This window comes from Candidatus Thiodiazotropha sp. AKAK3, from assembly GCF_058244645.1.
In genome coordinates this window covers 57672-285770 of sequence record NZ_JBSYOQ010000053.1, presented here as the reverse complement: position 1 = coordinate 285770, position 228099 = coordinate 57672, and the positions used below count along the sequence as shown (strand labels likewise).

The window sequence follows — 228099 nt, the reverse complement described above, 5'->3', positions numbered from 1 at the left end:
CTTACCAAGGGGTGCAACGCCGCAATCGCGGCTTGAGTGGCTTCCCGCAGGGCGAGGCAGGTGATTTAAACGCAAACTGAGATAGGCCTTGTCTAAATATAGGGTTTATATGACGCACCACACTAGTCACCATCCGGGAGATGTGAAGTTAATATCCTCGTTAAAGGGCCGTTGATCGGTTTGGGTAAAATTGTAGAGATTTCAAACTCACCATTACCCATCACCGATCCCGGCCCTCTTTTTTTCTATGTTGCAAAGCAGCTCTAGCCCGTTGGACATCAATTTGGTAGTGTAAGCCGTAACTAGCCATGTAATATAATATTTAATAATCAAGGGCACCTCTATTAATCGCTTATGCCCTCTGCGTGACCTGAAGCGTGTAGCTGCAAGGCGTGAGCCGAAGCAGAATGGTTGTTCCATTCTCAAGGGTCACAACGCAGCAGATGCATGCTTCAGGCCGCGCCCTACGGGTCGTAAAGCCAGAGGACACAAGCAATTAATAGAGGTGCCCTTAAAAGATTATTCAGATACATCGGTCAGTTCTCTCTGTATCATCCGCTCTAATTGTTTAGAGAAACTCCTGCGCAAACTCTTTGATGGGGTACAGACAACGCGAGATGATAATGGTCAGTAGGAATTGTGTAGTTACATTGTTTAACCTGTTGACTGATTTATAGTTTCCTATTAGCCAGGGATGCCCTGAACCTACCATTATGGACGTTGTTTAGTTTATTCGCAGATTGTTATTTTTTTAAGGTTAGCGACAAAAGCAACCTATATGGTTACCTGGCTGTAAAGTGCTGTGCTGAAGCAACGGATGGCACAAGATATACTAACCAGGCCATAGATATTAAGACACTCAGCCGTTAAATATCATAAGGATAGGGGCTACAAGCGTGACTCAGATCGGTGTTGCAGCTTTTAACAAGGGCTAGCCATTGCCGGCGAGCCGCGCCTTGATCTGAGCCACGCTTGTAGCCCTGAGTGTATTAATATCTATGGCCAGGTTAGTAAGTTAAGAATGGTGAGATTTAAATGATTAACAGAATCATGCTGGTTGATGGTTCCTCGGCATCCCGTGAAGTACTTACGAGGCAATTGCAGGTTGCTATGCCTGAGATCCAAATCAGCAGTTGCGCAAGTGCATCTGAAGCATTGCAACTGATGAATGCTGAGCGCTACTCTCTGATCACGACCGCTTTATTGCTGCCTGATATGGATGGTCTCGATTTATGCCGACAGATACGCACCACTAAGCGACATCGCTATACACCGGTGATTATCGTCTCTTCAGATGCTGGTCAACGCCTACTTCACGAAGGCTACAATGCAGGTGTAACGGACTATTTTGATAAAGCCTTGGGTTTTATGGCTTTTGGTCAGTTCATAAAATCTTTTCTTGAGCGTAATCCAGACCTCTATGGACGAATCCTCTATATCGAGGATAGTAAGACCGCTGTAGCCGCAGCTCTGAAAATGATGGAACAGCATGGCATGGAGGTTATCCATGTTACTTCTGTAGAGGAGGCGATGACCTTGCTCGAGAGAACTCGTAATGGTAACGAGAAGGGATTTGACCTGATAATCACCGATTTTCATCTACAGGGGAGTATGACGGGAGGGGATCTGCTCTACTATTTACGCGTGAAACAACACTATTCCCAGCAGGAGTTGCCAGTTTTGGTAACCACAGGAAATGAGGACACAAAAACTCAGGTCGAAGTGTTCCACGCTGGCGCAAACGACTTCGTCAATAAACCACTGGTTGAAGAAGTGGTCATGGCTAGGGTTCGGTCTCTGCTTTTAGTAAAAAGCCAATATGATACCCTGCGTCGTCAAGCAGTGAATATGGAGAGAATCGCCACCACTGACGCTCTCACAGGCACACATAACAGGCTCTTCCTGGTAGAAAAGGGGCAGGATTATATAAGCAAAACTGCTGATGGTTGGGTGATGATCATCGATTTGGATCATTTCAAGAAAATCAATGACACCAAGGGTCATTTGATTGGTGACCAGGTACTGATTGCCATGGGAAAACTGTTAAACCACCATTTTCAGGATGGTTTGCCAGCGCGTTTTGGAGGAGAAGAGTTCGTTGTCCTGGCTCATGGGACAGATATACCCGAAAGAACTGAAGCCCTGCGCAAAAGCGTGGAGCAACTCAAACCCGGCGGGGTTGATGTCACTATAAGTATCGGTCTTGCCTCTGTAGGGGACCATTCAGGAGAGGATCTCAATACCCTGCTTGGACTCGCTGACAAAGCTCTGTATGCAGCAAAGGACGGGGGGCGAAATAGAGTGCTTATGTATGGCACGGAAGGCAAGATCAGCTCTCCATATCGATGATATTTAACAATCCTACCTAACGTAACAATAGTTTTATTCTTGAAACCATCTGGTGCAATAAAAGTCTGCTAATTTGCTCGAAAATAGAGCCAGATTTGAAACATGTACCAGTGGTATCTGACCGGCAAAGTAACACTTAAGTTATTGCTGGACTTAACTATTTATGCGATCTATCCTAGATACAACCAATCAACGGTAAATGGTATGTCAAGAGAGTGACAGAGAGCTTTGACCTTCAATTTCAAGTCATCCCGTTAATGTCAGGACAGGTGTAGGAGAGTCAATGGGATTCTACCGCCAGTGTCTGCACAGGAATCGTTTCAAATCCTTACCTTTTTGGAGTCCTTGATGTCGGAATCACCGAAAATAATTGTCGTCGGCGGCGGTGCTGCTGGTCTTGAGCTCGCAACCCACCTTGGCAGACGGTTAGGTAAACGGGGTAGGGGGCAAATCACGCTTATCGATGCCACCAGAACACACATATGGAAACCACTGTTACATCAGGTGGCGGCGGGCACATTTGACCCGGATCAGCACGCCTTGGGTTATCTGGCTCACGCCCGATGGAACCACTACAGATTTCGCTTAGGCATGATGCAGGATCTCGATCGGGTAGAACGCAAAATTATATTAGCACCGCTCTACAACGATAAAGGGGAAGAACTGATTCCAAGTCGAAGTTTCTCATATGACTATCTGATCTTTGCAGTAGGCAGTGTGAGTAACGATTTTGGCATTCCAGGGGTTAAAGATCACTGTCTGATGCTTGACACAAAATCTCAGGCCGCACGCTTTCAGCAACAACTGCTAGAAGCATTGATAAAGGCAAATACACAGAATACTCCCCTGAAAGAGGGGCAGTTGGACGTTGCTATCATTGGTGCTGGCGCAACAGGTGTTGAACTGGCAGCACAGTTGCACCAGGTCACCCGCCAGATTTCCCAATACGGATTCGAGACAATTGAGCCGGACAGACACATACACCTCCATATTCTCGATGCAGGGCCTCGCATTCTTCCAGCACTACCAGAGAAACTCTCAAGCCAGGTGCAGCAGGAGCTGGAAAGTCTGGGTATCAAAGTACATGTTTCTGAAAAAGTCACAAAGATCACAGAAGATGAGGTGCACACAGACTCCGGATTAGTCATCCCTGCAACCATCAAGGTATGGGCTGCGGGCATTAAAGGGCCCGATTTTCTGAGTCAACTCAATTTGACTACCAACCGCATCAACCAACTCAAGGTCAATGGTGATCTTACCCTGGAAGATGACGAACGCATCTTTGCCATTGGTGATTGCGCCGCATGTGTCATGAACGAACAGGGTGATCTGGTGCCACCACGGGCTCAGGCAGCTCATCAGCAAGCATCATTCGTTGCTAAAGCACTGGTTAAACGGATAAAGGGGCAGAATTTCGATAAAAAATATATCTATCGGGACTACGGTTCCCTGGTAACCCTGGGTCGCTACAGCACTGTAGGCAGTTTAATGGGCGCCATAACCGGTAGTGTTCGAGTCAGTGGTTGGATCGCTCGATGGGTCTATCTCTCACTCTATAAAATGCATCAGCTGACCCTTTTTGGATGGTGGCGAACAGGATTGACCACATTAGCCCGTATGCTGAGAAGGAGTATTGATCCGGCAATAAAGCTACACTAAATAGTTATCGTTTCTCTTTCCATAGTTTCGATATAAACATTAGTGTCCGAAATAAATGCAAGTGATGTAGGCTGCGGCCCAGCCGTATCAAACCCACGTGAAACGAACACTATCTGAAGCTGATGGGATTCCTTTTCATAGCGAAGATCATTCATTATTGATTGATCGTGTAATGTTTGTCATATGTATGCGATAGTCTATCTGCAACTTAGGGTCTAATTGTTCGGGTGCGGGGCAATATCATAATTTCGGCGAGGAACTCTATGCTATGCTCCAGTCTCTGACTATTAAGTACTTCAATTATTACAACTTATAGTTTTTGTAAATATGGAGGTAACATCTGATGCTGAGAGTCATGCCAATCCTGGCGCTAGATCAGGCTGGCAACCCAAGTCGTTGGTTGAACTGGGAAAAGGCAGTCCATTTGATTGCGACAGACAGGGTTTTGGCTCCATTGGGCCAGCAATCTCATCTGATTCGAGGTGGATTCAATGCGCTCACTGGTCTGCGCTCCAGTATTGAAATTTCCTCTATTCTACTTACAAGATCAAAGGTGCAACCGCATCTTTGGGCAGAAACATACGAACCACCGCTGACCAATCGTGCCTTATTCGCTAGAGACGGCCACATCTGTCTCTATTGTGGTAAGCAGTATTCCAATCGCGACCTGACATGTGATCATGTCATTCCTAAGAGCAGAGGGGGCACAGACAGCTGGTCAAATGTAGTTAGTTGCTGCACCCGCTGTAATCATCTGAAAGGTGCACGTACACCCAGTGAATGGGGGGTGGAATTACTGGCGATACCTTATGCTCCATGCTTCGCAGAGCATATGATTTTGCGTGGAAAAAACATTCTTGCAGATCAGGCAGAGTTTTTACTGGCTCGTGTGCGCAGAGGATAAAAAATGGCGCAGTAATAAACCGCCTGACTCCCCGGTCAGTTTTTTCAGGAAGCCGACCACTGCTTTCCCATTAACTTTAATCTTCTCAGAACATCTCAAAAAGCCCCTCTCCCTTTATGGGAGAGGGGTTGGGGAGAGGGTGTACGCGAAGCGTTTCACGTGATTGAAAGATAAAACCACATTGATCCTTCATCTTTATCGTGCTGATTGTTGATGAAAATAGGATGTTCATTCTCCCCCTCTCCCCCGGCCCCTCTCCCGCGAGGGGAGAGGGGAGTTACTCTCCCCGCCTATTTAAGGTTTCGGTGATTTGTCATTTTTTTCACACCGTGATCCTCTGCTTTACTATGCTTTTTTAAATCTCTATTCACTGCTGCCCTATTAACTTTCAATCTTCTCAGAACAACTCAGAAAGCCCCTCTCCCTTTACGGGAGAGGGGTTGGGGAGAGGGTGTACGCGAAGCGTTTCATGTGGTTGAAAAATAAAACCGTACTGATCGTTCATATTTATTTTGCTGATTGTTGGGGAAAATAGGGTGTTCATTCTCCCCCTCTCCCGCGAGAGGAGAGGGGAGTTTCACTCCCCACCTATTTAAGATATTGATGACTTGTAAGTTTTTTCTAGCCGTGACCCTCTGCTTTCAGATTCTCATAATTCAGAGGAAACTGATTGTTAAAGTTATCAAGCATGCCAGTCGATAGTGTCTATTAGTGTTAATAGGCCCTAATAAACAGATTGATTTCACCTATTAACCCGGTATGGTGATCAGATAGTGTCTTTTGTAAGCCAAGACCACTCAAGGCTGGATGCTAACTGGTGCAGGCTTCTGCTTGATGGGGGTGCTCACTGCATGTTTCGCTACTTCGGCTATGGTTCCAATATGAACATAACCTCATTGAGGGCCAAGGGAGTGGAGCCATTGTCTTCGCAAAGAGCGACTTTGCGTGGATGGCGCTTGTGTTTCAATGTACAGCATTTCTTCAACCACGAAGGTGGTGTAGGCAACATTGAGCCTTGTGATATAGCTGGTGAGCAGGTGCTTGGTGTACTCCATGACTGTGCGGATGAAGCCCTTCCATCCCTCGATGCCATGGAAGCATGTGGTTATGGCTATCAACGCATCACCACTGAAGTTGAGGCAGATGGCTTACTGCACTCAGCATTTACCTATGTTGGTATGCCGGCATTTATTGATGATGAGTGCTTGCCGAGCCGTCGCTACCTCAACATCCTTATCGATGGCGCGCGCAGGACAGGTCTTGATCCTGAATATCTGCGAAACCTTGAAAGACAACCGATCCACCAACCCGTTGACCATCCAGCCTTTACACCGCCCGCTGGGGACTATCCTGTATTTAGTGCAACTTCACTAGCTGAACAGCAGCTCTATACAGGGCTCTATGGTGCTGTTTTCGATATGTCAGAGGCACGTCCCCTGCATGAATACCTGAAGCACTTTTTCGGTGGACGTGATATGACCCTGTTTCATCTAAAACGAATGGATAGTAGTGATGGCTGCGAATCCATGGACGATATTCAGCACGGATGCCTCAGCGATGCCCAACAGCGATATCTCAATAGCTATTTAAATGAGTACGCAAAGGAATACCGTTATGTTGGACGCATCGACTACAACAACAATTTATGAGGAGTTCACTAATGGATCAGTTTCCCCCGGCACTTTCTCATGGTGCTATCGATGAGGTCTTTCCCAATCTCTTTTTTGTCAGTGGGGCTATGGAGACTGTGCTTCAGGATATAGACTGGAAGTTCAGTCGCAACATGACAGTGGTACGAGATGGTGAGCGTCTGATCATCATCAACAGTGTGCGTCTCAGCGAGGAGGGGTTGTCCGAGCTGGATCAGCTAGGCCAGGTAACTGATGTGGTTCGTCTGGGTTCACTGCATGGACGTGACGATCCTTTTTATGTTGATCGCTACAACGCTGAGTATTGGGCGATGCCAGAGATGGAGCACGAAACCGGTCTTCAAGCGACACGCACCCTTACCCCGGAAGGCCCGTTGCCAATATCAGATGCTTCTCTATTTGATTTCCGTACTACCCAGATTCCTGAAGGGATACTGCGCCTTGACCGGGACGGCGGTGTTCTAATCTCCTGCGATGCACTGCAAAACTGGATTGCACCAGATGAACACTTCTCAGACGCTTCCCGGGAGTTGATGACTCAGATGGGGTTTTTTACACCGGCCAATCTCGGTCCGGTTTGGGTGCAGAGAGCCTCGCCCCAGGGAGATGACTTCTTACGCCTCAAAAGGCTGGCCTTCAAACATGCGCTATGCGGTCATGGCGAACCCTTACGAGATACTGCTCATGAAGAGTTCAGCGCAACCTTCAATCGACTGCTCGGCGTCTGAAGCTTGGGATAAGGATCAGATACTTGGAGATGGCGACACTTCAATTGCCTGGATATGAGGTTGGGCCGGTACTCTATCGATCCTTAGGGCGCGTGGTCTATCGAGCTCAACGTCTTGCCGACAACACAGCTGTTGCTGTAGAGACCCTTGACGCGGAATATCCTGAGCGTCAGCAGGTAGCGGGGATTCGACGCGAAGGGACTATCGCACAACGCCTGGCTGAGGTCGATGGCGTACAGAATGTACATGCGGTGCTTGCACATGGAAGCGGCAATCTGGCGCTGGTTGCTGAACTGTTTAAGGGTACTCTCGATTCCCACCTGTCCAAGGCGGGGGGGAGTGGTTTGCCACTGACCGAAGTACTTGAGATTGCCCTGCACCTTACCCGCATCCTGGGTGATATACACGCCAAAGATATCGTACACAAAGCTTTGACTCCGCGTCATGTGCTGTTCGATCCTGCCAGTGGTGCGATTGCCATTGCCGGCTTTAGTATCGCCTCAGAATTGGATCAGGAACGTCAAGCGGTGCAGATGTCACGTCGCCTCGAAGGTCCGTTACCCTATATTTCTCCAGAACAGACTGGACGGATGAATCGGGATTTGGATTATCGGTCCGACTACTACTCCCTGGGCGTACTGCTGTTTGAGCTGTTGACCGGTACACGGCCGTTTCAGGCTAATGACTTGTTGGAATGGGTCTATGGTCACATCAGTCGCTTGCCGCCAGAGCCACACCAGATCTCTCCGCATGTTCCCAAAGCAGTGTCGGCGATTGTTCTCAAGCTGCTGTCCAAGAGTCCTGAGGAGCGCTATCAGAGTGCAGAGGGACTGATATACGATCTGGAGCATTGTGTTGATCTGCTTGCGGCGGGTCGTGAGATCGAACCCTTCAAACTTGGCGAAAAAGATTTCTTGCAGAAGTTTCTGGTACCACAAAGCCTTTACGGACGCGAACAGGAAATCCAAGAGCTTCTAGGACTGTTTGAGGTGGCTGCAGCCGGAGGTACTGAGTTTTGCCTGGTTCATGGTTATTCAGGGGTTGGCAAGTCGGCTCTGGTGAATGAGATCGACCGGCCCCTGGTGCGGGAGAGGGGCTTTCTAGTACAGGGCAAGTTCGAGCAGTTTCAACATGGAGAGGTATATACCGCCATCGCAATCGCTTTCCGTGGCCTGGTGCAGCAAATTCTATCTGAACCAGAGGAGCGTTTGGCAAATTGGCGCAGTCGTCTATTGGATGCATTGACCCCTAACGCCTGTCTGGCTGTGGATCTGGTGCCTGAACTGGCGCTGATCATTGGCGATCAACCCTCAGTGGTAGCATTGCCGCCTGCCGAGGCACGTAATCGTCTACACATTGTACTCACCAATTTTTTACAGGTGTTTGCGGCAGATGGACACCCTGTGGTGCTGTTTCTTGATGATCTGCAATGGAGTGACACCCCGACACTGGAGCTGTTACGTCGCTTTGTGACCTCTCGCGAACTGAGCCATCTGTTGCTTATCGGTGCCTATCGTAGTAATGAGGTTGGGGTAGGTCATCCTCTGCGTCTGTTGCTCGATGACCTTCAGTTGTCGAAGAGTATTCGTCAGCTTCCCATAGGACCTTTGAACCGGGATTCGGTTGCTCACTTAGTGGCAGATGCTCTGTGCCAGGATTTAGACGAGACACGCCAGCTAAGCGATATGTTATTCGATAAGGCGCAGGGGAATCCCTTCTTCACCAACGAATTACTACGACAACTGCATAAGGATGGTGTCATTGCACCAGACTCAGAGAGTGGACGCTGGAACTGGAAGCTGGATACAGAGCACTGGTTCCACATCAGCAACAATGTTGTTGAATTCATGGTGGACAATTTACGCCAGCTGCCACCTGCAACCCAACAGGTGTTGCAGTTAGCAGCCTGTATCGGCAGTACTTTTGACCTGCATACACTTTCTGTAATTTATGAACATCCGATTGCAGCGACAGCAGCAGCGCTTATGCCAGCGCTCAAACACTACACAGTCTTGCCTCTTCATACCGATTACCGTCTTGTCGATGGTTGCGTGCAGGGAGAGGATGTCGTATCACTGGAGTTCAATCCATCCTACCGTTTTCAACATGATCGGATGCAACAGGCAGCATATGCCCTAATTGATACCCGGCGGTTGCCAGAAGCACACCTCTCCGTGGGACGTCTGATGTTGCATTCTGCCGATGGTGATATTCCAGAGGATCGTCTCATCGACATCGTAGGCCACCTCAATGAGGGACGACCACTGATCGAATCGGAGGAGGAACAACTGCAACTGGCTGAGCTGAACCTGAGAGCAGGTGTTCGCGCCAGACAATCCGGGGCCTATGAGTCGGCCCTCAACTACCTGCGTGTAGTAGAGGAACTACTACCCGCCAGGCCCTGGCGGGATACCCCCGTGCTGATGCAGGGGGTTGCCTCCGAAATCCAACAATGTGCCTATCTGACCGGACGCACAGAAGAGGCGGAAAAGTGGATAGAAGTGCTGTTGGAACATAGTGAAACAGACTTGAAAAGCGCTGAAATACTCGCTACCCGAACACGACAATATGCCACTCTCGGACGTATGGAAGAGTCAATCCTCTCTGCTATTCAGGGTTTGGAGATGCTCGGCCTGGAACTCATTGAACACCCCACAACAGAGGATATCGATAAGGAGCGGAATCTGGTTGAGATGAATCTGGGCGATAGAAGCATCGCCGAATTGATAAATGTACCGATGGTCAATGATCCAGCTACATTGGCAAGTATGAGGTTGTTGATGGAGATATTTCCAGCAGCTTTTCTCTCCGGTAGCGGCAATCTATTTACCTATCTGGTTTTAAAGGCGGTCAATCTCTCTCTACGACATGGTAACTGCCCAGAGTCTGCCTTTGTCTATGCAGCCTACGGCATGCTTTTGTGTGGAGAGCTTGATGAGCCGAAGGTTGGATTTCAGTATGGAAGAGTAGGGCTGGAGATAAACGAGCTTCATGACGATCCAACCTTGAGGGCTCGAGTGATTTACGTCTATGCAATGTTCGTCCACCACTGGAGCAACCACTGGAGCAGTCTCACATCATGGTTCAAAAAAGGTATAGAGGCAGGCTACCAGTCGGGGGACCTGCTCTACCTAGCCTATAGCGCTCAGGATTGTGTGATCTGGGATCCGACACTGGATCTTGAGACAGCTCACCGACTGCATAGTGAGAATCTGGAGATCGTACGAGAGTGTGCCTACCAGGACTCTCTGGATTCCGGCACCCTGTTCCGGCAACTGCAACGCAACCTGTTGGGCCTCACCGAAGCACCCTGCAGTCTGAGTGATGAGAACTTTGATGAGGAAGAGTGCCTGGCCGGTATGCGCCAGCGTCAGTTCATGACTGGTATCGCCAACTACCACATCTATCGTGCAGAGATTTGCCTGCTATATGGCGACTACAACCAGGCCCTTGAGCATGTAAGGGAACAGGATCGTTTGATTAAATCAGCCATGTCTTTGCCTCAACTGGTTCGTTTTTATGTTGTCGCCTTTCTCACCCTGGCGACTCACTATCCTGATATGGAAGCAGATGAACAGGGAGAAACCCGCAAACGGCTGGAAAAAGATCACCAACGTATGAAACGCTGGGCCGACAACTGTGAGGCAAATTTTCGCCACCTGCAGTATCTGATGGAGGCTGAACTGGCACGGCTCGATGGGGCCCAGGATGTTGCGCTGGAGCTTTATGACGCAGCAATCGATGCGGCTCAAAAGAGTGGTTTTCTTCATGACGAAGCCACCGCCTGCGAATGGGCTGCCAAACATCTCCTGGCGCTTGGTCGTCGGCGAGCTGCCGAAGGCTATCTGCGTGGTGCTCACCATCTCTATGACCGTTGGGGAGCTCGACGTAAGGTCACTCAGCTGGCGGAACAGTACCCCGTTCTGCGAGAACTGGGTATACGCAGTCGTAGCTCTATAGCTGTAGATGAGAAAAATGACCTGGATCTCGCATCAGTAATGAAGGCATCAAGGGAGATCTCCGGTGAGATCGTACTAGATCGGTTGCTTGAAACCACCATAGGTATATTGTTGGAAAATGCTGGTGGTCAATGGGGGTGCCTGATTGCACGGCGAGAAGGGCGTCTGACAGTAGAAGTGGCCAAGCTGCCACCCGAGGGGCTGTCGAAGGTCGAACTGCCAATCCATTCTTTGGTAGCGACTCCCGATGGGGAGAAGGTGGCCCTGCCGGTTACCATCCTTAGCCATGTGCTCTATAGCGGCGAAGCTGTTGTGCTGCATGACGCTGTTCATGAAGGGGAGTTTTCACAGGATCCCTACATGCTAAAAACCATGCCACAATCGGTGCTATGCGTTCCACTGCGGCGAGAGCGATTTGAAGGCGTGCTGTATATGGAGAACAATCTGACCAAGGGCGTCTTCACCGAAGAGCGGGTTGAAATTATTAGACTACTGGCAGCACAAGCATCCGTTGCGATTGAGAATGCACGGCTCTATGAGCAGGTTCAGGATTACTCACGAACCTTGGAAGAGAAGGTGGTCGAACGCACCGCTCGACTGGAGCAGCTCAACGAGGAGTTACAGGGGCTGGCAGAGCGCGACGGTCTTACCGGTGTTGCCAACCGACGCCGGGGAGATAATTACTTAGAAGAGGTTTGGACTCGGCAGCGAAGAGAAAAATCACCCCTCTCGATCATTATGCTGGATGTCGACCATTTTAAAGCTTTTAACGACAATTACGGTCACCAGGCTGGAGATGAATGTTTAGTGGCCGTAGCCGAAGCGCTCTTTGCGCAGTTATTGCGTCCCACCGACCTGGTCGCTCGTTATGGCGGAGAAGAGTTTATTCTTATTCTACCCAATACCGACCGAACTGGTGTCGCCCATGTGGGAGAACAGGTTCGCCGGGCAATCGAGGAGCTGGCAATTAAGCATGAACACTCCTCAATAGGTGCAGTGGTGACAGTTAGTGCAGGTACAGCAACCATGGTGCCTAGTGTGATGGGCGGTACAGAACAGCTGCTGCGTGAAGCGGATATCGCCCTTTATCGCGCCAAGCGAATGGGACGGAACCAGGTCTGTGCTGCTCCAGATGTAGCAGAGGGAAAATTGCAATGACATTACAAGAAATATAAAAAGAGGATCTATGCAAATATCATCGCTCTTATTGAAGAAGCAGAAAAGAGTGCTAAATATGAGTCAGGCGAAAGCGTAGTATTGATAGATCGATAAGAATCTAAAATGGACTAATCAGGGCCTGTTAACAGGCATTAAACAGGGAAAACAGCAGTGCGTATCAATTCTAGCTAATTATTTTAGGTGCAAGATGCGAGAACTATATAGCCTCTAGCAGGCAAGTGTATCCATCCAAAAAAGTTTGAATGACAAAGTGCTATGACAGTGAAAAAATTAAATATTAATATTCTGCTTTCTAGCTATCTACTACTATTGTGTTTTGCTCCTGCGACAATTCTCGCCATTCAGAATCACAAAACAAAAAATGAAATATCGTTAACAGCTAAAGAAATTTCCTGGTTAGCAGATAATCGAATTATAGATATTGGTGTAGATGGAAGTTGGCCCCCAATTGACTTCATGTCAGGTAACGAGCACCGTGGGATTGCAGCAGATTACCTTAAACTGATTGAAAATAAACTAGGTATCACCTTTAAAATACATCATGAATTAACATTTAAGGAGATGTTGGATAAGGTTCGACAAGGTGAACTGAAGGCTGGCGCCTCTATTGTAAAAAATGATGAGCGCGCGAAAGATTTAATATTTACAACACCATTTTTTCGAACCCATAAATCGATTGTGTCGAGAAAGGATCGAACAGATATTAATGGAATCGAATCGCTATTTGGTAAAACCGTCGCTATCGAGAATGGTTTTTCAACGATGGAACAGCTTCAACAGCTTTATCCACAGATTAACCTGTTACCAGTAAAATCGACAAAAGAAGCTTTAAATGCTGTTTTCTGGAATAAGGCGGATGCCTATATTGGCACACGAGCAGTTGCTCAGTGGCTGATTCAGCAAGAACAACTCTTTAATCTTCATTTTAGCGGTAATTCAGGTATTGGATCCTCCGATCAACGATTTGCAATACATAAAAGTGAACAATTAACACCTCTGGCATCTGCAATGGACAAGGCATTGAAGTCGATTGATCAGGAGGAAAAACAGAACATTCTCAATCACTGGCTGGGATCGAGTGAATTCGATTCATCAAGTTATAAATTTACATTATCCCAAAAAGAGAGGGATTGGCTAAAAGAGCGGGGTGTATTGAAGATTGGAATCGACAATGCCTGGGAACCCATCGAGTATGTTGACGAAAGTGGAGCGTACCAAGGGATTTCATCCGACTATATGGCGTACATAAAAGCCAAGCTCGATCTGAGACTGGATATCGTAAAAGAGCTTTCTTGGTCAGAAATAGTCGCGGCTGCGAAAAAACAGGAAATTGATATATTGCCGGCACTGGTCGAAACACCGGAAAGAGTTGAATACTTAAATTTTACTGAACCATACCTTGATTTTCCATTTGTAATATTTGTAACTGAGCAGTCGCCATTTATCACGGGTCTGGAAGATTTCAAGCATAGACGCGTGGCAATTGTCGATGGCTATGTTACGCAGGAATATCTTCAACGCGACTTTCCTGATATAGAACTCATTCCAGTTGATAACTCCTTAGAGGGTTTAACCAGACTCTCATTGAATGAAGTAGATGCTTATGTGGGTAATCTTACTGTCGGCAGTCACTTGATCAGAAAAAAAGGCATTACAAACATCAAGATCGGTGCACCAACACCATACAAATATGAACTATCGATTGGCGTGCGTAAAGATTGGCCGGAAATGATACCCATTCTTAATCGAGTCATCAGGGATATGACAGAGTACGACAAAAAAGAGATCAGCCAGAAATGGATGGCGCTTCGATATGACGTTAAAGTTGATTATACACGGGTTTGGGAGGTAATCGGTTTCGCAACGATGACCATACTACTAATAGTCTTACTCTTGATTCAATCAAAGCGTAAACATCTAATTGCCAAACGGAACGAAGAGCAGTTGCGTCAGATTATCAATACAGTGCCACTCGCCATAGTGGTTAGTGACCAGAAGGGCCGTATTCAATTAGCTAATCCTCATGCTCTGAAAGAGATCGAATCAGATGGCAAGCCGATAACTAATATGAATATGTCAATTTTTTACGCAGATCCAGCAGATAGAGATGCTGTTCGTAATCAATTATCAAGAAAAACCCATGTTTACGATAAGTGTCTGCAGATTAAAACTTTAAAAGGTAATATTATTGACGGAATGCTTTCAGCAATTCCAATTCGTATGAACAAGCAGGAGATGAACTTAGGAATATTGATAAATCTTACACAACGAATACAGATGGAACGGCGGCTGGAAAAAGCTATGGATATAGCGGAACAGGCCAACCGTACTAAAAGTGAATTCCTGGCCAATATGAGTCATGAGATACGAACGCCGATGAATGCCATAATAGGTTTGTCTCATCTTGCATTGGAGACAGAGCTTACTGAAAAACAGTATGACTATTTAAGTAAAATAAAATTATCCGCACACAATCTACTTGGCATTATTAATGATGTTCTTGATTTTTCAAAGGTAGAAGCAGGTAAGCTTGAAATAGATGAAATTGAATTCAAGATGGATTCAGTTATGGAAAATCTTTCGAGCATGATCGGTTTTAAAGCTGACATTAAAGGTTTGGAGCTAATCTTTAAACAAGATCCTGATATACCTCACAAGGTTATAGGTGACCCACTACGCATTGGTCAAGTACTACTGAATCTGGTACAAAATGCGATCAAGTTTACACCTCAAGGAGAGATATTAATTTCGGTAACTCTTATTGAGAAAAGTATTTCCAACTGCTTACTGAAATTTTCTATAACCGACACAGGAATTGGGATTGAAGCAGATAAGATACAAAACCTGTTTGATGCATTTGTTCAGGCAGATGCATCAGTCTCACGACGTCATGGAGGTACAGGTCTCGGCCTGAGTATCAGTAATAACCTAGTTCATTTGATGGGTGGCGAACTTTCTGCATCCAGTCAGGTTGATAAAGGAAGTACATTTGAATTTACACTACCTCTCGGCATTGCCGAAGAGCAGTCAGATAGACAATTTATTTCCAATGAAGATCTTCAAGGCATGAGTGTATTGTTGGTTGAAGATAACGATACTGCTAGACATGTCATGACTGAGATGCTCGAAGCATTTTCTTTTCATGTAACAACTGCTTCATCTGCTGATGAAGCCTATGGATATATACAATCGACCAGCTTTAGACTGATACTGATGGATTGGCGAATGCCAAAAACCAACGGACTTGAAGCAATTGCTTATATTAGAGAACACCTTGATGCTGATATTAAAATAATTCTTATAACAGCACATGATCGTGAGGAGTTACTCAATCAGGTAGAAGCAATTAAGCTGGATGCTGTTTTGATAAAACCTATAAGTCCATCTACATTATTTGATGCTGTTCATGAAGTGGTAACCGGACAAACAAAGTCACTGCCAACTAAGAGTCATATCTCAAGAAGATTTAGAGGTAATGTTTTGCTTGTTGAAGATAATACTATTAACCAGCAAGTTGCTAGAGAGCTATTGGAAAAACTCGGTTTACTGGTGGTTATTGCAAACAATGGTGAAGAGGCTATAGAGAAAATTCAACAAGCAGATTATGAATTAGTGTTCATGGATATACAGATGCCAGGTATTGATGGACTAGAAGCTACACGCCGCATAAGACAAGATCTGTGCAACACCTATACTCGTATAATCGCAATGACAGCACATGCCATGCAAGGAGATAAAGAGCGTTGTCTAGCAGTAGGTATGGATGATTATATATCGAAACCAATCGATCCCGATAAATTATCTCGAATGTTACTTGCTTGGTTACCTGTCGATGATAGACCTATTGTCGATCGGGCTGCAAAACCAGCAGGTGAGGTAGAGTTGAATTTACCTCGTGATCTGAATGGCATTGATACAGAGTGGGGAGTAAAGCGGGTAGGGGGGAATGAGCGGTTATACGGTAAATTACTGATTGAGTTTTTTGAACGATATCGGGATAGTGGGACACAGATTCATGAATTTATTAAATCAGGAGAGGATAAAGCATTACATCGCCTGTTACATACACTACAGGGTGTCGCTGGCAATCTTGGTGCAAAAAAATTACAACAAGCATCCCATGAGTTGCTTGCTGCTTTTCAAGAAATTAAGCCTGAAAGTGAGTCAAATATCAATTTGGATAACTTTATCACACAGGCCGAGGTCACTTTTAATAGTATCCGCAATATACAACAGTTGATATCTGCAACATCAAATTCCTCTAACGTACAACAGCTAACTTCAACATCTCAGTTAGATGATCTATGCCAGCAATTAACTAATGCGATAAAGAATGGTGATTCCGGATCTTCCAATCTACTGGATCAATGTGCAGCTCAAATTCTCACAATAAAGCCAGATATGGCTGAATTAATATCGGATTTACAACACCAGATAGATAATTACGAGTTTGAGGAAGCTTACCCGATCTTACGAAAAATAATAGACGAAACTGGACTGTCATATAATGAAAGCGAATAGCAATGAAAAAGCCTGCGTACTTATAATCGATGATGAGAAATTTTATATCGATGTACTTGTTGAAATACTCAAAGAAGAGTATCGGGTTCTGATATCTAAGGATGGACAACAGGGCATCACTAGGGCAACTAATAGAGAAAACCCGCCTGATCTAATTCTTCTCGATATTGTAATGCCAAACATGGATGGCTATGAAGTGTGTAAAAAATTAAAAGAGAATCATCTTACTTCAGAGATTCCAATCATCTTTTTGACAATAAAAAGTGAAGTAGATGATGAGGTTAAAGGGTTTAATTTAGGTGCAGTTGATTACATAACAAAACCGATCAGTCCACCTATTGTTAAAAGCCGTGTCTCTAACCATTTGGCTTTGGCCAGGAGTAAAAAGCTGTTAAATGAAGAGAATCTGCTTCTGGAAAGTCGAGTTAGAGAACGTACGAGCGAAATACGTAAAACACAGGATGTTGCTATCTGTTGTATGGCCTCTCTGGCTGAGACGCGAGACAGTGAAACTGGCTACCATATTCAGCGTACACAACATTATATAAAGATACTTTGCGAAGAACTACAGAACCATCCTGATTACCGTGATTATCTGACCGCTGATAACATAGATCGTATAGTTCGGTCTGCGCCACTGCATGATATTGGTAAAGTGGGAATTCCTGACAGCATTCTACTTAAACCTGGCAAATTGAATGAAGATGAGTGGAACATCATGTCTACACATGCCCAGCTTGGTTTTGATGCGCTACTCAATGCTGAAAAAGATATTGGCACAACCAGTTTCTTAGGAATCGCAAAAGAGGTAGCACTGACACACCATGAGAAATGGGATGGCAGTGGTTACCCAAATGGATTGAAAGGCGATGAAATACCTGTCTCAGGTCGCTTAATGGCGCTAGCCGATGTTTATGATGCGCTTGTGAATAAGCGAGTCTACAAAGATGCTTATAAACATCAAACAGCGGTAAAAGTCATAAACGAGGGAAGTGGTTTGCACTTTGATCCAGTAATCGTCTCAGCGTTCTTGGAGTTAGAAGCAGAATTCAAAAGAATCTTAGATAACTTTTCAGACAATTGATAATGCTAAGCACAAAAAATAATCGCTTCTAAGTTCGGTGTCACTGTTTCCGTCTTACGCGGGCATTGATAAATGCAGCCTGATCCGTCAGGATCTTACGGCGCTGTAACAAACAGCAGATCCCGGTCTGGGATTTATCATGTAGATCAAGCTGCTGAAAGGATTCAAATACGTACTCCTACGTGAAAAGTAACTAACTCATACCGGATCATATAGTCAGATTTCACGTAGGGGAAAGGCCTAGAATTGTAAGACTTTGAATTTCTAAACGATATTCAACTTCAATTACACCTCTAGCTATATTTAATATATGCATAATGTATATTACAGTCGTCGAGAATTAGTATGTAAAATATTGATAACTTAGATATTTCCAGTGCATTAGATTTTGGTTTTTCTCTGGCCTTATAACAGTGAGAAAATCGATATGCACGGTACTATATTGACAGTTTGTAATCCCAAAGGCGGTGTGGGTAAGACCACAATAGCTGCCAATCTTGCCGGCCTTCTGGCCGATCTTGGACAACGGGTTTTGCTCATTGATGGCGATACCCAGCCTACCGCATCCAGCTACTATGCCATTGTACAGCGAGCCCCCCAGGGCCTCACAGGCCTAGTACAGATGCCATACACATCCAGTGGCAGTATAGAGCTGGATCAATTCATCTCAAAATCTTCTATCGATCGTCTGGATGTGGTGATCTCAGATGACCCAACTGGAAAACTATCCACCTGGATTCAACAAACCCCCGATGGTCGAACGCGCCTGAGAGCCACCTTACGAAAGGCCACACATAACTACGACATCATCATCATTGACAGCCAGGGCGCAATGACTTCGTTGCTTCAGGCAGCCGTGATAGCCGGTGATATGTTGCTTTCACCGGTTCCCCCCAGACTGATGGACACCCGGGAGTTTACCCGCGGTGCTGTGCAGCTCATGCAAGACTTAGCACCCCTAAAGGACCTCGGGATCCCCATCGGTAACCTCTTTGGTTTGGTCTACCGGGTTGACCGAACTAACGACAGTCGTAATTACGCAAAGATTCTAACCTCCATGGCATGGGAACAATACCGAATTCCAGTTCGGTTTCTTTCAACCCTGGTGCCCGAACGCGTTGTCTACCGAGAGGCCTGTACGGCTCAAACGCCAGTATCCCGTATGGATCCCCATGCACGCGAAATCATGTGTGATCTCGTCACTGAGCTTTGGCCTCATCTGTCGGATACCGCACAAGCACATTCTCAGGGGACGTCGAAATGAGCAAGAAACAGCCCACTCAAGAGGAGTTACTGGACAAGGTTTTAGTCGGTAATTTTTCCAACGAAACGCAAAGCAACCTGATTCCACAGGATGGAGACACACTGATCCTGCATCCTACTCAACTCACCCCCTATGACCGAAACCCCCGTCGGGTACGAAATCGAGAATATGACTCGATCAAGACCCAGCTTTTGACTCAAGGCCTCCAAGAGGTTCTGTCAGTTACACAGCGCCCCGGTATGCCCCCGACTCAATTCATCCCGGCCAGGGGTGCCAATACTCGCGTGGAGATCATCCTGGAGATATTCGAAGAATCGGCAGATGAACGATTTTTGCAGATTCACTGTCGTTACAAAGCTTGGAAATCCGAAGCCGATACGTACACAAGCCACATGGCTGAAAACGAAGTCAAAGGTGACATCACTTTTTTTGATCGTGCCTCTTCAGTCATGAAACTGAAATTGATTCTCGAAGAGGATACAGGTATTCCGTACGGGCCGAGAGAACTGATTAATTACCTGAAAGACGAAGGTATTAAAAAAATAACTCGAGCCGATATCGCCCGCTTCAAATATACCTCAGAACAGCTTCAGCACGCCTTAGTTAAAACCCTATCGTTAGGCTTGGGCCCCCGACAGGTTGATGCCATCAGTAAACTTCATGAAGCCGCATCCATGCTGTGGGAAGACGCCGGCGAAACCGATGATTGGGATCCTCTGTTTCAGGGGATTCTCAAAAAACTGGATCAGCGCGTAAAGACGCTGGATGACTGGTCCTACGACCGGCTGTTTAAGGAGGTCGCCCGGGAACTGGGCAGTAACGATACTCAAGGGATTGAGCGCGCCAAGGCCGGGCTGGAATTCGTGTTCGAGACCGGCCAGCTGCCCGAAAAACGCGAATACAAGCCCTTCAAGGCCCATGATGATGCCGGTACTGGCGAGATCGAACCGCCACAATCGACGACCAAGCCAAGTACGCCTAAATCATCATCAGCACCCAAGCCGTCATCACCATCGAAACCCAAGGTTGAGCCACCTAAAGCACTGGAGCAGACACCACCCAGCGATACCCCGGACATCTCCTTCCTTCTGGAAGAGACGGAAGAGGACCCAGATGATCGGCCGGAGTATTTCGCGGACGATCCCCTCATGCAGATTGCGAACACTGAACTGGAAGATGACGAGGCTTTACGTGGATTGGTGCCGGATGAGGATTTGTACATCGATGAAGACGGCAAAACTCACTATCGGCCCAAATTCCGTGAACTAACTGATGAGGAGGAGGAGGCCAACACCAGAGCCAATCTGGAGGTTTGGCAAAAACATAAAGCGGAAAATCCGGAAGGACCTGAGCTAACGCCAGAGCAGAAGGATCTCATGCGGCGCCGGGAGGCTTGGTTGGAGGGATTGCAACGGGACCGGGAAGAAAGTGGCCGCACCCGATCCACCAGCATGCTGGTCGAACGAGCGATCATGAATTTACGGCATCTCCCCACGGAACGACTGCACCATGACGCTTACGCCTCGGCACGCCGTATCTGTTGTGAATTCTTCAGGCAGGAAATAGCCGACCATCTGGTTCAGCCGTTCAACCGTGGCGTTGGTTTCTTTGTCGCTGACTGGCCCAGGGATCTGCCGTTAAATGAGGAGAACCCTATCCTGGCCTACCTGCAGTTGGCGACCTGGCATTGGTTGGTCGTGGCCAGCGGCCAGCTCAAGATTATTGAGCTGGGTCAGCTCCCACAGGAAATCCTCACATCGCCTTTTGGCCAGATCCTCGATGACGTCTTTGACAAAAACTTCGATGGTGGGGACTTGCTGTTCCAGCGGATTGGCAACGCCATCGCCAAGCGCGTTCAAATTGAGCCGAGCATGTTGCTGATGCATGACCTGATGCTCCATGCCCCGCTCAATTTCAGCCTCGAGCAGATGATCATCAATCGGGCCAATAATGAACTCAACCGGCGTTGTGTGGAGAAATTCGACACGGGGAATTTGTTCCTTTTCGAGTCGAACTGGGATCGACAATACGGCGATCAGAAGATCGATAGCTTAAATCGTTATGAATAGATTTACACGATTTGGTAGGAAGGCGGCAAGGTGGCCGCATAGTGATAGAGGGAGAACCCTATGGGTCATCACATGGAATCTAACAACACAATCGACGACATCAGCCTGTCAAGAGCGGCTTTTGAGATGTTGTTTCGGTATCACAGCAGAGGCGAGGCAGAGAGTTTGGAAAGACTGGGGATTGATCTGGATCTATTGATCAGAGTTAGGGGTCTGTCGAGCGAGTCCTTTCACCGGCTGCTCACTCGAATGGGTAATTTCGTCAAATTTCGCCTGGATAACCAGGTGTTGGATATGCATCTGCAGATAGAAGAGAAACATATGGAAGCCCAAGCACAAGCACGCCAATTGATTATCAGGGGCGCCCCTTTCCCGATGATTCGCGAGCTGTATGGCTGGACGCGGGAAGCTTTCCATTTTGAACGGCGCCTCGCCGGGTTGACCAACCTTCAGTCTCGTGGGCGCCCCCCACTGCCGGCAGACGATATCGGTGACCACATCGCTCAGGCCTGGTATGAGGTCATCGGTAGCGATCGCTCAACCCCACAGTCCGCGCAAGACTGGCTGGCACTGGCAACGGTCAGTGGCACAACCCTTTCAGAAATATGGTTTTGGTATTGCAATGAGCTCAAGGAGATCACCCATGGCTGATGATCGTGTTGATCTGTCGGTTAGGCATTCTGGAATACCCCATCAGGCACTCCCCACGGGGATATTTATCGACCCGACGCTTAAAGCGACGGATCGGAATGTCCTTTGCGTCTTTCGGACGCAGATGAGCGAGGTATCCAAGATGGCCATGCCGACCTACCGAGAGATCAAACGCATGGCCAATATCGGCTCCGATGCGACTGTCTCCCGAGCGATCAGCATCCTTCGACTTACCCGATGGATCATCAAGGTCGGAGATATCCGCGACGACGGTGGCCGAATTGTCCGGACAGCCTACGACATCTGCGACGAACCCGAATGTCTGCAGACCGTCATAAAAAGAGATACAAGATATTTGGGTTTTGTAAAGCGCATGCATTCTCATCACCATCCGGCGGTGGTCCACATAGCGAAATCGGTCCAGGACGGGATTGACCTGTTTAGCGATCTAGTCGCTGATGGAAAGCGATCAGTACGCAGTCTGTCGCCGACGGAAAAACAGGAAATCCGTGAAGAGTCCCATGAGAATCTTAGGCAATTCCAGCAAGGTAAAATCGAGAAGGTTACCTATCACGCTGTTGCATATTCCAACAAGATTAGCACCCTCGATGAGGAGGAATTACCGACAGAAGCCAGACTTCAAAAACTGAAGTCAGGTACAGGAGGGCAGGATTCTGAACCCAGACTTCAGTTTTTGAAGAGCCAAAAATCCCTGACTTCAAAAACTGAAGAGTATTGTAGTAGTAGTAGTTTTAATACAACTACTACTACAACGGGCGAGAATCGAAAAACTTCAGATGCTGAGCTTTTCTGGCCAACTTTGCTGATGTCAGAGCTCAACGACAGTGAACGGGCCTTGATTTTACGCAGATTGAGTCTCGTAGAGGGCCAGGATCAGCAGCCGCTCATCAATCAACTCACCGGACGGATGATGGATTGCCATCAACCTGATCTTGAGGATCCGGTCAAGTACATGTTCTGGCTGATCAAAAAACATCAGGAGGGCGAGGAGGTACTGACCTCTGCCTCTACTCGCGATTACCGAAAACCGTCAGGCGACATTTCAGCGAGGGTGCAGAAGAACGATCTCGAAACGCAACTGCGGGAAGTGAAATCCAGAATCGGATCGTTGAAAACTCTGATGGATGGTCACAGTGCCGGTAAGAACCCAGCGCTTCATCAGCAGCTGTCGCAATCGCTCCAACGGGAGGAGACTGCATTGCAGGCGTTGACCGAAGAGATGCAGCAAATTGCAGAAAATTAACAAGCTGGCCCACCGTGGGCCAGTATGTGAATTATCAACATAATAGCTATGTCACCGACCTAATGACGTAGGTAATTAACAAACTTGCCCATTGTGGGCAAGAGTGAGAGATAACAACACTATGGCACAAAGTATGGGTATGAAGATTCCATTCAGCTTGCTGAAGAAGCGAAGCGACTGTCATCCGAGTAAACGAAAAGATGAAATTGCTAGATTTGGAAATCCTGAATTTCAGATTCAAGTCTGCATTCTCTTGGAGCTTATCTCTGTAAATTACACCGTAAAGATTCTCCAAGATAACAACTTGGCATTGGCAATTGTTCGTGGAGTAGCTATGTATCAATCTTCGAAATCTGATACTGGTGAATGGGTTTTGACAGCAGATCAGTGGGAAGGATTGTCCGGGCTGAAAAGACATCGATTGGATGGGGCCAAAAAGCTCTTGATGGACAACGGAGAGTTACAAGTTGATATCAGGGATTTTCCACCTAAATCCTACTACCAATACTTCTACCCACAAGAAGACCTGGAAGTACAGAGTGAGTTTCAGTATTACCACGAATTGGCGCATCTCCTTGGCCATGATGCAACAGCTTTGTTTGGCTGGTTACTGGAACTCGATAAACAGTCCGAAGCCCAGGGTTACTTCTTCCATCTCAAAATGGCGGATATCCAACAGTCCCTGGGACTCTCCCGGTACCAGGTCGATCAGGCCCGTAAAAAACTCATCGAACATGACCTGCTCAAAGAGCGGTTCTGGGGTATACCCGCCGTGCGGGAATTTCGGTTGCGACTGGATGGCCTGGAGCAGCTGGTAGCCGAGAAGGGAGCGTTGGAATGACTCGCACATTGAGACAACTCAGGTGGAGCGACGGACTGGTGAGGCTGTCCTGGTCGCCAAACAGAGCGACAGCCCCTGCCGTGGCCATGGCAGGAGGTGCTCCGAATTCCTGGCTTCAGAGCGGCGCCGGGTGTGCGTAGAGACTCACATTTAGGCGTGCGTACAAAAGGTACCACCGGTGACAGGACAGACTGCAGTAGATGCCCGATGGCTCACAGTCTGCTGATTTTGGGTCCGACGCTCCACCTGAGTTGTCTCAGAAGTCGGTTTTATTGAATCGATGATATCAATGTTAACAGCGATGGAGAACATACAGCAGCTGCTCCAAATCCATGCCGAAAAAGGCGTGCCGATGGAGATGAGCGTACCGTTCCTGCTTAAACTGGCGGGAAGAGGCGTGGAGGAAACGGCCAATGAGGCAGGGTTCACTCGTACCCATTTCTATCTGACATTGAGAGGAGAAAGAACCCCACCTGAAGGTCTGCGACAGCTACTCGAGAAAAGACTGGGACAGGATCCATGGAAGGTTTACAGAGAGACAGATGATAGAAATTTGGCCCAGTAATCCAACTGCGACAAAAGACAGCCGCTTGGAATCTTTTCTCGGATACCTGGCGCAGTTTTCATGATAAGACGTAGTTGAACGACCGAAATTAGGAGCAATGATCATGGTAGATGCTAGTAAACAAGATCCACAGTCCCCAACCACACTGCAGACCATTGATGCAGACAAACTGGACAAAGCCCGAGTGGGTCGACTGCAGGCGAGCTCAACTCTGAAGTTGGAGACGCTGCAGAGCCAGCTGCTCTTCAATGGGCGTCGCGAAAAAGAGAAAAAAGATCGGATCATTGGGCTGCGTGGATTTGGCTCACTACTGACGGCAGTCTGGCATGGCGCAGTAAAAGACTGCCCTTGGGCATGGGAAAAACTGCTCCAGGTCGAGGAAACACTGAAACGTCAAAAAGCGCTTATTGAGGAGCTGACCCAGACGGCTGATCAGTCATTGGTGTCTGCGCCAGGTCTTAGTCATTCTGAAGCTCATAGCATTGAACCGCTTATCGTCGAAATTCGATTTTCGACACCCTATTCATACATCGGCGCCAGTTTGCTCAGTGAGTACGATCGGCTGGTACGACTGGCGATGCAGGCGCAACATGTAGGTCGATTGGCAGATAAAGAGGCCTTTCGATTGATTCACAAGGGTGGCCGTGCGGTTCGAGGTGCCTTTGAATCGGCATTTGGCTACAAATTCTCTGGCCTAACTACAAACGATCTGCTTCAGGGCAATGCTAAAGCGAAAGAGACTGTAGCAAAGCGAGGCCAAGTGTCTGATGCTATTCTCAGAGGTCTGAAGAGACCGGAATTTACCCCAAAACCTGTGGCAGCCTTCTCCGCCCGTTACTACAGCTACCGGATGCCTGCAGCAAAGACCGAAGAGAATTTGCCGGAAAACCATGACCGACTTGATAACAGGAAGGCCATGACCAATTAGAACTCCCTCCCTTTAAGGGTAAGGGAGGGAACCTCCCTTCAATTCATAGATGTCTGCATCAAGGGTTTTGTGATTGGGAATGACAAATAAGAAAGACTTAAAGTAGTATTCGATAGGTAGATAAATGTTACAAACAATCGCTCCTACAATGGACAACACAATGAAGAACATCACTGGATATGGCAATGATGTCATCTATCCTGAGTCCCAGAGGGACTGGGCGGAGTTGATAGAATACCCATTTCGTACACTTAAAGAGCTCGAAGGCGCGATTGAGGCCGCCGATGCTCAAGTTAAGCATTTGATGGAAGTGGCACGTATCTTTCGAGATCGAGCTAACGTGGAGCTGGTTGGTGTACCAGTTGTTAAAGGCACAAAGGTTCAGGGTAAATATGTCTCCCCTTACTACATCGCTTACTCGTTTGACCGTTCCTACAATATCCTGAAGTGGCGGAATCACCGTACTGATGGTAAAGGCAATCTCCTCAATAATCGCCGTCGTGCTCAATTATCCGATGAGATGTTACTCCAGTGCCCGGAAGAACTTAGAGAGAAGATGCTGAAATTTGAGCGTCGGCGGATCGAGCTTAACTATGTGGCAGGCGTCGTCGCTTTCAAGCGTGCTCGGCTCGAGAAGGTTCTGGAGCAGATCCGATCTGTGAATGCTCTGAAGAGCCTCGTTTAGTCTGAATGTTCTACAAGGAACATTCATCGCGTTTTTCTTGATGGTCGCTGTCGCAAATATTGTCGGCCATCATTGGATCAATAACTTTTACTGTTGAATTCCTGGGCCAAGGTATCTGGTGTTTGCTATTGGAATGCTGCGCCAGGACCTGACAAGCGGGTAATCTGGTTCAGATCGCGGGCGCTCGATTAGGGATCGAGCGCAAAGGGGTGAGCGAGAAAGGGCTTTTCAGCAAAAGGGACATTCGTGTGCTGCGGCAGATCTCAATCGGCTTGGTGCTACAATCTACCTTTGTCAGGATTCCAAGCGCACTGCGACAACATGGCCAGGAGCGTGTTCTGATTCTGAAACAGTTCATACAATACCTTTTCACTGACCTAGATCTCGTTTCAGTAGGCCGAAGGAATGCAGTAAATCCATCACGATTTATTGACTGAATTTCAACTTGTGCTTGACAGATACTGTGGTCATCAGCTACTAATTTAATTGTAAAGCGATTTTCTTACCGACGTATCCCGGTATATGGATACAACTGCAGCACCTGCTGCACCCACCAAGTCATCGCTCCATCAGACTTGGCGCTTTTAAAGCGGGAGTTCTTTCCATATCACTCAACCCTCAGGGGACAAACCATCCCTTGTGGGCATTGGTGCGTCTTCTGATTTTTTTCGATTAATTAGGAGATTCACTATGAGCACTTCCAACAATCTGTATTTTGATCTGCACACTACTGGCCTTGGTTATTTGGGCAGAGCCCGTGAAGTCAAACCAAAAGCAGGCCAACGGTTCACACCGTTTTGGGCGGTATCAATTTCTGCTTTTCATGGTCCTCGTGATGCCATTTCTTATGTTTTCTTTGATGTGAAAGCAACTGGCGCAGAGTCAGAGAAAGTCATCCAGGAATTTGAAGATGTTATTAATGATAAGGAACACAAAGTTCTTGCCGGTTTCAATATTGGTGATATGTACCCAGACGAACCTTACGAAAAGGATGGTAAGTTGCGTGTCACCCTCAAAGGCCGGTTACTTCGGATCATGTGGGTCAAAGTAGATGGAAAAACTGTTTACTCCGCTCCCCAACCATCCGATACTGAAGGAGCGAAGGATGACGACCAAACGCCTGCAGCAGTTTCAGCTGATCAGCAGGAAGCGAGTTCGGAATCCGATAAAGTTGACCAAGCCCATTCAGAGACCACTAGTGGCCCCATAAATGGTAATGCGTACAGCCACTCTCCTGTGACAGACGGACAAGGATTGCCTGGCAGTTATTCTGTTAACATCCAGATGCCGTCTGAGTCATAAACCAATTGGAAATATCATGTTTCCTTGAAGAAAGCCCACACTCTTGAGTGCGGGCTTTTTTTTTGCAGTATTGATCAATATCTTTTTTAGATGGTTCAAGCATTGTCATATCAAGGTTATACTGAACTGGATTTCATACCGCCGCGCCTCGGTATATTGGTGCACCATAGCGGCCTTGCCGCACCCAAGACTGTAACCGCACCCTGAAAATACGGTCGAACCTTCGGGTTGGGTGTTGATACCAGGTATCTCCGACAAGATAATCCTGGTTTATTAAGACGCCCGTGAAGCGTTATCTTCAACGATAAGCACCGGAGGGTTTTTTACCCTTCGGTGCCCCTTACAGCTACGTCCTACGGTCTTCCCGGATGATCTTGTATTGGGGTCATGCGGGAAGACCATAGGTCTTCTTTCAGCAAAGCCGGTCGCCGTGGCCGGAATTTACGCGGCACCCTTTGTACGCAGTTAGCGTGCCTTCTCGATTGATCTGTCCGGCTTAAATCAGATCGAATGCGACTGGGTTGTAGCGAGAACCTTTGCAAAGGCCTTTCTTTAATCGAGCTGACGGCCAATTTAATTCGCATGGCCTGACGTGATTTCCATCCCGGCCAGCCCTTCGCTGGCCTTTTTTCTGCCTGCAATAAATGTTTTTGCCGCAAAAACTTTTTCCAGCGTCTTTTCTGATCTTTTGTGGCAGCCTAACCACGAGACTTGATATCTGGACCTTAGCCATGCGAGTGAATCAATGAGAGTAAACGTTTTGATGCTGTTGTTCGCAGTAATTGTTACACAAGATTGCCTGTCTCACGGATTGGATGACGTCGCTGCTGTAACAGACCGTGACGCTCGGTACACAGGCTATCGGAAAGCCCCGCCTTCTCCTGGCCAGATCAATCCGCTAGAGGCCCCAATGGGGCGTATTGCACCCGACTCTCTAACCGTTGAGCGTGCAATGAAGGATCTGCTTGCCGGTACCAGCTACACCCTGACGCAGGGCTTTACCGCGGATCCAGAAATTCGTGTGTTGCTCGACGCAAGGCTGCCCCAGCACCAACGATCTCTCAAGCATTTCTCTGTTATAGAATCGCTCGCGATCATTGCAGGGAATCCTTGGTTGCTGGTTGTCGATCCTGTTCATAGGATGGTTTCATTTGAATTACCTTATCCCTACCAAGACGATCCTATTGTCACCAAATCTGGGCCACACAATGGCCTGAAACTCCTGGGTTTCGAAGAATCAGAAACGAAGTCTGAACAGATTTATCCGCTCTCTCTCAGTGACAACTGTAAAACCATCTCACGTGATATGACGGTTGCCTGGCCTCAGCGTGTTTATTGGTGTTACCCCCACGCATACAACAAACGAGGCCAGTGTCGTGACTAATTATTTCTCTTCATTTTGCTCGACCTCCACCCGTGCTTTGGCGTTCTTCCTGAGCGCCACTTTTTTTTCGATCGCGTATGGTGATGAGGTCAAACAAACCGGTGTTGAAATATCAAATCTCAACTCTACCGCTGTTAATGCAGAGGCAATGGGGTTTGATGGTTGGGGACTGAGTGAGACCGAGACTGAGCGATATCAGCGCATCATGAAAGGCCCTCGAGGCAATTGGACGCCAAACCTGAGTCCACTGCAGGTACTCGGAATCAATGCTGAGTCAGTTCAGGAGCGTCAACACTATGCTCGACGATTGGCCATCATCGAGCACGATCGACTTGTGCGTGAACGCGCCTTTGAAAAAGCCTACTTGGCTGAGTACGCAAAGCTCTATCCGAATGCGCCTCTTTATGAGGGAGCCCCAGCCTTTGCGAAAACAAAGAAGGTAAAGCACCAAAGAAAGCGGGTTAATATCACGCTTCCCTGCGATATTCAGTCTGTCTGTTACAAGCGAATAGCACCAACCCTGGCAAAGGCGACGTCTAAACCGGTGGATCTTTACTTCTTTGGCGTCGAGTCAGTCGATGACATTCAAACCTGGGCGAGAGAGATCGGTATTGATCCTGATCGGGTGAGGCAAAAGCTCATAACTCTGAATGTTGGCGAAATAATGTCATCGTCTGGCGAATGATGTTTATCTCCTCTACAAAACTAAGATTTATTTTCGCATTGACGATGATGCTTGGGGCGTCGTCTGTCTCATCGAATCAGAGTATCCCCTCGCGAGAGGAACTCAAAACCGTTGCGACGTCAATTGCTAAACACTACGGCCTATCAGCGGATTTGATTCACGCTTTGATAACCGTAGAGTCAGACTGGCAGCCTTCTGTGGTGTCTAAGAAAGGCGCGGTTGGGCTTATGCAGCTTATGCCGGCCACTGCTGAGCGATTTGCAGTCGTGGATTCCTACGACCCTTATCAAAACCTGCAGGGAGGAATGCGATATCTACGTTTTCTGTTCAACAGGTTCCATGGCCGGCTAGACCTTGTCTTGGCAGCATACAATGCCGGTGAGAATGCTGTTGATCGATACAATGGCATACCCCCGTATTCTGAAACACAAGCGTATGTCCATAAAGTTCTAAAACTGTATGGCGCTCCAGCGTTTCCTGTGAGATCAGTACGTCGAATCAGAAGCTATCACCTGATGAGGGTCATGTGATGGCGGTAGGAGGCAATTTCCCGCTTCAATCACTTCTCAGGCCACCTGTGGAGCTCTATACAGCGATGGTAGCTGTACCGATCGGGGGTCTTCTGATTTACAGCCCCTATATCACCTTGTTAACACCCACTACGGCTATGACTTCTGGGGGGTTGATGATACTTGCCGGGTGCTGGCGCGCTATACAGGGATTTAAGGTCATCCGGTACCGAAAACGGTTGACTCGATTGCCTCGATACGCCTTGACCAGTCATAAGATTCCTGTTTCTAAACGAAAGTTGTTCTTGGGGAGAGGCTTTGTATGGAAACAAATGCACGTTCAGAGACTGAGAGATATCCGCCTTTTTGGAGATCAGTACACGCAGCTATCTGGTATGAATGCCTGGATACGGTCGCGTCCCATCGCCTGGGAGACTACTTGGCTACTGAAACGCGTTGGTGATGCACTACTCTGGGATAGTCCGTTCAATCCCTGGCGTCCACGACCCGATATCGGCGGAAAACCTGAGATCCATGCGGTTGGCCTGCTGGAAGGTGAGCGGGATCAATACCAAGATCTCTCCGAGCGGGTAGGGCACACCCTGGTGCTGGGTACCACTCGCGTTGGAAAGACTCGTTTGGCCGAGATTCTGATTACTCAGGATATTCACCGAGGGGATGTGGTGATTGTCTTTGACCCCAAAGGGGATGCGGAATTGATGACCCGTACCTTCGTTGAAGCACGCAAGGCCGGCAGGCCTTGCTATATCTTTCATCTCGGATATCCAGACATCAGTGCCAGATACAACGCTGTAGGTAACTTCGAGCGTGTCACAGAGGTGGCGACTCGGATATCTGATCAGCTTCCGAGTCAAGGTAATTCTGCTGCTTTTAAAGAGTTCGCCTGGCGATTTGTCAACATCGTTGCTCGCGCACTTGTCGCCTTGGGTAAACGACCTGATTACAACCTGATATCCAGATACATCTTTAATATCGATCCGTTGTTGGTTGAGTATGGAATGATGTCACTGGGCCTGAATGGTGACAAGGGTTGGGAACAGCATGTTGCAATGCTTGAATCGAATGTTGACGAAAAGAAGCTTCCGCAAGCGCTTAAAGGTCGGAATCATACGGCGATTGCCATCCTTAGGTACACGCAACAGAAAGAAATCTATGATCCTATCTTGGAAGGCCTATTAGGCGCATTTCGATATGATCGAACCTACTACGACAAGATCATTTCGTCTGTGGGTCCCTTACTTGAGAAGCTAACAACTGGCCAGGTCGCAGAACTCATTGCACCGAACTACTTCGATCTCAAGGATGAACGCCCCATCTTTGATTGGTATTCTGTCATACAGCAGCGAGCTGTTGTTTATGTCGGCTTAGATTGTCTTTCCGATGCAATCGTCGGGGGAGCGGTCGGCGCCTCGATGTTTGCCGATTTAACGTCTGTCTCAGGCCGAATCTATAAGCATGGTACTGAATCCCAGCTACCCGATATCGGTGAGGCTGATCCAAAACTTCCTCCACCCAAAATTGCCCTCCATGGTGATGAATTTAATGAGCTTGTGGGATCTCAATTCATCCCAATGATCAATAAAGCCGGTGGATCCGGATTTCAGTTTACCGGTTACACGCAAACCGGTGATGACATTATTGCCGGAATTGGTGATGTGCATAAAGCTGGTGTGATTCAAGGCAACTTTAATACGTTGGTAATGTTGCGTGTAAAAAATAAACAGACCTCAGAATTTTTGACGAATCAACTGCCATCAGTACAAATAAGCCAGCATATGTTGGTCAGTGGTGTCAATGATAGCTCTGACCCAGATTCTGATACTCACTTTACATCTCGCAATGAAGATCGCATCACGACGCAAGATGTGCCGATGCTCGAGCCTGCAGATTTGACGGCTTTGCCAAAAGGCCAGGCCTTTGCCTTTATAGAGGGTGGAAAGCTTCTCAAATTACGTCTACCGCTGCCTGTGAAGGAGAAAGATGATCTCCCGTCGGATATTAAGCGGGTAGCGCAAGCAATGCGAGAAACCTACAAACCAACGACACCTGAACATTGGTACGCAAAAGCGGAGCCAGATTGGTGGGGAGGAGGGCAAATCACCTCAAATAATGATCAGCATTCGTCTGGCGCTAATTTCAGTGGCGCGTTGACTGAGATGGGTAGTGACTCACCTGACGACACCAGTCACAGCAACGATATGATGGGTATCTAATGGCCAGTACAGCAACCGCGTCCAATCATCCTCAGCACAAAAAACGAGAGATCCGTGAGCGTCGGACTGGCGTGATCAGTAATACCTTTAATCTGATCATTTCACTCTTAGGTTGGATGGTGCTTGCCCTAATCTTGAATATTGTTGTTGAAGTGGCGGGCATTGCGTTCAACTGGTGGGAGTTAAGTGGGTCACAACACGCAAGACAAGTGCTGGTTCAAGAGCTGAATTGGCTGAACAGTGACTTCAAGCAGGCCTTAGGTAATCCGCTTTCAATCGCACTCACTGCGAGTAAAGCGTTTTATCAAGTCATTTGGGTTTGGGACGGTGAAGATTTTGGCCAGGCCATACTGGGATCTATTGGCAGTGGTTCCCTTTACGATTATTTCAGAGCTGCCCTATGGACGATTCAAGTCTTTGCCGTCAGGTTGGTGGTAATTCTGTTCTCATTACCGATTTTCATAGCGTTTGGCCTCGTGGCATTGACAGATGGTCTGTTACAACGCGACTTAAGACGATTTGGAGGAGGGAGAGAGTCCGGCTATATCTGGCATCACGCCATGAGAATGCTTAAACCATCGATTATCGCACCGGTGGTCATTTACTTGGGCCTTCCGATTTCAATACACCCCAACCTGGTAGTACTGCCGTTCGCGGTGATCTTTTCCATCTCGCTATGGATTGGTGCCGCTTGGTTTAAAAAATATCTCTAAGGAGTAATCGATGAATCGTTTTGGGATGATTTTAGTGAGTGCATTTTTATCGGTGCCCAGTTGTGCTTTGTTTGCTGATGCTTCAGGAGAAAAAGCATCATTACAAAGGCTTGCTTGGGAAGTTCATGCCATGGAGCAATTGCTGCAAGAAGCAGAAAGCATGGCCGATCCTGCCGCCCGTTATCCATTTCGTTACGACTATTTGCGCCAGGATTTGTTGACGATCAGGCATGGTATCGAGGCCTACATCAGTACACCACAAGACAGGCCTGTGAATCTAAACAAACTGAAAGGAAACTATAGGCGCTAACTCATGGGCAATACCCTTGCTTCAGTTATTACGGCTTTTGAAACCTATGCAGGATCCAGTGCGGCCAGTATTGCTCAATATATTGTGTTTTTTCTAGCGAGCTTGTTTTTTGTTTGGACTGCCTTTCAATTGCTTGGTTATTACAGAACGTGGGTATTAGGAAGTTTTACTTTTTTTGAAATGGCAATGTATCTGTTGAGAAACATGATTCTCTTAGTCATTGTCGTTGCTTTTATTCTTCAATAGACGTTCAGGAGGACTTATACGATGACACATGTAAATAAATTCATTAACTCGATGGTTGGAAATCCAGGAAGCCTTTTCTCAGTGATTTTGATGTTCGTTCTGATCTCTCTGTTGTTTCTAGCACCAGAAGCCATGGCGACTCAACCTGCATTACCCGATATTGGATCGGGTGGTGCGGATGATTTATTGGAACAAAGTGCAGGTACCACCCAACAAGGTATGTTTTATGCCATTTGGGTCGTTGGCATTCTACTGATATTTGTACCGGCGTATTTCCTCATCGGTGCTTTTGCTGATTGGATGAAAGGTCGTAAAGAGCTCGGCGAAGTCGGTGCGGTGATCATTGTCGGGGTTGTGATTGTTGTTGCAGGCATGTGGTTACTATCAACCGCATCGGACCTCACAAACACAGGTATTTAAACAAAACACAAGAACAACAATGGTCGGTTGACTGACCATTGTTGTTCTTAACCTCGGATAGACGCTATGAGAGAAATTCCAGATTTAGCACCAAATCGTATGGACCGCGTTCCGATTGTTGTTATGAGCTGTACTGCCAAAGAAGTGGAGATGGCCTTTGGTGTATCGCTCGTAGCCAGTATCGTACTTGGTTTAATAAGCGGTATTTTTTTTGGAATGGGAATCGGAGTCACGATTGGGGCAGTTATATTCCTTGGTGGATCATTTGGCACGATGCGGATACTGGCCTATGTAAAGCGAGGTAAACCGGAAGGCTATTATCTCCAACAAATGCAGATCTACAAACAGAACATGGGGTTTGGAAAGGCGCCATTTATCTATAGACCTGAGTACTACGAAGGATTTAGAACCGCTTTACAAGGAGATAAAGGATGAAGAATGGATTATTTACATTTGAGAATCCATCGGATAATCAATCCTCCGCCATCCGAATGTTGGGTCGGGCGTTATTTTTACTGCTGATTATCAATGGTGGCAGTATTGCGACGACATTCTATGCGCTTGAAACAATTGAGGTGTCACTCCCACCTGACCCCAGTAAGGGGGCATTACTCAAACGCGGTCAAAAGGATGAGACGGCCATCTACACCTTTGCGCTTTGGTATTTTCAGGATTTACAACACTGGCCTGAAGCAGGGCAGACCGATTATCGTAAAAACATCGACAATCTGATTCCTCTGTTAACGCCTGAATACAAAGGATACCTAGACCGTGATTTCAATCGCCGTAAAACAAAAGGCGAGCTTGCAAATCGAATTCGTCACATCGAACCCTTTGTCGGTATGCACTATGACGAAAAAAGAGTCCAGTCCTTGGGTTCTGGTGAATGGCTTGTCATCGCTGATTATGTCGTCAAAGAGTGGTACTTGGGCCAAGAAATCAAAACCGTACCGCTTCGGTATTATCTTTCAGTCAGTGAATCTTCTGTGATTGATGATAATCGATTTGGACTCAGACTAAACGGATTTTATAAAAACCCAGAAAGTATCGCTGTAAAAGAGGGCCAATCATGATGTATGCCATTTTTAAATCCATCGTCAGCTTAGGGCTCCTGCTTTTGGTGAGTACGGTTTCTGCGCAAACGATCACCCCTGAGCGTGTGATCTATCGTGGAGATCCGCTGCCCATATCATTATCGATAGGACATGAACGGAGAATAACCTTTGATCATCCGATTTATGTGGATGTCCCTGAATCCTTAGCAACGCTTTCGACCCAGATTGTCGGACCCGATCTCTATTGGAAAGCCAGCAGCCCGTTTGATTCGGTCAGAATTGTCGTTGGCGAGGAAGGGGGTAACCGGATATACCTCATCAACTTAAATGCCGTGCAACAAGACTATGCTGCGCCTCAATTATTAGTCTCGGATAATCGAGCCGTTAAAAGTGATGACAACAAAAGCATGGAGCAGGAGGTTGCCACGGTATCTGACAACCTATACCCAAAAATCGGTTTTGGCGGTCTGTTTCGTTATTCAGCGAAGCAACTCTACGCACCCCATCGGTTAAGAGAAGCTGGCCAACACAATAACCTCACCAATGCGCCCATACCTGAGGGCCGAATACATCACTTAATTCGAAAACATAAAGTGATCACAGAACCCATTAAAGCCTGGCAGAACGATGCCCATTATGTCACAGCCTTGTTGGTTACTAACACTACTGATCGGCCAATTACCCTGGATCCACGAGAAATCCGAGGTGAGGTTCTTGCGGCACGATTTCAAAGAAACCACTTAGAACCGCTGGGAAGCATGGGTGATGCGACAACGCTTTTCTTAATTAGCAAGAGACCGCTTGCAGAGTCAATCAATGGCCATGCTGTGCGCATTGATTCTCGCTCGATCGACCGTGCTCACCAAGAAGACTGAGGAGAGTATTCGTGAAACTAAGTGGCAACAAGGCGCTTCCAGTACTGGGTGCAGCTACGGTATTAATGGTTGTTCTGTTTATTCTCTATATCAACAGTAACAAGCAAACCACCAACAGGGCCGGTGGTTCGAACATTGATACTGAATTTGGTAATGCGATCGCGGTTTCACCCGATGGGGATTTACCCGAGCATACCCTGAATAAGCTATCCACGGATATGAGTGAGTTTAAGGATTTACTTAAGGGTAATAATGAGCTTGTTACAGAATCCATGGATGAATTCAACCTCATCAAGCGAGAAATCAACCAACTCAGGGCCAGTAATACCCAACTCAAAAAAGATCTCGACAAGGCCAAAAAACGGTCTCGCCAAAACAGTGGTTCTGATACGGACGTTGATCTCGATGAAATAACAAAAAAAGTCATGGCAAAAATCAATCGATCGGAGTCGTCGACACAAGGCCGACAACCTAAATACCCTGTTGCCGGCGCCAGCATGGACCTGACATCAACGAAACGAATCCATGGATTAGACGTGGTTGTGGATAAGAAGGGTGGGGTAAAAAGCATGCTTCCCGAATTCATGAATAAACCGGACCTCAACAATGTCTCTCTGACTAACCCGCGAGGTCATCGAAACGAAGACAAGGGTACCCCTGTCTATACGTTACCAGATCTCAGCATCTTGAATGAAGCCACTGCGGTAACGCATATGATCGGTCGGGTGCCAATCAAAGGCGACGTTACAGACCCTGCGCCTTTCAAGGTGGTGCTCGGCTATGACAACCTGGCCGCAAATGGACACAACATTCCCGGGATCGAGGGGATGTTTATGGAGGGGCACGTCTGGGGTGATGCAACACTCTCGTGTGTCAGGGCCTATGTGGAACGGGCGAGTTTCGTCTTCAAAGACGGTCGTATTGTCAATTACCCAGAAAAAAAGAGCGACAAGAACAAAAAAGGTGGTAGCAAAGAATCCATCGGTTATTTGACGGATGACTACGGTTCGACCTGTATTCCCGGAAAGTACATCACGAATGCACCTCGCACGTTAACGGCCAGGTTTCTCGCAGATCTCGCCACAGGTGCTGCGGATGCTTATTCCAACAAAGAAGCTACCAGTGTCGTCTCTTCTACAGGTGGCATAACAACCGCTGTAACGGGCAATGATGGAAAGTACGTCATGGGTCAAGCCATCGCCAGTGGTTCACACGGCGTTTCCGACTACATCCGGAATCGAAATCTCGATATTTGGGACTCCGTGCTTGTGCGAGCCGGCATGAAAGTAGCGGTTCACCTCCAGGCGGAAATTCCCATCAACTACTCGAAAGAGGCCCGAAAAATATCCTACCTGTCCACGGCAACCGGCAGCATGACCGACTGATAAGAGGAGCGCTCACGATGAATTTAATTTTACCGATGTCCATGATGGCTCTGCTCTCGCTGATCGGCTGTGCCAATCAGCCACCCAAAGACCTCTCAGAAGGCCCCACCATGCGTGAGGTATTGAATCAGCATATCGGGGGCGGGGGTGCGTTAAATGGACCTATTCGCCGTCTCGGGAGGCCTGACACCTATAACATGTCTGGTTACACCCGAACAGCGGCAAACGAAACACGGAATCTCTTCGCTCGATTACCAAATCCAGATCTCTGTTTCTATGTCTATCCACATCTCTCTCAAGAGGGCCTGCCGGTACCGGGATATTCCAGCTGTATCCCCATGTACGAAACCACTCACTACGCGTTACCTGGTGAGATCGGTACACAGCCACTGCTGTCACGGCCACCCGGGGGGGTGCGCTATCAAGACAAGCGGGAGACGGAACAATCACTACTCGACTACTGAGTCAAGGAGCTATCAATGGCAAGAGGCACAATCAATAAAGTCATACTGATCGGTTATTTAGGCCATGATCCAGAAATCCGGTATATGCCAAAAGGCAATCCGGTCGTCAATGTGTCATTGGCGACTACTGAGTCCTGGAAAGATAAGGAGAGCGGCGAACGACGAGAACGAACCGAGTGGCATCGGGTGGTCCTTTTTAACCAACTGGCTGAGATTGCGGCTAAATACCCCAAAAAAGGTTCACAGCTCTATGTCGAGGGGAGTAACCGTACACGTGTGTATAAAAAAGACGGTGAGGATCGATACATCACGGAGATTATCTGTACCGAAATACAGATGTTGGGCAAGAATCCTCAATCTTTATCACCAAATGGTGCCGATGAAACCGGTATCAGTGATTCGGAGCTGGCTCACTATGAGTCCCTTGCCGAAGTGAGTGGCCAGAGCGAACCGCCGTCTGAATAGCTCGTTCTGCTGTCGTGGTGGAGTTAGAGGCCAATTTCCTAACCCATCATACCGTTACTCAAACTGGGTTGACTGCCATTGACACGGTAAAAATCCATTCGTAACGCAGTAGGAATAACTCATCGGAACAATCATGCCTTTACGTCGATTGCAAGAGACTCAAATCAAGATAATTCTGGTGGTGCATCAGGCGTGTTTTATTCCCTTACCACTGAGCGTGAACTTACGCTTTAAGGTGATGAATATGACGCAAAACCTGATTGCCGATAAGGCCGGTGTCGATTAATCCAGGATCTGCAAATCACTGGCAGGGCTACGCACACTACCCGAAAGCCTGAAACGTGAGATGCATAGCGTGCTCGGCATGGACGTATGGGAATACAAACCAAACAACGCAGAAGACAGCTAAACCACTGAGGTATATTGTGAGCAATTTATTGTATGAGACTACCGGTCAAGATCAGGATGCTCAAAACGAGCATGCTGAAGAATTTGCGTCCGTGCGTGAAAAATCGATCGAGGGTGGATTTACGCTTCTCAAACGATTGATCGGTCTATACCCACTCAAAGGCGATATACCGCTTGAAACTCGAGACAGTGACCTCCTGCTCAAGAAGCGCGCCTCGAGGACATTACCTGCCAAATCGTTTCTTTCCTTTGTCCCGTTTCGTTGGTACGACCCGGATTATCAACAGTTTGTCTGTGCGGATCGTCAGCGTCGCGGCCTTGTTTTTGAGCTGATTCCAGCAGACGTAGAGGGCAGGAACGATGAAATCATTGATGAAATGGCCGATAAACTGACAACGGCACTCCAAGCCTTACCCGGCAAAGAACCCGCATGGCTGCTTCAGATCTACATGCAAGATGAGCCAGTTGCCGCACAAGTTCACCGTCTTCGATCCTACATGGTCGAACACTCGCCTTCCAATCGACAAGTCTTTAACGAAGAATTACAAGATACAAAATTGCATCCATACTCTGAGGCCTGGTTAGAGATCATGGATGAGCATCTCAAGCTGACGTCTCGGCAACAAGGTATCTTTCGTGACGATATGGTCGGTGGTACGGCCTGGCGTGCCCGAGCAAGAACGGTCAGATGTGTGCTCACAAAAGCACCCGGCTCCAAAGTAGATCCGGATGAGCTGAATGGTGTACTGGAGCGGTTTCGTCAGACTTTAGTCGAAGGCGGGGTCAAGATCCACCTGTTAGATGGTGAGTCCCTCAGGGACTGGTTATTACCCTGGTATACCGGCGATGGAATCGATGCCTATCAATGGATCGAGAAGAACCCTTATCCAAAGGAAGATGAAGCAACTGGTGAATTACCCCCTGAATGGGATTTGGGTGAAGCCTGCATCAGAGGCCGCCTCAGCTTGGCGGATGAGTCTAATTTTTGCTGGCGACATGGGGATCGGTTTAATCGGTTTGTCACCTTACAGCCGCTACGGCATAAACCGAGAGCAGGCGTATGGACGCGTGAAACCACCGGGGGACAATCATCACCCTTTGATCGTCTGCCAGATGGCTCGATACTGGCCATCACAATCGTTTTTGATGCTCAAGATCTGATCGATGAGCGTATCTCTAAACTGTTGACGGTCTCAATCGGTGATGGTGCCGATGCCTCACTGACTGCAGAAGAGTGCAAATTATCACAAAGTTGGATAGCGAAAGGCCATCGGATGATATCTGTTTGTTCTGGTGTCTATTTATCCGCCGATAGCATTGAAGACTTGGAACTCAATACCAATAAGGTTGTTGCGGCGTGTTCGTCTGCAGGGTTTGATGCCATAGAACCCGGTGATGATCTTCTCTCGATTGATACCTATGTGAGAATGCTGCCGTTTTCTTGGAATCCGAAGGTAGACCGTAAGTTCATTCGAAGAGGTCGATTACAATGGGATTCCCATTTATCCCGCATCGTGCCATTTCTCGGTCGCGGCACTGGAACAGGTCACCCGGGTATTTTCGCATTTAACCGCATCGGTGTACCTCTGACCTTTGATCCACTCAACAGTCAGGATCGATCTAAGAATGCTCATATGTTAGTGCTTGGTCCGACTGGATCAGGAAAAACAGCAACTCTTGTCTCCATGCTGATGCATACCATGGCTGTGCACCGTCCAAGGCTTTTTCTTATCACGGCATTACCCACCTTTGGACTATTGGGCGCATGGTTTGAGCGTCATGGTTTTAGTGTTTTACACAAACACATCAAAAAAACCGAAGATATCTCATTACCACCCTTTGCTGACATCACAGAACTTGCAAAAGACGATGAAATTGATCAGGCGAGCGAGCAGAGTGAACGCGATATATTAGGTGAAGCCGTACTTGCTGCAAAACTGATGATCACAGGCGGCCGTAAACAAGACGAAGAGGCTTTGAAACAAGAAGATATCACTATGATCGGTAGTGCAATTATCAAAGCGGGTAAAAAAGCTGCTGCTGAGGATCGTCAAGCGCTAACGGAAGATGTGGTACAAGCATTTCGTGATTTATCACAGGGTGAAGGTAACTATACCCACAATCAACGCGAAAAAATGCTTGGAATGGCGGTTGCCATGGAAAAGTATACGCAGCACTGGGATGGTCAACTCTTCAATCGACCTGGCGAAAACTGGCCAGATGTTGACGTTACCATCGTGGAATTGGGTATGCTGGCACGGACTGGGTACGAATCACAATTGGCGTTGGCAATGACCGGATTGATGGGCCGTATCAATGATCGAGTTGAGCATAATCAATACTCAGGCCGTCCTAATATCACGTTGATCGATGAGGCGCACTTACTTATCCAGAATCCTCTGGTTGGCCCCTACATCAATAAAATCTCGGCTATGTGGCGAACATTTGGTGGTTGGTTGTGGATCGCCACACAAAATCTACGCCAAATCCCAGAATCATCGAAACAGCTGTTGAACCAACCCGAATGGTGGCTGGCACTCTCATCCGACCAGGATGAGGTGGATGAAATCAGTAAATTTAAGGATCTTTCGCCAGAAGAGAAAACGCTGCTGAAACAGGCCAGAAAAGAACCCGGCAAATACGTTGAAGGTGTGGTGATGTCCAAAAAGCTGCTGTCGCTCTTCCGTAATGTGCCACCGACACTAGCGCTTGCGATTGCTCAAACCGAGCAAAATGAAAAACAACAACGGCATCAAATCATGAAAGAGTTGGGGCTTTCAGAGGAGTTGGATGCCGCCATAGAAATCGCTAAACGTATTGAAGCCGGTAGAAGGGAATTCAGACTATGAAGATCATCATTTATTCAATGCTGTTGACGCTGCTGTTTTGCTCATCGGTTTATGCAGAAAGCGACACGATCAAAGCCCATGTGTTTGTATTGGATAGAGATCAGCAATATGCGTTGGCGGGTAAAACTCAAGCAGAGGAAAGATTACACCTGGTGTGGCACTACTGGAGCGATGTGGATCTGATTGAAGATGAAATGGGTAAAGCGTTACCCAACGATCAGAAAAAAGCACTTATGGTATTGAAACAACGTATCGCGTCCATGACTGATCAAGATAAGACGATGTTGGCTAAGTCATGGCGTGGTCGACATATGGCCAGCGATCTTAGTATTAATCCCGGAAATATGCCTGCCGTATGGGCGGATGGGCGCATCTTTACTCATGTAGAGGATCTGCGTCATGTCTTCTCAGGAATCAAATAAAAACGATCAAGCGTCAACAGGTACATCAGATGACATTGAGTGTATATGGTGCGGTATTTCGCGTCGGTTATTTCCGGATCTGGATATTCAATGGGCTGTTGTGGATAAAGACAAGCGAGTTGGCATATGCACAGAGTGCTGGAATGTCCTACCTGAGGAAGATAAACAACTCAAGCCAGCTACCCATGTAGATGAGAAGGGAGTCGTTGAATGAAATCCAAACTAATAATCTGCTTCATGATACTCGTACTGATCGTGTCTACCCCGGCCAAATCCGATGAATTTGGCATTGACGATCTTGTTCAAGGTTTTACAGCAGATGAGTGTCTTGATTACTGCATTGTTGGTGTTTGCTTTTGGTTGGTCGGGATCTGCCCATTTTGTGAGATTGAAACGACGGCAAAAATACAGCATCGATTACCTGATCTCATCGTTAGCGCCTATAAACTCCCAGGTGAAAACCCCTGGACCGAAGCAAGAAATGTGTATGGAGAATTTGCCCTGGATGCGCTGAGAAGCATCCAAGGTGATCACGCAGATGGGTCCGCGACCGTCTATTCAACCATGTACCACGACAGTGAAGAAAAATCGTCAGTTGCCTTTAATGAAGTGCAGGTTATCGGAAATCCAGTCGCTTACGTGAGTGAGTCAACGGACTATCTGTGTGACACGGAATCCGATCCCATTCCCTATTTTATGTCAGAAGTCGATGCAGCAGCTTGGAGGAACCCATATTCTGAGGGCCATCACCCAGAAAGCTACATACCAGGTATGCGTGAAATCTGGCCTATGGGAGGCAGTGTGTTTCCAAGAGTCGGTTACCTGAAGTCATACGACCCGCCAAAAGCGGCAGCCGTCATGGCGCAACGAGCCATCGATATCACACTACAAACCTGGCAACTACCCCATCTCTATATTCCATTTGGCTACGGTAAGATCAATCCAGATCTTGATAATGTTGTCAGTGATCCATCAAGCACAGACACAGGTCCTGATGGATTGGAATGTGCGGGTACTGATTCGGAGACGGGCTTGTGGTCGTATAGTGTTGAGTCTGTGACACCCGAATTCATCGAGTATATGAACTCGCTTGTTCAAACAGGCGGAGAAGGGGCGGGTAGTGAAGAACTCACGCGCATGCGTGGTGATCCCTGTGCAGACAATCAAGCCGATTGTAGTTCAAGCGGAGGATTTTGGGACGGGCTTTCCTGTCAATTGCAACAATACGTTTATTGGCTGGAGCCAGGCTTAGAAAGAGAAAGAGCTTGGCAAATGATCTCGCCCGTTCAACAAAATTACTGTGAGTCTTTCATCGAAGTACCTGATGACTGGTCGGATGATAAACAGACCGATGAATACACCTTTGGCTGGCAATATTGGCGTAAATACAAATGCTGTGTACCCACAGCAGGCATTTTCTTGGGGTCAGTCGAGTTTTCACCCATTTGTGTGATTGGATCGAACGATTACTAGCATCAACATTATTGTAGGGATACCCAGATGAACAAGTACTTATACATCGTTGTTACACTTTGTATGCTTTCTCCCATCAACGCTGTCCGTGCTGATATGCCCCCACCGGGTGAAAGTGAGCTCTTTTACGAAATCGGTGGTGGTCTAAATATACCTACGGATCTTGGTGGCAGAGATTATGTTCCCTTTAGTGCAGACATTAGCGCATCCTTGTTTGGTGCCTGCGGACAGTTCGACCCTCATTATTCTGTTCAGCAAATGATCAATGATTTCTCAGATGCATTCACGCAACTTGGCAGTTATTTTACTGCGATGCTCGGTGGATTACCGGGTTATATTTTCTGCCGATCGAATCCATTAGCGTGTCAGCTGCAGGAAAATATTACGGCACGTATGGAAGGGTTTTATAAAACGGGTATGGACTTTTGCCAAGAGTTTCAATCGAGTGTTGCATCGGATACGGACCAAACAAGAGGTTGGCTAAAATCGATTCAAGCTGAGGAATGGGAAGATAACGCAGGAAACGATGAAAACCCGGAAGAAACCAGTCGTGAAGTGAGTCAAGTTGACGGCTCATCGGGCGTCACCTGGATTGGAGGTGTACGTGCCGGCGGCCATGGCCAACCCCCCTTACGGGTTGTTGCAGATACGGTGAAAGCGGGTTACAACCTACAGTTTGGTCGGAATGTATTGAATAGCTCGGTCCTTAATCTGTCTAATGAAGATGCTGCCAATAATCCGATCGCCAGATATTGGCGTACTCCTGAAGAGGCCGCTAAGTGGGTGACTGAAGTCATCGGGGAAATACGTCCTGATATTGATGAGAGTGCATCAGGTATATCACCCATAGGCATCGGCTCAACAGATACCAGAGATTCCGATGGTGATCACGGCGAAGGGGGCGAGGATGTTGTTGTGACTCATGAGTTTCTCACGGCAGACAACAACTCGCCAGCGCTTGGCTTGTTACCTAAGGTTCATATTGAAGAGCAACCCATCAGAGATCTAATTGAGGAGTACATCAATACGGGTATTATGCCTTCTAACGATGATCTTCAATCTATATCGGGTACCAGCTCCACCGCCGTTCTGACTCCGGAACTACTGAGAGCACTTCGAGCCTCACCAATGCGGGATGTCCTTGGGGCTCGCCTAGCGAGAGAAATAGCGATCGCTAACGTTGCACAGATGGCGATGGCCGCCAGGCGTGCATTGATTGCTGGATACAGTGAACCCAATATCTCTTCCTATGAACCAGCACGTCAGCAACTCGCTTATCGTCAGGATCTCATGGACAAAGAGATTCAAATGTTACTCACTGAGAAAGATGTCAGTCGTATGTTGGTCTCAGATACGGCTCTAACCCTGTTACGCAATTTCAGATCAAGGCGGCAATCCGGACCCGGTGAAAGTAGCAACTCAGGACCGTTTATGCAGGGCGGTTCAGTCACTCAGTGAGTATGTGTTTGCCTGTCAGCAACTTGAATGAGGGGTAACCTATGGAAGCCGGTAGTGTATTTGGCTCTTATACCTTCCTATTCGGATGGTACATCTTCGATATGCTTGTGGGTGTACTCCAAGCTACCGCCTTGTGGTTAGTGCCATTCTTTGTGGTCTTTTTTGAATCGACAATAGGCCAAGCAGGGGCAGGTAGTTATCGAGGATTTCATGAACGGTCGCTTGGTACGATGGAAGTCGGCGTCTATGTTAAAGCGGTCGTCATCGCCTTTTCGTTATTGCCCCTTGTTTCTGTGAATTCATCCTCATTCACCTATTCGGATGAGACAAGCACCTATACGCCAGGCAATACCAACACCACGTTTGATAACACACTCACATCGCTACCGCCTCAAGTACAGGTCCCCTTACTTTGGTACACGGTAAGCTCATTGGCGGGTGGTATCAATGCCGCCATCGAGGCTATTCTTCCAGATCAGGAAGATATCCGGAGCTTGATGCACAGCATGGGTCAACTATCGATCCATGACCCTGCGCTACAAGCGGAAGTGAGACGATTCAACCGAGATTGCTATCAACCTTCGATATCCGCCATTCGATCATTCAATTTAGGCGGTGATTCAAGTGCTCAAGCGCCCGTTCAAATGGTCACAGACTTCAATACAGCACAAAATCTCTATGAGGGTGAGATCTACGGTGATCTAAGTTACATCGGGGCAAGACAGCTGCTCAATACACGTGGGTTATATCGACTGTGTAATAGCCCAGCGGATTGCCCTCATCAAGATGCGATAGGACCCTATTCACCGGTATCTGGCTGGGAGACGATCTACGATTTCTCCTCGCCGGCCAGGTCAGGACCGAGCTGTGCAGACTGGTGGTCGAGTCCAGCGAGAGGTTTGAAGCAAAAACTGATTACCTACATGGAATCAGAGCGTTCGGACATAACAGACTCAATTGCGGATAGCTTTACGGCCTGGGGCGCCACTATCGGTGTGGTGAATGCCGAAGATCGAGGTGACGCAATTATCCAGCGCGCCTTATCAAATACCGGTAGCCTGATCTATGGTAGCAACTCGGCTGAAGGCCATAACTCTGTTACAAACTTCAAAGATTTTATCGATTGGGTGGTGGGGACATTTTCCGCCGTAACAGGCAACGGCATTCTGTCTCTGCTCAACGGGGTCATTGTGGACAGTCTTCCGCTACTGCAAGGCTATTTGGTTCTAATTATTGCCGCTCTTTTACCTTTGGTGATGTTGGTGACACTCTACAGCCCAAAACCAGTAATCACTCTGGCCTTTTTTATGATGGCTGTCCTGTTATGGCCTGGGATGTGGTCGATCGCCCGTTGGATTGACAATGTATTATTAGAATCGATATTTGACGGCTACTCAATCCTGGGGATGCAGCTCAATGCGCCAGCAGCGATTCTCTCTATCATTGCGATGTTAGGATATATCGGGATACCAGTTGTTTTCAGTAAAATGCTTGTTGCAGCTGGAAATGAAGCAGGAAACCATGTAATGGGTGCTGTTGGTAATCTGCAACAAGGCTCGCAGAGTACGATTAGTCAAGGTGCCGGCACAGTTGCAGGGGGGGGCAAGAAGATCTCAGGAATGGCGGCTAAGGACGCACGTAGCAATCTCAAATAACAATGAGTGCGAGATACTATGTGACTGATAGAGACTACGGACGATTAAGGTGGATCGCAAGGAGTTCCATATTTATCAGTCCACTTACCAGTATAAGAATCACGACAATAGGGTATGCCAGCTTCATTAGCTTGCCAAGGATCATCCTCTTCATCCTTGTTGCTGGCCTTACTGGCTGCTTCAAGACCCGACATCAGTGCAACGAAGGCCTCAAGCAGCACAACCCCAACCGCCCAGAAAAAACGACTGGTCTTGACCCACGTTGGGGTCTGCCGGAAGGCATTGAGTTTGGCCAACAGACCAGTAAGTTTCGTTGGCCTTTTTTCGTGGGTTGCGGTGTAGGTCTTCATGTCTGGAATCCCTGTGTGTTAAAGTCAGTCCCTTACAAGGATAAGTATATGATCGGCCGAGGATTGTTTCAACAATCATTCCCTGACTCTTCAGGTCTTTTATACCCAATCCTTCGTTTTTTCTTTCTCGGACATTTGATTAATGTCTCGTTACTCAATCGCTTAACATCATTCAGTTTTTAGATAAGGCGTTTAATTATAGCTGACAAGGAGCGTTACTATGAATTTGTTACTTTCTAAATCACTACCCTTGGCTCTTTTGTTTTCCTTGTTTGTTGGCTGCGGGGGAGGGGGTGGACAATCTGATCCTTCATCAAATAATGAGGATTCGGATGCAGATGACATTGATCTCGATATCACTACATTCGAGTATATGGGTAACGAATCACCTACCATTGTGACAAGTTCGAATCTTGTTCAATTGGCATATGCCGTAGCACAGACCGTCAAAAATCTTGGGTTGTATGATGTCATTCTTCAAACTGAAATGCTGAGAACAACCCGTCCATTTCCGTCAGATGCTACCAGCTCACTATCCTTAACGAGCGACCCACACTGTGTCCCTACTGGATCATCGACTTCTGAACACAATGTGTCAGGCACGATCAGTAAGTATTCATTTACCGATTGTGGCACCAACGGGAGAGATCGTAATGGGACCTACTATGTGTCTGGCTATAATACGATTGTCCATGAAGATTCCCTGGCTGGTCCATTTGTGAGTATTCTTGATGGCGAAGTGCTCGATGAAAAGGGGTACTCAGCACGCATACATCGCACATTGAGATGTGATTTCGATAGTTGTGTCTTCGTGGTCGATTATTTTAGCGATGACGACTTTGTCTATAGGATGACCGATATTTATCGTACCAGCAGAAGCCGTAATACCGGAATACAGGTAAGTGGCCGTGCCTACCATCCAGATCTGGGTTATGTGGAGTTCGAAACAGATTCTGACTTGAGGATCGATTTGAACTGTGAGAGCACGCACCCAAGTGTTGGGAGGGTCGTCTTTTCTGGCAGTAATAATTTACAAGGTTCAATCGATTTTATCAGCTGTACGCAGTATGTCGTTTCAAATGGCTCGTCAAGCTATGTCATGAATTGGTAGTGCACTATCAATGACTAATATTTTTCTTCATCATTGATTAATAAGGTCAATATGTTATCTACTACCAACGCTCAAAACGCTTCATTATTTGTTGATCTACCATCGATATCTATTTCGAGTGGTTCATTGGAGTTTTTAAAGTGGTTTGCCTTTTTGGCAATGATTGCTGATCACATTGACGTGTTTCTCTTCAATCGACAAATGCCATTTCTGTATGAGATAGGTAGATTGGCTATGCCTATTTTTATGATGGTTCTTGTCTATAATTTAGCTCAATCGGCTATTGATAATCATCAGAGTTATTGGAGAGTGGCTTGTCGATTGTTCGTCTACGGACTCATTTCTATTCCAATCATTTATCTCCTGAGACAAAATGCTGGTCTATCTGAGACATTTCCGCTCAATATCTTGTTTACGTTGCTTGTTGTAACGCTATTCTGTCAATTATGGGAAGGTGGAACAACTCGGGATTATACGCTAGCCATCCTGTTTCTACTTGCTGGTGGCATCTTTGTGGAGTATTTCTGGCCTGGTCTCTTATTTGGGGTATCTGTCTGGACCTACTTTCGATATAGGAACTGGTATTTCTTCCTGGGTGTTGGCATACCTGCTCTGGGATTGATTTGTTTATTTAACGGCAATCTGTGGGCGATTGTGTCAATACCCATCATATTGGTTTTATCTAAAATACGAATAAAAATCCCACGATTTCGCCACATCTTCTATGTGCTTTACCCATTACACCTTGGGCTACTACTTGCTGTTCAATTATTGATTCAGAATTAATTAAGCTTCATGCTCACGGAATTCATACCCGTGGTAGTAATCCTGGTCATAAAGTTGTCCGGTCTTCTGATAGAGCTCTGCTCTTAATGAGCGAACCGATTGATCCAACCAATAGATGGACATGATGTCGCCAGGTGTATGGCCTGATCCTACTGGACTCCATATTTTTCCTTTTCGGATCTTCCAGCCTTCCCATCCATTATGGATGAGATATCCGGCACGGCAGAGTATGAGTCTGTAAACAGACACCTTTACATCTATTGTACCCCGTTCCATTTTTCTGTAGTAACTTTCCTCGATACCGCAGAGTTCAGCGGCTTCTCCATAATTAATACCAGCTAAATGTCTTGCTGTCCGTAGCATATCCTTCGTTGGATTAGGGTTTAAAAAATCCATGCCCTCTGCATCTGGGCTGATATTACTCATATCTAATATCCTCTATTTGGTCATTTGCAATGACACACAGTATTTTGATTTAATGTTTAAGCTTAGAACTTCTGGTGGTTCATGATTAGTCACTTAACATTATATGACATGGAGTCATTGTTATCGACAAGCACTTTTTGTGTATAAAAGGGATTTTTGGTGTATGAGTGGGTTGATTATTACTTTTCTCACCTAATGGTGGAGCGTAGGCTTCCGCCGAACACAATAGCTTCTTATAAACGAGATCTGGCTTCTTTTACTGGTTGGATCCGTTGGCGAAGTATTGCTCAATGGTCTGAGGTTAGTGATATACAAATAACTAAATATATAGGGTTTCGCAGTCGTGATGGTATGTCCATTGCTACTTTGCAGCGAGAGCTCTCTTGTATTCGATCATTCTTTAAGTACTTGATGGCAGAAGGGGTTGTACAGACGAATCCTGGTAAGTTGGTTCGTCTCAAAAGACAGCCCAGAAAGCTACCCTATACATTGAGTCAGGAAGAGATTAAAAAACTACTCGATGCGGATTTTGATCATCGATCACCTACCGATATTCGTGATCATGCAATTTTAGAATTACTCTACTCGTCTGGGATCAGGCTCCAAGAACTCGTACAGCTCTCCCTGGTAGATATCGATTTTGATGAGAGGGTTCTTATTGTCACAGGAAAAGGATTAAAAGACCGATACGTGCCTTTTGGGAGCATTGCGGCAAAAGCTATCGAATTATGGATGTCCGTTCGATCGCTACTTGCGAATGAAAATGAAATTGCTCTGTTTGTCGGTGCAAGAGGAAAGCGCATATCACGATCTGTTGTTAGAAAATCATTAAGTGATTTATCAGATGAGGTGTTACATAAGCACGTTTACCCTCACTTGCTCCGTCACAGTTTTGCAACTCATTTATTAGAGTCTCGGTGCGACCTGAGGGGTATACAGGAATTGCTGGGCCATGAAAACATCAACACAACCCAAATTTATACGCACCTGGATATTAAAGCGATCGAGGATGTATACAGGGAGTCTCATCCTCGCGCTAAGTTGAAAAGGTGATCGTTCTAATTTAGCTTCGATAATTTCTTATCTTAGAGATACCATTTAATATACTCAGGCCAATACTTTCTTTTTTACGATTTCAGATTGTACATGGCCATGATGGCGATCGAGGCAACCCCAGCTACATGTCAACTTCCATTCACTGAATAGATCTTTCAGCAGATGTGCTCTGTAATAATGCCTCTTGGATGATTGATCCATACTAGATTCACCATTAACCCACTAGCTCTTTTTTCAGAAGCGGGTCAGCTTGCTTAATGTGTCCGAACCGGCAAGTGCTTTGCTGTCATCATAATAGTCAAACCAGGGCAGGCTGGCTTCTGTATAATCCTTGGCAGTCGTAGGTTTATGTGGTGGTTGATGCCCGGTAATCATCTGGTATTGCTCACTGTTGGTCAGATGGATGAAGCACCGGAAACCGTTGTCCTGATCCCATGCGTCAATACCGTATTCGTCCTCATAAATCTCCTGCCGCATCAAGCCGCCTGGTGCCAGACCCATATCCGGGGCAGCCGATTCGCAGACCAAACGACTGAACATCGGCATATCAAGGTAGTCCATGTCTGCTTCCACGGTGCGCTCGAAATGTTCGACGTAATAATCATGCTTCATCGGGTAGACAATAATCTGGAGTCCGCCATGTTCAGCCGTACCGGTAATCTGCTCCTCGGCTGTGAAGCCTTCACCCAGGGGCATGACAACAAACTGTCGAATGAAATCTTCCGAGACATTGAATCCATCCAGCCAGGACTGTTCCGGAATCACCGCATAGTCCTGCGGACCGGCCGAAAGCCCATTGCTCCAGGGTTCCCCGGATACGGCATTGATCTTGCCGGCGGCGATCTTGAAGGCGCAGGGGTAGTCACCGGAGAAATTGATCCACAGTGCCTCTGACTGATACATGGGTATGAAGACGCCACCGTGTGTCCGCCAGGTATCAGGCAAATTGTCTGCGAAGTCATCCACGTGCTCCACCGGGAAACGACCCAGGCCGGGGGGAGAGGGTATTCCCGGTTGTCATCCGGGATTCGCAGGGTGCGCTGGAAGTCGATGCTGCACGTCGCTTTTTGGTGGACCTCCGGAAACAGGAAGGTCAGTTGGTTGATCATTAGTTCGATCATTGTCTTTTCTCCCCTGAGTCACTATTCAGGTGTTACCAGTCGCCATCACGGACATCCCGGGCAATACGTAACAGAGCGTGATCCGGTGCGGATTCGAGCTGGCGGATCAGATCCGCGAACAGTTGCGGGCGCTTACGAATGATCTCCTGCAAATCCGACGATACCTTCCCGGCCATAGCCAGCAGCACATCCGGGTCTTCGCCGAGTTCCTCGGCCAATGCCCGGATTTTTGCCTCGGACGGCGGCGCCACATCCCCGCGCTCTATCTTGCTGAGGTAGGCGGGCTCCACACCAATTCGCTGAGCGACCTGCCGGACGGAAAATCGCCGATCCTGTGACTTCAGGGCCTCGCGATGTTCACGGATGTGCTCTCCAAATGTCATGTGTAGTATATAGTATACATCTGATTCCAAGGCAAGCTTTCTGTGTGATGTCGGTCTAATTAATTGCTAATGTGGGGTAGCTTATGAAAACGGGGCCTTGATCTACGCCGCTATCAGAGACGACCTACTAGAGGCAGTGAACGACTGGTTAGCGCGTCCAGCGCCAAATGACTGAGATATGCGGCGCCGCCAACCAACAGGATGCCCCTTAGAACTTTGTCGAAATCATCCTGCGGTTCCCAATGGTAGATCTTATGCATTCCAGTAGCCAATAAAACAAGCACCACGATGCTATGGAAGAACTGTCGATGGTTAGGGTTACCAAGGGCGGGTTCGATCATATCTGGAAGTTTCCCTAAGAGCGCACCAATGGGAATGGCGGCAGCAGGATGATGTAGTGCGCCAGATTTTTCTGACGCGTCATTTTGAGTTATAACGAATGCTGCGACTGCGCCTGCTAACTGGTGGGTGGGACCATTCATTGCTTCTCCTTCAATTATTTTAATTTTTCTTTACAGCCTCAATCAGGCTGTCACAGCATCCCGAAACCTCGAATTTCAGTGAATCGAGATTACGGCCTTTGACGTTGATTTTGGGTTTCTGACCATGTTCAGGGCAACGTGTGGATCCAACCGCTTTGGTAATCGAGTCTTGCACTGATTGAAGCATGCTTGACTCGAGTGCATCACCGATATTTCGTGGAGACACCTTCCTGCCGTTTATTTCAAAAGAAATGTCAATCATATAAGTGCCCTCAACTGAACGTATATTCTTGCCAGGGGATGCGACTCGGATGGACCTTCCTCAAGAAATTCACGATGTCATTCCGCCCCCAGTAGGTTGGAGTTCCGCGAGAGTCTTGCCCCATCAGCACAATTGGCATGCCCGGAAACAGTGGCTGGACGGATTGAACTGCCTGCTGGCATTGCATCTGCGACCTCAAAATATGTTTTTTCACAACCGTGATCGCAAAAGTCACGCCTTGTTCTTTGATTACTGCACCTTGGAGTTTAATCATCAGGTAGTCTCCGTTTTCGATAATCTGGCAGGCCCCCGGAACCACTGGGAGCAAACCACTACTTTTCTTTCTTTACGCCCTTGAACGGGGACTTATCAGACGTTTTCACATCCATAAACTGACCGGTTGCGGTATCGCGCTTAACCCAGTTGCCAGCTGGGGTCCTAGTCTGTGAGCGCTGCCTGACGGCGCCATTTCGGTGTCCATCGCCTTTCGGAGGGTTGGTGGCCATAGCTGAACTCCATTGCAAAATGAAAGAGCAGGCAGAGCAGGTCTCTAGCTAGCATGCTACTATCATCAAAATGATGATGTCAAGTGGTATTAATGATCGTAGCATGAAAAAAGAGTACTACAAGTCGTCATATTAGGGCAGAATACTTCACTATTTGGAGCTTGGGAGATGATTTACGGTGCTTCTTTCAGAAATAAGCCAGGTACAAAAAGAACGGTTATCCCATATAGATTTCAGGGCGTATTTCCTGGGGGGAATCGGTCGAAGCGACCTTGTGTCCCGGTTTGGCATTGGGGAGGCGGCGGCCACAAGAGACATAACCCTATATAGAGAGCTGGCGCCGAAAAATCTCGAGTACGACACACAAGTCAGGTCGTATCTTAAGTCCGAGGCGTTCAAACCTCTGTTTGATTACTCGCCCGCACAGGTTCTGGCCGCGCTTTCGCATGGCTTCGGCGAGGATTTCGTCGGTAGTCACAAGGCGATGATTCCATGCGCGACGCCGGCCGAACTGAACAAACCTATATTACCTGTCCTTGCCGTTCTCACTCGGGCTATTCATCGCAAGAGGGTGGTCCGCATTCAGTATCGTTCAATTGATTCCGGCCTGAGCACTCGTGAAATTGTTCCATTTGTTCTGGTCGATAATGGCCTGCGCTGGCATGTGCGCGCATATGACCGAAAGCGGGAAGCCTTCATAGATTTTGTGATAACTCGTATCACGGATCCAGTCATTACCGACAGCGAACCACAAGAGCATGAAACACGCGAGGCGGATATCCAGTGGAATCGCATCGTAGAGATGGAGTTGGTGGCTCACCCGAAGTTGCTGCACCCGGAAACCATCGAAATGGATTATGCCATGCAGGATGGTGTACTGAAGGTCAACGTACGAGCTGCCGTTGCGGGCTATGTGTTGAGACGGTGGAACGTAGACTGCACGGAAGATCATAGCCTAAGGGGGACGGGAAACAACAGCCAGAAAGGGGCAGAGTATCACCTCTGGCTTCGAAACAGGCAGGCACTATACGGCGTTCAGAATCTGGTGCTGGCGCCAGGCTACATGACTGAAACAGCCTCCGGTAAACAATAACGAGTAAGTATCAGGGAAGTGCTAGACAACAATGATTACTGATTACCATGCCAAGATTTTCGCTCATGAATTGAGTAAGCGGTATTCCGTGGCGGATGCCGAAAAGCTGGCGGGTACGTTGTTCGATGCTCAAGTTGATTTGAACCCACATCAGGTCGAAGCTGCTCTGTTTGCCTTCAAATCGCCTCTGTCAAAAGGGGCGATTCTCGCGGACGAAGTTGGTTTGGGTAAAACCATTGAGGCCGGTCTTGTGTTGGCGCAAAAATGGACCGAACGGAAGCGACGCATCCTGATTATCACGCCTGCTAACCTCCGCAAACAATGGTCACAGGAGATCGAGGAAAAATTCTTCCTGCCTACGATGATCCTGGAAGCCAGGAACTACAACAAGATGATCAAGGATGGCAAACGACATCCTTTCGAGCAAAAAGTGCTGGTGATCTGCTCCTTCCAGTTCGCCGCTCGCCATGCTGAGGAGCTCATGGTCACGCCATGGGATTTGGCGGTGATTGATGAAGCTCATCGGCTTCGTAATGTCTACCGGCCGGACAACAAAATTGGCAAAGCGCTCAAGGGGGCGCTCGCCAACACCCCCAAGGTGCTGTTGACTGCCACACCGCTGCAAAACTCCCTGATGGAGCTTTATGGACTCGTTAGCATCATTGACGATTACACCTTTGGGGATGCCAAGAGTTTTCGAACTCAGTACGCTCGTCTTACCGGTGAATCTCTATTCAACGAACTAAAAGGTCGCCTTGCGCCGGTATGCCAGCGCACACTGCGTCGGCAAGTGCTCGAATACATCCGCTATACCAACCGCATACCCGTTACGCAGGAATTCGTCCCAACCGATGACGAACAGGCACTCTACGACATGGTATCCGATTATCTGCGTCGTCCCAGCCTGCAAGCCCTGCCGTCCGGCCAGCGTACACTCATGACGCTTATCATGCGCAAGCTGCTGGCATCGTCCACCTTTGCTATCGCCGGCGCTCTGGATTCGTTGGCGCGAAAGCTCGAACGGCAGCTTAAGGAAGACAAAGATCTGAAGTCGCGTCTCGAAGAAGAGATCGCTGAAGACTACGAAGAATTCGACGAGGTTGCAGATGAGTGGTCCGATGAGGATGCCGAACGTGAACTGCTTACGGAAACTGACATAGAAGCGATCAAGTTCGAGATCGATGATCTACGCACCTTCCGTGACCTCGCCGTTACCATTACCGAAAACGCCAAGGGGCAGACCTTGCTTGGCGCTTTGAACGTCGGTTTTGCTAAAGCTGCAGAGCTTGGCGGTCCGGAAAAGACCATCATCTTTACCGAGTCCCGCCGCACACAGGACTACCTGGTGCGCTTGCTCTCAGAGAATGGCTACGACGACAAGCTCGTACTGTTCAACGGATCCAATAACGACCCACAATCAAAAGAGATCTACAACACCTGGCGTGAGGTCAACAAAGGCAGCGACAAAATAACCGGCTCACGCACCGCAGATATACGTGCTGCTTTGGTGGATTACTTCCGTGAGAAGGCATCTATCATGATCGCCACCGAAGCCGCAGCGGAAGGTATCAACCTGCAATTCTGTTCCATGGTGGTCAACTACGATTTACCCTGGAATCCACAGCGTATAGAACAGCGCATTGGCCGTTGCCACCGGTACGGCCAGAAATACGATGTGGTAGTGGTTAACTTCCTCAACAAGAATAACGCAGCCGATCAGCGTGTATATGAACTGCTGGCAGAGAAGTTCCAGCTCTTTTCCGGTGTGTTCGGGGCCAGTGACGAAGTACTGGGAGCCGTTGAGTCCGGTGTCGAGTTCGAGAAACGTATTGTCGCCATCTACCAGAACTGTCGAACCACCGAGGAGATCGAAGAAGAATTCGAACGCTTGCAAACGGAAATGGATAGTCAGATCAACGCTTCCATGGAGGATACACGGCAAAAGCTGTTGGAGAATTTCGACGCGGAAGTGCATGACCGTCTCAAAGTGAATCTTAGCAAAAGTAAAGAGTATCTCGATCGCTATGAACGCATGCTCTGGTCGATGACGCGTCATGAACTGTCTGAGCATGCGACGTTCGATGACGCCTACCTGACCTTTACCCTTAACACACAACCGGATGGCGTCACTGTGCCAATCGGCGGCTATCACCTGTCCAAAACCAGCCTTGATGGTCACCGGTACCGCATCGGTCACGCGCTCGCCCAGCATGTTCTCGGCATTGCAGGCTCACGCAAACTCAACGGCGCAGAATTGATCTTTGACTATTCAGCATGGCCTCTGAAAGCGGTGAGCGTGGAGCCGTATGTAGGTAAGTCCGGCACAATGACTGTACAAAAGCTCTCTGTCAGAGGCGCTGACGACCAGGACCATATCATTATTGCCGCCATCACCGACGACGGCGAGCGATTAAAACACAAGGCTGCCATTCGGCTTTTTGAACTGCCATCGAAGATGAATAGTCAGGCAGATCTGGCCGCGCCTGCTTCTGTAAAGCGAATCGTTGAAAACGAACGCAAGATCATCCTGGATGAGCTTGCCGCGCGCCAGGCCGCATGGTTCGACGACGAAATGGACAAGCTCGACAACTGGGCGGAGGACAAGCGCGCCGGTCTCAAGGCGGATTTGAGAGAGCTGGATGACCAGATCAAGACACTGAAAAAGGAAATTCGGCAGACAGGTAATTTGCCTGACAAGCTTGCTCTCCAGAAGAAGATGCGTCCACTCGAGCAAAAACGGGATGAAGCGTGGCGAGCCTACGACGCTGCCGCCAAAGAGATTGAAATCCAGAAGGACAGGATACTGGATCAGGTGGAGACGCGGCTCGGGCAAGAGGTTACCGAAGAAGAACTGTTCACCATCAGATTCAGGGTCAATTGAGTGAGACAGGGAGTGCTGTGGGGCAGTGGGGCGCCAGGAGTCCGCGAACTAGATCAAGGAGAACAATATGTTACGAGAATCCAGGCCGGAACTCAGCTGACGACAACCATGCCGGCGGTGGCGCCAGATTTGGCAAAATAGTAATGGATATATAGACAAAAATGTATTAACCTAATAGGTAAGTAAAAATTGATTGATATCGATTTTGCCAGCAAGAAGCTGCAAAAGCAATTTAACGAAGAAAAGACGATGCTCAAGGCCTTCGGGCAGCAGCGCGCAAAGCGAATCAAGGTGGTGATGACGGCATTACGGGCAGCCCCAAACCTGGGTGTATTTGCACCGCCCTACAGTCCACCACACCGGTGCCACGAACTGACGGGCAAGCGCAAAGGCACGCTCAGCCTGGATCTGGACGGCCCGTACCGTCTGATCGTCCAGCCGTTACACAACCCGCTACCGGTGCGGCCGGAAGGTGGGCTGGATTGGCACCGTATTACAGCCATCAAGATATTAGGCATTGAGGACACCCATGGATAACGCAGCTATCAACCACTACACGCCTGACTATACAGTCACTCCCGGCGAGGTGCTGGGCTACGAGCTCGAACTGCGTAACATGAGTCGAACCGAACTGGCCAAGCGCACGGGCTTAAGCGAAAAGCACATCATTGCCATCCTCAAGGGCAAGGGCACGGTCATTATCACGCCTGAAACCGCCATCAAGCTGGAGCGTGCCCTGGGTATGCCAGTCGAGTACTGGCTCAATCTGGAGGCCCACTACCAGGAGACCCGCGCGCGGTTGGCGGAAGAGGTTCAGCTGGAAAAAGACCTCGGCTGGCTCAAACGTATACCCGTCAATGCTATGGTAAAAATGGGATGGCTAAAAAAGCATAAGGACAAAAAGCAGCAGCTCGATGAAGTGCTGCGCTTCTTCGGTATTGCCAGCGTGGAACAGTGGGATGATATCTGGCCCAACGTGGCCGTCGCCTACCGTCAGCACAACAAGCACGAAATCTTCCCGGAGGCGGTTTCCGCCTGGCTGCGCCAGGGTGAACTGGAAGCCACAAACATCGCGTGCCAGCCATATGACAAACCCGCATTTCGGCAGGCGCTGGATGATATCCGCGCCCTCACGGCCGAAACCGATCCCGCGCATTTTGTTCCCGCCTTGCAGCAGCGTTGTGCCCAGGCCGGCGTCGCCGTAGTGTTTATTCCATGTCTGCCCAAGACCGGCGTCAGCGGAGCAACTCGCTGGGTTAGTTCCGACAAGGCCATTATCCAGCTCAGCCTGCGCTACAAAACCAACGATCATCTCTGGTTCACTTTCTTCCATGAAGCCGGGCATATCCTCTTACACGGCAAGAAGGAGCTGTTTATTGAAGGTACGAACGGTATGGATGGTGAGAAGGAAGAACAAGCCAATCTCTTCGCCGAGCAGGAGCTGCTACCGAGAAAGGCCTTCAACAATTTCGCTACACAAGCGCCGTTCAGTAAAGCGGCTATCTGCCAATTTGCACAGGAAGTGGGTATTGCTCCCGGGATTGTGGTTGGGCAATTGCAACACAAAAGACTGCTGCCGCCGACGCATTGCAACGATTTGAAGGTCAGGTATCAATGGAGTCACGAGTAGTGGCCAATAGTGGGAACAGTCCTGAAATGAAATGGATGAGCAATAACGAATGAAAGCAACTGAGGCAAAGCTACTCGATTTTCTGAAGAAATCACCACAGTTTGTGATTCCTATCTATCAGCGCACCTATTCCTGGACGGAAAAGGAAGTGCGGCAACTTTGGGATGATATCCTTCGCGCAGGGCAGAGCGATGATATCTCGGCCCATTTCATTGGTTCGGTCGTGTATGTGGAAAAGGGTCTTTATTCAATATCAGCCCAGTCACCGTTGTTGGTTATCGATGGTCAGCAACGTCTTACAACAGTCAGTCTGTTGATCGCTGCATTGGCGTCTGCGATCGGCGAAGGAGAGCCGATAGAAGGTTTTTCTCCCCGGAAACTGCGCAATTACTATTTGCTGAATCCAGAAGAGGAGGGAGGGCGGCACTTCAAGCTGATCCTTTCCCAAACAGACAAGGCCTCTCTGATTTCGATCCTCAAGGATGCACCGCAGCCAAAGGAACATTCAATCCGCATCACGGAGAACCTGAAGCTTTTCCAGGAATTGTTAGCTGAACAGAAAGAGAATCTGGAAACCGTCTGTAAGGGCATCGCCAAGTTGATGGTTGTCGATATATCGCTCGATCGCGATCAGGATAACCCACAACTCATTTTCGAGAGTATGAACTCCACGGGCCGAGAACTCAGCCAGGCCGACCTGATTCGCAATTTCATACTCATGGGCCTGGAGCCCGAGCTACAGACCCAGCTCTACGAAAGTTATTGGCGACCGATGGAGCTGGCCTTTGGACAGGAAGCCTACACGACTCACTTCGACGGCTTTATGCGGCATTACCTGACGGTCAGGACTGGCGAGATTCCCAAAATGGGCGAGGTCTATGACGCGTTCAAAAAACATGCACGGTCATCCAGCGTCTCCAATGCGGGTGTGGAATCCCTGGTTGCGGAGTTGCATGCCTATGCCGGACACTTCTGTGCCATGGCACTGGGCACTGAAGAGGATTCGGGGCTCAATCGTGCCTTTCATGACCTGCGGGAACTCAAGGTCGATGTCGCCTATCCATTGCTGCTCGAGCTGTATCACGACTATCAAAGCCAGATTCTTTCCAGAGAAGACTTCCTTAAGGCGGTACGCGCAATAGAAAGTTACGTCTTCCGTCGTGCGGTCTGTGCCATACCGACCAATTCCATGAATAAGACGTTCGCCAATATCGGCAAGACGCTAAAGAAGGATCGCTATCTGGAAAGCCTGGAAGCCGCCTTTCTGTTACTGCCGTCCTATCGCCGTTTTCCGAAGGACGATGAATTCAAACGTGAACTCAAGATCAAAGATCTCTATAACTTCCGTAGCCGGAGTTACTGGTTACGAAGGCTGGAAAATCACGGGCGCAAAGAGCGCGTGCCAGTCGATGAATATACGATAGAACACATACTGCCCCAGTGTGATAACGATCCTGAAAAAGTACCCGCCGTGTGGCGAGAGGAACTCGGTGAAGACTGGGAAAACGTCTGGGAGACCTACCGGCATACGCTCGGTAACCTGACCCTGACCGGTTATAACTCGGAATACTCTAACCGCAGCTTTGCCGAGAAGTGCAATATGGAAGGCGGCTTTGCCCAGAGTCCATTGCGCCTGAACAAGAACCTGGGGGCGGAAGGAAGCTGGAATAAGGACTCCATTGAGGGACGGGCCGCCTACCTTGCGGCCCAGGCAGTTTCAGTATGGCAGGCCCCAGCGCTGGATGCAGAACTACTGGCTGCCTACAAGCCGTCACCGGCGATCACGTCGGCCAGCTACACCATTGAGGACCATCCACACCTGGCTTCAGGTTCAATGCGTGACCTGTTTGATGCATTCCGTAAACAGGTGTTGGCGCTTGATCCGGTCGTGTCAGAGGAGTTTCTAAAACTCTACGTGGCCTACAAGGCAGAAACTAATTTTGTGGATGTCGTGCCCCAGGCCAAACGCCTGCGTCTTTCACTGAATATGCCATTCCCCGATATCGACGACCCCAAAGGCCTGTGCAAAGACGTCACTGGTCTGGGGCGCTGGGGCAATGGCGACGTGGAGGTGGGACTGTCGACTCTCGACGAACTGCCCTATGTGCTGGGCCTGGTACGACAATCCTTTGAAAAACAGATGGGTAATGGCACAGATGAGTAGTCTGTCGATTGCCAAAAGAGAAAACAAAAGTGGATAACTCACTATGACTGATAGCGTGAAACCGGCCGACCAGGAAAAGATGGATGGCACATCACTCGATATTGCAGAACAAAGGCGCCGTGAACTCGAGCTGCTGTTACCCGGTGTGTTCACCGAGACCACTGGCCCGGACGGGCAGCCGGTAGAGACCATCGATTTCGAGCGCCTCAAGGCCGAACTCGGTACCTTCAGCGATGTGTACGAAGGCCGACGCGAACGCTACGGCATGGAATGGCCGGGCAAGCGTGACTGCATGAAGCTGATCCAGGAACCCTCCCGCGCCACGCTCAAGCCCTGCCGCGAGGAGTCGGTGGATTTCGATACCACCCAGAATCTGTTCATTGAAGGCGATAACCTTGAAGTGCTCAAGCTCCTGCAGAAGAGTTACTACGGTAAGGTGAAGATGATCTATATCGATCCGCCGTATAACACGGGAAAGGAGTTTATCTATCCCGATAAATACAGCGAGTCATTGGAAACCTATCTGGCCTATGCCGGGTTGGTGGATGACGAGGGTAAGAAATTCTCGACCAATACGGCTGCTGAAGGGCGTTTTCATACCAAGTGGCTCAATATGATGTATTCGCGGCTCTACCTCGCCCGTAATTTGATGCGGGAAGACGGGGTGATATTTATCTCCATTGATGACAATGAAGTAGAAAACCTTCGTCGAATGTGCGATGAGATATTTGGCGAAGAAAACTTTATGTGTACTTTTGCATGGCAGAAGCGTTATTCACCCCCGCCTGACACGGCTGATGTTGGCTACGAGCATGAGTCAATAGTTATGTATAGGCGCTCACCTGAATTCAAAGCTAATCTTTTGCCGCTTACTGAAGAGCAACGGGCACGATATAAAAACCCAGATGATGACCCAAGAGGGCTATGGAAGGCTATGGATTATACATGCCGATATACGTCAGATGAGCGACCAAACCTTTATTACCCCATTGTTAATCCTAATACTGGCGAGGAAATATGGCCAAATAAAACTCGTGTTTGGGCTATGTCACGCGAAGTTACAGAAAAGAATTTAGATGAAAATAGAATTTGGTGGGGTGCTAATGGGAGTAATTCAACGCCGGCGCTGAAGAACTTTTTAACGGAAATAAAACAAGGGCGAACCCCTAGTTCACTATTGCTTCATCAAGATGTTGGACATACAGACGAGGCTTCTAAGGAGTTCAGAGCGCTAATACCAGAAGTGAAATTTACATCAAAACCTACGAGATTGATAAAGCATCTTTTTGAATTGTCATTGGATGAAGATGACCTGGTATTGGATTTTTTTGCTGGCTCATGTACGTCATCAGATGCGCTATATCAGCGTATAACAGAAAATGGTAGCAATAACAGTTATATCGTTGTGCAGCTTCCTGAGCCTTGTGGAGAGAAAACTGATGCTTTCCAAGCAGGATATAAAACTGTCTCAGAAATTGGCAAGGAGCGTATACGTAGGGCTTCCCAAAAAATACGTCATAAACATGAAGGCCAACTAGATTTGGATGGAAAGGATGAATTGGATCTCGGTTTCAAAGTCCTCAAGCTGGATCAGTCCAACTTCAAACCATGGCAGGCTCCTAGCGAAGAATTGAGCGCAGATCATCTCAGCCAGCAACTGGCGCTGCACACTGATCATATCGACCCCGAAGCCAGCCAGGAAGATATCCTCTACGAACTGCTGATCAAGGCTGGCTTCGTGCCCACCGAAAAGATCGAGACCCTCGATCTGGCAGGAAGGCAGGTTTTCTCCATTGCCGAAGGCGCGTTGCTGATCTGTCTTGAAGAAGAACTTACAAGCGAAATGATCGATGCAGTTGCTGACCTTGAGCCCATGCAATTCATCTGCCTAGACAAGGGCTTTAAAGGCAACGACCAGCTCAAGGCCAACGCGGTACAGACCTTCAAATCCCGTTCTCAGGGTGCCGAGACCGAGATGGTCTTTAAGGTGGTCTGAGATGAAGGATTCTGACGTCGGGCAAGTGCTGATCTACCAGTCCGAATCCGGTCAGACCCGGCTGGAGGTGCGTCTGTCGGGGGAGACGGTCTGGTTGACTCAGGCGCAGATGGCGGAATTGTTTCAGACTTCGGCGGACAATATCAGTTTGCACCTGAAAAATATCTTTGAAGACAACGAGTTGGAAGAGGTGGCAACTGCCGAGGATTTCTCGGTAGTTCGACTGGAGGGGGTGAGACAGGTACGCCGCAATCTGAAGCACTACAACCTGGATGCCATTATTTCAGTGGGTTATCGGGTGAAATCCCATACCGCCACCCGTTTTCGCCAGTGGGCGACCCGGCAACTCAAGGAGTACATCGTCAAGGGCTTTGCGATGGATGATGAGCGCCTGAAAAATCCCGATCAGCCGTTCGATTACTTCGATGAATTGCTGCGTCGCATCCAGGATATCCGTACCTCGGAGAAGCGCTTCTACCGCAAGATCACCGATATCTACGCCACCAGCGTGGATTACGACCCGACCCAGGATATCAGCATCGACTTTTTCAAGACGGTACAAAACAAGATGCACTGGGCCATTCACGGCCATACCGCAGCCGAGTTGATTCAACAACGTGCCGATAGCGACAAACCCAACATGGGCCTGAGCAACTGGCGCGGCGATAAGGTGCGCAAACAGGATGTGGCCATTGCAAAAAATTATCTGAACGAGGAAGAGCTTAGCGCACTGAATAACCTGGTGGAACAGTATCTGGTGTTTGCCGAAGGCCAGGCCATGCGGCGTATTCCGATGCATATGGGCGACTGGATCGAAAAACTGAATGGTTTTCTGACATTGAATGACCGGGATATTCTGGATAACGCAGGCAAAGTATCCCATGAAATGGCCAAATCACTGGCAGAGCGTGAGTACGACAAGTTTCATCAACAACGCTTGCATGATGAAGCGGTTAAGGCCGAAGGTGAAGATATCGTGCTGTTGGAAAAGCTGGAGCATCAGTTACTGCAGCGCACATCTGAAAAAAAGAGGGACAAGTAGATGTCGTTGCTCAAATTCAAGTTCGACGGCAACCTCGACTATCAACAACGAGCCATTGAATCCGTTGTGGGTTTGTTCGAGGGACAGCCGCTGGCCAACGAGACCTACTCGGTATCCATCGGAACCCAGGAAGGCGGTAGCCAGCTTTCCCTGAGCGATGACGAATTTTCCAATATCGCCGCAGTGGCTAACCACCTGGTGCTCACCGATGAGCTGTTACTGGAAAACCTGCAAAAGATACAGGAAGAGAACAACATCCCTAAACAGTCGGAACTGGCTGGCATGCATTTCTCGGTGGAAATGGAGACGGGTACCGGTAAGACTTACGTTTATCTGCGCACCCTGTTCGAGCTGAACAAGCGCTACGGCTTCACCAAGTTTATCGTGGTGGTGCCGAGTATCGCTATCCGTGAAGGTGTGCAGAAGAGCCTTGAAATGACGCGTGAGCACTTCAAGGAGCTCTATGACCAGGTGCCTTACGACAGCTTTGTCTATGACCCGAAGCGGCTGGGGCAGGTGCGGCAGTTTGCCACCTCGAACAAGATTCAGCTGATGGTGATCAACATCCAGGCCTTCGACAAGGCCACAGCGATCATGAATCAGGAGAACGATCGTCTCTCAGGTGTGCGGCCGATCGATTTCATCCGTGCTGCCTATCCGATCATGATTATCGACGAGCCGCAGTCGGTCGAAGGCGATACCCGCAAGGAGCAGACCAAACGCTCACAGGCGCTGGAGAGTCTCAATCCCCTCTGCACGCTGCGTTACTCGGCTACGCACAAGAACCCCTATAATCTGCTGTATGTGCTCAACCCCATCGACGCCTATGACCTGCGCTTGGTCAAACGCATTGAGGTCGCCGCCCTGGTCGGTGAAGAGGGTTTCGACAGCACCTTTGTCGCCTTGAAGAATGTCGATAACAGCAAGGGCATCAAGGCTAAACTTCAGATTAATGTGGATGATGCTGCCGGGCCGAAGAAGAAAACGGTTACCGTCAAGCAGGGTGACGACCTATACCTGAAGTCGAAAGAGCGTCAGGAGTACCAGCATGGCTGGCTGGTGGCTAACATCTCCTGCGAACCTGGCTTGGAACACGTTGAATTCAGCAATGGCCAGATGGTTCGCCTGGGCGCCGAGATCGGCGGCCTGGGTGATGACCTGATGCGTGCCCAGGTGCATGAGACCGTCGAGCAACACCTGAAAAAGGAACATGCCGTACGAGGCAAGGGCATCAAGGTCCTGTCGCTGTTCTTTATCGACAAGGTGGCCAACTACCGGGTCTACCATGATGACGGTTCCAGCAGTATGGGCAAGATCGGCCAGTGGTTCGAAGAGGCCTACAACGAACTGACGCAGAAGCCGCTCTACAAAGGCTTGCTGAGCTTTTCAGCGGAAGATGTGCACGACGGTTACTTCTCACAGGACAAGAAAGGCGCGTTCAAGGATACGAGCGGCAAGACTAAAGATGACGAAGATACCTTTGCCAAGATCATGCGCAACAAGGAGCAGTTGCTTTCCAATGACGAACCGCTGCGCTTCATCTTCTCGCATACCGCGCTACGCGAAGGCTGGGATAACCCCAACGTCTTCCAGATCTGCACTCTCAACGAGACCCGGTCCCAGGATCGCAAACGCCAGGAGATTGGTCGAGGCCTGCGCCTTCCGGTCAACGAACACGGCGAGCGGGTGTTCGATCCGACCGTCAACCGGCTGACCGTCATCGCCAACGAATCCTATGACGACTTTGCCCGTCAGCTACAAACCGAGTACGAAGAGGACTACGGGATTGGTTTCGGCAAGGTCGATATCACTGCCTTCGCCAAACTTGCCGACCCGGAGCAACTTCAATATACCCCGCTGGGTCAGGAGGTCTCCCAAGACCTGTACGACTCACTGGTAAGCAACGGCTATCTGGATGCCGAGGGCAGGGTGCAGGACAAATTCGACCCGAAGAACCCGCACTTCGTATTGACGCTGCCCGACGAGTGGGTGCATATGCGCTCCCGGATCGTCGATGAGTTGAACAAGTACGTCTTCAAGAACCGGGTGGTCAATGCCCGCGATCGCAAGAACCTGGAACTGCGCAAGAACATCACCCTCGATCCGACTTTCAGGGCACTCTGGGACAAGATCAACCAGAAGACGCGCTACCGGGTAACCTTTGATACCGATACGCTGGTGGCGCAAACCGCCAGGGCCATCGCAGAGATGCCCTGGATCCACAAGCCCAGGATCACCACGGCCCTCTATCGCCAGAACATGAGCAAGGCCGGTATCGAGGGTGAACAGATCTCCGGTGGAGTACGAGACGTAGTCACCTCCCCAGTCCTGCCAGACATCCTCGCCTACCTGCAGAACAGCACCGAACTGACGCGACACACCCTGGTGCGGATTCTCAAGGAATCCAGGCGTCTGGGCGAATTCCTGCTCAATCCCCAGGTGTTCATCAACCAGGTCAGCGACATTATCCAGCGAGAGCTCCACAGGGTAACGGTCAACGGCATCAAATACGAAAAGATCGGTGGCGTGGTCTACGAGATGCACCGTATGGAGCAGGAGGCCGAGCGAGGTATTACCCGCTACCTGAACAACCTCTACGAGGTGCAAAACCAGGACAAGACTCTGTTCAACTACGTCGAATTTGATTCCGACGTCGAGAAGGAATTTGCCAAGGCTTGTGATCTTGATGATCGGGTCAAGTTCTACTGCAAGCTACCTCCGCAATTCATAGTCGATACGCCCGTCGGTCCCTACAACCCAGACTGGGCCCTCGTCACAGAGAACGAGGAAAAGCTCTACCTCATCCGCGAGACCAAGAGCACCCGAAATCTTGCTGATCTCCGTGACAAGGAGAAGGACAAGATTGCCTGCGGCAAGAAACACTTTGAGGCGATTGGAGTTGATTATGAGGTGGTTACTACGTTGGAAGAAGCACTGAATGGCTAGTTCCGCCTATCTATGTGATGGATATGCTAACTGAATATGGCTTTTGGCAATATAAACTAGCCATTAGGAAATGGATATGAGTGGTGAAATAAAGAGAATCGATTCAATAAAAAACATGGCGGTCTTTCAGGACTTCCGCTGGGCCACATCTGTTAGAGATGAAAGTAACAACGTCTCTGAGTTCAAAAACATCAATATCCTTTATGGCCGTAACTATTCAGGTAAAACGACGTTGTCGCGTATTCTCCGTGCGATGGAGACCGGGGAGTTATCTGACAAGTTCGAAAATCCGTCTTTTGTGTTGTCTTTTGTCGATGGAACGCAAGAAAATCAAGCCACTCTTACAGGACACGGTAGAAAGATTCGAGTTTTCAATGAAGACTTTGTAAGAGACAATCTTCGCTTTATAACCAACCCGGATGACAGTGTCGAGCCGTTCGCTATTCTTGGCGATGACAACAACAAAATTGAAAAGGAGATCGAAGCACTCGAAAGTGAACTTGGCTCAAAAGAGGAAGGAGTCCAGACAGGTTTGTATGCTGAGAAAATAAAGGCGATCACCGTATTCGATAAAACGAGACAAGATCACAAAAAAGCCAGCGACGACCTTGAAAAACAATTAGCCGACAAGGCGACCGATAGAAAAATCGGTATAAAGTACAAACCAGAGCGTTTTGGCGATCAAAACTACAACATCCAGAAACTTAAAACCGATATTGGGAAAGTCCAGGATACAAGCTATCAGCCGCCAACTGATGCGCAAGTTGCCCAATACGAAAAGCTAATCACCGAAAAGACACTACAGCCCATCTCTCCCTTCCGTGCGCCTAGTCTATATATTTCGACACTGGCAAATGAAGCCGAAGTTCTCGTAACCAAAAAGATCAGTGAATCAGATAAGCTTGAGGAGCTAGTAAAAGATGCGGTTCTAAATCGCTGGGTCAGCGAAGGCCGAGCCCACCACAGAAACAAACGCGACAACTGCGCATTCTGCGGCAACCCAATCACCGAAGATCGCTGGAAGCAACTAGAGAAACACTTTGATGAAGAGTCGGAAAAGCTCGAGAAGGATATTGAAGGCGTAATCGCCAGGATTGATGCGGAGAAAAACACAGTATCGTCCGCCCTTTCAATCGACAAAAGCTGTTTTTATTCAAAATTCCACGAGAGACTTAATGAGTTAGAAGGCGCGCTAAAGGGCGCTGTTGGTAAGTACATAGAATCCCTGGATGCACTGACTTCTCAGCTCAAGGACAGAAAAGATAACATCCTTAGCCCAATATCGTTTGTGAGGCCAAATGATGCCGCTGATGGTCTGGTGGCTTCCTGGGCTTTGTATGAAGAGATTCGGGGCGAATCGGATGACTTCTCAAACTCGTTAGGCAAGGAGCAGGTGAAAGCAAAGACGGCTTTGCGATTAAAAGAGGTTTCTGATTACCTGGTCACAATACGATACCAAGAGAAGCTCTCTTTCATTGAAGGCCTAAAGAGCAATCATGATGAATCCGAGCAAGAAAAAAATCGCCTAGAAGGAGATATTAGTCAGAAAGAGAGGCTGATCGCGGCCAAGAAACGCGAACTAAACGACGAGGAGAAGGGCGCAAAGAAAGTCAATGAGTATTTGAACAACTTCTTTGGGCACCAGTTTCTTTCACTCGAGGCCAAGAAGGACAAAGTTCCAGGCGAGGAATCTAAGCGAATCCGGTTTGAAGTCATCCGGGACGGTAAGAAGGCTTACCACCTGAGCGAAGGCGAGTGTGGCCTTTTGGCATTCTGCTATTTTTTGGGAAAACTCGACGATATCGATACCAAGGATTCTAAGCCGATAATCTGGATTGACGATCCGATATCATCACTCGACGGGAATCATATCTTCTTTGTTTATAGCCTGTTAAACGCGGAGATCGTAGCTAGCGGAAAATATGAACAGCTGTTTGTTTCAACGCACAATCTTGATTTTTTGAAATATTTGAAGCGGTTGAATGGACAGTATTTTGACGTAGATGGGAAACAGAAAAACTACCAAAAGGGTTATTTCGTTGTCGCTCGTGAGGGAAAGACATCTACGGTCAGAGTGATGCCGAAATACCTTAAAAAATATGTGACCGAATTCAACTACCTCTTCCATCAGATACACCAATGCGCAGCAATTGATGCTGTTGATGACACTAACTATACAACGTTTTATAACTTCGCGAACAATGCCAGGAAGTTTTTCGAGATTTACCTCTACTACAAGTATCCAGACCAAGGAATGAACAAGGAGACACTATGTCTTTTCTTCGGTGAAGAAAAAATCCCTGCCGTTTTAACAGATAGAATCAATAACGAATATTCACATTTGAGCGGAGTGTTCGAGCGTGGATCGACGCCTGTAGAAGTGCCGGAGATGCAGACCGCTGCGCGACAAATCATTGAAAGACTGAAAGAAGATAAGGATCAGTACTCTGCGTTACTTAAAAGTGTTGGAGTGAGCGAGACTACTCCTAGTGAAACGTCAGAGGAAGATGGGAAGGGGCAATGAGAACCAGATATTTGCTCAAGTAGGTGAGTTGATGAAATTTCTTCACGCCGCAGACATTCACCTTGACAGCTCCCTGCATGGCCTAGAACGCTATGAGGGCGCCCCTGTAGATGAAATCCGTAGCGCCACGCGACGTGCTTTCGATAACCTGATCGATTTGGCGATTGACGAGGAAGTGGCGTTCGTACTCGTGGTCGGAGATCTGTATGACGGCGATTGGAAAGATTACAACACAGGCATCTTTTTTGTAGAGCGGATGGGAAGGCTGCGCGAGGCAGGCATTCGTGTATTCATCGTGGTGGGTAACCATGATGCTGCCAGTCAGATTACCAAGCATCTACGGTTACCGGACAATGTCACGCGGTTCTCAACCAAGCACCCGGAGCGGATTATTCTGGAAGATCTGAATGTAGCGGTTTATGGGCAGGGCTTCGCTACACGGGCTGTAACAGACGACTTGTCTCAGGCCTACCCTCAGGGTGACCCACAGCTTTTTAATATCGGCCTGCTGCACACATGCCTTGACGGCAAGCCAGGTCATGAGCCCTACGCCCCATGCACTGTTGATGGGCTACGGTCAAAAGGATACCAGTACTGGGCTCTGGGTCATGTCCATAACCGTGAAGAGGTAAGTCAGGACCCATGGATTGTGTTTCCGGGGAATATCCAGGGGCGACACATCCGTGAATCAGGGCCTAAAGGTTGTACCTTGGTTACTGTCGAAAACGGAGAGGTCGAGGAGGTTGAACACCGTGACCTTGATGTGATGCGCTGGTCTCTCTGTGAACTAGACGTTTCTGCCAGCGAGTCAGTTGATGACATCTATGAACAGGTACACGAGGGGCTGCAGTCCGCATTAGATAGCGCCGAAGGAAGGCCGGTTGCCGTGCGCCTGGTATTGAAAGGGGCTTGCACTGTGCATTCGACCTTGCATGCTGACCGTGAGCGTTGGATCCAGGAGTACCGTGCCCTGGCGACGGGGCTAGGTGGCGCAGGTATTTGGCTGGAGAAGATTTCCATCAAGACTAGGCCGTCTGTCTCTGTTGATGAGGTGCTTGAGCGTGACGATGCACTAAGCGGCCTGCTGCGTGCTATCCGCGACATGGAACTGGATGGCTCGGCATTGGAAGAACTTGCCGAAGAGATATCAGCACTTCGTCAGAAACTCCCCGCAGAACTGCTGGGTGGCGATGAACCCTGTGACCCTACCAATCCGGAGGTGCTAAAAGAGACACTGGAGGATATCAAAGAGCTTCTAGTCAGCCGTTTGTTGTCCACGGAGAAGGGAGTGTGAAGCCAGGATGGAATCGGCATGAAAATAATTGAATTAAATCTTGCTGCATTCGGTCCGTTTACCGAGAGGGTATTGGCTTTTGATGGAACAGGGCTCCATATCGTCTACGGCCCTAATGAAGCTGGGAAAAGTTCGGCCCTGCGAGGTCTGAAATCCTTGCTTTATGGGATAGACGAACGAACTGCGGACAATTTTATTCATGCCAATGACAAGCTCCGTATCCACGGAATCTTACTGACAGGTGATGGGCATGAGCTCAGATTTGTTCGGCGCAAAGGCCGGAAAAACACGCTATTGACTCCGGACGATGAGGTGCTGGATGAACGGGTATTGGCACCGTTTCTTAGCGGTGTGAGTTCAGAGCTCTTTGAAACTCTCTTTGGGATTGATCACCAGGCATTGATCCAGGGCGGGCAGGAAATACTGGAGCAGAAGGGCGAGGTCGGGCAAGCGCTTTTTTCAGCAGCGCTTGGCAGCCATGCGCTCCATGCTGTCCTTGGCGAGCTTGATGCAGAGACCAAGCGGCTTTTTCTCCCGGCAGGTTCAAAACCAGTAATCAACTCAGCCATCCGTGCACATACAGATCTCAGAAGCGAGATTAGACAAAGTTCACTTTCATCCAGAGAGTGGGAGGAGCATAGGCGTGCCTTGGGACGTACAACCAAGGAACTTGAAGCTGTTCAATCCAAACTGGTGGACAACCGGATTGAGGTAAATCGTTTACAACGTATTCAGCGTGTTTTACCGAAATTGGCTCGGCGTCGTGAGTTTTTGCTGGAACTGGAATTGTTGGGTGCCAATTCAGATAAACCAGTTGTCGTCCTGCCGGATGATTTTACTGACCGTCGTCGGAAAGCGGTGAATGCCTTGGAGACCGCTCAGGCCATTCTTGGTAAGGCTACCCCGCGTCTTGAAGGTTTGCAGAAACAGCTCGAAGAATTATCAACAAACCAGGGATTGCTGGAGCAAGCAGAGATCATTGAAGATCTCCATGCTCGCCTGGGCGGACATCGAAAAGCGCTGCAAGACCGACCGCATCTCGAAGCGGAAGCCCAGCAATTATTGACAGATGCTGGCTCTATCCTCAAAGAAATTCGTCCTGGTCTCGAGCTGAATGCTACTGAGCAATTACGCCCTATAGTGGCAAGGCGACAGAGCATTGCCGAGTTGGGCGGTAAAAATGCTGTGCTGAACGCTCGGGTAGAGCAGGCAAAAGCCAGCCTGCGTGAGACAGAGAAGCGACTTAAGTCAGCTCGCAAAGAACGCGATGAGATCACCGAATCAGGCAACACCAACGGTTTGCACCGGGCCATTGCTGCCGCGAGGAAACAGGGGGAATTGGATGCCTCGATCCAGTCGACTCAGAGTCAACTTACCAGCCTTCAGACAGAGTGTGCTGAGGATCTTGCACAGCTCACGCTATGGGAAGGGGAGCTGGAGGCGGTGTCCGGTTTGAAATTACCCAGCCGTGAAAGTATCCGTCACTTTGAAGAAAACTATGACGAGCTCTCGAAACGCATTCAGCGGCTTGAAGAGAAAAAAGAGGAGCTCGTCGACGCCTTACAGGATACCTCGCAGAGACTCAATGAGATCAAACGTGTCGGGGAGGTGCCGACAGAATCTGTCCTCACCGATGCCAGATCCGAACGTGATGTGGTTTGGCAGTTGCTGCGCCGGCAGTGGGTGGATGGTGAGGATGTGTCAGCTGAAGCAAGTGAACACCAGGGTGAGGGTACATTGCCGGATGCCTTCGAAATCCGACTTGCTGAAGCTGATGAAGTGTCTGATCGTCTACGCCGTGAAGCTGATCGAGTCCATGCATTGGCAAGCCTTCAGGCCAAGCAGGAGGGCGGGCAACAGCAAGGACAGCAGATTGATGAGCAGCTTGAAGCAACAAGCGCTGAAAAAGCTCAACTGGATGCGGATTGGCAGGCATTGTGGACTCCTTGCCAGATTGACCTACGCAGTCCGCGAGAGATGCGGGCCTGGCTGGATGAGTTTGAAAAACTTCGTGATCAGGTGGTACAGCTCAATCTACTTCGTCAGAAAGTGAGTGAGCTCGAGCAAAATCGCACCACGCACATCCAACGGCTTAATGAGCAGCTGGCTGGACTGGAAAGAGCGGGATCCACATCGGAGGAGCTTGAAACTGTACTCCTGGAATGCGAAACGTTAGCCAGTCAGCTTGATGAATCCAAACGAAAACACGATTTACTGCGTAAGGAGGTCAATGACCGGGAAGCCGATGTTGAATCGTTGAGCGATGAGCATCGATTGGCAACAGAGGCACTTGATAAATGGAAGGCGCAGTGGAGTGATCTGATACAGAGCCTTGGTCTGCGAGCCGAGAGCTCACCATCGGAAGTTGATGATTTCATTGAACACCTCAGAGCATTGTTCTCGAAACAGAGCGAAGCAGAAAAACTGCGAATACGGATCAATGCCATCGACGAAGACGTTGCGGCGTTCGGCGGCCAGGTAGAGGCCTTGGTCGCCACGATTGCTCCGGAACTGGTGGATTTGCCCGCGGATGATGCCGTCGTACGTCTCAACTCACTGTTATCGGAAAACCGATCAAGACAGACAAAGCGGCAACAGATTGAAGAACAGATTGAACAGGCGACGCAGGAAATACAGGATTCGAACGCATCTATCCAGACCATGACGGATCGGCTTGATGCATTATGTGTAGAAGCAAAATGTGACACCCATGATCAACTTGAAGCAGCGGAACGCCGCTCGGCTGATTATCTTCGAATCAAGGAGACGATCTCTTCGATTGAGAAAGAGATCCTGGAAGCCGGTGAAGGCGTCACCATTGCGGAGCTGGAGGTGCAGGCGGAGGGTGTCGATCCAGATAGTCTGCCCGGGCGAATCACAGAGTTGAACAATAAGATCGAGGATGAGCTCGAATCCAGGCGGACAGAATTGGCTGAAACAAAAGGGCGCGAGGAAAAAGAGCTGGAGCTCATGGATGGCAGCGATCATGCAGCACTGCTCGCTGATCAGGCTCAGGCAATACTTGCCAGCATCCGTTCAGATGCTGAGCGTTACGTGCAGGTAAAATTGGCTGGCAAGATCTTGCGTGACCAGATTGACCGTTATCGCAGAGAGAATCAGGGTCCGCTGGTCAAGCGAGCTAGCGAACACTTTTGTGCACTAACGCTTGGGGCTTTCGATGGGCTCATGACTGACTTTAATGAAAAGGATGAGCCTGTCCTTGCCGGTATTCGCTCAGGGGGAGAGCGTGTGTATGTGGAGGGGATGAGCTCAGGGACGCGGGATCAGCTCTACCTGGCGTTGCGTCTGGCCTCTCTCGAAAAATATATGGAAAGTGCAGAGCCCATGCCTTTCATTGTGGACGACGTATTGGTGGACTTTGATGATGCACGTTCACAAGCTGCATTGAATGCTTTGGCTGAATTAGCAGAAAAGACGCAAGTTATCCTGTTTACCCATCATTCACAGGTTGTCGAGCAGTCAAAGCAATTGCAAGGGGCGGTGCAAGTACATGATTTGTAACAAGACTGATTGTTAAAAAGGGCTAGTAATCAATGTCGTCAACATTTGCCTGGCTAGATCATTCAGAAAGCGACCGTCGTAAAGCGCTCGATGTCGTTGATCTGTTCCGTGAACAAGACACGCGGGATGAGCTTGGCATTGGAACAGTGTTCCCCGCATGCGCGGGGACGAACCGGTAAAAATCATGGATACATCGCTAAGATGATTTATACCCACATCACGCCTGATCACAAGCATGTTTGCAGTCCGTTCGATCAGCTGAAGAGCCTTCGATAACAGAGTTGTAAATTCTTCGGTCCAACAGGGATGGACCGAGCATCGCCATATTTTATAGGTGGTTTCTCTACAGGAAATATTCCCATGAAGGCCCGGATTTGCTAGGTTTGAGTAATATCGGGACTTTGAAAATTACCAGTATCACAGATCCCGATATGATTGAATTCGTGATATTTGCGGGAGACCCATGCGAGCAAACAGGCCCGTCAGGCGACTCAAGAAAGAAATAATTACCGGATCTGGACAAGCACAGATTATCGAACAACCCAAGCAGCTTGCTCATATTCTATGGGCAGCATCGCGTGGAGAAACAGGCATAAGAAATGTTGCGCTGATCTGGATGCTTTGGCAGTGGGTTGCGTATTAATGAGGCCGCTCAACTGACAATCAAAGATATCTATTTCCCGACTGGGGACCTGAAGGAGGCATTCAGAATACCGGCCAAATACACCAAAACCGGCAAGCCTCAAACAATCTACATATTGGTCCCACAGCAACGTGAAGCACTTAGTAACCTCAAGGCGCAGCGACTTCAGAATCGAGTCATGCTGTCCCCTGATGGCGCCTACGGTGGTTTATCACCAGAAAGCCCTGTGTTTCTCTCTCTGAAGGGCAAGCGATGGCAAAAACTGGCGTTTAACATAAAGCGGTACCGGGATATAGAAGGTAAGTTAAAAGAGACAATGGTCTGCGGTTCTCTTGAGAATTTGGCTCATGAGCTTATCAAGCAGGCAGGTGTCAATGGGGGATCCAGCCACTCAGGGCGGCGTAGCTTGGCAACCTGGCTGGACCGCAAGGGCCATGACCTAGAACTGATCCAGGGAGTCCTGGGGCATTCCAGCCCTGATATGTCACTTATCTATATAGACCCTTGGGACAGAAGGATAGATCATGCATTCAAAGCTACCTGTTGCAGCTTAGTACCACCACAGATCCACTATATTCCATCGTTTCAATGAGTTAACCACCAGCCATATATAGTTACTTGTATATTATATATCTAGGAGTATACTTTGAAAGGGATTGTATTCGTAGGGCGCTCGTTAGAAGTGATTCGCAAATTTCCTGTCGAGATTAAACGTGAGGCGGGTCATCAATTGGATAGAGTACAAAACGGACTGGACCCATGGACTGGAAGCCGATGACTTCAATCGGACAAGGAGTGCGTGAAATTCGCATCCAGCAAGAAGGGCAGTGGCGTGTTATTTATATCGCGAAATTCGACGAGACAAATTATGTTTTACACGCTTTTAGAAAAAAGACACAAAAAACGCCAATGCCCGATATTGAAATAGCTAAACGAGCGCTTAAAGAAATAGTTCAAAGGTTTTATAAATGAGCAAAGAAAACCGATATGAAAGTGTGTGGGATGCCTTGGAAGATGATCCTATTCGGGCTGAAAACCTAAAATTGAGATCGGCACTATTAATAGCGATTAACGAAGAGTTAACATCCAGAAAACTAAGGCAAAGTGAAGCTGCAGAGCTGTTGCACATCACTCAGCCACGAGTCAGTGCCTTGAGCCAGGGAAAAATCAGTGACTTCCGATTGGATACTCTGGTAGATATCGCGCATCGTTTAGGATTACACGTATCAATCGAAATAGCTGCATGATGGCCATGGGTTCGGTCTGGAAATTTTGTTGAACACTAGCTTTCATTATGCTTGAGGGATTCGTACAAAAAGTGAAAGATGGAAATAAATGGTATTAGAGAATTTCCGCTTTCGACTGTGGATTCAATCGGTCAACACAACATACTACATTCTACATAGGTAGAAGGAGTGTGTTGATGACACGAAGACCACGAATCCATTACACCGAAGAACAGCGTACATTGATGTGGGAGCGCTGGCAGAAAGGGGACTCCCTGGAAAAGATTGCTAATCTGTTTGATCGGCATCACCCATCAATCGAAAGAATCCTTGCTGAAACTGGCGGTATACGTCCTGCAGTCCGCCATCGTTCCAGATTGGCACTCACCATGGCAGAGCGTGAAGAGATATCGCGTGCAGTGGTAACAGGTCTCTCGATTCGCTCGATTGCTTCGTCACTTGGCCGTTCGCCATCCACCATTAGCCGCGAAATACAACGTAATGGTGGTCGGCAAAGCTACCAAGCGAATCAGGCCGATGAGGCAGCCTGGGAGCGTGCACGTCGCCCAAAGATCGGTAAACTGGTAGAGAACCGAGCCTTAGCACGCATCGTAGCAAGCAAGCTCCAGTCGTCGTGGGCTCCCGAGCAGATTGCCGGGTGGCTCAAACGTTTCTATCCTGATGATGAGAACTACCAGGTGTTACACGAAACCATCTATCGCAGCCTCTATATTCAGGCGCGTGGTGCCTTGAAAAAGGAACCCGCACAGTATTTATGACGACCAAGAGTCATGCGTCGGTCACGCCATCATACTCAGAAGACACCAGATCATGGCCAGATCACAGACGCTATATCGATTAGTGAACGTCCTGCCTCAGTAGAGGACCGTGCGGTACCTGGTCACTGGGAAGGTGATTTGATCTGTGGTAGTCACAATAGTCAGATTGCGACGCTCGTTGAACGTCATTCTCGCTACTTGATGCTAGTGAAGGTCGATAGTAAAGACAGCGAGACCGTTGTAAAAGCATTAATAAAGCAAGCTCATAAGCTCCCGCAAGAACTGTACAAGTCACTTACTTGGGACAGGGGTAGTGAGATGGCTGCACACAAGCGCTTTACATTGGCGACGGACATGCAGGTATACTTCTGTGATCCTCAGTCACCATGGCAGCGTGGTTCGAACGAGAATACCAATGGACTATTGAGACAGTATTTCCCTAAAGGAATCGCTCTTTCGAGCTACACACAAGCTAAACTAAATGCTGTTGCCAGGCAGTTAAATGCACGTCCAAGGAAGACGTTAAACTACGAAACACTAGCTGAAAGATTTAATGCATGTGTTGCGTCGACTGGTTGAACCCGCAGCCCGAAGCGGACATTCAATACCCAGTTAAAAGACTGGAATTGTTCGCGGCCAGGACATAGACTTAATTAAAATAATAAAGGGACAAGGGATGCCTCGTACTATTCAGACTCCCTCTTCTTCATGTCAGTTTTTTAGTCCGAAAAGTCCCATTTTCGCCGTATTGAAAACTGTTGATTCTAAACTGACATTTTTAAATTAAGCAATTAACTAAAAGCTTAAAAGCTAATAGCAAGTTATAGCTATATAGATGCAATATATGGCTTGGTGTGATATTTAATATAAGGCTACATTATTTTATTAAGGATTAACTTGAAATCAACTTAGCATGTTAAAACTTACGGGGAATTTGTGATGGATCATTTTCATACTAAAAAGCTATCAATTATATTCTTTTGCAGATGAATAAATCTCTTAATGACAAAGTCTATTTTGGTAAGGGGCTGGATCCTGCTCAAGGGCGTATTGTTTCCTGGGCTATTAACACAGAGAAAGTGTTGAGCTCTCAACTTTCACTTACCCAGGAGAGAGGCATTAAGAATGAGGTGGAACATCTCTTTAAGCCAGTTCTTAACAATAAATGGACGGGTACTTATGAGCAGAGAGTGGGCAATGAGAAGGTAAAGACCAGTTTCTCGAATGTTGATATGGAGGCATCACTTAGAAATGTACTGGCAGCATACGAGACATTCATGCAGCCAGAGTATTATCACCTTATCAAAAAACGAAGTCTGACAGGATTGAACAAGTTGCTTAATCGAAAGGAAAATATGGCAAGCTATTTGTCAGCAGCATATTTGTATCAGCGTGAATTGGGATCAACTGATTCTAGACCCAGCTTAAATCCAAGCATCATTCGAGAGTTGACAAACCATTTACAGGAAAACCTCAACAACTATTACCTGCTTGATGGCGCTGCACTGTTCAAGGTTGATGGTTCTGAAGCTACGATTGGGGAACACAGGTTGTTCGTGGATCTTGCCGATAAAAGGACAAGTAAAACCGAGATAGTGGTTAAGCCCGGCAAGATTCAAAACGGTAGACTTGTGATGGTCACCGATATGAAAAATGAGAGGGGTGAAGTTGATCCCGCACCAAATGATCAGTTCAAGCTATCTATCACTCATATTGAGCATTCCATTCAGACTGACCCTTCAGGTATTGAGGAGTCCTACTGGATCCAGTTGATAGAACCATTTCCTTTCGATGTGAAATTCTCAGGTATTTCACGACCAAGTCGGGAGCACCCTGATGATCCAGTTGCTTTATCGCACAGATTTGTCTACGATCGATATAAGGATAACCCTCTTGAAGGAGCTTGGTCGTATCACCTTGATTTCAAATATGCCCCGAAAGAGGATGATGATCTGTATCTAACCATACAGGACGATATGGATGTCAATAAATTCTCTGGGTCAGCTGCGGATAACAAACGATTGGACCTTAGTGCGGTCGCCTATCTGAGTGAGGCTATCGATCTGTACCGAGAAAAAGAACCAGAAAAAATCATTGATAAACTACTGAAGACGGAACTTTTTCTCGATAAATACAAGGCAATGATGCAACCGCTGGTTGATCCCATTCGGTTTAGGTACTCCGAAAATAATAAAGGATGGATTTCCTACAATGCTCAGTGGATTATTGAGGAAGCATATGATGACCTTGGTAGACGTGTTGATGGTAGATGGACAATTCGGAATTCAGAAGATCAGCGCCTAACAGTCTTTGGTGGTTTCCAAAGCGTATTCTCAACTATTCAAGTGATCCAGAACAATGATTTCGGAGACAACTTCCGCTTCCAAACTGATATTGTAGAGTTTCCGGGGCATGTAGTACCTAACTTGGATTACATTAATATCGAAGATACAGATGAAAATGTTATTCGAACCCTTTCAGGCACTGATGTGCTGAGTCAGATTCAAACCACTCAGCAGAAAATGGGAAGTTATACCGTCATTGAGCGCATGAGTTACATAAAGAATGGTGTAAAACACTTACTAAATGGCCGAGAAATTTGGTCCGGTCCGATATCAGAATATGTAACAGACTTTGAGGCAGGGGATTACTACAAAATCATACATTTCATTAGCTCCCGCGACGGTTTCGAAGAAATCTTTCAAGTGGATTTCATACATGGAGACAAGGAAAAATGATTGTAACAGGGTCGGTAACTATTGCGGCTGAAGATTACGAAAAACGAGGTGAGTCTTCTGGCTTAAAAGATGATCGCTTTGATCATGTTGAAGTGTGGTATCGTTTTGAAACCGTCTTGATTGAATCCAGAGATAAGATGGAGATTGGCGGGATTCCTCACATTAAATATAAAAATCTTGAAGCGATCCGGTATGCAAAAAAGTATTGCTCTCAGAAGAAGAACAGCTGCGGCGTCTACTTTCAGGGTGTGAATCGGAGCGACTGCGCTCATTTTCTGTCTCATTGTTTGCACAAGGGCGGTATCACAATTCAGCGGGAGTCCGGCCCAGATGAGTGTAAGGACAAATTGTCAGTTCGTGTAACTGAAATTGTGAAAGTATTGAGTGAACTTAGTGATAAATACAAGAATGTCTACCCTATTACTTATGACGAAGCTATTTATGGAGATCCGGCTTATCTTGAGACATTTCGTATTAGACCCAGCCATGCAATGCTGGTACATGAGACACGACCTGTAGCAGGAGATCCAGATAAGCGGGAAACACTGTATTATGCTCATTCTCGGGAGCGTTGCGGGAAAGAGGTTGGAGATCTTGCGTGGTATCAGAACTTCGGAGGGGCATTTCGAATCTACGACTCTAATTGAGGGTTGGCCGGGATTCCTACCATATCCGCCAAAAGCAACCATATCTCAATGAATTAATTAGTAATACTTTGCATTGTAGCAAAGTGATTCTTCAGGAATCGCTACAGGCTGGAGACTAATAATTTCACTGTATTCCATTAAGTTAAGCGTGAAGTGGCTATATTCAACGCTTTTCCCGGCCGGACCTCAAATACAGATGGGGCACAGATCCCGCCCTCGATGCCGGGCCTGGTGTAACCCGGGAAAGGAGTTACAAAAACGCCCATCGGCACACCACCTAGTGTAACCCATACCCAATCCAAGCAAGTTTCCAACTAAAACCAGCCCAGTCGCTACTGATTGTTTTGATTAGATATGAAAGAAAATTTATCGTTATAGAAGCTTGTATATTGAATTTCCAACTCACATCTACTCAGTTTTTCTTCGAGCTCATCTGGTGTAATGGTATTAGGCTCCAAGAACTGTATATCGACGATAGTCTTTTCTTCATTAGCTGGCATCGAATAACCTGTATCAAGCAGACCTGTTTTACATTTATACTTATCGCCAGTAAACAATGCCCTGATTACACTATCCAGAGGTTCCGTACCTTTTCCCTTTATAACGTTATTATCTAGTCTGACAACAAAACGCTTAATGAGAGCAGGACCCAATCCATTGTTGACAAGCTGTATACTGTATTTCTGTTGTTCTGGCCATCTTGATGTCCATGTGGTTAGATGAGGCTTAACTGAAAGCTTGTTATGTACGTGGGTACGCCATCCTGCCCATACAGTGAACACTAGAACGCAAAGTGCAATAACAACACTTGCAATGCCAGTTAAAGCCTCCCAATCTTGCATCATCAGCCAGTCAATAATGTACGAACAGTCCAATTTGCAAACTCCTATGAGGCGGTTTTACTGGCAGATTCTCCGAGAGTCCCTTAAGAATATTAATGAATACTCACTCAATGCATTTGCTTATGAGATGATTGAAAAGACCGATACCCTAGAACATGCGGTATCATCCCTGAAGGAAACCCAACACTGGATGGAAACGCATCCTTTCCGAATCATCTGGGGGCAACTACGCCGGCTGTTCATCTGATCAGTCGATCAACCTCGAGCGACGATATGGCCATGACGGACTCGTAATTTGCCGATCTCATCGAGGATTTTTCGTCCCTGTTTGAGATCCGAGATGAGCTCGTTTTGAATTCGACCCAACCGACTGTCCAGACTCCCCCAGGATCGGGTGAGGGTAAGATCTCCCAGGAGATCTCGGTCCATATGGACGCGATAGTAGCGACGCTTTTGCTTATTAACCCAATATTTCATCATGTTGAAGATCTTCAATTCGCATTTCTCACCATCGATTATATTTATGGAGAGGCTCAATCCATGAGCCTCTGCGGCTAAAATCTGGCTTAAGATGGTCAGTTTTTATCAATCCCCCAACTTTCCAGCAACCCCTGCAGCTCTTCCAGGGAGTGATAGGTCAGCGTCACTCGGCCTTTGGCCTGGCTGTCTGAAAACGTCACCTGACAGGGCAGGCAGTATTTTTCACTGAGTAACCGTTCCAGTCGATCGATGTTGGGATCCCGATCCGGTTGTGCCGTTCGACTGGCCTGACCGGATAAAATCGCCTTGATGTCATTGACGCGCTCTGTCAGTACCTTGACTGACCATTCCCGCTGAATGGCCATTGTGGCCAGCTCGATCTGGTACCGGCTGGGTAGAGGGAGTAGGGTCTTGGCGTGCCCCACATCTAGCTTCTTTTTATCAACGAGCGCTTGCACTGGCTCGGAGAGCTCGAGCAAGCGGAGAAGATTGGTCAGATGAGACCGAGATTTACCTACTGATTGAGCTGCCTCCTGATGGGTTAGCTTGAACTCCTCAATCAGTCGTTGGAGTCCGAGCGCCTCCTCGATCGCAGACAGATCCTCACGCTGGACATTTTCGATCAGGGACATAGCGCAGGCTTGTGCGAGCGTGAGATCGTTTCGCACGATAGCCGGGATCTCATGCAGGTAGGCTTGCATCGAGGCGCGCCAGCGGCGTTCTCCGGCAATGAGTTCGTACTGCCCATCGGTTTTGTCGAATCGCAGCACGACCGGCTGAATCACCCCTTGCTGCTCAATGCTTTCAGTGAGCTCCGCCAGGGCTTCCGGATCAAAATGTCGTCGCGGTTGCCAGCGACCGCGCTTGATCTTGTCGACCGGTACATTTCGCAGCTGGCCAGCGGTGGGGTCTGTGGTGGAGGGTAGGGTAGGGAGGGCCATCTATTTCGCCTTCTTGGGTAGTTTAGCAACCTGCTTGGTGAGTTTCTCGATGGCTTTGGTCTTTTGCTGACACTCTGTTTCCAGTTTAGCGCAGGCTTGCTCCAAATCGTCGTGTCGGTGCTGGTCATGCCGACGCTCTGCCTGTTCAGTTGCCAGGGCTGCTGCGAGCTCGGCACGTTCGGCTTGTACAGACGCCAGTTGAGTCTGCTGCTGCTGATAGGCGGTCTCCAGCTGCTCGACCTGGCCAGCGCGTCGAGCGACCTCTTGACTCAGCTCACTGGCGCGCTCGGTACTGGCCTGTTTCGCCTCCAGGAAGCTTTGGTTGAGATTCTCAAGCTTCATCTGCAAAGTTTGTTGTGTTTTCTCCGCTTCGACACGCTCCTGTGCTCGTGCAGTACGCTCCTGGTCATAAAGCGTGGTCAGTCGGTGCTCGGTGGCTTGGTGGCGCTCCTCTTCCTTGCGTAAGGCCATCTGTGCACGCTGTGTTTGGCTTTCGGCCTGTTCCAGGCGTACCCGGAACTCTTCATGGAGGGTGGGGATTTGCGCCTCAAGCGCTTGGCGCCGATCGGTCTCTGAGATCAGTTGCTGCTGCAGGGTATCGCGTTTTTCCACCAGCTGCTCAATCTGATGTTGCAGGGTTTGGATCTCTGCCTTGGCGGTTTCCAGGGCCTCCAGGGCGGCGCGTCGTTCGGTTATAGCGGTCTCTACCGCTTCACGGGCCATTTGGGTATCGGATTCGTAATTCGATCGAGCCTGGGCTTCGGCCTGGGCGCGGATCCCGGCGAAGGCCTCCAGGAGGGGGGTGAGGGCTTCGGGTGGAAATCCCTGCAGGTACTCCAGCTGCTGTAGGTGGGTCCCCAGGTCGGCCCAAAAATCCCCCAGGGCCTGCTGGATGGTTTTCATGGAGCCCCGGTTGCCGATGGCCTCATAGATCTTGCGTTGGGTGATCGCTTGGCCTTGCCCTTGGCGGAGCAGTTTGTGGGCGGCGAGGGCGACCTGGTCGGCGGTTTTGAGGGTGTCGGTCTGTGTCTCGGGAGCAGGGTGCATGGTGTGGCTCATTTTATAAAGTGAGATCAAAAAGTTCTATATGTACTATATAGTATCAGATATTCGATATTTTAATAATATCATGTGATATTATTTTAAGCCTATATGTCTGATAACTCCCATTATCAGATGGATAAAAAGCAGTTTTTGCCCTATCCTGGGTTTCTGAATCACCGAGACCCTCCCGGAGGGTCGGCGGCCGGCATTTACCACCTGGAGGCCCCATGAACGAACTGCTTACTTCGGTCGCGACCCTGATTGAACTCCCTCGGGACCAGCTACCTACTTGTCCTGCCTGGGAGCGGCTCAGTCCCCACTGGCCGGCGCCGGAGGACAGAGAGATCCCCGGTCAGTGGGCGGCCAAGGTGCAGCTGTTCCGTTACCTGGCCAAGGCCTGGGGGGCGATATCGGACGACTCCTACCGGGCCCTGTGCGGGGATCTCCGATTGTTCTTCGAGTGGTGCCGGGCTCGGGAACTGCCGGTCCTGCCGACGACACCCCGGGCGGTGGCCGACTTCGTTGTCGACCAAGCCGAGATCAAGGCCAAGTCGACGGTGCGTCGCTACTTGGCCTCGATCGCCAAGGCACACAAGACAGTCAATCTGGCCAATCCTGTCACCGACGAGGATGTGACATTGACCTTTGAGCGGCTCTATCGGGACGATATCTCAGAGCCCCTTCAGTCCGAAGGCCTGCGCTGGAAGACCTTGAGCATCGGGCTGACCAACCTGGGGGAGGGCACTCGGGCCGTGCGCGATAACGCCCTGCTGCGGGTGATGTACGATTGCCTGCTCCGTGCCTCAGAGGTACAACGTTTGACCATTGAGGGGCTGAGCCAGGATCGCAACGGTTACCGGATGCGAGTCATCCGGTCCAAGAAGCGTTCAACCGCACAGCAGGGGGTCGTGAAAACCAAGTTCATACACGAGACCACGGCGGCCGCCATTGAGGCCTGGTGCGCGCTCGCCAGCATCACACAGGGAGTGATCTTCCGGGGGGTGACGAAGAGCGGCGATGTCCTCGAGGCGCCGATCAGTACCAAGGGGGTGAATCGGGCCGTACAACGGATGGCCCAGGCGGCCGGCCGGGATGCGCGGGGATTCAGCGGGCACGCCTGCCGGATCGGGGCCTGCCAGGACCTGCTGGCCGCCGGCATCGATATCGGCCGGGTCATGCTCGCGGGGGATTGGGAGCGCCCTGAGATGCCTGCCTACTACGGAAGGAAGCTGACACCAGACCAATCCGGGATTGCTGAGCTATCGGTATTACAACAGCGTCGTTGATTGTATGCTCCAATTCAGAGCATCGAATGAGTGCTTCCGGCCCAGGCTGTGTGAAAACTATCCACTAGTCGAGCTGATCAAGAAATTACATCAAAAATGAAGCTCTGTCGCCCAAGAAAGGTGGTTCAGCATTACAAAATATACCAGATCTCACGAGAGAGCGCTTACTGCTCTATTCCTAGTGAGTTTTCACACAGCCTCGGCCAATAGCGGACATAAAAACAGGCATGTCAGTTGTAGAAATATCAGGGAAGCAGGTGCACAGAGGTTCAGCATGATCTGGATTTAAAGTGAAAGGGTGAAGTGTCGGAAAACATTACACTTCTTTAGCCACTTAAGAAATGAAGTGTAACTGCCTGATATCAGTGGGTGGCTTTGTAATAATACCGATTCCTAATTCATCGTAAATGTCAGTATTTTTTACATTCCTCTTCCTTATACAAGTAGCGTATCAGCATAACTAAATGTTTTTTTTGTAATTATCAAGTACGGCGTACATTTTGCATACAATAAATAGGGTTATTGGGAAATAAACTTCACAATTCCGTTTCTGCTGTCAGGGAAGACTGCCTCATCTGAATTTGTCCTCCCTTGAGTTTTAAATCAATTCTTAAAAATTATGCAGGATTGGATAACAGTTATTTATTTGCCGAACTAGGATGCTTAGTTCGTATTAGTTGATTTTTTCTAAAAGGGGTCTATCGTAAAAATAGCGGTATGAAATGGAGATTCGATTATGAAAAAAAAGATACTTCTTTTTTTGAGCCTTTACTCACTTGCATTGTTTTCATCACATGGAGTTGCAGTAACCATTACCTTGGTTCCCATGTCACAAGAAATTCGTGTCGGTAGCACGACTTCAGTCGATCTTAACATCTCAGATCTTGGCGATTATTCAGCCCCTTCTCTCGGAGCATTTTTAACTGAAATAGTCTTTGATGATGTAGCTCTTTCATTTGAGTCAGTGACATACGGAGATTTACTTGGAAGTACAGAGCCATCTTTATTTGAAACGGATATTGTCACGACAGTGACGCCCGGTTCAGTTTCCTTGGACGAATTCTCCTTTCTCTCTGACTACGAGTTGGATTCCCTGCAGCCAGATAGCTTTACTTTAGCCTCATTATCATTCATGGCTACATCGGCAGGGACCAGCCTGCTTGAATTCGGTTTGATTGATCTAAGTGACGCCATAGGCTTTTCAATCCTGGATCCAACATTGGAAACTGCCAGCATCACTGTCACGCCAGAGCACCACACCGTCCCGGAACCAGCAACATACATACTCATGCTCAGCGGGCTAGTAGGCATTATGGGATTAAAATGTAGAAGACATAAAGGATCATAACGTAGATAAATTTAAATCTCACGAAGTATTCGTAGGACATTGTCTTTTTAAATTAAGGAGACAGGCGATGAAAAGCCAGAACAAAGGACGTGGTTTGTTTTTGCTTCAGATGATTATTTTGTTTCTTTTGCCTATTAATGTATTTGCTCAATCTTGCGTTCAGCCTCCCACTGGTATCATTGCCTGGTGGCCTTTCGATGAAACGGAAGGCGCAACAGCGGAAGACCGTATAGGAAACCATCCTGGCGCTCATACGAATGGACCGGTTCCCGCTGATGGAATGGTCGGTGGTTCCCTCCGCTTCGATGGTCGAAATGACTATGTTGCTGTTGCAGATAGCGACCTATGGTCTTTTGGAAGTAACAACTTTACCCTTGAGTTTTGGGCCAACTTCGATGCGGCTGGGGGAGGCTCGATAGGACATCCTGGCGATATATTCATTGGCCATGATGATGGACCGGGAACAAGAAACAAGTGGTTCTTTGCGCTTGGTGGTGGTGCTCTCAACTTTCATATCAATGGGCGTAGTACAGGTAGCCGTTTCTTTCCCCGCGCTCCATTTTCACCAACTGTTGGTGAATGGTATCACTTAGCCATCACGCGTGATGGCAGCCTATATACGATATATGTCAATGGGGAGCCTGCTGCGTCAACAACAGATACACGCATAATCCCTAATTCTAGTGCGCCTTTGACAATTGGCCAAGCCGAGTTTCTTGGTTTCATGAACGGTCGACTTGATGAGGTATCGATTTATAACCGTGCACTATCAGAAGATGAGCTTCGTGCGATTAGTGATGCTGGTGGCGAAGGTAAGTGCAAGGAACTTCAAATACGTCCGGTCGCTGGAGGTGATACAGGTAGGGTTACTGTCACGATCACAGGAGGAGTTTTCGAGGAAGGCACCTCTGTTAAACTGGTTTATCCCGGTGAGCCAGATATTGTCGGTGAGTTTGTCAAAGTAGAACATGACGGTAGAGTTATAACTACCTCTTTCGACCTTAGCGACCAGGCACGTGGATTGCGGGATGTAGTAATCGAGAGTCCTAGTAATACCGTTAGCACCCTGGAAGAAGGATTTACTGTTGAGGCCGGGATTGTTCAAGATCTATGGATTGATGTTGTAGGCTTGAACTTGATAAGACCAGGAAGACCTCAAACATTTTATATTACAGTCGGAAACAGTAGTAATGTAGATAAATATAATGCTTCCATAATGTTGGGAGGAATCCCACATGACGTAGAAACTAGAGCATTGTTTCCATTGCCTTTCGATTCCGTACCAAACGAGCTTGAAGGTAGCGGTATAGATAAATCAATATTCAGATTTATTGAGGAAAAAACTCTCTCTTCTGTAATTCCAGAGATTAGCGCAGGACAGCAGCTGTTTTTTCCTATTGAACTGACGGCCGTTTCTAATTCTAGCTTTACTCTAAATACCTACATCAAGGATGGAACAGTGGAGGCTGTTGGTAAAGATGGCGCCGAATGCTCATTTAATACGCAAGACACAAGCGCGCTGTTAAGAGCGCTAGAGCTTGCGGACGATGTGTTTTGGAATGGTAATCCATTGACACTGATTCGGGCTTGTTCGGGAGCTGCTGATGAATATGGAGGATTCCTTAATCAAGAAATGGATCAGGAAAACTCACCCCTTCATGATTGGTCCTGGTTACCGGTTAAAAATGCCTGTCATCATGCAAATCTCCTAATGTCACCACCTGTTAATGGAGAGCGAAGATACTATATTATATGGCACTTCCCAACACTTAATCTTTTTCCTGTCAGTCTTGTTGGAGGGCAATGGGTGCCATGCGATTCTAACGGAATAAAATCAAGTCGAAGCGCCTGTCCATTGCATAGTGATACTGGCAGGCTTAATTGGTCGTTCAGTGGAGATGGAATATGCCCATTGTGGGATTCTGGCACTTCGAAGGATATTACAGTTATTCAGTCCTTTGATCCAAATGATAAAGTAGGACCGAATGGTTATGGAGCAGAAAAGTATCTCTCAGGTGAAGAGCCACTACGTTACTCGATCTTCTTTGAGAATTACGAGACGGCAACTGCACCCGCTCAGGATGTGTTTATCGCAGATCAACTAAACAATACAAGTTTAATCCTAAATGACTTTAACTTTGGCCCAATATCGTTTGGGGATACACTTGTCAATCCACCTAAGGGTCTGATGAATTTTACAACAGATGTTGTTGTTCCTGGGCGGATACTTGAGAATATCTTAGTGCGTATCACAGGTAACCTGAATCCCGAAAATGGGTTTTTGTCTTGGCGATTCAGAACAATTGATCCAGCGACAGGAAATCCTCCTGTTGATCCTCGTGAAGGATTTCTTCCGCCGAATGTCAATCCACCAGAGGGAGATGGTAGTGTTCTTTTCACAATTACACCTAAAGATCTACCAACTGGAACAGAGATTTGTAATAAGGCAAATATCGTCTTCGATACAAACGAACCGATAGTGACTCCAGATTGGTGTAATACATTGGATAATGACGCTCCAAGTAGTACTGTGATTGGCCTCGACACAATACAGACGTCTGCAGACTTCGAGGTACAGTGGGATGGTACCGACATGGGAGCCGGCATCCGTGATTACACGATCTATGTGTCTGAAGATGGTGCGTCATACACGCAGTGGCTCACCAATACGGCTGATACGATGGGTGTTTTTAGCGGAGAGGATGGCAAGACGTATGATTTCTATAGCATAGCCCGAGATGGGACGGGCAACCTCGAGGAAGCACCAACAATACCAGACACCTCAACAACAGTTGTTCTGATACCATCAATGATAGGTGACTTCAATGGTGATGCTTGTGTAGATAGAGGCGACTATAACATCCTGATGACAGATATCCGTAATGGGGAACCTAATGATCCTAAACATGATCTTAATGAAGATGGTATTGTAAATCGCGCCGACGCACGGAGTCTGGTTGGCCTATTTACGAACCCAAGAGGGGCTACTTGCCTGCAAGAGTAGCAGAATAAACCCCCGAATTACTCGGGGGTTTATTTGTGAATTTCTCCAGGGAACAGGTTGGAGGCAACTAACTTACTAATTCAAAGACTGCTACTGGCAACATGGTAGAAATCTGCTGAGTCAGCCCTTATCGTCCGCTTTGGTCGCGAAAGTGACCGTACCGTAAATCGACAATACTAATGATTCCTTTCCCTTGAATGGAGGAATCGAATCATGAAGCAGCAACACGCGGACATCACCAGATAGTAGTTTACCGGCAGCTGCCTTTGGCGCTGTCGCTCAAACCAGGCCTCAACACTGTGATATTGGCACTGATTGCAGGCGCGGTGACTGCACGAGCACCACCTCGGCCTGAGGGTGGCAGTGGTGGCAGCTCAATAGCAGTCCCCCGTAAGGCCCCTGGCGACAGGCGCCAATGACATTTAAGGCCGACCATTGGTCGGCGCTCAGAGCATGGCCGAATTGAGCCACAAACCGCTCACGATAGCGGTGGACAATGCTTTGCAGTGCCATATCAAGCCCCCCAGAGAATGCGCAACCGCCCTATCAGGCCGTTGATGCGCCGATCGGTATCCTGCTGGGTATAGGAGGAGAGCTGGGTGTAGATCGCCGTGCTCTTGGGGCACTCATGGCCCATCTCCTGCTGAATCGTGCGCAGGGGAGGGGTAGCCGCCGTCACACCCTGTTTTTTAAACGGTCGAAATAAAAAATCAGCCGGGCTGTAGGCTGATGCACCGCCACGCACGTCACTCGGACTAGGGCCGAGTTTGGGGCGTTTCTACCGGGTCCCCCATTAAGCGCTGCAGGGAGAAGGGGGGGCATCCAAGACCAGGCAGATCCGGCCGCCATCGAGTGTGTCTGAAAGCCATCGGTCGGTTTCTCGATGTTTTTTTCCTTCACCCGCACCAAGTCAGCCATGGCCAGTTCCCCATAGGTTCAGCTAGCGTCTACCAAATGGGCGGTCGGACGTATGGGGTTAATCTCGTCGATATTGCACCCAAAGCACCACTTCTGTCTCTTTTAAATGGGGGCTGCAAGGGCAGGGGATTCGGCACACAGGGGGCAGCAAAGCGGCTATACTAGGGGTTCGAGATGTGACAAAAGGACTTAGGATAAAGGTGCAAAAGAGCCTCAGCGATGGGCCATATCCGGTCCCCCAGCCGGCCAGGCGGGGTGGGTTGTTGCGGCCGTTAGATCCCCTCCATGACGTCTTTCCTATCCAGTCCGTGCACATCGATTGGGACAGGCTCATCGCCAAGCGCCCCCTGATCCTCAAAACCGTCGAACAGATGCCGGTCTATCTCCTCAAACCCGAGATTTTGGGGCTGCTCGATGCCGAAAAACACCCCACCTACCGCCTCATCCTGGACCTGATGTGGACCACCGGGGCGCGGGTCTCCGAAGTCCTGGCTCTGACGCCGAGTAGCTTTATTGAGGACGGGTACGGCTATGGCGTGGTCCTCAGTACCCTAAAACAGCGGCCGGGGCGGCCGAAGAAGACAGCGTTGGCCCGATCGGTGAAGCGGTATGTGCCGATTGCGGATCTGTTGTTGCAGGATCGGATCCAGAGCTACTTGTATGCGGGACGGTTTAGAAAGGGGGAGCGGATCTTTCCGATGGCGCGTCAAACAGTCAACCGGCATATCAACAGCCTGGTTGAGCGGGTAGGGGGGTCGGATTTTCGAATCAGCTGCCACACATTCAGGCACGCCTTTGCGGTGCATCTCTTATTACACGGGCGGCCTTTGAAGGTGGTGAGTCAGTTGTTGGGGCATCGCTCCGTAGATAGCACCGAGATCTACACCAATGTGCTCACCGTGGATGCGGCGCATTTTCTGGACGGGGTGGATTTTCACTAAACCTTTACACTGAGATGTGAAGATATGACCTTGTCCCTTGAGCCAACAAGAGATCACTAAATACCATGTGTCTCCTAATCAAGCCCCGAGTTTGGAAAACCTATTGATCGGAATTTAAAAATTGCATTAACAATGGAAGTAGGATTCAGTGAATATTTTTAACAAACTTAAGCGTGCTGTAGACCCGCGGACCAAGACAGTGACTGCGGACATGAAACGGCTCAATGCTGTCCAATCTGGCCTGGATCAAAAGGCTATCGATTATATTATCGATGGCAAGCATGAGACCGTTTTGTCCACGCTATCGAACGGTTGTACCGGGTCAGAGTTGGAAGTGTGCAAGACTTATCTAGATCACAATTCAGCCACCAGGAGTCGCCGACAGCTGTTGGCGCAACACGCGCCTTACGACGTCGAATTTGCAAATCGATACACCGAAGTCTTATCAGCCTCTCTCAAAGATATTCCTGATAATTGTGCGGGCAGCAGCAAGGCTAGCCGATTGGTAAGAGTCTTCTTTTCTGAAGTGTTTGAAGGAATCAAAAAGAGCATCAATACTTGGCCAGCACAGCCTGAAAAGATTCGTGAGAGCGGGCTGACGCTTGCAACGGCGCAGGATATCACCTTGTCTTTTGGTGGGACGCTTGTTGACCTGGTCGATGTTTTATTCCATGAAAATGGACAATGGAGTTCCATTACTGGCGATCTCTATCGTCAAGCCATTGACGTTAAACCACTACTCAAAACCTATCCCAAGGAAACCATAGATGCAGGTCGACGGATTCATGCAATCTCACGATCCAATCTGATTCAGGAACTACATCGATGCGGTTTGGCGGACACACCGGATTACCGGGATTTTATAGTCGAACTTGCCGGTGACAATTCCAAAGCAGTACGAGAGGCGGCGATATCACTGATAAGTACATTCGATACGGGCTATCTTGAACCCAAAGCCATTGAACTTTTGGATAAAGGTAACGTATCAATGCGTGCAGGTATGGTTGAGTTACTTGCCAAGCTAGGGACGGAACAGGCATTGCAAGCCTTACACTCCCACAAAGAGAAGGAAAAAACCGCCCGAATCGTGGCCGCTATTGATGCGGCGATGACAGTCTCCAAACACGTCAAAACTGAGTCACCAGACAGCGACAATAACAAGCAATATCAAGCTATCGATGGAACTGTTGTTGAGATACCTGAGCTCGGAACGATTCCCGATGGAGACAACCCAAAATTTGGACAAGATGACCGTATTCATCTGGTAAAGATAATTCAGGAAGAAAATAATCGAATAAAAAAACAGAATGAAGAAAATAAAAAGTCTGGATATAGCTATCGGCTGCCATTGTTGAAAGAAAATCTCTCAGATACAGCGCTTGCGTTTTTTAATCAAGCAGGACGACCCAACAACAAAGCCAATCAGGCGTTAATTAATTTTCTATCCCGCGGATCGGGTGAACAGTGGGCCAGGAACGCGCTGGCAAAACTACCACAAAAAACCGCGCTTCGATTAGCTGTCAAAACGACGCAAAGTGCCTATGCTGCGTTATCACCTTATGGACAAGGGCCATTTGTGGACATAATACGCGATTTTATCAATGGTCCGAATGGTGATCTTCGAAATCTTGAAGCGATCGATGTCGAGATGGAATCTGAAAACTGGTTTGGCTATGGATCAAACCGAATAACGAGAAATGTACAAGCAGGTGACCTACTGCGCTCTGTGATTCAAGACGATTACGCCTACATGGAGCCCAATCTCGATAATGTACCATCCGATGCTGTGTGGCCCTATCTGGCACAAAGTTTTGATGTGATCGACGAGGCATTTGGGCTAAAACCCCAAACAGATATAAAGCTTAGCCGCGTAGGCGCGATTAAAGTGCTATATCGGCTTCCGAAGACGCCATCGCGATATTTTGGCCAGCTACTTGAAGCCGCAACCGGTGAAACAAAAGCCGGGAGAGCCGAAGCACGCGAGATGCTGGCGAATGCACCCGCGGTGGATGACCACATATTGGCATTGCTCAATGATTCTCGCCAGGCTGTTCGTGCAGGTGCAGCCGAATGGATTGCAGCAAGGCACTACGTAGAAGGTATTCCAGCACTCAAAGCGCGGTTGAAAAAAGAGAAATCTGAGGTGACTAAAGCTGCGCTCCTCACCACATTAGACGCACTTGGAGAGGATTTGAGTGGATTCGTTGGACCGAAAGCGCTGCTCGAAGAGGCAGAAGCCGGTCTTAAAAAAGCCAAACTGGATAAACTTGCATGGCTAAACCTCGATCATCTGCCCAAACTGCGTTACCCCTCAAATCGAGCTGTCCCGAATGAGGTGCTTAAGTGGTGGATCTTTCTCGCGGTAAAATTAAAACAACCCGGAGGAAATGCACTCTTTGATATTTATCTTGATCGCCTGAATCCGCAAGATGCAGAACACTTTTCAACTTGGATTTTAGATAGTTGGTATAACTATGATACCGAACAGCCTTCGGAGCAGGAAGGCAACGCCTATGCGAAACAGAATGCAACCAATCGCTATAACAGTATGAAGAAGTGGTATAAGGAATATACTGAGGAGAAGGCCTACGCAGACCTAAAACGGGAGTTTATGTCAAACTATCTCAATAGCGGCGCAGCGACAAAAGGATTACTCGCGCTGGCAAGTCACACACCTGCAACCCTCGCGGCGGATAGGGTGAGAAACTTCCTGAAAAATCATGGTTCAAGAACTTCGCAGGCTTCCGCATTACTAGAGATGCTTGCGCACAAAGGAGATCCAGTGTCGTTACAGGTTGTCATCGCAGCGGCAACCCGACTAAAACAAAAAGGCGTACAAAAATTCGCGGCGACTCTTATCGAGAAAGTGGCTGAGGCCAAATCCTGGAGTTTAGACGAACTTGCTGATAGAACGGTACCCAGTGCAGGTCTGGATGACGATGGCATTTTGCGTTTGCCCTGTGGGCCAGATCATAAAATCTATGCAGCAAGTATCGGTGATTCCTTCATTTTCGAAATCCGAAATCCGGACGGTAAAGTCGTAAAGTCTCTACCCAGTGGGCAAGACGATACAACGAAGGAGTCAAAGAAACAGCTATCCACGTCCCGCCGCGAATTGAAACAAGTCATCTCAATGCAGTCGTCCCGGCTTTACGAGGCGCTCTGTGCCGAGCGAAGTTGGCGCCTCGAAGACTGGCAACGCGATATTGGCGGACACCCCATCATGCGACGACTGGCTGAACGCAGTGTCTGGTTGGGTTTGGATGACAGTGAAAACGTTGTCACCGCGTTTCGACCGACCCAAGAAGGTGACTACACCGATGCTAACGATCAAGATATCGACATTGAATCGTTTTCATCGATCCGTCTTGCCCATGGCGCACTGATTGAGGCCTCAGAGACTGAGGCATGGCAGCGCCATCTTGACGACTACGAGGTTAAACCACTGTTTGAACAGTTTACTCGTCCCCTGTTGTCTATTGATAAAGAGCAAGCGTCGATGACCATTATTGAAGACCGTAAGGGGTGGATCACGGATACCTTTACGTTTCGTGGTGAAGCATCAAAACTGGGATATGAACGCGGTGAAGCTATGGATGGCGGCTACTTTAATGAGTACAAAAAGAACTTCCAAAGTGCTGGTATCCTGGCAATCATTGAGTTTTCCGGAAACTGCCTGCCCGAAGAAAATGTTCCAGCCGCAATGATCTCACTCGCATTTGAACGCTACTCGTCTGGAAGAAGAACCGGAGGAACCTTGAAACTCTCAGATGTCCCGCCAGTATTACTATCCGAGTGTTGGAATGATTATCGATCAATTGTGGAAAAAGGCGCATTTGATGAAAACTGGGAGAAAAACATGCCATGGATGTGACTCAAGTACAACGCGAACCTGCAGAGACCAAGTTTTCGGAGGAACTAAAACGGCTGCAGGAAAATGATCGGGAGGCCAAACCAAATGGATGGTTGCTATCGCCGAGATCGGTAAGGCGTTTTATCCTCGGGGATAAAAGCCTAGATATATCACAAAAGTTCTTTGGGGATGATCCGCTAGTAGACCGGTGTATCGTTTCTTTAATGGGGCATCAGGGATTGATGCTGGTTGGAGAGCCTGGCACAGCAAAGTCTCTGCTTTCCGAACTATTGGCTGCCGCGATCAGTGGTGACTCAAATCTTGTGATCCAAGGCTCGGCGGGTATTCTAGAAGATCACCTGCGATACGGATGGAACTATGCGCTTTTACTAGCGGAAGGGCCTGGTGAAAAGGCATTGGTTCCCTCACCTGTACTTTCGGCGATGCAAATGGGGAAAATTGCACGCCTGGAAGAGTTGACACGTTGTGCGCCAGAGGTTCAGGACGCCATGATTTCTCTTCTGTCCGAAAAGACAATCTCGATTCCTGAACTTGGTCCTGGTAAAGAGGTTCGTGCTGTTCCCGGTTTCAATGTGATTGGAACCGCAAACCTAAGAGATCGCGGTGTACACGACATGTCGAGTGCGTTGAAACGACGTTTTAATTTCGAAACCGTTAAACCCATAGCTGATGCCAATTTTGAAAAGGAGCTGGTTGCTCGTCAAGTTGCTGAGCGGATGGATAATCATGCAACAATGGCACCTATCGATACCAATGTGATCGATGTGCTGGTTTCAGTATTTCGGGATTTGCGAACCGGAAAGACTGAAGATGGTGCGTCTGTAGCAACACCCAATAGCGTTATGTCTACGGCAGAGGCAGTTAATGTCGCGCATGCGGCGGCACTCGATGCACTATATTTAGATGGTACCAACATGTCGACTTCACATGTTGCTCGGCAAATCCGTGGCGTCGTTTTCAAAGATGACCTTGAGGATGCTCGGAGGTTCCGTGCCTATGTTGATCAGATCGCTAAAGTACGAATGAAGAGAAACAAAGCGTGGTCAGAGTTTTATAAGGCAGCAAAGAAGGATTTAGATGGATGACCTGTCACAGTTAGACTCTCTTCGTGGGTCATTGATTCAGGAAGACACCGGACTCTATTTCGCACCGATAAGACACCACTCGCCGGCTTGCGCTTGGGCAGTGAGAGCACTCATTCGTGAAATCAGGCCCCGCCAAATTCTAATCGAAGCGCCTACTGATCTGCAAAAGCACATCAATTTACTTCTCCACAAAAACACAGTTCCACCTGTTGCGCTAGCGGTTTTCATAGATCAAAAAGAACACCCACGCCTAGCGACCTATTATCCATTCTGTTCCCATTCGCCGGAGTATGTTGCCTTAGTAGAAGGTCAGAAAGTCAAGGCAAAGCTTCAATTCATCGATTTGCCATCGGCTAATAAGGCCATGATATCGACACCTTCTACGGATGAGAATTTAGTGATCGATAGTGAAGAGCATTTCGACACAGGTGATTTCGTTGCTTCGATGTGTCAAAAGATTGGTTGTCGAAATGGCTATGAGCTATGGGACCACCTATTTGAATCTCGCCTTGGACAGGATAATTGGAGAGACTTTTTAGCCGACGTTGGCGCTTACTGTGCATGCCTACGATACACTACACCAAAAAGTGCGATAGAACTTAATGGCGATCAAACTCGTGAAGAGCACATGAGTAATGCACTCCTTGGGGCTTTAAAAAAGGAAGGCCCTGTATTGGTAATTACCGGCGGTTTCCATACCAGCGCATTGATAAAAGCTGTTGAAAGCAGAAAAAGAACAAAGAAGGCCGCAACCGTGCAACCGGGAAATTCTTATCTCATTCGATATGGATTTGAAGCGCTTGATGCTTTAAGCGGCTATGGAGCAGGTTTACCGCAACCTGGTTACTACGATTATTTATGGCATCGGGCTAAAGATGCAAATGGCGCACCCCAGTGGCGTGAAACTGCGTTAGATCTGGTAACCAGATTTAGTCGCAATCTTAGAGAAGAAGGCCATACGATGACTGTTCCGGCACAAGTAGAAGTACTCCGTGTTGCCGAAGCATTGGCAGCTATGCGTGGGAGAGAGGGGGCAGGGCGTCATGACCTAATTGATGCGGTTAGAACAGCCTTGGTGAAAGGCGAAGTCGGAGTTCGAGAGATATGGACGGAAAGGATTTTTGACTTCCTTCGAGGTAATGCAATCGGAGATATCCCTTCCTCGGCAGGGTCACCCCCAATTGTCGACGATGCACGATCTCGAGCGCAGAGTCTGCGTGTCGATATTCGCGATGGTGCACGAAGACAGCGCAAACTTGATATTCGCAGAAAGCCTTCACATTTAGCTGTGTCACAGTTCTTTCACGCGATGTCCCTGTTAGAATCCGGTTTTGCAAATCGAATTACTGGGCCTGATTTTTTATTTGATGTACATACAGAAAGATTGTTTGAAGAGTGGTCTTTTGCTTGGTCTCCGATGGTAGAAGGACGCTTGATCTCGCTGGCAACAATCGGCGATAGCGTCAATAGTGCCTGTATCGGCGTGTTGAGAAACAAACAGTCTGAGATCTATAAAGCAGGCAAAAGTCGGGATATCATCAGCTTGACTGATTTATTCGTACAAGGTTTACTTGCTGGTCTCGGAGAGAATCTACACGACTTCCTTAATGAACTCGCGGCAGATATAAAATCTCACGGTGAATTCTATTCAGTGGCACAGACCTTACGACGACTTCACACAATCACAAACGCATCTAGCCCCCTACAGATTTCAGATAGTTTACCTCTTAGTGAAGTCCGCCAAGCCGCGTATCAAAGGCTTATTTATCTTTGTGAAGACCTTCCTAAATCATCAGATGAAAATATTCAGGAACACATTGAGTCATTACGACTCATTATGGATTTGTTACGTTCGCCCGGCGCTGAAGTGTTCGATCGAAGTCAATTTGACGAAGCGATTAATCGCGTTGCGGATGCTAAACCACCACCTGTTATTCTCGGATCAGTCCTGGCAATTGCGCTCATGGCTGACATGAGATCGCCTGAAGAGGTTTGCCGCGCTTTAGCTGGGAGTTTCAATGGTAGCTTTGATCATGCAAAAGATCGAATAGGAATCTTAAGAGGACTCATTTTTACTACCCCGGAGATCATCTGGCGTAACAAAGAAGTACTACAACAAATTGATAAATTACTCTGTGATCTCACAGAAGATGAGTTTCTTGAATTGTTACCCCATCTTCGACTGGCATTTACAGCGCTGAATCCGCGCGAGACCGATAGGGTTGCCGGTCTGCTTGCAAATATGCATGGAGGAAGAGGATTAGAGTATCTCGATTCCCAGCACGAACTTTCGGAAGAAGATCTAGAGCAAGGTATTGAGATTGAGCGCAAACTGAGGTTGTCGATGCATTCAGATGGATTGAAGGCATGGTTAGAGGAGGGCAGATGACCAGTAAGCCACAGCGACGTTGGCGTCTGGCCCTCGGGCGATATGCCCGTGATAATCTCGAAATACTGGAGAAAAGTGATCAGGAAATTGATCGCGCCCTGGATTTCCTATATTCACGTGAATACGAAAAACGCGGTGTAAAAACCGGTCGTGGCCCAGGAAGTCTTGATCCCACTCAAATGAATGCGATCAATTGGCTCGGTAAAGCGAGAAGCCTTTTTCCCGAAACGGTGTTTGAAACCTTACAAGACCATGCCCTTGATCGATACGGTCTGTCTGATCTGCTCAATGACCCACAAACCCTCGAATCACTCGCGCCCAATCAGAATCTGCTAAAAGTCCTCCTTGGTTTCCAGGGCCGCGCGCAGCCTGCCGTAAAAGAGAAGTTACGCGAAATCGCAGATCAAGTCATTCGAGAGATCGTTGAGCGGCTGCGGTCAGAAATTCAACGCGCATTTTCAGGTCGCAAGAATCGTTTCAGAAGATCAAACATCGCATCAGCAGCTAATTTTGACTGGCGCACGACAATTAGAGCGAACCTGAAAAACTATGATCCAATTCGAGAGCGTATTATCGCGGATAGAATATTCTTCAATGCCCGTGAGCGCCGACACCTCCCTTGGCGGATCATATTATGTGTAGATCAGTCCGGTTCAATGACAAACAGCATAATTTACTCCGCGGTAATGGCAGCGATTTTGTCAGGATTACCTGGTGTTACAGTAAGCATGGTGCTTTTTGATACCTCGGTGGTTGATGTTTCTGATCGCCTAACAGATCCGTTAGAGACGCTGCTATCAGTTCAACTTGGTGGTGGTACCAATATTGGCAAAGCGGTGGCCTACTGTGAGAATCTTGTTGAGGATGCAGATCGGACGGTGCTTACACTAATCAGTGATTTTGGCGAGGGTGCTTATCCGCGTCCGCTGTATGCATCGATCGCTCGCCTTGCTGAGCAAAGAGTAAAACTCATCGGTCTTGCTGCATTAGACGATGGCGGCGAACCGGTTTACGACCAGATGATTGCAGGGAGATTGGCAGACCTCGGCATGCATGTCGGGGCCATGACACCAGACCGGTTTGCCCAATGGCTTGCAGGAGTCATGCAATGACACTCAGGTCGATGATTTTGAGCCACGACAGTATGGCGCTTGAAACGTTGACATCAAAGGGTTTGCTCAGACGGGCTCAAAGAGATGTCGAGGCCGGTCTTGGAACTATTGAGAATATCGATGATAACAAAGCAACGGTAACAGTAGGCAAAGCGTCCGTAGATCTCGACGAGAAAGGCCCTAAGGCAGCCACTTGTACCTGCAAAGCACATGGAATTTGTCGACATATCCTAGTGGCGGTTTTATTGCTTCGTGAGCAAAGCTCCTCTGTTGAGGAGACACCTAACGAACCTAAACCGTCCTCTGCTTTAGAGGAAATCTGCGCGCTAAAGGATGAGCAAATCATAAAGTTTTCCGGTGCTGACTGGAGTAAATCCCTTGCCTTAATATCCGACAATCCCAAATATTGCATAATTGAAGAGGGGCTTAATGTAGCGGTTTTATTTGAAGAAATGGATACCAAAGTCACCTTTATCGGTAGTAGCGGTTTAAAGGGTGCTGCATATAAAGGACCAAAAACACGTAAACGGCTTTTATCTACGGTAGCGGCGCTACTGGTCCGGCAGAAAGAGGGATTACAACTTTCAGATAGTTCGTATGCTATAGGAACAGGCCCGAGTATTGACAATGCTTTCATCAACAGCACGCAACTAACCATCGAGCAAGCAGTAACGGCCACATTATCGAGCAGGTCTCCTCTTGGACACGACTTGCTCTTGGATCTTGCAATCTCAAGCCGCTGTGAGTCACTTCCAAGACTATCGGCAGAATTGAGGGCTTTAAGCCGGCAAGCACGAGCTTCTAGCGAACGAAGTATTGATTTTGATCCTGCAGACTTCTTCTTGCGGGCATCACGTGCCTATACTTTATTGGAGGCACTTAGAAATGATCCAACGAACCAGATATTAACCGGTTCAATAAAAAGAGAGTACAAAAGCGGCAAGCCGATGGAGGTATGGCCATTGGCAGTATCGCGATGGCGAAGTACGACGGGCGCAAGGGGGCTGAGTGCTTATATATTTGATCCTGTATCCTGTGAATGGTTAACCATGCTTGAAGGACGAAGCGCTGGAATCGATCTTTCTTTCGATGTGTCAACAGCCTACCAAATGCCAGTCTGGGGTTTTAGTACATTGCGTGGCGTTATGGGGCGTCGAGTTCACTTGGCAAAACCTCTGATCGCGAGTGATGGGGCAATTTCCAGTAAGAGCCAGCATGCAAACCATGACCAACCAATGCCAATATCACTGGGTGAGATTCTAGAGTCTAATGGGGTTCATGACGAATGGTCGTCCTTCAGGAGGGATGTGGAAATTCGACTCGGTCACGGGATTGGTAGGCGCCAGGTGCAGCTACCTGCAATGATTATCCCTTCCAGCTATGGACAGGTAGGATTCGATGACATTAATCAGGTCTATATGTACGAAGTGCGTGACAAACTTGGAGATACCCTCATCTTAAACATCCCCGCTGATGACAATCAAACAGCAATACGTTTATGGAAAATGGGTAGAGACGTTCAGGGTCTTGTCGTTGAGACGTCATTCGGATTACATGGCCTTGATGTAAGACCTGTTTCTATAATTTTCAATGATTCTCAGGGCGTAGCTATCCATAATATAGACTTTGATTTTTGGAAGAGAGAACGCGGTATTAAAAAGTTATTCTCTAACTTCCGCGAAAGTGTCGCTAAACCGCTAGTGGCACATCAAACCAATGTACGCAGTCCGTTTCAGCGAACACTGTCTGATTCTATCGATGAGTTAATAAGCCTCGTCTGTCATTTGCCCGGCGAAAACAACACTAGATTACTCGTTAGTAGACTTGAATCCTTTGGATTCTCGACGTTTGCTGATGCTTTTGAAAAAGCGACATATTTAAAAGATTTGAAATCGATATTAAAAGCAGGCTTTGTCGCCAGTGAGATTGACGAAATGCTCAAGTTTTAATGATATCAGAGGCCTGCCTGCAGGATATCTCGACTTTCAAAAGGCCCAACTGGATATGAACTTACTCGACTCTGTCATTCATGTAAAAAGGGAAGATTCCAATGAATCCCTATAAACACTGTGTTCAGATTGATTTCTGATCCAACAAGTATCATCATTGGAATTTGGCACCACATTGAGGTGGATTCAGTTTATGGTTTCTAAGGTCAGGCCGGTAAAGCGGCTTATTGAACTGTATGAGCCGGGGGAAGGGAAAGCTCAAGTCATTGATCGACCAGGGCAACTGACTGATGTGTTATGGCGAGCATCACGGGGTGAGCTTGGACGCAGAAACGTAGCGATTATCATGATGCTCTTCGGGTCAGGCATGCGAATCAATGAGGTTGCTCAGCTTAAGGTCAAAGATGTTTGCCGACCGAATGGAGAACTGAAAAAGACATTTTCGATTCCGGCAAAGTATACAAAAACCAACAAGTCACGCATTGCCTATATTGTTGCTCCTCAACACAGGCAGGCGCTTCACTGTTGGCTACAACAGAGAGTCAACGAGCAAGCCATGATTTCTGAGGATGGAAGCTTCGGGGGACTCTCAGGTGATAGCCCACTCTTCCTTTCAAAGAAAGGCTCTTGGCGAAAGTTCGCGTTCAACACAAAACGCTACAAAACGAGTGAGGGCATGAAAGAGGTCCTCGTTTGTAGCTCCCTCGAGAACCTGATGCGGGAGATCCTCAAAGGTGCCGGCATAGAAGGGGGATCGAGTCATAGCGGCAGGCGGACCCTTGCCAGCTGGTTAGATCGCAAGGGGTGCGATCTTGAGTTGATCCGATACATACTCAATCATGAAGATCCCGAAATGACGATTGAATACATTGACCCATCGCAGAAGCGAATCGAAGAGGCGTATAAGTCTTTGTTCTTGGGTTTGAAGATGCCCGAGGCGTTATTGGTATAAATTATTTACCAAACATGATATTCGTTTTGGCGAGAAGTTTTCGGTATTTCGTTTACGCAGCTTCGCTTTAGAACACATAAAATAATATGGTGCATAGTCTGATTTCGACCCAAAGCGGACATAGTTATTAATGCGATAGTAGAGGTTGAAAAGGGATATGAAAATTGATGTTCACGTCCACACAAAAAAGACGAAGCAAGGTGACGCAGCCTCTAGAGAGGTCGATGCAAATAGGTTCCACCAAATAATCGCTTCCACAGAAGTGAAAATCGTCGCAATCACTAATCACAATGTTTTCGATTTAGATCAGTATGAAGAGTTTACCCATACAGTGGGAGGCGATTTTCAAATATGGCCAGGTGTTGAGCTCGATGTTGTTGTTGAGGATCGACGCGGACATTTGCTTGTGATTGTCTCTCCTTCGAAGGCAAAAGATCTTGCAAAAGTGATTTGTGAAGTTACAAAAGACACAACCCCAGACGCATTTACGATTTCGATCTCAGATGTTGTCTTAACATTTGATCAGCTAAATCCAATCTATATTGCACATTACAAACAGAAGAAACCTGATCTCCTAGATGAGGATATTGAGTTCATTATTAATAATACGGCAAAAAATAATAGAGTGCTCAAAGAGGCGACTAACGCAGTATCTGCAGGAATATTTATATGTCACGGTCATGCATCTATTTACGGATCCGATGTTCAAAATTGGGATAAGTATCAAGCATATCCAGAAAAGCTGCCTGATCTAAGATTACCAGTCGAAAGCTTTGAGCAATTTTGCTTGTTACTCGATAAAGACAAAGTTGCAATTAACACACTACTGGATCAGAAGTATCCTGAAAAGATTTGCGTAAAGCCCTTCAAAGACGATTTACCGATAGAACTAGTCGTCTACGACGATATAAATATTTTCTTTGGTGCAAAGGGGACTGGTAAATCAGACATCTTGGCTGCGATAGCTAGCTTCTATTCTAACAAGGGAATTGGATGTAAAAAGTTTGAAGCGGGAACTGTCAGACTGGAAGATGAGTATGACTTAGGTGGCAAAAGTCTAAAAATTGACTTAAAAGATTTTGGGATTGAATATTGTAATAAAGAGATAGAGCTGGTTAGGAATGCCTCAGAAGTTGGTGTAACCAGCCTTTCCAAATATAGAAGCTTTTTTTCAGACAGCCTAAAAAACAAAAAGGCGCGAACGATCAAAATTAAGGATTTCTCAACAGTCAGCACACAACAGTTTGATAGAAGACTTAAGGTAGTGCTAGGCACGGACGATAACGTAGTCCAGTTCCTCAATTTTATAGAAGAAAGCGACGAATTTAAAAAATCTATTACCGAAGATGAGCTTCGAACCCTCCGTGTAATTTTAAACAAAGCGTCGCAAAAACTCGGTGTAGAGGCATTTGATCTGTTTTCTTCTGGGAAGTCTGGTTCTCTCTTTAATCAGCTAGTTGATATTTTCAAGAGCGAAATAACAAAAAAAACTGGAACACCATCTAAGCCAAACGGTACAGGGCTCCGTGAATATGCTAGAAACCGCATAGCAATCGAACTGGCGACGCAAATGATTATTCACAACATTGAACAACCTATAAAAGTCGATCCCACATATATTGGAAATCTAGATGATAAGGGAGACCTTTACTGTACGACTGAAATTCTAATTCAGGATGGTAAAATTAGCGCGAGTAGATATAAGCCGCTGAGTAAGGTGAAAAAAAATCCGCAGAAGGATTTTGCTAAGGCTATCAAACTAATTAGTGAGAAAGTTTACTCCGAAGATTTGTTTAATAGCATTTCAGAACTCAATGAGATCGAGGGGATAGACACCATACCAACATTACTAGAGCTGTTGGTTTTCGATAGGTTCTTTATGATTGATGAAGAGGAATATAAACCATCCACCGGAGAAGCCTCAATGATTTTGCTTCACAGGGAGCTGAATGAGGACAAGGAAATATATATTCTGGATGAGCCTGAGAAGAGCCTGGGAAATGAGTACATAAACAATGTAATCGTTCCGCTCATTAAGGAAAAAGCTAAGATTGGAAAAAAGGTATTTATTGCGACTCATGACGCGAATATAGCTGTAAGAACACTGCCGTACAACTCTGTTTATCGTCACCACGATCTAAATGGGTACAAAACATACGTTGGGAATCCGTTCTCGAATAACCTCACTGATTTACGAGAAGAAAAAAGTGAAATGGATTGGAAAGAAGTTAGCATGAGGACGCTTGAAGGAGGAAGGGATGCTTTTGGAGAAAGGGGGCAAATCTATGGAAATCCATAAGGCAGATATAACTCAAGTTCAAGAAGATTACTTTTTGGAGCTCAAATTACCGGAGAATACTCTCATTATTCCCATCACTCAGGATGTCCCTAGGGAAATCCAAAAAGTATTCAATAAACTTATAGTGGCTCTTAAATCTGGTGCTTTTAATTTTGAACTTGAAGAAAAAGACGACGGCGACATTATCTACCATGTGGTCACAGAGTATATATCTCAGTTGAATGCAGAACTCGAAGATATTTTTCAAGAGCTATGTGAGCACGGCTTAGTGGATAAAACCGAAAACGATTAAATAGAGAATCAAAATGACTGACATATCAATTACTCTTACAGATATAGATTTCTTACAGGAGCAATTGAATTTTTCAGAAATCAGCCCTGTAGATTTTGAAAATCTTATATTTCATTTACTCGATGAAATGGGGTTTTCAAATTTAGTGTGGAGAAAGGGCGGAGAAGGAAACTCTGCTACCGATGGTGGACGAGATTTAGAAGCAACGTTTTGGACTGTTCTGCCTGCTGCGTCCAAAGAGGAGAAGTACTGGTTTGAAGTGAAACATCGAAAAAAACAATTAGAGAAGTCTCAAATTCAAAGTACGATATTAAATGCTGCAGGAAATAACTTAAAAGATAATGTCGTCATAATTACGAATAAGACCATTTCCAACCCCACATTGGATTGGATAAATGATTTTCAATCCACGCATAAGACACCACAAATTTCAGTATGGCAAGGGCATGACCTGGAAATACTATTAAGAAAAAATCCTCGAACACTTGCTAAATTTCTTCCGTCTTCATTAGCATTTAGCGGTCGTTGTAAAGTAATTGAATCTAAATTTTCAAATCTTATGCTTCTCCCAGCTGGTGGTGAATTAGAAGAATTATGGGATAAAAGAGATGAGTGCTACCATAATTCGTATCTCACTTTAGTTGCAGTGTTGGCCGAAGTTGCTTATGGAGATGTTACTACTCGGCAATGGGGGTTGAAATTAGATGAAGCTCAGTTATTTTCGGTTGCAGCTACAGGAATGTTGAATGTTTATCCTTTCATATTCAAATGCTGTGCACTAAACAGGGATCAAACACCACTTATTAAAGGTTTATCGTATATTATGGAGTGTCTTTTGCTAAGATATGGCGAGGAGATAACGGCTAAAGTATTGTTTAATCCTGAGGAGTTCGCAGAATCGGACGTTGAGCTTCCTGACGAACTGAAGTTTAATCGATATGAACCAATTTTTAACACAATATTTCATGAACTAAGCATTAACTGTAGTGAAAAAAATTACTGTTCAAAAGTTAGCCATATGTCCAAGCAGAAGGAATTTAGCTTCTTTAACCGTTTCTTGATCGACCCAGTAAAAGAGGACGAGGATAAAACACTTATTTTGAATTCACAGAATTCAAAATGCCAAATTGGCATTATTAGTGACGAAGAATATTGTCCTCTTGGAGACATAAGTACCGCCCCAGAGAATTTTGGTGGTCTGCTCGAAAAACTTAGATTCGCTCGTGGAGTTATAGTAAACCGATCAGGCGAGTTAAGAGAAAACTCTTAATGCCCGCTAATGGCCGAACTGAGACTTGCATGAATAGAGAGTATTTAGGAATATTAGATATGATCTGATAGAGGCTAATGAAGCTTGTGTTATTATCGATAACAATATATTTCCGACTTCTACATAATTAGGTACGTCTATGGATAGAATACTCGCATTATTTGCTATTATCATCGGTTTTATTGCTCTATATCGTTTTGCAAAATTTGTACTGCAACAAAAATATATACAAGCACTTAATTCACATTGGAACAAGGAATTTACCGTTAACGGAATTAATCTCGTCAATCCCGCTGATTCAAAAATCCTAGGTGACTGGAAAGGCTCTGGTGTACAAGGGTCTCCTATTCGCACACGTCTATTTCAAACTCGAAAAGGAAATTATGGAATATTCAATTTCTGGTTTCCATTAGAAGGCCTTCCGAAGTCAGAGGTATCAATGGTTAGTGAAGTACAGGCGAAAGCAGAGCTGCTATCTCGCGATAGGATACAGTATATAAAACTATTCGGTGAGCCAAAGCACATTTAGGCTCAAATATGGACAATTTACCCATATTAATTAAGGCGTTACTATCGAGTTAGGCATGCCTAATTGAGAGAAATATATGAATATTACTGACGACCAGAAAAGAGTCATCACAAAATATGACAGTAACGTCCAGATCGAAGGACCTTTACGACTTTTATCTAAACTATTGATTACAGCTGTATTCAGTATGTTAGCTGGTATCATACTCCACTTATTCACGTCAGTTGGCTTAGAGAAGATAGTGATAATATCGATATTACAGGGATTGATATTTTATGTTTATGTTCAATTATCTGATCATGGCTATATGATGCTGTACCGTCAATTCAAGACTCTCAAAAAAACTGCCATGGAGATTGTGAGATCAAATCATATTGACAGACCTTGCGCTGCAGAGACCCTGCTGAGTATGAAAACTCGGCAGCATGTTGACAATTCCCGCTTCATTCGACGTAAGATTGGCCAGAGCGACGATTCGAACTTCTCCCGTGACCACTACAATACAAACTAATAACAATGATATGAATTGGTGGGAACACGAATGGAATTGGACTCCGGCGGGAAATGGATTAGACACCAAAGGTAGATTGTCTCTTTCAGAGCTGAGTCTTTATCGGTTCTGTTCACTCGCTTCGAACTCTCTCCCAAGTCAAATCAAACTTCGCCAGATATTTACGCAGCCTGTCCGCGTCATTGCTGCTGCTCTTCCGCTGCCGGGAAGCATTAAACAGCGTCCGTCCCGCCTCAGAGAGGGTGCCAGACTTGGCGCAAACCTTGATCACAGAATCCAGTTGGCAACGGTCGAACAAGTCGATCTGTGCAAGTGTTTCAGCTGACAGCAACCGCTCAAGTCCATCGTCGTTGGTACCGTCATTGCGCCATTGATTACGCAGGCGGATGATCTCATCTTCTACATCGCTTTCTGTGATACGCCCCCCTTCGGCCAAAGTGGCCAAACGGGAGACCGAGGCGGAGAGTTCACGAAAATTGCCACGCCAGGCAGTGTCTGGGGCGGTGGCGTAGGCTAGATAACGTTGCCTTGCTGGTTTGTTGAATCTCAGCCGGCGGCCGAGTTCGCCTGCCTGGCGCTCTAACTCAAATTCCAGATTGGGCTCGATGTCTTCCGGCCGGTCCACCAGTCCCGGAAGATGGAAGGTCCAGAGGTTGATGCGTGCATAGAGATCTTCGCGGAACCGCCCCTGCTCGACATCGATACGCAGGTCACGGCAGGTGCCAGCGATCAACTGAAAGTGACTTTCTACCTCATGATCAGATCCCATGGGATAAAAGCGCTTCTCCTCGATCGCTTTCAGCAGCATTGATTGCTCGTCCAGCCCTAGTTCCCCGATCTCATCCAGAAACAGCAGACCGCCATCGGCCTGCCGGAGAAGGCCTTCGCGCTCGCCAACTGAGCCGGTGTAGGCACCCTTGGTGTGGCCGAACAAGGCGGACATGGTGCCTTCGCCATGCAGGGTGGCGCAATTGACCTCAACAAAGGGTCCAGTGACCTGGTGACGCTTGCGTTTGAGCTGATAGACCTGGCGGGCGAGGAACGACTTACCAGCGCCAGTGGGGCCAAGCAGCAGTATCGGAGCAGGAGAGCGGTTAGCCACTTTCTCAATGGCATCGATCATACGGTTAAAGGCGAGATTTCGGGTCGCGATACCCGATTTCAACAAGTTGAGGGTCTCCTCCCGCTCCTCGGCGAAGCGCTGGGCGATACGGTCGTAGCGTGACAGATCGAGATCGATGATGGTGAAACTACCCACCTTACCCGCACGCTGTTTGGGGGGCGGCGCACTTTGCAACAATCGGGCGGGGAAGTAGTTCGCCTCGGTCAGCAGGAACAAGCAGATCTGGGCGACATGGGTACCGGTTGTGATGTGGATCAGATACTCCTCTTGCTCCGGCTCGAAGGGGTAGTCACGGGCAAAGCCGTGCAAGGCGGCGTAGACCTGTTCGAAATCCCAGGGATCATCGAGAGGCATGGGGCGCCATACTAGCTCAGTTTCCGGCGATATGGCTGCGATATCCTTGGCCACGGTCTCCCTCACGCGCTGGTATCTGTCCGGTTGATAGAAGAGCTCCAGGCGGTCAATTAGAAGATCCTCCTGCTGGCAGAGTGAGATGCTTGGACGCCACTTTTCCCAACGACCATTACCGCGGCCCTCATCGAGCACCGCGCCAAGAAAGCCGATAACCACCGTCTTTTTCACTTTCACACCATTCACCTTCTAATGACGTTCAGGTAAGCCGCAATTAAAAATGATAATAAATTATAACATCATATAAATATATATAGCTTATAAGCCAAAATAAGTGTCCGCTACTTATGTCGAATTTCAAGAGAACAAGCTAATAGTCTGTAAAAACAATAGCATGCATGCATACGTGAAAAGCTGGCACGCCCTTCGCTATAGGTAGGGGAAATCGGAGATGATTGTATTTAACGAATGGAGCAGCAAGATGGCTAACAAAGCGCTTTTTCCCGGTGCAGCCCAGCGTTCAATGAAAACCAATACCCTCAACGAAGCTGGTGGAACCGCTTATCGTCTGAGTGATAAACACGCACTGGCGCAGTATGCGGTTACTGGATGCCTTAACGGTACTTACTATGCCGGAGCGGAGACCCAGTTAGAGCAGGTGATCGAATTGTGCGACCAGGTAGAGCCGGAATTCATCGCCCGCACCGCTATTTGGTGTCGCCAGAACGGGGGAATGAAGGATATGCCGGCACTGTTGTGTGCTGTCCTTGCCACTCGCGGTAGCGATTGGCTGCCTATCGCCTTCGATCAGGTCATCGATAACGGTCGCATGCTGCGCAACTTCGTACAGATCCTGCGTAGCGGTGCACTAGGGCGGAAATCCCTGGGAACCCGACCCAAGCGTCTGGTGCAGCAGTGGCTGAACCGATCCAGTGAGCAGCAGCTGCTGGCAGCGACGGTGGGTAATGCGCCGTCTCTGGCTGATGTGGTGAAGATGGTACATCCAAAACCGACTGAGGCCTGGCGTTCAGCCTTCTTTGCTTGGCTCATCGGTAAGCCCTATGACCTGGCATCGCTGCCGAGTGCACTGCATAGCTTTGAGCGTTACAAGCGTGAGGGTGGAAAGCTGCCCAAGGTGCCTTTCCAGATGCTGACCTCGCTGCCGTTGAGCGAATCGAAATGGGCAGTCCTGGCTCTGCGAGGAGGCTGGCAGATGGTGCGGATGAACCTCAACAGCTTTCAGCGTCACGGCGTCTTCAAACAGCCGAAGATGGTAAAGAAACTGGCGCGGCGTCTGACCGATGAGAAAGCGATCCGCAAGGCCAGGGCTTTTCCTTACCAGTTGCTGACCACTTATCAGTCAGCGTCTGGCGTGCCAGATGAGATACGCCAGGCTTTGGAGCAGGCGATGGAGATCGCCCTGAGTAATGTGCCTGAGTTGCCCGGGCGGGTGGTTGTTTGTCCCGATGTGTCGGGTTCGATGCACTACCCGGTTACCGGTTGGCGCAGAGGCTCAACCACCACGACCCGCTGCATTGATGTGGCGGCACTGGTGGCGGCAGCCTTCCTGCGCAAGGACCGGCATACCCTAGTGCTGCCCTTCGACTGGGATGTCTCCAGGGTGCGCCTGAAAGCGGATGCGGCAGTGATGGAAAACGCCACTAGACTGGCATCTCTTGGGGGTGGTGGAACCAATTGCAGCTCGCCGCTGCGTTGGTTGAACAAGCGACAGGAGCGGGCTGATCTGGTGTTGTTGGTGTCGGATAACGAGTCATGGATCGACTCTCGCCGAAGTGCCGCTAGCGCGGTGATGACGGAGTGGAGCCGGTTCCGGCAACGCAACCCGGCGGCGCGGTTGGTCTGTCTCGATATCCAGCCTTACACCAGCACCCAGGCACCGGAGCGCGAGGATATCCTCAACATCGGTGGCTTCAGTGATGCGGTCTTTACCCTGATCGACCAGTTCGCCAGGGGAAAGCTGCAAAGCGGACACTGGGTTGGCGTGATTGAAAACCAACAGCTGGCAACAGCATAGGAGTAGTAAGAGGGGCGGGCAATGGGGCCCGCTCCACCGGGGCATCAGCCCCAAACGATTTACGGGCGAATGCAGGTGGAACTACATCGCTATGAACGACGTGGTCGCGGGTTCGAATCCCGTCACCTCCACCATTTCATTATTCCCTTCCCGTAAATCGGCTAAAAGCGAGAATGGCTGCGAGAAAGCGGCGGTTCTAAAACCGTGATTTCTGTCATAGGTAATCTTGTCCGCAAATGCCATTCGAAGCAGCATTCTGCGCTGTTCGATGCACTCGCTTTCCCAAAGTTTAAGCGGGTTTCCAAGGAATGTGATAGCGGTTCTAAAAGTATCCTCGAAGCTCTCTATCGGACGACCGCAATTTTTGATCTTTTCGTCCATAATCAGCTTCTCTTCTTGCAGGCTTCTGATCTTATCCTCATAGGTGTCGATTAAAATCGGATTATCAGCCTCTACAATGCGGTCTAGGAATTGATTGACCTTCCGATCAATCAGCGCGAGTTGCTGTTTCAGCGCCTTTGTTTGGTCTTTGGCTTGGCCTTGGCGATCCTTCCAATGCTGATCGAAAATGTCTAAGGCCATATAGAATGTTTTCGGTGAAGGTTTTAGCGTTTTTACAATCTCAAGGAATTCTTCTTCCATTTGTGCTTTGCGAATGGACTTGCCGTATTCGGCGCAGCTCTTATTCGAACATAAATAATACGGGTATTTGGTGTTACGCCCCTTTGACCAGCACGAGGTTAAAGGCCGATCACAGCAGCCACATGTCACAAAGCCGCGCAACGGAAAGTCGTCTTTGATATTCGCCTTCATCGGGGCTTTGGCGCGTCCGTCCAAGCGTTCTTGTATCCTCTGAAAGTCTTCATAACTAATCAGTGGCTCATGCTTGGCAGGATGCAGCGATATACCCCATTGCGGCACGTCGATATAACCTGAATAGAGAACGCGGCGCAAAAGGTCAGATACGCGCTGCACGTTCACTTTACCGTTTCGCATTCTCGGGAACTCTGCATGGAGATCAAAGAAGCGCGTCAGTTCTGCGATGCTCTCAAAGCGGCCTGAGGCAAAGCCAAGCAAGCCCTCTTGAATGATGGAGGCTATCGGCTCATCACGCACCAGCATTTTACCGTGACCACTGACGCGCTCGTACTTATACCCCGTTGGCGGGTAAAACACCCAATAGCCATTGAGCACCCTTGCGCGCATGCGGTTCTTTACTTGCTCTGTGTTCTTTTGGCGGTGGTGCTGCGAAACACTGGCGAGAAGATTTTCAACGAGCTTGCTATCGGAATCCTCACCAAACTCGATGGACGGGCTTTCGAGCTTTCCGCCCGCATCACCTATAGCAGTGCGAAGCTGTATATGCGCTTCAAGGTCACGCGCAAGGCGGCTGATATCATCGATGATGACAACGGGGTTTTCGTGTTTGTGCTTTTTAAGAAATTTGAGCATGGCTTGCATACCCGGGCGATTGATGAGACTTCCTGATACGCCCTCATCGCGGAAGACTTCTATCACTTGATATTGCTTGTGGTCGGCATATTCGCGGCAACGTGTTTCTTGTGATCCGAGGCCATCACCTTTCTTGACCTGTTTAACCGAGGATACGCGGGCATAAATAACGGCGGTTTGTTTATGGCTCTTCATGGGCGGACTCCTTGCTGCGGCGGTGGATCGGTTTTCTTTTGTATTGGATGGGAGGATTCTAGCCGCTTCATTGAATCCTGTCTATCGGCGTTTGAGGATTTATCACGCGCATGCTGGACGGGATGTTTACAAAACGCACGATCAACAAAGTTTTCCATGATGTGCCAAAGATCAAAGATGTATTGAATTTTCTGCTCGCGGGTCATATCCCAATCGTCAATCATCGCGAGGTATTTTTCTATGTCGGGTTTCATGATATCTGCTCCTGTTCGTGTGTGTGGCGACAGGATCAACAATATCATCGCATGTGCATGCGTACGGGCGAAGCCCCACAGCCAGAGGGATGAAACGGGAGAGCGCAGCATCTCCCTTTCCAAGCGTATTGTATTACAATACACAGCTTGCCTTTCGTCTTAAGTCTGGTCTTTGTTACTAAAAACTGCTCAATTCAGTTTTGATAGAATTTTTATAAGTGCTAAGATTTTGTCTAAGAAGAGGCGTGTAATCCATGACATCATCTGAAAACAAACAAAAAGAATGTCTTTCGAAGTCGTTTTTTGAACGGCTTGGTTTTTTACTAGGATGCTCTTTAATTGTTTTATTTTTTTCTGAATATTTTTTCTTTAATGAAGGTGTAACAGAACATCTTCATGCCACACTACGATCACCGAAGTTACTGTTACTTAACCTCATTGAAATGAGCATTTTCTATCTTCTGGCCGTAGCGCCAGCCATTTTGGTTTTATATTATACGCGCGTGTCTTCTATCTGGGGGGTATTTCTAGTCGGAGCTATAATAGGATATTTTATTGAAGGGCTGGTTGTTCCAGTGATTTACATGGAACTGCCAATCTCTATTATTTGGACAGCTTTATCATGGCATCCAATCATAGATGTAATCTTCGGTTTATGGATATTGCAGTATTGCTTAAGAGAAAAGAGCTTTTCTATTAATTGCATTATATGTTCTGTAATAGGAATTATATGGGGAATTTGGTCAACATGGCCTATTGGACATCTATCAGATGCAACTGGCGAAATTTTGACTTTTGTTCCAGCTGCAGAATTTACAGCCTTTTTATTTGTAACCACAGGTATTTTGTTTGTCGGTAACATTTTAGTTTCTTCGGGGGCTGATAAGCCGTTTGCACCTACTCGTTTGGATTATTCGATTTTTGTGATTACGTCACTCTGCCTCTTTATATTAATGGCTCTGCAAGTTTCAGTTTTGATCTTAATATTTATTATCGCAGTCAGCCTGTTCTACATGCCTTTGCATTATGCAAACAAAAAATGCGGCAGAGATAAAAGCATAGTCCTGCATAGCTTTGAGAAGGCTCCGCCTTTTCCCAATCAACTTACAATATGGGCAATGCCTGTTACAGCATCTATAACTTACTGGGTTATGTCTGAACAGAATTGGCATGTCGAGTCTTGGATACTAACTCTGCCGCTTATGATTTTGGGTTTCGCTCTAGCTGTTATATCACCTTTCAAAATGCTACGATCATAATGATGCTTTAATAGCATCTGCTGATGCGTTAAGACCGTCCGCAAGCTGTGTGTTGTACTACAACACGCTTGGAAAGAGAGACGCTGCGCTCTCCCGTTTCATCCCTCTCGCGGATGGTTTTAGGCATGGGAACACAATCCGTTCTACCATGCAAAACCATCAAAACGTATCACCGTTTTATCCCTCGCAGGACTTGGAGAATTTCCTCTCCACCTGCGCCGAACCATGCATGAACATATGGATGTTCAATCGCCATTTAGGGGAGCACATCCGCTACCCCTAAAAACCCCATGATAATTTCATCAAGACCAATCGTACGCCGATTGGATGCGCTTAACAAAAATATATTGCCAGATTTTTTTCGTTCTGTTACCTTAAGACAACTTTTTAGGAGTTTAACCGATGAGAAATATACATACACATAAATAACAGCCGTTCGGCAGATTGTGTTCGAACGCCATCAAGATAAACGCGTTCGGTATATTTCATACCTTTCCAAAATCTAATGTCCGGTTGTTAAAAGCTTTTCGAGCAGGCGTTTTGCTGTTCGTTTGGCTTAATTTGCTTTGGCGTACTTTTTGAAGCGCCCGAAGCAAAAACTCAATTGCTTTTGAAAATTGAAGAGAAAAACAATGGACAATTTATTGAATACACCGAAACCAATCATTCGTGTGATTGCTTCGGACAAAAATTGGATTGAGGGTAACGCAGTCCAACAACTTGAAAAAACAGCAGAACTTAACGGCATTAAAATGGCCGTTGGTTTGCCAGATTTACATGCAGGAAAAGGATACCCTGTTGGTGCGGCATTCGTGTCGCAAAATTGGATTTATCCTGCTTTGGTCGGAAATGATATTGGCTGTGGCATGGGGCTATGGCAGACGGATATGAAACTATCCAAAATGAAACCCGAAAAATGGGCATCGCGTCTTGATTTGGACGATTCTTGGGATGGAGATGCAAAGGCATGGCTGGAACGTTATGGCTTGCCATCATCCTTGCTTGAACGTTCGCTTGGCACAATAGGCGGCGGCAACCATTTTGCCGAGTTACAGCGTGTTGAACGTATAGAGAATGCGAATGTATTTGAAAATCTGGGATTGGATAAAAACAAACTGCATTTACTTGTGCACTCCGGCTCTCGCGGCTTAGGGGAAATGGCGCTGCGTCACCATGTTGAGAATTTCGGTCATAACGGTTTGAAAACCGACAGTAACGAAGCAAAAGACTATATCCGCAAACATAATCAGGCGGTTTTATGGGCACAGGCAAACCGTGCGCTTATTGCGTACCGATTTACAGATGCTTTACGCAGCGAATGTGAAAAGGTCTTTGATATGCCTCATAATACCGCTTTACCAAAAAAATTAGACGGGCAGACATACTGGCTTCATCGTAAAGGTGCGTCTCCTTCTGATTGTGGTGTTTTGGTTATACCGGGATCACGCGGTAGCTTTAGTTATTTGGTCAAGCCTATTGGTGATCAAACGAACAATGCTTATTCGCTCGCACATGGTGCAGGTCGTAAATGGGTTCGTTCTGATGCTAAAGAACGTCTGGCTGGTAAATACAAAGTCGATGATTTCCAAAAAACAGATTTGGGAAGTTACGTCATTTGTGAAGATAAAGACCTTATTTATGAGGAAGCTCCGCAAGCTTACAAGAATATCGATATTGTTATTCAAGACATGCAACAAGCAGGCTTGATTGAGATCATCGCTCTTCTTCGTCCTGTTATCACCTACAAAACACGGAGGAAGAAATGAGCAAGCATACAACAAATGCAATATGGCTTCATGTAACTGCCGGACAAGGGCCGGATGAGTGTGCACTTGCTGTTGCAAAATTCATCCGTCATTTACAAAAAAAGGCCAAGGCGCAGGTTCTTGCGTTGGATATTGCAGATAGTGTTGAAGGCGACAAAAAAGGAACTGTGACATCTGCTTTGATAAAAATATCAGGGCAGAATGCAGAACAATTCCTTATGCCTTATATGGGGACAATAAAATGGGTTTGTGAAAGCCCATATAGGCCGCGTTATAAGCGCAAGAACTGGTTTATTGGTGTTGAACGTATTACCCCTGTTAAGGACACAGAAATCACAATAAACCCCGAAGATGTAACATGGAAAACCATGCGGGCATCCGGCCCGGGCGGGCAACATGTCAACACGACAGATAGCGCCGTTCAAGCAACGCATAAGCCTAGTGGATTGCAGGTCATAGCCAGTGATGCGCGTTCACAGCATGCAAACAAAAAAATCGCCTTAGCTAAGCTGGAGATGATTTTGCGAACACGACAGGAGGAAAAAACCGCTGAGAGTAAAAAAAATAATCGTGATCAACACCACGCCCTTGAGCGCGGAAACGCGGTTAAAACCTTTACAGGAAAGGAGTTTACAGAGCGATGAAACGCAGAATGAAAAACTCCGATTTTCAGGGTAAGGCAATTACGCCATCCATGAAAAAGCATTTTAAGGCATTGGATATAAAAACCGAGCGGAAATATTTCGCATGGTGTAATGCCAGAAATTTCAATGCCGACTTGAATAAAGATAAAGGTGCTAGAGACTTAGAATATGAACGTTTTCTGGGTGAGCAAAAAGCTTTAAAGGATAACGCCCGCATTCATCACAATGCGGATGCGTTCCTCCATGCGGTTTGCATGGGAGAAGTTGCCCCAAAAGCGATCATCAGACCAGAATGGCAGAAAATTGCATCATTAATTTCAAAAACTCCGAATGACAGGCCATATCGAACAGGACTTTCACAATTTTTGATTTTGATGAACAAGAAAATGAAATGCACCTTTGAGAAAGCAGAGATCCGAGGTAAGCAATTTTTCTACATACGTGCATTTATCAATATCTACAATTATCGCTGTTATTGGATACGCGATCTTGAGAATTGGACACCAAACACACACAATATGCATGGCCAGTTTTGTGCTTTGATCAGCCATTTGTTTGAAGAATATCCGGCGCCGGAATTTATGCGTTCTGCATGGTTTCGAATGGATGAGGTGGCCGATAACTACCGTGACTGGTATTTAACGGTGGTTTCAGGGAAAAATATCCGTAGCGCAGAGTTGCCTTTCCCATTCACCAAAAAGCTTGCACATCACTTTATGCATGCGCCTGCTTTTTGTTCAATTGAACAGGCCATTAAATGGGGAGAAATTCATGCGCTTGGTGGTGATGAAAATCTGGCCAAGGCCGTTATTGCCTCGCGTATTGGTGAGGCTATGAGCCATAAAAAATTCTGGGATAGTGTGTTTCAGTTTTTTGTTGAAAACCCAATGCTTGATCGAGCGCATATAGCACCCATTATAGATTTTTTATATGCACAAAAATTTGAAGTGCGTGAATGCATTACCGCACCTGGCGTTGTGGAGCATATACACCCGCCACAGCCCAATTTATCTATGAAAGGAAGAACAGCGGAATCACTATTAAGACAAGTGGAGCGTTGGCATGGCAATCTTGCAAAATCCAACGATGCTCAAAAATACTTCTTCAAAAAATCGGGCATTCCTGAATTTAGGCAAAAAACCGGAGAAGAAAAACAGGATATTCGGATTATTCGTGAATTGCTTTCGGGTGCAGAGCTCATCAAAGAAGGTCGTGAAATGCGACATTGTGTTGCGTCTTATGCACGCAGGTGCTCATTGGGGCACTGCTCAATTTGGGCGATGGAATATGTTTCTGCCAAAGGGAGTATTGAAAAGCATCAGACTATTGAAATCACAAAAGACAAGCATATCGTGCAAAGCCGAGGCAAAAGCAACCGCCTGCCTACGCCATCAGAATTCAATATTATAAAGAAATGGGCACAAACGGCAGGGCTAACAATTGCTTCATATGTTTCGAGCCGATAGGAGAAAAAATCATGAGAAAACCAACAAGACGGAACAGAAACATAGGAACGAAAAAAAGCGGCTATTCTCAGGATAACAATATGGTTATTCCTCAAAGAAAAGATGATTTGGCTTTTTGGGAACAATTAAATAATCCCGTTATTATTCCCATTAAGGCGCATGATCATGAAATCGCAATATTTGTAGAACCTGTACGTGATGGATACATTCATGCTTGCACGCCTCAAGACATCATAAAGATTTTGGAACTGCTTCCACCTGATGATGTTGAAGAAGTCGAAATCATAGTCTTAAGGCAGCCTAAAAAGAAGGAGGAAATTCTTTCGCCGGTATGGGGGCGTTATCTTTATTATGTTGATTTCGACAAATACAATGGTTCTGCTATTTGTATTGAAGCAATCAAACCTCACACGATTGTAAAATGGGGATCAAGCCTAAGTCCGTTCGAACAAAAAGAATTAAAGCTGTTAGAGCAAGACGGCGACCGCATAGAACAAGTTAAGCGCGGATGGAACATACACACAACGCCCGAAAGCGTTAGGAACCGGCAACTATACAGAACGCTCCCTCATGAATTTGGGCATGCCGTTGATTATGCACGAAACTGTCTGGAACCTTGTGTCGATGCAAAAACTGAGGAAGAAGATGAATATATATCCAAAGTCTTCGATTCAAAACCAACATTGGAGAAAGAAGAATTCGCTAATCGCTATGCTAAAGCATTCTATGAAAAACATTTTCGTTTAGGTAACATTCCTTTTAACAGAGTTTTGAATGAAGACTTTCTAGAAAAACACAATCTTGATATTCGTTGGTTTCAGGAAAGCTAGTAAAAGTCGTTTTACTTATTTAAGCACTCCTTCCCAAAGCGCCAAAGCCTCAAATAATCGGTTCGAGGTGTCACCTGATACCTCCACTACGACGGGGGTGTAGCTCAGTCAGGTAGAGCACGCTGTTTCACCGACCCTTGTCGCCCACCTATTTGACACCCCCAAGTGACTGGGGAATTCGAGAGCAGTTTCGCGGCGAATGCCGATGGCGCTACTTGGTTGACGCACCTTGCTTGCAAGGTCCCGCAAGGGGTCCGGGTTCAAATCCCGGTCCGGCCTCGGCCGGGTGGCGGAAAATATCGCGTCATCAAACCTGGTCGCCGCACTTATACAAGGGTGTCGTACAATCCTATCTTGGGTCTGAAGACACCCATTCATTGGAGCAAGAAAAATGTCTACTGAAAACTACGACGTTATGCAGGCCGAGCAGGGGCATCCGGTTAAGATGTGGACCCAGGGGGTACCTGTGGATGAGAAGGCTAAGGGGCAGCTGTTGAATGCCTCTCAGCTACCATTTATTCATAAATGGATCGCAGTTATGCCTGATGTACATGTGGGTAAGGGGGCGACCATTGGATCAGTGATTCCCACCAGGGGTGCGATCATCCCGGCGGCAGTCGGCGTCGATATCGGTTGCGGTATGATGGCGGTTCGCACCAGCCTAGGATCCGGAGATCTGCCGGATAACCTGGCGCCGCTGCGTAGCGCCATTGAGCAGGCAGTACCCCATGGTCGAAGCAAGGGACGTGGAAATCGCGATAAAGGCGCCTGGGGAACGCCACCGGCCCATGTCGATGAGGTATGGACAGAGTTAGTGGAACCCTTCGGGCGCATTGTGGAAAAATATCCTCGCCTGAAAAAGACCAATAATTATGTCCATCTAGGGACTCTGGGAACCGGTAATCATTTCATCGAGGTCTGCCTGGATGAGAGTGAGGCGGTCTGGATTATGCTCCACTCGGGATCACGCGGTGTCGGCAACGCCATCGGTAACCTGTTCATCGAGCAGGCGAAAGAGGATATGCGTACCTGGCATATCACCCCGCCTGACCGAGATCTGGCATATCTGCCGGAAGGGACCGATCACTTTAACGACTATGTCGAGGCGGTGGGTTGGGCGCAGCATTTCGCACGCCGCAACCGGGAATTGATGATGGCGGCGTCCATCGGTGCTCTGCGCCAGATCATCAGTAAACCCTTCGATGCCGATAGCATGGCGGTTAACTGTCACCACAACTATGTGCAGCAGGAATCGCACTATGGTGAACAGGTGTGGGTAACCCGCAAGGGTGCAGTCCGTGCTGGGGCAGGGGAGCTGGGTATCATTCCGGGTAGCATGGGCGCACGTTCTTATATTGTACGCGGAAAGGGTAATCCGGAGAGTTTCTGTTCCTGCTCCCACGGTGCAGGTAGAGTCTACTCCCGAACCGAGGCCAAGCGTCGCTTCACACTGGAGGATCAGAAGAAGGCGACCGAAGGTGTAGAGTGCCGTAAGGATAGCGCCGTGATCGACGAGATCCCTATGGCCTACAAAGACATCGATGCTGTGATCCATGCCCAGCGGGATCTGGTGGAAGTGGTGCATACCCTTCGTCAGGTGGTTTGTGTTAAAGGATAGAAACGTCTCGAACAGAATGGATAGAGATTGAAATGAGTAGTGCATCCAACTTGATTACCATCGATGGTTCGCGTGGAGAAGGGGGTGGCCAGGTACTGCGTACCGCATTGACGCTGTCGCTGATTACCGGCCGCCCACTTCGTATAGAGAATATCCGCGCCAAACGGCGAAAGCCCGGCCTGATGCGCCAGCATCTCACAGCTGTGCATGCCGCTGCGGCTATCGGTGAGGCGGATGTTGAAGGCGCAGGCGCGGGTTCGCAGTCACTGCTGTTTCAGCCTAAAACCATCAAGGGTGGTGACTATCGTTTCGCCATAGGTACGGCGGGCAGCTGTACTTTAGTGTTACAGACTGTCTTGCCTGCACTGATGTCGGCCCGAGTCGAGGCGAAACTAAGTCTAAGCGGCGGCACCCATAATCCACTGGCGCCACCCGCCGACTTTCTGCAACGTGCCTATCTTCCTCTGTTGCGGCGAATGGGGGTCGATATCGATATGAGTCTGTCACGTTACGGCTTTTACCCCGCGGGTGGAGGTGAGGTGGAGCTCAGGCTAGAGGCTGGGGATAAATTGCAGCCACTAAACCTACTGGAGCGTGGTGAGTTGCGACAGGCTAGCACTGAGGCGCTGATCGCCGCACTGCCTGTCAGTATTGCCGAGCGCGAATTGGAGACCGTCCGCCGCACCATGGGTTGGGATCCATCACAGCTTCAACTGCGCGGCCTCAACAATAGTCAGGGACCTGGCAATGCCCTAGTGGCGACTATTGAACATGAATATGTCACCGAGGTCTTCACCGCCTTTGGCGAGAAAGGTGTCAGTGCCGAGAAGGTGGCAGGTAAGCTCTGTCGCCAGATAAAGACGTATCTTGAAGGAGTAGCGCCAGTTGGTCCCCATCTTGCCGATCAATTGTTGCTACCGCTAGCAATCGCGGGTGGTGTATTTAATACAGTAAAACTAACGCAACATACACTGACCAATATGGAGACCATCAATGCCTTTTTGCCCGGCTGTCTTGATATGGAAGAGATAGCCGATGGAATGGTGCGGATATTTCGAAGTAATAAATGAGGCACAGCTCAATTGGCACGTCTCAGTTCGACCAGAAGTGGCTGTTCAGTTAATCTGACAGAGTGTCAGTGAATATCTCTCTACAGAAAATTACGAATTTATAAATAGCAGACAAAAACGATCAATGACAAACTTGTTGCAGCACAAATTATTAGTGATATGCCTGTGTGTTGTTTGTTCAGATGTTGAGGTTTTGTATTTGAGGTTTGTCGAATAATTTTACATTCCGAGTGAATTTGTAGGGTTAAGTTTCTATCTATCTATTTAATTTAATAACATAAAGTAAATTGTTGCATGGAATATGCATATGTAATTGTTGATGAAGCACAAATTTCGAATTAACAGCTAAGATCTAAAAACACAAGCATACGTCTACTTTTGGTGGCTTCTCCATTAGTACCAGTCAATAAGCGATAACTACTTCTCTTCACCGCTAGAGTGAGAAGATTAATTACGCTAACAAATCGATAAATGCAAGGGAGTGAATATGTGCATCTTCAAGTTTAATATTAAATTACAATATGCATTAAGCCTTATTATATGGTTCTCTGTCATATCAGGTGGGTGTAGTAATGGAATGCCCTCTGTATCTAATGCAAAAGACTATATGTTAAAACTGATTGAAACAGAATCTGCTGGCAGAATATCGTTAAATGACTTTACTAAAATTAATGCATTAGAGAAGAAAGTACTTGGAAATATTTATCATGTTGTTGTGTATGAAGCGATAATTGAATTTACACAGGACAGTAGGTGGATTGCTGCCAGCATGGGTGAGATTCGGGACTTTAAAGCGAAAGCAACAGATGCACGCCAAGGACAATCAGGATGGGCTGGTTATAACGCAGGCCTCATGAATCCGGGCAGGAATGTTACGAAAGGATCAATATTCAAGGTGTCAGGTGAAATTTTCTATGAAAAAACAGAAAGTGGCTGGAGACCTGCTGGCCAATCGATATCAAGTAAAGTGAAACTCACTGAAGGGAATGCGGGTGCTCAAAAAATTCAAAGCGCACCACAACTAAAATATTCGCAGAAAAATAATTCTACTGCACGGGCAGATAGAAGAGTTCAAACAATACAAGAAAGGCTTCAATTATTAGGGTACATGCCAGTTGAGACCACCGGCTACGTAGATAACCACACGAAAAGTGCAATAAACTCATTCGAGTCAAAAGTAGGCATCGCTAATGATGGCCGGGTGTCAAAGAGTTTATTTGACGCATTATTTGAGTCAGAAAAGAAACGGCTACAGGCTAGCATATCGCTAAAAATTCCAAATTATTTCTCGGGCAAACCACTGAGGCGGTATTACCAGGTTCATCCTAATTCAACCAATGATTACTTAAAAGGAATAGAGAGAAGCGATAATAATAAGGTATTCGCATTTGGTTATGAAGGAAATTCCGTAGGAGGCTATTTTATATCGTTTGATTCATATATAGATGCACTTTCAAAGTACACTCAATCCATGCCAAGACTCAATTTGAAGAATATTGAATATACAACAAATCTAGAACCGCATTTCATTATGAAAAGTTCATCTAAAGCGAATACAGTATATTTAGTAATCGATAAATATGTTTTCAATATAACTTCCAATAAAATACAGAACGCTGTTGACTTTGCAAGGGAAATTATAGAAAGCAATAACCTAAGGCCACCTCAATAGCTAAGGTGGAATTTTTAGATATATTTCATGGATCGCGGGTTTATGTGTGTGCTGATTAATATAGAGTATTCATAATGTGTAATTCTACTATTGCTGTATTAAAGTCGCTCTTTGTATTAACCTTTATTATCGCGTCTTCAGCAATTGCTGAAGATGTAAAAGTTCAATCGATATTTGGAATTAAATTTGGCGAGAGATTTGATCAAGCTACAGTTATAAATGCATCTGGTCGAGGGGATATATTGGAAGTCATTCCTATGGTCCCAAATAAGCACTACGATAAGTATCAGGTATCGTTAGGTCGCCACAGTAAATATGTACAATATGTGAAAGCAATGACTGCAGGACTAAAGCGAAGTAAGAAAGAAGCTAGAGATGAAGCATATGAAATAATGCAAGTTTATCGATCTAAATATCCATATCTACAACCCTTCAAACTGAAGAAAGGACATGCAATATTTGCCCTGGAAGGCAACGATGGAAAGTTTGTTGAGTTTCAATATTCAGAAACTTATAGGATTCTTATAATCAAGGATAAAAATGCAATTGATTATGAAATGGAGCTAGTTCGAAAGAAATTAGAAGAACAGAATACTCCAAAGCCGTCTAAATCTAGAGTAATTTACGATAGTGGTTTTTGATACGATCGAACTGAAATGATGACTTTCGAAGCATTTGAATGTAGTTAATTATTTTCAACAATCCTTAAATTATCCGCACGTCGATCTAAATTCAGTAATTCTAAATATGGTTACTTCTATAACCAGAATGCTCGCTTCGGTCGCAAATCAGTCATGTCACACTTCGACTATATGCGGAAGTTTTATCAATCTACACAACACAGGAAAATCTACTGTACGCTTAAATCGCTTCAGGCCGACCTGGACGAATGGCTCGAATACTACAATAATGGATAATGGAAATTATCTTTCACACATTTGAGACGGCGGTGGTTCATGTGGTTAAGTTGGAATTGATCGAAATCTTCGTCTTGCAAATGAAAAGGCTCAGGACGTATCGATCAAAAATCTGACACGAAAGAAAACCTACCATAGCGGCCAAATTTAAGGAGCTAGATAATAAAGATAAGGATAGAGTAATAATTATAAACCTCCGTTTTTTACGATTTCGATTGTTAGTATCGAATTCGGTAACTTCTAATCTGCGACCAAAGCAGGTCATTGGTCCGATGGGATTGGGATGTTTGGTCCTAGCCAGAAGCGGACACAAGGAGCCTGCCGATATTTACACCCTGATCTGGAGCGAATAGAAATGCTTTCCCTAATTTGATCTTGATCAACATCAGCTGGTGAATTTCATCGGATTGCTTGCAATCGTAATACAATTGCCTAAATTAGGATAGGGGATTTGTCAGATCCAACGCGGTATGCACGCAGACTTAGATACACCTCCGGACATAAGGAACGTGACGTAATGGCAGGCTTACTCTTCACCCAATATTACCTTAAAGCTGGTGGCCGATGAAATCCATCGGCTCGAGTATAACATGCGTGATCCCGTCACTGTCGTAAGGCCGCAATGTCGGTATTCGGCTGGCTGGCAAGTCCCCACCAGGCGCGCGAAATCGTCATCAGAGCGAGGATTGGGGCCATCTCCACTAGCCGCCAGCAGGTGCTCAATCTTCTATGTGGCGACGGCGATTGTAGCGTGGTGTGCGGGCGCAAAGCAGATCACTACGGATCATGCAAGAGCAAGTGCTATTTGTGCTTAAAACCTGCAAAATCAGCCTCATGGCTTTCGGAGGTTTATCCCTATGCACGGCCGGAGGAACGCAATGTCACCAATGCGTATGAATTTACGATCAAGCCTGACGGCCTTCTTGCTGTGCCTTCTATCGACGATGGTTCACGCCCAATGGGACGTAGAGGGGCGCTTACTACAATGGAAGGCGTCAGCGCCGAGCTCATGGATCGGCGGCAACAGCTCGCAGATAGCTACGGTGAAGGGACAACTACGGTCGCAGGGAAGTAGTTTGATAAAGTTAATGGATGAACTTTGGTACAAGTCAAGAACCGTTGATGCCTATCTCACGAGTATGGACGTAAGTGGCGTGAAAACCGGTATAGCCAGCCGGATAGTTTTTGACGTCGCGAATCGCGAGTTCTCCAGCGAGTACTTCACTAGCGAAACATGGGAAGCGTTGGCAAGTACTCCGCTCGACGGTTACCCGCAAAGCTCCTCTACCGAGTTTCTCGGCGCCAACGCGCCATCAATCGGGGGAAAACCATCAAACTGCGCCACGTTTGTGACAACGATGCCGAGCCAGAGATTCGCCTACGATGTTCTGTGTTTTGTGCACATTGGTCAAGGCAAGACGCATATGATCAAATTCCGCACAGACGGCTCGAAGTGGGATGAGCATCTTAACGAGCTCAATAGTATATTGGGAACGCTGAGGTACTACTAACCTAATCATAGAGACTAAGAACTGATATAAAGGATAAGGTAGGTGGGAAAAACCAAATGAACTCTCAGATGACATCGTTTTTATTCACGATACTGCTCGGTTTCATTTCGGCGTGTATCGGATTGATTCTTTATCGATTTGGTGAAGCCGTTATCAAGTACAAAGGCGCAAGATTTGGTGGCGCCGTCGCGATCGCGGGCGTCTCGTTCTACTTGATGGCGGAATTCTATTTTCGCGGCCTCTCCGTCGAAGACCTTGTGCGCGAGGAGGCACTCGAAGAATTGCAAGAATCTATTTATGAGTATGACACATGTATAGCGCACGAAGATGGTAAGGAGTATATGGCATGCAGATTTCAGGCAGATGCAGTACGCGATGCAGCCAAACGATTGCTGCCGTAATTTTAATCTCAGTAATGTGGATAGCGGAAGTGTCGGCACAGAGCATCGACTCGATGGCCGATGATGAAACGCTGGTTGCGCACCGTGCGTACTTCGTCGGTACGAGCGATGAAATCAGGGAAATGGCCAAAAAGCAGTCTTACGGCCACACCTCAGTGCCGTACGAGAACCACTCTGAGCTTGTCGAGGTACGAAAACCTCCGCCTGCCTGTGGTCCTAACATACAAAGCGCATTTGCCGACTTCTGCGTTTCACGTCTGAACGTCGGCCTAGCGCCATGTCAAACTAACAAGACGCGGGTGTTCTGTAGTACCGGTTATCTTCAACCTGAATCAGAAAGGGTCTACTGGCGGCTCAAATATCGACACCATGCAGAGCAGCTTTCGCTCGAGCTTGATGTCTTGAAAAGGCACAGCAGTGGACGTTTACAGCCGACGATAGTTACAGGTGACCTTCTGCAAGAGCTCTATGAGCTACTTATTATCACAACACGATGCGACATCAATCTCTAATACTTGTCGCGTGCCTGGTTGTGTCTCATGCACCTTTTTCACTGGCTCAAGAGATATCAATGCAGGCTGGACTCGATCCAATCGAGGTGTACGTCAATAGCCATCACGGCCTTGATATTGCTTCGAAGGAGGAGAGTCGACTTGCGTATGATGCCTGGAGTACCGCAAAGGCAGGAAACCAAATCGGACTTGGCTCATGCGGTGAACCCAACATGCAGGAAACCAAGGTATTTGTTCTGGAATTCTCGGGTATACCGGAAGAGGTTTGTGGGGATGGTTGGTTTGCTAAGACTTGTATCGCGAGTCGCAATAATTGCGTCAGCAGCCCCTATGGGATCATCTGTGATAGCGACTACCTGATGCCAATGTACGTGCTACAACAGACGGTGCTATCGGTAAATGGCAACCAAGGTTCTACTCAGCAGGCACACCCTAAAAATGTGATGTTACAACTCGCTCGAATAAACCTATTGGTGAAACGCAACATGCCATATAGTGAACAGGCAAACGAGATTCTTGATAACTTCCCATGGGCTGCTGGTGGTCCAGAGGACGATTATGACCGAATAATCGTTGAACTTGCTACAACCGGTGCTGTGATCTTTCATGAATTAGCGCATGTTGAGCAAGTCACTTGCTCTCAAGGACATACTGATCCCCGATTCATAGAAATACGCAAACTACTCGAAATGATATCCTGTCGACTACTGGCGCCGATAGAGGTGAGCGCCGATATGAGGGGAATGGATGCGGGTGCTGTAGGAGCGAGAATGGTGTTGCAGGACGACGATGATCCAAATGCCGCCTACGAACTATTTGTAAGGGCTACAATCGCTCGTCTTGAGTATGAGGCAGTAGTGCTACCACATCCGGATTATGCGGTTGACGTGTACACGAATGAGCCGAAGGATCCATCGAAACTCGAACGTTATTATTTTGATGCAGGTACGAATGTACCAGTGTTCGCAGGCGCAGGGCACATACCGCCTGAACTAAGACCAGTCGCTTCTATTCGGTTGCTTAGGAATCGTGGATTTCTTACGAAAGACGGTATCGATACTGCATTCGAGATATCGTTGCGATTGCGAGCGTTTCTTACTGGAGTGCTTTGGAAACGATGTCATGGAAAACAGAACATCGCACCTGAGGCGATACGTGATGTCATCAATATGCTTGCATTTGATAGGGGGCCATTATGATAAGGATGTTGTTAGTGGTAAGTATCGCTTTAATCTTCCTGGCTACAGGCTCCACGCACGGACAGACGTACCAACAAGCAGTTCAACAATCACCCAGCGCTTCGGCAATAGACCTTGGATCCAGCATGGCACTGTTGCTCAGCGCATCGATTGGCGGCACGGAAAGCGAAGTAATGCAGATGTACACAATAGCGCGAGAACATGCATCGGCGCTCAGTTTAACTTTGCCTTTACCTCCTACGGGGCCTCTTGAAGATCGAATGGCCGAAGGGCTACTGTTCAGCATAGATACCGCAAGAAATATTAACCAAGCTCTAGTGCGTGAGCATGGTGAACGAGTTGCGGCTTCATTCATGCTCAGTTTCTCGGCGTTGACGGCAAACACATTCAGTGTTAATGAGAATCTGCGAGAGACTATGGTGAACAACGCAGTACAGGCAGCGCACGTTCTCAATCTTCCTATAGAATTCGTTCAAGGTGTGATTCAATCAATAGAGTCCAGCGACGACGATTCGGGCTTCCAAATCTACAGGATGATGAACGACCTGAAAGGAAGACAGTAGGAATATCATGGGGCGGCACTCATCACGTGTTGCCATTTCTTGTTGGAGCCTCGACAGCGGCGTAGACAGTTCGCTGTGTCACTGAGAAACTTCACTAGGACAGCGTCGACGGCTTCGTGAACCGAGGCACTTCGAAGCAATTCCATATACAGTCAAACAAATTATATTAACAATAATTTCAATTGGTTGTCGGATTTGTCTACAGTTGTTATTTAAATCATACACGTGGTTTTATGTCATAGAATTAGAATGAAATATAAGACATTGGAAGAGATCAACTCGCTAGGGAACTCAAAATTCATCTGATCCAATGTCCAAGCTCCTTTCTCAATCTAATTGGCTGCTCGTCAGACCATGGACACCACTCCATGGTGACGGCTCAATCTGAGCCGTTTCGCTTCGTGATATCCCTTATCGTGGGATAGCCAGCAGGATCGGGAGGAGGAGACAAACTCCCTCCTGCTGCTGGGGTTACCACGCCACCATCAGCTGGGCACCGCTAATTCGCTATTGCTTTTAAGATCGACTGGATTGGAGGCCTTTCGCTTTTTTAGCGAGCTCACCAAGATTGTGGTGAAGGATATCGACTTTAATCTGGATGGATCCGTAGGCTTTGCATTCAGAGCAGGCAGAAAATATATTGACAATCTCCTGAGAGAGAATCTGAATGCTATGGAGGTCTACAGAAAGCACCCGAGCTTGCGGAAAGTCTTTCGCTTGTCGAGAGAATTCACCGAGGTTATGGTGAAGGATATCGACCTTTCTCTGGATGGTCTCTAAGGCTTCGCCTTCAGAAAACAAATCGACAATATCCTGAGAAAGCATCGGAAGGCTCTCCATCATGTGGAGTAGCATGTCAGGATCACTGATTCGCGGAGCTTCACAGGTACGTGGAGCTATATTTGATGGTTGCTGCTCACACAGCACTACATTAGGATGTGTACTAGCCATATTGACCTCCTATTCAGGTCTTTGTGGTCAGGTCCTTGTCGGCGTTGGCGCGCCGGCGGGGACCGTCAATTTACACTAAGAAGTTTGTTTCATATTTCTGTCTTTTATCTCAAATATCAACAATTTCATTGCGCGATAAGGCATTGGTCGATACTTCTTTGCGCCTGGCTTTACTCGCCACGCCTTGACTGTATCAATAGCATATCCCGTCATTTCCGAGATCTGCTCATTAGTGAGCTTATATATCTTAATTTTTCGCTTAAGCTCTTCATTATTCTGGCTCACTATAATACCCTGGTGCTTTCCTATAGAGGGTACATAGTACCCACTCTACGGACTGGAGTATAGGGTACATTGTACCCCTTTGCAAGGGCTGTGTTTTAGGATATCAATAAAAAACCCAGTTCCTAATAATTAGGAACCGGGCTTTATGACACTAGGCATCTCTGGCTAGCGGTGGGATGATACCTAAATCCATAAACTCAAAGTACTCGAGTTCAGATATTTCTGAGTATCGATCGTGGCAATCGCCTGCATCACATAGATTCACAGGTTCACCTGATAAAAGTTTAACTACTTGGACGGCAGGGCGTCCGCAATAATCACATTTTTCGATAGTTTCAGACATTTTGACTCTCCTGAGATGATCTGGAGAGCCCCCCGTTGGGAGAACTCCCCCATCTGGGGTGTAGACTGAAGAATAGGTTAGGGGGTGGTACGTTGTGTCCAGTTACCATCCTCTAATGCTTGAGTCGCTTCATCTGGCAAAGTGAAGTACTCCTCGCTTTCGCGTGAACAAGGGATATCATCTTCGCCGACTGTACCGATGTAGTACCCGGCAGTTGATCGCAATACCTGTAACGGTAGACGAAGCCCTGTGTACCTTCGTGCAAGTCGTCCTATTGGCTTTCTAACGGTTACTGTTTCAGACATGATAGATTTCTCCATATGATAGGATTTTCGATAAATCATTGAAAAATAGTTTTGCTCCAGCTAAGCTCGATGCTATGAATAAAGACCAAACATTTGATGAGGCCTGCCGGGCAGTCTCAGAAAAGCTCCAAAACATGGAGGGTGGGGACACTATAGAAAAGCGAACCCTCATGGCGATCATTGAAGATCGCGATGAGGACGCTAATAGACTCCTGAACATTGTTGAGCGAAGAAATGCGCTCAATCTTCGCTCTGTTGAGTGTTAAGGCGAGCAAGAATCTCCTCCTCAACTTTTCTCAAAAGAAAGCGTGCATCCTTAAGAACATCAGGATCCCGCGCATTATCAATAAATCGAGCCAATAGCTCTTGCTTCTGAGCTAATTCCTTGTCTCTCGCTTTTTCAAGAAAGCGATAGAATTGCTGCATGTCGAATAATCCGGACATTGTATTTCTCCAAACAATTTTGAATTGAATAGGAGAAACTTTCCTGGCTGGGAGAGGTTTCTCCCAGATTGGGTAAGATTAATGGATCGGTCACCAAGTGGTGATGCCGGCAATTGCGCGATCCAGGTGCCGGTCAGAGGGATGCAACTTTAACCAAGTTGCCAGGGATAATTGAGTAATTTTATCTCTGTTTCCGCGATTGCGTCAAACAACTAAGAATCTCTGAGAAGCAAATAACGCCCCCCATGATGATGAGGGGCGTTATATCAAGAGGGCATTTGCGCTGCCCATACTTCTCTTGGTACCAAATCTCTTGCCTCAGAGATTAAACGATCAACAGTATCCACTGCGTCATCATTACTCATAACGGAACCAAGTACTTCGAAATCATCCGTATTATCAAGCTTGGCGATATTTTTTACAAAACACTCCAATTGTGTATAACGTGTATATTGATCATCATTCAGGCAAGGCTTGTTTACGCAGACAAGGCCAGAATACATCGTCTCACAAAGCTCATCGATATCGGACTCGCTTAGTGGATCCACATCGGCAAAGTGTGGGTACTGTTTGATAATATTATCTATGCTAGATTCTTCCATCTCACGCTGTAGATGACGAAGGCTAGCAAGTATTGTTGTCAGCTGACGATAATTAAAATTTTTCATTAGATTCTCCTGGATGTTAGTGTGCCCCAGGAAATCCATAGCCCTGCCGGGGATATGGATCCCCGGGTGGGTGGGTTTTAAGATGAATCAACTTCTCATCAGAGAAGTACCAGCTATTACATGATTCATGAGCTGTTCAGGCGCTGCTGATTTGCAGCAGTCATAAATTACCTTTCCCAAAGTCCTCTAATTATGGATAGAAGGGACTTTGGGAAAGACCTGTCAAAAGACAGGTCAAATGTAGACATTAGCCTATTCGTTTAACTTCTTTAACTTTCAACTTACCATGCCAGCACAAACGATCTGCAGCTGTCTTAAGAGCATTTTCGATGGCTTTCTGTTCATCATCACCATCATCTAGTTCAACTGTTTCAGTACCGGTATAGTAACCAGTCATATTCGGTCCTGTAGACCATTCTATTTCCAGTCTCATGCGACACTCCCTTGAGTGAGAATAATATTAATCAATTCTTCGTCACTCACAGAATCAATGCATTCAGCTAGTTCGTAATATTGCTCAGCACTGCATAGGTCACGAACCAACAATACCAATTCGTCCCGGTATACTGCCACATAACGTATTTCGTTGGTTTCAGTGTCACGCCAAGCATTACCGGAAAATTCATCACCATGTTCAATCCTTTTGTCATGTTGAGGTTCACGCTTATATTTCATTGGTCATGCCCTCCAGGCATAATCAGTCTTGCAGCGGACACGCCGCTGAAGACTGGTTCAATATATATTTATGCCGCTGATCTGACGCGCTCAGCATTATTAATTGCCTGCTCAAAAACCTCTATGGGAATTTCATTATCCTCAAATCGATCTCTAACGCGCTCGAGCTCCGGACTGATTATTTTGTTCGCTCGGATATTAGCGACATCAAAACGCACCTGTAGAGGATCCCAGTGCATACCGCAGACCTGGTTTCTTGCGATGCCCTCTAGGTAGATTGCGAATTGCTCAAGGTCTTCTAAGGCACTAATTGGTGCAAAGTGATTCATACCGCCAACAAAGTCCTTACGACCCTTACAAGATCGCATCATTATGGCTGCATCATCTCCCATGCATGTCTTTTCAACTTGCAGGTATAAGTTAGACGTATGAAGAGTTATCTCTCCGCTCACTGCAATACCCGCTTTGTTTGAACGAAGGTCGTAGTCAGCCGAGGTCAACCCCATCAGCTTGGCAAGTTTTCGCAAAACCTTTTTAGCTTCGCTGTGAAAGGCATTCTTTAGATCTGGATCGCAATAAGACAGATTTTGAGAGTAAATCTCGATCAGTTTATTGGCAGGATTTTTCATGCGTTTCTCCTTGAAATGATAAGGAGAGACACAATTCCCCAATGGGGAGGTATGTCTCCCCTTGGGGTAAAATATGTTGAAGAATTAACCCCGCCGATAGGCGAGGTTAATTGAGTAGTGATAAGGTCACTTCTGGATGGCGCGCAGTGTTTGCCGCGTCTTCGCGTGCTATATATGCAACGCCATCGTATGGAAATAACGGATTACTTGTTAGTGCGACGTTGTTTGTGTTTTATCCAAACAACTAGAAAGCCCAATAACAAAATAACCCATATTGGTGAGGTAGCAACGATGAAATTAGTGCTAATTCCCATTGTCCTCCTCCTTAGTTAGGCCAAATGCCCAGGCGACAGTACCTGTCAGAATGAGGATAAGACCCTCGAGACTCGACATTGAATCGCCTCCTACGATGACACCGGCATAGCCAGCACCGACCAAGACCATACCCGCCTTTCGGAAATCTTCCTTCAGAGCAGTGGTATTGATCCTGGATACCCAGGAAATGACCGCGCTAAACAGCTTGTTTGATACGCGATTCTTCATGATAGTTCCTCCTTCGATTGAGCCGTCACAGGAGGAACCTTACCCATCGGGGAGGTTTCCCCGGTTGGGCAGATTGATAGAAATGGATCGACAACCCGCAGGCCGTGCTGGCAATACTCACGATCCAAGTGCCAGTCAGTTCAGCTGAAACCCAGCTGACAGGTATGAAACTTAATCTTAATTCTAGACCTTCTGTTCTGTCAATATGGCACAGTCTAGCAGGGCGCCAGTAACTAACTGAAAAACAATACCAAAGGAGCCCCTAAAGGCTCCTTTGGTAACAAGATCAAGCTGCAAGAAGCTGCTTGGCTAACTCAACCTCGATACTATCACCATCCTGGTTCAAGATGTCTAGGCCAGAGTCCGGCATATCCCCTGAGGTCGATTGACTGACAGCTATTTTACTTGCCATCAGCGATAGACAAGCAATTTGAGCCGTTTCCTCATAACCCAGATAGGAGACTTCAACATCTTCTTCCTGTCCAATACGCCAGGAGCGCCTGGCGGCTTGTTGCAAGGTGTAGACGTTGTATCCAGTCTGCATGAAGACGATGCTCGGAAAGTCCAGCAAATCCAGGCCGGTTTTTACGAGTTCAGGGTTACAGACGACAACATCAATCCCTCGGTCCACCTGGTCAAGGATCCAGTCCTCTCGCTTAGACGTATCAACCGACGCACGAAGTACTGCTGTTTTGAGTCCTGCACTTTGGAGTAAGGCCTTCAGCCGAGCAGTGGTATCCCTACGTCCGGTATACGTCGTGTAGACAAGCACACGTCGACCTCTAGCCTTATTGTCCCTGCAGATCTTCAGCAAATCTTCCTCTGCGGGCATCAGCTCATTTTCCTCAAACATCGAAGGTGCATAGTAAAGTAGGTCTCGAGTTCGTGGATGTTTGACCGCTTCCTGTCTGAAACATGTACTAGGCCAGGCCAATAAAGTATTGAGAACGACACCCATCAGAGTGTTGTCACCCTTGCGCAGAGCCTCTTTCAACTCTGATGTCAACTTCTGCTCCATAGCGCTATACTTTTCAGCTTGGTCATCTGTCATTGCAACATTGACATAAAACTCATCGTAGGCGGGTAGAACATTACCGCCGATATCCTTGAGTTTAAGAAACACCGTGAAGGGAAGTACATATCGTGCGATCCCCTTCGGCCCAAACCCCGGGCCTTTTGCAGTTCTAACAGATACACGCTTGCCTTTAGCGGTTTTGTGACTATCTCCCTCAGACTCTGTATAGATGTCCTTAAGAATGCCATATTCACGCATGAACGACATCGAGGCCGTACCAAGACTTCCACGATTGTTATAGACAAAACCATCCTCGATCATTCTTTGTGGCATAATACGCCACAATAAATAAAAGAGGTCATCGGCATATCCGCCCATCAATGTCCCAGTTAACAAAAGCACCTTTTTGACTTTGTTAGCCAGTACGCCCATTGCCTGTCCCTGTGCACTAGAATCAGCTTTGTACTCGTGCCCTTCATCTACGATGATGTTGGAGAAATATCCATTCGGTAGATACCGTTTGATAAACTCCGTTGGTTGATAACCGCCTTGACCAAATCCAAACTCTAGATTAGCCATTGCGCGTTCCATACGCCTTGCCTGTTTATCTGAGAATACGAGCTCTCCCTCATCGTCCATTAAATTTATAAAGGAATAGACATTATCAGCCAACATGCCATGTAACAATTCTTCTCCAAAGGTCGAAACCAGCTTACCTGCTGTTTTCGGTCCAATCGTAGGAATCTGACACATGGCTTCCAAAACGAGGTCACGTCTCGTTTTTTGTCGCTTCATCGGTCTCATCAAAGTCCACAACGGTTCACCACATACCTTCCCATCGACTTCACCACAACATTGATAACGCCTGTTATCTGGGAAGTCAGTGGGGCTTACAGGTCGCGGATTACCATCTTGGTCTTCGATGGTCACTACCGTGCCACATTTAGGACAGGCACAAACTGCCTTTTTATTGACGAAACTACGTGATCGATCACCATCCTCAGGCATCATCCGTGTATATTGCATTTTTACAGAATAGGCTGGTCTCCAATGAAAGCCCATTCGCATCCGAACACGTCCCAAAATAAAAAACTCTGGTCCGTCATGCTCATTGATTCCTAAGGATTCTCTGATGAGTAGTAGTTTAGCCAATGTGTCCGGACCATTGAGGATCCAAACACGGGCATTATCAATTGTTTCTTGAATTTCTCTCCTCCATTTGAATACGAGATGCGGAGGAGACAGAACGATTGATCGAGAGTATCCTTCGGACTCGAGGATCGCCGCAGTGGCGATGGCCATAATAGTCTTTCCGGTACCCATCTCTGCGTTTAAGATGGCAGCGGGTTCATTTTGATCGATGAGAAGACTACTGATAGCCTGTACTGCATCTCTCTGGGCAGGGAAGGGGTCCCTTATCAAGTTGTCCATTACCTGTTCTCTCTTGAGATCCGGTTGGCCATCATAGATAGGGGGGTTTTGCTGTTGGACAGCCTCAAGCAGCCCATCTCCAAAATCCTGAATAAACTCTGTAAGCGGTATAATATCCGCCGACATTTCTTCAGATACTTCTTCATTTATTTCAGCGGTTGCTGACATGTTGTGGTCTCCTGTAAATATCAGGGGAACACCAGCCCAATTGGGGTAGTGTCCCCAATTGGGTTAAAGATAGGAATCAATCTCGATGAGATGCCAAGCATTGCATGATTCATGACTTGGTCTTGGGCTACTTTCTGGCTAGTAGCGAGCACAGTATCTGTCTTTGTTAAGAACACTTTAAAGCACCCTTAACAAATGCCTCTCATTGAGAGACCTTTCCAATCTATGATCAGATGGATATATCCTTCCGGGAGACTTCCCTATCGGGAGGTCTCCCGATAGGGTAAGTTGAAAATAATCAAGACTAGAATCAAGGTTGTGGACTATCAGAGATCAATTTACAAATATGAAACTCTGTTTGTCCTGTTCTTACCTCTTTCCCAGTTGGTTGTACTATGCCCGCTTCTGTTAGACACTCTAAGAGACCCTCATTATCACCATGATCACTTATGAGTACTTCATCCGTAGCGGGTTGGAATAATGAGATGTTCACTGATGCTTCAGTGATTACTTCTCCTAATTCATTGACAAGGACAACTCCCTTTCGGCTGTTGCTGTAGCACCTGATATCGACATTGCAATCAGTTCCATTGAAATGCACATTCAATTATTCTCTCCTTTACGTTAATTAGAGCAGAGAGAAATCCCAACAGGGATACTCTTTCTGCAGGGGCGATTTTAATCCGGAGGATTAAATAGAATTGGGTAATGTGAGCTCACCTTCGTTGATCATATTAGTGATCAATGGCTCCAGCTCATCATCTAGCTCAATTAATGTACCGGCTACACCGACACCATTAGTTAACGGTTTGATCCACTGTTTTTTATGGCATCGATTGAGAAATACCTCTCGCCATTCATCAAGCATGGGCATTGGACAGACCATTTTAAACAGCGGCCATTCATCTATGTCTGTTTGATCATCAGCATGTAACATCAATCCACGATGATTGACCAAGTCCGGCAATATCGCTAGTTTCGTGTAGATCCATAACTGAGTCAGTTTACCAAAGATGGTTTGGCTCACTCCTAATGATATTTTATCAAGATCATCAACATTTGGAACACTAACTAAGTATTTAGTGTAGTTTCCAATTATATTAAACTCTCGAATCCCATTTTCACTTCGGGGAAGCTGAAGACGGGCAATAAGTTCTTGTAGGGCTGTATCTCTGCCCCATACAGACAAAAATAGGAGATTGCCTGAATCATCTGCCAGATAAGCATCTGCATAGACATCGGCGATCGCTGATATTTTAAACAATGTAGTCATGAGGGCTACTCCTTAGAGACTAAGAGTGGAAATTCCTCATGGGTAACCCCAAGGGGGTTATCCCCATGGGGTTTGATATTGGACTGGGACGATATCGTCCTACTGGCATTTCACAGTCCATGGCCAGATAGGGTGCCTGATAACCTCAAGCGGGGGTTGAAAACATCTTACCCAAGAGTTCAAGTGAGCTCTTGGGTAAGATCCCGTGAAACGGGATCTCATCTGATAAGCATCTTTACTTAATAGTCAAGCATTTACCAAACGTTTCGCTTCCTTCAGTGAAATCAAGTGCTCGTATTGTAGGTACAAACCGATCTGTCTGAATTCTGCGAGTACGGGTTAAGTCTCCTTTACTGTTAAATTCTTGCTCTTCAGTAGTCTTTTTGCTCTTAAAGGTATCTCCTTTAATCACATATTTACGACCATCCTTTGATTCTACACAACCAGATACCTGGCCGGCAGCAAGTGCTAATGCGAGATGCCAATCAGAGAGCTTGCGTACAGGCCTTCTATGGTTGGTAGACTCATACCTAAACACCAACCCCATCTGGTCCCACAAAGACCTCGTATTGTCAATTACATTTGTTAATTGACGAAGATCAATACGCGCAGCATAAAATTTAGGTTCACTTGAACTGGCTGGAACCTCATATGCCTCATGTGGCCATATTTGCGGGAATTCATCTGGAAGAGTGTCCATTTTTCCTACCGCTAGCAATCTATCTCTGATCTCGGTATCTATTTGACCAGAGCGTTGCTTTATCCCTAAAACAACAATTTGCTTGAACTGTTGTTCTGGTGTAGCAAAGACTCTCACAGTGTGAAAATGTCTGGCAATGAGTGAAGACAGTTCTTTATCAAGACTGTAGTGCGGAACGATTAAGGCCATAACACCACCATACTGTAACAGACCATTCGTCATGCGATAGAACACCTTTTCGAGACGATCTGTTTTCTCTCCGAAACCTCTTCGATTAGCTATCGTATCTCCGTAAGGAGGGTTCAGCCAGAGAAATCCATATGATCTTGCACCCATTATGCAATCATGAATATCTGCGTGGATACAGTAATCAAGAAGTTCTTTTGCCTCCCAAGCACGTTCTTCGTCATATTCAATGCCGTAAGCAACACATCGTTCAGGTCCCAATACATGCTTAGTCTCTGCCAATGCCGTACCTTCTCCTGAGCATGGATCTAGTATCCTCATTATTCCATGTTCACATGGAGCGATAGAGTTTAAGATACGTAATGTGGTTTCACTATCTGTTGGATAGTACCCATTCTTTGCGTAATTATGTGCGACACGCTGGAACATCAATCCCATTGTTTTCTCCTATTTGTTAAAGCAGGAGAAACCCCGGCAGGGATTTCCCCTGACGGGTTAATGTAAAAAAGGTTATAGGAGTCCTTGTTCCGCGAACGAAACCGTGGACTCATGTGAAACGATCAAGTGATCAAGCACTTGTACATCGATCAGTGCCAAGGCATCCTTCAATCGCTCGGTAATACGCTTGTCCGCAACTGATGGCTCGGTAATCCCTGATGGATGGTTGTGGACAAATACAACAGCCGCGGCGTTCCGCTTCAACACAGTATTAACGACTTCTCTGGGGTAGACACTCGCACCATCGATGGTGCCGCGAAATATTTCCTCGACATCGATCAGCCTGTGCCGGTTATCCAACAGGACCACAGAGAACATTTCATACTCCAGGTCTCCATAACGTAATTGGAGATATTCCCGCATCTGAACCGGTGAAGTAATTGGATCACCCTTCGGATGACGGTTGGCCAGCACAGACAACGCCAGCCCTAGCAGGGAATCCTGCTCCGCTGGACTGATGTCAGACACGGACAGGCCTTCGAAACGGTTATGGTCCAACAAGGTCAGTTGAACGATCTTGGAGGTTGCAGACATAAATTGCTCCTGTTAAGTACAGGGGCGAAAACCCGCAAGGGGCTTTGGCCCCTTGTGGGTTGAAATGGCGGTAGGATCAATCGTTATCGAGATCCATACCGATGAGTTGATCAAGGTACTCGCGGTCCTCGTCGGTCATAGGTTCCAGGTCATCGATAGAGCGACCCCGGATGTCCAGGCCGCATCGGTGACAACAGGTGAGCATCGAAGGCGAGATATAAACCACATTGCCATAGTCATGGCCACGAACGGCGCAGACCAGGCGTGCGAAGAGACGTTTCATAGAACCTCCTTGTCATTAATGAATCTTGTTCCAGATTTGCGTCTTCGGCTCGTACTTGTACCCGACTGATTTCAGGTAACCGGTCTGAGCGCGAAGCATCGAGCGTCCCACCGTGGGATCGAGCTTGACCTCTTCACCAACAGGCCAGATCTTTCCGAAGAGTTGCTTCAACTCCTCATGAGAGAAGTCGTCCGGCGCCTTCCCATCAAGATTTAACGGAGCCTTCGATCGTGGCTTGGGTTCATCATCGACAGGATCCGGAATAGCGTCAGGAATGGTCTCCTGAAGGCATTCGTCGGCATTGTCGAGCGTGAGGTCTTCGAGATAGGCGACTGGCTCGATGATCTTGCCAACCCCGAAAGGCCGAACCCGCACATCCGTATCCCGGATGACGAACTTGCCTTCATAGGTACCGGCATCGTACTGATCAAGACCGTCGTATCGCACCACAAAGTCTCCTATTTCGCTATATAGCGTTGCGACACTGAACTGGCCATTACGACCATGAATAACATTGACGGCCATGCGGCCTTGCACAGTTATCATTATGAATCTCCTGCTTGAGTAATTGGATTAACCCAATAGGAGAACACCCATACGGATGTGCTTCCGCATGGGTTGAGAGTAGGGATGGATTGAGGCCTATTAAATAGACCTGGTGAACATCTAACAATCCGAGGTTCACGCATGTTATCCACTTCAGTGGATGGAAAGAGGGTATACGATAATTACTTATCGAATACCCTCTCTCTAGAATAGAGAGAGGGTTAGGGGCACGTTAATGCTCTAGATAGCACTCTACTGGCACATCCTCTTCCGTACGCTCGTTTTTTGAGCGCATTGAATTAGAGACATGCCTGAAAAGTGTGACGATCTTTTCTTCGTTTTCCGGGACCTTCGCAGGCTCTGGAAGTACGGAAAGAAATTCTTCAATAAAACTCAAGCTACCGACAGTTGAAACGTTTCGTTTCATCCGTTCTACAACTTCTGATGCAGAAGGTATGTGTTTTGTAAGGTCAGTGGGGTTGGTTGCTTCGCGCATGGTGTTCTCCTGTTAAATGGCCTCCGGAGGCTCACCTAACGACCCTAGTGGAGGCCGATAGGTGAGCCTCCGTGAGGTCAGAAAACCCATATCTAAGAAACCAACCCCGTTATCTGGGAAGATTTCCCAGATGGGGTGATTATTGAATCAAATCTCACGAATGAGACCCAGTTATCACATGATTCAAGAACTGGTTTGGTGCTACTTTTGGCCGTAGCGGTGCACAATCAATACAAATATAGTAGTCAGTTTAGTTAATCCCAGCAACTTTTTTCATAACTTCATAACGATCGTTCGCCTGGATCACTAACTCAGAAACTGGCAGATTTGAAAATTCTGGCAACGGCTCTTCATTCTGAATTGCATTTGCTATGCTGTTTGCTACGCCTATCCCTGACCCAAAATCTTCGTATGCCTTAAATTCATTATGATGTTCGTAGGCTGCATCTGCTATATCGGTTGGAAATCGCCAATAGTCAAGCAATAGCCCACCTGCGATATCATGACTATAGTCAAATAGTTCTCTCTCGGCATCTAGCAGGTCTATGTTTTCTTTTAGGTGTTTATTCACAGCCATTGAATACTTATGTGCATCAACTTTTAGCATCATCAGACGTCCAATATCATGAATAAGACCGCCTAAAAACCATCGGCCTGGATCCGGCAAGTGGTGATAATTAGCGATAGATTCTGCGATTGAAGCGACCATTAGATTATGTTTCCAATGATTCATCATCAGTCCTAATTTACCTGGCACAGTGAAAAAGACAGATGAAACCTCAGTAGCTGTAATAATGTGTATCGTCGTCGTTAAACCCATTCTTACGATTGCGTCGCGTACATCTGTTATCTTGTTAGCCGGGCTGGAGAATGCTGCATTTGATGCTCTCAGTGTCCTAACAGCCAATCCTGCGTCAGTTTTAATAATATCTGCAAGATCTTCTAGCCTCATGGTTGGCGAGTAAAGAACTTCAAATACCTTTGTCAGCAATGGAGATGGTGAGGAGATATTTGCATTCCTGATCCAGCTCGGTGCAGCACTCAAGGTAGTTTCCTGCATTTTATTTCCATTATTAAGTAGTGTTTCCATCGTCTGGCATCTCACTTATTGACATCCAACATCCTTTAAAGTGACCAACAGAGGTACCTTTTAGAGGATCGACAGCCATATTTCGACTCTCTATTTGTCGTTCCACTTCAAGGATATTGCGACCGGTCTCTGTAAATGCTTGAGGATTTTCACCAACATACACCAAACCTGAGGGGCCGATGAGTTGAACATGAAAGTTTTTCAGTTTTTCAGACATAAGATAGCTCGTAACATCGATGTCATTTAGGCAGACTTCCAATCAAAATGCCTACATTTTGGGAATTTCGAACAACCAAAAAACTCCTTGCCGGCATTCTCTCCATTTTTAACCGTACGTATTACCATTTGCCCTTGGCCGCATGTAGGGCAATGCTCATCTGTTGATTTGTGTGCATTGTATGGTTGAATTTGAGTACTGATAGCCGATCCCTGCCTCTAAATGGAGAGTTGATAAAATGAAGCCCGTAACTTGTAGCAGCAAGTTACCGGTTCAGTAGCCCGATGATGCACAGGTCTATAAGACCGTTAACAAGCGGGGGCACTGAACCGACCCGATTTATCTCGAACAGTCGAATGGGCTTCAAGCCCGAATTTAGCAAGGGTGAGTACAAATGACAAACCTTAGAAAGAGAAAATCCCGTGTGAATGTCGGTGTCGATGTAGGCAAATGGATGCTAGATATTCATATATACGAAAAAGATCTCCACTGGCAGGAAGAGAATTCGCCTGAAGGTATCAAACGAATCCTAAAGCGCCTGGCCCACTACCGGGTACATCGCCTGGTTATGGAGGCCACAGGCCGCTACCAACTGGCCCTGGCAACTGCCGCCTACCAAAAGTCTCTACCCGTCTGTATCGTCAAGCCCATGTCGGTTCGTCGCTATGCCGGTGCCATTGAGCAACTGGCCAAAACCGACAAGATTGATGCCCGGGTGATTGCCGAATTCGCTGCTGTCATCCAGCCTGATCCAACCCCAAAGGTCAGCCGTAACCTTCAGATAATAAAAGACTTAATAACCCGCCGTAGACAAGTTATGGAAATACGTACCCAAGAGCTCAACCGGCTGCAGATTATGGGCAAGACCTTTGAAGCCTCCTGCCGCCGAATACTACGGACACTGGATGCTGAAATTCAGCGAATCGAGAAGAAGCTTACAGGGGTCATCGAAAAACAGGCTGAATGGTCCGAACGGAAATCGATCTTAATGTCAGCCCCAGGTGTCGGTGAAACGCTGGCCTATACTCTGCTAGCCGATTTACCAGAGATGGGGTCGATGAGCAACAAGCAGGTAGCCGCCCTAGTCGGAGTAGCGCCGATCAATCGAGATAGTGGGAAATCACGAGGTAAGCGGCGAATCAAAGGCGGTCGAGCGGGTGTTCGCACAACACTTTATATGGCCACCTTGAGCGCTACCCAATGCAATCCAATAATCCGCGCTTTCTACAGACAGCTGGTGGCGCAGGGTAAACATAAAAAAGTTGCATTAACGGCCTGCATGCGAAAGTTTATTACTATGTTGAATGCCATGGTAAGAGATCAAGTTACTTGGGCTTATTGATCTTTTTATTAGTCGGGTTGACGCCACAGTCGCTTGTTAAGGCTGGATACTGAATGTTCTACAGGCTTTCCCTTGCGATCAGCCATTGTCACATCACATTCTGGGTAATTACTACATCCCCAAAAATATGAACGCTTGCCTTTTCTTCGCTGCATGTATCCTTTTCCGCACTTACATGGATGCGATTTATCAAGTTCACCTGGCTTTCCTTTAACGTTTGGTGCGGTATAGCCACAATCAGGATATCCGCTACACCCCCAGAATTTGTTCTTGATCAGACGTAATGTCTTACCGCACCTGGGGCAGGTATGTTGAACTTCATTTTGATTGCCAAGTTCTGCCAATGCCCCTAGTTCACCAGTTAACACACGATATGCATTAGACACCACATCGAAATAGTCCATGTGACCAGCAGCTACTTGATCTAATAGTGTTTCTATCTGACTCGTATATTTAAGTTCCAAAAAACTAAATCGGTTAACCAAAGTCCTGACAATAAGGATTCCAAGATCTGTAGCGTTCAATTTTCTCTTGTTAACGATGACATATCCACGATGTACGATATTGTCAATGATGGAAGCATAGGTAGATGGCCTTCCAACACCCTCGGCTTCTAGTTTTTTAATCAAAGAAGCTTCGGTATATCTTGCTGGCGGCTTTGTCTGTTTATCTTCAACAGCACCATCAATTGCATAGAGTTGTTGATTTTGTGTCAGCCTTGGTAATTGCTGGTCGTTATCCTTCACAGATTCATCTGCTGCATCACGTACACTAAGTAACCGCCACCCTGAATAGATAAGCTGTTCACCTTTTGCTAGAAAGTGCATGATATGACCGTCGATCTGATCATTAGAAGAAAGAGAAAGCTTTGTCACATCAATCTCTGCATTCTTCATCTGGCACGCAACGGCACGTTGCCAAATCAATTTATAAAGTTGTTGTAGATCTTGTGGTATATCCTGACTCTTATCAGGATGCTTAGGAATAGAAGTAGGTCGTATTGCCTCATGGCCTTCTTGGGCATTGGCTTTAGACTTCCAAGTATTTATCTGGCTAGATATGTGATCTATGTACCCGTTATTTTGTAACCACTCACGTACCTCTGTTGCACCATCATCAGAGAGATTCGGGTTATCGGTGCGGTGGTAGGTTATCAGACCCGCCTCAAATAGCTTTTGAGCGTTTTGCATACATTGTTTCGGGGACATTCCTAGAGACACCGATGCTGCCTGTTGCAGAGTAGAGGTGATAAATGGTGGAGGAGGGCGATTCGATCTTTTAGAGCGGTCAATGGATGTTACGATAACATTTCTGATATCTGCTACATGCTGGGCAAATGCCCGGTTTGTCCAATACTTTTCCACTTCAGGAAGTAGATCACCTGGCATCCACTTGGCCTTCCATCTGATGTTATCTGTATCGAAATGCAGATACACCTCGACGTAGTCTTTTGGTCTGAAATTCAATATCTCCAGTTCACGATCTGCGACGATTCTGAGAGCGACAGATTGAACACGTCCTGCTGTTAACCAAGCGCCGTTTCCGCAAGCCCGACTCAACTCAGGTGACACGCTATACCCCACCAGTCTGTCAAGCACTCTGCGGCCTTCTTGAGCTCGAACCAATGATATGTCGATTTCTGATGGATTATTGACAGATTCAGTCACAGATGATTTCGTGATGGCATTAAAAGTTACTCGGTAAGGCTTTTTTAAATTGAGCGCTTGCTGCAGGTGCCAAGCAATTGCTTCACCTTCACGATCAGGGTCAGTCGCCAACCAGACTTGACCGACGGTCTTTGTGAGTTTTTTCAAACTACCAAGAACCTCTTTACCCTTTTTGCTAGGAACATAGTCTGGTTTAAATGTTTCAAAATCCACGCCCATTTCTTTTTGAGGAAGATCTCTAACGTGCCCCATTGATGCTTTCACAATCCAGTCAGGCCCTAAGATAGACTGAATTTTTTTACATTTATTCGGTGATTCAACAATCATTAGATGTTTCATTGATGCCTCATTGCCGTTATGCACTCTCGTGAGAGACAAATCGAGCGCGTTGATCTTTCATCAGTATTTCTTCTGCAAGGTCACCGTATTTCTCTATTACAGACCTAGCCGCTGCGTTATTTGCGGCGATGTCATCCCGGGTCGCGCCGCCGAACCTATAACGGGTTGAGACGTGAAAAATGTGTCTTAATTTCGTCCGTGTTTTGACCACGTAACGATGCCAGTCAGACTGAACCAACAAACCTATCTGCTTTGCGGAGTAGGCCAAGGTAACAAGCTTGTCGTATTGACTCAGACAGCGTACGGCGATGTAGCCATAGGGTGTGCCAAACTCTAGCGGTATTGTGATGGGGTCTTCTGATTCATGAAAGTCGATCACCATGCCTTCCATACCATCCAGTAATTCTTGTAGATGCTTAACTTTATTTTTTAAGTCTTTTTCAAAGTCATCAAATAAATTTTCAATCTTTATCAGTACGGCTTCAGCATAGGGATCGTCACGCTGACAAAGCATGGTGAGATTATTGGCATTGGTTGCAAATAGGGTTAAGCCGACGATCTGATTGATTCCAGATTCCTTATCGCCTCTCCGGCCATAAAATAGATCATGGGCAGACCTGGTGTGGATAACGACAGATCCTTTTGTCTTAAGCCTGCCAGGCGAAACTCTTTTGCTCTGTTTTTCAGCGCCATCATTAACAGAAGAAGAACCATGATTTGCATTATCGTTTGCATCAGCTGTTGTGGCATCCGCGATCTCTTGCACAATATCAAGAGATTCTGAATCTAAATCTCCAGCTTCCTCTAAAATCTCTTGCTTTGCATTCTGTTCCATATTCAGACCTCAATTGCATCCATCAATATTTCAAACAAAATTAATTCGGTCCCATAGCGGAACCAAATCACTAATAAAAACGAGAATGAAATAAGAATCTGCCAGGCAGGCAGACGGTGCAGGATGCAAACTCCCGTCCCTTGGGACGTTCAGGTCAGTACGGAGCGGAGGACCTAAATATTGTTAAAATAAAGCATAAGCGTCATCATTTTGTCAACTGTAATGACGATATGTCACAATGACAAAAACATTTATCGTCTGCAAAGATTTGCCCCAGAGCGCATACTACGAAAGGGAAAGGATCGATCAAAGGATTTGAAGGGTAGGGGTTGTTAATGGAACAGGACTTACCCGAAAGGGCCGCCGCGATCACAAAAGTGAGCGATCGCGGCGATGAAAAGGCAAAGGGAGCTCCAGCACTGTCGCAGGCCTCCAGCAAATGGCCTTGTCGTCGCTGAGGCAACAACCCAAGAGAACGGCAATCATGAATGTTTGGCGCAAAATAAAAGGTGTTTTGAGACCGGAAAAGCAGAATAGGGGGCTGCTTCAGGCACAAACTGCGGACGCTCTTCTAAAACGCTATCAACCACAGATGAGAAGGATAAGGCAGCTCACAAGTGTTCCCGATCGTCACTACAACAAGCTGTACCTGGACCTGGTTCAACGTCTGGCGGATCTCCTACAATTATTACCTGCCTCAGAAGCCCATCACCACGCACATGCTGGTGGCTTGCTCCAGCACTCCCTGGAGACCGCAGAAGCGGCTCTGCGGATCCGCCAAAGTTATCTTTTGCCTCAGGGCGGCATCCCCGAACAACAATCGATGAAGGCCGATATCTATACCTACGCTGTGTTTACAGCGGCCTTGCTCCACGATATCGGAAAGCCGCTTGCCGACCAGCTTATACGCATTCACCACTCTGATGGCCGCTTGGAAGATTGGCAACCCTTGGGAGGCCCTATACCCGCGGGAACACTGTATAGCATTACTTTCCGACGTGACCGCAAGTACCGGATCCATGAAAAGTTACCATTACTACTGGTCCAATGGATTATCCCGATTGAAGGACAGGTCTGGCTCAACACTGACCTTCAAGTATTGGAGCAGTGGACCGATGCCTTGTCGGGATCCAGCATCGATGACGCCAATGCGATCAGCGAGATCATCAAGAAAGCCGATCAATATTCTGTCGCAAATAACCTAACGGGCGGGCATGCTGTATCAATAGCCCAGCAGCCGGCGGTACCGCTGCATCAGCGTATTGCCGTAGAACTACGACGATTGATTGAAGAGGAATGGAAGCGCAATGAACCCGGAGGCGTTGCATTCCACACGCAGTCATCCGATACCATCTGGCTGGTCAGCAAGCGCAGTTTGGACGAACTCAGATCCAGTTTGATTGGACAAGGACAGACTGGCATCCCGCCGAATCCTCGTATCATGGACGAACTGATTCAATACGATTACCTGAATGCCTCCAGTGATGGCAAGGCCTCAAGAAAAATCACCATCAACATCGGTGATTGGGAACAATCTCTAACATGCATTGGGATACGCGCCTCGAAGCTATGGGGAGCTGGGTCAGGACCAACAACAGACATTGATGTTCGCATAACACTGGAAGATGGCAATAGTGAAGGGCCGTCATCAGCCATTCAGCATGTCGATAATACCCAGCCCATCTCTCAAAATATGGAGCAGGCGTCACCAGCATCAGTCGACAACCAGCAAGCGGTTACTGCTGCAGTCTCTGCAACGGTTGAGACAGCATCCTATCAGGAGGTCGATGATGATGTGCCTCCTGATCCCAGGGTGGATTCTCATCCAGCGCCCGCAGCGCTTGAAAAGGAACCTGAGCCAGAAGCGGTGCCGGATGAGAATATTGCAGAGACATTCTCTACCTGGCTGACAAATGGCATAAAAGCCGGAAAGCTGGAGATCAACAACGCAAAGGCCATGGTCCATTCAGTACCGGAAGGCCTCCTGATCGTCAGTCCCAGGATATTCCGAGTATTCGCACAATCAGTCGGCGCCGACTACAAGAAGGTCCAAAGTAAATTCCAGCGGTTGAAGATCAACAAGAAAACGAAGGAAGGACAGAATATCTGGACCTACGACATTAAGGGCGATCGTAAGCGCTCGAAAGTTAAGGGGATGATAATTATGAACCCTGAGAAGGATTTGGGTCTGGCTTCACTGCCAGACCCAAATACGCATCTGGTCATTGCGCAGAAAATATTTCTTGACAATTAGGCGGGGAAATACCAATAATTTTTGCATGACCGATTAAGAAAGCCGCTACCCCACATAACAGGAAGTTACATTGGATAGCGGCTTTGGGTGTTGGCTCGGTGGTCTAGATCGAGCCAAACATGTCTCCGACTTTGGAGAAAGCGGTTTAACAGGATTAAAGGAAGCTAACCACTTTCTAATGCACAGGAAGGGTTTAAACACTTTCTGCAGAGGAAGGCTAGATGCTCACCACAGAGGAAGGCTAAACGCTAACTGCACTGGAAGCATACTACATCAAGACGCTATTTGCACAAATCATAAGACAGTAGTTTATGTGCATAATGTATATTATGTTAAATGATATATTGACAAGTATTCATTAATTAGTTACCGATGGACGCCCTAGTATCTTTGTAGTGTTTCCTTGATACTAGCGATTTTCTCAAATGCCCCACCAGCACCATGATAAGTTTCTGCATGAAGGTTGAACAACTGGCCACATGATGCACATGAAAAATAGTTGTTTACGATATCTCCCCAGTGCCCTCCTTTTGCTAATTGCTCAAATGGTTCACCTGATTGGCCAGCACCCGCATACTTTAAAACTCCATTATTTACCGCCTCATCTACCTTCTTTATAACTCGCTTAAGATCAGACGGTAGTTTTATAGGAGTTCCAGATATAAGTCTTATGCATCGATCGCAGCTCATGATTCTCCTTGTACAAAAAGTTAAAGCTGTGCGGTGCAAATCATGACTTATAACAGCTTTATTAACGAGACCCCGTGTCTCGTTATTCATTTATAGCAAGACCTCTATATAACACTTTAATTGACTGAATTTCAATGACTTAGAATCATGGCGTCTCGTTATACATTTTCAGCAAGTCGTGACAGTGGCAAACTATGGATTTCGGAGGAAAATCATGAGGTCAGCCAACTCAATCCCGTAAGCCACGCCTACTTGATCAGGTACGAGTCGCCTGTCGGCAGAAACATTTCAGTCACAGAACTGAAAAGACTTATGTCTACTGGATACGCCAGTTCATCCTGTTCAATGGGAAGCGCCATCCCAATGAGATGGGCAAGCAAGAAATCGAGGATTACCTCAATCACCTGGCTTCCCGACGAAATGTCTCTGCCAGTATCCAATCAGGCGCCCTCAATGCGATAGTTTTCCTGTATCGCACTGTTTTGAAACAGGAATTACCTGAGTTAGACAATCTCAGACGGATCAAACGCTACAAATCCATTCCTCTGGTGATGTCGACGCAAGAGGTGTCGGCCGCCTTCGCGCTGATGAGCGGTTCTACGCGCCTGGTGGTAGAACTCATCTATGGAACAGGAATGAGAATCCATGAGTGTATGTCCCTCCGGGTCAAAGACATCGATTTCGACCTTCGATCGATCACGGTTCGAGCCGCTAAGGGCAACAAAGATCGCGCTACGTTGCTCCCAGCGGCCCTGATACCGGCACTGCGAAGTCACCTCACAAAGGTGGCGCAACTGCACAAATCTGACGTACTGAGCGGAAATGGCTATGCGCCGATGCCAAACGCCCTGTACAGAAAGTATCCATCATCCTCGCCAGAACCCTCCCCTATATGGCGGCTTTGGGTAATAACTTGAATTGTTGAAAGTATTTTTAGTTCTGGCAAACGCGTCAGGGTTTCAGCTTCTTGCTGACGAAGGGGGAAGTCATGGCGCGCACCAAGGCACTGTAATTGAGCTGAAAAGTTACTTCTGTGCCGACGGACAGATCGCCTCGTACGGACTCTAAGATGAGATGGTCACTGCTGGCCCCAAGGATGCGGGTCCCGTCTGACGATTGCAGACCATCCGGATCGATATCCTGTATGCCGACGGCCAGGATACTTTGCATGATATGGCCACGGTCTGCGGCGATAGGCTTCTCACCAAATGCGGTTTGTGCAATTTCACCCGATGGCTGTGAGGGCTTGATCTTCGACTCGATGACTTCGGCGATCAGCGTGATAGCGTCTGTGTGAAGCCCGTTAATGGGTGTGCGATTGAGAGGTTCGCAACCGAGCAGGATCGATTCACCCAGACGGAGATTGTTGATTCGCCCGGTATCTGAGTGACTGAACACCCACTCAATATTGGCAGAGTTCCCGCCCGATACGATCTCTACCGTTTGGCCGAATTTCAACTCGATCGTCTCTGCAAGGTCTGATAACAACGACATGTTGCTGGCGTCGGGCGAGACGCCACTACGACACGCGAGATTAGTGCCGATACCTTTGAAAGCGATGTTTGGCAGGCTTAGTGTCTCGGCTACGCAATCGATCAGGTCAGCGGGCAGGATGCCTTCCCGGAGATCACCCAATTCGACCATGAGTAAAACTCCGTGGGTACGGGCTGCCTTTCGTGCTTCGAACGAGAGTCTCCTGATGACCTCCATTTCAGTGTTGAGACTTATGTCGGCGTGTTTGACGACCCGACTCACCTGGCTAAGCATAGGAGAGCGAATCAGCGTCATTGATACGGATGGTAGTGTCTGACGCATCGCTTCTATATTTTCGATGCGGGAGTCGCCAAGGGAACTGATACCCGCTTTTAACAGCACTGCCGCAATCTCAGGTGAGCCTAGTGTCGCCTTGGTGACACCGGTGACAGAGATACCAAGACCTGCCAGTCGTTGAACCAGTATGTGAGCGTTGTGGTAGATCTTGGCAAGGTCGATCTCCAACCGTGGTGCGGGTTTCATGCGGCGGAAGGGAGCTTCTCCTTGAGTTCAGGGAATGCCGAAACAACCATCTCCACCAGTCGATCAGGTGACCGGGTCAGTGCATCTGTGGCAGGGATACCAAGTTCAACCTCATACTGTGAGATCGCCTCGTTGACCTCGCTGTCACTCATGTTCTCGTGATTGATCGTCAACCCGATGACCTTGGTATTGGCGAAGACCTGAAGGAGATTGATTTCAGTGGCCGGTGTCGGCATTTCCATGTCTTCAAAATCACAGCGTTTTTTTCGACCTGGTGCGTGCTGTAAAATAATCCCGCTAGGGCAGCTGCCACGAAGTATGAAGGATGTAGATGAGAAAGCCGGATGGCTTAGCGCCCCCTGCCCTTCGATGATAATGACATCTGGTTCGTCAAATTCGAACGCTTCAACGATGGTCGCTTCCAACTCTCCGGCACAGAATTGTGAGGGAATTGCATCAAGTGCAATGCCGAAACGAGCCCCCTGGATCAAACCGGTCTGGCCTGTCCCAATCATCACGGCCTTCACTCCACAGTCATTGAGAGCCTGGGTCAGAATAACAGCAGTTGTTCGCTTGCCAATAGCACAGTCGGTACCAAGCACAGCGATACGCGGACAGGTGACCTTGGCGATAGCACCGCTGAACATGCGCAATTCCTTTTTGTCCCGGGGTTTTCGTATATCCAGGATCTCTACCTGATTCGCTTCACAAGCCGCTTTGAATACCGGGTCATCGTTGAGAAATTCATGCAAGCCATTGACGATGTTCATACCATGACTCATCGCCTCGAGAATCAGGCTGCGCTCGTGAATCGATAGCATGCCGCTGGAGGGAGCCATTCCGAAGATGAAGTAATCTGGCACTGTACCTGCCTGTGTCAGTGCGCTGGCCAGGTCACGGCAGATGGGAATGGCGTTGGGCTTGTCGTCAAGCACCATGCCGGCGTCGAGGCCGGTTTTTTCACTATCGATGACCGAAAGTATCTTATACCGTTCCGATCGCCGAACGAGCCCGTTGGCCGTTTTGCCGTCGATAGCACCAAAATTGGCTTCGCAGTAGACGATGGCAGTTGAGCCCAGCTGCATGACGTCACTGATTCGAGGTAGACTGGACTTTACCGTGTCGTTACGGGCGGTAGGGACAGAATAGGATATAGGCGCGCTTGATCGCGCGTACAACGGGACGGTGAACATTGTAACACCTCAGGTGAGGCTCAGAGGAGGCGACAGGATAGTGCGACCGGAATTGGCCGTATGTCAACGAGTAGTCCCGACTAAGGTTGGGTTGCTGTGGAAATTACCCACTAGGCTTGATAGCTGCGCAGATTATAGCACAATACTTTCTGCCTCGGAGGAGGACGATAAAAAACGGCAGGAAATCAATACTGACGAAAAAAACTCCGCATTTTTGACCTTAAAGACTTTCACATCGGTTTGGATTAGTGGCAATAGTCAACAGCCGAGTCCATTTTTTTCAATCAGGTCAATCGCACCCCACCCTATTCTCCAAGTATTGTTATAAATCCTATGACCACTAATTCACTACCATAAATATATAGCACTAAATGCTGCCTCTTCCTCACAGCTAGCGAGCTGGTGCGGGACTCGTTAAGACTTCTTGAAGAGCAGCAAGCTAATTCTAAACTGGAAAACTTGCGCCAAGCCCTGATAGAGGGTGAAGAAAGTGGTGATGCTGGTGAGCTGGATATGAGCACTATTCGGCAGGAAGCAAAGAAAGAAGCAGGCTTAACTTTGCCTTGTCGATCCTTAGGCTCTGTAGGCAAGCATTGGGTCCCTGCCCTGTCACGCTTTTAAAGTGGCGGATCAGTGTCCGGTCACTGACATTCAGGCGAGCTGCCAGTTCAGGGACCTGTAGCGGATTATCCAGGTTCTTCTGCATCAGTTCGTACGCCTTACCCACTACCGGGTCCTCATATTTACGTGCACTGCTGACACGGAATGCCATCTGCGAGGGTCGGCTGCTGTCCAGCAACAGGTATCGCGCAGTCAAATGGGCAATTCTGCTATTGGTAAAGTGGCGAATAACTTCCAGCATCAGGTCCTGATAGGAGGTCGAAGAAATCAAATCGGGACACTCACCGTTTACTTATGGTCATCTTCGCTATTTTGATCCAGTGTGAAGCAGCCGCAGGATTAGATCGGCCTGATGGCGTTGGGGCTGGGTGCCCTCTTCCTTGATCAATAGGAGATTCTCTTCCGTCAAAGTCCTGCCTGCCAGGTAGCGGGTACCCCACTCGAACCGTTGCCGGTTGGCTTCCCACCAAGTCGCTACTGCATCGGGGTCTGGCCAGGGCAGGTCTTCTTCGTAGGCCTGGGTCCAGGGATCTTGTTTGCGTTTTTGCGCTAGTGGAATCTCATGGTTTTCACTGATCTCCTGGTCTCTCAGTATTAGATCATCAGCATCCAGGTCGACCCCGGTGATGAAACAGAAGGCTTCCCCTGCAAGTTGGGCGTATTCCGGATAGTTCATCCATTCAAGCAATATATTGACCCAATCAGGTAATCCGGCCATGGCGATGTTGTAGGCCTTAATACGAAGAGAAAAGTTACCGTTGTGAATACGTGGAATTGCGCGCTTTATAGCGGAGATATCGTGTAGATAATGTATCAGACCAAGCGCTTTACGCAAATAAGGATTGTCAGAAAAGCAGAAGTGGAGTAGTGGTTTATAGGCTACATCAATATTTAGAAGGATTCCGCTGTAGGTGGCCTGGAATCGCAGCGACGCTTCTTCATGATCAATGTGTTCTCTAACACTATCTGTATAGTCGACCAGTCCCCTGTCACCGATCAGTTTCAGTGCGGTAATGCGCACCACATTTGATTCGCTGTTCAGGTGGGTTAACAGCCAGTCCCTGTCTACTTTGTTAAGGTGATGGCCAACGGCTATTATCACGGCTACCTGAACCCATGGATTCTCGTGATGAGAAATTTTAAGAAGATAGGGCTTGACTGTATTGAAATCAATCCTGCACAGTGCATCCCTCAGTTCGCGACTCCGTTTCTCATTTTCTACTGCTTCAAGCGCCTGTTGAAAGGCGTTATCATTGTTGGTGACTATTGCGATGTAGGAGACAGTGAATACAGCACCCCAGTCATGCATGCGGATTTTCGAAAGTACGGAGTCGCCGAAATTTTCATTGGCGAGGAGACATTCGAGGAATGCATTTAAGCGCTCATCCAGTTCATCAAGCTGTTTTTTTCGGTAGTTTGGATTGTATTCCGCCGCATCGCGCAGGAACCAGGCAAAGGGTGCATCGTGACGAAGTGGTGTTTTGACTGTTTGATAAAAATACATCACATAAAATATTCAATTAAAATTAAAGATCTGCTCCCATGATTTTCCATCGAAAATGTGTGCCTCTTTAGGACCGGCGGATAGTAAATAACCGTGTTTGGCCGCAAGAAGCCCACAAAATAACTGCTTGTAACCATTTTCATAGGGAACTGGTTCCAACTTGGTACCATTGATTGTATAGAGCCTGCTCCATGAGGTTATATAGACCTTACCATCAAACCATGCGATTGCATCCAGTTGATCTACATCGTCGTCTTGGATAATTTCCCATTGCTCCTCACGTCCTTTTATTATTTTTCCGTCCCAGCAGGCGACATAAATGAAGCCGTCATCACCACATATCATATCTGATACCAATGAGTTGATTGGAAGTGAAATTCTGTACCACTGCTGCCCATCATATCGCCACATATCACATTTGCTTCCACAGGCATAAATGTCCCTATCCGAAAAAGAGTCTATGGCATGAAAACCTATACTGTTGATGATTGATTTCTCGCTCTCTTGAAGTGGAACTGATAAATCCATCCAATGACTTTTTCCGTCTCGGCGAAAAACATTACGCATGGAACTTACTGCATAGGCCTTTCCATCACTCAAACAACACACTTTGGTCACAGTTGTTTGCTCGCTGATAGGAAGCGGTGCCTCAAATGAACTGTCTCCTCCACCTGAAATGAACACGCCCCCTTCGGAATTGATAAAAACCCACCTGTCTTTAGGTATACGACAACCACACGCCAAAACTCTATGTGCAGGCCCTAGATGTCTGTACCCCCAACGTTCATCAATAGGATCGTTCTGATAGTAGTAAAATATCCGCGTTTCATATGGTTCCGTCCCATCTGTTTTTTGTCCGATAAAGGATAAAATATCCGTATTCCGTATATAGCAACCTGTGATTTCATAATCGCGCAGATCAACAGTTCCAATTTGAGGCATCTTACTTCTCTTTGCTACTATTATCCGGATATGGGATAGCACCCTTTAGCCATCCGCCACCTGGTCTAGATTTTTTAGGTGAAACTCGAAAATTATTTTTCTTACATTTTTTTTTGTAATAATTATCTAATTGAACAGCTAGGCATAAATTATTGTCACCACATTCACTGCCAAACACCCTGGAATGAGCCTCCAATGCAGCTTTTTTTGCTTTTTCATAAGTTAGTTCACCGTTATCTATTTCTTTTGTTGCTAACTCATTCATTAAGTCGTGCATTTTTCCATGCGAGCCGGTTGCGTTACCCCCCTCCGAACATACTGTTGGTGCCCCACCATGAGTATACTGATTCAGAGGATTCCCCTTGTCACAATCTGCAATATTTCCATGTTCTGACTTAAAAAAAGAGTCAGGTATGAGATGGTGGGCCGTTTGTCCGGGACAACACCCGCTACTACTAAATAGTGTAACCGGCATAAGCGATTTGTTATATGGTTCTAAAAGGCATTTTCTGGCTTTTATGCACTTGCTTTTTCTGGCTGCTTTCTCCGCCATTGACGCCAGATTTTCCGGTGTAAATTTTTTAGCGCCTTTCAGTAAAAGCCGCTGCACTCTTAGTTTCGCCAAAAAATCCTCTGTAATGGTTAATATTAATTTAATCTCGGCAACAACCTCTTCTGCAATTTTGGCATATAGACTAGTGTTTGCGATGCGCTTCAATCTCCTCAATCGAGAAATTGGTAACAGGTCCAATATACTATCCGGTATGATGGCAGAAATAGCTTCTTTCGATAATATTTTCCAGTCAACTATTTCAGATATGTTCTTTAGTTGTTTTGGAAGGTTTGTGATTGTGTTTTCCAGTTGTTCTATTTGCTTGTCAAATGCTTCTATTTGCTTATCTAGACCACCAGGGTTGGCAATAAGATAGGGAAAGCAATGGCCATATTTCCAGTTTTCATCCACTATCACGCTAAATCCGTTTTTTTTTGCCCACTTTTTAAAGGCACGGACTAATGCATTCTTCATTCCTCGTCGTTTTATAGTGTCTTTACTTTCTTTTCTCCTACTTTTTTTTGTTGTTGAAAAGCATTTGGAAGTGCTATTCTTTCCACATGCTTTTTCAATTAGTTCGCATGCTTTCTTGCATTCCCTTCTAACAGCGTTGTCTAAATATACCCAATTGCTTGTATTGCCAGACCATGAGGCGTGATTATGGGTTATCGTATCCGTGTGGCGGCAGACATTATTACCTTCCACCTTGACGTCCATCGACCAACTTGTGAAATAGGCTTTTCCTTTTTTGACGCCTGTGTTGATGCCCATTGGGCCTGCTGCGGGTTCGTTTCCGGTGCTGGTTTTTATAAAAGATATGTCTTTTTTTGCAACTTGCAAACCGCTGATGAAAACTGTTGTGGAACCGTTTGCAAGATCCTTGGCATATGCTGTATTCGCATAGGGAGCCAAGATCCACCCTCCACTAGGTGGTGGTGGTGTGAAGCAGGGGTCAGGGAAAGCAGCTCTAGATAGACCATCTGCTGCCTTACATGCAATCTCTAAACCGTTTGCAAAGACATTGTTTTTCAAGGTTGGTCTCCTCTTTCATGGTATTGCATGATAAAGGCTCCCCGTTGCTGGTTGTCGTTGCTGATATGGCAAAGGGCTTTGTAGCCTGGCGCATATCCCTTAACGAACGCATAGTACACCATGACAACCATTGCACCACCCACTGCGGCCCCTACCTCTCCAATGCTGTCAGCCGGATGCCACAATCGATGTTCAGGTACTCTTTGTTTCAATGCTTTTTTTTGGGCTAACGCCGCCTCATTGAAAAAGTAGTCCTCCCCGGATAGGCTAGCGACGCGAAAGGCGGTTTCGTAGATGGATATACCCGAATCTTTTGAAGCATTATTGATTGCAAAGGTCAATCCTTCACCCTTAAGTACCTGCTCTTCATCGTTGATGACAGCTATCTCCTCTCCCTCCCCCACACCAGCGATTAAAACCTCGGAGTTATTTTTATCTGAATGGCTCAGCAGTACGGCAGTTGCTGCCTCACCAGGAATGAAACCGTTGGTGTTGTTGTCGCAAAGAAGGCGGCAACCATCACAATTGAGATCTCCGCCGTAATAGGCCAGTAGGGTTGGACTTAGTAAGCTGTCAAGCCCAACAATAAGGACATACTCCTGATGTTGCTGGTGGATCAGAAGCTGAGCCTGCAACAGGGCACTGATAAACCCACAACGCTGCCGCCAGAAAACAGAGCTTTCCGGGTGCGGTTTGTCGAGATCAAGCGTCGAGAAAACCTCATTTATGAGTCTTTGCATCACCAGATCGTTGTTGAAATGAGTGGGCAGTGTTTTTTCTGGAAGACATAACAGCACTGGCAGGTTTTCATAATTCATGGGCAAGAGCGCAGTAGCTTCCTTGATCGCTTCCTCAAGCATGTGGGATAGTCGGGGTAGGCCGGTCAGATTACTGTCGATCGCTGCACCGACCTGCGGGTGATCGCTATAGGGTTGTTTGAACTGCAAGCATTGGTATCCATCGTATCCGCAACGCATGGCGGCCGCGTTGAGCGGTGATCCGTTGGCGAGGCATGAGACCATGCCTAATCCTGCTACACTCATCTTCCGGTTCATAAACAGGTATTAACCTCAGATGTTGTTCTGTTCATCGACTTCTTCCATGAAATCCTCCTCCCTACGTGACCTTGAAATGGAACGGGCAAAGACCGCAAGGTGCTTCATTGCTACATAGGGCTTGTCCACCATGCGGGCATGCTCCCATCCGGGGGTGGGTGTACCCACAATCAATGTCTCTACTTCATGTTTGCTTCGTCTGATACCAAGATGTGCCCGCCAGACCATACAAAGACGATTCTCATCCGGTTCGATTGTAAGGGTGTCAATCTTCGGGTCGAGATTGTGCCGGTCACCGTTTTTCATTATGACCTGCATCGGCAGTGCCACTTCCGGCAAACAAAACCTGAGATTACCTTGGGGTGCCAGGCCCATAAGGATCACTATTTCGCCGCCTCGGAGATGTTTACACTGCTGATCCTCCGGCGCGCTTTGATAATAATGCTCATCAAAGTCATCAGGCAAAAAGGGGGAGATGTTATCACTCCAGTGTTGGTTGTAGGTACCGCCCAGCGTGTAGCGTGGAAACCAGTTGCGGGCCACGGGACCGAACGACTGGGGGATCGGCTTTGTACTTATATAGCCGGTTATGGGGTCGTCTATCGCTTCACTCAGGGGTAGTGGTTTATCCACCAGTTCATCAGAGGTGCTGTTGGGATAGAAACCTATACCTATGGGATTGCACATAAAGCTGGTGTAAGTGGGCTCTGCTTCCGGATCGGTGCTTCTGTCCATTTCGCACCCGCCGTATGCAGTGTTGTAACTAATCGGTTGTTTTGTAAATGGGACGGGGTTTCCTGGTCTGATTCCGATAATCCCTTTTTGATAGTAGCGTGGACCAATTACTTTTAACGACTTTTCCAGATCCCCAACACGAAAACCGACTATTCTTTCAGTTACCGCTTGATTGCTGTAGGCGGAGGCGTTGAGGATGACATCACATTTCGGTTTGTATGGGGGGAAGTCATTGTCAAATAGTGGTGCGCTCTCACCCGGTTCGCCGCTGTATGCATCACTGTCATTGAGTTCGAGTTGGTTTTTTGAAAGAAGAGGCTGATCATCATTGTTTTGCGGCAGGTCGTAAGTGGCCTTCGCTACTATTACAAGACAGTGACGGCCGCTTTTCTGCAACCCTAAAGTGTAATCGGCGGTAAATGGGGTGGCGTTGTAAAGATTCATAAGGTGTAGATCAATTTATCTTGACAGAGCTGCCTTTCAAACGGTTAGTGCCATATGCAACACTTTCCACATAGTTTCCATGGATGCGTATTGTCCCTTCGGCATCCAGTTCTAGAAAGGCGTCGCCGCATTGCAGTATTATTCTTTCGTCAGAGCAAATAGTTTTTGACTCCTCTTTACGGACTTCTGACAGTGGCGGTTGGATGAACCCAGAGACGACAGGGATGTCGGAACCATGACAAAGTTGGATTAGGCAATTTTGGCCTGTGTTATCCAGTGTCAGTTCAACGGTGCTGCGGGCAACTTGCCGGTACGCTTTCCCTTCGTAGATGAAGGTAACGATAGGCCAGCCTTCGCGATCAAATCCCTCTAAGAGACCTATTACAGTGCTGGAGTCCGTACCCTGTTTCTCACGAATTGGCCGTTTCAGTTCTTGTTTCAACAGTTTTCGTAACACGTTCTGCGTCGACTGGGGTAAGTGGTTATCACCGGTTTCCGGCATTTTGGATCTGCTCATGACGTTTACTCAATTTTCCAGTACGTTCTTGCCCTTGATGACGATATTCTTCTGTGCCTTAACGTTGATTTCATCATCGGCTATGACAGAGATGTCGACACCCTTCAGGGTAATGGTGCCATCGCTTTTCATGGTGAGCACCGACTTACCCGTCTTTAGCTCGATCTCTTCACCGGCGGTCAGGGTATATTTCTTACCTACCATGGTGATTTTATCGATACCGATCTCCGAAGCCTGAACCAAGGCGACTGTGGTGTTCATGGCTGCACCCACGGTGACCTGATATCCCAGACCTATCGAGAGCGCTTTTGCCATAGCAATGGTTTCGGCTTTCGCCATGGCAATGGTCTCGTTTTTATTGCCTCCAATATTCACGGAGCGGTTGCTGCCGATGCTGACATCCTCACTGACTCCGACTTTTTCACTACGATTCAACCCGATGGAGATGCTTTCGTTCTTGCCCACGGTTTCCGTGCGATCGTGTTTGATTTGACTGGTTTCGTTACGGTCGATGGTCTTACGCCGATCATTACCAACCCACTTATGCTCATCGTGTTCTACTTCGGTTAATTGATCCTTCTCCGCATGTAACCAGAGTTGCTCCTCACCCTTTTTATCCTCGAAGCGGATGGCGTTGGCATTAGCGGCGGTACCCTCCTTGCTCGAGCGGCTGAGGATGCCCGACTGAGTTTGATTCGCCGGCAGTTCCCAGGGCGGCATCTGTTCTGAATTGTAGACCCGGCCGGTGATGATCGGTCGGTCCAGGTCACCATCGAGAAATTCGACGAGCACCTCCTGGCCGATGCGGGGGATCTGTATGCCACCCCAGTTTTTGCCGGCCCAGGTCTGTGTAACCCGCACCCAGCATGAGCTGTTTTCGTCGGATTTACCGTATCGGTCCCAATGAAACTGTACCTTTACCCGGCCATATTTATCGGTGTAGATCTCTTCCCCGGCGGGGCCTACCACGACAGCTGATTGTGGACCCTCCACTCTCGGTTTGGGAGTAAGTCGTCTGTTACGGAAAACCTCATTGCTGGGGATACAGCTGAATTCGCAATGGTAGCCCTCGCTCTCGTGCATCTGTGAACCAGCATGGTATTGGTCGCCTTGCAGAGCGTAACTCGCCTCGGTGATCAGGTACTCTCTATTCTGATCGGCACGGGGATGATCTTTGAGGGTAAAGAGATTCCCCGTTGTGAGATGTCGTAAGTCACACTCTCCTGCTATCTGTTCATATTTCGTCTGCGACTCCTCGATACGGCTACGGGCGAAATTCTCACCTTCGGCAATCTGTTCGTAACCTCCAGGATAATTGAACGTTTCATAGTTTGCATGATTGTGGCTGCGCGCCATAGGGGTGGAGGCGAGAAGTTCGGCCCGGGGCTTGGAGAAGTCATAATCGGTATGGGCATAGCATCCTGTTTTAACCGTTTTACTTCTCTTCCAGCTGTGAACCACCTCCTTGCCCCGTAGACCGTTGGCACCGGGAATGGGATGAAACGGTAGTACGGCACTACCATCCAGCGGGGAGTGCGATGCGTAGTTGTCGCACAGCACCATGGTGTGCTTGCTAGCACTGTGGTTGAAGTAGTAGTAGATGGTTTCCTCTTCCATGAGACGGCTGATGAAGTCAAAGTCCGTTTCATTGAATTGAACGGTATATTCACGAGTTCGATAGTCGTGAGTCAAGTTTAGTTGGTAATCATTGAAGTCGTTTTCACTGAAGATCTTCTGGAGTATCTCCGGAACAGTCAGGTTTTGATAGATACGACAATCTTTGGTGAGGCTGAGAAACCAGGGCCAGGGACGCAGCATGGCCTGGTAGTGGAACAGGTCGCCGATAGTCCCGTTTTGGGTAAACTGACTAACAAAGGCGTTGAAATAACGCCGGCCGCCATCGGCTAAATCGAGTTCCACGTCTACCGGTTGACCCAGGAGTGCGTCCAAGGGGATTGCATCGTCCTCGCTCACCAGCTCGGCCTGGTATTCAAATAGCCGCCCCAGTCTCTCCTGTGCCCTGAATTGATAGAGCAGTAGCTTATCCTTACCCAAGGGTGAGTTGAAGCGGAAGGGTCGATTGGCCTGCTTGAATGAGATGACAAAATCCTGCATCAGCAGATTTTGCTTCCAGCGACTTCGAAGGAAGCTGTCCTCAGCGCGGGTTGGTAAGCCTACCGATCCGAATTGTCTATATCCATCATCCAATCTGATCATTTCGCTACTCCCTGTGCGAAGAAATCACAACGGGATACAAAGCATCACGCAATGTAAGGTATTTTTCAAGCTCGGAAATGTTTCAATAGTTCATGGAAACCAGAGCTAGCCTACATTTTCTATTTCCAAATTGTAATGAGAGGCTTCAAAGGTGGGGGATGAGTGGCCAGCGGAATCGAGATAAGAAGAGTAGCTCTTGTATCCGTACATTGCTGAATTTACCCTTTGCTTGCCATCTGGTTTAGTGGAAGCACTGTACGATTAAACTCAATATTGGTAGTTCAAACCAAAACCTCGATATCGACACAGATGTGGAGATCAATGGTTGTATACAGGTTAACCTCTACCGCTGCGCCACCTAGGTCTGATTAGTGCTGCTATCATGGCAGAAGCGAATAAGTCTGGCCTGGCCGCAGGGAGAGGACATTTTGCTTCAATAGTTTCTCTTCAGGGTTCGCCTTAATGGCATCAGCAAGTGTCTGATTAGCAATATCTGGTTTTCCAATGGCTGCATTGATTCTGGCCAACATAATCCATGCCTGAACCAGCTGTGGATCCATTTTAACTGCGGTTTTAAAAGCGCTAATAGCAGCTGGTATATTTCTCTGAGTTAAAGCCACACCACCCAATTTCATCTGGATTTCTGGATAATCTGTCTTGGCAGCCAACGATTGCTGATACTCTTTCATAACTCTATTCAAGGTCAGAGTCTCTGAAAAAGAAAATCCCTCTCTATAGCCATTTAAAAATCCTTTTACAGCTTCGAGGCGTACACTACGGGTGCCATCATTCAACAAAGGTAAGATGTGTTTTTGCCTTATCGCATCAGGAGAGTACACAAATAGATTGGTCGCAGCTCGCCGTATCCAGGGATTATTATCTGACAGCAGAGATGCGATTAATGAAAAATCCAGAGTGGAAGCTACAGGCAGCAAGCGCTCTAACGAGCTGGCGCGCACAATGGACGGTATTTCACTATTATTTGCCAAACTGAGCATTTGCTTCCTTGTTTTTTCATCCAGGTGATTATCAGCAGAGTTGAAGATTTGCGAAAAATGTATTTCCCGTTCTCTCTTCTCGCCAATGTGCTTCGTTAATTCAGCCAATGCCCATGTTGCACTCTTATCCTTATGACACGAGCTACATACATTAGGCACACCAATTTTTTCCGATAAATCAGGCCGAGGAACTCTGAAACTGTGATCCCGTCGTCCATCAACCACCATGTAGTGACGTTCTGGCATATGACACTGCTTACATTCAGCTCCTTCTGTACCAACCTTATGAAAATGATGAACTGGAGAGTCGTAATCTTTCTTCCTTAATGAAGGAAACTGAACGTTACCTTTAAGATTGTGACACTGAGTGCACAATACATTGCCTTCAGCTTTGAGCTGGTAGTTGTGTGCATCATGGCAATCAGTGCATTTCACACCTTTCTCATACATTTTTGACTGCAAAAAAGAGCCGTAAACATAGACTTCATCATGAATTTGGCCATCGGCAAAATAGAGACCATCTCTTAATAGTGTCAAGCGATAATGATCCGAGAAATCACTACCTGGCTCTGGACTATTGGCACCGATCGGTTCGCGCCTGGAGTGACAACCAGCACACAGGTTAATTTCTGACGCTGCATTGTTATTAACATAAGCGTGCGTTAAGCCCTTGGAACCAACACCCTTCCATTGTTTTCCAATAAACTTTTCAGGTCTATTAGCCCATGTAATATGGGTGCTTCCAGGTCCATGACAAGCTTCACAACCAACGCCGATTTCTGCTTGCTGGCTTTTATAGCTAGCCTTAAGAGGATTATAGTTTTTTTTGTAGTCAGTGGCATGGCATTCGGCACAGCGGGAATTCCAATTCTTGTATGAGCGAGCCCAGTGCATACCATTACCTGCTGAAGTATCCTGGTCCGGATAAAGGTGATACCAACGTTTTAACTCGGTATCCCAGGCCACATCCAGGGCCTGTAGATGACCTAGGCCAATTTCTACCAAATATTGCTGAAGCGGCGTAACACCGGCTACTGAATGCACTTTGTATTTTTTTGCCTTTCCTGATTTATTGTCGGCAATCACATAGTAATTGCCATTTTCAGTGATGAAACGATAGTTGAAAGCAGCATGTTGAAATTCAACATTATTGAAGTTACCCAGGACATTTTCTGATTTAGGCTCCCGCCAGGCCCAACTGTGATGAGAGTCCGACCAGGCATCATATTGCTGCTGATGACAACTTTTACAGGTTTCAGAGCCTGAATACTGGGGAGACTTTATCTCGGATGAGTATGTTGAATCTATGAGTAAAACAAGAGATAGAAATAAAACGAACGTTTTCATGCAAGACCTGAGTTTAGAGGTATCATTGCTTGCTTATTGAGTGAATTATATCGATCAAATAAAAACAAAACTACAACCTTCAGCTACTCGGGTAAAACCGGAGAAAATAAAGCCTCACCGTTGCAGGTGAGGCTAATCAACAATAGAGTTTAGGTCACTTTGTTTGACAAGGACCTACTCTTACAAGCACTTGCTAACTACCATGCCCTTTTTGCAGTTGCTCCATAATCTTGCCAACGTTCCAGGTGCCCGCCTTCTGACTTGGAGGATATTCATTCATGGTCATGATGAACTTCGCCAACTCCCCGGCAACCGGAGGAAAGATGAAGCCGGTACGGTCCATCCACCAATCATTGTAGGTGTTGGAGTTGTGCTGAGCTCTTTCGAACGGATCGCGACGTAGATTGAACAGTAGCGGCGTGCGCAGTTCGACGAATGGTTCACGCCAGAGGGCCATAGTATTTGCCCGGTTTTCCTTGAAGACCAGCTTCCAGTCCCCGTAGCGTGCGGCCACGAAATGGCCTTCGTCATCCGGGTACCAGAAGTACTTGCGCGGAGACTCTTTTGCTTTGCCACTGAGATAGTCGAGCATGTTGAAACCGTCGATGTGGTTCCTGTATTTCCTACCGTTGATCTCGGTGCCCTTAAGGAGTTTTTCCTTGATGTCCGGCGCGCCTGCAGCTGCAGCAAAAGTTGGCAGCCAATCTTCATGGGAGAGAATACCATTAAGTGTGGTGTCTGCTGGAAAATGGCCAGGCCAACGTACGAATGCGGGAACGCGAAATGCGCCTTCCCAGTTGGAGTTTTTCTCGCCACGGAACGGCATGGTGCCCGCATCTGGCCAGGTGTTGTAGTGCGGCCCATTATCGGTGGAATACATTACGATGGTGTTATCTGCAATACCAAGCTCGTCAAGCAGATTCAAAAGCTCCCCCACATGTATATCGTGCTCAACCATGCCATCGCTATATTCGTCCTGGCCAGAAATACCACGGAGCTCATTTTTCACGTAAGTACGAAAGTGCATACGCGTGCCATTCCACCAGGTAAAGAATGGCTTGCCAGCTTTGACCTGCCGTTTAATGAAATCTTTGGCAGCAGCAAGCGTTTCGTCATCAACAGTTTCCATCCGTTTCTTGGTGAGTAGTCCTGTGTCTTCAATTTTTTGTTTACCCACCTTGCCGAAGCGTGGGTCTACTGTGGGATCGTCATTGTCGGTTGCCCAGCTGCGGATTACACCGCGAGGACCGAAGGTTTCAAGAAATGTCTTGCCATTTTTCAAAACCATATCGCGTGGGTAATCTTCGTTCTCTGGCTCCTCTTCTGCATTCAGGTGGTATAGATTGCCGAAGAATTCGTCGAAGCCGTGATTAGTCGGAAGGTGTTCATTAAGGTCGCCCTGGTGGTTCTTGCCAAATTGGCCAGTGGCGTAACCCTGCCCTTTTAGAACAGTGGCCATAGTCACATCTACTTCTTGCCAACCTTCTTTTGCGCCGGGCAGACCAACTTTTGTCATGCCAGATCGAATAGGCACCGAACCGCTGATGAAAGCCGCACGACCTGCTGTACAGCTCTGTTGGCCGTAATAATCAGTAAAGCCAAGACCCTCTTTGGCGAGACGATCGATATTCGGCGTCTGATAACCCATCATGCCACGATTGTTGTGGCTGATATTCCAATAGCCGATATCATCACCCCAGATGACCAATATGTTTGGTTTACTTGCCCCAGCCTGAGCAAAACCACTGATAATTAAAACGAAAATAATTAACAGTGATCTAGCAGAAATAGTAATGAATTTCATACCCACCCCGAGATATAATTATTTGTTAACACAGCTTCTCAACTGAGCTTGTCACAAGAGTATTGCTGGCAACTCTATTTTAAACAACCAAGCAAATAATCAGTTTATTGTTATTCCATCCCATCTGATTTCAAATCATATATCAGTATCTTAGCGATAAAACCAGGAATGAGATTTAGTCAGTAATCGAGCGAATTTCCCTAGTATAGCTGTTATTAATTTACTCATATGTTTAATTAGCCAAGGCTACCAAGTGTAGTCCACTGCCAGAAACGGGCCGGTCATCGTCGCCTTAATTACCAGTTTGTCATTGTCGAAGTCCAGGATCAGGTGGCGATAGCCAATGACAGCGTTCCAAGTGTCGCTGAATCGATATCCGACCCGGCCGATGATCTCCCTTAATACCGAGGATCGGATCGGTGAAATCGATCGAACGGCTCACATCCTCCTTACTACATCATTAGAGAAAGTCCACACCCTCTGAATAATGTCATCCATAGACTTGTGCCCTAGTGGTTGGATGTTTAACTTTTGGATGAATGATCAATAATCATGGATGTTTGAGCATTAAACATCGATTAAATTACAGCCATAGTTACGCCTATAGAGCAGAACATCTCTGATCTTTCTCAGAACATAAGGAAGTCATATGAAAACCGAATCCAGAGCGCAAGCAATCGATCTCATTCAGCAGCAGATCATGAACAATCAAATTACAGACCTGCATCAGAACTTCGATGCGATTCTTGAAAACTTCGAACGCCTGTTCAGACAGGGGAACATGGCAGAGGTGGCAGGATTCTATTCCGACAATGCCATGTTGATGCCGGCTGGTTGTGATTTAATCGAGGGGCATCAGGCGATTGAGGCCTACTGGCAGGAGGCCATCAACATGGGGATAAGGCGTATCAAGATCGACCTCATGGAACTGGAACAGCACGGTGACTCTGCTACTGAGGTCAGCCGCTACACTATGTTCGATGCCGATGAAGCTGTGGTAGACCATGGTAAGGGCATCATGACCTGGAAGTATGACGGCAATGCCTGGAAGATGCATCGCGATATCTGGACAAGTAATTTAATCCAATAGGAAACATATGATCGGAGAGATCGTAGCTCAGTATCAAGTAACTGCAGTGGTACTACACGCACCAACATTAGGGGTCGGAGTCGAAAGCTACCATATCGTGAATTACCTCGAAAAAATCTAAATGCATATTTCTCGCAAGCCACTCCGTTCTAGATTTGACTCCGACCCCGGAGGTACAGGTGGCTGTTTATTTCAAGGCTGCAATCAGGCCCTGATTGATCCAGCCCTTCAACAGGCCTGCAGCCCTCATTGGTACAACTTCTATATCTATCCGGGTTGCCAGTAACTCACATGCATCGTTGAACGTTCCGCCACTACGAAGGGTATCGAGTAGCAACTGTTCATCTGCTTCAAGTGAACGAAATCGTGTCACCAGATCCTGACGCCAGATCAACCAACCACAGGGATTTGTCTCTTGCATTGCATCAATCTTAACCGGGGGATCCGCAGTGAGTGCTTTCCACATTTCAGGAACATTCCATTTCAGATCTAGCCGACCGACGCATGGGGCGAATTGAAACTGCAACATTGGCCAATCTTCAGCTGGGACTGAGGCCATCTCCTGCTCTTCAAAGCAGTCACAATCGGCGGCATCGAATGCTTCTCCCAGCATCCACTCAAAGTCTGCCAGTTCTGACAACCACGACATATTATGGTAGGCGGGATCAGTATCTACCTTCTCACACAGATAGTGACTGAATCGACGACCAAAATCGCGAAGTGTGAATGAATGTGAGGGGTTTTGTTGGATATAACCATCCGCAAGAAGGTCGAATTGATCACTGCTGATGGCCATATTGACCGCAGGATAATCATTCATCAATACCTCTTTTAAACGTGAGGTATAGGCATTCGCATAAACTGACAATTGATAGGTCGGTGTTGCACGCCCTGCCCTGCTTACCCATGCATTCTGTTCATCGTTTTTCGGATCCAGAATAAATCCCTGGAAGCGAGCTTGTAATTCCTCAAGGTTTGACATATTTATCACTCAAGCGACCTGTTCGGTAATAGCGGTCTCACCGATCTCCCGGACACGTTCCAGTTCACGTAATAGTTCGGCTAATGGCGGTATATTGTCATCTCTTTCAATCATGGTGCTGACGCGACCAAAGCGTTGTATTGCATCAGCATACAATTCAAATACCGGATCTGCGATAGGATGATCGTGGGTGTCTATAATCAGATTCTCCTCCTGGGTATGGCCTGCCAGGTGAATCTGACAGATGCGATCAGCAGGCATTGCTTTTAAATAGGTGCGGGGATCAAAGTTATGATTGAATGCGCTAACATAGATATTATTGATATCCAGCAGCAGCAGACAATCAGCACGCTCTGCAACTTCTGCTAAAAAATCCCACTCACTCAGTTGGGATTCGCTGTAGCTGATATAACTCGATACATTTTCCAACAGCATTTGTCGGCCCAGATACTCCTGTACTCTGGTGATACGTTCTACAACATGATCGATTGCCTCTTCTGTATAAGGTAATGGCAAAAGGTCATGCATATTTAATTTGTTGATGCCTGTCCAGCATAGATGATCGGAGAACCACATCGGTTCCACCCACCCCATCAACGCCTTTAATTTTTTAAGGTAGTTGTAATCAAGTGGTTCTATGCTGCCTATCGATAACGACACCCCGTGCATTACTATTGGGTAGAGTTCGCGAATTCGGTTTAAATAATGGAGCGGTTTACCCCCCTCCACCATATAATTCTCGGAAATAACCTCAAACCAGTCCACATCCGGTTTTGAATCGAGCACATCATCGTAATGCTCTCTACGCAGACCCAGTCCATAGCCAAGAAAAGGCCTTTGATTACCATCAGCTTCGATCACAGCCCATCTCCAGATAAAAGTTATATTTGTTATTAATGAACTGGTATCACCATCTTTGTGATGGCGTACCAATCCATCACTGCTTGACTTATCCTTTCGGCTTATCGACAGAGCCGCCTATCTCTTCACAGGCATGCTTAGACATATTCACAAAGCCCTGTCCTTTACAAGCTGCGTGGCCTTTACAAGCATTATTCGCGGTTTTGCAATCATTGTGTCCTTTACATTTGTTGACACCAAAACAGTGCACATTCGCATCACTACCCGCTTGAACCGATTTCATCGGGGCCACGGCAAACAGGGTTGCAGCGGTTGAGGCCAATGCAAGTGAGGCTAGCTTTCTTCGTGTAATCATGGAAATCTCCTTTAGCTTTGATAAAGCTGTTTTAAAATCATTTGCCCGATGGTTTTTACCAAGGTGGCGACCCAATTATTGAAAGCAAATATCACGTAAGTGTCACAGCCAGCTCACAATACTATTAGGGCCTGTTAAAACTAATCGAATCGGCCCTGCTGAGAATTTTTTCTTCCAGCAAGGCAGAATAAGCGATAGGCGTTGCACGTCGTTCATTTGGAGTGACCAAACCTCTCTCCTCGCGCCCGTAAGGGACCCTTTGGTCGCGCCTTGATTGGCGCTTTTTGAGTGGTAATAGGGCCGATACGATTAGTGTTAACAGACCTCAGGTTAGAGGCAGTGAGCTGTCCCCATTATTGGTGCAGGCATTAAATGATTATTAGCCTGCTTTAATCAGCAATTTCTCAAAATACTGATCATTTAGGTGGAGTGGTTTGAGTTCGCCCCGCGACTCTCTTATTTCAAAGATTGTCGTGAGAAGCTATTTACTAATAGTCTAATTAGCTGTCCAGTTCGTAGCCTTAAATTAGCCACAAACAACCAATATTGAGCCGGAATCTAGCCCTAAATTAGCCGGTAATAAACAAATATTTACCTGATTACCCTCCAAAGTCAGCTGCAGTGATAGTTAAGAGAGGTGCCGATAAGGATCTACGGAAGGTTGCTGGCGGTTTTTGTGAATTTCCAGCGCGATTTGGTGGGGCAGGGCCCCACCCTACCTGTCGATATAAAGTGTAGGGTGGGGCCATGCCCCACCAACTGCACTAGCCGCATACTACGGCTATACAGGTTGATACTCTTTTGCTGAGTATGGGGGGTAATCAGGAATATTTATATCTAATCACCTGACCTGACAGCCATTTACCAAGCAACTAGCTCGGATAAACAGCCATTAACCCTGAAAAAAGGGAGGAAAAAATTCGGTGCAGAAACTACCTCGATCGTTGAATTTAACGTTAAATGTCGACAGTTTCCTTTTGTATTGCATTTATCAACAGTAAATATCGTTAAATTTAGGGTGTAATGTCGACAACTTTCCCTTATATTGCGCTGCAGCATCTATACCCTACCCACTTTAGCGTTTGATGAAACTGGAGCCAGCCGTATGACAATACATAAGACAGATGTTCTTTTGATTGGCGGTGGCATTATGAGCAAGACGCTGGCAATGCTGGTGACACAGCTCGATTCCTCTCGCCATGTCACCTTGGTTGAGCAAGCGGCAACATTAGCCACAGAAAGTACACATGCCTGGAATAATGCTGGCACAGGGCACGCCGGTTACTGCGAACTCAACTACACTCCGCAGCAAAGTAATGGTGATATCGCTATTGAAAGAGCGCTGGGGATAAACGCCCGGTTCGAGGAGTCTCTGCAGTTTTGGAGCGGATTGGTTCGCAAGGGTGCTCTTTCGAAACCTACAGCTTTTATCAATCCTGTGCCTCATATGAGTTGGGTGGAGGGGAAAGAGAATGTCAGTTACCTGAAGAACCGCCAGAAAGCACTGGTAAGCCACCCTTTATTCGAGGAGATGGAATATGCGGATGATCCAGCCAGCTTAAATCATTGGTTACCACTGATGATGGCTGAACGTGATATGGGACAACCCATGGCCGCTACCCGCGTGGCACATGGAACCGATATCAACTTCGGCGAGTTGACCCACTCGATGGGTGAATATCTGGCACATGAGGACTCCGTTGACTATTGGCTCTCAACAGAGGTCCTGGGATTGAAGAAGGTTGGAGATCGCTGGCATGTAAAGACCAAACACGCACTTGCAGGAACAAGGACCATCGAAGCACGTTTCGTATTTGTTGGTGCGGGTGGGTGTGCATTGTCTCTGATGCAAAAGGCGGGCGTGGATGAAGTTCGAGGTTATGGCGGTTTTCCCGTTTCAGGTATCTGGCTTGCTAGTGAAAATTTAAAAGCAGCGGCAACCCATAACGCCAAGGTATATGGCATGCCACCTGTGGGTGCTCCCCCCATGTCTGTACCCCATCTCGATACCCGACTCATCGATGGACGCCCTGCCCTGCTCTTCGGGCCCTTTGCCGGTTTCACGACACGTTTTTTAAAGAAGAGCAGTCTCTTTGACCTGATCAATTCTATTCGATCCCACAATCTCAAACCCATGATGGAGGTAGCAAGAGAACATTGGGCGTTAACCCGTTATCTCTTCAAAGAGGCCATGAGTTCTGGTGACCAACGTCTCGAACAGCTGCGTACCTTTATACCTTCGGTGCAGCCAGGAGAGTGGCATCTTCGCCCCGCAGGTCAGCGAGTGCAGATTATCAAACTGGATAAAAACGGACGCGGCAAGTTACAGTTTGGCACCGAGGTCATCAAGACAGCTGATCGCTCCTTGGCAGCTTTGTTAGGCGCATCTCCCGGAGCCTCTGTCAGTGTCTCTGCCATGTTGGATGTTATCGAGAACTGTCTACCTGAATTGGTTCAAGGTGACTCAAGACAGCGCCTGGAGGAGTTGATTCCATCCTATGGCCACTCTTTGGATGATGATCTCGACTTGGTTCATGCTGTACGACGTTATACTTTGGAGACTCTGGCTCTGGATGAGAGAAAACCTGCAGAAATCACCGCACAGGATACGTTTTTGAAAACTGGTAGCTGATGACATGGTCTCATCTGTTTCAGTGAGATCGGTCCAGTTATTCTTTCGATAAAAACGGACACAAATTGTACATGAGGATTAGCCCTGGTTTAATAAAAAGACCATTGATATTAATTGGTGGTATTTCACATTTTCTTTGAACTTTTATTTTTCCATGTCATGAAAAACTGAGTCTTAGCCAGAGAGCAATTGTTTCCAATATTAGAGAATGACCGAATGTCATAGTACCAAGCTGGAAGCCAATCAGGTTCAAGAAGAGTCTCTGCTAAGTCGGCTCTTGGCATGCGCATGAGCCATTGAGCGCTTCAATTTCTAGATTGCGCGCCCACAATCTTTAATCATCCGCTCAATCTCATCACAGGCATAGCGTGCTATTTTCCGCTGAGCTTTCTGTTGTTTTATTGTTGATGCATCAAAACTTCCCAGGATAATGATGTTCTCATCATTCAACAGATTAGCAGATCCGGTATAGTTAAAAGATCCCGCAATCACTACCTGGTTATCGAGCACCATTAACTTATGGTGCACCTTGCCAAGCTTGTCTTTATTCCCTGCTGCAAAGAGCTTTGCTCCCTGCTTGGCTAAAGTCTTAACCGGAGACCAATCCTGAGCGCCCTGTTTACTGTCGAAGACACCTTTGATCGGCATGCCAATATCCAGAAGGCGTAACATGGTATCGTCGATTCCCGAACTCTTCGCAAATGTGAAGATCGCAAAATCGATCCGCTGTCGGGCCTTCATCATCTGCTTCATGATCTCCATTTCTGGATTATGGTCAGGCGCAAACAGGATTTTGATCGGGATATCTGAGACAACGAGTTCTTTTGGATGGGGATCATGTCCTTCATTACGTCGACCAAACCGCCCTTCCTGGATCTCTTTGAACTCCCGCGCATAGACTTTTGCGACTTTGGGGTTTTCAACGATTACAATATGATTGAGGTTTTTATGAGTTCCCGTGGGGGTGAAATTGGTAGAACCAGTCAGAACCGCTTTCCGATCCCGCACGATAAATTTCTGATGGAATATATTGCTGTTGTAGTCGACCTTAACGTCGATATTACTGCGTAAAATTGCATCGTGAATCTCTCGATTAAGCTCATTCTTGCCGCCGGGATTCCAGGGATCAGCTTTTGGAGGGGTGCGTTTCAGATAACTCTGTTCGATGACGAGCTTGACTAGCACTTTACGCTGACGTGCCGCAATGATCGCCTTGGCGATAGGCTCGCTTTCCAACTCCTGCACTGCGATTTCCAGACGTTTCTGAGCCTGATTGATGAAGTCGACAACCACCTTCTCGAGATCGTCTGGCGCCCCCTGGGCTTGTGGCCCAGCGAAGAAAGCGACCTGCCCGACCCGTATTCCCATGGGTCTCTCTCCTCTTTATCTGGTGTTATTTAACAGCCACATCACGTTCACTGGTGAGCTTAGTACATTTCCAATGAAACTCAACACTGTAAAAATAAGATTTAACAACTATTTAAATGTGGTCGATAGGGTTCAATGTGCCATCTACCAATCAATGACCAACAACTGACAAAGAGAAGATATGTCGATTTATAGACTGGCCAACACAGCTGTGGATTGGCTAACGGAAGAATAAAAAAGTTGGTATGTTTAAGAACTGTAACAGGCAGTAGTGGGCCACTCGGTAAATTCGGTCTCCCTCAGCCGCATCACAAGCGTCATTCGCATTGGCAATGCGAACGTAGGACTAGCCGTTGCTATGCTGTTGGTTTCTATTGCTGATTTAGAATTGAGACATGAAAAGCATCGTAAAGCAGAGGGTTACGGCTAGAAAAAACCTACAAGTCATCAGTATCTCAAATAGGTGGGGAGAGAAACTCCCCTCTCCCCACGCGGGAGAGGGGCCGGGGGAGAGGGGGAGAATGAACACCCTATTTCCCCCAACAATCAGCAAGATAAACATAAACAATCAAAGCAGTTTTTCTTTTTCAACTACATGAAACGCTTCGCGTACACCCTCTCCCCAACCCCTCTCCCGTAAAGGGAGAGGGGCTTTCAGAGTTGTTCTGAGAAGATTGAAAGTTAACAGGCCCTAAGCAATATCTATATTCGCCAAAGCGGCTTCGATTGCGTCTATCACCTGTTCCGATTTTTTTACATTAAGTGCATCACGATGTGGTGATGCGAATTGGCCTGCATCGTTGTCAAAATAGTCTCCTGAAGCATCCTCGAATTCACTGGATAGTGCGGCACGGATAAGAATATCCATGCCGATGCGGATATCCTTGCCAGCCATGCCAAAGCCCTCTTTTACCATTTTGGTCGCGAGCAACGATCCTGGATTGACTGCGATGAAAAGCGGGCCCTTATCTTTGAGTGACAGTGCCATAGTGCGTGACCACATAGTCAGGGCCAGTTTACTTTGTGCGTAAGCGTTTAAATCATCTGAAATTGTTCTTCGTCCCGCCAGGGCCTCCAGGTCAACTGGTGACTGTGCAGCGGAAGAGAGATTGACCACACGGGCCGTCGGCCCAAGTAGCGGCAGCAGTCGCTTGGTCAATAAATATGGGGCGAAGGTGTTGACTGCAAACCTGATGTCAAAGCCGTCGTTAGTGATGGTATCGTTGGTGCGCAAGATCCCCGCGTTGTTAATCAGGACATCAAGTCGACTGTGGCGTTCGCAAATCGCCTGAGCAAACTTCTCTACTTCGGCCATTCGTGATAGGTCGGCCAGATAGCTTTCAAGCTGCCCACCATCCGTTAACTCTGAGATTGCTTTTTCCGCTGCTTCCAATTTTGCTGGGTTACGCCCATGTAGCAAAACCCGATGTCCCAGGGAGTAGAGCTCTTTGGCCGTTTCAAGTCCTATACCGTCAGTGGAACCGGTAATTAATATGGTCTGCTGCATTTTCTTATCTCCTCACCCCGAAAAGTCCGGCAATAACTCATCGGCAACACGTTGTAGAGTTGTCTCGATATCGGCCTGATTAAAGCGTAGGTTCAGTGCCACATGATTCATACCAATATCCTCCAAGGATTTCAGATAGGCACGTAAATGGTTCATTCCGGAACGGAAACCCAGGTGGATAGGCTGAGGTGGTGCATCCGGCTCGTCCAGCAGATCCACATAAAGTGATTGGAGAGCAGGTTTGGCATGGCCACCCACTGCTTCAATACGCGCCCGCCAACCATTAATGATTTGCCTCTGTGTTGCGATTGGGCGTGGATAGGTTATCCAGCCTTCACCGTTGCGTGCGATCCAATCAGGGTCTTGTTGGCTGCCCCCGGTGATCAACAGCGGTAGTTTTCCTGATGGGGGTTTAGGTAACATATCCATACCACCACCGAGTCTGCCATAGCTGTTTTTGAAATCCGGACACTGCTCCCACATGCGCTGGATATATTCAAAGCTCTCTCGAAAACGGTCGCCACGATCATCAAATGTTTGATTGAGGGCTGGATACTCCTCTGGACGATCACCAGAAGCGACACCAAGAATAAGGCGTCCCCCTGAAAGCGCATCAATAGTCGCAGCTGCTTTGGCTACATGTGCTGGATGACGAAGTGGCAAAACAATACTGGCGACACCCAAAGCAATCTTATTTGTCTGACCTGCCAACAGTCCAAGATAGACGAAGGGGTCAAACATCTGACCTGCATCCCCGAATGAGGGCACGTTGAGTGGCACGTCGCGCAACCATACAGCAGAGAAACCAAGCGCCTCAGCCAGACGTACCCGTTCAATATGTCGCGTCATCGATGGTACAGGCCCATGTGGATAGGCCTCCAGCGGTACAACGAGTCCAAGGCTCAAGCTGTTGATACGGAAAGCTGAGTTGTATCCACGATTGATGGATTGGAACTCCTCTTTATCGACATGCTTTGGCATCATATTTTCCTATTCCAAATTTGATGACATAAACCAAGTATTGCTACTTCTTGAGTCGAGTCGGAATGATCTTGAACTTGCCATCCGTGCGTACGTAGAGAATGCTCTCCTCATCAACATGAGACGAGATAGAATGTACTGATTCTTCTTCAGAGCTGAAATAACTACCCGGTTCCAAGGTCTTGCTGTCTGCTTCACTTACTAAATACTGCGGATGACCTTGGGCAACTACAGCACGGAAGGTTGTACCCTGAGAGTGTATCTTTCCAGTAAACCCGGCTGGTAGCTTAATCAAGAATCCACTCAATTCATCTCCATTCGGGTTACCCCAGAGAAGGGCTATCTTGGGTTCATTGGCAGAGGTTGATGTTCCAGGCTGGTCACCCCATGATGTGTTATACGCATCAAACCAAACAATGTTGGATGAATCCACATTAATTGGCCTTTCCCCACTATCAAATGCTTTCTTTAAAGGAAGAACGAGATAGGGCCCCTTCTCAATCTCTATGTACGCTACATTGGTTCTCGCCCTGGCAGCGGTAATATGCACCTCTCCTTTTGGCTGTGTCCAGAATGAACCTGTTGGCATCCACATCTCAGCAGCATTGGGATCATCATTGTGAATGAGGCCACTAATAACCACGCCTCGATAAGAGACATTGTGAATATGCGGAGGCGACGAGAATCCTTCGGCAAATTTTACGAGAAAGCCTGTTGGCACAGAGCCCTTGCGATCACCCCAAAGCGTAGCAGCCAATGGACTCTTGTCACCACGGGCTGGGTTGAGCTGTTCCCATTTAACATCTGACGCCAAGATAACTTCTTTAATTTGTTCGGCTGCAACCTGCATACTTAAGCAGATGGAGATTATGACGCTTACATATCTTAAACTTCTCATCTTAGGCTCCTTTAACAATCTGAACTTATCAAGAAAATATTAAACTCTATACCTTGTTATGCTTGGCATAGAATTGAGCTGGTGCGGGTGACTTCAATATCCCAATGCCGCCATTGCCTTAGATTTCTACCACAACCTTACCAATGGCTTGTCCGCTGGTCAGGCGGTCGTATGCTTTACCAACTTCTTCAAAACCAAATTGCATCTCATCGAGCAATGGCTTAACTGCACCCAGGTCAACAATCTCAGCGAGCTTGGTGAGGATCGCTCCGTGTTCTTCCCTTTTGTGGTTATACAACATTGGAATCAGCATGAAGACAACATGTAGCGACAGGCCTTTAAAGTGCGCTGGGGACAAATCCAACTCCAGTAAAGATACCGTAGTGGCTACCTGTCCATTCAGTGCAGCTGCTGCAAAAGAGTTCGTCATATTGGCTCCACCAACAGAGTCAAAGATGACATCGAAGCCGGCACCTTCGGTATATTTAGCGACATAATCGCTGACTTTCTCTGTTTTGTAGTCAATGGCAGTGGCACCATACTTTCTGATGATATCCATCGCCTTCTCGCCAGAGCCTGTTGCATAGACGTCAGTGCCATAGTGTTTGGCTAATTGCACAGCAACATGCCCTACACCACCAGTACCACCATGGACCAGAACCTTCTGTCCAGCATGAGTATCAGCCCGTTGCAAACCTTCATATGCGGTAATCCCTACCAGTGGCAGCGCTGCCGCTTCACGCATAGTTATGGTCTTCGGTTTATGGGTAATCAGTTTTACGTCGGCCTGCATATACTCTGCCAGCGTGCCTTGCAGATCTGCGAGTCCGCCGGCACAGCCATAAACCTCATCACCTAGAGTGAAATCGGTAACGCCCTCACCAATAGCTTCTATGGTGCCGGCAAAGTCCATACCGATTATGGCGGGTAGATCAGGCGAAAGCGGTAGATCATTGCCCATTTGACGGATCATGGTATCTACTGTGTTCACACTGGTAGCAGCGATGCGTATTCCCACATGCCCAGCTTTTACTGCGGGCTGTGGTAACTCAGTTAATTGGAATTCAGAATTGGAACCATATTCATTGAGTACCATAGCTTTCATTGAGCTTCTCCGAAGGATTGTTTGGTTGGTCCATATAGTTGAATTACTTCAATTGGCACTATTTCTCTCCAATTAACATCTGTATTGAATAATAGTAATTGTTCTGAAATCATTAAAAAATGGTTTATAATTGATTTCATAATTCGTAAAATGGATATAATCAATGGATACCGAAAGTGTTCGGTTATTTGTCCTTGCATCAGAGAGACTGAATATCAGCGCGGCGGGTCGTGAACTGGGCATGGCGCCTTCGGTGGCCAGTGCCAAACTCGCGAAATTGGAAACGACCTTGGGAGCAGACCTTCTGCGTCGTTCGACACGGAAGGTGGCTCTTTCACTGGAGGGTGCAGAGTTTCTGCCCTATGCCAGAGAGATTCTTGCTCAGGAGAATGCTGCACACGCTGCATTGGGGCGAGGTAATGTCACAGCGACAGGTACGCTCAGGTTTACTGCCCCAAGCACCTTTGCCCAGCTCTATATCGCACCAATCCTACCTGAATTCTTGTCCTTGCATCCGGGGATAAGTCTCGATCTGAGACTCACCGATATGGAGTTTGACCTCATCCAAGGCAGTTTCGATCTGGCGCTGCGCTACTCAGCACTTCCAGACAGTAGCCTGAAGGGGCGCAAGCTGGCAGAAGATATCGCTATTCTTTGTGCCTCACCTGGTTATCTGAAGCGATATGGTACGCCAACAGATCCCGATGAACTTGCAGCTCATCAATTAATTGCATTCAAAGACAAGTCACCGATCCAGCTGGTTAGTCGTGATGGAACCACCGGACAATTCAATCCACGTTTGGCCAACAGCCAACTCATAGTCGATGATGGCTTGAGTCAGAAGATCACTACTATTGCTGGGGCAGGCATCTCAATGAACGCACTATGGAGTGTCCACCAGGAACTCGCCGATGGCCTGCTGGTAAGAGTGTTACCTGACTACAAGATCGATAATCAGACAGCCTTGTGGCTTGTCTATCCGAAATCGAATGTACTGACAGCGAAAGTCAGGATCTTCATCGATTTTCTATTGGAGAAAATTGGTGATTCTCCGGCTTGGAGCGCCACCTGAAGATGGCTGAGATATAAGGGGTCTAATATGTCAGTTATTCTTTATATAGGACGCTACACTAGTATGAAGCACCACACTAGGGCCAATGACCCAACCTGAAATGCGTAGTTACTCTCTTTATTCGCCACTATCAAAAGGTCTTGTCATAAACAAAAAACTAAGCCAACTGTTTGCTTTGATTCTGCTGTTGGGACCACTGTCTGCCATGGCCCATACCCCACCGCCTAACGCCCGGGTCTTTTTTATCGGTATCGAGGACGGTGCAGTTGTCGAAAGTCCATTCAAAGTCAAATTCGGTATCGTTGGCTTTGGCATTACTCCTGCAGGTACCAAAGGCAAAATCCGCCACAAGGCCGGGCATCACCATCTGTTGATTGATGTGGATAGACTACCTGATCTCGATGGGCCGATTCCACGGGATGAGCATCATCTCCATTTCGACAAAGGTGAGACGGAGGTGTTGCTGGATCTACCACCCGGTAGACACACCTTACAACTGCTACTGGGGGACGAGGATCACGAGCCTCAGGATCCGGTTTTGATGTCGGAGAAGATCACCGTGAGGGTCAAGTGAATCGTTATTTCCAATCAAGCAGGAGATAGCCAGTTCGGAACTACACGCGAGGCCCTATATCCTGATCAAAACCACTCGTTCCCTCAAATAAAATTCCTACCTGTTCGCTTTTTTACAATTTTTATCCCATATGCCGCTTTATCCTTTAGCCATCATGTAAACAATGAAGGATGAAAAATGATGGCACAAAGATTGAAACTCTATACAGCACTTATTGCTTTGATTGGTGCGGTAATTAGCACACCCTCACTGGCAGAGCTGGATATACAGGTAGGATTGGTAACGGCAGTCAATAGCACCTATTACACCGATTTGGATGAAGAATACTACCTTTTACCGCTGGTGATCGCTGAATATGACCGATTTTATCTGCAAGGAATCCATGGTGGATATCGTTTTTTTCAGGATGATGAAGGCCAGAGTCTGGCCCTGGAAATTCGTCGTACCTTTGATGGATACAGCAGTGATGATATCGATGACAGTGATACCTTAGCTGGTATGGCTGAACGTGACCAGGCCTGGGAAGCCGGCCTAGCTTATGAAGTCGGTATGGTCGGAGGTCAAGCAAAAGCTAAATTGATGCAGGATATTTCTGACACTCACAACGGCTTCTCGGCACGGTTTGAATATGAGCGTCCTCTCTGGACTGGTGATGCCCATATGTTCTCCTGGTATGCAGGCTCAGAATACTGGAACAGCAAGAAATCCGATTATTACTTTGGAGTAAAGCCTGAGGAGGCAACGTCCACCCGGTCTGTGTACACGGCAGATGGTAACTACAGCTTTTTTCTTGGAAGTAACCTTATTAAGCGGATTAACAATAGTGTCACGGTGCTTGCCAGCGTTGAGTACATTCGGGCTACAGATGCGGTCAATGACAGTCCTTTGACCAACAGAGAGGATCAGTGGTCTTCCTATATCGGCATTTTCTATCAGTTCTGAATCATTAAAGAATATCACTGCTGCCCCACTTACTTTAACTATTTCGGCTGTAACTGATTCATTGCTGTTGGTTTCTATTGCTGATTGATAATTGAGATATGAAAAGCATCGTAAAGCAGAGGGTCGCGGCTAGAAAAAACTTACAAATCATCAGTATCTTAAATAGGTGGGGAGAGAAACTCCCCTCTCCCCTCGCGGGATAGGGGCCGGGGGAGAGGGGGAGAATGAACACCCTATTTTCCCCAACAATCAGCAAGATAGATATGAACGATCAATGCGATTTTATTTTTCAACCACATGAAACGCTTCGCGTACACCCTCTCCCCAACCCCTCTCCCGTAAAGGGAGAGGGGCTTTATAAGTTGTTCTGAGAAGATTGAAAGTTAATGGAACAGCAGTGAAAGAAGATAGAGAGTAAATCCGTTCACAGCGGCTAACCAGTTACATAAGGTAAAGACAATGATTAACAACTTTAACTACAAAGGGAAAAACTACTTTCTGGTGGTTTTTTTCAGTACTTTTTTATGTTGGGGTGTGGGGGGCACCATGAGCTTCAGCCCCGATTGGTTAGATTATTATATGTTGCCCATGCTGCTCGGTTTGATGATGCCAGCTATTGTCGCAGTGTTATTTATCTGGTTACAACCTGTATCGGAGATGAAGCGGGATTTCACGCAACGCCTGTTGAGTTTTCGTAATATTCGACCTGGGGTGTTTCTGCTATCCCTGGTTTTAATGCCACTATCTGTTGTGCTTTCTATCTCTATTTCACTCCTGTTTGACGGCTCAATCGATCAGTTTCAACTCTCAGAGGCTTTCTCTTTCAATAGCGGATTTGTGCCGGTGCTACTACTTCTGTTTATTGCTGCGGTTTTTGAAGAGCTGGGATGGCGGGGGTATGGATTTGAAAGTCTGGAGAAGGGACGGAGTTTTCTGTCTGCTTCAATGATCTTTGGAGTGATCTGGTCTTTGTGGCATCTTCCTCTGCTCTGGGTGAATCACTCCTATCAGTATGAGATCTATCAGCTGAGCCCTTGGTATGCAGTGAACTTTTTCCTGGGAACGGCAGTTATGGGCGTTATTATCAGTTGGGTGTGCCATATCAATCAGCGCAGTATTCTGGTAGCTATTCTATTTCACTTTATCGTCAACCTCTCCCAGGAGATGTTGAGTATGACTCAGCAAACAAAAAGCATTCAGACCTTTGTTCTGATAGGATTTGCAGTTGTGATTATTATCAATCAGTGGTCACTGTTTCGTCGTCATGGCTAGCCAATGAGGGCAATAATCAAAACTTGTGGGGGGGTAGCGTTGCCAGTTCCCAGATACCCCCTCCCCTACCAATACCAGAGATATTGGCTATGTTGATCAAGATTGCTTTTCAAATACTGCCCTGGGGTCATGCCAGTGTAGCGCTTAAACTCCTTTATAAAATGTGCCTGATCGAAATAGCCACTACGATAAGCAAGCTCGGTCAAGCTGATCGGCTGGCGCTTGAGCAAGGTCTGCCATAACTGCTGATGAGTACGCTGAAACCTCAAATTACTTTGAATCTGTTTAAAGGACATGCCATAGACTTCTGCATAACGTTTCTGTAGCCAGCGATTGCTTTTTTGATGGTGCTGCGCCTGCTCAGGTAGCGTCTCCTCTACTTTAGGAAGCGGCGGAGTAAAGCCCTTCGGTTTAATAGCCTCTACGCCCAAACTATTTTGGTTACAGAGCTCCAGTCGATGCTGTTTGATCTGTTGCCAAAGCTGTTGAAGAAAGTAGTGCTCAACGATCCGTACCAGCTCCTCTCCACTGTTGGCCGCTTCCATCTCTTCCAGCATCAAACTTGTTCGGGTATGCCCTAGCAGATCGGACAGCTGTAGATCTTCATCAACAAGCTCCTTTGGTGCACATTGGAAAAGTTCATACAACGCCATAGGATATAGATCGACTTTAAGATTTTTTATCGGACGGTTTTGTTCTTTGGTAGCAAGCTGATAGATATCAAACCAGCTACCTAAGCCCTGTTTGATATAGGTGCGCTTCTCAATTACAGCGCCTTGCTTTGCCTCATTCCCAGAGGAAACAGCCTCTCTCTCAGGTTTAGCCTCCGAACCAAAGCCATGTGCCTCTCCACGAATTTCGCTCAGACCACCATAAAACTCTAAATAGATTTGAGTCATAATCGTGGGATAGGCGCGGGTGATCAATTTTGATTCCTGCTCTCTCAAGCAGCCTATGGAATAGGTGTAACCGGCAATATAGCGACTTAACAGGGGATTCTGAGGATTGATTGAGCCAAAATCGGCCCATGACTGATGCTCGTTTTCTTCTGCCAGCCTCTTAAGCCGGTCACTTTCATCAGGGGTAGTCATAGGTGGTAACAGTGTTGATTGAACAAATCGGGATCCCAATTTATTTAACCCAGTTAGTATATCCCTATTACATGGAGATTGAGACTAGATGCTAGTGGGCCGCTCGGTAAATTCTGCAACCCTCAGAGCCACGCTTGTGATGCGGCTGAGGCTTGCCGAATTTAGCGAGCAGCCCACTAGGTCTATCCACTGATTATAGTGAATAGACCACTCATCTATATAGAGCTATGGCTAAAGAAATCTATTTTTTAGCATCAAGCTCTTTTTGATAGTACTTATGCACCAGTTTATCCTGATTTTCAAGAAGATAATCGATGCTTGGCTCATTATTCATGGCCTTCTCAATCGCACGTCGGGTCGCTTCCCGATGAATTCCAAATAGTGCTTCGTGATCCAACTCTTCAACTGTGATAATGCTTGGATTTAACCAGACTGAGACAATAATGCCCAAGTCGTTTGCCTTTTCTTTGGGAATGGTACCGTTCCGAACAGCATCCAGTACCCCATTGGCGATAGCACCTTGCACCGTCCCCATCAGAATATTGGTATAGGCTGTTTTTTTAACAGTCACTTTACTTACCATCAAAGTGGCTGGACGAACTTGCATATCAGTATTCATCAGTGCTAATACGCGCGAGTGACCTTGGACCTGATCTCCCATCAGGTTGGCAAAAGCAGTACCAAATGGCCCATCTAATTCACCGATTACGACTTCAGGCTCGGCAGCTGTGAAGGGTGGCCCGCCTGCGACAAGGGCTTCACCGGTACGCATAATAATTCTTTCGCTCATTGGAAAATCTCCTATTGGTAATAAGATAGAAATAATATTTATGTGGATTTATAGTTTTTCTGAGTTCAAACAAATGGGATGATCAATCGAAGGTGTGCAAAGATACCATGCTTGGTATGAACGAAAAAGCCCGGTCTCAAGAAATCTTAATTGCCAGCACAAGACCCGTAGCCCACCCTAAAAGCGGCGTTTTGATAGCTTGATGTAGACATGCATGTCTGCAGCTAAACCCAACCTGCTTAAAATAATAACAAAACCACCTCCTATCCCACCCAGCAGCTATTGGTAACCGTTTCTTAAAGAAGTATAATTTTCGTTAGGGTATAAGCTATTAATAGAGGTGTCCTTAAGCTGAAAAGTATCGACCCATGGCTTGCTCTAAGGCTCCGTAAACTAAAGAGCGCCCTCCTCTGCAATGAAAAAACAGATCCCGAACCGAGGCTAGATAACGTGGGAAATACACTTCAAGATCAATTGCTAAAAGCCGGATTGATTGATAAAAACAAGGCCAATAAAGCCAGTAAAGCGCTTCGCAAACAGACACGCCAGCAACGAAGCAAAAAAGAGACTGCCCCGCCAACCGCAGAACAGCAGAGACAACTTGAGAAAGCGGCGAAAGACCGCGAACTAAATCTTCGGCGTGAAGAAGCACGAAAACAGAGGGAAATCGCTATACAGATCAAGCAGTTAGTAGCCAATCATCGACACCCTCGCAGCAACAGTGAAGATGACAAGCCCTTCTATTTCAATAATAAGGGTAAAGTCAAGCAGATGTATGTCTCTGCCGAGACTCACAAAATGATAACTTCGAATAGACTCGTCATCGTCAATTGCAATGGTGTTTTCGAATTGGTTCCACAAGATATCGCTGAAAAGATTCGTCAACGCAATCCCAGTCTGGTCATAGATCTGGCCGACGAGCAACCAGCATCTGAGGATGACCCCTATGCGGAGTTCCAGGTGCCTGATGATTTAATCTGGTAAAATCCACAATCATTTGTAGCGAGTGAGTCGACCCTGGATCAGCTCATTTCTATTCTCACAGCAATCTGAATAGGAGATCCATGGGATTAACATCCTGCCCCATAACCTGTACAGGGAGGGGCTATGCTCCACCTTAGTTATTTATAACTGATATTTATTACTGTATTATCAATGCCTTAGATATTTATTGAAATTAATCAAACGCCATTTTGTAACCGCTGGCTAGGGTTATCACCTATTTAAAAGTGTGACATTAGAGAATAGTATTACCCGTGACACTCATGGAGAGATATTTATGTCCACTATCAACCAAATCAATAACTTATCAAATGCTACTGCATCTCAATTAAGCAGTAGTTCAAGTGCGAGTGCGAGTGGAACTTCTCAAAATGCAGATTGGTTTACTGATGACGCCACCGACGCTTCACAAACAATAACGGCATCAGCACATTTTGATAGTGGTACGACTATTGACCAGATGAGTCAGAGCATCCTGTCATGCATTGGTAATATATCAAAACCATAGAATCTCAACACCCTCATCCGAATGCCATATTTCCAACTTAGCGATCAGCCAGATTGGCAGAGCGCAGCGCAGCGCTTGGTCAGTGGATGTAATATGTTGGACGACCTGGATCAACGTATTGGGTTAATGGAAAAACTTTGCTTGGGCCTTGGTGATGAACTCTATCCTGCATTTTTGAAAATTTTATGCTTAGTTGGAAAAAATGGTGACCAAGAGTCTAAACAACTAATTACTGAAACCCTTGTACAATCTTTACTTACTGGTCGGCTTCCATCTGGAAGAATGAGTGCATGGGGTGCAGAATCAAACAGTGGTAATAGTTTATTTGGACAAACCAGAAGTTTAGGGCCAATTGAGTATATATTTACATGGTATGCTCAACCATCTGGTAGAACTCCTCTTCCAGTTCAAGGCTTTCATAAAGCAGCAACAGAACTGGTTGAGTTAATCTCATCCAATCCGAAAGCAAAACAACTTTATTGTACGAAATTGTCTGCGGATATTGAGGATCCGTTGGATGGTTCTTTATCGAGAAAATCTCGTATTGCTATTGGTAGCTTTGTTGAGGCCTGGATGGCTGAGAAATCATCCGAAGAAGTGTTGAGTTGCTTTCTCGACACTTTACAAGGTAACAGTTTAAGTAGATTAAGTAATATCCAATCTAATCTGACATACAACACGAACCGTTAACAATCTAATCTTATAGAATACAATTAATATTTTCAATTTCCATCGCCTACCCTCCTCCGAATAAACCTTTTAGGATTGTTGGAATCTTTTCTGAATGGTCATATAGTTCTGATATTAATAGATGAATTAGAGACGTAATTGTAAAGAACAACATAACAATAGCAGCTAACATTTTAAGAGACATTGATAAAAAGAAAACATTAAATTGTTGCGCATATCTGTTAACAAGCCCCATCATACTATCTATTATTAATACAACCACAAGCATTGGTGAGGCTATTAATAGTGCTAATTTGAAGTAGTAGTAAAACTCTGAACCAAGTATTGAGATACCCGCCTCAGCTAAATCTGGTAACTGATGTTCAATCGGCCAAATATGATAGCTTTCAAAAATAATATTATTCAAAAGCAGTAAACCGCCAGATGTTACAAATATATAGTTAGCCAATCGTGCAAGAAAAGAACCTATAAGTGTTGTTTGCGCTCCTGTCAGTGGATCTTGTACTTGGGCAATTGAGGCGCCAATCTGGTTATCTATTATCTGGCCTGCAGTTTCAAATGCCCATAAAAAGAGACCAAATAAAACGCCAATAGAGATACCTATAATTGCTTCCTTTACAAATAGCAAGATCCAAGCTGATGTATTGAGTGTACCAAGTTCAATCGATGGTTGAATAATAATGGTAATAATTGCTAATGATAAAAATATTGCATTTCTAACTAATGCAGGTACCAGTTCAGAAGTAAACAGAGGTAATATAAAGAATATTATTGCTATACGGGTTGATGCTAAGCTTATTGTTAAAGCATGTTCTGAAAGATATTGAAGAATGTCAAAGCCGTCCATTCTTCTTACTTTTAGTTAACCAGTATAGGGAAGTCTGTAAACAGACGATCTGTGAAATGATATAGAGTGCTACCAGCAAGAGAGGCTGTGACAAATATTGTAATAACGATAGCAAAGAATTTAGCTGCATATTGGAAAGTCTGTTCCTGAAGCTGTGTTGCAGCTTGTATAAATGCTATAAATATTCCTACAAGCGCAGCAACTATAACAGGCGGTCCAGCTAAAACAATAACGAACCATAATGCCTGCTGTGTAATTTTTATTATTTCTTGATCGTACACGACTATTACAAGTATGAAATTACAAGTCCATGAGCAAGTTTTGCCCACCCATCCACCAGCACAAAAAGTAGTAGTTTAAATGGTAAAGATATTACTGTAGGAGATAGCATCATCATACCCATTGCCATGAGAACATTTGCGATAACCAAATCGATTACAATAAAAGGTAAGAATATAAGAAAGCCTATTTGAAATGCTGCAGTTAGTTCACTTATAGTGAAAGCAGGTATCAATACGATGAAATCATCTATCAGTAATTCATTGGTATTTCTATCTTCATCTTTAACCATACGTTTGATGGATGAAAGAAAAAACTCTCTTTCTTTAAGATTTGAATGCTTCGATAAAAATTTCCTCATTGGTTCTTTTGAACTATTAACAATTTCCAGAATTGTACTTGTATCTTTAAGTGGATTATCTATTTGAGATATTTGTTCATGTATCTGTTTCGTGACTGGGTACATCACATATATTGACAAAACAAGTGCAAGTCCATTAATAATTAGATTGGGTGGTACTTGTTGAAGACCTAGTGCATTTCTTAGTAGGCTTAGTACAACAACTATTTTTGTGAACGAAGTAATCATTACAGCAACAAAGGGTGCTAATGCAAGGATGACAACTGTTATAAGTGCAGATGAAGGGGAAAATTGAGTTAAATCCATATAACTATTCTAATTTAGAGTCTATAAATACGCCATAACCACTAGTAATTTTGAGTAAATGTCCTGTGGCTACAAGTTTACTGTTATTCTTTATATCTATTTTGTAATTGGTAAGTGATTTGCTTAGTAAATAATCTGCTTCCTTTTTCCATCCTAATACCATATCTAATGGTAACTGAATCTCATTATCTACAATAATAGTTAAATATTTATCATTTTTAGTGATATCAGCCTGATCTCTATTGTTGATAGTATTAGTTTGAGTATTATTAATAGATAGAGTTCTTATATCATTACCTATTTTACAATTTAAATCATTTGGTAGTATATTACTCTTATTTATTATTGTTAACCATTCTGTGGAAAATGATTCTGGTACTAATAAAATATAACCAGGTTTAAGTTCTTCTACACACTGGGTGCTTAAGGTGTTACTAGAGAGTGAGAGACTAACGTTTGTAAGACTTGTCTCAATTGTAATATTTCTTTTAACTAGCTCATCTGGATATGGAAGTAAATTTAATATTTCGTTAGAGAATGCAATAATTATTTTACCATGACTTTTATCACTATATTGTTTATCTACTTTTAAAGTAATATAATTATCTTCATTGTTTTGTTTAGTAAATGGTCTAAGGTTTAAACCAACCTCAAGCCAATCCTCTATTAATCTTATGATTTCTTCCTCACGATTGATAGTTTTAACCATTTCTATAATTGTATGCTTATAGAAGTTGTTAGATTGGTCATATGTACTATTACGAAATATACCAATTATTAACTTCCCATATTTACTGTCTGTATGAAACCAGAATATATTATCAGTAATATAATCTGACACAGAACAAACAGACATATCTTCATAATCAGAACGTGAATTATCGAGTGAGTTAGATAGTGTCATTGTTATCAATAGGTTAATATTTAGTTTATACTTTTTGTTATGACCATTTTCACTAATTCTGCAGCAGTAGTTGCATGCATTTTAGTCATTACTCGAGAACGATGTAGTTCAACTGTCTTAACACTTATACCTAAGTCTAGAGCAATGACCTTGTTCATTTTTCCAGCAACAATCTCATTTAATATTTCACTTTCTCGTTTCGTTAAGTTACTTAATCTTGATTGGTACTCTACATCTTGAGAGATTGTAATATCACTTTCATAACAGTTAGTACTAAAAGCACAGTCTAAGGCAGTATTTAACATATCAAAATCCAGTGGTTTTTCTAAAAATGTGACTGCGCCTTTTGACATAGCTTCTACTGCTAGAGGTATATCTCCATGACCTGTCATATATATAATTGGTATTAAGATATTTTTTGATAGAAGATTTTCATGGAATTCTAGGCCACTCATATTTGGCATTCTTATATCAAGCAAACAACAACTATTTGATCTGTTAACTTCATTTTCTAAATTATGAAGAGCTTCGTAGGGATCATTAAATTTAACAACCGTATAGCCAGCCCCTTCAAGGACCCATGAAGTTGAGTCACTAAATTCTTTGTTATCATCTACTATATATACATAATGTTGATTCATGTTATCTATCCTATGCCAATAGAGGCAACATGATATGAGAAGTACACCCTCTATTATTGTTTTTAGTTAACCAAAGCTTTCCCTTATGTAGTTCTATAAATGATCGGCAGATATTCAAGCCAATTCCCATACCAGAAGACTTATTTGAAGCAAACGGTATAAAAATATTACTTGCTTCTTCATCAGTCATACCCTTTCCATTATCCTCGATAGATATTTTTATATTATTATTATCGAGAGTTGTGTGAATTATAATTTTATTTTTTTTATTATTATCTATATTTGCATCCATACCATTACGTATAAGATTAACTATTACTTGTTGCAACATCAGTTCGTCACCATATACTATGACATCGCAAATATGATTATAGTGACTAATTTCCACATTTGTATTACGCATTTCCCAATCCATGAGTGAAATACATTTTGCAATAAGTGACTTGATATTTACATTAGATAACTTAGGTTGCCTGGTTTGAGTATAATCCCTTATTCTTGTTATAATATCAGCCGTAAATTTTGTTTGTTCGATTGATTTATCTATTGCATTTATTATTTCATGATCAATATTTTCTATATTGTTGAGTCTTGCTCTTAGCCCATAAAGTAAATTGTTTATCGTACCAATTGGTTGATTTATTTCATGCGCAAGTGTAGAAGCCATTTCACTTACAGTAATACTACGTGACGTAAATAATAATTTTTCTCTATCTTCTAGATACCTGGTATTTGCTAGTAAATTATTTTGGTTTTTATTAAGTCTCAAAACCACAACCTTTTTTTCTATGATAAATATCTCAATGACATACTCATGACAACTATATTCTTGTCTAATGTTTTTTAACAAAGACTTTTTTACTAAGTTTAACATTTCTAATGATTGATCTTTAGATTTAGTGATGGCATCGCAAGTAGAAGAGAGACTACTCCCAACACTTAAATGATTAAAGTCACCAATAAATTTTTCTGACATCCATACTATTTTATCTGATAAGGTGTCGAACATTACTGTATTATCGTGATTAGAAGATAAGTCGTGATGGTATTTACATATATCACTAAATTGACATAAAGAAGGCGTGTGTATCATTTCCATATCTTAGATAATCCTGGTATATGTAATTTTATATTAGTATTATTAGTAATCAAATTATCATTATCTAGATTCCAATCAAGGCACAATCCATATAGAACTGTGTCTCCATAGTCAATGCTGATCTTACGCAATGGAATCTTATTACTAAGTGTCATTACATAAGATATGTTAAGCCAATCAAGAGTATATTTATAACCACCTATATGAAGAAATGTTGGATTATTATATTTTTCCAAATTTCCTTTTTTAGAAACAATAGAAATATCTGATATTGATCTTATTGGCTTATCATTATAAAACGGTATTACTGTTAAGCATTGTTTACAGATAAGATCAGTACCATATATATACTCGAAAAATAATATTATAATATAGGAACTGCAATACTCAATAGATTGCATATATTTGTGTATGTTAGTGATAATATTGACTTGATAATCATACAAATTATCAATACTTGTATCACTATTGTTTTCTTCTACTGATTCCTTAATTTCTCGATCATTATCTTTTTTCAACTTAGATTTAATATTAACATTTGACCTTCGTGTTTTGTTCAATGTTGAATATTGAATATTGAGTTTATCGAGGTGGCATGAGGATAAATTAAGTTTTGAAACACAATTTGTGTATTTACTATTAGTACTTATATTTACAAGACTTTGTAAATTATTTATATTCTTATAATTGCTTGTACTTTGAGTTGAATTCGATCTTGCTATATTTTTTATACTATTAGGTACTGTATGCTCTATATGATTTTGAAGAGAATCAGATATCATGTTTCCTACATGAGAAAAGTTTATAGAATTAGAGATAACTGACATAATCTTATACTGGCTATTAGTATTTTATATTTAAGTATTATTTTCCTTTTTTATTGCTTTAATTGAATAATTATTAGACTGTTCACTGTTCCCTATAATCCATCCTTTTTTTGAGAGTCTATCATTTAATTCATTTAAATAAGTTTTTATCTGATTTTGATTTATGCTACAAGAAAGTATTAGATCAACATCTGATACTTTTTGTAATGTGAAATCTATATTTTGGTTATGAATACTCTCTGTTAGAGTAAATATCCAAGTTTTCATAGTTGTATTGTTAATATTACATAGTATTCTATCAAAGTTTTTCGTAAGATCTTCAATATTATTAACGTTAATATGAACCGAATCAATATGACTTATGTATTCAGGTATTTGGCTAGAGTTATTTGCATATAGGTTTAGATTGTTTATTTCAAAATAATTCCCATCACTTTCTTCGCTTTCTGATTGAAAACTCATGATTTTCTCAATATTTAAGATATGATTAGGTTTAGTTTCACACAAACCATATTCAGTTTCATCTTCACTATTACTACTATTTGTATTTTTACAATTATCCAATATAATATTGAATAGCTTATCATATTGACTTGCATTATCTTTTTGGTAAGATTTTGATATTTTTACACCACTGTTCTCTATAGTTGTCATTAGTTGTCTCCTTGCCGCATAATGTCTTCCTGTGAATACTCATCTTCTTTATTTTCCATGACTGAAGATCTCGTAGAAAGAGTACTTTTCAGATTATTATTTAGTAAAATATTTTTTTGTTTTTCTTTGTTCCATGTTTTTTTTCGTTCACTATATTTATGTTCAGATTCGGTTTTAGTTGTGACTTCCTGTTCATGATAATATTCATGCATCTCTAAATCATAATTCAGCCAAAAGTTTCTTACATGTACCCGTTCTCTGTGAGTTGGTGACTCTGATACATACTTTTCATTACAGTATTTTTTTAAAGTGTCTTTTTCATTATGAATAGTTGTTATACTTTTATTTCTTTCTGATAAATTGTGACAGGCATCAGAATATGCTTTTTTTTCAATCATCAGCAATTTTTCCTGTACCCTAACTCTTATCTTTTGTAACCTGGTCAGTTTTTTGAGTAATTCAACATCCATTAGGAGGCCTGTTCTTCAGTTGCTATATTACTTAATTCTGTAATTACTTTATCTAGCTCATAATGTGTATCACAATCCTGCTTCAAAAAATCGAGTATATAATTAATTTTTTTAATTGCCTCATCAGCAAGATCATCACTACCTTCCTCATATTCTCCTACTTGTACAAGAAACTCTATTTCATAATATTTTGATAGAAGCGATCTCAATTTAGATATATAACTTCTATGTTTTGAATTTGTTATTTGGTTGATAAGTCGACTTGTACTTTTTAAAATATCTATAGCAGGATAGTGATTTTCTTGTGCTAATTTACGTGTCAGTACTATATGTCCATCAAGTAATGATCGAACTTCCTCTGCAATTGGATCATTACTCTCTTCGTCTTCTACTAAGACTGTGTAAAATGCGGTCATTGTTCCTCTATTATCGTTACCTGACCTTTCAAATAATTTAGGTAATTCTGCAAATACGGATGATGGAAATCCCCTTCTGACTGGTGGTTCACCGATCGATAATCCGATTTCTCTCAGTGCTCTAGCAAATCGAGTGACTGAATCCATAAGTAACAATACATTTTTACCACTTTCGCGAAAGCCCTCTGCAATGGCAGTTGCAGTATAAGCTGCTCTTAGTCTCTCCATTGCTGGCCTGTCAGATGTGGAGACAATTAAAACTGATCGTTTTAAACCCTCTTTAGTTAAAGTGTGATCTATAAACTCACCAACTTCTCTACCCCTTTCACCTATTAATGCAATGACAATGACATCTGCTACTGCATGTCTTGCTATCATAGACAAAAGTGTTGACTTTCCTCCTCCAGCCGGTGCAAATATACCCGTTCTTTGTCCCACACCTAACGTCAATATCGCATCTATAGAACGTACACCTGTATTCAATGGCTTGTTTATTGGATTGCGTTTTAAAGGAGAAGGTGCCTCTCTATAGAGTGGCACTTCCTGCATTTCTGTCGGAAGAGGTAAATCATCCATAGGTTCTCCCATACCGTCTAATATTCTTCCAATTAATTTATCTGAATATTTTATAGATGATTTTTCTTTTACAACAGTTACTATAGAATCTTGTGCAATCCCATGTAAATTACTTAGTGGTAGAAGTATTGCATTATCCCCAGTAATACCGACGACATCAGCATATATTCTATTATTATTAGATTTATCACTAATCATGCATTGCTGACCAATGCGTGCATTGATTCCACAGACTTTAATTGATGTCCCATATGCCTCTACTACTCTACCTTTTCGATGTAGAGTATCGATGTTATTGATTACTGACTTAAATCGTCGTTTTTTTGTTTCAATCTCAACCATAATATTACTTCTATAATATCTATTCTCTCATTTCGTTTATTATATTTTCTTTTAATAGATTTAGTTGGTCATTAAAGCTTGCTACTGTTACACCTGCATCTGTTTTAATTATACAGTCCAAAGTATCCAATGATTCATCAGCGACTATTTCCAAAGATGAATAGTTATTGACTTCATTTGTTTCTAAACTACTAATTTTTGATCTTAATATCTCTACATATTCTGGTCGTACTTTTAACTCTATTCTTTTATGTTGTTTTAGTTTTTTTAGTGCTGTAATCGCAAGACTGGGTAATATTTCAGCAGAATCGATTTCATCAGCGATCTTTCTTGTTACTTCACAAGCCATATTAATTATTTCACTATCAGTTTCAGTTGTGTTGACAAAATAATTCTCAGTCAAATCCTTAAGATACTCTATAAACTGAGTATTTAATTCATTCTGCGCATTAACTAATCCTTGATTAAATCCATTTTTATAGCCATTTTTAATTGATATATTAATTTGTTCTTCTTTTTGTGCTTTTAATGTATTTATTGTCTCTACTACATCGTTAATAGAATCTAGCCGAATAACCTCTTTATCTGATAACAAATAATTGTTTGTTGCGCATGTTATGGCATCACTATTTATAATAACTAGATAATTCATTGTATTTCTTTATCTAGTTGGGTTTTATTTTTCGTATTTTCTAGAACAAACAATGTATGTTTTAATATTTCCTGCGCTAATATTGAATTAAGTTTACCCTTCGTTTTAGGTAAGGAATGAGACAACCAGGGTCTTAATCTTATGCTGTAACACGATAATAAAACAGATGCACCTGCAGACTTAATGTTTTCAGAAACATTTGTAATATTTAGTGAAGAGATACGTTGGTTATTTACATGAGTATTATTCATTATAAATTTAAATACATCATTACCAATTAAATCACTGACTTCTCGTATTTTTTTTGAATCTATCCAAATTCTGATCGATGGAAGTAAAAATATCGTTCCAGCAGTCATAACCAGATGATCAATATTATTTTTATCCCACAGAAGCCAGGTTGGTATATTTTCAAGGTCGTTCCACTCTAGAGAATTACCAAACTCAACAACAGATTTTTCATTCGTTAGTATATAATCTGCGATACTATTTAATGTCGACCTATATTGTCTTACATGATCTATTTCACTATTCATTTTACTATTCAGAGTTAGTTATTCTTAAATGAGATGATTGTTTTTTATTCTTGATCCACAACAAAACTGTCAATGTAAATAGTACAAATACTAGTATGCTCAATATTACAAGCATATAGTCTAACTCTGCATTGTTGAGTGAGAATATACTACTGATGTTGTTATCCTTTCTTTTTACTCCTACAGGAATTGGGTTTGATGTAAACATTGCAACCGTAACATTTTCATAGGGTAATCCCTCGATACTATTTACAAGCAATGCTTTGATTTGGGACTCTCTATCTGTTAAATCTACTCCTCTTCTATGTTTTATAAATACTGAAGCAGATGAAGGTTTTACTTTTGACTCCAGTTGATTAGATTTAGGTATAGCAAGATGAACACGAGCTAATATAACTCCATCTATACTCTCTATAGTTCTCGATAATTCCTGCGACTGGGCATAATTTAGACGAGCTCGTTCTTCAAGTGGTGAAGATACAAAACCCTCTTTTTTAAATACCTCACCCAAACTTTCGAATCTGTTTTTAGGATAACCGTTAGTCTTGAGAAGTTCGATTGCATTAGAAAAGTTATCACGAGAAGTTGATACAGTATAACGTTCATCATTATTCTTGTTTTTAGAAGAATATATTCCTGCATTAGACAGTAAAGCAATAATTTCGTTAGCTTCTCTTTCGGTTAATCCTGAATATAATGACTCTTCAGAACATGCAGTTATTCCTAAAACTATTAAAATCACAAGAATAATATTCTTTAACATACTTAACTCTGTTGTCTAAAGAGTTGTTGTAGACCATCAGAAGTTCTATTTGCTATGTTTGAGGTCAATTGACAATGAAACATAAATTCATGACTGCGAGCCGTTAACATTACGATCTCACTTGGAGTCAATTCATTTCCACTTTCGATAGCAGACTTTGCGTAGTTAGCGATAGCTTCAGCTTCTTTATTGATAAAGTCTAGTGGTTTAGTAACTGCTTTTTCAGTTACTGATGGACCTTCACTTCTTGTAGCCTCTAAATGTTCCGTTTTTACGCTCTTCATACTATTTTCAAAATTAGAAATATCATTTAGAGAGGCACCGTAGCCTATTTCAACATGATTTGATGATGACTTTAGATATGATGGTCCAACAGCATTTATTGCTGATATATATGAATTATCCATTATTTTTATCTCTACTGTTTTCTAGCCATAGTTTCAAGTGAGCTACCTAAGCTACTCAGAGCAGTATGAGAACTATTAGATAAAAATGTCATTTTTAATGATTCTGCAGTTAATCTTGTTATTTGCGAAGGCATTTCCTGACCTTCATCACCAATTTCTGTCGATAATGTTTCTATTTTTGTGGCCTGGTTATCTAGTGCCTTACCCCAAGCATCAGCCATTGCTTCAAACCAACTACCATCCGATGTATCGTGATTATTAGCAGCAGTTGAACTCATAGAACTGTACAAATTGTTTATTGCCATTTTTATGTCCTCAATTAAATTTTACTAGTCTATAGATCATTCCATTTATATATATTTTAGAATTCTAGTGTCGTTAGATGTCCCTCCTTTTCCAGTAGTACTTCCTTGTCTACAATAGATATAATTTTATGTCCAGTCGGTAAAAGTGCACCTACATAATATCTAGATTTGTCATATGTCATTACATATGCAGGTGAACCATCTACAACCATGGTTATTCTTTTTTCATCTTCATTATTATATGTACTATTATTAACAGTCTCTTTTTTATTAGTAATTCCTATATACTCTGTATCTAATTCTACTAAACTTGGTATCTCACTTAGAGCAATATGCTTCAGTTTTTCTAGTAACTCTCTATCATCATGCTTTGTCGTAACTATTGCAGTCCCAGGCTTAAGAGTCTTTACATCAGTTTCAACGCCATTAACACGATATAGTTCTCTTACTTCTGCAGCAAGATGATCGCCAGTAGAAATATCTATCAGTACAGGATAATTTATCTCATCTATTATCGTTTCTACTTTTGACATTTCTTTATTTGTCATAAGAAACCCCGACAAAACAAGTTGTCTATCTTCTTTATCACTTACTGCTAAATCTTCAAATCCATTATCTGATAAAATGCTGAGTAAGTGTTCTTCGTTGGTTATTTTTATGGACTTACTGCTCTCAATATTATAATAGTGCACCTGATAAGTTATGAGCATTGTTATAATTGTTAATGTTATAAATAAATATAGAATATAATTAGATTTTATATTTATTGCCAACTTACTACTATTTATTGTTGACTTTTCCATACTAGATACATATTCAACAATATCTTTCCACGATGCATCTATTCTATTTCCATATGATAATGTTGTATCACCTATTATAACTTTCGCGTACTCAGGTACCTTAACGAGGCTACCGCTTGTAACTTTTCTACCCTGGATATCTATATTTCCATTCAATACCTGAATAAATACTTCATTGTCTTTTGTTATAAGATTAAGTCTTTCATCAGCTATCGCATTATCCCTGATTACCATATCAGTATCCATATTTCCTGATATAGTAAATGTTGTATTGTTATCAAGTAGTCGTCTAGCACCTGCTTGTTCGCCAGTGAGAACGATCATCTCTATTTTCGAAGTTGTTTGCATTAATAACAATCACTCAATTTTAGATATTTAACGAATAAAACAGACTAATCACAGATCAAGTAATACTTCCCATGATTCTTTTGAACCTTGTTTATTACTAACCTCCATTATCTCATTTTCATCAATTTTATTTATTTCCGTATGCTCATCTAAACCAACATCAATGTCATTATCTGACAATTTCTTTTTTTGTTTATCAGATAATTTATGTACTGCTAGTTTTGGTGATATTAAAAACATTCGTTCGACGCGTGATTTTTGATTATTTGTTGTTTTGAATAAATTTCCCATTATTGGTATATCACCAAGTAATGGTATTTTATCTACTTTTTCACTTGTCACCTCACGAACAAGCCCACCAATTAATACACTCTCTCCTGCATTTATCAGTGCTTGTGTATTTATTGCAGATCTGCTTACAACAGGTATTTTATCTACTTGTTGGTCTGTTTGCTGTCCATCTTCAATCGTAACAAGTAATTTTATTTTTGCCTGCCCATTATCCTTAAAAACATGAGGTGTAACTCTTAGCGAGGTACCAACAGAGATATTGAATAGATCAACTTCTTCTCTACCAGCAATTCTAACGTAGAAAGTTGAACTTGTATCAAATATAGCTTCGACATTTGATAGTGTCAGAACATGTGGTCTCGACACAACATTAGCTGCTCCATTTGATTCTAACGCATTTATTCTACCCATAAATTTAGCATTATCACCGAGCACAAATGATATAAACCCACCCTTACCAAAAGGTGTTATTTGTCCTGTTGTGTTCAAAGCGGTATCACTATCTTCATTACCATTACCGAATAGAACTTCATCATCATTATTTTGCCAACGCCAATTGATACCTAATTCCCTCAGTTTATCTGTGTTTATATCGATAATCGTCGCCTCTATTTCTAGCATTTGAGGTTCAATATCGAGAGACTCTATTAGGTTTTTATATCGTGACATACGATCTGGAGAATCTCTTATAATAATCGCATTAAGTCTTGGATCTGCCTGTATCCTTACATTTGATTGATTAACACCAACCATGCCAGACACTGTGGAAACATTCTGTTGATATGCCTGTTGTCGTGAATTAACTTCTATGATTTCTGATGTATCCGGAATACCTACCCGTTCTGACTTGCCTATACTATTTAGACCTTGTCCACGTAGCCCAGGGGTAGTTGGCTTGATGAGATTCTCATGTGAACCCCCTGTTATGATCATCTGAGGAGATTCTTCAAGAAGTTGTTTTAATATTGTTGCTACGCCAGGTATAACAACCTGCTTACCTGCGAAAGTCATTGATACATCTTGAGCCCAAGCATATTTAAGATAAAATACTTTAAAACCTACCGGTGGTTCATAATCTTTTAGTCCTATTTCTGCTGCGTATACAAGTTCATCTATCTGTTCGATAAAACGTCTCGTTCCTGTAACTACTAAACCACCCTCTACTGCTTTACGAATACTATTTTTTTGATCAGTTAACTCAAGACTATTTGCGGCATTCACTATTCTCTTCGAGATAGAATTATTAGCTGGAATTATTCTTCTGGTAATATTGTTAGACGTATATATGTATAAAACAGCACCATCATAATACTTCACAAGTCCAAATGACTTGGATAAATCGCTAAATATCTGTTCAGCAGAAATGTTTTCAAAACTACCGTTCACCATACCCCTAACAGATTCATCTATAACAACAGGTACAGATAACTGTCCAAACAACTCCCTAAGAAATGATTCAATGGGTTGTTCTCTAGCAATGATTGTTATATTTTTATCAATATTAGGTGTATTTGCTGAAAAGCAAAGACCTGAAATAAGCAATAAATTGACAAATGCATAATACCTGAACCAATTTTTTTTAAAGTAAATCACTTATATATTCCGTTATTATTTGTTAAACCGCTTCCAGTAGCATATCGGGCACGCTAACAGTATCCATGATCTCTATTTTGATAGAGGGTAATAACTCATTGTGAGAAAGTACTGGTGTATCAAATGAGATATTTTCAATCATTTTCCTGACATGACGACGTATTTGTACCGACGTAACTAATGCTACAGGATTATGTTTATTAATTGATGTAACAATACTATTAACTATTTTCTCTGCTTCTTGCGGTTGTAATGACATTTGTACAACGCCTGATGTAACACGTATAGCCTGTAATAGTTTCTCTTCTAGCTCAGGGCTAAGTATTACTGAATGTAATACACTATTTGGTGCATATCGATATGTGATCTGTCTTCTCAATGCAATTCTTGAATATTCTGTTAAATTGTTAATATCTTTTTCGTGTTGCCCCGTCTCGATCAAAGCCTCGAGAATACCACGTAAGTTTCGTATGGGAATCTCTTCTTCGAGTAAATTACGTAGAATTGTTGCCAGAGACTGCATAGGTACAATACGTAGTACTTCTTTTATTATGTCCGGTATTTCTGCTGTCAATTGAGTCAACATGGTACTCGTTTCCTGTAGACCAAGAAAAAGAGTTATATTTCTACGAAGTGCGTAATGTATCTTTTCAGGTATCATTTCGATTGCTTCAGGTGTATCTATATTATTTTTTGTTATAGGAACTTCATAAGCAAGCAACTTCCAACCTGACTCTATATCTCCATACCAATGTATATTTACTTTTGGTAGAAGAACTCCAATATCTACCTGATAATCATTAACAACATTTTCTATATTATTTATTAGATATTTACATTCATCTTTACCTGACATCTCTTTTGGCAGTTGTAAAAGTAGTGGTACAGCTGGCTTTACTTCATATAAAGGGTTAACTTCTTTCTCACCAATTTTTGTTGATTCTTTTCCGCTTAAGATAACTTCAAACGTTGGTTTAGTTACTTTCTCTATTTTTGATTTCCAAAAAGGTACAAGTAATGCGCCAGAAAACAGTAAAACTAAGCCAATGACTACAAAAACACCACTTGGAAAGCCTGGCACAAAGGCTAGTAATATGCACAACCCACCAGCCACCAGTGATACACGAGGAATAGCAGTTAACTGCTTTTGAATTGAATCACCGAGATGACGATCTGACTGTTCATCAGTAGCTCGCGTGACGATTAAACCGGCTGACATTGCTCCGAGTAATGCAGGAATCTGTGCAACCATTCCGTCGCCAACAGTTAGTATAGAATATTTAGACATTGCAGCACCCATTTCCATATCTAACTGCAATACACCTATCGCCAAACCACCAATTAGATTAATAATAATAATTACTATACCTGCTATTGCATCACCCTTTACAAACTTCATAGCGCCATCCATGCTGCCATGCAATTTGCTTTCTAGCTCAATTTCTCTACGCTTCCGCTTAGCTTCGTCTTTATCTAGCAATCCAGATCGCAAATCTGAATCTATAGACAGTTGTTTACCTGGCATCGCATCCAGTGTAAATCTTGCAGCCACCTCAGCTACTCTTTCTGCACCTTTTGCAATAACTATAAATTGTACAAGTGTGATAATTAAGAATACAACTAACCCAACAACTATATTGCCACCAGCAACCATATTGCCGAATGTATCGATTATATGACCAGCATCACCATGCAGGAGTATCATTCTTGTTGTAGCGACAGAAAGTGCAAGTCGATATAAAGTACTAATGAGCAGAACACTAGGAAATACAGAAAACTGCAACGGTGATGTTATATACACTCCCATCAATACTAGTAACAACCCAACTACAATATTTATTGCAACTAATGAGTCTAGTACTATTAGTGGAAGTGGTAATACCATCAAAGCTATGATGGCTACAATCCCTACCGCTAGAACAAGATCACTGATGCTTGAGAATATGCCCCCATCAATATCTTTATCTGATTGTAGATATTCTTGTATGCTCATATATTGCTCGAAATTTCAGTATTCATAACTGGTAAGACTTCTCTTTCATTTCGAGATAGCGCTTCATCACTTTTTCAACGTAATTTTGAGTCTCTTTATATGGTGGTATGTTGTATCCATATTTGATTACTGCATTTTCTCCTGCATTATATGCAGCAAGTATTAAAGGAATATTATTGCCAAATAGCTTATGTAATGACCTAATGTAATTAGAACTTACTCTTAGGTTACTAATGGGATTAAATAATTCTTGATTAGGGTTCTGCATTCCAAATCTACGAGCCGTATCAGGCATCACCTGCATAAGCCCTTGAGCACCTGCTTTGGAGACAGCTTTTGCGTTATATGCAGATTCGATCTCTGCAATCGCATGTAATAAAAGTGGGTCTATATTATATTCTTCGGAAACTATAAAAATATCTTCAATAAACTGATGATTAGGAACAGTTCTTTTTATTCTATAATCATATGTAATATTAGAAATATCCCCATTATATTTATTAATGTCAAAGCTCGTAATATTCGACGCTTTTATGGAATTTTCAGCATCCTGTTTATCATATAAATCTAAATGTTTTGAAATTGTAGGTGATGATTCTAAGTATCTAGACTTCAGATAACCGACTGGAATAGATATTACATTATGACTTGTGTCAGCAATATCATATCTATATAGGTGCGGGGAGCAATTAGCATTATTAATCGAAGTTACAGCAAGAAGTATAGCAATAACTTTTAAGACATCATGTCTCATATTCCTTCCTTTGAACATTATCATCCTGTTCACAAAACCTGATAAAGATATGGCTTGTGATATTAAATACTAAACATTACTACAACGTGACATATATCGTACTCATTATTTCTGTAGTGAGAAGTATGTCACACAGCTATCACCAATCCGTGGTCTATCAGATTTACATCTATTTTCACAGATAATAACTGTAAATAACAGTCTTAATACTTCAATTATCATTTCTATAATAACGATATTAGTAGATCTGTAACTAGAATTTAATCACATATAGAAAGTCAATTACATCGGAAATTTACCACAACAAACATCAGAATATTCCCACATAACACTCAATTACTGAGTAATTATTATGAACGACGTAATATTGACGCAATTAAGTAAGGAAAGTATTTGTTTAAATTTAAATGGCATTTAAATAATTATTGCCAACCATTCCAAATCACTATGTGATATGAGTCATATCATTATTTAAATAGTGCTTTATAAAAATTATCATCTGAAAGTAACTCTTACCATATCTCATCTGTACCCTGATATATATATCGGATACACTGATAGCTTCTCATTCTTTAAATTAAATAAGTATTGCAACGGAAGCATGTATGGCTGATAAGAATGATAGTGGGGATAAGACAGAAAAACCCACACCGAAAAAGCTCAAGGACGCAAGAAAGAAAGGGGATGTCTCTAAAAGTAAGGATATATCCAGTACTGGCGTTATGATACTTTGGATAGTACTTCTAGGAGCCAGTCTCTTCTATATTATTGAACGCATCTCCTCTTTAGTCTCTATTACACTCCAAAATGCCGGGCAGTCAAATGATTTTTTCTATTGGCTCAACCATATCGGTATGGAGTCATATAGCACACTATTGGAGCTAACTGCACTCTTAATAATTCCAGCAGCAATAATCGGAACACTCGTCGAGTTTTTACAGGCGGGTCCTGTCATAACTTTTGAAAAAGTAAAGCCAAATATGGATCATCTTAATCCAGCATCTGGACTCAAGAAAATGTTCAGCATGGATAATCTGGTTGAGGTGTTTAAATCTATCGCTAAGACTGTCTTACTATTTATAATAGGCTGGCTAATCCTCAAAGCATCGTTACCTGATCTTGTAAAACTACCCCAAGGAATGGCATCGTTCATTGGTTCGACATTCTGGGGCATGCTCTTGAGTCTCTTAATTTGGTCTGTGGGTATTTTTACCTTTATTGCCATTCTTGATGCGGGTTACCAACGCTACTCATATATCAAGAAGTTACGCATGAGCATGAGGGATATCAAACAGGAGCATAAAGAGAATGAAGGTGACCCCATGATCAAGCAACAACGGCGGCAAGCCCATCAAGAGTGGTCCCAGCAAAGTGCATCAGAAGCAGCCAGGTCTGCAAATGTAATTCTGGTCAATCCAACACACTTAGCTATTGCACTTGATTATGATAGAGAAAAAACACCAGTCCCAACCATAGCAGCCAAAGGTGAGGATCTTGTTGCAAAAGCTATGCGCGAAGCAGCAGAAGAAGCCCATGTTCCGATATTACGCAATGTTGAATTAGCTCGTGCACTATATTCAGATACCAATGAGGGAGATATTATTCCCAGTGATCTCTTCGATGTCATGGCTGAGGTTATATTGTGGGCGAAACAGGTAAGAGAGCAGATCAAAAAAGATTCAGAGGCTGATGAAAACTCTACGTCATTAGATCCACCTGGTGAGGATTTAACCCGCTACCCGGATGAAAAATTTACATAAAGATGGAAAGTTATACACAAGATCTTTTTTTTACACTCATGGCCTTAATTGTAGTTATCGCTTTAGCATGGCTATTCATAAAGGCTTTAAAGAGCCTCCATAATAATCAAAGTGATGGCAATAGAATCAATCTTATGCTCACTCTTCCTGTTGGTTCTCGTGAGAGAGTAGTTGTGCTCTCCTATAGAGACAGTGAATACTTGGTGGGGATTACTGCTGGTGGTATGAGTTTATTGGATAAGTTACCAAAACAAGAGGCTACCGATTCATCCCAATCAGGGCCAGATCTAGAGTAAACCCCATCTGTCAGCTAGTTGTTAATTGCTAGAAAACGGTAACAGTTGTCTAGTATATATACAAACCCTAGCTAGGGTAATTCATAGCTAGCTAACATCGCTTCATTCATGTTGAATAACTTGTGAGTAATTCTGTTCTGAGATCAGAATTAATCATTGTTTTAAAAGTTTTTTTACATGGAGAAAGTAAAATGACATCAATGAATGCCACTCAGTGTGGATGCCCAAACCCTAATAATGACACTACGGTTACAAGCAACTGTAATCAAACCGTTCTTGATGCAGGGAATGGAAATGACAAAATCAATGCCCATACCAACTTTGATGGATCGGTCGATGTGTGTGTGAATGGTGACAATTATCACTTCAGCGCAGAAGAAGCACAAAACCTTGTCATCCGTGGCGGAAACGGTAATGACAGCATTACGATGACAGGTCAGCAGCTTTGCGGGCCTAAAAATAATGTCACCATCGAAGGTGGTAATGGAAATGACACCCTTCAGGGTGGTTCAGGTAATGAAACCCTTATCGGTGGTAACGGCAACGACTACATCAATGGTGGTGCTGGTAACGATAAGATTAGTGGCGGTAACGGTGACGATACCATCCTTGGCGGTAGCGGTGATGACTGCATTCGTGGTGGTGCTGGCAACGACTCAGTATGGGGTGGTGCAGGCAATGACCGGATCAGTGGAGGTGGCGGCAACGATACACTCGTTGGCGGCGCTGGCGATGACTGTATTCGTGGTGGTGCTGGCAATGATTCAGTATGGGGTGGTGCAGGCAATGACCGAATCAGTGGAGGTAGCGGCAACGATAGACTCGTTGGTGGTGCTGGTGATGACTGCATTCGTGGCGGCAGAGGTAATGATTCCATTTGGGGCGGTGCAGGAAATGACCGGATCAGTGGAGGCAGAGGTGATGATATGATCTCGGGCGGCTGTGGCAACGATAATATTCGTGGCGGCCGTGGAGATGACACCATTTGGGGTGGTCGTGGAGATGATCGCATCAACGGCGGCAGGGGTAACGATACTATTTATGGTGGTTGCGGAGATGACAACATCAAAGGTGGTAGAGGTTGCGATGACATTTCTGGTGGACCAGGCAACGATAAGATCGGTGGGGATATGGGTGGTATCTTTAACCCACTATCCCATCTATCCAGTCTACTAGGTGGTGGTGGAGCAAGCCTGCTTGGCGGTGGTGGGTTTCCACTGAATCTTATTTCTGCCAGATAAATCAGTATTGGGAGGAGTCTTCGGACTCCACCCTTTTTAATCCGCTTTCAGTTACACGCGAACAAATAAAATTTATTAATATCTTATTAATCAGTTAGTTATCTGTAATATCTTAATAAACCTATTAAGATTCCCTGTATCTGAACTTCATCAGGTTCAAACACCATCTCAGACATATTGGAATTTGCCGGATAAAGAATTACTTTGCCTGGCAGCTGTTCGATGCGCTTTAAAGTGACCTCCTCGCCATTTATCAATGCGACCACGATATCGCCATTGCTTGCGGTATCAGAGCTCTCAATAACAACATAGTCACCATCAAATATACCTTCATCGATCATAGAGGCCCCGGAAACCTGCAAAACATAGCTAGGTTTGCTGTTTAGCATATCTTCTGGAACTCTAATCATTTCAGACTGAGTGATTGCCTCGATGGGACGACCGGCGGCAATGCTCCCGAGAAGTGGGATGCCCTCTTCCGCTCTCGCTGACTCTGACAAACGAATCCCTCTTTGCCTGCCTGCCATGGGCTCTATCAGCCCCGCATCAATCAACGCTTTGATGTGCTTATGCAGAGACCCCCGTGAGCTAAGGCCTAACCGAGTGCAGAGTTCTTCATAGGTAGGAGGCTGCTCTAAAAGATCGGAATCAGAGCGCAGAATATCGTAAATCTGTTGCTGTCTTCGAGTTAAATTCATTTTCAGACTTGATTTGTTCTCCAGTTGTTCTCTATTCTAGACTAGAGAACAGTTGGAGAACAGTCCCGATGAACAGACCAGCCGAGTCACTATACCCTTCGCGCTCAACTGAGGTGCCACATATCGCTGATCAATTCGCTGATCAGCTGCGTAAACGGTACGCTGGCCAGATCACAGGCGAATTGACCATCCCGGCAAAATCTGGGTGTTATGCTCCTCTACCTGCTGAACTAGACCCTCGGTTAGCTGCGGCTCTATTGGGACGAGGTATCGAACAACTCTATTCCCATCAGGCAGCGGCATGGAGCAGTGTCCTTGCCGGGCAGCATACCGTAGTGGTGACCCCCACCGCTTCGGGTAAAACCCTCTGCTATAACCTACCGGTTATCCAAGCAGCCCTGGTTAATCAGACTAAGTCGCTCTACCTTTTTCCCACCAAGGCATTGGCCCAGGACCAGGTCGCTGAACTGAACGAAATAAACAGAGCGGCATCCCTTGGTATTCGCGCTTTTACATTCGATGGCGACACCCCTGGTGATGCTCGTAAAGCTGTTAGATCTCGAGGGGATATTGTGGTTTCAAACCCCGACATGCTGCATCAGGGCATATTGCCCCACCACACGAAATGGGCGAAGTTTTTCGAGAACCTGCGGTTTGTGGTTATCGATGAGATGCATACCTACCGAGGAGTATTTGGTTCCCATGTGGCAAACCTTATGCGCCGTCTTCAAAGAATATGTAATTTCTATGGCTCAACCCCCCAGTTCATACTCTGTTCCGCGACCATTGCAAATCCAGCAGAATTGGCCAGAGAATTGATCCAGCAGCAGGTCAAAGCCATCACTGAGAGTGGCGCTCCACAGGGTGCCCGGCACTTGCTGCTTTGGAATCCGCCTGTGATCAATCCAGATTTAGGTATTCGTGCTTCGGCCAGATCACAGACTACCCGCATCGCCAAAATGGCTGTAAAAAATGGTCTGCAAAGTATCGTTTTCGCACAATCCAGACTGATGGTCGAGGTGCTGACCAAATATCTGAAGGATACCTTTGATCACGACCCAAGATATCCTGCCCGGGTTATAGCCTATCGTGGTGGTTATCTACCTACCGAACGCAGGTCAATGGAAAAGCGCCTTCGCCGGGGAGAGATCGATTGCGTGGTTTCTACCTCCGCCCTTGAATTGGGCGTGGATATCGGATCATTGGATCTCTCCATCCTCAATGGTTACCCGGGGTCCATAGCTGGCACTTGGCAGCGCCTGGGTCGAGCTGGTCGACGACAGCGAACCGCAATTGGTGTATTGGTCGCCAGTAGCTTAGCTCTGGATCAATATATCATCCGAAATCCGGAGTTTTTTCTCGGGGCATCCCCCGAACAGGCCCGAATAGATCCTGATCAACTACTCATTCTGCTTGATCACATACGCTGTGCTGCCTTTGAACTGCCATTCAAGCAGGGAGAGTCATTCGGAAATCAGGATTTATCTGAAATGCTTGCTTATCTGGAGGAGCATGGCGTTCTCTATCGAGAAGAGAACCAATGGCACTGGATGACCGACAGCTATCCAGCCAACAATGTCAGTCTTCGTTCGGTCGCCGAGGGTAATTTTGTTGTGATCGATACAACAGCCGGTGAAAAACGGGTGATTGCTGAAGTCGATTATAACTCTGCTCCGATGACACTATACGAAGGTGCCATCTATATGATTCAGTCGATGCCTTATCAAGTGGAAAAATTGGATTGGGAGGGTCGCAAAGCATTTGTCACCCAAACTCGAGCCGACTATTACACTGATGCAATAGACTACACACGGCTAAAGATTCTGGAAAGTTTCGACTCAGAGGAGACGGATCGCTTCAGTGTTACACAGGGGGAGGTTCATTTAGTCACCCGCGTTGCCGGCTATAAAAAGATCCGCTATTACACCCATGAAAACATAGGTTACGGAAAGATAGATCTACCCGACCAGGAGATGCACACCACTGCAGTCTGGTGGCAGGTCAATCCAAGGGCCTTAGATGAAGCCTTTGAGACACGACAGACGGCACTGGAGGGTTTTTTAGGTGCGGGTTACGCGATGCATATCATCGCGACAATGCGTATGCTCTCAGAGAGTCGCGATATCGGACGTGCAGTTGGGGATGGTGATGCGCGATGGCACGCAACTTTAGAGAATAGTGGCCGAGGACAACTCAGTGATGACTCAGGAAAAAACCTTGATCCCGCAAAATTAGCACAATTTACACCAACCCTATTCCTTTATGACAACTATCCGGGCGGTATTGGTATTACTTCTCCGCTATATCGTCTGCGGTCGACAATTGTGACTGATGCCAGAGCGTTGATTGAGTCCTGTGATTGTGTTCAGGGATGCCCAGGATGTATCGGTCCGATCCTGCCTGGGGATGAAGCACAAGTTGAATCACCCAAGCAGTCGGCACTATTACTGCTACGGTTGCTCTCCAGCTATGAACCTTAAATCCAAACTGAACAAACTACAGACACAGGCGGGGGGACACAATGTCTCTCCTCTCCTGTCTGACCAGCATAAACCTTTAAAAATAGCTCACAGAGTTGGCAGACGACACTTGCCTTCAAAAAACCTCAGAACTTCAGAAGTGACACTCGCAAAACGTTTGCGAGGTGAGTTGATTGCTGACGGGTTAATAATAATTCGCAAAAGAGTTCCTTTGTCATCAATGCTTGGTCGCATCAAACTGAGTACATTAAAGTCCCATCCGCAGTTACCTGGTGACGATGATTACAAATTAACAAACGTCTATATCGATACAGAAACCACTGGACTTTCCGGCGGTAGTGGAACGCTCGCTTTTCTGATTGGATTTGCTCGACTTGAACTATCGGCTATTCAACTGACACAGTTGTTGATCACTCGTTTTTCGAGTGAATCTGACATGCTTGTCCGCTTTGCAGAATCCTTTCAGAGCGATCAACGCCTGGTCAGCTACAACGGTAAAAGCTATGACTTGCCATTGCTAATCAGTCGTTACCGCATGCAATCGCAAAAACACCTTTTCGCTCAGCTTCCCCACCTTGATCTGCTACACCCTACAAGACGGCTTTTTCGTAGCAGTTGGCCTGATTGTCGCCTGACCAGCTTGGAAAATCGGCTTTTGGGTTATAGACGTTTCGATGATCTGCCTGGCTCAGAGGCTCCAGCAGCCTGGTTTGACTATCTGCAACAAGGTCGTTGTGAAAACCTGATTAGAGTTGTAGATCATAACCAGAGTGATATTGTTTCTCTGGTCGCAGCCCATACTCAACTTGCCAATGCAATTGAAAACCCTGAACACTACGGGACAGATTTATATGGATTGGCGCGTTGGATGGCAGACCACGATACTGTTATGGCTTGCGAACTATTAAGGGGCAGAAAATCAGAGCTTGATGAACAGAGTAAAAGACTTCTTGCTCATCTCTTACAAAAAAATGGGGACTGGAATAGCGCTAATACCCTCTGGAAAGAGTTGGCAAAAGCCGGTTGCCCCCATGCAATAGAGCGACTGGCAAAATATCATGAGCATATCAGCAAAGATATTGGAGCAGCACACTATTACTGCCTTCAACTACCGGACTGTCGCGCCCGAACACATCGTTTGCAACGTCTGAATCGAAAAGCAGGCCTCAGGTAGTGACCTCCATATTGAACTTATCGATTCAACGGGGGGCATTATCCTCTCTCACTCTATTCATGTCTCTGCCTGACGATGGTTTTGACCTGTCTGATTCATTAATTAATGCATCAGAGGTCTTTCCTGGCGGTCCGCCCCGTGATGGTATACCTGCAATCGATCAACCAGAATTCGTTTCAGCTGAAGATGCCGATTTTCTCAGCCCTGATGATCGTATATTGGGTATAGTTGGATGGACTGGCAAAGGCAATATCCAGAGACACTGGTTTTGTCAGATGAAACCGGGTATTCGCGCAACTACCAAAACTCTCCATGTAAAGCAGAGGGTCACAGCTAGAAAAAACTTACCAGTCATCAGCATCTTAAATTGGTGGGGGGGGGGAGAATGAACACCCTATTTTCCCCAACAATCAGCAAGATAAATATGAACGATCAATACAGTTTTTCTCTTTCAACCACATGAAACGCTTCGCGTACACCCTCTCCCCAACCCCTCTCCCGTAAAGGGAGAGGGGCTTTTAGATTTTTGGTTTGCCTGGTATACCTTTCATCCAGACACGATCGTCTATAAAGCTGAGTAGTCTAATGGATATAATACTCCTCATTGTCGTGGCACTGTTCTGACGTTGATTATTTCGATGAGAAATAGATATCACTATACCAAGCAGTTGCTGTGGAATCGGTATTATCTGTATCGGTCATGATTGCAACCACATCAATCTCTGTAATATCCTCACCAAAATATGCTTTGAAATCCTTCTTTATATTGCGTCGCTCTGATTGCCACTGACCGGCCTCACTGTCACCTGAGTTTACTGAAACCATCATTGATTGATCAGTATATGCGCTAGGCCAAACAGTCCCTACAGCCTGACTGCTTGACCAGACATAATTCAATGAACGTGTTCTCCACGGCGCCCAACCGCCCTCTTTAACCACATATATCCTGGCTGGATAGTCATCCCCTCCTTTACTCTGTTCATCCGGTTTATCTAAAATGTGCTGAATTCGCCAGCGCCAGTTTAAATAAGGCGTCTCGTCCAGATTAATCCTGATCCGCTTTGCCAACGCAGATGCAGTGCCTCTGCTGATCGCAACCAGACTAGGTTGTCCCTTACTATCTTTACTGGCGCTATAAGTTGTATTGCCTTTGAAACTAACCTCTTCCCACCCTTCGACAGGTAACACATCGACTTTTGTTATCGACTGAGAAAATGCTAAAAATGGCAACAGAGAGAGAGTTATACCGATACCGGGTTGAATATACATTAGGTATTCCTATTCAAAGGTTTATGGCACCAGTCATCGAATTGTTTTATTAATGAGTCATATTTGATGATAGTGCACAGTTTATATACTGTAAAACCACTGATTAGGATTCAGATTGGCGGCAAGATGTCGGTCTGAGGCTTGCCTAGTGGGCTGCGCGGCCCACTAGAGGCAGAAGCTTAGATTTGAGAGATCTGCTTCCAGGAAAGGAGACCTTCAGTTGAAGAGATAGGATTAACCTGTCTGGAGGTTTTTTGTCTCTTTTTCACATGAAATAGCTACGGGTATCTCCTGATTGACGTTTTTTTCTTCCACCTGACAATGTTTTGCTCCCTGAATTGATGGCATTTCATACATAACCTTTCGTAACAACCCTTCCATTACACCACGCAGCCCTCTTGCACCTGTTCCACGCTCCAGAGCCTGCCTGGCAATGGCTATTAGTGCTTCATCAGAAAAATCGAGTTTCACGCCTTCAAATTCAAACAGTCTCTGATATTGGCGCTTCAATGCATTTCTTGGTTCGGTCAATATCTGTACCAATGCATTCTCATCGAGGTTATGTAAAGCTGTAATTACAGGAAAACGACCAATAAATTCAGGGATCAGGCCGAAGTGACGCAAATCTTCTGATTGTACCTCCTCAAACAGCCGTAATTGATCATAAGCCTCATTCGAATCGCTGGGATCGACATGAAATCCGATGCCACCCTTATCCTTATTCATCCGCTTCTCGAGCAAGCGTTCCAGACCAGAGAATGCGCCACCAGCGATAAACAATATATTCCGTGTATCAACAAAAACATCATCGGCACTATCTTTCCGCCCTTTTTGTCCCAGCTTTACCCGGGTGCCTTCAACGAGTTTCAATAGTGCTTGTTGTACACCCTCTCCAGATACATCCCGTGTGCCATGGGATGATTCGCTGGAACGCGCAAGTTTATCAATTTCATCGATATATATTATGCCCCCTTCAGCCAGTTCTTTATTGCCATCAGCACTGTCCAGCAGGCGAACAATTATACTTTCGACATCTTCCCCCACATATCCAGCCTGAGTGAGGGTCGTTGCATCAGCAATAACGAAGGGAACACCGACAATTCGTGCCAAGGTGCTTGCCAACAAGGTTTTACCAGTACCTGATGGTCCCAGTAAAAGAATATTCGACTTCTCTATCTCCACATCCTGATCACCATTGACCGGCATGTGCATGTCACTATTTTCCATACTCAACCGCTTATAGTGATTATAAACAGCAACAGCGAGAGTCTCTTTTGCCAACTCCTGTCCAACAACATAACGATCCAACTGCTCTTTGAGTTGAGTCGGTTTGAGCATGTTTTCGAAAGGCTTACTTGCAGAGCGTCTTCTGCCCCAACTGGCCACTACTTGTGCAGCCAAGCGTACACACTCCTCGCAAATGTGACCTTCGATCCCTGCAATCAGAGGGATTTCCGGTGTCTGCTCTTCACCACAGAACGAACAGTGTTTCTTGCTATCAGTCATTGAATTCCACTTTGGTAATCAGGCTTGATGATTCTGTTGTAGACTATTCAGCCAAGCCTTTTGACAATTTCGACGTTGACGCTCAATTAAAATTTCCCGTATTCGAGGTGCTGCCTTGGATAATGGCACCCGTTTAGCCTGTTTGATCTTTTCGCAGTAGAGAATGTGCAAGCCCATATCAGATTCGATAATGGGGCTGATTTCATCCTCTTGCATATTGAATAGTTCTGCATCCAAGGACTCATACAGCTGTCCCCTTGAGATTTCCCCCAGCTTCCCCCCTTCCATGGCAGTTGGGCACTCAGAGTATCGCCTGGCAAACTGATCAAAGCGATTGACCCGCCCTGCAAGCTTTTGAATCAACTCTTCCATGCGACCATATGCTGCTTCACGAGTATTTTCGGGGTAATCCGGATTGATTGTTATGAGGATGTGCCTCGCTACACGAGTTTCTGGAGTCTGAAAGCGATCATGATGCATCTCATAAAAGAGGTTAATATCAAGCTCATTTATATCTGCACCTCGAGAAGCAACCAAATGCATAACACTGTCAAACAGCAGCTCTCTATAGAGGGCGCTTCGTAAACCATCCACATCAAGTCCGTTGCTTTCCAGGTCTGCTTCAAAATCTGCCTGAGATTCATATCTTGATGCGACTTCCTGGACTGATTTTTCAAGTTGTTGGTCTGAAATAATCAGCCCCTCTGCTTCATTTGAAGAGATGACTAAAGATTCAAGATCAAAACTTTTAGTTGCGCTATTGTAAACAGCTTTACTTTCTGTTGGATCTAGTTGAGACAAGTTCTTTTGATACTTGCTCAATGCATTACGCAGCATGTGATAGTTGAATACTGGCGAACTATCTGTATTTTTTTCAGCCAAATTCATGCATCCTCCTCAATTTCGGGATGTAGGAATTCCAGTGCGGTTTCGGGCACCAGTAGTGTCCTGCCGTTGAAGCGGGCATGATAAGCCGGCCCATCAGGATAATCCTTTAAACTCTTTTCGATCTCACCCTCATCGCCCGGTTGGGCAATTATTTCACCTTTTAAACCAAGAGGTATTTTAGGTGTGATCTTATCCCTGAATTCGAATTTTGTTGGGATCCAGGGATCACTTTCGAGCTGCAACTCCTGTTCCCGGCAACCAACGCGTCGGTTTTGATCAATAAAATCCACGTGATAGATCAATTGATCCTGCAGGAATGTACCTACATCACGCACATAACCAACACTTCCCCGGCGGACTAACAGCCGTCCAGTGGCTTCTCCAGGATAGGTGCCATCATTGCGCAGATTCCGAACGACTCGGACTGCTTCACCATATTCATACTTTGGACGCAAAACTATCTACCTGCTGGCTAAGATCCATAAGCGGAACTTTTACAGTAACCGGTTCATGCATATGGAATACTTTAAAAACTTTCTCGGTCAAAGCATTTGATTCAACAAAGTCACTGTAAGCGCTTTTAAGCATGCCTGCATATAGCTCATACTTTTCAACATCGCTCTCAGGTAGTTGTTCAACCCCATCCAGATAATCATGAAACCGTTGCAATATGTGCAAACGATTGACATGAACAACCGAAGCATCAAAATCAATATTGAAATATTCAAGGAAATCCTCAGCACTGCTGAGTTCATCCATATCCAGATCAAATTCACTGTCACTCATATTTCCGCTCCTGTAATTAATATTACGCCGACACAGTGTCGGGTTGATTGTCTAGCGCCTTACGCACAACTTCCAGCAAAGCTTGAGCACCAAGGCGATCCTTGGAATCGAGTTCTGCTACCTTTTCCAGACGCTCCAGGGCAGAATCATAGTTGCCCAATCTTAGCTCCAGATATCCAGCTCCTTTGAGAGCCAACATGTAGAAGCGTATCAGTGTCATTGAGATCATTACACCACTACCCAACCGGCCTTCTGAAAGATCACGCCAATCTGCTGGTAACTCTAAACGTTTGGCAATCACTACCAAGACTCTTTTTGCTACAATCAACGCATCTTCCAAGCGATGCTGATAGTAGAAATAGCGATAGAGGGCAACAAGAATCATGGGATGCTCTGGTTCCAGAAAATAGGCCCTGAGCAGCTCAGTTTCAGCTTTTGCGTCACCATAATTCTCTGCCGCGCCTTCCAGGCACGCTTTTGCCTCATCGTTCAAGGCTTCATCGAAATAGAGGTCCTCACTATCAAATTCGAGAAGATCCACAGTCATTACTGATACTCCGTTACTGCAGTTTCAGGTTTAGCGGGTTCGCAAACCAGTTTGGCATCGCATTGTCGGCATTCATCCTCAGGTTTCTCACCACCTGGCAAGCACCCATAGACTCCGACTTCTCCCTCTAAAATACGTATGCGTTCCAGTAGACAGTTAATGGCCTCAGCCACCGGATCAGGAATTAAGTGATGATTCAGGTCGATGCCATGGTCATCGCTGGAACGATTCGATTGAACTACTTTGGCGGGTATACCGACCACAGTCTTATTTGCAGGCACCTCTGAAACAACAACTGAATTGGCACCTACCCTGACCTCTTCACCAATTTCGATAGGACCAAGTATTTTGGCGCCTGCCCCAACCACGACACGATCCCCTAAGGTTGGATGTCGTTTACCCTTGTTCCAGGAAACGCCACCAAGTGTGACACCGTGATAAAGTGTTACATCGTTGCCGACCACAGCGGTTTCACCGATTACCACACCAGCGCCATGATCAATGAAGAAACGGTGTCCGATGGTTGCACCAGGATGAATATCGATACTGGTCCAGATTCGTCCAATATAAGAGATCAGTCGCGGCAGATAACGCCAACCTCTACCCCACAGTCGATTGGCCATGCGGTAGAGCATGATAGCGTGGACCCCCGGATAGGTGGTCATGATCTCGATTCGAGTGCGTGCCGCAGGATCTCGCTCAAATACACAACTTATATCTTCACCCACCATCTGCCACACTGATTTTGGCTTGGTGGATCTCTCTACTTCAGCGATGACCTCACTGTTCATCATTGACGAATCCATTCCTGAGACTCCGTGTTAATTTCGAGATAAAAGCGTCGCAAATCATGTGACGCTGGTGGTCGTTTATTCTGCATGGCATGAAGTCGAACTCTCATCAGCAACGATTCAGCCTGCTCACGATTCAGAGCCATACCCATATCGGCATAGGCCTGGATCACTGCATGACTGCCTGAGTGTTTACCCAATACAAATTGATGATCTCGACCCAAGTCAGCGGGATCAACACCCTGGTAGTTGAGTCTGTCTTTCATCAGACCATCAACATGAATACCCGCCTCATGGGTGAAGACACCTGCCCCAACCAGACTCTTCTGCCAACCGACATTCCGGCCAGAGGCAGATTCAACCAGTTCAGAAAGAGAAGAATATCGAGTCATATCGATCTCATGACCTTGATCATGGAAGCGACGCAATCCCATTACCACCTCTTCAAGTGGCGCATTGCCTGCCCGCTCACCAAGTCCATGTACGGTTGTGTTGGCATGTGTTGCACCACCACGAATAGCTGCAAGGGTATTGGCAGTTGCCAGACCGAGATCATCATGAGCGTGCATCTCGATCTCAATATCAGAAATGGCTCTTAAATCACGGATTGCCTCATATACCTGGAAGGGTTCCATGATGCCTACCGTATCTGCAAAGCGAAAACGGCGGGCCCCGGCCTGTTCTGCGATCTCAACAACTTGCCAAAGAAACTCTGGATCTGCTCGTGAAGCGTCTTCACCACCTACACAGACTTCCAGGCCAAGATTAAGAGCTTCACTTACACAAGGTGCAATCTGCTCGAGTACCCATTCACGGGAGCGACCCAGCTTTTTACTGATCTGCTGATCGGAGACAGGCATGGAGAGATCAACCATCTGTACACCCAGGTCACGACAATGTTTGATATCCTCGCTGTGCATGCGACCCCAGACCATCAAACGTGCGTTCTCGACAGTAGCAGCAACTGCACGTATCGCATCACGCTCCGCTTCGCCCATGGCAGGAATCCCTACCTCTAACTCAGGCACACCCAACTCATCCAATGATCTGGCAATGGCTAGCTTCTCGTGCAGGGTAAAAGAGACCCCGGCAGATTGCTCCCCATCCCTCAAGGTTGTGTCGTTGATAGTGGCAGTAGTTGGCTTGTGTTGCATGACTGTCTCCTTGTTAACAGGAGTAAAAGCAATCACTGTGCCATGATATTTTTATGTTATTTATTAACTAGTTATAATGGTGCGGCTGTTTTAGTGTATGTAGCAGTTGAGTGAATTGTAGGGAATGTGACAATGATGCCTTGGACATAGAGTAACCGACAAATGGTTCTACACAGGCTACTTTCAGTTTTGGCACTAAAGATTTTTAGGATCAGCCCGAGACAATAGTGAGGAGTGCAACTATTTTGTAATGATATAGGTGCAGATAGGATATTAAAACCGAACCCACTCAGTCAGAAAACAATGATAAGGATATAGCTCGAATAGAATGGACCCACTCTCTTCACTAAATCTCAGATGAAATAGATTACCAAATTTTATAGAGGTATTAGTTGGACGGTAAGATAGAAGCAGGTAAGGATTATATTAAATGGATATGAGGTAATCAGGAACAAGTGAACAACCTAACAGGCAGTTTGTTTGAGTTCAGTAAGGTTCTCTATTCTAGAAACCATTTGATAACAGCCATTAACGCATCCCCCATTTCAGTAAATCCAGCCATCAATTTCAGTACTACACAATTTCCAAGGAGTAGTGCTACCTGACAATAACCTATTATTTACATAAAATTAGTTATATAACTTATTGTATTATTGATAATTAAAGGAAAATAAATGAATAGATTATTTATTCTTATTCTAGGCACTTTGTTTGTTACTACTTCCAGTATTGCCAATGATTTTTCAAATGTATCCCTCTCAAAAGAGCAGTGCGAAGAGTGGAAAGCAATTGAGTATATCCAACTCAGTGATGACAATAAGCAGGTTGTATTAGACTCATGCAAGCAGCGTTATACCTCTGAGAGAGCACTTGGAAACTGCACAGCTTTTGAAGGAGAGGATTTAATCAAATACCTTAAAAACAAGGCTAAAACTGAGTGTCAGTAAAAAGCAGCTAGTGTTCAAGTATTGCAGCTTGCTGTCACCCACATAAGCTGCAATACAGTCCTATAAATTGGTATTCCGTTTTGGCATGAAGAAGAGCTATATGAATTTTAATTCGTATCAGTATGCATTAAATGAAATGAGCAGGACTATAAAGAACAGAGCGTGATTAGAGATATAGAAATCTAGAATTTTTATCATAATAATGCTGTAAATTATTGTTATTAGTTATTTTATTAATGGAGAAAGCGAATGCACATAATTGTCATTCTAGGAATCGTTGCTATTGCTATATATTTTCTTTTAAGGCCATCTAATGCAAATAGCGAGATGATCGGCAAAAGTCAGCAGGAGTTATCTCCCACCACCTGCAAGGGTTCATTCACAGATCAATGCCTGGTTTTCATCTCTCGAGGTAAGATGTTTCTTAAGGATGGGAATCAAGAGTTGCTTGAATTACAAAGCCCGTATATCCAGAACGTTATGGATCGCATGGAGCGTTCACGTAAGCGTCACAGTTGGAAAGAAGGTACTGCATTCGAGTCCTCGTTTATAAGTGACAGATCCAATCTGCCCGCAGATTCACAAATGCTGAAATCCACCTCGGTTGAGTTTACTCAGAATGGAAATATTCTCTATTTTTTGAGTGATGACAAGGTAGGTGGACTATTTGAGTACAATTTAGAGAGCGGTGAGGAAAAACGCCTTGTTCACCAACAAAAACTGCTGCTTGCTGACTTGAGAATCGATCGATTTGGCAATCGCCTGCTCTGCACCCAGCAGAGCAGTAATGGCACTTCCAACATTGCCTTAATGGAGACTGACGGGAGCAATTATCAGGAGGTCACAGGGGGAGACACCTTGGATTCTGCATCGGCCTGGATTCCGGATGATCCTGACCGAATAGTATTCCAGTCATGCGGTGTTGCCAGAAATGACGAAGGCTACATAGTAGCTTTAGGCCCATCAAGTATACAGATGCTCGATCTGCAAAAGGGAGAATTGACAACTGTTCGTGAAGATGAGAACACAGATTATTTACAGCCCAAGGTAACTACAGCGGGTGATCTCTTATTTATAAGACGCCCTTACGAACCACCCCGATATAGTGGAGGTAATTTACTGCTGGACTTTTTATTGTTTCCATTTCGTCTGCTGCGTGCCCTCTTCCACTACCTGAACTTCTTTTCGTTGATGTACTCACGAAAACCATTGACCAGTGCATCAGGCCCTAAAGTAGAGGCTGACCTGAAAGAGTTACTCATCAAGGGTAAACGAATCAATGCTGAAAACGCATTAAAACGAGAGAACGCAGTGAATGGTGTCCGTTCTTTGGTGCCTAAGTCTTGGCAACTGATAAAGCGAACTAAAAATGGCGAAGAACAGATTCTTGCATCGAATGTGGCTTCATATGATCTCTCGAGCGATGGCAAGATCATCTTTACCAATGGATATGGAGTTTTTATACTCGACCCATCGAATGGTTCTGAAGTTGTTTTTCGGGATAAGTTAATTGCTGAGTTGGTTGTTCGATAGATGTCATATAATTTATGACAGGGCTCGTCAAAATAGCACCTACACAGCTGCGTAAACCAGGTTATGTGAGCCAGCCATATAAGAGATTGGTAAATAGCTGGATTCAACAGGCTCAAATGTCTCTGCATCCAACAGGATCAGATGGGTTGACTTATCATATGTCAGCACAAAATAGCGTTGATCCAAAGTTAAAGAGATTCCCCTGGGAGAGCGATATCGACCATGAATCGCTTTCACTAATTCACCGGTATCGAAGTCCCAAAAAGTCACTAAATCACCTGTTGGATTGGTTGCACCAACAACCATACTTGGCTCGTGAATAGCGACACTTAATGTTTCTCCAACCATCTTTGATCGAATAGGTGCATTCGCCACTCGCAACTGATCTTTTTGAGGGTCGTAAAAGCTGATATTACCCCGCCAATCGATGCTCTGTTTTTTAATGCCATCTCTAGGAGCCGAAACGAGGGCAAGCTTACCTGAACTACTAATCGCAATATGACCGGCATTTAACCCTGGATCACTGACGCTAACCCGGCGTTTAAGTTTACGGTCTTTTGCGCCCACATAAGTGACTGAGGCATAATCTTTCGTTCCAATTGAACCTCCCCCATTACTGAATACCAGTGTCTCCCCATCATCAATAAGATGGCAATCGTGTGGCGCCAAACCATAGCTGGGGAAATCACCAAGCAGTTCGAAACTTTTTCCATCGCGTACGGCAACAACACCACGCATACTCCCATCAGTAACCACTGTCTCAGCTGCATATAAAAGTTGCCCATCGGGGCTGAAAGCACCATGTCCATAGAACTGGCGTTCGGCAGTAGTCTCGATTCTACGTATCATCCGTGCTTCATTTAGGTCAATTTCGCAGCATCCTTTGCCATGTTTCTCAAAAACGACAGCTCGCCGGGCATCTAGTGGATGAAGGGTGATGCCGTGACCAAAAAAATCGATATTATTTATCGTCCTCACTTTTCCATCCGCATCATCCAGGTCATAGATGCCGATAAAATAGAGATCATCACCATTTGTTGGATTTTTACCTCTCCCTGGTCCAGCTACCTTTCCCAACTGCGCTGTTTAATCTGCCCTTGCAATGCCACAAAAACTGCCAAGTATGAGTCCTGAGGCGGCAGCTGTGCTATCCAAAAGAAATTTTCGGCGGGCTTCATACACTGGTGACATATCAAATCTCCACTCAAATTCATCTTCTAAGACTATCTTTGAAGATACCTAATTACTGGCAAGCAATCTTCTGTAAATCTTTTTTCTGCAATACTCGATAATAGTCTCACAAAAAAAACCGCAGCAAAGCTGCGGTTAAAAGAACGGAGAGGAAAAAACAGTTTTGAGAATCAAGCGTAGTTCGGTGCAAATGCCTTTTCAGGTTCTTCCACTGGGCCATTACCACTCCAATAAGGCGATAGCTTACGCAGTTGATCAATAATAGGCGGCACCGCTTCAATAACACGCTCAACCTCTTCCATAGAGTTATATCGAGAGAGGGAAAAGCGAGTTGATCCATGGGCGGCGGTAAATGGAATATCCATTGCTCTCATTACGTGAGATGGCTCCAATGAACCTGAGGTACAGGCCGATCCGCTTGAAGCGGCTATACCCAGTTTATTCAGAAGTAACAGGATTGCTTCACCCTCGATATACTCGAAAGCGATATTACAGGTATTGGGCAGGCGGTTATTTGCGTCACCGGTTACAAAACAGTGGCTGACCTTCTCCAGGATTCCCTGCTCGAGACGATCGCGCATGGCTTTAACGAAGGATTTTTCATACTCCATCGCTTCCATTGCCATCTCGCAGGCCTTACCCAACGCAACAATAGAGGCGGCATTTTCTGTACCTGCCCTACGACCTCTCTCCTGATGCCCACCTCTGAGAAGAGGACGAAAGCGCACACCCCTTCGCAGATAGAGCACCCCAATTCCTTTAGGTGCATGTAGTTTGTGGCCTGAGAGTGAAAGCATGTCGATGCAAGTATCTTTCAGGTTGATAGGGAGTTTACCGACCGCCTGTACCGCATCAGTGTGGAACAGAACGCCAGCTTGACGCGCCAGCTCAGCCATCTCTTCAACCGGGAAGAGTGTACCACTCTCATTATTGGCCCACATCACGGAAACAATGGCTACATTGTCGGAGAGGAGCTTATAGTACTCTTTAATGTTTAGGCGTCCTTTGCTGTCGACCTTGAGATAGTGAACTGTATAGCCCTCTTTCTCAAGATGCTCACAGAGCGTCAGAACTGCGGGGTGTTCAACAACAGTAGTGATAATCTCTTTACGATCAGGTTGTGCCCTGAGTGCAGAAAGAATGGCCGTTGAGTCAGATTCAGTACCACAAGAGGTAAATATGATCTCTGAATCATGCTCAGCACCCAGCAGAGTCTGTACCTGCTTACGTGCCTTTTTCAATGCACGTCCCACTTTGTCACCGAACTGATGCAAAGATGAAGGGTTGCCGAACTGCTCGGTGAAGTATGGAAGCATCTCTTCCACCACTTCCGGAGCCACCATAGTTGTGGCATTGTTATCCAGATAGATTCCTTCAACCATGATTAACCCTCCATCGCTGCACGGCGAGCCAACTCTTCAGCAGGTAGGACTTGAATGAATTCACCAAGACCTTCTGCAAGATGCTGTTGTATACCACCCAGTGTGGTGGCTGCCATCTGACAACCGGCACAGGCACCAGTCATCTTTACATAAATATATTTACCATCAACCTCGATCAGCTCTACATCACCATGATCGCGTTGCAGGTTGGGACGAATCTCATCCAGCAGCTCTTCAATACGTTTCATGCGCTGCAGGTTGGTCAGTCCGGATTTTGGTTTTTTGATCTCACCAGCTACTGCATTCGGATCAAAGGTTTCACCTTTTTCGGCCAATATACGAGTCAATATCTCTTCTATACCTTCATGGCAGGCAGAGCAGCCACCACCGGCTTTGGTATAATTGGTGACCTCTTCTACCGTGCGCAGGCCATTGGCACGTACGGTATCTTCAATCATGACTTCATCAATGGCGAAACATTTACAGATTAGAGCACCTTCCTCATGGTCATCTTTCCACTCTTCACCTCGATAGTTGGCTACCGCTGCCTGTAGCGCCTCACGCCCCATTACAGAGCAGTGCATTTTTTCCGGTGGCAGGCCATCGAGATAGTCAGCGATATCCTGATTGCTGACATTCAGGGCGTCATCAATATTCATGCCTTTAATGATCTCTGTTAAGGCAGAACTCGATGCAATGGCGGATCCGCAACCAAAGGTTTGGAAGCCGGCATTGAGTATGACCTCACTTTCTGGCTCGACCTCTAATGTCAGTCGCAAGGCGTCTCCACACGAGAGAGAGCCAACATCACCAACTGCGTTTGCGTTCTCAACAGCACCTGCATTTCTTGGGCTAAAGAAATGCTCTTGAACCTTTTCTGAATAGTCCCACATATCTTTGACTCCTGAATGATTAAGCGGAAAATGAGTTGCCGCAACCACAACTGTTGGTAGCGTTTGGATTTTCGAATTTAAAGCCACTTCCATCCATGCTGTCGAGGAAGTCTACAGTGACTCCGTTTAACATTGGCGCGCTCAGAGGGTCGACAAAAATCTTCAGTTGATCAACCTCGATAACGGTGTCTTCATCATTGGCACTCTCTTCGAGTGCCATGCCGTATTGCATTCCAGAGCAACCACCTCCGGTAACTGAAATTCGTAAGCCCCCTACCGGGGTTTCCGAACCTTGAATGAACCGGCTGATCGCCTTTTGAGCATTTTCGGTAAGTGTGAGCATGGTCGTTTTCTCCGTGGCAAGTCTCTTGCATCTTTAGTTTTTAAGTAGTGTGCAAAGCCTGTGCCATGCTTTTACATTATGACTTACTTATTGTTTTTTAAGGATTTACCACTTAAATTCATAAAATGTATGTCACATAGGCGACAATCACGAAAACCCTCTTAGGTAATAAACACGACAATGGAAGAAGAGATGACACTCGAACAACTTAGCCCCGGCGACATGATTTTTGCTGCAAGCCATATCTATAATGATGGTGGTATTCCAGACATCCCTATGGATGCGCTTTTGGCCGAACCTGGTACCAAAGGTGTAATTATTGAAACTGGCCATTTGGAGGAGGCACCAGATAGAGTGCTTTACCTGGTACGGTTTGAAGATTCAAAGTTGAATCTTGGCCCCCCTACAGGTTGTTGGCCTGAAGAACTCACAACTTCAAAATTTGAAAAAAGTGATACTGAATGATGAGCAGATTGCTTTGTGCAATTGTGAATGGGTAACAACTATCTCGACCAGCGGCGCCAATATATTTCATCACACCAAACGCCAGTTGAGATAGTTGTTCTTCCCTCCACACGGCCTCTATAGAGATAGATCCATACCATACCCCAGGGTGATGGTATGAGTTCTCTTGTGTAGGCATGAGGATAGCCTTCAAGACGATCAAGCTTTTTCATCGTCAGTGCATCCACTTGATAGATTTCACCCTCAATTGAGGTGCCGCCGCCTTTGACAACACCAGGATAACCTCTCAAATGAAACATCTTGTAATGGGGTTGGGTATTATATAGACCAACATAGGTTGCACTAGCGAGCAGGTGATGATTGACCTGGGCTTTTCTCAGAGTACCGTAGACAAATACTTTGGAGGTTGTTTTCATGCTAACGATTAGCGTTCTACCTAAGTGACACTATAGTAAAACATGCTATGACCTTAGAAAAGCCACATTTCATCGCCAATTCAAATTAAAAGCAAGTGCTATTAACCACCAAGAATCAGTTCATAGGCAGAACGCAACAACTCAAGTTCAATCCCTGGCAATCCTCTTGCCTGGGTGAGATCTATGAATTTCGCATTCGATTTTTCTACTATATCAAAGGGCGGATCCATGGTGTTTATATTCGCCAACAGGATGTCGATGTTCTCGCCTGGTACCTCAACGGTTTGACGATATTCGCTCTCAAATGCCAATGTATCCTTTTCCAGTCCCAACCTTTTTTCAGTCTCATTCAATATCGCTGCAGGGTGGAAGACCGTATCGGGTCGGGTTGATACAACCGCAGAGAGATTGGGTAAAGGTTCAAATGCGCAAACAGTCTGCTCCTCAAACATGAGGAATCTCGTACGCGCACTAGTAGCCTGCTTATGGTATAGAATAACCCGATGATCCATTAGTTTTTTTCTTAATCTGTAATATGGTTAAAATTATTCAGGTACGGCCAGAAGCCTGGGTTCTGCTCTTATTTCACTACCTTTTCCCCACGCATTAACCGCCTCTACAAACCAATCAGATTTTGTAGGATGGGGTTTGACAATATCATGTTCGACAAAAAAGGTACCATCAGCATGAAACAATAGTGTACCAAGCTTATGACCCTGCTCATTAAGCCAGTCACCAACCAGACTGAACTCACTATTAGAGGGATCTCGTTCGAGGCGATAGCTTGCCTCCTGTGGAGATTTCAAGCTGATTTCAGATTCTGAGAAACCCAGTTTTGTAACCTCTTCATAGAGGCGTTTGTGTACAGTTAAAGCAAGTTTCTCAATTTTGTAAAAACGAACTGCGACTGACTCATCCATCGTTTTCGTCCTCATTAATAGCATCTAAAAGGTCACGAATAACATCTGCACCAACCTGGTCCATAGGATCAAGACGAGAAAGTGCATTCAAGATCGATTGCGCTTCCTCTATGTCGTTTTGACGTAAGCGGATGAAGGCAAGTGCCTTGAGACTGTAGAGGTAAAACCTGCCTGGTTTACGAGGATCATTCCAATCTGTGGTATGTGGATGGAGTTGATGCCAATCCTGGTTAAAACCACCCTGCTCCGCCGCAAGCTTGAGAACTTTAATTGCCAATTTTTCTGCTATCTCAGTCTCGCCTTGATAGAAATGAAACTTATATCGTGCGATGAGTACTTCGATCTGTTCTGGTGCAATCTGTTCCGCGTGTTTCAGTGCTTCTGAAGAAGCCTCTCTCGAGGAGATCAGGGATGCCGCTTTTTGTAGTTGAGCGTCCGCTTCAGGCTCTATATCAAAACCGAAATGAACCTCATTACCGACAAGTCGGACTACATTAGACGGATGCCCTGATCCACTCGAATTCTGATTCAATCCCAGAACTCCTTAGCCACTTTTAACCGCTCTATTGGCTGGTCATTCTGAAGGTGTTCATCATATATGGCTGCCACATCAACTTTTGATACACCGCCATACATCACGCCTTCAGGATAGACAAGTACAGAAGGGCCTTCGCTACAAGGTCCCAGGCAACTTGTTGTGGTGACCTGTACTTGATCAAAAAGTTGACGCTCCTGTAAGTGCCAGAAGAACTCCTCAGCAACCTCAGCGCACTTTTTTTGGCTGCATGAGGGTCTTGGGTGCCCTAGTGGGCGATCTTGTACACAGACAAAGACATGTTTTTTAGGTTTAGGCATATTGCTACTCCTGCCGTTGATTCAGATCATGCAACAGCAGTCTGGGGTTCATGTGTAAAACAGTTTTTAGGACAGATACGCGCACAAGATCCGCAACCAATACAGTCCAAGCTGTTTTTCAGACTCATTACCATCGCGGTATCATCTGAAAAACCATCATCATCATCGTCACCATAATCGTCGTCATCATAATCATCATCGTCCAGGAGTTCTTCAACATCTTCCCGTTCAATAAGGTCGAACACTTCACGCGGACAAACCTTGAAACAACGACCGCAACCAATGCAGTCCTGCTGATTGATATCCATAACAAAGGCAGGCGTGTACTCTTCACCACCTCGTGTCAAACCTGTAATCATCGACATAAAACTATCCTCAATTCATCTCTTCTTCAGCTGCCTTGTAGGCGGCTACAGCATCTGCCCAGGCCTGACAAGCATCGTATGTTGCTTGCGCTATCGCTGGGATCTCTTCAAACGCCGCTGGTAAGCGGTCTTCCACCAGGTCGTGAAGCTCACCGGCTTTTTCAGTCGCGATGCGCTTTGCTCTTTTGGTCGCCTTGAGCATGGCTTTGAGCTCTTCTTCAGTCATCGCCTACTCCTTACATCCCTGCAACTTTAGGATTTTGACCAATAATTTCTAATGCCACTGATAACAGTTTGTCTGCTTCATCTTTCATTTTTGAAAGAGATGCAAAACCAAACCTATGGACATCACGCAGTGTTTTGTCCATGACCACTAATTTACCCACTGTAATAAGTGCCCGCCCAAAACCTTCATGGCTAAGGTTCAGCAGTGGTACTGCCATCAAGCCGCACTCTTTTTCGATCATGGCAGATATCGCATTATAAAAAGCTTTAAGTCTTGCCATGGTAATCTCATCCGGATCACCAATAACTGGAATCTCACGCTTTTTCTCTTTTGTCAGAACAAAGGGCTCCAGTATTTTGGCTATGGACCAATCATCGTAAGTGCCATAAGTGTCGATTGCGCGCATCTGGCGCACCATTTCCCGGGCAAAATCAGTCTCCAGGACAGGATCGTCATCGCTAATCAGCATAACTGCCTCATTCATCAGTTTAACTCCTCAAATGTTTCGGGAATACGACATGCTTGTAACCATTTTCAACTACTTTCAGTAGCTGAGGTCCATATGCTTGCCGCGAAAGATCCGTTTTTGTATACCAGCGAACTCCCACCAGCCCTACCAGCAAACCGGCCAGTGCAAAAAGAGTCTGCATGCCGTCATCGATTCCAATAGCGCTGCCCAGCAATGTTGCGGCCAGCATAAATACCAAGGGGACGAGATAGGCCAACACCGAGGCTCTTGCTATCAATCGTCCAGGCACACCAATTACCACCTGATCACCGGCTTTCGCCTGCATCGTGTTAGCTAGCTTCAATCTGTTTCTCTGCACACCAAAAAGACGCGCAACAACCGCAGTTGTACAGTTTGAACTTGAGCAGTGTGAACATCCGCTTCTGGCTTCCGTTTCCACCAAAATTTTTTCACCAACCACCTCGACTACACGACCTTGCTCTTCAAGCATCTCCTCGGTCTGCATGGCTACTCCTCCCAACCTTCCTGTTCCATATCATCGAAACGAGAAGGGTCAACTGGTGCTGTGCTCTTTATTGCCCTTGCCAGCCAACTTCCTGGTCCATCACGAAGTTCCTGCTGCAATGCTTCAAGCAGTGAGGCGATTGACGCCCCAGGTGAAATCTTTACCGGTTGTATGCCTTTTAATTTCAACTGATTGATTGCTGATGCACCAACAGCTTGGCTGTACACTGCAATACAGCCTTCCAATGCATTGATCTTGGCTACCAATTTGTCTTCATTACCATCCATATCCAACATGCCGAACTCGACTGCTTCAACAAAGCAGACCTTTTCCTGATCCAGGGCATAGATAGCGAAAGACTGGGCAGCACCAAAGTGCTGATCCACTCGCTTCATATCACTTGTGGCAAATGCAACTTTTAGTGCTGTTGCCATCCAACCATCCTCAGTGGTGCAGCCCACGAGTTGCAATCGTCTCGTTATGCTCATTTACCACCTCCAGGTAGTCTCTCTTTTGTGCGTATATGGAACGATAGGGAGAGATCTCCCCCTTTTCCAAAGTGAGCATGATGTTGGCTAAATCAAAGAGTGTTTGGCGACTACCCCGGTATCCTATCCATGTCTTTTGATAGCCACCCAGGAAGTCGTATTGTGGAAAGCCGGCACGTAGCAGAGGTATACCTAATCGCTGCGCACTTTCTGTACCATGTGAGTTGGTAATCAGTATCTCTGCCCCACCCTCTTTAGCCATTTTTTCCAAGTCTTCAAGATCACCAATCTTGACCTTTTCTGAAGCTACTGTTTTCAATGATGGTGCATTTACTGGCGCTACAGCGGCCACGGTTTCTGCACCAACACCGGCTAACATCTGACTCAGGGCAACCAGGTGATCAGGATCGGCGGCCAAAGCAAACCGTGACATGCCCAGCATAAAGTGACAGTCCAGCATTGCATCCTGCAGCTGGGCACGTTGTCGCTCTAATTTTGCTGGGACAGGTTCTTCAGAAATCTTGTGCAGTGTATCGATAAAGGTATCAACTGCTTCCAGCCCCATAAGATGTCCAATTCGGTGATCGGGCACTCCTGTCAAGTCATGCAACATGTCTGCTGCTTTATTCAGTGCATCTCCGATGACTAAGGTTGCCTTGGCATCTCCCAAGGTCAAGAGCTCTGAGATATCTGTTCCACCAATAGTTAATGGTGAAAAATCATCTTCACCTAAATGACCATCCAAAGAATCAGATAAATCCGGTATCACAACTGGTCGTAAATTGAATGACTCAATGATCTCTTTCAGCTCCTCCAGATCACCCGGGGTCAGGGATGGACCTACCAGTACATTCACCTGCCTTTGACGTCTTCCAGGAGATGTACTGGCATCACTGGCAGAGGGAACGATTGTTTTGATGATGGCTTCAACCGCTTTTGCAAAACCGCTTTCGAGACAGCCGCTATAGTCAGGTGTGGTGACAGGCACCACTGGAATGTTATCGAATTGTGGATTTTGATCACGAAACATCTTAACCGCCATGCGCACATCGCTGCCCTGTGTCTCGGAGAGTCCTGTGGTTGGCACACCCAACAAAGAAGGTTTGTTTTTCTCAG

Annotated in this window: 214 protein-coding genes, 1 tRNA gene, 1 other RNA gene and 3 pseudogenes (1 of these 219 cut by a window edge); 114 read left to right on the top strand and 105 right to left on the bottom strand. The window is 46.0% G+C overall.

All coding sequences use genetic code 11. The features are described from left to right. Positions 1-1035 precede the first annotated feature (1035 nt). From AC4IE7_RS13720 to AC4IE7_RS13535, 38 genes are all read left to right on the top strand, one after another. On the top strand, positions 1036-2349 hold the full coding sequence (locus AC4IE7_RS13720) for a response regulator (protein WP_490777409.1): 1314 nt from the start codon (positions 1036-1038) through the stop codon (positions 2347-2349). Positions 2350-2697: 348 nt separating this feature from the next. Further along, the gene (locus AC4IE7_RS13715; RefSeq protein WP_490777408.1) at positions 2698-4008 is read left to right on the top strand and encodes an NAD(P)/FAD-dependent oxidoreductase; all 1311 of its coding nucleotides are present in this window, start codon (positions 2698-2700) and stop codon (positions 4006-4008) included. Between the two features lie 343 nt (positions 4009-4351). Next, positions 4352-4912, top strand: coding sequence for an HNH endonuclease (locus AC4IE7_RS13710; RefSeq protein WP_490777407.1), 561 nt, complete (start codon positions 4352-4354; stop codon positions 4910-4912). A 773-nt stretch (positions 4913-5685) separates the two neighbouring features. Further along, positions 5686-6561 (top strand): gamma-glutamylcyclotransferase family protein, encoded by an 876-nt coding sequence (locus AC4IE7_RS13705; RefSeq protein WP_490777406.1) that lies wholly within the window; start codon positions 5686-5688, stop codon positions 6559-6561. Positions 6562-6572: 11 nt separating this feature from the next. Next, positions 6573-7289, top strand: coding sequence for a hypothetical protein (locus AC4IE7_RS13700; protein WP_490777405.1), 717 nt, complete (start codon positions 6573-6575; stop codon positions 7287-7289). A gap of 29 nt (positions 7290-7318) precedes the next feature. Further along, positions 7319-12406 carry a diguanylate cyclase domain-containing protein gene (locus tag AC4IE7_RS13695; RefSeq protein ID WP_490777404.1) on the top strand — a complete coding sequence of 1696 codons (5088 nt, stop codon included), beginning with the start codon at positions 7319-7321 and terminating at the stop codon, positions 12404-12406. A gap of 276 nt (positions 12407-12682) precedes the next feature. Continuing rightward, positions 12683-16948 carry a response regulator gene (locus AC4IE7_RS13690; RefSeq protein WP_490777403.1) on the top strand — a complete coding sequence of 1422 codons (4266 nt, stop codon included), beginning with the start codon at positions 12683-12685 and terminating at the stop codon, positions 16946-16948. Further along, the gene (locus AC4IE7_RS13685; RefSeq protein WP_490777402.1) at positions 16935-18032 is read left to right on the top strand and encodes a response regulator; all 1098 of its coding nucleotides are present in this window, start codon (positions 16935-16937) and stop codon (positions 18030-18032) included. Before AC4IE7_RS13690 ends, AC4IE7_RS13685 begins: the two co-directional genes overlap by 14 nt. 427 nt (positions 18033-18459) lie before the next feature. Beyond that, positions 18460-19296 (top strand): ParA family protein, encoded by an 837-nt coding sequence (locus tag AC4IE7_RS13680; protein ID WP_490777401.1) that lies wholly within the window; start codon positions 18460-18462, stop codon positions 19294-19296. Further along, the gene (locus AC4IE7_RS13675) at positions 19293-21365 is read left to right on the top strand and encodes a ParB family protein (protein WP_490777400.1); all 2073 of its coding nucleotides are present in this window, start codon (positions 19293-19295) and stop codon (positions 21363-21365) included. The genes AC4IE7_RS13680 and AC4IE7_RS13675 overlap by 4 nt, the downstream gene beginning before the upstream one ends. Positions 21366-21425: 60 nt before the next feature. After that, on the top strand, positions 21426-22016 hold the full coding sequence (locus AC4IE7_RS13670; protein ID WP_490777399.1) for an STY4526/YPO1902 family pathogenicity island replication protein: 591 nt from the start codon (positions 21426-21428) through the stop codon (positions 22014-22016). Then, on the top strand, positions 22009-23280 hold the full coding sequence (locus tag AC4IE7_RS13665) for a hypothetical protein (RefSeq protein ID WP_490777398.1): 1272 nt from the start codon (positions 22009-22011) through the stop codon (positions 23278-23280). The genes AC4IE7_RS13670 and AC4IE7_RS13665 overlap by 8 nt, the downstream gene beginning before the upstream one ends. Before the next feature lie 121 nt (positions 23281-23401). Next, positions 23402-24121: a hypothetical protein gene (locus AC4IE7_RS13660; RefSeq protein ID WP_490777397.1), complete on the top strand. Its 720-nt coding sequence runs from the start codon at positions 23402-23404 to the stop codon at positions 24119-24121. Between the two features lie 289 nt (positions 24122-24410). Next, positions 24411-24686 (top strand): hypothetical protein, encoded by a 276-nt coding sequence (locus AC4IE7_RS13655; RefSeq protein ID WP_490777396.1) that lies wholly within the window; start codon positions 24411-24413, stop codon positions 24684-24686. A gap of 103 nt (positions 24687-24789) precedes the next feature. Next, complete coding sequence (locus AC4IE7_RS13650; protein ID WP_490777395.1) at positions 24790-25614, top strand: PFL_4669 family integrating conjugative element protein; 825 nt, start codon at positions 24790-24792, stop codon at positions 25612-25614. A 160-nt stretch (positions 25615-25774) separates the two neighbouring features. Next, positions 25775-26299 (top strand): hypothetical protein, encoded by a 525-nt coding sequence (locus tag AC4IE7_RS13645; RefSeq protein WP_490777394.1) that lies wholly within the window; start codon positions 25775-25777, stop codon positions 26297-26299. 690 nt (positions 26300-26989) lie between these two features. Continuing rightward, positions 26990-27601: a DUF3577 domain-containing protein gene (locus AC4IE7_RS13640; protein WP_068995023.1), complete on the top strand. Its 612-nt coding sequence runs from the start codon at positions 26990-26992 to the stop codon at positions 27599-27601. A 745-nt stretch (positions 27602-28346) separates the two neighbouring features. Beyond that, on the top strand, positions 28347-28985 hold the full coding sequence (locus AC4IE7_RS13635) for a hypothetical protein (RefSeq protein WP_490777393.1): 639 nt from the start codon (positions 28347-28349) through the stop codon (positions 28983-28985). Then, positions 28978-29670: a TIGR03759 family integrating conjugative element protein gene (locus AC4IE7_RS13630; RefSeq protein WP_490777392.1), complete on the top strand. Its 693-nt coding sequence runs from the start codon at positions 28978-28980 to the stop codon at positions 29668-29670. Before AC4IE7_RS13635 ends, AC4IE7_RS13630 begins: the two co-directional genes overlap by 8 nt. After that, a complete protein-coding gene (locus AC4IE7_RS13625; protein ID WP_490777391.1) occupies positions 29667-30200 on the top strand; it encodes a lytic transglycosylase domain-containing protein in 534 nt (177 codons plus the stop codon). The genes AC4IE7_RS13630 and AC4IE7_RS13625 overlap by 4 nt, the downstream gene beginning before the upstream one ends. Then, entirely contained in the window at positions 30200-32413 is a 2214-nt protein-coding gene (gene traD / locus AC4IE7_RS13620; protein WP_490777414.1) for a type IV conjugative transfer system coupling protein TraD, read from the top strand. The genes AC4IE7_RS13625 and traD overlap by 1 nt, the downstream gene beginning before the upstream one ends. Then, positions 32413-33126, top strand: coding sequence for a TIGR03747 family integrating conjugative element membrane protein (locus AC4IE7_RS13615; RefSeq protein WP_490777390.1), 714 nt, complete (start codon positions 32413-32415; stop codon positions 33124-33126). The genes traD and AC4IE7_RS13615 overlap by 1 nt, the downstream gene beginning before the upstream one ends. Positions 33127-33136: 10 nt before the next feature. Further along, positions 33137-33436, top strand: a complete 300-nt coding sequence (locus AC4IE7_RS13610; protein WP_068995018.1) for an integrative conjugative element protein, RAQPRD family — start codon at positions 33137-33139, stop codon at positions 33434-33436. A gap of 3 nt (positions 33437-33439) precedes the next feature. Continuing rightward, positions 33440-33682 (top strand): DUF3262 family protein, encoded by a 243-nt coding sequence (locus AC4IE7_RS13605; RefSeq protein WP_490777389.1) that lies wholly within the window; start codon positions 33440-33442, stop codon positions 33680-33682. 21 nt (positions 33683-33703) lie between these two features. After that, complete coding sequence (locus AC4IE7_RS13600; protein WP_490777388.1) at positions 33704-34102, top strand: DUF2976 domain-containing protein; 399 nt, start codon at positions 33704-33706, stop codon at positions 34100-34102. 66 nt (positions 34103-34168) lie between these two features. Then, on the top strand, positions 34169-34537 hold the full coding sequence (locus AC4IE7_RS13595) for a DUF3487 family protein (protein WP_083226240.1): 369 nt from the start codon (positions 34169-34171) through the stop codon (positions 34535-34537). After that, positions 34534-35175 (top strand): PFL_4703 family integrating conjugative element protein, encoded by a 642-nt coding sequence (locus tag AC4IE7_RS13590; protein WP_490777387.1) that lies wholly within the window; start codon positions 34534-34536, stop codon positions 35173-35175. The genes AC4IE7_RS13595 and AC4IE7_RS13590 overlap by 4 nt, the downstream gene beginning before the upstream one ends. Continuing rightward, the gene (locus tag AC4IE7_RS13585) at positions 35172-36032 is read left to right on the top strand and encodes a TIGR03749 family integrating conjugative element protein (protein ID WP_490777386.1); all 861 of its coding nucleotides are present in this window, start codon (positions 35172-35174) and stop codon (positions 36030-36032) included. The genes AC4IE7_RS13590 and AC4IE7_RS13585 overlap by 4 nt, the downstream gene beginning before the upstream one ends. Positions 36033-36043: 11 nt before the next feature. Further along, complete coding sequence (locus tag AC4IE7_RS13580; protein ID WP_490777385.1) at positions 36044-37417, top strand: TIGR03752 family integrating conjugative element protein; 1374 nt, start codon at positions 36044-36046, stop codon at positions 37415-37417. A 17-nt stretch (positions 37418-37434) separates the two neighbouring features. After that, positions 37435-37881, top strand: a complete 447-nt coding sequence (locus tag AC4IE7_RS13575) for a TIGR03751 family conjugal transfer lipoprotein (RefSeq protein WP_490777384.1) — start codon at positions 37435-37437, stop codon at positions 37879-37881. 15 nt (positions 37882-37896) lie between these two features. Further along, positions 37897-38346: a single-stranded DNA-binding protein gene (gene ssb / locus AC4IE7_RS13570; protein ID WP_068995010.1), complete on the top strand. Its 450-nt coding sequence runs from the start codon at positions 37897-37899 to the stop codon at positions 38344-38346. A gap of 133 nt (positions 38347-38479) precedes the next feature. Further along, the gene (locus tag AC4IE7_RS13565; RefSeq protein ID WP_490777383.1) at positions 38480-38632 is read left to right on the top strand and encodes a hypothetical protein; all 153 of its coding nucleotides are present in this window, start codon (positions 38480-38482) and stop codon (positions 38630-38632) included. Between the two features lie 139 nt (positions 38633-38771). Further along, complete coding sequence (locus tag AC4IE7_RS13560; protein ID WP_490777382.1) at positions 38772-41603, top strand: conjugative transfer ATPase; 2832 nt, start codon at positions 38772-38774, stop codon at positions 41601-41603. Further along, the gene (locus AC4IE7_RS13555) at positions 41600-42025 is read left to right on the top strand and encodes a hypothetical protein (protein ID WP_490777381.1); all 426 of its coding nucleotides are present in this window, start codon (positions 41600-41602) and stop codon (positions 42023-42025) included. Before AC4IE7_RS13560 ends, AC4IE7_RS13555 begins: the two co-directional genes overlap by 4 nt. Next, complete coding sequence (locus AC4IE7_RS13550) at positions 42003-42239, top strand: hypothetical protein (RefSeq protein ID WP_490777380.1); 237 nt, start codon at positions 42003-42005, stop codon at positions 42237-42239. Before AC4IE7_RS13555 ends, AC4IE7_RS13550 begins: the two co-directional genes overlap by 23 nt. Continuing rightward, positions 42236-43498: a TraU family protein gene (locus tag AC4IE7_RS13545; protein WP_490777379.1), complete on the top strand. Its 1263-nt coding sequence runs from the start codon at positions 42236-42238 to the stop codon at positions 43496-43498. Before AC4IE7_RS13550 ends, AC4IE7_RS13545 begins: the two co-directional genes overlap by 4 nt. Before the next feature lie 27 nt (positions 43499-43525). Further along, complete coding sequence (locus AC4IE7_RS13540) at positions 43526-44956, top strand: hypothetical protein (protein ID WP_490777378.1); 1431 nt, start codon at positions 43526-43528, stop codon at positions 44954-44956. Positions 44957-44997: 41 nt separating this feature from the next. Next, entirely contained in the window at positions 44998-46611 is a 1614-nt protein-coding gene (locus AC4IE7_RS13535; protein ID WP_490777377.1) for a conjugal transfer protein TraG N-terminal domain-containing protein, read from the top strand. A gap of 44 nt (positions 46612-46655) precedes the next feature. Here AC4IE7_RS13535 and AC4IE7_RS13530 read toward each other — a convergent pair whose 3' ends face one another. Beyond that, positions 46656-46961 (bottom strand): hypothetical protein, encoded by a 306-nt coding sequence (locus AC4IE7_RS13530; protein ID WP_490777376.1) that lies wholly within the window; start codon positions 46959-46961, stop codon positions 46656-46658. A 220-nt stretch (positions 46962-47181) separates the two neighbouring features. Here AC4IE7_RS13530 and AC4IE7_RS13525 point away from each other — a divergent pair, with 220 nt between their 5' ends. Both AC4IE7_RS13525 and AC4IE7_RS13520 read left to right on the top strand, forming a co-directional pair. Continuing rightward, on the top strand, positions 47182-48072 hold the full coding sequence (locus tag AC4IE7_RS13525; RefSeq protein WP_490777375.1) for a hypothetical protein: 891 nt from the start codon (positions 47182-47184) through the stop codon (positions 48070-48072). A gap of 51 nt (positions 48073-48123) precedes the next feature. Beyond that, positions 48124-48858: a TraX family protein gene (locus tag AC4IE7_RS13520; protein WP_490777374.1), complete on the top strand. Its 735-nt coding sequence runs from the start codon at positions 48124-48126 to the stop codon at positions 48856-48858. Here the strand turns inward: AC4IE7_RS13520 and AC4IE7_RS13515 are convergent, their stop codons facing one another. After that, a complete protein-coding gene (locus AC4IE7_RS13515) occupies positions 48859-49284 on the bottom strand; it encodes a DUF3653 domain-containing protein (RefSeq protein WP_490777373.1) in 426 nt (141 codons plus the stop codon). It abuts the gene before it with no gap. A gap of 159 nt (positions 49285-49443) precedes the next feature. Here AC4IE7_RS13515 and AC4IE7_RS13510 point away from each other — a divergent pair, with 159 nt between their 5' ends. Then, a complete protein-coding gene (locus tag AC4IE7_RS13510; protein ID WP_490777372.1) occupies positions 49444-50337 on the top strand; it encodes a tyrosine recombinase in 894 nt (297 codons plus the stop codon). Positions 50338-50574: 237 nt separating this feature from the next. Here the strand turns inward: AC4IE7_RS13510 and AC4IE7_RS13505 are convergent, their stop codons facing one another. The 5 genes from AC4IE7_RS13505 to AC4IE7_RS13485 form a co-directional block, all read right to left on the bottom strand. Next, entirely contained in the window at positions 50575-51306 is a 732-nt protein-coding gene (locus AC4IE7_RS13505; protein ID WP_490777371.1) for a hypothetical protein, read from the bottom strand. Between the two features lie 187 nt (positions 51307-51493). Further along, complete coding sequence (locus AC4IE7_RS13500; protein WP_490777370.1) at positions 51494-51844, bottom strand: helix-turn-helix domain-containing protein; 351 nt, start codon at positions 51842-51844, stop codon at positions 51494-51496. 113 nt (positions 51845-51957) lie between these two features. Next, complete coding sequence (locus tag AC4IE7_RS13495) at positions 51958-52326, bottom strand: metal-dependent hydrolase (RefSeq protein WP_490777369.1); 369 nt, start codon at positions 52324-52326, stop codon at positions 51958-51960. A gap of 19 nt (positions 52327-52345) precedes the next feature. Then, complete coding sequence (locus AC4IE7_RS13490; protein ID WP_490777368.1) at positions 52346-52588, bottom strand: hypothetical protein; 243 nt, start codon at positions 52586-52588, stop codon at positions 52346-52348. 10 nt (positions 52589-52598) lie between these two features. Further along, the gene (locus AC4IE7_RS13485) at positions 52599-52862 is read right to left on the bottom strand and encodes a hypothetical protein (protein ID WP_490777367.1); all 264 of its coding nucleotides are present in this window, start codon (positions 52860-52862) and stop codon (positions 52599-52601) included. 410 nt (positions 52863-53272) lie between these two features. Between AC4IE7_RS13485 and AC4IE7_RS13480 the strand changes: the two genes are divergently transcribed. From AC4IE7_RS13480 to AC4IE7_RS13395, 18 genes and pseudogenes are all read left to right on the top strand, one after another. Beyond that, positions 53273-54187, top strand: a complete 915-nt coding sequence (locus tag AC4IE7_RS13480; RefSeq protein WP_490777366.1) for a WYL domain-containing protein — start codon at positions 53273-53275, stop codon at positions 54185-54187. Between the two features lie 88 nt (positions 54188-54275). Beyond that, positions 54276-57068 carry an SNF2-related protein gene (locus AC4IE7_RS13475; RefSeq protein ID WP_490777365.1) on the top strand — a complete coding sequence of 931 codons (2793 nt, stop codon included), beginning with the start codon at positions 54276-54278 and terminating at the stop codon, positions 57066-57068. Between the two features lie 189 nt (positions 57069-57257). Continuing rightward, positions 57258-57605 (top strand): type II toxin-antitoxin system RelE/ParE family toxin, encoded by a 348-nt coding sequence (locus AC4IE7_RS13470; RefSeq protein WP_490777364.1) that lies wholly within the window; start codon positions 57258-57260, stop codon positions 57603-57605. Beyond that, positions 57598-58698, top strand: coding sequence for a helix-turn-helix domain-containing protein (locus AC4IE7_RS13465; protein WP_490777363.1), 1101 nt, complete (start codon positions 57598-57600; stop codon positions 58696-58698). The genes AC4IE7_RS13470 and AC4IE7_RS13465 overlap by 8 nt, the downstream gene beginning before the upstream one ends. Before the next feature lie 49 nt (positions 58699-58747). Continuing rightward, entirely contained in the window at positions 58748-60862 is a 2115-nt protein-coding gene (locus tag AC4IE7_RS13460) for a GmrSD restriction endonuclease domain-containing protein (RefSeq protein WP_490777362.1), read from the top strand. 43 nt (positions 60863-60905) lie between these two features. Next, positions 60906-62858 (top strand): site-specific DNA-methyltransferase, encoded by a 1953-nt coding sequence (locus AC4IE7_RS13455; RefSeq protein WP_490777361.1) that lies wholly within the window; start codon positions 60906-60908, stop codon positions 62856-62858. Position 62859: 1 nt separating this feature from the next. After that, positions 62860-63900 carry a virulence RhuM family protein gene (locus AC4IE7_RS13450; protein WP_490777360.1) on the top strand — a complete coding sequence of 347 codons (1041 nt, stop codon included), beginning with the start codon at positions 62860-62862 and terminating at the stop codon, positions 63898-63900. Beyond that, on the top strand, positions 63901-66846 hold the full coding sequence (locus AC4IE7_RS13445; protein WP_490777359.1) for a restriction endonuclease: 2946 nt from the start codon (positions 63901-63903) through the stop codon (positions 66844-66846). Between the two features lie 76 nt (positions 66847-66922). Further along, positions 66923-69370, top strand: coding sequence for an AAA family ATPase (locus AC4IE7_RS13440; RefSeq protein WP_490777358.1), 2448 nt, complete (start codon positions 66923-66925; stop codon positions 69368-69370). Positions 69371-69401: 31 nt separating this feature from the next. Continuing rightward, complete coding sequence (locus tag AC4IE7_RS13435; protein ID WP_490777357.1) at positions 69402-70664, top strand: metallophosphoesterase family protein; 1263 nt, start codon at positions 69402-69404, stop codon at positions 70662-70664. Positions 70665-70682: 18 nt separating this feature from the next. Then, complete coding sequence (locus AC4IE7_RS13430; RefSeq protein ID WP_490777356.1) at positions 70683-74186, top strand: ATP-binding protein; 3504 nt, start codon at positions 70683-70685, stop codon at positions 74184-74186. A 32-nt stretch (positions 74187-74218) separates the two neighbouring features. After that, on the top strand, positions 74219-74365 hold the full coding sequence (locus AC4IE7_RS13425; protein WP_490777355.1) for a DUF6361 family protein: 147 nt from the start codon (positions 74219-74221) through the stop codon (positions 74363-74365). A 453-nt stretch (positions 74366-74818) separates the two neighbouring features. Further along, a complete protein-coding gene (locus AC4IE7_RS13420) occupies positions 74819-75421 on the top strand; it encodes a tyrosine-type recombinase/integrase (RefSeq protein ID WP_490777354.1) in 603 nt (200 codons plus the stop codon). Between the two features lie 167 nt (positions 75422-75588). Then, the gene (locus tag AC4IE7_RS13415) at positions 75589-75801 is read left to right on the top strand and encodes a type II toxin-antitoxin system RelE/ParE family toxin (RefSeq protein WP_490777353.1); all 213 of its coding nucleotides are present in this window, start codon (positions 75589-75591) and stop codon (positions 75799-75801) included. Beyond that, a complete protein-coding gene (locus AC4IE7_RS13410; RefSeq protein WP_068994947.1) occupies positions 75798-76076 on the top strand; it encodes a helix-turn-helix domain-containing protein in 279 nt (92 codons plus the stop codon). The genes AC4IE7_RS13415 and AC4IE7_RS13410 overlap by 4 nt, the downstream gene beginning before the upstream one ends. A gap of 176 nt (positions 76077-76252) precedes the next feature. Then, a pseudogene (locus AC4IE7_RS13405) lies at positions 76253-77413 on the top strand (IS30 family transposase). Between the two features lie 407 nt (positions 77414-77820). After that, entirely contained in the window at positions 77821-79572 is a 1752-nt protein-coding gene (locus AC4IE7_RS13400) for a hypothetical protein (protein ID WP_490777352.1), read from the top strand. After that, positions 79569-80219, top strand: coding sequence for an amidase domain-containing protein (locus tag AC4IE7_RS13395; protein WP_490777351.1), 651 nt, complete (start codon positions 79569-79571; stop codon positions 80217-80219). Before AC4IE7_RS13400 ends, AC4IE7_RS13395 begins: the two co-directional genes overlap by 4 nt. 332 nt (positions 80220-80551) lie before the next feature. Here the strand turns inward: AC4IE7_RS13395 and AC4IE7_RS13390 are convergent, their stop codons facing one another. The 4 genes from AC4IE7_RS13390 to AC4IE7_RS13375 form a co-directional block, all read right to left on the bottom strand. Continuing rightward, entirely contained in the window at positions 80552-81094 is a 543-nt protein-coding gene (locus AC4IE7_RS13390) for a hypothetical protein (RefSeq protein WP_490777350.1), read from the bottom strand. 222 nt (positions 81095-81316) lie between these two features. After that, positions 81317-81541, bottom strand: a complete 225-nt coding sequence (locus AC4IE7_RS13385; protein ID WP_490777349.1) for a hypothetical protein — start codon at positions 81539-81541, stop codon at positions 81317-81319. A 95-nt stretch (positions 81542-81636) separates the two neighbouring features. Beyond that, positions 81637-82482, bottom strand: coding sequence for a ParB/RepB/Spo0J family partition protein (locus AC4IE7_RS13380; protein WP_490777348.1), 846 nt, complete (start codon positions 82480-82482; stop codon positions 81637-81639). After that, a complete protein-coding gene (locus AC4IE7_RS13375; RefSeq protein ID WP_490777347.1) occupies positions 82483-83529 on the bottom strand; it encodes a DNA-binding protein in 1047 nt (348 codons plus the stop codon). It abuts the gene before it with no gap. 224 nt (positions 83530-83753) lie between these two features. Here AC4IE7_RS13375 and AC4IE7_RS13370 point away from each other — a divergent pair, with 224 nt between their 5' ends. From AC4IE7_RS13370 to AC4IE7_RS13360, 3 genes are all read left to right on the top strand, one after another. Next, complete coding sequence (locus tag AC4IE7_RS13370; RefSeq protein WP_490777346.1) at positions 83754-84812, top strand: tyrosine-type recombinase/integrase; 1059 nt, start codon at positions 83754-83756, stop codon at positions 84810-84812. A gap of 736 nt (positions 84813-85548) precedes the next feature. Then, positions 85549-86160: a cohesin domain-containing protein gene (locus AC4IE7_RS13365; protein ID WP_490777345.1), complete on the top strand. Its 612-nt coding sequence runs from the start codon at positions 85549-85551 to the stop codon at positions 86158-86160. A gap of 67 nt (positions 86161-86227) precedes the next feature. Beyond that, positions 86228-89164 (top strand): LamG-like jellyroll fold domain-containing protein, encoded by a 2937-nt coding sequence (locus AC4IE7_RS13360; protein WP_490777344.1) that lies wholly within the window; start codon positions 86228-86230, stop codon positions 89162-89164. A gap of 176 nt (positions 89165-89340) precedes the next feature. Here the strand turns inward: AC4IE7_RS13360 and AC4IE7_RS13355 are convergent. Together AC4IE7_RS13355 and AC4IE7_RS13350 are read right to left on the bottom strand one after the other, a co-directional pair. After that, a pseudogene (locus AC4IE7_RS13355) lies at positions 89341-89457 on the bottom strand (hypothetical protein); the annotation flags it as partial. Beyond that, positions 89456-89677, bottom strand: a complete 222-nt coding sequence (locus tag AC4IE7_RS13350) for a hypothetical protein (RefSeq protein WP_490777343.1) — start codon at positions 89675-89677, stop codon at positions 89456-89458. The pseudogene AC4IE7_RS13355 and the gene AC4IE7_RS13350, both read right to left, overlap by 2 nt. On the opposite strand from AC4IE7_RS13350, the gene AC4IE7_RS13345 reads away from it, so the two are divergent. From AC4IE7_RS13345 to AC4IE7_RS13285, 13 genes are all read left to right on the top strand, one after another. Continuing rightward, a complete protein-coding gene (locus tag AC4IE7_RS13345; RefSeq protein ID WP_490777342.1) occupies positions 89661-89870 on the top strand; it encodes a hypothetical protein in 210 nt (69 codons plus the stop codon). The two genes, AC4IE7_RS13350 and AC4IE7_RS13345, sit on opposite strands and share 17 nt — an antisense overlap. Before the next feature lie 388 nt (positions 89871-90258). After that, complete coding sequence (locus AC4IE7_RS13340; RefSeq protein WP_490777341.1) at positions 90259-91023, top strand: tyrosine-type recombinase/integrase; 765 nt, start codon at positions 90259-90261, stop codon at positions 91021-91023. A gap of 148 nt (positions 91024-91171) precedes the next feature. Then, a complete protein-coding gene (locus AC4IE7_RS13335; protein ID WP_490777340.1) occupies positions 91172-94897 on the top strand; it encodes a DUF4132 domain-containing protein in 3726 nt (1241 codons plus the stop codon). After that, positions 94888-95982, top strand: a complete 1095-nt coding sequence (locus AC4IE7_RS13330) for an ATP-binding protein (RefSeq protein ID WP_490777339.1) — start codon at positions 94888-94890, stop codon at positions 95980-95982. Before AC4IE7_RS13335 ends, AC4IE7_RS13330 begins: the two co-directional genes overlap by 10 nt. Beyond that, positions 95975-98371: a DUF5682 family protein gene (locus AC4IE7_RS13325; protein WP_490777338.1), complete on the top strand. Its 2397-nt coding sequence runs from the start codon at positions 95975-95977 to the stop codon at positions 98369-98371. Before AC4IE7_RS13330 ends, AC4IE7_RS13325 begins: the two co-directional genes overlap by 8 nt. After that, the gene (locus tag AC4IE7_RS13320) at positions 98368-99483 is read left to right on the top strand and encodes a VWA domain-containing protein (protein WP_490777337.1); all 1116 of its coding nucleotides are present in this window, start codon (positions 98368-98370) and stop codon (positions 99481-99483) included. Before AC4IE7_RS13325 ends, AC4IE7_RS13320 begins: the two co-directional genes overlap by 4 nt. After that, positions 99480-101432 (top strand): SWIM zinc finger family protein, encoded by a 1953-nt coding sequence (locus AC4IE7_RS13315; protein WP_490777336.1) that lies wholly within the window; start codon positions 99480-99482, stop codon positions 101430-101432. The genes AC4IE7_RS13320 and AC4IE7_RS13315 overlap by 4 nt, the downstream gene beginning before the upstream one ends. Before the next feature lie 193 nt (positions 101433-101625). After that, on the top strand, positions 101626-102384 hold the full coding sequence (locus AC4IE7_RS13310) for a tyrosine-type recombinase/integrase (protein WP_490777335.1): 759 nt from the start codon (positions 101626-101628) through the stop codon (positions 102382-102384). A 157-nt stretch (positions 102385-102541) separates the two neighbouring features. Continuing rightward, positions 102542-104683 carry a hypothetical protein gene (locus AC4IE7_RS13305; RefSeq protein WP_490777334.1) on the top strand — a complete coding sequence of 714 codons (2142 nt, stop codon included), beginning with the start codon at positions 102542-102544 and terminating at the stop codon, positions 104681-104683. Then, entirely contained in the window at positions 104643-104975 is a 333-nt protein-coding gene (locus tag AC4IE7_RS13300) for a hypothetical protein (RefSeq protein WP_490777333.1), read from the top strand. Before AC4IE7_RS13305 ends, AC4IE7_RS13300 begins: the two co-directional genes overlap by 41 nt. Positions 104976-104988: 13 nt before the next feature. Continuing rightward, positions 104989-106245, top strand: coding sequence for a restriction endonuclease (locus AC4IE7_RS13295; RefSeq protein ID WP_490777332.1), 1257 nt, complete (start codon positions 104989-104991; stop codon positions 106243-106245). Positions 106246-106384: 139 nt separating this feature from the next. Beyond that, positions 106385-106774: a hypothetical protein gene (locus AC4IE7_RS13290; RefSeq protein ID WP_490777331.1), complete on the top strand. Its 390-nt coding sequence runs from the start codon at positions 106385-106387 to the stop codon at positions 106772-106774. Between the two features lie 76 nt (positions 106775-106850). Next, positions 106851-107285 (top strand): hypothetical protein, encoded by a 435-nt coding sequence (locus AC4IE7_RS13285; protein WP_490777330.1) that lies wholly within the window; start codon positions 106851-106853, stop codon positions 107283-107285. A gap of 112 nt (positions 107286-107397) precedes the next feature. On the opposite strand, the gene rtcR is transcribed toward AC4IE7_RS13285, so the two are convergent. Beyond that, a complete protein-coding gene (gene rtcR / locus AC4IE7_RS13280) occupies positions 107398-109005 on the bottom strand; it encodes an RNA repair transcriptional activator RtcR (RefSeq protein WP_490777329.1) in 1608 nt (535 codons plus the stop codon). 235 nt (positions 109006-109240) lie between these two features. On the opposite strand from rtcR, the gene AC4IE7_RS13275 reads away from it, so the two are divergent. Beyond that, positions 109241-110794, top strand: coding sequence for an RNA-binding protein (locus AC4IE7_RS13275; RefSeq protein ID WP_490777328.1), 1554 nt, complete (start codon positions 109241-109243; stop codon positions 110792-110794). 81 nt (positions 110795-110875) lie between these two features. Here the strand turns inward: AC4IE7_RS13275 and AC4IE7_RS13270 are convergent, their stop codons facing one another. Then, positions 110876-112441, bottom strand: coding sequence for a recombinase family protein (locus tag AC4IE7_RS13270; protein ID WP_490777327.1), 1566 nt, complete (start codon positions 112439-112441; stop codon positions 110876-110878). Continuing rightward, positions 112438-112695: a hypothetical protein gene (locus AC4IE7_RS13265; RefSeq protein ID WP_490777326.1), complete on the bottom strand. Its 258-nt coding sequence runs from the start codon at positions 112693-112695 to the stop codon at positions 112438-112440. The genes AC4IE7_RS13270 and AC4IE7_RS13265 overlap by 4 nt, the downstream gene beginning before the upstream one ends. Positions 112696-112949: 254 nt before the next feature. Here AC4IE7_RS13265 and AC4IE7_RS13260 point away from each other — a divergent pair, with 254 nt between their 5' ends. The 15 genes from AC4IE7_RS13260 (at position 112950) to AC4IE7_RS13190 (ending at position 128123) form a co-directional block, all read left to right on the top strand. Then, a complete protein-coding gene (locus tag AC4IE7_RS13260; RefSeq protein ID WP_490777325.1) occupies positions 112950-113954 on the top strand; it encodes a hypothetical protein in 1005 nt (334 codons plus the stop codon). A 632-nt stretch (positions 113955-114586) separates the two neighbouring features. Beyond that, entirely contained in the window at positions 114587-115720 is a 1134-nt protein-coding gene (locus tag AC4IE7_RS13255; RefSeq protein ID WP_490777324.1) for an RNA ligase RtcB family protein, read from the top strand. After that, on the top strand, positions 115717-116364 hold the full coding sequence (gene prfH, locus AC4IE7_RS13250) for a peptide chain release factor H (protein ID WP_490777323.1): 648 nt from the start codon (positions 115717-115719) through the stop codon (positions 116362-116364). Before AC4IE7_RS13255 ends, prfH begins: the two co-directional genes overlap by 4 nt. Beyond that, positions 116361-117830: a PcfJ domain-containing protein gene (locus tag AC4IE7_RS13245; RefSeq protein ID WP_490777322.1), complete on the top strand. Its 1470-nt coding sequence runs from the start codon at positions 116361-116363 to the stop codon at positions 117828-117830. The genes prfH and AC4IE7_RS13245 overlap by 4 nt, the downstream gene beginning before the upstream one ends. Positions 117831-117841: 11 nt before the next feature. Further along, positions 117842-118660: a hypothetical protein gene (locus AC4IE7_RS13240; RefSeq protein WP_490777321.1), complete on the top strand. Its 819-nt coding sequence runs from the start codon at positions 117842-117844 to the stop codon at positions 118658-118660. 199 nt (positions 118661-118859) lie between these two features. Continuing rightward, positions 118860-118940: transfer RNA gene (locus AC4IE7_RS13235), tRNA-OTHER, on the top strand. A 111-nt stretch (positions 118941-119051) separates the two neighbouring features. Beyond that, positions 119052-120278, top strand: a complete 1227-nt coding sequence (locus tag AC4IE7_RS13230) for an RtcB family protein (protein WP_490777320.1) — start codon at positions 119052-119054, stop codon at positions 120276-120278. 32 nt (positions 120279-120310) lie between these two features. Then, entirely contained in the window at positions 120311-121348 is a 1038-nt protein-coding gene (gene rtcA, locus AC4IE7_RS13225) for an RNA 3'-terminal phosphate cyclase (RefSeq protein WP_490777319.1), read from the top strand. A gap of 607 nt (positions 121349-121955) precedes the next feature. Continuing rightward, positions 121956-123020, top strand: a complete 1065-nt coding sequence (locus AC4IE7_RS13220) for a peptidoglycan-binding domain-containing protein (RefSeq protein ID WP_490777318.1) — start codon at positions 121956-121958, stop codon at positions 123018-123020. A 74-nt stretch (positions 123021-123094) separates the two neighbouring features. Beyond that, on the top strand, positions 123095-123661 hold the full coding sequence (locus AC4IE7_RS13215) for a hypothetical protein (RefSeq protein ID WP_490777317.1): 567 nt from the start codon (positions 123095-123097) through the stop codon (positions 123659-123661). Positions 123662-124815: 1154 nt separating this feature from the next. Beyond that, complete coding sequence (locus tag AC4IE7_RS13210; protein WP_490777316.1) at positions 124816-125448, top strand: hypothetical protein; 633 nt, start codon at positions 124816-124818, stop codon at positions 125446-125448. 56 nt (positions 125449-125504) lie between these two features. Further along, complete coding sequence (locus AC4IE7_RS13205; protein WP_490777315.1) at positions 125505-125849, top strand: hypothetical protein; 345 nt, start codon at positions 125505-125507, stop codon at positions 125847-125849. 29 nt (positions 125850-125878) lie between these two features. Continuing rightward, the gene (locus AC4IE7_RS13200; protein ID WP_490777314.1) at positions 125879-126361 is read left to right on the top strand and encodes a hypothetical protein; all 483 of its coding nucleotides are present in this window, start codon (positions 125879-125881) and stop codon (positions 126359-126361) included. 59 nt (positions 126362-126420) lie between these two features. Next, positions 126421-127560, top strand: coding sequence for a hypothetical protein (locus AC4IE7_RS13195; RefSeq protein ID WP_490777313.1), 1140 nt, complete (start codon positions 126421-126423; stop codon positions 127558-127560). 125 nt (positions 127561-127685) lie between these two features. Beyond that, positions 127686-128123, top strand: coding sequence for a hypothetical protein (locus AC4IE7_RS13190; protein WP_490777312.1), 438 nt, complete (start codon positions 127686-127688; stop codon positions 128121-128123). A 334-nt stretch (positions 128124-128457) separates the two neighbouring features. On the opposite strand, the gene AC4IE7_RS13185 is transcribed toward AC4IE7_RS13190, so the two are convergent. From AC4IE7_RS13185 to AC4IE7_RS13090, 20 genes are all read right to left on the bottom strand, one after another. Further along, positions 128458-128523: hammerhead ribozyme type II (locus AC4IE7_RS13185), an RNA gene on the bottom strand. Positions 128524-128639: 116 nt separating this feature from the next. Beyond that, a complete protein-coding gene (locus AC4IE7_RS13180; RefSeq protein WP_490777311.1) occupies positions 128640-129074 on the bottom strand; it encodes a hypothetical protein in 435 nt (144 codons plus the stop codon). 436 nt (positions 129075-129510) lie between these two features. Continuing rightward, complete coding sequence (locus tag AC4IE7_RS13175; RefSeq protein WP_490777310.1) at positions 129511-129702, bottom strand: hypothetical protein; 192 nt, start codon at positions 129700-129702, stop codon at positions 129511-129513. 77 nt (positions 129703-129779) lie between these two features. Then, the gene (locus AC4IE7_RS13170; protein WP_490777309.1) at positions 129780-130007 is read right to left on the bottom strand and encodes a hypothetical protein; all 228 of its coding nucleotides are present in this window, start codon (positions 130005-130007) and stop codon (positions 129780-129782) included. A 240-nt stretch (positions 130008-130247) separates the two neighbouring features. Next, positions 130248-130451, bottom strand: a complete 204-nt coding sequence (locus AC4IE7_RS13165) for a hypothetical protein (RefSeq protein ID WP_490777308.1) — start codon at positions 130449-130451, stop codon at positions 130248-130250. 266 nt (positions 130452-130717) lie between these two features. Continuing rightward, complete coding sequence (locus AC4IE7_RS13160; protein ID WP_490777307.1) at positions 130718-131119, bottom strand: hypothetical protein; 402 nt, start codon at positions 131117-131119, stop codon at positions 130718-130720. 247 nt (positions 131120-131366) lie between these two features. Beyond that, positions 131367-131552, bottom strand: coding sequence for a hypothetical protein (locus AC4IE7_RS13155; protein ID WP_490777306.1), 186 nt, complete (start codon positions 131550-131552; stop codon positions 131367-131369). Continuing rightward, positions 131549-131794 carry a hypothetical protein gene (locus tag AC4IE7_RS13150; protein ID WP_490777305.1) on the bottom strand — a complete coding sequence of 82 codons (246 nt, stop codon included), beginning with the start codon at positions 131792-131794 and terminating at the stop codon, positions 131549-131551. Before AC4IE7_RS13150 ends, AC4IE7_RS13155 begins: the two co-directional genes overlap by 4 nt. Before the next feature lie 68 nt (positions 131795-131862). Then, positions 131863-132423, bottom strand: a complete 561-nt coding sequence (locus AC4IE7_RS13145; RefSeq protein WP_490777304.1) for a hypothetical protein — start codon at positions 132421-132423, stop codon at positions 131863-131865. A 303-nt stretch (positions 132424-132726) separates the two neighbouring features. After that, entirely contained in the window at positions 132727-132966 is a 240-nt protein-coding gene (locus AC4IE7_RS13140; RefSeq protein WP_490777303.1) for a hypothetical protein, read from the bottom strand. A gap of 286 nt (positions 132967-133252) precedes the next feature. Beyond that, complete coding sequence (locus AC4IE7_RS13135) at positions 133253-135538, bottom strand: DEAD/DEAH box helicase family protein (protein ID WP_490777302.1); 2286 nt, start codon at positions 135536-135538, stop codon at positions 133253-133255. Positions 135539-136271: 733 nt separating this feature from the next. Further along, positions 136272-136853 carry a hypothetical protein gene (locus AC4IE7_RS13130; RefSeq protein ID WP_490777301.1) on the bottom strand — a complete coding sequence of 194 codons (582 nt, stop codon included), beginning with the start codon at positions 136851-136853 and terminating at the stop codon, positions 136272-136274. A gap of 235 nt (positions 136854-137088) precedes the next feature. Continuing rightward, the gene (locus AC4IE7_RS13125; RefSeq protein WP_490777300.1) at positions 137089-138177 is read right to left on the bottom strand and encodes a DUF6094 domain-containing protein; all 1089 of its coding nucleotides are present in this window, start codon (positions 138175-138177) and stop codon (positions 137089-137091) included. Positions 138178-138249: 72 nt separating this feature from the next. Further along, complete coding sequence (gene radC, locus AC4IE7_RS13120; RefSeq protein WP_490777299.1) at positions 138250-138771, bottom strand: RadC family protein; 522 nt, start codon at positions 138769-138771, stop codon at positions 138250-138252. A gap of 76 nt (positions 138772-138847) precedes the next feature. Continuing rightward, positions 138848-139054 carry a hypothetical protein gene (locus AC4IE7_RS13115; protein ID WP_490777298.1) on the bottom strand — a complete coding sequence of 69 codons (207 nt, stop codon included), beginning with the start codon at positions 139052-139054 and terminating at the stop codon, positions 138848-138850. A 15-nt stretch (positions 139055-139069) separates the two neighbouring features. Continuing rightward, a complete protein-coding gene (locus AC4IE7_RS13110; protein WP_490777297.1) occupies positions 139070-139600 on the bottom strand; it encodes a DUF3275 family protein in 531 nt (176 codons plus the stop codon). A gap of 232 nt (positions 139601-139832) precedes the next feature. Next, positions 139833-140096, bottom strand: coding sequence for a hypothetical protein (locus tag AC4IE7_RS13105; protein WP_490777296.1), 264 nt, complete (start codon positions 140094-140096; stop codon positions 139833-139835). 250 nt (positions 140097-140346) lie between these two features. Beyond that, the gene (locus AC4IE7_RS13100; protein ID WP_490777295.1) at positions 140347-141186 is read right to left on the bottom strand and encodes an HDOD domain-containing protein; all 840 of its coding nucleotides are present in this window, start codon (positions 141184-141186) and stop codon (positions 140347-140349) included. Then, the gene (locus AC4IE7_RS13095) at positions 141170-141403 is read right to left on the bottom strand and encodes a hypothetical protein (protein WP_490777294.1); all 234 of its coding nucleotides are present in this window, start codon (positions 141401-141403) and stop codon (positions 141170-141172) included. The genes AC4IE7_RS13100 and AC4IE7_RS13095 overlap by 17 nt, the downstream gene beginning before the upstream one ends. A 26-nt stretch (positions 141404-141429) precedes the next feature. Further along, the gene (locus AC4IE7_RS13090) at positions 141430-141594 is read right to left on the bottom strand and encodes a topoisomerase DNA-binding C4 zinc finger domain-containing protein (protein ID WP_490777413.1); all 165 of its coding nucleotides are present in this window, start codon (positions 141592-141594) and stop codon (positions 141430-141432) included. 203 nt (positions 141595-141797) lie between these two features. On the opposite strand from AC4IE7_RS13090, the gene AC4IE7_RS13085 reads away from it, so the two are divergent. After that, the gene (locus tag AC4IE7_RS13085) at positions 141798-142745 is read left to right on the top strand and encodes an IS110 family RNA-guided transposase (protein WP_069003287.1); all 948 of its coding nucleotides are present in this window, start codon (positions 141798-141800) and stop codon (positions 142743-142745) included. A gap of 8 nt (positions 142746-142753) precedes the next feature. On the opposite strand, the gene topA is transcribed toward AC4IE7_RS13085, so the two are convergent. Together topA and AC4IE7_RS13075 are read right to left on the bottom strand one after the other, a co-directional pair. Then, positions 142754-144751: a type I DNA topoisomerase gene (gene topA, locus AC4IE7_RS13080; protein WP_490777293.1), complete on the bottom strand. Its 1998-nt coding sequence runs from the start codon at positions 144749-144751 to the stop codon at positions 142754-142756. Positions 144752-144767: 16 nt separating this feature from the next. Then, positions 144768-145586 (bottom strand): PFL_4669 family integrating conjugative element protein, encoded by an 819-nt coding sequence (locus AC4IE7_RS13075; RefSeq protein ID WP_490777292.1) that lies wholly within the window; start codon positions 145584-145586, stop codon positions 144768-144770. A 484-nt stretch (positions 145587-146070) separates the two neighbouring features. Between AC4IE7_RS13075 and mobH the strand changes: the two genes are divergently transcribed. Next, on the top strand, positions 146071-147840 hold the full coding sequence (gene mobH / locus AC4IE7_RS13070) for a MobH family relaxase (RefSeq protein WP_490777291.1): 1770 nt from the start codon (positions 146071-146073) through the stop codon (positions 147838-147840). Between the two features lie 381 nt (positions 147841-148221). Here mobH and AC4IE7_RS13065 read toward each other — a convergent pair whose 3' ends face one another. Further along, positions 148222-148530, bottom strand: a complete 309-nt coding sequence (locus AC4IE7_RS13065; RefSeq protein WP_490777290.1) for a hypothetical protein — start codon at positions 148528-148530, stop codon at positions 148222-148224. Between the two features lie 260 nt (positions 148531-148790). Here AC4IE7_RS13065 and AC4IE7_RS13060 point away from each other — a divergent pair. Together AC4IE7_RS13060 and AC4IE7_RS13055 are read left to right on the top strand one after the other, a co-directional pair. Then, a pseudogene (locus AC4IE7_RS13060) lies at positions 148791-149021 on the top strand (phage integrase N-terminal SAM-like domain-containing protein); the annotation flags it as partial. A 60-nt stretch (positions 149022-149081) separates the two neighbouring features. Continuing rightward, complete coding sequence (locus AC4IE7_RS13055) at positions 149082-149447, top strand: tyrosine-type recombinase/integrase (RefSeq protein WP_490777412.1); 366 nt, start codon at positions 149082-149084, stop codon at positions 149445-149447. Between the two features lie 34 nt (positions 149448-149481). Here the strand turns inward: AC4IE7_RS13055 and AC4IE7_RS13050 are convergent, their stop codons facing one another. Both AC4IE7_RS13050 and AC4IE7_RS13045 read right to left on the bottom strand, forming a co-directional pair. Continuing rightward, positions 149482-150546 (bottom strand): alanine/ornithine racemase family PLP-dependent enzyme, encoded by a 1065-nt coding sequence (locus AC4IE7_RS13050; protein ID WP_490777289.1) that lies wholly within the window; start codon positions 150544-150546, stop codon positions 149482-149484. After that, positions 150543-151631 carry an N-acetyltransferase DgcN family protein gene (locus AC4IE7_RS13045; protein WP_490777288.1) on the bottom strand — a complete coding sequence of 363 codons (1089 nt, stop codon included), beginning with the start codon at positions 151629-151631 and terminating at the stop codon, positions 150543-150545. The genes AC4IE7_RS13050 and AC4IE7_RS13045 overlap by 4 nt, the downstream gene beginning before the upstream one ends. Before the next feature lie 510 nt (positions 151632-152141). On the opposite strand from AC4IE7_RS13045, the gene AC4IE7_RS13040 reads away from it, so the two are divergent. Then, positions 152142-152360 (top strand): type II toxin-antitoxin system ParD family antitoxin, encoded by a 219-nt coding sequence (locus AC4IE7_RS13040; RefSeq protein WP_490777287.1) that lies wholly within the window; start codon positions 152142-152144, stop codon positions 152358-152360. On the opposite strand, the gene AC4IE7_RS13035 is transcribed toward AC4IE7_RS13040, so the two are convergent. The 11 genes from AC4IE7_RS13035 to AC4IE7_RS12985 all read right to left on the bottom strand — a co-directional run bounded on the left by AC4IE7_RS13035 (position 152260) and on the right by AC4IE7_RS12985 (position 165950). Beyond that, complete coding sequence (locus tag AC4IE7_RS13035) at positions 152260-152601, bottom strand: helix-turn-helix domain-containing protein (protein WP_490777286.1); 342 nt, start codon at positions 152599-152601, stop codon at positions 152260-152262. The two genes, AC4IE7_RS13040 and AC4IE7_RS13035, sit on opposite strands and share 101 nt — an antisense overlap. 66 nt (positions 152602-152667) lie before the next feature. Next, positions 152668-153867 (bottom strand): hypothetical protein, encoded by a 1200-nt coding sequence (locus AC4IE7_RS13030; RefSeq protein WP_490777285.1) that lies wholly within the window; start codon positions 153865-153867, stop codon positions 152668-152670. 9 nt (positions 153868-153876) lie between these two features. Continuing rightward, entirely contained in the window at positions 153877-154806 is a 930-nt protein-coding gene (locus AC4IE7_RS13025; RefSeq protein WP_490777284.1) for a beta propeller repeat protein, read from the bottom strand. A 1-nt stretch (position 154807) separates the two neighbouring features. Then, positions 154808-156391 (bottom strand): PAAR-like domain-containing protein, encoded by a 1584-nt coding sequence (locus AC4IE7_RS13020; RefSeq protein WP_490777283.1) that lies wholly within the window; start codon positions 156389-156391, stop codon positions 154808-154810. Beyond that, positions 156388-157434, bottom strand: a complete 1047-nt coding sequence (locus AC4IE7_RS13015) for a hypothetical protein (protein WP_490777282.1) — start codon at positions 157432-157434, stop codon at positions 156388-156390. Before AC4IE7_RS13015 ends, AC4IE7_RS13020 begins: the two co-directional genes overlap by 4 nt. Positions 157435-157461: 27 nt before the next feature. Continuing rightward, positions 157462-158625 (bottom strand): DUF2169 family type VI secretion system accessory protein, encoded by a 1164-nt coding sequence (locus AC4IE7_RS13010; RefSeq protein ID WP_490777281.1) that lies wholly within the window; start codon positions 158623-158625, stop codon positions 157462-157464. Positions 158626-158635: 10 nt separating this feature from the next. Continuing rightward, a complete protein-coding gene (locus AC4IE7_RS13005) occupies positions 158636-159142 on the bottom strand; it encodes a hypothetical protein (RefSeq protein WP_490777280.1) in 507 nt (168 codons plus the stop codon). A 9-nt stretch (positions 159143-159151) separates the two neighbouring features. Next, positions 159152-161359 (bottom strand): type VI secretion system Vgr family protein, encoded by a 2208-nt coding sequence (locus AC4IE7_RS13000; protein WP_490777279.1) that lies wholly within the window; start codon positions 161357-161359, stop codon positions 159152-159154. Between the two features lie 380 nt (positions 161360-161739). Further along, complete coding sequence (locus AC4IE7_RS12995) at positions 161740-163704, bottom strand: cytochrome c3 family protein (RefSeq protein ID WP_490777278.1); 1965 nt, start codon at positions 163702-163704, stop codon at positions 161740-161742. A gap of 193 nt (positions 163705-163897) precedes the next feature. Further along, entirely contained in the window at positions 163898-165508 is a 1611-nt protein-coding gene (locus AC4IE7_RS12990) for an arylsulfatase (RefSeq protein ID WP_490777277.1), read from the bottom strand. A 307-nt stretch (positions 165509-165815) separates the two neighbouring features. Next, positions 165816-165950 (bottom strand): hypothetical protein, encoded by a 135-nt coding sequence (locus AC4IE7_RS12985; protein WP_490777276.1) that lies wholly within the window; start codon positions 165948-165950, stop codon positions 165816-165818. Positions 165951-166157: 207 nt separating this feature from the next. Between AC4IE7_RS12985 and AC4IE7_RS12980 the strand changes: the two genes are divergently transcribed. Continuing rightward, the gene (locus tag AC4IE7_RS12980) at positions 166158-166598 is read left to right on the top strand and encodes a YybH family protein (protein WP_490777275.1); all 441 of its coding nucleotides are present in this window, start codon (positions 166158-166160) and stop codon (positions 166596-166598) included. Positions 166599-166785: 187 nt separating this feature from the next. Here AC4IE7_RS12980 and AC4IE7_RS12975 read toward each other — a convergent pair whose 3' ends face one another. The 3 genes from AC4IE7_RS12975 to bufA2 form a co-directional block, all read right to left on the bottom strand. Next, positions 166786-167580, bottom strand: coding sequence for an HvfC/BufC N-terminal domain-containing protein (locus AC4IE7_RS12975; protein ID WP_490777274.1), 795 nt, complete (start codon positions 167578-167580; stop codon positions 166786-166788). A gap of 9 nt (positions 167581-167589) precedes the next feature. Next, positions 167590-168441: an MNIO family bufferin maturase gene (gene bufB / locus AC4IE7_RS12970; RefSeq protein ID WP_490777273.1), complete on the bottom strand. Its 852-nt coding sequence runs from the start codon at positions 168439-168441 to the stop codon at positions 167590-167592. 88 nt (positions 168442-168529) lie between these two features. Next, entirely contained in the window at positions 168530-168796 is a 267-nt protein-coding gene (gene bufA2 / locus AC4IE7_RS12965) for a BufA2 family periplasmic bufferin-type metallophore (RefSeq protein WP_490777272.1), read from the bottom strand. A 1105-nt stretch (positions 168797-169901) separates the two neighbouring features. On the opposite strand from bufA2, the gene mqo reads away from it, so the two are divergent. Continuing rightward, the gene (gene mqo, locus AC4IE7_RS12960; protein WP_490777271.1) at positions 169902-171428 is read left to right on the top strand and encodes a malate dehydrogenase (quinone); all 1527 of its coding nucleotides are present in this window, start codon (positions 169902-169904) and stop codon (positions 171426-171428) included. Between the two features lie 312 nt (positions 171429-171740). Here the strand turns inward: mqo and AC4IE7_RS12955 are convergent, their stop codons facing one another. The 5 genes from AC4IE7_RS12955 to AC4IE7_RS12935 form a co-directional block, all read right to left on the bottom strand. Further along, the gene (locus AC4IE7_RS12955) at positions 171741-172796 is read right to left on the bottom strand and encodes a phospholipase D-like domain-containing protein (RefSeq protein WP_490777270.1); all 1056 of its coding nucleotides are present in this window, start codon (positions 172794-172796) and stop codon (positions 171741-171743) included. Positions 172797-173487: 691 nt separating this feature from the next. Continuing rightward, positions 173488-174303, bottom strand: a complete 816-nt coding sequence (locus tag AC4IE7_RS12950) for an SDR family NAD(P)-dependent oxidoreductase (protein ID WP_490777269.1) — start codon at positions 174301-174303, stop codon at positions 173488-173490. 12 nt (positions 174304-174315) lie between these two features. Continuing rightward, entirely contained in the window at positions 174316-175287 is a 972-nt protein-coding gene (locus AC4IE7_RS12945; RefSeq protein ID WP_490777268.1) for an LLM class oxidoreductase, read from the bottom strand. Between the two features lie 40 nt (positions 175288-175327). After that, entirely contained in the window at positions 175328-176182 is an 855-nt protein-coding gene (locus AC4IE7_RS12940) for a DUF4437 domain-containing protein (RefSeq protein WP_490777267.1), read from the bottom strand. Between the two features lie 118 nt (positions 176183-176300). Then, complete coding sequence (locus AC4IE7_RS12935) at positions 176301-177287, bottom strand: zinc-dependent alcohol dehydrogenase family protein (protein WP_490777266.1); 987 nt, start codon at positions 177285-177287, stop codon at positions 176301-176303. A gap of 163 nt (positions 177288-177450) precedes the next feature. Here AC4IE7_RS12935 and AC4IE7_RS12930 point away from each other — a divergent pair, with 163 nt between their 5' ends. The 4 genes from AC4IE7_RS12930 to AC4IE7_RS12915 all read left to right on the top strand — a co-directional run bounded on the left by AC4IE7_RS12930 (position 177451) and on the right by AC4IE7_RS12915 (position 181147). Then, positions 177451-178359 carry a LysR family transcriptional regulator gene (locus AC4IE7_RS12930; RefSeq protein WP_490777265.1) on the top strand — a complete coding sequence of 303 codons (909 nt, stop codon included), beginning with the start codon at positions 177451-177453 and terminating at the stop codon, positions 178357-178359. 85 nt (positions 178360-178444) lie between these two features. Continuing rightward, positions 178445-178933 carry a DUF4399 domain-containing protein gene (locus AC4IE7_RS12925; protein ID WP_490777264.1) on the top strand — a complete coding sequence of 163 codons (489 nt, stop codon included), beginning with the start codon at positions 178445-178447 and terminating at the stop codon, positions 178931-178933. Between the two features lie 177 nt (positions 178934-179110). Next, entirely contained in the window at positions 179111-179875 is a 765-nt protein-coding gene (locus AC4IE7_RS12920; protein ID WP_490777263.1) for a MipA/OmpV family protein, read from the top strand. A 459-nt stretch (positions 179876-180334) separates the two neighbouring features. After that, on the top strand, positions 180335-181147 hold the full coding sequence (locus tag AC4IE7_RS12915; RefSeq protein ID WP_490777262.1) for a CPBP family glutamic-type intramembrane protease: 813 nt from the start codon (positions 180335-180337) through the stop codon (positions 181145-181147). Between the two features lie 65 nt (positions 181148-181212). Here the strand turns inward: AC4IE7_RS12915 and AC4IE7_RS12910 are convergent, their stop codons facing one another. Further along, positions 181213-182238 (bottom strand): helix-turn-helix domain-containing protein, encoded by a 1026-nt coding sequence (locus AC4IE7_RS12910; RefSeq protein WP_490777261.1) that lies wholly within the window; start codon positions 182236-182238, stop codon positions 181213-181215. Positions 182239-182479: 241 nt separating this feature from the next. Then, a complete protein-coding gene (gene fae, locus AC4IE7_RS12905; protein ID WP_490777260.1) occupies positions 182480-183028 on the bottom strand; it encodes a formaldehyde-activating enzyme in 549 nt (182 codons plus the stop codon). A gap of 450 nt (positions 183029-183478) precedes the next feature. Between fae and AC4IE7_RS12900 the strand changes: the two genes are divergently transcribed. From AC4IE7_RS12900 to AC4IE7_RS12890, 3 genes are all read left to right on the top strand, one after another. After that, positions 183479-184012, top strand: a complete 534-nt coding sequence (locus AC4IE7_RS12900; protein ID WP_490777259.1) for a DUF2058 domain-containing protein — start codon at positions 183479-183481, stop codon at positions 184010-184012. A gap of 295 nt (positions 184013-184307) precedes the next feature. After that, a complete protein-coding gene (locus AC4IE7_RS12895) occupies positions 184308-184538 on the top strand; it encodes a hypothetical protein (protein WP_490777258.1) in 231 nt (76 codons plus the stop codon). Positions 184539-184631: 93 nt separating this feature from the next. Then, the gene (locus tag AC4IE7_RS12890; protein ID WP_490777257.1) at positions 184632-185228 is read left to right on the top strand and encodes a hypothetical protein; all 597 of its coding nucleotides are present in this window, start codon (positions 184632-184634) and stop codon (positions 185226-185228) included. Between the two features lie 46 nt (positions 185229-185274). Here the strand turns inward: AC4IE7_RS12890 and sctT are convergent, their stop codons facing one another. The 19 genes from sctT to AC4IE7_RS12795 all read right to left on the bottom strand — a co-directional run bounded on the left by sctT (position 185275) and on the right by AC4IE7_RS12795 (position 201395). Then, a complete protein-coding gene (sctT, locus tag AC4IE7_RS12885) occupies positions 185275-186075 on the bottom strand; it encodes a type III secretion system export apparatus subunit SctT (RefSeq protein WP_490777256.1) in 801 nt (266 codons plus the stop codon). Between the two features lie 11 nt (positions 186076-186086). Next, positions 186087-186356, bottom strand: coding sequence for a type III secretion system export apparatus subunit SctS (sctS, locus tag AC4IE7_RS12880; protein ID WP_490777255.1), 270 nt, complete (start codon positions 186354-186356; stop codon positions 186087-186089). A 5-nt stretch (positions 186357-186361) separates the two neighbouring features. Then, a complete protein-coding gene (gene sctR / locus AC4IE7_RS12875; RefSeq protein ID WP_490777254.1) occupies positions 186362-187021 on the bottom strand; it encodes a type III secretion system export apparatus subunit SctR in 660 nt (219 codons plus the stop codon). 4 nt (positions 187022-187025) lie between these two features. Next, positions 187026-187925: a hypothetical protein gene (locus AC4IE7_RS12870; RefSeq protein ID WP_490777253.1), complete on the bottom strand. Its 900-nt coding sequence runs from the start codon at positions 187923-187925 to the stop codon at positions 187026-187028. Between the two features lie 20 nt (positions 187926-187945). Further along, positions 187946-188566, bottom strand: coding sequence for a response regulator transcription factor (locus AC4IE7_RS12865; RefSeq protein WP_490777252.1), 621 nt, complete (start codon positions 188564-188566; stop codon positions 187946-187948). A 10-nt stretch (positions 188567-188576) separates the two neighbouring features. After that, on the bottom strand, positions 188577-189665 hold the full coding sequence (locus tag AC4IE7_RS12860) for a sensor histidine kinase (protein ID WP_490777251.1): 1089 nt from the start codon (positions 189663-189665) through the stop codon (positions 188577-188579). After that, a complete protein-coding gene (locus tag AC4IE7_RS12855; protein WP_490777250.1) occupies positions 189656-190183 on the bottom strand; it encodes a hypothetical protein in 528 nt (175 codons plus the stop codon). Before AC4IE7_RS12855 ends, AC4IE7_RS12860 begins: the two co-directional genes overlap by 10 nt. Before the next feature lie 339 nt (positions 190184-190522). Further along, positions 190523-191146, bottom strand: a complete 624-nt coding sequence (locus tag AC4IE7_RS12850) for a hypothetical protein (RefSeq protein WP_490777249.1) — start codon at positions 191144-191146, stop codon at positions 190523-190525. Beyond that, a complete protein-coding gene (locus AC4IE7_RS12845) occupies positions 191146-191544 on the bottom strand; it encodes a hypothetical protein (RefSeq protein WP_490777248.1) in 399 nt (132 codons plus the stop codon). Before AC4IE7_RS12845 ends, AC4IE7_RS12850 begins: the two co-directional genes overlap by 1 nt. A gap of 71 nt (positions 191545-191615) precedes the next feature. Further along, complete coding sequence (locus AC4IE7_RS12840) at positions 191616-192950, bottom strand: FliI/YscN family ATPase (protein WP_490777247.1); 1335 nt, start codon at positions 192948-192950, stop codon at positions 191616-191618. A gap of 19 nt (positions 192951-192969) precedes the next feature. Continuing rightward, positions 192970-193602 (bottom strand): FliH/SctL family protein, encoded by a 633-nt coding sequence (locus AC4IE7_RS12835; RefSeq protein ID WP_490777246.1) that lies wholly within the window; start codon positions 193600-193602, stop codon positions 192970-192972. Next, positions 193599-194138, bottom strand: a complete 540-nt coding sequence (locus AC4IE7_RS12830) for a hypothetical protein (protein WP_490777245.1) — start codon at positions 194136-194138, stop codon at positions 193599-193601. The genes AC4IE7_RS12835 and AC4IE7_RS12830 overlap by 4 nt, the downstream gene beginning before the upstream one ends. Before the next feature lie 4 nt (positions 194139-194142). Next, positions 194143-194901, bottom strand: coding sequence for a type III secretion system inner membrane ring lipoprotein SctJ (sctJ, locus tag AC4IE7_RS12825; RefSeq protein ID WP_490777244.1), 759 nt, complete (start codon positions 194899-194901; stop codon positions 194143-194145). Positions 194902-194903: 2 nt separating this feature from the next. Further along, entirely contained in the window at positions 194904-195308 is a 405-nt protein-coding gene (locus tag AC4IE7_RS12820; protein WP_490777243.1) for a hypothetical protein, read from the bottom strand. Between the two features lie 11 nt (positions 195309-195319). Next, positions 195320-195613, bottom strand: coding sequence for a hypothetical protein (locus AC4IE7_RS12815; RefSeq protein WP_490777242.1), 294 nt, complete (start codon positions 195611-195613; stop codon positions 195320-195322). Between the two features lie 56 nt (positions 195614-195669). Continuing rightward, positions 195670-196764 carry a SctD/MshK family protein gene (locus tag AC4IE7_RS12810; protein ID WP_490777241.1) on the bottom strand — a complete coding sequence of 365 codons (1095 nt, stop codon included), beginning with the start codon at positions 196762-196764 and terminating at the stop codon, positions 195670-195672. A 48-nt stretch (positions 196765-196812) separates the two neighbouring features. Next, complete coding sequence (sctC, locus tag AC4IE7_RS12805) at positions 196813-198648, bottom strand: type III secretion system outer membrane ring subunit SctC (protein ID WP_490777240.1); 1836 nt, start codon at positions 198646-198648, stop codon at positions 196813-196815. A 22-nt stretch (positions 198649-198670) separates the two neighbouring features. After that, complete coding sequence (locus AC4IE7_RS12800; protein ID WP_490777239.1) at positions 198671-200641, bottom strand: FHIPEP family type III secretion protein; 1971 nt, start codon at positions 200639-200641, stop codon at positions 198671-198673. A 22-nt stretch (positions 200642-200663) separates the two neighbouring features. Then, positions 200664-201395, bottom strand: a complete 732-nt coding sequence (locus tag AC4IE7_RS12795; RefSeq protein WP_490777238.1) for a lytic transglycosylase domain-containing protein — start codon at positions 201393-201395, stop codon at positions 200664-200666. Between the two features lie 605 nt (positions 201396-202000). Between AC4IE7_RS12795 and sctU the strand changes: the two genes are divergently transcribed. The 3 genes from sctU to AC4IE7_RS12780 all read left to right on the top strand — a co-directional run bounded on the left by sctU (position 202001) and on the right by AC4IE7_RS12780 (position 204692). Next, positions 202001-203155: a type III secretion system export apparatus subunit SctU gene (gene sctU / locus AC4IE7_RS12790; protein WP_490777237.1), complete on the top strand. Its 1155-nt coding sequence runs from the start codon at positions 202001-202003 to the stop codon at positions 203153-203155. A gap of 2 nt (positions 203156-203157) precedes the next feature. Next, positions 203158-203451 (top strand): FliO/MopB family protein, encoded by a 294-nt coding sequence (locus AC4IE7_RS12785; protein ID WP_490777236.1) that lies wholly within the window; start codon positions 203158-203160, stop codon positions 203449-203451. 191 nt (positions 203452-203642) lie between these two features. Then, entirely contained in the window at positions 203643-204692 is a 1050-nt protein-coding gene (locus AC4IE7_RS12780) for a calcium-binding protein (RefSeq protein ID WP_490777235.1), read from the top strand. 98 nt (positions 204693-204790) lie between these two features. On the opposite strand, the gene lexA is transcribed toward AC4IE7_RS12780, so the two are convergent. Beyond that, entirely contained in the window at positions 204791-205390 is a 600-nt protein-coding gene (gene lexA, locus AC4IE7_RS12775; protein ID WP_490777234.1) for a transcriptional repressor LexA, read from the bottom strand. Positions 205391-205458: 68 nt separating this feature from the next. Here lexA and AC4IE7_RS12770 point away from each other — a divergent pair, with 68 nt between their 5' ends. From AC4IE7_RS12770 to AC4IE7_RS12760, 3 genes are all read left to right on the top strand, one after another. After that, on the top strand, positions 205459-207870 hold the full coding sequence (locus tag AC4IE7_RS12770) for a DEAD/DEAH box helicase (protein ID WP_490777233.1): 2412 nt from the start codon (positions 205459-205461) through the stop codon (positions 207868-207870). A gap of 220 nt (positions 207871-208090) precedes the next feature. Further along, positions 208091-209044: a ribonuclease H-like domain-containing protein gene (locus tag AC4IE7_RS12765; protein ID WP_490777232.1), complete on the top strand. Its 954-nt coding sequence runs from the start codon at positions 208091-208093 to the stop codon at positions 209042-209044. Next, positions 209044-209433: a hypothetical protein gene (locus AC4IE7_RS12760; protein WP_490777231.1), complete on the top strand. Its 390-nt coding sequence runs from the start codon at positions 209044-209046 to the stop codon at positions 209431-209433. The genes AC4IE7_RS12765 and AC4IE7_RS12760 overlap by 1 nt, the downstream gene beginning before the upstream one ends. 241 nt (positions 209434-209674) lie before the next feature. Here AC4IE7_RS12760 and AC4IE7_RS12755 read toward each other — a convergent pair whose 3' ends face one another. From AC4IE7_RS12755 to nifV, 8 genes are all read right to left on the bottom strand, one after another. After that, entirely contained in the window at positions 209675-210313 is a 639-nt protein-coding gene (locus tag AC4IE7_RS12755; protein WP_490777230.1) for a DUF3047 domain-containing protein, read from the bottom strand. A 234-nt stretch (positions 210314-210547) separates the two neighbouring features. Continuing rightward, positions 210548-211819 carry an ATP-dependent Clp protease ATP-binding subunit ClpX gene (gene clpX / locus AC4IE7_RS12750; protein ID WP_490777229.1) on the bottom strand — a complete coding sequence of 424 codons (1272 nt, stop codon included), beginning with the start codon at positions 211817-211819 and terminating at the stop codon, positions 210548-210550. Between the two features lie 18 nt (positions 211820-211837). Continuing rightward, a complete protein-coding gene (nifM, locus tag AC4IE7_RS12745; RefSeq protein WP_490777228.1) occupies positions 211838-212707 on the bottom strand; it encodes a nitrogen fixation protein NifM in 870 nt (289 codons plus the stop codon). Further along, a complete protein-coding gene (locus tag AC4IE7_RS12740; RefSeq protein WP_490777227.1) occupies positions 212704-213162 on the bottom strand; it encodes a nitrogen fixation protein NifZ in 459 nt (152 codons plus the stop codon). The genes nifM and AC4IE7_RS12740 overlap by 4 nt, the downstream gene beginning before the upstream one ends. Continuing rightward, positions 213146-213493, bottom strand: a complete 348-nt coding sequence (gene nifW, locus AC4IE7_RS12735; RefSeq protein ID WP_490777226.1) for a nitrogenase-stabilizing/protective protein NifW — start codon at positions 213491-213493, stop codon at positions 213146-213148. Before nifW ends, AC4IE7_RS12740 begins: the two co-directional genes overlap by 17 nt. A 22-nt stretch (positions 213494-213515) precedes the next feature. After that, on the bottom strand, positions 213516-214040 hold the full coding sequence (locus tag AC4IE7_RS12730; protein ID WP_490777225.1) for a hypothetical protein: 525 nt from the start codon (positions 214038-214040) through the stop codon (positions 213516-213518). Next, the gene (gene cysE / locus AC4IE7_RS12725) at positions 214040-214846 is read right to left on the bottom strand and encodes a serine O-acetyltransferase (RefSeq protein WP_490777224.1); all 807 of its coding nucleotides are present in this window, start codon (positions 214844-214846) and stop codon (positions 214040-214042) included. Before cysE ends, AC4IE7_RS12730 begins: the two co-directional genes overlap by 1 nt. Beyond that, positions 214831-215985, bottom strand: coding sequence for a homocitrate synthase (nifV, locus tag AC4IE7_RS12720; RefSeq protein WP_490777223.1), 1155 nt, complete (start codon positions 215983-215985; stop codon positions 214831-214833). The genes cysE and nifV overlap by 16 nt, the downstream gene beginning before the upstream one ends. A gap of 674 nt (positions 215986-216659) precedes the next feature. On the opposite strand from nifV, the gene AC4IE7_RS12715 reads away from it, so the two are divergent. Together AC4IE7_RS12715 and AC4IE7_RS12710 are read left to right on the top strand one after the other, a co-directional pair. After that, the gene (locus AC4IE7_RS12715) at positions 216660-216932 is read left to right on the top strand and encodes a hypothetical protein (RefSeq protein WP_490777222.1); all 273 of its coding nucleotides are present in this window, start codon (positions 216660-216662) and stop codon (positions 216930-216932) included. A gap of 249 nt (positions 216933-217181) precedes the next feature. Further along, positions 217182-218465, top strand: a complete 1284-nt coding sequence (locus tag AC4IE7_RS12710; protein ID WP_490777221.1) for a TolB family protein — start codon at positions 217182-217184, stop codon at positions 218463-218465. Between the two features lie 39 nt (positions 218466-218504). On the opposite strand, the gene AC4IE7_RS12705 is transcribed toward AC4IE7_RS12710, so the two are convergent. The 4 genes from AC4IE7_RS12705 to AC4IE7_RS12690 all read right to left on the bottom strand — a co-directional run bounded on the left by AC4IE7_RS12705 (position 218505) and on the right by AC4IE7_RS12690 (position 222274). After that, a complete protein-coding gene (locus tag AC4IE7_RS12705) occupies positions 218505-219542 on the bottom strand; it encodes a DUF1513 domain-containing protein (protein WP_490777220.1) in 1038 nt (345 codons plus the stop codon). A gap of 284 nt (positions 219543-219826) precedes the next feature. Continuing rightward, positions 219827-221038: a cysteine desulfurase NifS gene (nifS, locus tag AC4IE7_RS12700; protein WP_490777219.1), complete on the bottom strand. Its 1212-nt coding sequence runs from the start codon at positions 221036-221038 to the stop codon at positions 219827-219829. A gap of 2 nt (positions 221039-221040) precedes the next feature. Then, positions 221041-221931 carry a Fe-S cluster assembly protein NifU gene (gene nifU, locus AC4IE7_RS12695; protein ID WP_490777218.1) on the bottom strand — a complete coding sequence of 297 codons (891 nt, stop codon included), beginning with the start codon at positions 221929-221931 and terminating at the stop codon, positions 221041-221043. A 19-nt stretch (positions 221932-221950) separates the two neighbouring features. Beyond that, positions 221951-222274 (bottom strand): HesB/IscA family protein, encoded by a 324-nt coding sequence (locus tag AC4IE7_RS12690; protein WP_490777217.1) that lies wholly within the window; start codon positions 222272-222274, stop codon positions 221951-221953. Positions 222275-222454: 180 nt separating this feature from the next. Here AC4IE7_RS12690 and AC4IE7_RS12685 point away from each other — a divergent pair, with 180 nt between their 5' ends. After that, entirely contained in the window at positions 222455-222739 is a 285-nt protein-coding gene (locus AC4IE7_RS12685; RefSeq protein ID WP_490777216.1) for a nitrogen fixation protein NifZ, read from the top strand. 38 nt (positions 222740-222777) lie between these two features. On the opposite strand, the gene AC4IE7_RS12680 is transcribed toward AC4IE7_RS12685, so the two are convergent. From AC4IE7_RS12680 to nifN, 11 genes are all read right to left on the bottom strand, one after another. Continuing rightward, the gene (locus AC4IE7_RS12680; protein ID WP_490777215.1) at positions 222778-223155 is read right to left on the bottom strand and encodes a gamma-glutamylcyclotransferase family protein; all 378 of its coding nucleotides are present in this window, start codon (positions 223153-223155) and stop codon (positions 222778-222780) included. A 101-nt stretch (positions 223156-223256) separates the two neighbouring features. Further along, on the bottom strand, positions 223257-223607 hold the full coding sequence (locus AC4IE7_RS12675; protein WP_490777214.1) for a hypothetical protein: 351 nt from the start codon (positions 223605-223607) through the stop codon (positions 223257-223259). Between the two features lie 93 nt (positions 223608-223700). Beyond that, on the bottom strand, positions 223701-224075 hold the full coding sequence (locus AC4IE7_RS12670; protein ID WP_490777213.1) for a hypothetical protein: 375 nt from the start codon (positions 224073-224075) through the stop codon (positions 223701-223703). Beyond that, entirely contained in the window at positions 224068-224607 is a 540-nt protein-coding gene (locus tag AC4IE7_RS12665; RefSeq protein WP_490777212.1) for a hypothetical protein, read from the bottom strand. The genes AC4IE7_RS12670 and AC4IE7_RS12665 overlap by 8 nt, the downstream gene beginning before the upstream one ends. After that, complete coding sequence (locus AC4IE7_RS12660) at positions 224604-224930, bottom strand: (2Fe-2S) ferredoxin domain-containing protein (RefSeq protein WP_490777211.1); 327 nt, start codon at positions 224928-224930, stop codon at positions 224604-224606. The genes AC4IE7_RS12665 and AC4IE7_RS12660 overlap by 4 nt, the downstream gene beginning before the upstream one ends. Before the next feature lie 26 nt (positions 224931-224956). Next, entirely contained in the window at positions 224957-225295 is a 339-nt protein-coding gene (fdxB, locus tag AC4IE7_RS12655) for a ferredoxin III, nif-specific (RefSeq protein ID WP_490777210.1), read from the bottom strand. Positions 225296-225305: 10 nt separating this feature from the next. Next, positions 225306-225521 carry a CCE_0567 family metalloprotein gene (locus AC4IE7_RS12650; protein ID WP_490777209.1) on the bottom strand — a complete coding sequence of 72 codons (216 nt, stop codon included), beginning with the start codon at positions 225519-225521 and terminating at the stop codon, positions 225306-225308. 10 nt (positions 225522-225531) lie between these two features. Beyond that, positions 225532-226005 carry a NifX-associated nitrogen fixation protein gene (locus AC4IE7_RS12645; RefSeq protein WP_490777208.1) on the bottom strand — a complete coding sequence of 158 codons (474 nt, stop codon included), beginning with the start codon at positions 226003-226005 and terminating at the stop codon, positions 225532-225534. A gap of 4 nt (positions 226006-226009) precedes the next feature. After that, entirely contained in the window at positions 226010-226495 is a 486-nt protein-coding gene (locus tag AC4IE7_RS12640; protein ID WP_490777207.1) for a SoxR reducing system RseC family protein, read from the bottom strand. A gap of 2 nt (positions 226496-226497) precedes the next feature. Then, entirely contained in the window at positions 226498-226983 is a 486-nt protein-coding gene (locus tag AC4IE7_RS12635) for a NifB/NifX family molybdenum-iron cluster-binding protein (protein WP_490777206.1), read from the bottom strand. Further along, positions 226940-228099, bottom strand: the 3' portion of a protein-coding gene (gene nifN / locus AC4IE7_RS12630) for a nitrogenase iron-molybdenum cofactor biosynthesis protein NifN (protein ID WP_490777205.1). 262 nt of this gene lie beyond the right edge of the window; only the last 1160 of its 1422 coding nucleotides appear in the window; the start codon falls outside the window, past its right edge — the gene reads right to left on this strand; it ends in the stop codon at positions 226940-226942. The genes AC4IE7_RS12635 and nifN overlap by 44 nt, the downstream gene beginning before the upstream one ends.

Excerpts from the sequence above, each read along its gene's own strand:
- AC4IE7_RS12810 (WP_490777241.1), bottom strand. The coding sequence starts at position 196,764 with ATGCAAACAACTTCGAAAATAGAGATGATCGTTCTCACTGGCGAACAA.
- AC4IE7_RS13245 (WP_490777322.1), top strand. The coding sequence starts at position 116,361 with ATGAAACGCAGAATGAAAAACTCCGATTTTCAGGGTAAGGCAATTACG.
- AC4IE7_RS12795 (WP_490777238.1), bottom strand. The coding sequence starts at position 201,395 with ATGAGACATGATGTCTTAAAAGTTATTGCTATACTTCTTGCTGTAACT.
- AC4IE7_RS13460 (WP_490777362.1), top strand. The coding sequence starts at position 58,748 with ATGAAAGCAACTGAGGCAAAGCTACTCGATTTTCTGAAGAAATCACCA.
- AC4IE7_RS12930 (WP_490777265.1), top strand. The coding sequence starts at position 177,451 with ATGGATACCGAAAGTGTTCGGTTATTTGTCCTTGCATCAGAGAGACTG.
- AC4IE7_RS13330 (WP_490777339.1), top strand. The coding sequence starts at position 94,888 with ATGGATGTGACTCAAGTACAACGCGAACCTGCAGAGACCAAGTTTTCG.
- AC4IE7_RS13500 (WP_490777370.1), bottom strand. The coding sequence starts at position 51,844 with ATGACATTTGGAGAGCACATCCGTGAACATCGCGAGGCCCTGAAGTCA.
- AC4IE7_RS13130 (WP_490777301.1), bottom strand. The coding sequence starts at position 136,853 with ATGACTACATTGTTTAAAATATCAGCGATCGCCGATGTCTATGCAGAT.
- bufA2 (WP_490777272.1), bottom strand. The coding sequence starts at position 168,796 with ATGATTACACGAAGAAAGCTAGCCTCACTTGCATTGGCCTCAACCGCT.
- AC4IE7_RS12865 (WP_490777252.1), bottom strand. The coding sequence starts at position 188,566 with ATGAATCAACATTATGTATATATAGTAGATGATAACAAAGAATTTAGT.
- AC4IE7_RS13050 (WP_490777289.1), bottom strand. The coding sequence starts at position 150,546 with ATGAAACCCGCACCACGGTTGGAGATCGACCTTGCCAAGATCTACCAC.
- AC4IE7_RS13135 (WP_490777302.1), bottom strand. The coding sequence starts at position 135,538 with ATGTCGGCGGATATTATACCGCTTACAGAGTTTATTCAGGATTTTGGA.
- AC4IE7_RS12940 (WP_490777267.1), bottom strand. The coding sequence starts at position 176,182 with ATGAGAAGTTTAAGATATGTAAGCGTCATAATCTCCATCTGCTTAAGT.
- AC4IE7_RS13180 (WP_490777311.1), bottom strand. The coding sequence starts at position 129,074 with ATGGCTAGTACACATCCTAATGTAGTGCTGTGTGAGCAGCAACCATCA.
- topA (WP_490777293.1), bottom strand. The coding sequence starts at position 144,751 with ATGAAACATCTAATGATTGTTGAATCACCGAATAAATGTAAAAAAATT.
- AC4IE7_RS13125 (WP_490777300.1), bottom strand. The coding sequence starts at position 138,177 with ATGGGATTGATGTTCCAGCGTGTCGCACATAATTACGCAAAGAATGGG.
- AC4IE7_RS13315 (WP_490777336.1), top strand. The coding sequence starts at position 99,480 with ATGACACTCAGGTCGATGATTTTGAGCCACGACAGTATGGCGCTTGAA.
- AC4IE7_RS12835 (WP_490777246.1), bottom strand. The coding sequence starts at position 193,602 with ATGAATTATCTAGTTATTATAAATAGTGATGCCATAACATGCGCAACA.
- AC4IE7_RS13710 (WP_490777407.1), top strand. The coding sequence starts at position 4,352 with ATGCTGAGAGTCATGCCAATCCTGGCGCTAGATCAGGCTGGCAACCCA.
- AC4IE7_RS12730 (WP_490777225.1), bottom strand. The coding sequence starts at position 214,040 with ATGACTGTGGATCTTCTCGAATTTGATAGTGAGGACCTCTATTTCGAT.
- sctR (WP_490777254.1), bottom strand. The coding sequence starts at position 187,021 with ATGGATTTAACTCAATTTTCCCCTTCATCTGCACTTATAACAGTTGTC.
- radC (WP_490777299.1), bottom strand. The coding sequence starts at position 138,771 with ATGTCTGCAACCTCCAAGATCGTTCAACTGACCTTGTTGGACCATAAC.
- AC4IE7_RS13115 (WP_490777298.1), bottom strand. The coding sequence starts at position 139,054 with ATGAAACGTCTCTTCGCACGCCTGGTCTGCGCCGTTCGTGGCCATGAC.
- AC4IE7_RS12820 (WP_490777243.1), bottom strand. The coding sequence starts at position 195,308 with ATGGATAATTCATATATATCAGCAATAAATGCTGTTGGACCATCATAT.
- AC4IE7_RS13545 (WP_490777379.1), top strand. The coding sequence starts at position 42,236 with ATGAAATCCAAACTAATAATCTGCTTCATGATACTCGTACTGATCGTG.
- AC4IE7_RS13645 (WP_490777394.1), top strand. The coding sequence starts at position 25,775 with ATGAAGAACATCACTGGATATGGCAATGATGTCATCTATCCTGAGTCC.
- AC4IE7_RS13700 (WP_490777405.1), top strand. The coding sequence starts at position 6,573 with ATGGATCAGTTTCCCCCGGCACTTTCTCATGGTGCTATCGATGAGGTC.
- AC4IE7_RS12870 (WP_490777253.1), bottom strand. The coding sequence starts at position 187,925 with ATGACACTATCTAACTCACTCGATAATTCACGTTCTGATTATGAAGAT.
- AC4IE7_RS13205 (WP_490777315.1), top strand. The coding sequence starts at position 125,505 with ATGAACTCTCAGATGACATCGTTTTTATTCACGATACTGCTCGGTTTC.
- AC4IE7_RS12925 (WP_490777264.1), top strand. The coding sequence starts at position 178,445 with ATGACCCAACCTGAAATGCGTAGTTACTCTCTTTATTCGCCACTATCA.
- AC4IE7_RS13045 (WP_490777288.1), bottom strand. The coding sequence starts at position 151,631 with ATGCAGCTGGGCTCAACTGCCATCGTCTACTGCGAAGCCAATTTTGGT.
- nifV (WP_490777223.1), bottom strand. The coding sequence starts at position 215,985 with ATGCAACACAAGCCAACTACTGCCACTATCAACGACACAACCTTGAGG.
- AC4IE7_RS13665 (WP_490777398.1), top strand. The coding sequence starts at position 22,009 with ATGGCTGATGATCGTGTTGATCTGTCGGTTAGGCATTCTGGAATACCC.
- AC4IE7_RS13360 (WP_490777344.1), top strand. The coding sequence starts at position 86,228 with ATGAAAAGCCAGAACAAAGGACGTGGTTTGTTTTTGCTTCAGATGATT.
- AC4IE7_RS13525 (WP_490777375.1), top strand. The coding sequence starts at position 47,182 with ATGAATTTGTTACTTTCTAAATCACTACCCTTGGCTCTTTTGTTTTCC.
- AC4IE7_RS13270 (WP_490777327.1), bottom strand. The coding sequence starts at position 112,441 with ATGAAGAGCCATAAACAAACCGCCGTTATTTATGCCCGCGTATCCTCG.
- AC4IE7_RS13455 (WP_490777361.1), top strand. The coding sequence starts at position 60,906 with ATGACTGATAGCGTGAAACCGGCCGACCAGGAAAAGATGGATGGCACA.
- AC4IE7_RS13415 (WP_490777353.1), top strand. The coding sequence starts at position 75,589 with ATGGACTGGAAGCCGATGACTTCAATCGGACAAGGAGTGCGTGAAATT.
- AC4IE7_RS13595 (WP_083226240.1), top strand. The coding sequence starts at position 34,169 with ATGAGAGAAATTCCAGATTTAGCACCAAATCGTATGGACCGCGTTCCG.
- AC4IE7_RS13190 (WP_490777312.1), top strand. The coding sequence starts at position 127,686 with ATGGCACTGTTGCTCAGCGCATCGATTGGCGGCACGGAAAGCGAAGTA.
- AC4IE7_RS13670 (WP_490777399.1), top strand. The coding sequence starts at position 21,426 with ATGGGTCATCACATGGAATCTAACAACACAATCGACGACATCAGCCTG.
- AC4IE7_RS13230 (WP_490777320.1), top strand. The coding sequence starts at position 119,052 with ATGTCTACTGAAAACTACGACGTTATGCAGGCCGAGCAGGGGCATCCG.
- AC4IE7_RS13425 (WP_490777355.1), top strand. The coding sequence starts at position 74,219 with ATGTCGTCAACATTTGCCTGGCTAGATCATTCAGAAAGCGACCGTCGT.
- AC4IE7_RS12755 (WP_490777230.1), bottom strand. The coding sequence starts at position 210,313 with ATGTATATTCAACCCGGTATCGGTATAACTCTCTCTCTGTTGCCATTT.
- AC4IE7_RS12660 (WP_490777211.1), bottom strand. The coding sequence starts at position 224,930 with ATGCCTAAACCTAAAAAACATGTCTTTGTCTGTGTACAAGATCGCCCA.
- AC4IE7_RS13720 (WP_490777409.1), top strand. The coding sequence starts at position 1,036 with ATGATTAACAGAATCATGCTGGTTGATGGTTCCTCGGCATCCCGTGAA.
- AC4IE7_RS12830 (WP_490777245.1), bottom strand. The coding sequence starts at position 194,138 with ATGAATAGTGAAATAGATCATGTAAGACAATATAGGTCGACATTAAAT.
- AC4IE7_RS12945 (WP_490777268.1), bottom strand. The coding sequence starts at position 175,287 with ATGATGCCAAAGCATGTCGATAAAGAGGAGTTCCAATCCATCAATCGT.
- AC4IE7_RS13490 (WP_490777368.1), bottom strand. The coding sequence starts at position 52,588 with ATGATTGACATTTCTTTTGAAATAAACGGCAGGAAGGTGTCTCCACGA.
- AC4IE7_RS12710 (WP_490777221.1), top strand. The coding sequence starts at position 217,182 with ATGCACATAATTGTCATTCTAGGAATCGTTGCTATTGCTATATATTTT.
- AC4IE7_RS13240 (WP_490777321.1), top strand. The coding sequence starts at position 117,842 with ATGAGAAAACCAACAAGACGGAACAGAAACATAGGAACGAAAAAAAGC.
- AC4IE7_RS13175 (WP_490777310.1), bottom strand. The coding sequence starts at position 129,702 with ATGTCTGAAACTATCGAAAAATGTGATTATTGCGGACGCCCTGCCGTC.
- AC4IE7_RS12860 (WP_490777251.1), bottom strand. The coding sequence starts at position 189,665 with ATGGAAATGATACACACGCCTTCTTTATGTCAATTTAGTGATATATGT.
- AC4IE7_RS13025 (WP_490777284.1), bottom strand. The coding sequence starts at position 154,806 with ATGCCTCAAATTGGAACTGTTGATCTGCGCGATTATGAAATCACAGGT.
- ssb (WP_068995010.1), top strand. The coding sequence starts at position 37,897 with ATGGCAAGAGGCACAATCAATAAAGTCATACTGATCGGTTATTTAGGC.
- AC4IE7_RS12895 (WP_490777258.1), top strand. The coding sequence starts at position 184,308 with ATGTCCACTATCAACCAAATCAATAACTTATCAAATGCTACTGCATCT.
- AC4IE7_RS12675 (WP_490777214.1), bottom strand. The coding sequence starts at position 223,607 with ATGTTTGAGGAGCAGACTGTTTGCGCATTTGAACCTTTACCCAATCTC.
- AC4IE7_RS13380 (WP_490777348.1), bottom strand. The coding sequence starts at position 82,482 with ATGGCCCTCCCTACCCTACCCTCCACCACAGACCCCACCGCTGGCCAG.
- AC4IE7_RS13310 (WP_490777335.1), top strand. The coding sequence starts at position 101,626 with ATGGTTTCTAAGGTCAGGCCGGTAAAGCGGCTTATTGAACTGTATGAG.
- AC4IE7_RS12715 (WP_490777222.1), top strand. The coding sequence starts at position 216,660 with ATGAATAGATTATTTATTCTTATTCTAGGCACTTTGTTTGTTACTACT.
- AC4IE7_RS13210 (WP_490777316.1), top strand. The coding sequence starts at position 124,816 with ATGTCACCAATGCGTATGAATTTACGATCAAGCCTGACGGCCTTCTTG.
- AC4IE7_RS13555 (WP_490777381.1), top strand. The coding sequence starts at position 41,600 with ATGAAGATCATCATTTATTCAATGCTGTTGACGCTGCTGTTTTGCTCA.
- AC4IE7_RS13540 (WP_490777378.1), top strand. The coding sequence starts at position 43,526 with ATGAACAAGTACTTATACATCGTTGTTACACTTTGTATGCTTTCTCCC.
- AC4IE7_RS13495 (WP_490777369.1), bottom strand. The coding sequence starts at position 52,326 with ATGAATGGTCCCACCCACCAGTTAGCAGGCGCAGTCGCAGCATTCGTT.
- AC4IE7_RS13010 (WP_490777281.1), bottom strand. The coding sequence starts at position 158,625 with ATGAATCTTTACAACGCCACCCCATTTACCGCCGATTACACTTTAGGG.
- AC4IE7_RS12770 (WP_490777233.1), top strand. The coding sequence starts at position 205,459 with ATGAACAGACCAGCCGAGTCACTATACCCTTCGCGCTCAACTGAGGTG.
- AC4IE7_RS13590 (WP_490777387.1), top strand. The coding sequence starts at position 34,534 with ATGAAGAATGGATTATTTACATTTGAGAATCCATCGGATAATCAATCC.
- AC4IE7_RS12915 (WP_490777262.1), top strand. The coding sequence starts at position 180,335 with ATGATTAACAACTTTAACTACAAAGGGAAAAACTACTTTCTGGTGGTT.
- AC4IE7_RS13615 (WP_490777390.1), top strand. The coding sequence starts at position 32,413 with ATGGCCAGTACAGCAACCGCGTCCAATCATCCTCAGCACAAAAAACGA.
- fdxB (WP_490777210.1), bottom strand. The coding sequence starts at position 225,295 with ATGTCGATGATTACAGGTTTGACACGAGGTGGTGAAGAGTACACGCCT.
- AC4IE7_RS13690 (WP_490777403.1), top strand. The coding sequence starts at position 12,683 with ATGACAGTGAAAAAATTAAATATTAATATTCTGCTTTCTAGCTATCTA.
- AC4IE7_RS12765 (WP_490777232.1), top strand. The coding sequence starts at position 208,091 with ATGCTTGGTCGCATCAAACTGAGTACATTAAAGTCCCATCCGCAGTTA.
- AC4IE7_RS13160 (WP_490777307.1), bottom strand. The coding sequence starts at position 131,119 with ATGAAAAATTTTAATTATCGTCAGCTGACAACAATACTTGCTAGCCTT.
- AC4IE7_RS13325 (WP_490777338.1), top strand. The coding sequence starts at position 95,975 with ATGGATGACCTGTCACAGTTAGACTCTCTTCGTGGGTCATTGATTCAG.
- AC4IE7_RS13715 (WP_490777408.1), top strand. The coding sequence starts at position 2,698 with ATGTCGGAATCACCGAAAATAATTGTCGTCGGCGGCGGTGCTGCTGGT.
- AC4IE7_RS13520 (WP_490777374.1), top strand. The coding sequence starts at position 48,124 with ATGTTATCTACTACCAACGCTCAAAACGCTTCATTATTTGTTGATCTA.
- AC4IE7_RS13085 (WP_069003287.1), top strand. The coding sequence starts at position 141,798 with ATGACAAACCTTAGAAAGAGAAAATCCCGTGTGAATGTCGGTGTCGAT.
- AC4IE7_RS13585 (WP_490777386.1), top strand. The coding sequence starts at position 35,172 with ATGATGTATGCCATTTTTAAATCCATCGTCAGCTTAGGGCTCCTGCTT.
- AC4IE7_RS13350 (WP_490777343.1), bottom strand. The coding sequence starts at position 89,677 with ATGGCACTGCAAAGCATTGTCCACCGCTATCGTGAGCGGTTTGTGGCT.
- cysE (WP_490777224.1), bottom strand. The coding sequence starts at position 214,846 with ATGGATTCGTCAATGATGAACAGTGAGGTCATCGCTGAAGTAGAGAGA.
- AC4IE7_RS13100 (WP_490777295.1), bottom strand. The coding sequence starts at position 141,186 with ATGGAAACACTACTTAATAATGGAAATAAAATGCAGGAAACTACCTTG.
- AC4IE7_RS13430 (WP_490777356.1), top strand. The coding sequence starts at position 70,683 with ATGAAAATAATTGAATTAAATCTTGCTGCATTCGGTCCGTTTACCGAG.
- AC4IE7_RS13095 (WP_490777294.1), bottom strand. The coding sequence starts at position 141,403 with ATGTCTGAAAAACTGAAAAACTTTCATGTTCAACTCATCGGCCCCTCA.
- AC4IE7_RS13295 (WP_490777332.1), top strand. The coding sequence starts at position 104,989 with ATGACTGACATATCAATTACTCTTACAGATATAGATTTCTTACAGGAG.
- AC4IE7_RS13695 (WP_490777404.1), top strand. The coding sequence starts at position 7,319 with ATGGCGACACTTCAATTGCCTGGATATGAGGTTGGGCCGGTACTCTAT.
- AC4IE7_RS13635 (WP_490777393.1), top strand. The coding sequence starts at position 28,347 with ATGAGAGTAAACGTTTTGATGCTGTTGTTCGCAGTAATTGTTACACAA.
- nifS (WP_490777219.1), bottom strand. The coding sequence starts at position 221,038 with ATGGTTGAAGGAATCTATCTGGATAACAATGCCACAACTATGGTGGCT.
- AC4IE7_RS12645 (WP_490777208.1), bottom strand. The coding sequence starts at position 226,005 with ATGAATGAGGCAGTTATGCTGATTAGCGATGACGATCCTGTCCTGGAG.
- AC4IE7_RS13275 (WP_490777328.1), top strand. The coding sequence starts at position 109,241 with ATGGCTAACAAAGCGCTTTTTCCCGGTGCAGCCCAGCGTTCAATGAAA.
- fae (WP_490777260.1), bottom strand. The coding sequence starts at position 183,028 with ATGAGCGAAAGAATTATTATGCGTACCGGTGAAGCCCTTGTCGCAGGC.
- AC4IE7_RS13320 (WP_490777337.1), top strand. The coding sequence starts at position 98,368 with ATGACCAGTAAGCCACAGCGACGTTGGCGTCTGGCCCTCGGGCGATAT.
- AC4IE7_RS12680 (WP_490777215.1), bottom strand. The coding sequence starts at position 223,155 with ATGAAAACAACCTCCAAAGTATTTGTCTACGGTACTCTGAGAAAAGCC.
- AC4IE7_RS13055 (WP_490777412.1), top strand. The coding sequence starts at position 149,082 with ATGTCGACGCAAGAGGTGTCGGCCGCCTTCGCGCTGATGAGCGGTTCT.
- AC4IE7_RS13300 (WP_490777333.1), top strand. The coding sequence starts at position 104,643 with ATGCTTTTGGAGAAAGGGGGCAAATCTATGGAAATCCATAAGGCAGAT.
- AC4IE7_RS13065 (WP_490777290.1), bottom strand. The coding sequence starts at position 148,530 with ATGAGCTGCGATCGATGCATAAGACTTATATCTGGAACTCCTATAAAA.
- AC4IE7_RS13535 (WP_490777377.1), top strand. The coding sequence starts at position 44,998 with ATGGAAGCCGGTAGTGTATTTGGCTCTTATACCTTCCTATTCGGATGG.
- AC4IE7_RS13005 (WP_490777280.1), bottom strand. The coding sequence starts at position 159,142 with ATGAGCAGATCCAAAATGCCGGAAACCGGTGATAACCACTTACCCCAG.
- AC4IE7_RS12935 (WP_490777266.1), bottom strand. The coding sequence starts at position 177,287 with ATGAAAGCTATGGTACTCAATGAATATGGTTCCAATTCTGAATTCCAA.
- AC4IE7_RS13150 (WP_490777305.1), bottom strand. The coding sequence starts at position 131,794 with ATGAAATATAAGCGTGAACCTCAACATGACAAAAGGATTGAACATGGT.
- AC4IE7_RS12990 (WP_490777277.1), bottom strand. The coding sequence starts at position 165,508 with ATGAAATTCATTACTATTTCTGCTAGATCACTGTTAATTATTTTCGTT.
- AC4IE7_RS13375 (WP_490777347.1), bottom strand. The coding sequence starts at position 83,529 with ATGCACCCTGCTCCCGAGACACAGACCGACACCCTCAAAACCGCCGAC.
- sctJ (WP_490777244.1), bottom strand. The coding sequence starts at position 194,901 with ATGTTAAAGAATATTATTCTTGTGATTTTAATAGTTTTAGGAATAACT.
- AC4IE7_RS12690 (WP_490777217.1), bottom strand. The coding sequence starts at position 222,274 with ATGCTCACACTTACCGAAAATGCTCAAAAGGCGATCAGCCGGTTCATT.
- AC4IE7_RS13600 (WP_490777388.1), top strand. The coding sequence starts at position 33,704 with ATGACACATGTAAATAAATTCATTAACTCGATGGTTGGAAATCCAGGA.
- AC4IE7_RS12920 (WP_490777263.1), top strand. The coding sequence starts at position 179,111 with ATGATGGCACAAAGATTGAAACTCTATACAGCACTTATTGCTTTGATT.
- AC4IE7_RS13650 (WP_490777395.1), top strand. The coding sequence starts at position 24,790 with ATGGTAGATGCTAGTAAACAAGATCCACAGTCCCCAACCACACTGCAG.
- AC4IE7_RS13145 (WP_490777304.1), bottom strand. The coding sequence starts at position 132,423 with ATGAAAAATCCTGCCAATAAACTGATCGAGATTTACTCTCAAAATCTG.
- prfH (WP_490777323.1), top strand. The coding sequence starts at position 115,717 with ATGAGCAAGCATACAACAAATGCAATATGGCTTCATGTAACTGCCGGA.
- AC4IE7_RS12840 (WP_490777247.1), bottom strand. The coding sequence starts at position 192,950 with ATGGTTGAGATTGAAACAAAAAAACGACGATTTAAGTCAGTAATCAAT.
- AC4IE7_RS13625 (WP_490777391.1), top strand. The coding sequence starts at position 29,667 with ATGATGTTTATCTCCTCTACAAAACTAAGATTTATTTTCGCATTGACG.
- AC4IE7_RS13215 (WP_490777317.1), top strand. The coding sequence starts at position 123,095 with ATGTGTAATTCTACTATTGCTGTATTAAAGTCGCTCTTTGTATTAACC.
- AC4IE7_RS13365 (WP_490777345.1), top strand. The coding sequence starts at position 85,549 with ATGAAAAAAAAGATACTTCTTTTTTTGAGCCTTTACTCACTTGCATTG.
- AC4IE7_RS13640 (WP_068995023.1), top strand. The coding sequence starts at position 26,990 with ATGAGCACTTCCAACAATCTGTATTTTGATCTGCACACTACTGGCCTT.
- AC4IE7_RS13155 (WP_490777306.1), bottom strand. The coding sequence starts at position 131,552 with ATGAGACTGGAAATAGAATGGTCTACAGGACCGAATATGACTGGTTAC.
- sctT (WP_490777256.1), bottom strand. The coding sequence starts at position 186,075 with ATGGACGGCTTTGACATTCTTCAATATCTTTCAGAACATGCTTTAACA.
- mqo (WP_490777271.1), top strand. The coding sequence starts at position 169,902 with ATGACAATACATAAGACAGATGTTCTTTTGATTGGCGGTGGCATTATG.
- AC4IE7_RS13140 (WP_490777303.1), bottom strand. The coding sequence starts at position 132,966 with ATGAAGAATCGCGTATCAAACAAGCTGTTTAGCGCGGTCATTTCCTGG.
- AC4IE7_RS12640 (WP_490777207.1), bottom strand. The coding sequence starts at position 226,495 with ATGCAGACCGAGGAGATGCTTGAAGAGCAAGGTCGTGTAGTCGAGGTG.
- AC4IE7_RS12785 (WP_490777236.1), top strand. The coding sequence starts at position 203,158 with ATGGAAAGTTATACACAAGATCTTTTTTTTACACTCATGGCCTTAATT.
- AC4IE7_RS13400 (WP_490777352.1), top strand. The coding sequence starts at position 77,821 with ATGAATAAATCTCTTAATGACAAAGTCTATTTTGGTAAGGGGCTGGAT.
- AC4IE7_RS12685 (WP_490777216.1), top strand. The coding sequence starts at position 222,455 with ATGGAAGAAGAGATGACACTCGAACAACTTAGCCCCGGCGACATGATT.
- AC4IE7_RS13015 (WP_490777282.1), bottom strand. The coding sequence starts at position 157,434 with ATGAGTGTAGCAGGATTAGGCATGGTCTCATGCCTCGCCAACGGATCA.
- AC4IE7_RS13655 (WP_490777396.1), top strand. The coding sequence starts at position 24,411 with ATGTTAACAGCGATGGAGAACATACAGCAGCTGCTCCAAATCCATGCC.
- AC4IE7_RS13550 (WP_490777380.1), top strand. The coding sequence starts at position 42,003 with ATGTCTTCTCAGGAATCAAATAAAAACGATCAAGCGTCAACAGGTACA.
- AC4IE7_RS13465 (WP_490777363.1), top strand. The coding sequence starts at position 57,598 with ATGGATAACGCAGCTATCAACCACTACACGCCTGACTATACAGTCACT.
- AC4IE7_RS12950 (WP_490777269.1), bottom strand. The coding sequence starts at position 174,303 with ATGCAGCAGACCATATTAATTACCGGTTCCACTGACGGTATAGGACTT.
- AC4IE7_RS13165 (WP_490777308.1), bottom strand. The coding sequence starts at position 130,451 with ATGTCCGGATTATTCGACATGCAGCAATTCTATCGCTTTCTTGAAAAA.
- AC4IE7_RS12910 (WP_490777261.1), bottom strand. The coding sequence starts at position 182,238 with ATGACTACCCCTGATGAAAGTGACCGGCTTAAGAGGCTGGCAGAAGAA.
- AC4IE7_RS13220 (WP_490777318.1), top strand. The coding sequence starts at position 121,956 with ATGTTAAAACTGATTGAAACAGAATCTGCTGGCAGAATATCGTTAAAT.
- AC4IE7_RS12635 (WP_490777206.1), bottom strand. The coding sequence starts at position 226,983 with ATGAGCATAACGAGACGATTGCAACTCGTGGGCTGCACCACTGAGGAT.
- AC4IE7_RS13395 (WP_490777351.1), top strand. The coding sequence starts at position 79,569 with ATGATTGTAACAGGGTCGGTAACTATTGCGGCTGAAGATTACGAAAAA.
- mobH (WP_490777291.1), top strand. The coding sequence starts at position 146,071 with ATGAATGTTTGGCGCAAAATAAAAGGTGTTTTGAGACCGGAAAAGCAG.
- AC4IE7_RS13285 (WP_490777330.1), top strand. The coding sequence starts at position 106,851 with ATGAATATTACTGACGACCAGAAAAGAGTCATCACAAAATATGACAGT.
- AC4IE7_RS13290 (WP_490777331.1), top strand. The coding sequence starts at position 106,385 with ATGGATAGAATACTCGCATTATTTGCTATTATCATCGGTTTTATTGCT.
- AC4IE7_RS13680 (WP_490777401.1), top strand. The coding sequence starts at position 18,460 with ATGCACGGTACTATATTGACAGTTTGTAATCCCAAAGGCGGTGTGGGT.
- AC4IE7_RS12650 (WP_490777209.1), bottom strand. The coding sequence starts at position 225,521 with ATGACTGAAGAAGAGCTCAAAGCCATGCTCAAGGCGACCAAAAGAGCA.
- AC4IE7_RS12780 (WP_490777235.1), top strand. The coding sequence starts at position 203,643 with ATGACATCAATGAATGCCACTCAGTGTGGATGCCCAAACCCTAATAAT.
- AC4IE7_RS12980 (WP_490777275.1), top strand. The coding sequence starts at position 166,158 with ATGAAAACCGAATCCAGAGCGCAAGCAATCGATCTCATTCAGCAGCAG.
- sctU (WP_490777237.1), top strand. The coding sequence starts at position 202,001 with ATGGCTGATAAGAATGATAGTGGGGATAAGACAGAAAAACCCACACCG.
- rtcA (WP_490777319.1), top strand. The coding sequence starts at position 120,311 with ATGAGTAGTGCATCCAACTTGATTACCATCGATGGTTCGCGTGGAGAA.
- clpX (WP_490777229.1), bottom strand. The coding sequence starts at position 211,819 with ATGACTGATAGCAAGAAACACTGTTCGTTCTGTGGTGAAGAGCAGACA.
- AC4IE7_RS13260 (WP_490777325.1), top strand. The coding sequence starts at position 112,950 with ATGACATCATCTGAAAACAAACAAAAAGAATGTCTTTCGAAGTCGTTT.
- AC4IE7_RS13445 (WP_490777359.1), top strand. The coding sequence starts at position 63,901 with ATGTCGTTGCTCAAATTCAAGTTCGACGGCAACCTCGACTATCAACAA.
- traD (WP_490777414.1), top strand. The coding sequence starts at position 30,200 with ATGGCGGTAGGAGGCAATTTCCCGCTTCAATCACTTCTCAGGCCACCT.
- AC4IE7_RS13575 (WP_490777384.1), top strand. The coding sequence starts at position 37,435 with ATGAATTTAATTTTACCGATGTCCATGATGGCTCTGCTCTCGCTGATC.
- AC4IE7_RS13000 (WP_490777279.1), bottom strand. The coding sequence starts at position 161,359 with ATGATCAGATTGGATGATGGATATAGACAATTCGGATCGGTAGGCTTA.
- AC4IE7_RS13660 (WP_490777397.1), top strand. The coding sequence starts at position 23,402 with ATGGCACAAAGTATGGGTATGAAGATTCCATTCAGCTTGCTGAAGAAG.
- AC4IE7_RS13170 (WP_490777309.1), bottom strand. The coding sequence starts at position 130,007 with ATGTCTGAAACAGTAACCGTTAGAAAGCCAATAGGACGACTTGCACGA.
- AC4IE7_RS13605 (WP_490777389.1), top strand. The coding sequence starts at position 33,440 with ATGGGCAATACCCTTGCTTCAGTTATTACGGCTTTTGAAACCTATGCA.
- AC4IE7_RS13610 (WP_068995018.1), top strand. The coding sequence starts at position 33,137 with ATGAATCGTTTTGGGATGATTTTAGTGAGTGCATTTTTATCGGTGCCC.
- AC4IE7_RS13385 (WP_490777349.1), bottom strand. The coding sequence starts at position 81,541 with ATGATGAAATATTGGGTTAATAAGCAAAAGCGTCGCTACTATCGCGTC.
- AC4IE7_RS13530 (WP_490777376.1), bottom strand. The coding sequence starts at position 46,961 with ATGAAGACCTACACCGCAACCCACGAAAAAAGGCCAACGAAACTTACT.
- AC4IE7_RS13675 (WP_490777400.1), top strand. The coding sequence starts at position 19,293 with ATGAGCAAGAAACAGCCCACTCAAGAGGAGTTACTGGACAAGGTTTTA.
- nifU (WP_490777218.1), bottom strand. The coding sequence starts at position 221,931 with ATGTGGGACTATTCAGAAAAGGTTCAAGAGCATTTCTTTAGCCCAAGA.
- AC4IE7_RS12955 (WP_490777270.1), bottom strand. The coding sequence starts at position 172,796 with ATGGGAATACGGGTCGGGCAGGTCGCTTTCTTCGCTGGGCCACAAGCC.
- AC4IE7_RS12850 (WP_490777249.1), bottom strand. The coding sequence starts at position 191,146 with ATGACAACTATAGAGAACAGTGGTGTAAAAATATCAAAATCTTACCAA.
- AC4IE7_RS13195 (WP_490777313.1), top strand. The coding sequence starts at position 126,421 with ATGCAGGCTGGACTCGATCCAATCGAGGTGTACGTCAATAGCCATCAC.
- AC4IE7_RS13105 (WP_490777296.1), bottom strand. The coding sequence starts at position 140,096 with ATGCGCGAAGCAACCAACCCCACTGACCTTACAAAACACATACCTTCT.
- AC4IE7_RS13440 (WP_490777358.1), top strand. The coding sequence starts at position 66,923 with ATGAGTGGTGAAATAAAGAGAATCGATTCAATAAAAAACATGGCGGTC.
- lexA (WP_490777234.1), bottom strand. The coding sequence starts at position 205,390 with ATGAATTTAACTCGAAGACAGCAACAGATTTACGATATTCTGCGCTCT.
- AC4IE7_RS13515 (WP_490777373.1), bottom strand. The coding sequence starts at position 49,284 with ATGAGTAATATCAGCCCAGATGCAGAGGGCATGGATTTTTTAAACCCT.
- AC4IE7_RS12995 (WP_490777278.1), bottom strand. The coding sequence starts at position 163,704 with ATGAAAACGTTCGTTTTATTTCTATCTCTTGTTTTACTCATAGATTCA.
- AC4IE7_RS13450 (WP_490777360.1), top strand. The coding sequence starts at position 62,860 with ATGAAGGATTCTGACGTCGGGCAAGTGCTGATCTACCAGTCCGAATCC.
- AC4IE7_RS13265 (WP_490777326.1), bottom strand. The coding sequence starts at position 112,695 with ATGAAACCCGACATAGAAAAATACCTCGCGATGATTGACGATTGGGAT.
- AC4IE7_RS13305 (WP_490777334.1), top strand. The coding sequence starts at position 102,542 with ATGAAAATTGATGTTCACGTCCACACAAAAAAGACGAAGCAAGGTGAC.
- AC4IE7_RS13345 (WP_490777342.1), top strand. The coding sequence starts at position 89,661 with ATGCTTTGCAGTGCCATATCAAGCCCCCCAGAGAATGCGCAACCGCCC.
- AC4IE7_RS13435 (WP_490777357.1), top strand. The coding sequence starts at position 69,402 with ATGAAATTTCTTCACGCCGCAGACATTCACCTTGACAGCTCCCTGCAT.
- AC4IE7_RS13685 (WP_490777402.1), top strand. The coding sequence starts at position 16,935 with ATGAAAGCGAATAGCAATGAAAAAGCCTGCGTACTTATAATCGATGAT.
- nifW (WP_490777226.1), bottom strand. The coding sequence starts at position 213,493 with ATGAGTGACAGTGAATTTGATCTGGATATGGATGAACTCAGCAGTGCT.
- AC4IE7_RS12800 (WP_490777239.1), bottom strand. The coding sequence starts at position 200,641 with ATGAGCATACAAGAATATCTACAATCAGATAAAGATATTGATGGGGGC.
- AC4IE7_RS12815 (WP_490777242.1), bottom strand. The coding sequence starts at position 195,613 with ATGGCAATAAACAATTTGTACAGTTCTATGAGTTCAACTGCTGCTAAT.
- AC4IE7_RS13075 (WP_490777292.1), bottom strand. The coding sequence starts at position 145,586 with ATGGAACAGAATGCAAAGCAAGAGATTTTAGAGGAAGCTGGAGATTTA.
- AC4IE7_RS13410 (WP_068994947.1), top strand. The coding sequence starts at position 75,798 with ATGAGCAAAGAAAACCGATATGAAAGTGTGTGGGATGCCTTGGAAGAT.
- AC4IE7_RS13565 (WP_490777383.1), top strand. The coding sequence starts at position 38,480 with ATGCCTTTACGTCGATTGCAAGAGACTCAAATCAAGATAATTCTGGTG.
- AC4IE7_RS12670 (WP_490777213.1), bottom strand. The coding sequence starts at position 224,075 with ATGGATGAGTCAGTCGCAGTTCGTTTTTACAAAATTGAGAAACTTGCT.
- AC4IE7_RS13110 (WP_490777297.1), bottom strand. The coding sequence starts at position 139,600 with ATGATAACTGTGCAAGGCCGCATGGCCGTCAATGTTATTCATGGTCGT.
- AC4IE7_RS13370 (WP_490777346.1), top strand. The coding sequence starts at position 83,754 with ATGAACGAACTGCTTACTTCGGTCGCGACCCTGATTGAACTCCCTCGG.
- AC4IE7_RS12890 (WP_490777257.1), top strand. The coding sequence starts at position 184,632 with ATGTTGGACGACCTGGATCAACGTATTGGGTTAATGGAAAAACTTTGC.
- AC4IE7_RS13255 (WP_490777324.1), top strand. The coding sequence starts at position 114,587 with ATGGACAATTTATTGAATACACCGAAACCAATCATTCGTGTGATTGCT.
- AC4IE7_RS13485 (WP_490777367.1), bottom strand. The coding sequence starts at position 52,862 with ATGATTAAACTCCAAGGTGCAGTAATCAAAGAACAAGGCGTGACTTTT.
- AC4IE7_RS13035 (WP_490777286.1), bottom strand. The coding sequence starts at position 152,601 with ATGCTGGAAGTTATTCGCCACTTTACCAATAGCAGAATTGCCCATTTG.
- AC4IE7_RS12845 (WP_490777248.1), bottom strand. The coding sequence starts at position 191,544 with ATGATTGAAAAAAAAGCATATTCTGATGCCTGTCACAATTTATCAGAA.
- nifM (WP_490777228.1), bottom strand. The coding sequence starts at position 212,707 with ATGAATTTGGCTGAAAAAAATACAGATAGTTCGCCAGTATTCAACTAT.
- AC4IE7_RS12975 (WP_490777274.1), bottom strand. The coding sequence starts at position 167,580 with ATGTCAAACCTTGAGGAATTACAAGCTCGCTTCCAGGGATTTATTCTG.